202 protein-coding genes, 1 tRNA gene, 2 pseudogenes and 2 riboswitches (1 of these 207 only partly in view) are annotated in these 216660 nt (G+C 68.2%); of the genes and pseudogenes, 99 read left to right on the forward strand and 106 right to left on the reverse strand.

Annotated features, from left to right (window positions below):
• Positions 1–629, reverse strand: the 5' portion of a protein-coding gene (locus ACJH5R_RS03020; RefSeq protein ID WP_406781280.1) for an enoyl-CoA hydratase/isomerase family protein. It extends 154 nt beyond the left edge of the window; the window shows 629 of its 783 coding nt (coding positions 1–629); the start codon lies at positions 627–629; the stop codon falls past the left edge of the window.
• Between the two features lie 109 nt (positions 630–738).
• Between ACJH5R_RS03020 and ACJH5R_RS03025 the strand changes: the two genes are divergently transcribed.
• Complete coding sequence (locus ACJH5R_RS03025; protein ID WP_406781281.1) at positions 739–1101, forward strand: DoxX family protein; 363 nt, start codon at positions 739–741, stop codon at positions 1099–1101.
• 12 nt (positions 1102–1113) lie between these two features.
• On the opposite strand, the gene ACJH5R_RS03030 is transcribed toward ACJH5R_RS03025, so the two are convergent.
• The gene (locus tag ACJH5R_RS03030; RefSeq protein WP_406756350.1) at positions 1114–2682 is read right to left on the reverse strand and encodes an acyl-CoA carboxylase subunit beta; all 1569 of its coding nucleotides are present in this window, start codon (positions 2680–2682) and stop codon (positions 1114–1116) included.
• A 222-nt stretch (positions 2683–2904) separates the two neighbouring features.
• On the opposite strand from ACJH5R_RS03030, the gene ACJH5R_RS03035 reads away from it, so the two are divergent.
• The 8 genes from ACJH5R_RS03035 to ACJH5R_RS03070 all read left to right on the forward strand — a co-directional run bounded on the left by ACJH5R_RS03035 (position 2905) and on the right by ACJH5R_RS03070 (position 11224).
• Complete coding sequence (locus tag ACJH5R_RS03035; RefSeq protein ID WP_406756351.1) at positions 2905–3750, forward strand: class I SAM-dependent methyltransferase; 846 nt, start codon at positions 2905–2907, stop codon at positions 3748–3750.
• A 60-nt stretch (positions 3751–3810) separates the two neighbouring features.
• Positions 3811–4590, forward strand: coding sequence for an acyl-CoA thioesterase (locus ACJH5R_RS03040; RefSeq protein ID WP_406781361.1), 780 nt, complete (start codon positions 3811–3813; stop codon positions 4588–4590).
• A 61-nt stretch (positions 4591–4651) separates the two neighbouring features.
• A complete protein-coding gene (locus ACJH5R_RS03045; protein WP_406781282.1) occupies positions 4652–5881 on the forward strand; it encodes a DUF4226 domain-containing protein in 1230 nt (409 codons plus the stop codon).
• A gap of 20 nt (positions 5882–5901) precedes the next feature.
• Complete coding sequence (locus ACJH5R_RS03050; protein WP_406781283.1) at positions 5902–6204, forward strand: hypothetical protein; 303 nt, start codon at positions 5902–5904, stop codon at positions 6202–6204.
• Positions 6205–6216: 12 nt separating this feature from the next.
• Complete coding sequence (locus tag ACJH5R_RS03055; protein WP_406756354.1) at positions 6217–6564, forward strand: hypothetical protein; 348 nt, start codon at positions 6217–6219, stop codon at positions 6562–6564.
• A gap of 60 nt (positions 6565–6624) precedes the next feature.
• A complete protein-coding gene (locus tag ACJH5R_RS03060; protein ID WP_406781284.1) occupies positions 6625–7500 on the forward strand; it encodes an oxidoreductase in 876 nt (291 codons plus the stop codon).
• A 183-nt stretch (positions 7501–7683) separates the two neighbouring features.
• On the forward strand, positions 7684–10050 hold the full coding sequence (locus ACJH5R_RS03065; RefSeq protein WP_406781285.1) for a flippase-like domain-containing protein: 2367 nt from the start codon (positions 7684–7686) through the stop codon (positions 10048–10050).
• 4 nt (positions 10051–10054) lie between these two features.
• Positions 10055–11224: an FAD-binding domain gene (locus tag ACJH5R_RS03070; protein ID WP_406781286.1), complete on the forward strand. Its 1170-nt coding sequence runs from the start codon at positions 10055–10057 to the stop codon at positions 11222–11224.
• Positions 11225–11226: 2 nt separating this feature from the next.
• On the opposite strand, the gene ACJH5R_RS03075 is transcribed toward ACJH5R_RS03070, so the two are convergent.
• From ACJH5R_RS03075 to ACJH5R_RS03095, 5 genes are all read right to left on the reverse strand, one after another.
• Positions 11227–12306 carry a galactokinase gene (locus tag ACJH5R_RS03075; RefSeq protein ID WP_406756358.1) on the reverse strand — a complete coding sequence of 360 codons (1080 nt, stop codon included), beginning with the start codon at positions 12304–12306 and terminating at the stop codon, positions 11227–11229.
• On the reverse strand, positions 12303–13391 hold the full coding sequence (galT, locus tag ACJH5R_RS03080) for a galactose-1-phosphate uridylyltransferase (protein WP_406781287.1): 1089 nt from the start codon (positions 13389–13391) through the stop codon (positions 12303–12305). The genes ACJH5R_RS03075 and galT overlap by 4 nt, the downstream gene beginning before the upstream one ends.
• Positions 13388–13864 carry a DUF309 domain-containing protein gene (locus ACJH5R_RS03085; protein WP_406756360.1) on the reverse strand — a complete coding sequence of 159 codons (477 nt, stop codon included), beginning with the start codon at positions 13862–13864 and terminating at the stop codon, positions 13388–13390. Before ACJH5R_RS03085 ends, galT begins: the two co-directional genes overlap by 4 nt.
• 21 nt (positions 13865–13885) lie before the next feature.
• Positions 13886–14671 (reverse strand): methyltransferase domain-containing protein, encoded by a 786-nt coding sequence (locus tag ACJH5R_RS03090; protein ID WP_406756361.1) that lies wholly within the window; start codon positions 14669–14671, stop codon positions 13886–13888.
• 87 nt (positions 14672–14758) lie between these two features.
• Positions 14759–16357, reverse strand: a complete 1599-nt coding sequence (locus ACJH5R_RS03095) for an amidohydrolase (RefSeq protein ID WP_406781362.1) — start codon at positions 16355–16357, stop codon at positions 14759–14761.
• A 74-nt stretch (positions 16358–16431) separates the two neighbouring features.
• Between ACJH5R_RS03095 and ACJH5R_RS03100 the strand changes: the two genes are divergently transcribed.
• Both ACJH5R_RS03100 and ACJH5R_RS03105 read left to right on the forward strand, forming a co-directional pair.
• The gene (locus tag ACJH5R_RS03100; protein WP_406756362.1) at positions 16432–16863 is read left to right on the forward strand and encodes a pyridoxamine 5'-phosphate oxidase family protein; all 432 of its coding nucleotides are present in this window, start codon (positions 16432–16434) and stop codon (positions 16861–16863) included.
• Positions 16864–16903: 40 nt separating this feature from the next.
• Positions 16904–17899: an isopenicillin N synthase family dioxygenase gene (locus ACJH5R_RS03105; protein WP_406781288.1), complete on the forward strand. Its 996-nt coding sequence runs from the start codon at positions 16904–16906 to the stop codon at positions 17897–17899.
• Positions 17900–17973: 74 nt separating this feature from the next.
• Here the strand turns inward: ACJH5R_RS03105 and ACJH5R_RS03110 are convergent.
• A tRNA-Tyr gene (locus ACJH5R_RS03110) sits at positions 17974–18056 on the reverse strand.
• A gap of 79 nt (positions 18057–18135) precedes the next feature.
• Between ACJH5R_RS03110 and ACJH5R_RS03115 the strand changes: the two genes are divergently transcribed.
• Positions 18136–18627: a YajQ family cyclic di-GMP-binding protein gene (locus tag ACJH5R_RS03115; protein ID WP_406781289.1), complete on the forward strand. Its 492-nt coding sequence runs from the start codon at positions 18136–18138 to the stop codon at positions 18625–18627.
• A gap of 46 nt (positions 18628–18673) precedes the next feature.
• Entirely contained in the window at positions 18674–20149 is a 1476-nt protein-coding gene (locus ACJH5R_RS03120; protein WP_406781290.1) for a flavin-containing monooxygenase, read from the forward strand.
• 1 nt (position 20150) lies between these two features.
• On the opposite strand, the gene ACJH5R_RS03125 is transcribed toward ACJH5R_RS03120, so the two are convergent.
• Positions 20151–20756, reverse strand: a complete 606-nt coding sequence (locus ACJH5R_RS03125; RefSeq protein ID WP_406781291.1) for a TetR/AcrR family transcriptional regulator — start codon at positions 20754–20756, stop codon at positions 20151–20153.
• A gap of 25 nt (positions 20757–20781) precedes the next feature.
• Here ACJH5R_RS03125 and ACJH5R_RS03130 point away from each other — a divergent pair, with 25 nt between their 5' ends.
• From ACJH5R_RS03130 to ACJH5R_RS03140, 3 genes are all read left to right on the forward strand, one after another.
• Positions 20782–21546: an SDR family NAD(P)-dependent oxidoreductase gene (locus ACJH5R_RS03130; RefSeq protein ID WP_406781292.1), complete on the forward strand. Its 765-nt coding sequence runs from the start codon at positions 20782–20784 to the stop codon at positions 21544–21546.
• 56 nt (positions 21547–21602) lie between these two features.
• Positions 21603–22628 carry an NAD(P)H-dependent glycerol-3-phosphate dehydrogenase gene (locus ACJH5R_RS03135; protein ID WP_406756368.1) on the forward strand — a complete coding sequence of 342 codons (1026 nt, stop codon included), beginning with the start codon at positions 21603–21605 and terminating at the stop codon, positions 22626–22628.
• Between the two features lie 140 nt (positions 22629–22768).
• The gene (locus ACJH5R_RS03140; protein WP_406781293.1) at positions 22769–24295 is read left to right on the forward strand and encodes a SulP family inorganic anion transporter; all 1527 of its coding nucleotides are present in this window, start codon (positions 22769–22771) and stop codon (positions 24293–24295) included.
• A 145-nt stretch (positions 24296–24440) separates the two neighbouring features.
• Here the strand turns inward: ACJH5R_RS03140 and htpX are convergent, their stop codons facing one another.
• Together htpX and grcC1 are read right to left on the reverse strand one after the other, a co-directional pair.
• A complete protein-coding gene (gene htpX, locus ACJH5R_RS03145; RefSeq protein WP_406756370.1) occupies positions 24441–25289 on the reverse strand; it encodes a zinc metalloprotease HtpX in 849 nt (282 codons plus the stop codon).
• Positions 25290–25362: 73 nt separating this feature from the next.
• Positions 25363–26379, reverse strand: coding sequence for a nonaprenyl/(2E,6E)-farnesyl/geranylgeranyl diphosphat synthase (grcC1, locus tag ACJH5R_RS03150; protein ID WP_406756371.1), 1017 nt, complete (start codon positions 26377–26379; stop codon positions 25363–25365).
• 21 nt (positions 26380–26400) lie between these two features.
• Here grcC1 and menJ point away from each other — a divergent pair, with 21 nt between their 5' ends.
• The 3 genes from menJ (at position 26401) to ACJH5R_RS03165 (ending at position 28856) form a co-directional block, all read left to right on the forward strand.
• Entirely contained in the window at positions 26401–27633 is a 1233-nt protein-coding gene (gene menJ, locus ACJH5R_RS03155; protein WP_406756372.1) for a menaquinone reductase, read from the forward strand.
• Between the two features lie 90 nt (positions 27634–27723).
• Entirely contained in the window at positions 27724–28398 is a 675-nt protein-coding gene (locus tag ACJH5R_RS03160) for a class I SAM-dependent methyltransferase (RefSeq protein WP_406756373.1), read from the forward strand.
• Between the two features lie 14 nt (positions 28399–28412).
• Positions 28413–28856, forward strand: a complete 444-nt coding sequence (locus tag ACJH5R_RS03165; protein ID WP_406756374.1) for a nitroreductase family deazaflavin-dependent oxidoreductase — start codon at positions 28413–28415, stop codon at positions 28854–28856.
• Positions 28857–28892: 36 nt separating this feature from the next.
• On the opposite strand, the gene ACJH5R_RS03170 is transcribed toward ACJH5R_RS03165, so the two are convergent.
• Positions 28893–29582, reverse strand: a complete 690-nt coding sequence (locus tag ACJH5R_RS03170; RefSeq protein ID WP_406756375.1) for a demethylmenaquinone methyltransferase — start codon at positions 29580–29582, stop codon at positions 28893–28895.
• Positions 29583–29619: 37 nt separating this feature from the next.
• Between ACJH5R_RS03170 and ACJH5R_RS03175 the strand changes: the two genes are divergently transcribed.
• Positions 29620–30327 (forward strand): DsbA family protein, encoded by a 708-nt coding sequence (locus tag ACJH5R_RS03175; protein ID WP_406756376.1) that lies wholly within the window; start codon positions 29620–29622, stop codon positions 30325–30327.
• A 24-nt stretch (positions 30328–30351) separates the two neighbouring features.
• On the opposite strand, the gene ACJH5R_RS03180 is transcribed toward ACJH5R_RS03175, so the two are convergent.
• The 4 genes from ACJH5R_RS03180 to ACJH5R_RS03195 form a co-directional block, all read right to left on the reverse strand.
• Entirely contained in the window at positions 30352–30549 is a 198-nt protein-coding gene (locus ACJH5R_RS03180) for an excalibur calcium-binding domain-containing protein (protein WP_406756377.1), read from the reverse strand.
• A 151-nt stretch (positions 30550–30700) separates the two neighbouring features.
• Positions 30701–31231: a DUF3592 domain-containing protein gene (locus ACJH5R_RS03185; protein WP_406756378.1), complete on the reverse strand. Its 531-nt coding sequence runs from the start codon at positions 31229–31231 to the stop codon at positions 30701–30703.
• Positions 31228–32883, reverse strand: a complete 1656-nt coding sequence (menD, locus tag ACJH5R_RS03190; protein ID WP_406756379.1) for a 2-succinyl-5-enolpyruvyl-6-hydroxy-3-cyclohexene-1-carboxylic-acid synthase — start codon at positions 32881–32883, stop codon at positions 31228–31230. The genes ACJH5R_RS03185 and menD overlap by 4 nt, the downstream gene beginning before the upstream one ends.
• Positions 32884–32893: 10 nt before the next feature.
• Positions 32894–33724 carry an alpha/beta fold hydrolase gene (locus tag ACJH5R_RS03195; RefSeq protein ID WP_406756380.1) on the reverse strand — a complete coding sequence of 277 codons (831 nt, stop codon included), beginning with the start codon at positions 33722–33724 and terminating at the stop codon, positions 32894–32896.
• Between the two features lie 71 nt (positions 33725–33795).
• Here ACJH5R_RS03195 and ACJH5R_RS03200 point away from each other — a divergent pair, with 71 nt between their 5' ends.
• Positions 33796–34485 (forward strand): sensor domain-containing protein, encoded by a 690-nt coding sequence (locus ACJH5R_RS03200; RefSeq protein ID WP_406756381.1) that lies wholly within the window; start codon positions 33796–33798, stop codon positions 34483–34485.
• Between the two features lie 4 nt (positions 34486–34489).
• Here ACJH5R_RS03200 and ACJH5R_RS03205 read toward each other — a convergent pair whose 3' ends face one another.
• Positions 34490–35443, reverse strand: a complete 954-nt coding sequence (locus ACJH5R_RS03205) for an o-succinylbenzoate synthase (RefSeq protein ID WP_406781294.1) — start codon at positions 35441–35443, stop codon at positions 34490–34492.
• Positions 35444–36185: 742 nt separating this feature from the next.
• Between ACJH5R_RS03205 and ACJH5R_RS03210 the strand changes: the two genes are divergently transcribed.
• Positions 36186–36887, forward strand: a complete 702-nt coding sequence (locus tag ACJH5R_RS03210) for a metal-dependent phosphohydrolase (RefSeq protein ID WP_406781295.1) — start codon at positions 36186–36188, stop codon at positions 36885–36887.
• Positions 36888–36940: 53 nt separating this feature from the next.
• On the opposite strand, the gene ACJH5R_RS03215 is transcribed toward ACJH5R_RS03210, so the two are convergent.
• Positions 36941–37774 (reverse strand): amidohydrolase family protein, encoded by an 834-nt coding sequence (locus ACJH5R_RS03215; protein ID WP_406756384.1) that lies wholly within the window; start codon positions 37772–37774, stop codon positions 36941–36943.
• Positions 37775–37797: 23 nt separating this feature from the next.
• Positions 37798–38346 (reverse strand): TetR/AcrR family transcriptional regulator, encoded by a 549-nt coding sequence (locus tag ACJH5R_RS03220; RefSeq protein ID WP_406756385.1) that lies wholly within the window; start codon positions 38344–38346, stop codon positions 37798–37800.
• A gap of 80 nt (positions 38347–38426) precedes the next feature.
• Here ACJH5R_RS03220 and ACJH5R_RS03225 point away from each other — a divergent pair, with 80 nt between their 5' ends.
• The 12 genes from ACJH5R_RS03225 to ACJH5R_RS03280 all read left to right on the forward strand — a co-directional run bounded on the left by ACJH5R_RS03225 (position 38427) and on the right by ACJH5R_RS03280 (position 47684).
• Positions 38427–39374 carry an aldo/keto reductase gene (locus ACJH5R_RS03225; protein WP_406756386.1) on the forward strand — a complete coding sequence of 316 codons (948 nt, stop codon included), beginning with the start codon at positions 38427–38429 and terminating at the stop codon, positions 39372–39374.
• Between the two features lie 27 nt (positions 39375–39401).
• Positions 39402–40304 carry a 1,4-dihydroxy-2-naphthoyl-CoA synthase gene (locus ACJH5R_RS03230; protein WP_406756387.1) on the forward strand — a complete coding sequence of 301 codons (903 nt, stop codon included), beginning with the start codon at positions 39402–39404 and terminating at the stop codon, positions 40302–40304.
• Between the two features lie 98 nt (positions 40305–40402).
• Positions 40403–41287 (forward strand): SDR family oxidoreductase, encoded by an 885-nt coding sequence (locus ACJH5R_RS03235; protein WP_406756388.1) that lies wholly within the window; start codon positions 40403–40405, stop codon positions 41285–41287.
• Entirely contained in the window at positions 41287–41691 is a 405-nt protein-coding gene (locus ACJH5R_RS03240) for a VOC family protein (RefSeq protein WP_406756389.1), read from the forward strand. Before ACJH5R_RS03235 ends, ACJH5R_RS03240 begins: the two co-directional genes overlap by 1 nt.
• A 113-nt stretch (positions 41692–41804) precedes the next feature.
• Positions 41805–43082, forward strand: a complete 1278-nt coding sequence (locus ACJH5R_RS03245; RefSeq protein WP_406781296.1) for an anion permease — start codon at positions 41805–41807, stop codon at positions 43080–43082.
• A complete protein-coding gene (locus ACJH5R_RS03250) occupies positions 43079–43384 on the forward strand; it encodes a hypothetical protein (protein WP_406756391.1) in 306 nt (101 codons plus the stop codon). Before ACJH5R_RS03245 ends, ACJH5R_RS03250 begins: the two co-directional genes overlap by 4 nt.
• Before the next feature lie 43 nt (positions 43385–43427).
• Positions 43428–44633, forward strand: coding sequence for an anion permease (locus tag ACJH5R_RS03255; RefSeq protein WP_406781297.1), 1206 nt, complete (start codon positions 43428–43430; stop codon positions 44631–44633).
• A gap of 5 nt (positions 44634–44638) precedes the next feature.
• Complete coding sequence (locus ACJH5R_RS03260; protein ID WP_406756575.1) at positions 44639–44929, forward strand: hypothetical protein; 291 nt, start codon at positions 44639–44641, stop codon at positions 44927–44929.
• 58 nt (positions 44930–44987) lie between these two features.
• Positions 44988–45305, forward strand: a complete 318-nt coding sequence (locus ACJH5R_RS03265) for a DUF3349 domain-containing protein (protein ID WP_406756393.1) — start codon at positions 44988–44990, stop codon at positions 45303–45305.
• 50 nt (positions 45306–45355) lie between these two features.
• Positions 45356–46462: an o-succinylbenzoate--CoA ligase gene (gene menE, locus ACJH5R_RS03270; protein WP_406781363.1), complete on the forward strand. Its 1107-nt coding sequence runs from the start codon at positions 45356–45358 to the stop codon at positions 46460–46462.
• Between the two features lie 79 nt (positions 46463–46541).
• Positions 46542–46973 (forward strand): hypothetical protein, encoded by a 432-nt coding sequence (locus ACJH5R_RS03275; protein WP_406781298.1) that lies wholly within the window; start codon positions 46542–46544, stop codon positions 46971–46973.
• A gap of 12 nt (positions 46974–46985) precedes the next feature.
• Positions 46986–47684, forward strand: coding sequence for a TetR/AcrR family transcriptional regulator (locus ACJH5R_RS03280; RefSeq protein ID WP_406781299.1), 699 nt, complete (start codon positions 46986–46988; stop codon positions 47682–47684).
• Positions 47685–47703: 19 nt separating this feature from the next.
• On the opposite strand, the gene ACJH5R_RS03285 is transcribed toward ACJH5R_RS03280, so the two are convergent.
• Complete coding sequence (locus tag ACJH5R_RS03285; RefSeq protein ID WP_406781300.1) at positions 47704–49656, reverse strand: hypothetical protein; 1953 nt, start codon at positions 49654–49656, stop codon at positions 47704–47706.
• A gap of 117 nt (positions 49657–49773) precedes the next feature.
• On the opposite strand from ACJH5R_RS03285, the gene ACJH5R_RS03290 reads away from it, so the two are divergent.
• Together ACJH5R_RS03290 and ACJH5R_RS03295 are read left to right on the forward strand one after the other, a co-directional pair.
• Entirely contained in the window at positions 49774–51246 is a 1473-nt protein-coding gene (locus ACJH5R_RS03290) for a hypothetical protein (protein WP_406781301.1), read from the forward strand.
• A gap of 60 nt (positions 51247–51306) precedes the next feature.
• Positions 51307–52041 carry a cutinase family protein gene (locus ACJH5R_RS03295; RefSeq protein WP_406781302.1) on the forward strand — a complete coding sequence of 245 codons (735 nt, stop codon included), beginning with the start codon at positions 51307–51309 and terminating at the stop codon, positions 52039–52041.
• 15 nt (positions 52042–52056) lie between these two features.
• Here the strand turns inward: ACJH5R_RS03295 and ACJH5R_RS03300 are convergent, their stop codons facing one another.
• Positions 52057–52851: an S-methyl-5'-thioadenosine phosphorylase gene (locus ACJH5R_RS03300; RefSeq protein ID WP_406781303.1), complete on the reverse strand. Its 795-nt coding sequence runs from the start codon at positions 52849–52851 to the stop codon at positions 52057–52059.
• 14 nt (positions 52852–52865) lie between these two features.
• Between ACJH5R_RS03300 and ACJH5R_RS03305 the strand changes: the two genes are divergently transcribed.
• Positions 52866–53735 (forward strand): 1,4-dihydroxy-2-naphthoate polyprenyltransferase, encoded by an 870-nt coding sequence (locus tag ACJH5R_RS03305; protein ID WP_406756400.1) that lies wholly within the window; start codon positions 52866–52868, stop codon positions 53733–53735.
• Between the two features lie 63 nt (positions 53736–53798).
• Here ACJH5R_RS03305 and ACJH5R_RS03310 read toward each other — a convergent pair whose 3' ends face one another.
• Entirely contained in the window at positions 53799–54101 is a 303-nt protein-coding gene (locus ACJH5R_RS03310) for a DUF4229 domain-containing protein (protein ID WP_406756401.1), read from the reverse strand.
• A 70-nt stretch (positions 54102–54171) separates the two neighbouring features.
• Here ACJH5R_RS03310 and ACJH5R_RS03315 point away from each other — a divergent pair, with 70 nt between their 5' ends.
• Positions 54172–54321, forward strand: coding sequence for a hypothetical protein (locus tag ACJH5R_RS03315; RefSeq protein WP_406756402.1), 150 nt, complete (start codon positions 54172–54174; stop codon positions 54319–54321).
• A gap of 17 nt (positions 54322–54338) precedes the next feature.
• On the opposite strand, the gene ACJH5R_RS03320 is transcribed toward ACJH5R_RS03315, so the two are convergent.
• The 7 genes from ACJH5R_RS03320 to hemL form a co-directional block, all read right to left on the reverse strand.
• A complete protein-coding gene (locus tag ACJH5R_RS03320) occupies positions 54339–55676 on the reverse strand; it encodes a MinD/ParA family protein (RefSeq protein WP_406756577.1) in 1338 nt (445 codons plus the stop codon).
• An 85-nt stretch (positions 55677–55761) separates the two neighbouring features.
• Positions 55762–56739 (reverse strand): c-type cytochrome biogenesis protein CcsB, encoded by a 978-nt coding sequence (gene ccsB / locus ACJH5R_RS03325; RefSeq protein WP_406756403.1) that lies wholly within the window; start codon positions 56737–56739, stop codon positions 55762–55764.
• Positions 56740–58314, reverse strand: coding sequence for a cytochrome c biogenesis protein ResB (locus tag ACJH5R_RS03330; protein WP_406781304.1), 1575 nt, complete (start codon positions 58312–58314; stop codon positions 56740–56742). It lies immediately after the preceding gene.
• Positions 58314–59093 (reverse strand): cytochrome c biogenesis CcdA family protein, encoded by a 780-nt coding sequence (locus tag ACJH5R_RS03335; RefSeq protein ID WP_406781305.1) that lies wholly within the window; start codon positions 59091–59093, stop codon positions 58314–58316. The genes ACJH5R_RS03330 and ACJH5R_RS03335 overlap by 1 nt, the downstream gene beginning before the upstream one ends.
• On the reverse strand, positions 59090–59680 hold the full coding sequence (locus ACJH5R_RS03340; protein WP_308485521.1) for a TlpA disulfide reductase family protein: 591 nt from the start codon (positions 59678–59680) through the stop codon (positions 59090–59092). Before ACJH5R_RS03340 ends, ACJH5R_RS03335 begins: the two co-directional genes overlap by 4 nt.
• A gap of 2 nt (positions 59681–59682) precedes the next feature.
• Complete coding sequence (locus tag ACJH5R_RS03345; protein WP_406781306.1) at positions 59683–60291, reverse strand: histidine phosphatase family protein; 609 nt, start codon at positions 60289–60291, stop codon at positions 59683–59685.
• Positions 60291–61619, reverse strand: a complete 1329-nt coding sequence (gene hemL / locus ACJH5R_RS03350) for a glutamate-1-semialdehyde 2,1-aminomutase (protein WP_406781307.1) — start codon at positions 61617–61619, stop codon at positions 60291–60293. The genes ACJH5R_RS03345 and hemL overlap by 1 nt, the downstream gene beginning before the upstream one ends.
• A 94-nt stretch (positions 61620–61713) precedes the next feature.
• Here hemL and ACJH5R_RS03355 point away from each other — a divergent pair, with 94 nt between their 5' ends.
• From ACJH5R_RS03355 to ACJH5R_RS03370, 4 genes are all read left to right on the forward strand, one after another.
• Positions 61714–62097 carry a nitroreductase family deazaflavin-dependent oxidoreductase gene (locus ACJH5R_RS03355; protein WP_308486911.1) on the forward strand — a complete coding sequence of 128 codons (384 nt, stop codon included), beginning with the start codon at positions 61714–61716 and terminating at the stop codon, positions 62095–62097.
• Between the two features lie 3 nt (positions 62098–62100).
• Positions 62101–62481 (forward strand): nitroreductase family deazaflavin-dependent oxidoreductase, encoded by a 381-nt coding sequence (locus ACJH5R_RS03360; protein WP_406781308.1) that lies wholly within the window; start codon positions 62101–62103, stop codon positions 62479–62481.
• Between the two features lie 5 nt (positions 62482–62486).
• Complete coding sequence (locus tag ACJH5R_RS03365) at positions 62487–63689, forward strand: JmjC domain-containing protein (RefSeq protein ID WP_406781309.1); 1203 nt, start codon at positions 62487–62489, stop codon at positions 63687–63689.
• A 132-nt stretch (positions 63690–63821) separates the two neighbouring features.
• Positions 63822–65273 carry a PPE domain-containing protein gene (locus ACJH5R_RS03370; RefSeq protein WP_406781310.1) on the forward strand — a complete coding sequence of 484 codons (1452 nt, stop codon included), beginning with the start codon at positions 63822–63824 and terminating at the stop codon, positions 65271–65273.
• Positions 65274–65302: 29 nt separating this feature from the next.
• Here the strand turns inward: ACJH5R_RS03370 and ACJH5R_RS03375 are convergent, their stop codons facing one another.
• Together ACJH5R_RS03375 and ACJH5R_RS03380 are read right to left on the reverse strand one after the other, a co-directional pair.
• Positions 65303–66871, reverse strand: coding sequence for a PGRS repeat-containing protein (locus tag ACJH5R_RS03375; protein WP_406781311.1), 1569 nt, complete (start codon positions 66869–66871; stop codon positions 65303–65305).
• Between the two features lie 119 nt (positions 66872–66990).
• Complete coding sequence (locus tag ACJH5R_RS03380; protein WP_406781312.1) at positions 66991–68364, reverse strand: PPE family protein, SVP subgroup; 1374 nt, start codon at positions 68362–68364, stop codon at positions 66991–66993.
• Between the two features lie 168 nt (positions 68365–68532).
• Between ACJH5R_RS03380 and ACJH5R_RS03385 the strand changes: the two genes are divergently transcribed.
• Genes ACJH5R_RS03385 through ACJH5R_RS03395 form a run of 3 tightly spaced genes read left to right on the forward strand, consistent with a single transcriptional unit; the run spans position 68533 to position 71447 of the window.
• On the forward strand, positions 68533–69576 hold the full coding sequence (locus tag ACJH5R_RS03385; protein ID WP_406781364.1) for an ABC transporter permease: 1044 nt from the start codon (positions 68533–68535) through the stop codon (positions 69574–69576).
• Positions 69577–69579: 3 nt separating this feature from the next.
• Positions 69580–70569: an ATP-binding cassette domain-containing protein gene (locus tag ACJH5R_RS03390; RefSeq protein WP_406781313.1), complete on the forward strand. Its 990-nt coding sequence runs from the start codon at positions 69580–69582 to the stop codon at positions 70567–70569.
• A gap of 44 nt (positions 70570–70613) precedes the next feature.
• A complete protein-coding gene (locus tag ACJH5R_RS03395; RefSeq protein WP_406781314.1) occupies positions 70614–71447 on the forward strand; it encodes an alpha/beta hydrolase in 834 nt (277 codons plus the stop codon).
• Positions 71448–71478: 31 nt separating this feature from the next.
• Here ACJH5R_RS03395 and ACJH5R_RS03400 read toward each other — a convergent pair whose 3' ends face one another.
• The 4 genes from ACJH5R_RS03400 to ACJH5R_RS03415 all read right to left on the reverse strand — a co-directional run bounded on the left by ACJH5R_RS03400 (position 71479) and on the right by ACJH5R_RS03415 (position 74802).
• Positions 71479–71823, reverse strand: a complete 345-nt coding sequence (locus ACJH5R_RS03400; protein WP_406756416.1) for a hypothetical protein — start codon at positions 71821–71823, stop codon at positions 71479–71481.
• 31 nt (positions 71824–71854) lie between these two features.
• On the reverse strand, positions 71855–73948 hold the full coding sequence (locus ACJH5R_RS03405; RefSeq protein WP_406781365.1) for a heavy metal translocating P-type ATPase: 2094 nt from the start codon (positions 73946–73948) through the stop codon (positions 71855–71857).
• 57 nt (positions 73949–74005) lie between these two features.
• Positions 74006–74194 (reverse strand): hypothetical protein, encoded by a 189-nt coding sequence (locus tag ACJH5R_RS03410; protein ID WP_406756580.1) that lies wholly within the window; start codon positions 74192–74194, stop codon positions 74006–74008.
• 68 nt (positions 74195–74262) lie between these two features.
• Positions 74263–74802 (reverse strand): hypothetical protein, encoded by a 540-nt coding sequence (locus ACJH5R_RS03415; RefSeq protein ID WP_406756417.1) that lies wholly within the window; start codon positions 74800–74802, stop codon positions 74263–74265.
• Between the two features lie 194 nt (positions 74803–74996).
• Between ACJH5R_RS03415 and ACJH5R_RS03420 the strand changes: the two genes are divergently transcribed.
• The 4 genes from ACJH5R_RS03420 (at position 74997) to ACJH5R_RS03435 (ending at position 82930) form a co-directional block, all read left to right on the forward strand.
• Positions 74997–77162: a cellulase family glycosylhydrolase gene (locus ACJH5R_RS03420; protein ID WP_406781315.1), complete on the forward strand. Its 2166-nt coding sequence runs from the start codon at positions 74997–74999 to the stop codon at positions 77160–77162.
• Between the two features lie 24 nt (positions 77163–77186).
• Positions 77187–78131 carry a LysR family transcriptional regulator gene (locus ACJH5R_RS03425; protein WP_406781316.1) on the forward strand — a complete coding sequence of 315 codons (945 nt, stop codon included), beginning with the start codon at positions 77187–77189 and terminating at the stop codon, positions 78129–78131.
• Between the two features lie 146 nt (positions 78132–78277).
• Positions 78278–80554 carry a cellulase family glycosylhydrolase gene (locus ACJH5R_RS03430; RefSeq protein WP_406781317.1) on the forward strand — a complete coding sequence of 759 codons (2277 nt, stop codon included), beginning with the start codon at positions 78278–78280 and terminating at the stop codon, positions 80552–80554.
• Between the two features lie 15 nt (positions 80555–80569).
• Complete coding sequence (locus ACJH5R_RS03435; protein WP_406781318.1) at positions 80570–82930, forward strand: cellulase family glycosylhydrolase; 2361 nt, start codon at positions 80570–80572, stop codon at positions 82928–82930.
• Positions 82931–82934: 4 nt separating this feature from the next.
• Here ACJH5R_RS03435 and ACJH5R_RS03440 read toward each other — a convergent pair whose 3' ends face one another.
• The 6 genes from ACJH5R_RS03440 to ACJH5R_RS03465 all read right to left on the reverse strand — a co-directional run bounded on the left by ACJH5R_RS03440 (position 82935) and on the right by ACJH5R_RS03465 (position 88970).
• Complete coding sequence (locus ACJH5R_RS03440; protein WP_406781319.1) at positions 82935–83375, reverse strand: hypothetical protein; 441 nt, start codon at positions 83373–83375, stop codon at positions 82935–82937.
• Positions 83372–84343 (reverse strand): porphobilinogen synthase, encoded by a 972-nt coding sequence (hemB, locus tag ACJH5R_RS03445; protein WP_406756423.1) that lies wholly within the window; start codon positions 84341–84343, stop codon positions 83372–83374. The genes ACJH5R_RS03440 and hemB overlap by 4 nt, the downstream gene beginning before the upstream one ends.
• A gap of 73 nt (positions 84344–84416) precedes the next feature.
• A complete protein-coding gene (locus ACJH5R_RS03450; RefSeq protein ID WP_406756424.1) occupies positions 84417–86153 on the reverse strand; it encodes a uroporphyrinogen-III synthase in 1737 nt (578 codons plus the stop codon).
• 33 nt (positions 86154–86186) lie between these two features.
• The gene (gene hemC, locus ACJH5R_RS03455) at positions 86187–87122 is read right to left on the reverse strand and encodes a hydroxymethylbilane synthase (RefSeq protein WP_406756425.1); all 936 of its coding nucleotides are present in this window, start codon (positions 87120–87122) and stop codon (positions 86187–86189) included.
• A 5-nt stretch (positions 87123–87127) separates the two neighbouring features.
• Positions 87128–88519, reverse strand: a complete 1392-nt coding sequence (locus ACJH5R_RS03460) for a glutamyl-tRNA reductase (protein WP_406781320.1) — start codon at positions 88517–88519, stop codon at positions 87128–87130.
• 190 nt (positions 88520–88709) lie between these two features.
• Positions 88710–88970 carry a glutaredoxin family protein gene (locus ACJH5R_RS03465; RefSeq protein WP_406781321.1) on the reverse strand — a complete coding sequence of 87 codons (261 nt, stop codon included), beginning with the start codon at positions 88968–88970 and terminating at the stop codon, positions 88710–88712.
• Positions 88971–89114: 144 nt separating this feature from the next.
• Between ACJH5R_RS03465 and ACJH5R_RS03470 the strand changes: the two genes are divergently transcribed.
• From ACJH5R_RS03470 to ACJH5R_RS03480, 3 genes are all read left to right on the forward strand, one after another.
• Positions 89115–89570, forward strand: a complete 456-nt coding sequence (locus tag ACJH5R_RS03470) for a nuclear transport factor 2 family protein (RefSeq protein WP_406756428.1) — start codon at positions 89115–89117, stop codon at positions 89568–89570.
• Positions 89571–89626: 56 nt separating this feature from the next.
• A complete protein-coding gene (locus ACJH5R_RS03475; protein WP_406756429.1) occupies positions 89627–90517 on the forward strand; it encodes an HAD family hydrolase in 891 nt (296 codons plus the stop codon).
• A 128-nt stretch (positions 90518–90645) separates the two neighbouring features.
• Positions 90646–91173, forward strand: a complete 528-nt coding sequence (locus ACJH5R_RS03480) for a MaoC family dehydratase N-terminal domain-containing protein (RefSeq protein ID WP_406781322.1) — start codon at positions 90646–90648, stop codon at positions 91171–91173.
• A 104-nt stretch (positions 91174–91277) separates the two neighbouring features.
• Here ACJH5R_RS03480 and ACJH5R_RS03485 read toward each other — a convergent pair whose 3' ends face one another.
• The 9 genes from ACJH5R_RS03485 to ACJH5R_RS03525 form a co-directional block, all read right to left on the reverse strand.
• On the reverse strand, positions 91278–92306 hold the full coding sequence (locus ACJH5R_RS03485) for a lysophospholipid acyltransferase family protein (RefSeq protein ID WP_406781323.1): 1029 nt from the start codon (positions 92304–92306) through the stop codon (positions 91278–91280).
• A 4-nt stretch (positions 92307–92310) separates the two neighbouring features.
• The gene (locus ACJH5R_RS03490) at positions 92311–93426 is read right to left on the reverse strand and encodes an SDR family oxidoreductase (RefSeq protein ID WP_406756432.1); all 1116 of its coding nucleotides are present in this window, start codon (positions 93424–93426) and stop codon (positions 92311–92313) included.
• 138 nt (positions 93427–93564) lie between these two features.
• The gene (locus ACJH5R_RS03495) at positions 93565–93666 is read right to left on the reverse strand and encodes a 30S ribosomal protein bS22 (RefSeq protein WP_003402602.1); all 102 of its coding nucleotides are present in this window, start codon (positions 93664–93666) and stop codon (positions 93565–93567) included.
• 195 nt (positions 93667–93861) lie between these two features.
• A complete protein-coding gene (locus ACJH5R_RS03500) occupies positions 93862–94071 on the reverse strand; it encodes a helix-turn-helix domain-containing protein (RefSeq protein ID WP_024442553.1) in 210 nt (69 codons plus the stop codon).
• 139 nt (positions 94072–94210) lie between these two features.
• Positions 94211–95071: a pyrroline-5-carboxylate reductase gene (gene proC / locus ACJH5R_RS03505; protein ID WP_406781324.1), complete on the reverse strand. Its 861-nt coding sequence runs from the start codon at positions 95069–95071 to the stop codon at positions 94211–94213.
• A 118-nt stretch (positions 95072–95189) separates the two neighbouring features.
• Positions 95190–96032 carry a thioesterase family protein gene (locus ACJH5R_RS03510; RefSeq protein ID WP_406756434.1) on the reverse strand — a complete coding sequence of 281 codons (843 nt, stop codon included), beginning with the start codon at positions 96030–96032 and terminating at the stop codon, positions 95190–95192.
• Positions 96033–96074: 42 nt separating this feature from the next.
• The gene (locus ACJH5R_RS03515) at positions 96075–96917 is read right to left on the reverse strand and encodes a sugar phosphate isomerase/epimerase family protein (protein WP_406756435.1); all 843 of its coding nucleotides are present in this window, start codon (positions 96915–96917) and stop codon (positions 96075–96077) included.
• A 17-nt stretch (positions 96918–96934) separates the two neighbouring features.
• Complete coding sequence (locus tag ACJH5R_RS03520) at positions 96935–97942, reverse strand: hypothetical protein (protein WP_406781325.1); 1008 nt, start codon at positions 97940–97942, stop codon at positions 96935–96937.
• Positions 97939–98934, reverse strand: coding sequence for a hypothetical protein (locus ACJH5R_RS03525; protein ID WP_406756437.1), 996 nt, complete (start codon positions 98932–98934; stop codon positions 97939–97941). Before ACJH5R_RS03525 ends, ACJH5R_RS03520 begins: the two co-directional genes overlap by 4 nt.
• 71 nt (positions 98935–99005) lie before the next feature.
• On the opposite strand from ACJH5R_RS03525, the gene ACJH5R_RS03530 reads away from it, so the two are divergent.
• The 5 genes from ACJH5R_RS03530 to ACJH5R_RS03550 all read left to right on the forward strand — a co-directional run bounded on the left by ACJH5R_RS03530 (position 99006) and on the right by ACJH5R_RS03550 (position 106346).
• A complete protein-coding gene (locus ACJH5R_RS03530; RefSeq protein WP_406781326.1) occupies positions 99006–99800 on the forward strand; it encodes a hypothetical protein in 795 nt (264 codons plus the stop codon).
• 299 nt (positions 99801–100099) lie between these two features.
• A complete protein-coding gene (locus ACJH5R_RS03535; RefSeq protein WP_406756439.1) occupies positions 100100–100897 on the forward strand; it encodes an ABC transporter ATP-binding protein in 798 nt (265 codons plus the stop codon).
• Between the two features lie 116 nt (positions 100898–101013).
• On the forward strand, positions 101014–103410 hold the full coding sequence (locus ACJH5R_RS03540; RefSeq protein ID WP_406756440.1) for an FtsX-like permease family protein: 2397 nt from the start codon (positions 101014–101016) through the stop codon (positions 103408–103410).
• 29 nt (positions 103411–103439) lie between these two features.
• Entirely contained in the window at positions 103440–104807 is a 1368-nt protein-coding gene (locus tag ACJH5R_RS03545; RefSeq protein WP_406756441.1) for an FAD-binding oxidoreductase, read from the forward strand.
• A gap of 93 nt (positions 104808–104900) precedes the next feature.
• A complete protein-coding gene (locus ACJH5R_RS03550; RefSeq protein ID WP_406756442.1) occupies positions 104901–106346 on the forward strand; it encodes an amidase family protein in 1446 nt (481 codons plus the stop codon).
• 82 nt (positions 106347–106428) lie between these two features.
• Here the strand turns inward: ACJH5R_RS03550 and ACJH5R_RS03555 are convergent, their stop codons facing one another.
• From ACJH5R_RS03555 to ACJH5R_RS03585, 7 genes are all read right to left on the reverse strand, one after another.
• Positions 106429–108648, reverse strand: a complete 2220-nt coding sequence (locus tag ACJH5R_RS03555; RefSeq protein WP_406781327.1) for a PE family protein — start codon at positions 108646–108648, stop codon at positions 106429–106431.
• A 223-nt stretch (positions 108649–108871) separates the two neighbouring features.
• The gene (locus ACJH5R_RS03560) at positions 108872–109861 is read right to left on the reverse strand and encodes an NAD-dependent epimerase/dehydratase family protein (RefSeq protein WP_406756444.1); all 990 of its coding nucleotides are present in this window, start codon (positions 109859–109861) and stop codon (positions 108872–108874) included.
• Positions 109862–109866: 5 nt separating this feature from the next.
• Positions 109867–115278 carry an amino acid adenylation domain-containing protein gene (locus ACJH5R_RS03565; RefSeq protein ID WP_406781328.1) on the reverse strand — a complete coding sequence of 1804 codons (5412 nt, stop codon included), beginning with the start codon at positions 115276–115278 and terminating at the stop codon, positions 109867–109869.
• Complete coding sequence (locus ACJH5R_RS03570; protein ID WP_406781329.1) at positions 115275–122402, reverse strand: SDR family NAD(P)-dependent oxidoreductase; 7128 nt, start codon at positions 122400–122402, stop codon at positions 115275–115277. The genes ACJH5R_RS03565 and ACJH5R_RS03570 overlap by 4 nt, the downstream gene beginning before the upstream one ends.
• Positions 122403–122581: 179 nt before the next feature.
• On the reverse strand, positions 122582–123265 hold the full coding sequence (locus tag ACJH5R_RS03575) for a winged helix-turn-helix domain-containing protein (protein ID WP_406756447.1): 684 nt from the start codon (positions 123263–123265) through the stop codon (positions 122582–122584).
• 52 nt (positions 123266–123317) lie between these two features.
• Positions 123318–124499 carry a sensor histidine kinase gene (locus ACJH5R_RS03580; protein ID WP_406756448.1) on the reverse strand — a complete coding sequence of 394 codons (1182 nt, stop codon included), beginning with the start codon at positions 124497–124499 and terminating at the stop codon, positions 123318–123320.
• A gap of 130 nt (positions 124500–124629) precedes the next feature.
• The gene (locus ACJH5R_RS03585) at positions 124630–125379 is read right to left on the reverse strand and encodes a phosphoglyceromutase (protein WP_406756449.1); all 750 of its coding nucleotides are present in this window, start codon (positions 125377–125379) and stop codon (positions 124630–124632) included.
• A gap of 53 nt (positions 125380–125432) precedes the next feature.
• Between ACJH5R_RS03585 and ACJH5R_RS03590 the strand changes: the two genes are divergently transcribed.
• On the forward strand, positions 125433–126203 hold the full coding sequence (locus ACJH5R_RS03590; protein ID WP_406756450.1) for a cutinase family protein: 771 nt from the start codon (positions 125433–125435) through the stop codon (positions 126201–126203).
• A 45-nt stretch (positions 126204–126248) separates the two neighbouring features.
• Here the strand turns inward: ACJH5R_RS03590 and ACJH5R_RS03595 are convergent, their stop codons facing one another.
• Genes ACJH5R_RS03595 through ACJH5R_RS03605 form a run of 3 tightly spaced genes read right to left on the reverse strand, consistent with a single transcriptional unit; the run spans position 126249 to position 129425 of the window.
• Positions 126249–126776, reverse strand: a complete 528-nt coding sequence (locus ACJH5R_RS03595) for a YbjN domain-containing protein (RefSeq protein ID WP_406756451.1) — start codon at positions 126774–126776, stop codon at positions 126249–126251.
• Positions 126773–128119, reverse strand: a complete 1347-nt coding sequence (gene mshA / locus ACJH5R_RS03600; protein WP_406756452.1) for a D-inositol-3-phosphate glycosyltransferase — start codon at positions 128117–128119, stop codon at positions 126773–126775. Before mshA ends, ACJH5R_RS03595 begins: the two co-directional genes overlap by 4 nt.
• 22 nt (positions 128120–128141) lie before the next feature.
• Positions 128142–129425, reverse strand: a complete 1284-nt coding sequence (locus ACJH5R_RS03605; protein ID WP_406756453.1) for an ROK family protein — start codon at positions 129423–129425, stop codon at positions 128142–128144.
• 207 nt (positions 129426–129632) lie between these two features.
• On the opposite strand from ACJH5R_RS03605, the gene ACJH5R_RS03610 reads away from it, so the two are divergent.
• Positions 129633–130397 (forward strand): SDR family NAD(P)-dependent oxidoreductase, encoded by a 765-nt coding sequence (locus ACJH5R_RS03610; RefSeq protein ID WP_406781330.1) that lies wholly within the window; start codon positions 129633–129635, stop codon positions 130395–130397.
• Here ACJH5R_RS03610 and ACJH5R_RS03615 read toward each other — a convergent pair.
• Entirely contained in the window at positions 130378–131724 is a 1347-nt protein-coding gene (locus ACJH5R_RS03615) for an Ig-like domain-containing protein (RefSeq protein WP_406781366.1), read from the reverse strand. The two genes, ACJH5R_RS03610 and ACJH5R_RS03615, sit on opposite strands and share 20 nt — an antisense overlap.
• A 16-nt stretch (positions 131725–131740) precedes the next feature.
• Positions 131741–132799 carry a UDP-N-acetylmuramate dehydrogenase gene (locus ACJH5R_RS03620; RefSeq protein ID WP_406781331.1) on the reverse strand — a complete coding sequence of 353 codons (1059 nt, stop codon included), beginning with the start codon at positions 132797–132799 and terminating at the stop codon, positions 131741–131743.
• A gap of 26 nt (positions 132800–132825) precedes the next feature.
• Between ACJH5R_RS03620 and ACJH5R_RS03625 the strand changes: the two genes are divergently transcribed.
• The 4 genes from ACJH5R_RS03625 to ACJH5R_RS03640 all read left to right on the forward strand — a co-directional run bounded on the left by ACJH5R_RS03625 (position 132826) and on the right by ACJH5R_RS03640 (position 136022).
• Complete coding sequence (locus ACJH5R_RS03625) at positions 132826–133347, forward strand: DUF2505 domain-containing protein (protein WP_406756456.1); 522 nt, start codon at positions 132826–132828, stop codon at positions 133345–133347.
• Positions 133348–133356: 9 nt separating this feature from the next.
• Entirely contained in the window at positions 133357–134175 is an 819-nt protein-coding gene (locus ACJH5R_RS03630; RefSeq protein ID WP_406756457.1) for a carbon-nitrogen hydrolase family protein, read from the forward strand.
• A gap of 122 nt (positions 134176–134297) precedes the next feature.
• Entirely contained in the window at positions 134298–135236 is a 939-nt protein-coding gene (locus ACJH5R_RS03635) for a DUF2993 domain-containing protein (RefSeq protein ID WP_406756582.1), read from the forward strand.
• Between the two features lie 9 nt (positions 135237–135245).
• Entirely contained in the window at positions 135246–136022 is a 777-nt protein-coding gene (locus ACJH5R_RS03640; RefSeq protein WP_406756458.1) for a DUF2993 domain-containing protein, read from the forward strand.
• A gap of 4 nt (positions 136023–136026) precedes the next feature.
• Here the strand turns inward: ACJH5R_RS03640 and ACJH5R_RS03645 are convergent, their stop codons facing one another.
• The 8 genes from ACJH5R_RS03645 to ACJH5R_RS03680 all read right to left on the reverse strand — a co-directional run bounded on the left by ACJH5R_RS03645 (position 136027) and on the right by ACJH5R_RS03680 (position 141680).
• Positions 136027–136536 (reverse strand): hypothetical protein, encoded by a 510-nt coding sequence (locus tag ACJH5R_RS03645; RefSeq protein WP_406756459.1) that lies wholly within the window; start codon positions 136534–136536, stop codon positions 136027–136029.
• Positions 136533–137693, reverse strand: a complete 1161-nt coding sequence (locus ACJH5R_RS03650) for a DUF4226 domain-containing protein (protein WP_406756460.1) — start codon at positions 137691–137693, stop codon at positions 136533–136535. Before ACJH5R_RS03650 ends, ACJH5R_RS03645 begins: the two co-directional genes overlap by 4 nt.
• A 52-nt stretch (positions 137694–137745) precedes the next feature.
• Positions 137746–138429 (reverse strand): deoxyribose-phosphate aldolase, encoded by a 684-nt coding sequence (deoC, locus tag ACJH5R_RS03655; protein ID WP_406756461.1) that lies wholly within the window; start codon positions 138427–138429, stop codon positions 137746–137748.
• On the reverse strand, positions 138429–138836 hold the full coding sequence (locus ACJH5R_RS03660) for a DUF2599 domain-containing protein (protein WP_406756462.1): 408 nt from the start codon (positions 138834–138836) through the stop codon (positions 138429–138431). Before ACJH5R_RS03660 ends, deoC begins: the two co-directional genes overlap by 1 nt.
• A gap of 4 nt (positions 138837–138840) precedes the next feature.
• A complete protein-coding gene (locus ACJH5R_RS03665; RefSeq protein WP_067966687.1) occupies positions 138841–139122 on the reverse strand; it encodes a DUF2516 family protein in 282 nt (93 codons plus the stop codon).
• A gap of 43 nt (positions 139123–139165) precedes the next feature.
• Entirely contained in the window at positions 139166–139777 is a 612-nt protein-coding gene (locus tag ACJH5R_RS03670; RefSeq protein ID WP_406756463.1) for a heparin-binding hemagglutinin, read from the reverse strand.
• Positions 139778–139838: 61 nt separating this feature from the next.
• The gene (locus tag ACJH5R_RS03675; RefSeq protein WP_406756464.1) at positions 139839–140231 is read right to left on the reverse strand and encodes a helix-turn-helix domain-containing protein; all 393 of its coding nucleotides are present in this window, start codon (positions 140229–140231) and stop codon (positions 139839–139841) included.
• Positions 140232–140318: 87 nt separating this feature from the next.
• A complete protein-coding gene (locus ACJH5R_RS03680; RefSeq protein ID WP_406756465.1) occupies positions 140319–141680 on the reverse strand; it encodes a DUF445 domain-containing protein in 1362 nt (453 codons plus the stop codon).
• 150 nt (positions 141681–141830) lie between these two features.
• On the opposite strand from ACJH5R_RS03680, the gene ACJH5R_RS03685 reads away from it, so the two are divergent.
• Both ACJH5R_RS03685 and ACJH5R_RS03690 read left to right on the forward strand, forming a co-directional pair.
• Entirely contained in the window at positions 141831–142580 is a 750-nt protein-coding gene (locus ACJH5R_RS03685) for a TetR/AcrR family transcriptional regulator (protein ID WP_406756466.1), read from the forward strand.
• 142 nt (positions 142581–142722) lie between these two features.
• A complete protein-coding gene (locus ACJH5R_RS03690; protein ID WP_406756467.1) occupies positions 142723–143169 on the forward strand; it encodes a hypothetical protein in 447 nt (148 codons plus the stop codon).
• A gap of 4 nt (positions 143170–143173) precedes the next feature.
• On the opposite strand, the gene ACJH5R_RS03695 is transcribed toward ACJH5R_RS03690, so the two are convergent.
• The 3 genes from ACJH5R_RS03695 to ACJH5R_RS03705 form a co-directional block, all read right to left on the reverse strand.
• Complete coding sequence (locus ACJH5R_RS03695) at positions 143174–144028, reverse strand: 3-hydroxybutyryl-CoA dehydrogenase (protein ID WP_406756468.1); 855 nt, start codon at positions 144026–144028, stop codon at positions 143174–143176.
• A 310-nt stretch (positions 144029–144338) separates the two neighbouring features.
• Positions 144339–145625 carry an isocitrate lyase gene (aceA, locus tag ACJH5R_RS03700; protein ID WP_406756469.1) on the reverse strand — a complete coding sequence of 429 codons (1287 nt, stop codon included), beginning with the start codon at positions 145623–145625 and terminating at the stop codon, positions 144339–144341.
• 282 nt (positions 145626–145907) lie between these two features.
• Positions 145908–146726, reverse strand: a complete 819-nt coding sequence (locus tag ACJH5R_RS03705) for an acyl-ACP thioesterase domain-containing protein (protein WP_406756470.1) — start codon at positions 146724–146726, stop codon at positions 145908–145910.
• A gap of 83 nt (positions 146727–146809) precedes the next feature.
• Here ACJH5R_RS03705 and ramB point away from each other — a divergent pair, with 83 nt between their 5' ends.
• The 5 genes from ramB to ACJH5R_RS03730 all read left to right on the forward strand — a co-directional run bounded on the left by ramB (position 146810) and on the right by ACJH5R_RS03730 (position 152267).
• A complete protein-coding gene (gene ramB / locus ACJH5R_RS03710) occupies positions 146810–148237 on the forward strand; it encodes an acetate metabolism transcriptional regulator RamB (RefSeq protein ID WP_406756471.1) in 1428 nt (475 codons plus the stop codon).
• Positions 148234–148773 carry a carboxymuconolactone decarboxylase family protein gene (locus ACJH5R_RS03715; RefSeq protein WP_406756472.1) on the forward strand — a complete coding sequence of 180 codons (540 nt, stop codon included), beginning with the start codon at positions 148234–148236 and terminating at the stop codon, positions 148771–148773. Before ramB ends, ACJH5R_RS03715 begins: the two co-directional genes overlap by 4 nt.
• Positions 148774–148779: 6 nt before the next feature.
• Positions 148780–150237 carry a DUF92 domain-containing protein gene (locus ACJH5R_RS03720; protein WP_406756473.1) on the forward strand — a complete coding sequence of 486 codons (1458 nt, stop codon included), beginning with the start codon at positions 148780–148782 and terminating at the stop codon, positions 150235–150237.
• Between the two features lie 200 nt (positions 150238–150437).
• On the forward strand, positions 150438–151370 hold the full coding sequence (locus tag ACJH5R_RS03725; RefSeq protein ID WP_406781332.1) for a cyclopropane mycolic acid synthase family methyltransferase: 933 nt from the start codon (positions 150438–150440) through the stop codon (positions 151368–151370).
• A gap of 12 nt (positions 151371–151382) precedes the next feature.
• Positions 151383–152267, forward strand: a complete 885-nt coding sequence (locus tag ACJH5R_RS03730) for a cyclopropane mycolic acid synthase family methyltransferase (protein ID WP_406756475.1) — start codon at positions 151383–151385, stop codon at positions 152265–152267.
• Between the two features lie 7 nt (positions 152268–152274).
• Here the strand turns inward: ACJH5R_RS03730 and lpdA are convergent, their stop codons facing one another.
• The 5 genes and pseudogenes from lpdA to ACJH5R_RS03755 all read right to left on the reverse strand — a co-directional run bounded on the left by lpdA (position 152275) and on the right by ACJH5R_RS03755 (position 156516).
• On the reverse strand, positions 152275–153675 hold the full coding sequence (gene lpdA / locus ACJH5R_RS03735) for a dihydrolipoyl dehydrogenase (RefSeq protein ID WP_406756476.1): 1401 nt from the start codon (positions 153673–153675) through the stop codon (positions 152275–152277).
• 33 nt (positions 153676–153708) lie between these two features.
• Positions 153709–154257: a hypothetical protein gene (locus ACJH5R_RS03740; protein WP_406756477.1), complete on the reverse strand. Its 549-nt coding sequence runs from the start codon at positions 154255–154257 to the stop codon at positions 153709–153711.
• Positions 154250–154528: a putative holin gene (locus ACJH5R_RS03745; RefSeq protein ID WP_406756478.1), complete on the reverse strand. Its 279-nt coding sequence runs from the start codon at positions 154526–154528 to the stop codon at positions 154250–154252. The genes ACJH5R_RS03740 and ACJH5R_RS03745 overlap by 8 nt, the downstream gene beginning before the upstream one ends.
• A gap of 41 nt (positions 154529–154569) precedes the next feature.
• Positions 154570–154962, reverse strand: a pseudogene (locus tag ACJH5R_RS03750) (DUF779 domain-containing protein); the annotation flags it as partial.
• 30 nt (positions 154963–154992) lie between these two features.
• Positions 154993–156516, reverse strand: a complete 1524-nt coding sequence (locus ACJH5R_RS03755; protein ID WP_406756479.1) for an aldehyde dehydrogenase family protein — start codon at positions 156514–156516, stop codon at positions 154993–154995.
• A 65-nt stretch (positions 156517–156581) separates the two neighbouring features.
• Between ACJH5R_RS03755 and ACJH5R_RS03760 the strand changes: the two genes are divergently transcribed.
• The gene (locus ACJH5R_RS03760; protein ID WP_406756480.1) at positions 156582–158612 is read left to right on the forward strand and encodes a prolyl oligopeptidase family protein; all 2031 of its coding nucleotides are present in this window, start codon (positions 156582–156584) and stop codon (positions 158610–158612) included.
• A gap of 33 nt (positions 158613–158645) precedes the next feature.
• On the opposite strand, the gene ACJH5R_RS03765 is transcribed toward ACJH5R_RS03760, so the two are convergent.
• The 4 genes from ACJH5R_RS03765 to ACJH5R_RS03780 all read right to left on the reverse strand — a co-directional run bounded on the left by ACJH5R_RS03765 (position 158646) and on the right by ACJH5R_RS03780 (position 161976).
• Entirely contained in the window at positions 158646–159476 is an 831-nt protein-coding gene (locus tag ACJH5R_RS03765) for a hypothetical protein (protein ID WP_406756481.1), read from the reverse strand.
• On the reverse strand, positions 159476–160996 hold the full coding sequence (locus ACJH5R_RS03770; RefSeq protein WP_406756482.1) for an aldehyde dehydrogenase family protein: 1521 nt from the start codon (positions 160994–160996) through the stop codon (positions 159476–159478). Before ACJH5R_RS03770 ends, ACJH5R_RS03765 begins: the two co-directional genes overlap by 1 nt.
• Positions 160997–161065: 69 nt before the next feature.
• Positions 161066–161587, reverse strand: a complete 522-nt coding sequence (locus ACJH5R_RS03775; RefSeq protein WP_406756483.1) for a mycothiol transferase — start codon at positions 161585–161587, stop codon at positions 161066–161068.
• A gap of 11 nt (positions 161588–161598) precedes the next feature.
• The gene (locus tag ACJH5R_RS03780; protein ID WP_406756484.1) at positions 161599–161976 is read right to left on the reverse strand and encodes a VOC family protein; all 378 of its coding nucleotides are present in this window, start codon (positions 161974–161976) and stop codon (positions 161599–161601) included.
• A 46-nt stretch (positions 161977–162022) separates the two neighbouring features.
• On the opposite strand from ACJH5R_RS03780, the gene ACJH5R_RS03785 reads away from it, so the two are divergent.
• Complete coding sequence (locus ACJH5R_RS03785; RefSeq protein WP_406756485.1) at positions 162023–163756, forward strand: amidohydrolase family protein; 1734 nt, start codon at positions 162023–162025, stop codon at positions 163754–163756.
• A 36-nt stretch (positions 163757–163792) separates the two neighbouring features.
• The gene (locus ACJH5R_RS03790) at positions 163793–164605 is read left to right on the forward strand and encodes a class I SAM-dependent methyltransferase (protein WP_406781333.1); all 813 of its coding nucleotides are present in this window, start codon (positions 163793–163795) and stop codon (positions 164603–164605) included.
• A gap of 4 nt (positions 164606–164609) precedes the next feature.
• Here the strand turns inward: ACJH5R_RS03790 and ACJH5R_RS03795 are convergent, their stop codons facing one another.
• Positions 164610–165626: an aldo/keto reductase family protein gene (locus tag ACJH5R_RS03795; RefSeq protein ID WP_406781334.1), complete on the reverse strand. Its 1017-nt coding sequence runs from the start codon at positions 165624–165626 to the stop codon at positions 164610–164612.
• 61 nt (positions 165627–165687) lie between these two features.
• On the opposite strand from ACJH5R_RS03795, the gene ACJH5R_RS03800 reads away from it, so the two are divergent.
• Positions 165688–166074, forward strand: coding sequence for a hypothetical protein (locus tag ACJH5R_RS03800; RefSeq protein WP_406781335.1), 387 nt, complete (start codon positions 165688–165690; stop codon positions 166072–166074).
• Positions 166075–166100: 26 nt separating this feature from the next.
• Positions 166101–166502, forward strand: a complete 402-nt coding sequence (locus tag ACJH5R_RS03805; protein ID WP_406756489.1) for a pyridoxamine 5'-phosphate oxidase family protein — start codon at positions 166101–166103, stop codon at positions 166500–166502.
• Here the strand turns inward: ACJH5R_RS03805 and ACJH5R_RS03810 are convergent.
• The 3 genes from ACJH5R_RS03810 to ACJH5R_RS03820 all read right to left on the reverse strand — a co-directional run bounded on the left by ACJH5R_RS03810 (position 166483) and on the right by ACJH5R_RS03820 (position 170320).
• Complete coding sequence (locus ACJH5R_RS03810; RefSeq protein WP_406781336.1) at positions 166483–167820, reverse strand: bifunctional adenosylcobinamide kinase/adenosylcobinamide-phosphate guanylyltransferase; 1338 nt, start codon at positions 167818–167820, stop codon at positions 166483–166485. The two genes, ACJH5R_RS03805 and ACJH5R_RS03810, sit on opposite strands and share 20 nt — an antisense overlap.
• Positions 167821–167951: 131 nt before the next feature.
• Positions 167952–169577 (reverse strand): chaperonin GroEL, encoded by a 1626-nt coding sequence (groL, locus tag ACJH5R_RS03815; RefSeq protein WP_406756491.1) that lies wholly within the window; start codon positions 169575–169577, stop codon positions 167952–167954.
• Positions 169578–169765: 188 nt separating this feature from the next.
• A complete protein-coding gene (locus ACJH5R_RS03820) occupies positions 169766–170320 on the reverse strand; it encodes a TetR/AcrR family transcriptional regulator (protein ID WP_406756492.1) in 555 nt (184 codons plus the stop codon).
• Positions 170321–170419: 99 nt separating this feature from the next.
• Here ACJH5R_RS03820 and ACJH5R_RS03825 point away from each other — a divergent pair, with 99 nt between their 5' ends.
• Complete coding sequence (locus ACJH5R_RS03825; RefSeq protein ID WP_406781337.1) at positions 170420–171331, forward strand: SDR family NAD(P)-dependent oxidoreductase; 912 nt, start codon at positions 170420–170422, stop codon at positions 171329–171331.
• A 7-nt stretch (positions 171332–171338) separates the two neighbouring features.
• On the opposite strand, the gene ACJH5R_RS03830 is transcribed toward ACJH5R_RS03825, so the two are convergent.
• A complete protein-coding gene (locus ACJH5R_RS03830; protein WP_406781338.1) occupies positions 171339–172040 on the reverse strand; it encodes a M24 family metallopeptidase in 702 nt (233 codons plus the stop codon).
• 55 nt (positions 172041–172095) lie between these two features.
• Between ACJH5R_RS03830 and ACJH5R_RS03835 the strand changes: the two genes are divergently transcribed.
• Positions 172096–173799, forward strand: coding sequence for a DEAD/DEAH box helicase (locus ACJH5R_RS03835; protein WP_406781339.1), 1704 nt, complete (start codon positions 172096–172098; stop codon positions 173797–173799).
• Positions 173800–173980: 181 nt separating this feature from the next.
• Here the strand turns inward: ACJH5R_RS03835 and ACJH5R_RS03840 are convergent, their stop codons facing one another.
• From ACJH5R_RS03840 to ACJH5R_RS03850, 3 genes are all read right to left on the reverse strand, one after another.
• Positions 173981–176917 carry a PGRS repeat-containing protein gene (locus ACJH5R_RS03840; protein WP_406781340.1) on the reverse strand — a complete coding sequence of 979 codons (2937 nt, stop codon included), beginning with the start codon at positions 176915–176917 and terminating at the stop codon, positions 173981–173983.
• A 386-nt stretch (positions 176918–177303) separates the two neighbouring features.
• The gene (locus tag ACJH5R_RS03845) at positions 177304–178803 is read right to left on the reverse strand and encodes a PH domain-containing protein (RefSeq protein ID WP_406781341.1); all 1500 of its coding nucleotides are present in this window, start codon (positions 178801–178803) and stop codon (positions 177304–177306) included.
• 137 nt (positions 178804–178940) lie between these two features.
• Positions 178941–179405, reverse strand: a complete 465-nt coding sequence (locus ACJH5R_RS03850) for a MarR family winged helix-turn-helix transcriptional regulator (RefSeq protein ID WP_406781342.1) — start codon at positions 179403–179405, stop codon at positions 178941–178943.
• Positions 179406–179502: 97 nt separating this feature from the next.
• Here ACJH5R_RS03850 and ACJH5R_RS03855 point away from each other — a divergent pair, with 97 nt between their 5' ends.
• On the forward strand, positions 179503–180126 hold the full coding sequence (locus ACJH5R_RS03855; protein WP_406756498.1) for an NADPH-dependent F420 reductase: 624 nt from the start codon (positions 179503–179505) through the stop codon (positions 180124–180126).
• 86 nt (positions 180127–180212) lie between these two features.
• Positions 180213–181112 (forward strand): TIGR03619 family F420-dependent LLM class oxidoreductase, encoded by a 900-nt coding sequence (locus ACJH5R_RS03860; protein ID WP_406756499.1) that lies wholly within the window; start codon positions 180213–180215, stop codon positions 181110–181112.
• Between the two features lie 50 nt (positions 181113–181162).
• On the opposite strand, the gene ACJH5R_RS03865 is transcribed toward ACJH5R_RS03860, so the two are convergent.
• Positions 181163–181675: a PH domain-containing protein gene (locus tag ACJH5R_RS03865; protein ID WP_406781343.1), complete on the reverse strand. Its 513-nt coding sequence runs from the start codon at positions 181673–181675 to the stop codon at positions 181163–181165.
• Positions 181676–181777: 102 nt separating this feature from the next.
• On the opposite strand from ACJH5R_RS03865, the gene ACJH5R_RS03870 reads away from it, so the two are divergent.
• Genes ACJH5R_RS03870 through pssA form a run of 4 tightly spaced genes read left to right on the forward strand, consistent with a single transcriptional unit; the run spans position 181778 to position 185565 of the window.
• On the forward strand, positions 181778–182701 hold the full coding sequence (locus tag ACJH5R_RS03870) for an SDR family NAD(P)-dependent oxidoreductase (RefSeq protein ID WP_406781344.1): 924 nt from the start codon (positions 181778–181780) through the stop codon (positions 182699–182701).
• A gap of 14 nt (positions 182702–182715) precedes the next feature.
• The gene (glp, locus tag ACJH5R_RS03875; protein ID WP_406781345.1) at positions 182716–183933 is read left to right on the forward strand and encodes a gephyrin-like molybdotransferase Glp; all 1218 of its coding nucleotides are present in this window, start codon (positions 182716–182718) and stop codon (positions 183931–183933) included.
• 25 nt (positions 183934–183958) lie between these two features.
• Positions 183959–184666, forward strand: coding sequence for a phosphatidylserine decarboxylase (locus ACJH5R_RS03880; protein WP_406781346.1), 708 nt, complete (start codon positions 183959–183961; stop codon positions 184664–184666).
• Complete coding sequence (gene pssA / locus ACJH5R_RS03885; protein WP_406756504.1) at positions 184663–185565, forward strand: CDP-diacylglycerol--serine O-phosphatidyltransferase; 903 nt, start codon at positions 184663–184665, stop codon at positions 185563–185565. The genes ACJH5R_RS03880 and pssA overlap by 4 nt, the downstream gene beginning before the upstream one ends.
• Positions 185566–185573: 8 nt before the next feature.
• On the opposite strand, the gene ACJH5R_RS03890 is transcribed toward pssA, so the two are convergent.
• Positions 185574–186131, reverse strand: coding sequence for a chorismate mutase (locus ACJH5R_RS03890; protein ID WP_406756505.1), 558 nt, complete (start codon positions 186129–186131; stop codon positions 185574–185576).
• A gap of 74 nt (positions 186132–186205) precedes the next feature.
• Between ACJH5R_RS03890 and ACJH5R_RS03895 the strand changes: the two genes are divergently transcribed.
• Positions 186206–188398, forward strand: a complete 2193-nt coding sequence (locus ACJH5R_RS03895; protein ID WP_406756506.1) for an AAA family ATPase — start codon at positions 186206–186208, stop codon at positions 188396–188398.
• A gap of 17 nt (positions 188399–188415) precedes the next feature.
• On the opposite strand, the gene ACJH5R_RS03900 is transcribed toward ACJH5R_RS03895, so the two are convergent.
• The 3 genes and pseudogenes from ACJH5R_RS03900 to ACJH5R_RS03910 form a co-directional block, all read right to left on the reverse strand.
• Positions 188416–188859, reverse strand: coding sequence for an SRPBCC family protein (locus tag ACJH5R_RS03900; RefSeq protein WP_406756584.1), 444 nt, complete (start codon positions 188857–188859; stop codon positions 188416–188418).
• Positions 188860–189207, reverse strand: a pseudogene (locus ACJH5R_RS03905) (bleomycin resistance protein); the annotation flags it as partial.
• Positions 189208–189245: 38 nt separating this feature from the next.
• Positions 189246–189812: a TetR family transcriptional regulator gene (locus tag ACJH5R_RS03910; RefSeq protein WP_406756507.1), complete on the reverse strand. Its 567-nt coding sequence runs from the start codon at positions 189810–189812 to the stop codon at positions 189246–189248.
• A 45-nt stretch (positions 189813–189857) separates the two neighbouring features.
• On the opposite strand from ACJH5R_RS03910, the gene ACJH5R_RS03915 reads away from it, so the two are divergent.
• Genes ACJH5R_RS03915 through ACJH5R_RS03925 form a run of 3 tightly spaced genes read left to right on the forward strand, consistent with a single transcriptional unit; the run spans position 189858 to position 192266 of the window.
• Positions 189858–190688, forward strand: a complete 831-nt coding sequence (locus ACJH5R_RS03915) for a mycofactocin-coupled SDR family oxidoreductase (protein ID WP_406756508.1) — start codon at positions 189858–189860, stop codon at positions 190686–190688.
• Positions 190685–191488 carry a mycofactocin-coupled SDR family oxidoreductase gene (locus ACJH5R_RS03920; protein WP_406756509.1) on the forward strand — a complete coding sequence of 268 codons (804 nt, stop codon included), beginning with the start codon at positions 190685–190687 and terminating at the stop codon, positions 191486–191488. The genes ACJH5R_RS03915 and ACJH5R_RS03920 overlap by 4 nt, the downstream gene beginning before the upstream one ends.
• On the forward strand, positions 191466–192266 hold the full coding sequence (locus ACJH5R_RS03925) for a carboxymuconolactone decarboxylase family protein (RefSeq protein ID WP_406756510.1): 801 nt from the start codon (positions 191466–191468) through the stop codon (positions 192264–192266). Before ACJH5R_RS03920 ends, ACJH5R_RS03925 begins: the two co-directional genes overlap by 23 nt.
• Here ACJH5R_RS03925 and ACJH5R_RS03930 read toward each other — a convergent pair.
• Entirely contained in the window at positions 192263–193543 is a 1281-nt protein-coding gene (locus ACJH5R_RS03930; RefSeq protein ID WP_406781347.1) for a cytochrome P450, read from the reverse strand. The genes ACJH5R_RS03925 and ACJH5R_RS03930 overlap by 4 nt on opposite strands.
• A 130-nt stretch (positions 193544–193673) precedes the next feature.
• On the opposite strand from ACJH5R_RS03930, the gene ACJH5R_RS03935 reads away from it, so the two are divergent.
• Positions 193674–194267 (forward strand): TetR/AcrR family transcriptional regulator, encoded by a 594-nt coding sequence (locus ACJH5R_RS03935; RefSeq protein WP_406756512.1) that lies wholly within the window; start codon positions 193674–193676, stop codon positions 194265–194267.
• Positions 194268–194453: 186 nt separating this feature from the next.
• The gene (locus tag ACJH5R_RS03940) at positions 194454–195680 is read left to right on the forward strand and encodes an MFS transporter (RefSeq protein ID WP_406756513.1); all 1227 of its coding nucleotides are present in this window, start codon (positions 194454–194456) and stop codon (positions 195678–195680) included.
• Positions 195681–195731: 51 nt separating this feature from the next.
• Here ACJH5R_RS03940 and ACJH5R_RS03945 read toward each other — a convergent pair whose 3' ends face one another.
• The 5 genes from ACJH5R_RS03945 to ACJH5R_RS03965 form a co-directional block, all read right to left on the reverse strand.
• Positions 195732–196370 (reverse strand): LON peptidase substrate-binding domain-containing protein, encoded by a 639-nt coding sequence (locus ACJH5R_RS03945; RefSeq protein WP_406756514.1) that lies wholly within the window; start codon positions 196368–196370, stop codon positions 195732–195734.
• Entirely contained in the window at positions 196370–197536 is a 1167-nt protein-coding gene (locus tag ACJH5R_RS03950) for a glutamate--cysteine ligase (protein ID WP_406756585.1), read from the reverse strand. Before ACJH5R_RS03950 ends, ACJH5R_RS03945 begins: the two co-directional genes overlap by 1 nt.
• Positions 197517–198224, reverse strand: a complete 708-nt coding sequence (gene sodC / locus ACJH5R_RS03955) for a superoxide dismutase[Cu-Zn] (RefSeq protein WP_406756515.1) — start codon at positions 198222–198224, stop codon at positions 197517–197519. Before sodC ends, ACJH5R_RS03950 begins: the two co-directional genes overlap by 20 nt.
• A 9-nt stretch (positions 198225–198233) precedes the next feature.
• Complete coding sequence (locus tag ACJH5R_RS03960; RefSeq protein ID WP_406756516.1) at positions 198234–198704, reverse strand: LytR C-terminal domain-containing protein; 471 nt, start codon at positions 198702–198704, stop codon at positions 198234–198236.
• A gap of 65 nt (positions 198705–198769) precedes the next feature.
• Positions 198770–199078, reverse strand: coding sequence for a DUF3263 domain-containing protein (locus ACJH5R_RS03965; RefSeq protein ID WP_024440118.1), 309 nt, complete (start codon positions 199076–199078; stop codon positions 198770–198772).
• A gap of 215 nt (positions 199079–199293) precedes the next feature.
• Here ACJH5R_RS03965 and ACJH5R_RS03970 point away from each other — a divergent pair, with 215 nt between their 5' ends.
• The 6 genes from ACJH5R_RS03970 (at position 199294) to ACJH5R_RS03995 (ending at position 207022) form a co-directional block, all read left to right on the forward strand.
• Positions 199294–199887, forward strand: coding sequence for a peptide deformylase (locus ACJH5R_RS03970; RefSeq protein WP_406756517.1), 594 nt, complete (start codon positions 199294–199296; stop codon positions 199885–199887).
• Positions 199888–199897: 10 nt separating this feature from the next.
• A complete protein-coding gene (locus ACJH5R_RS03975; protein WP_406756518.1) occupies positions 199898–200839 on the forward strand; it encodes a GNAT family N-acetyltransferase in 942 nt (313 codons plus the stop codon).
• Between the two features lie 18 nt (positions 200840–200857).
• Positions 200858–201661: an exodeoxyribonuclease III gene (locus ACJH5R_RS03980; protein WP_406756586.1), complete on the forward strand. Its 804-nt coding sequence runs from the start codon at positions 200858–200860 to the stop codon at positions 201659–201661.
• 106 nt (positions 201662–201767) lie between these two features.
• Positions 201768–202256 carry a hypothetical protein gene (locus ACJH5R_RS03985; protein WP_406756519.1) on the forward strand — a complete coding sequence of 163 codons (489 nt, stop codon included), beginning with the start codon at positions 201768–201770 and terminating at the stop codon, positions 202254–202256.
• 39 nt (positions 202257–202295) lie between these two features.
• Positions 202296–206750 (forward strand): cation-translocating P-type ATPase, encoded by a 4455-nt coding sequence (locus ACJH5R_RS03990; protein ID WP_406756587.1) that lies wholly within the window; start codon positions 202296–202298, stop codon positions 206748–206750.
• On the forward strand, positions 206747–207022 hold the full coding sequence (locus ACJH5R_RS03995; protein ID WP_406756520.1) for a hypothetical protein: 276 nt from the start codon (positions 206747–206749) through the stop codon (positions 207020–207022). Before ACJH5R_RS03990 ends, ACJH5R_RS03995 begins: the two co-directional genes overlap by 4 nt.
• A 24-nt stretch (positions 207023–207046) precedes the next feature.
• Here ACJH5R_RS03995 and ACJH5R_RS04000 read toward each other — a convergent pair whose 3' ends face one another.
• The 3 genes from ACJH5R_RS04000 to ACJH5R_RS04010 form a co-directional block, all read right to left on the reverse strand.
• Entirely contained in the window at positions 207047–207247 is a 201-nt protein-coding gene (locus ACJH5R_RS04000; protein ID WP_406756521.1) for an Rv1535 family protein, read from the reverse strand.
• A gap of 227 nt (positions 207248–207474) precedes the next feature.
• A riboswitch (M-box (ykoK) riboswitch) is annotated at positions 207475–207643 on the reverse strand.
• 205 nt (positions 207644–207848) lie between these two features.
• Positions 207849–208274: a DoxX family protein gene (locus ACJH5R_RS04005; RefSeq protein ID WP_406756522.1), complete on the reverse strand. Its 426-nt coding sequence runs from the start codon at positions 208272–208274 to the stop codon at positions 207849–207851.
• Positions 208275–208519: 245 nt separating this feature from the next.
• Positions 208520–210277, reverse strand: coding sequence for an MFS transporter (locus ACJH5R_RS04010; protein ID WP_406756523.1), 1758 nt, complete (start codon positions 210275–210277; stop codon positions 208520–208522).
• 149 nt (positions 210278–210426) lie between these two features.
• Positions 210427–210531: riboswitch (TPP riboswitch) on the forward strand.
• Between ACJH5R_RS04010 and thiC the strand changes: the two genes are divergently transcribed.
• From thiC to ACJH5R_RS04025, 3 genes are all read left to right on the forward strand, one after another.
• On the forward strand, positions 210526–212169 hold the full coding sequence (thiC, locus tag ACJH5R_RS04015) for a phosphomethylpyrimidine synthase ThiC (RefSeq protein WP_406756524.1): 1644 nt from the start codon (positions 210526–210528) through the stop codon (positions 212167–212169). (Overlaps the previous riboswitch by 6 nt.)
• A gap of 56 nt (positions 212170–212225) precedes the next feature.
• Positions 212226–213065 carry a bifunctional hydroxymethylpyrimidine kinase/phosphomethylpyrimidine kinase gene (thiD, locus tag ACJH5R_RS04020; protein ID WP_406756525.1) on the forward strand — a complete coding sequence of 280 codons (840 nt, stop codon included), beginning with the start codon at positions 212226–212228 and terminating at the stop codon, positions 213063–213065.
• Positions 213062–213688 carry an alpha/beta family hydrolase gene (locus ACJH5R_RS04025; RefSeq protein WP_406756526.1) on the forward strand — a complete coding sequence of 209 codons (627 nt, stop codon included), beginning with the start codon at positions 213062–213064 and terminating at the stop codon, positions 213686–213688. The genes thiD and ACJH5R_RS04025 overlap by 4 nt, the downstream gene beginning before the upstream one ends.
• 11 nt (positions 213689–213699) lie before the next feature.
• On the opposite strand, the gene ACJH5R_RS04030 is transcribed toward ACJH5R_RS04025, so the two are convergent.
• Positions 213700–214701 carry a beta-ketoacyl-ACP synthase III gene (locus ACJH5R_RS04030; protein WP_406781348.1) on the reverse strand — a complete coding sequence of 334 codons (1002 nt, stop codon included), beginning with the start codon at positions 214699–214701 and terminating at the stop codon, positions 213700–213702.
• 91 nt (positions 214702–214792) lie between these two features.
• Positions 214793–214981 (reverse strand): hypothetical protein, encoded by a 189-nt coding sequence (locus ACJH5R_RS04035; RefSeq protein ID WP_406756528.1) that lies wholly within the window; start codon positions 214979–214981, stop codon positions 214793–214795.
• 109 nt (positions 214982–215090) lie between these two features.
• On the opposite strand from ACJH5R_RS04035, the gene ACJH5R_RS04040 reads away from it, so the two are divergent.
• The gene (locus ACJH5R_RS04040) at positions 215091–216575 is read left to right on the forward strand and encodes a flavin-containing monooxygenase (protein WP_406756529.1); all 1485 of its coding nucleotides are present in this window, start codon (positions 215091–215093) and stop codon (positions 216573–216575) included.
• Positions 216576–216660: the final 85 nt, after the last annotated feature.

A 216660-nucleotide genomic window follows, 5' to 3' on the forward strand; every position in this document is an offset into this window, starting at 1 on the left:
CGCGCGAGACGGTCGGCGAATTCGTGCGCCGTGGAATCGAGTTCGTCGTCGCCGACCACACGGTTGGCCAGTCCGATGCGCAGCGCCTCCGCTGCGTCGATGACCTCGCCGAACAGGATCAGTTCCCGCGCCCGCCCCTCCCCGATGAGGCGCGGGAGTCGAAACGTTGCGCCCATGTCGGGCAACAGGCCGTAGCGAGTTTCGGTCAAACCGATGCGGGCGTCGCGGGCGAAGATGCGGAAGTCGCAGGCCAGTGCCAGCTGCAGGCCCGCCCCGTAGGCGTGCCCGCGGACCGCTGCGACGCTGGGACAGCCAAGCCGGGGAATCCACTCGAAGGTCCCGGCTATCGCGAGGCCGAGCTCCACGGTCTCGTCATCGACGGGTCGCTCGGCGAACGCGGTCAACGTCCCGGCCATGTCTTCGACCAGGTCGATACCGGCCGAGAACGACGGCCCGTCACCGGCGACGATCAGACAACGAAGGGCCTCATCGGCCAGCAGCTGTCTGCCGAGCTGGTCCAACTCTGCGCGCATTGCCGGGTTGAGCGCATTGCGTTTCTCGGGTCGCGACAACGTCAGGGTTCCGACGTATTCACGCCGGTCATAGCGAATGGTCTGGTACCTGCTCATGTCATGTAGACGATTCCGCGTGGGCGAGTGTGACACCAGCGAGCTGTCACACTCGCCGGTCTCTTTCCGTCCTAGCAGATGAACACCCAGAACAGGAAGGACCGAGATCATGAACGTCGCACTGTGGACTGCCCAATTCGCACTGGCCGCCATATTCGCTGCCTCCGGAGGCGCCAAACTCACCCTGCCGCGCCAACGTCTGCTGGACACGGGCCAAACCGGAGTGGCCATGTTTCCCATGCCGGTAGTGCGTTTCACCGCGGCGATGGAGCTTCTGGCGGCCCTCGGACTGGTAGCACCCGGGCTCACGGGAATGGGTCAGGTGCTCACACCGCTGGCCGCCGCAGGCTTGTGCGTCGTCATGGTCGGGGCAGCCTGGGCGCACTCTCGACTGCAGGAGCCCAAGAGCGTGGCCCTGAACGCCGTGCTGTTCGCGGTCGCGGCCTTCGTGGTGTTCGGCCGGCTGCTCTGATGCAGGAACGTCTCAGAACGTGTCGACGAACCGCCGCGGCGGCACGTCTTGGCCGAACCCGGCGCACGCCGCCAGCGTTGCCACGATCAGAGCGCGGGTCTCGGCGGGATCGATCACGTCATCGATCTCGAAAAGTGTTGCGGCGTTGAGCGCTTTGGCGTTCTCCTGCGCAATGGCGGTGGCCTGCCGGACACGTTCCTCTCGCTCATCGGGATCGGCGATGGCGTCGAGTTCCTTGCGCAGCCCCAGCCGAACCGCACCTTCGAGCCCCATCGGGCCCAGGTGCGCGCTCGGCCAGGCTACGGTCAGCACCGGTTCATGGAGACTGCCGCCCATCATGGCCTGGGCACCCAAGCCATAGCCGCGCCGCAAGATGACCGCGATCAGTGGCACCCGCAGCGCCGCCCCGGCCACCAGCAGCCGAGATGCCCTCCGTACCAGCGCTTCTGCCTCGGCGGCCGGGCCGACCATGTAGCCGGGGCAGTCGACCAGGGACACGATCGGCAGCCCGAAGGCGTCGCACAACTGCAGGAAACGCGCGGCTTTGTCGGAGGCCGCGGCGGTGATGGCTCCGGCCATGACCATGGTGTTGTTGCCGATGATCCCGACTGGGCGGCCGTCGATACGCGCCAGTGCTGTAACCATCTCCGGCGCGAACTTCTCCCGCAGGAACGTCACCGAACCCACGTCGGCGAGGGTCTCGATGATCGGCTTGAGCGGATAGGCACGCCGTGCGCGCTCGGGGATCATGGTGCGCAAGGCGTCCTGGTCGGCCGCAGCGCCGGGGGCGGTAGCACCTTGGAAGTAGCCGAGGACTTGTTTGGTGACCGCAACGGCCTCGGCTTCGTCGGCCACCACAACGTCGACGACGCCGTTGGGCGCCTGCACGGACAACGGGCCCACGTCATCGGGTGCGACGTGGCCCAGTCCACCGCCGGCGATCATCGCCGGTCCTGCCATGCCGATCGAGGTGTCCGCGGTCGCGATGATCAGATCCGAGACGCCCGCGATCACGGCGTTGCCGGCAAAGCAGCGGCCCTTGACCACCGCGATACGCGGCACCAGCCCGGACAGCTTGGCCCACAAGGCGAATGCCGGTACGTCGAGTGACGACACCGTCGGATAGTCGGTGTCACCAGGCCGGCCACCGCCACCCTCGGCAAAGAAGACTGTCGGCAGGCGCATCCGTTCGATGAGCTCGAACAGGCGGTCCTTCTTGAAATGACCGATCGCGCCCTGCGTGCCCGCCAATACGGTGTAGTCGTAGGACAGCACGGCGCAGGCGCCGCGTTCGGGTCCGAACAGCGCGCCGTTGATCGTGGCGGTTCCGCCCAGCAGTCCGTCGCCGGGAGTGTTGGCAATCAGGTCGTCGATGTCGCGCCGGGCGCGTTGGGCCGCGATGGCGAACCGCCCGTATTCCACAAAGGTCCCCGGGTCGACCAGGTCAGCGATGTTCTCGCGAGCCGTACGGCCCCCGGCGTCATGCCGGCGTTGCACCGACTGCGGTCGGGCCGCGTCCTCGGTCAGCGCGCGACGGCGCAGCAGCTCAAGGTGATCGTCACGCAGCGGAGCGTCGGGCATGTGGGATTCCTTCGCCGGGGTGTTGACCTAGAACAACATCATGGGCGAAGCGCGGTCCACAAGCCTCGGACTGGGCCGCGTGTGACGCGGCGGGACCATGTGGGGTGATGCCCGCCTCTGCGCGACAATCCCAGTCGCGGATCTGACATAACGTCGGTTGTCGCTGCAAGGCGGGCGACTCCCCCAATCCTCTCCGCCGGCGCCACTCCCTACGCTGAGGCCATGGCGAACGAGGAACAGCAGCAGGCCTGGGCGGCCCAGGGCATCGACTGGGTGGACAACGCGGCGACCTTCGAGGCGGTGCTGGCACCATTCGCCGACGCGGTCATGCAGGCGGCCGACATCACCGCAGGTGAGCGGGTGCTCGACATCGGCTGCGGCTCCGGCACATTGCTGCAGCGCACCGCCGCCCTGGGTGCCATTCCGTTCGGCGTGGACATCTCCGAACCGATGACGGACGCGGCGCGCCGGCGGGTTCCCGAGGCCACGGTGATCCTCGGCGACGCCCAGACCATGGACCTGCACCAGGCTGGGGGTGGGGCATCGTTTCAGCGGGTCATCTCGCGGTTCGGGGTGATGTTCTTCGACGATCCGGTGGCGGCGTTCACCAACATCCGCACCGCCGCTGCCCCGGGGTCCCGACTGGCGTTCGTGTGCTGGCGCGAAGGCGACAATCCGATGTTCACGGCGGGCACCGATGTTCTGGCCGCCAAACTGGAATCACCTCCTGCCGCGCTGGATCCCACGGCGCCGGGCCCGCTGGCATTCGGCAATCCCGAGCGGGTGCGAGCCATCCTGACCAACGCCGGCTGGAACGACATTGCCGTAGAAGCGTTCGACGGGGTCTGCAATTTCGGGATCGACGGCAGCGACGGCGTCGAGGAACGGCTGGCGTTGATCCTGGCCAACCGCACCGGGCAGCAGGCCCGCGCCGAACTGGAGGCCAGGCTGGGTGCCGATGGCTGGGCCGGCGTGGTCGAGGAACTGCGTGACGAGCTGCGCCGGCAGCGGGTCGACGGTGTGGTGCAGTTCCCGGGCCGCACCTGGGTGGTCACCGCGATAGCGTGACCGGGACCGCTCCGATCACCGCTAAGGACTCCCGTGACCCCACACCCCTTCGATCTGGCCATGCAACTCGAGGCGGTCGACGCTGGAACGTTCCGCGGCGCTACCCGTCCGGAGTGGGCCAACATGGTCGGGCCGTTCGGCGGGATCACCGCGGCTGTTTTGCTACGTGCCGTTGAATCGCACCCCGATCGCATCGGTGACCCGCTGGCGCTGACCGTCAACTTCGCCGCACCCATTGCCGACGGCGAATTCGACGTCAGCGTGCGCGCCGCGCGCACCAACCGCAGCAACCAGCACTGGGTGCTTGAGCTGCGCCAGGGTGACGAAGTCAAGACCACGGCCACCGCGCTGTTCGGACTGCACCGGGACACCTGGGCCGACGACGAAAGCCACCCGCCGAGCGCCCCCGCCCCCGAGGACGTCGCCCCGGGCAGTTTCGTCGACGCCATCGTCTGGGCCAAGCGCTACGACATGCGCTTCACCGACGGCCCGGTGCCGCTCAAGGCGGTAGAGCCCAGCGAATCCTCGACCACCACCTTGTGGGTGCGCGACGCCGAGAACCGGCCGCTCGACTTCGCGGCATTGGCGTGCCTGTCGGACGTGTTCTTCCCTCGAGTGTTCCTGCGCAGCGGCCGCTTCCTGCCCGCCGGCACCATCTCCCTGACCACCTACTTCCACGCCGACCAAGGCGAAATCGACGCGCTCGGAAGTGATTTTCTGCTGGCCAGCGCGCACGCCAATCGGTTCTCGCGCGGCTACTTCGATCAGAGCGCGCACCTGTGGTCGCGGACGGGCCGGCTGGTGGCCAGCACGCATCAGCTGGTGTATTTCAAGGACTGACGCTCAAGGCTCGGCCTCGGGTGAATACCGGGATCGCCATCGCTGAACTAGCGTCGCCGGCATGCCCGAGGAACTCGGCGCCCACGCCGATGCCGCGCGAGCGCGCGAAGATGCCCTGGCGGGGCGGCTGCAGAGGTCCGTGCAGACCGACCGGGCTTTCCTGACGACGGTGCGCGGCGCCGCGCAGGTGGCGGTGCAGGGCCGCCGGAGTCTCGACAGTATCGAAGCCGAGATCCGGGCCGCGCTGGCCCAGCACCGCGCTCTGGCCGTGGATACCCCGGCCGGCGCCCGACAGTTCCAGCGCTTCCTGTCTGCTAAGACCCGCGACATTCACCAGGTGATCGCCGAGACCGTCGCTGACGGTCAGGCCCGCGCGCGGGCGGTGCGCACCTTGAATGGCGGCTACTCGGTCGAGCACCGGCAACGGCCGACCATCCAGGCCGTAGACCACTCCTTCAAACGAGGCCCGGCCACCGATGAGGCGCGCCGGCTCAACCAGATCGACGCCTTCCGGGAGGTCTTCGGGCGAGACCCGGTATCAGCCTCCGACTGGGCTACTGCGGCGGCCTTGGACCCGAGCACCTACGACTCCAAGTTCCAGGGGGTGAACTCCGAGGTTCGGGTGGCCCGGATCGATCCGGTGCCGGGGCAAGGAGTTGTGCGTGCATCGCAATGGATCCCACAGCGAGATGTCAAGAGCGGTTTACTTTCTCGCGATTTTGGGAACGATCGTGGACCTAATGCGCACTTTGATCCCGAGGACACAAAGGTCACCACCTACATCGACTACGAGAACGGCATCGTGGTGATGCGACAGAACCCGTCGGTTGAACTCAACGGCAGTGGCGGCCCTGGAAAAGTGGCAGTCGGCGTCCCCCAAGCCAGCATCGCGCAAGCCGCTGACGGGTCGGTGCGCATCAAATACGACGCCGGGAACCCGCTGGTGCCCGGCTTCACAACGGATGCGCACGGCCCACTGCGCGACAATCGGCTCAGCGTCAACGGCGATCTGGTGTTCACTCCGGGACACGACGGCGTCTATATCGACGGAACACGGACCAATTACCCGTCGCTGGAGGTCTACCAGGATCTGCCGAGCGGCGGCACCCGCACGGTGTTGATCGATCCGGCACACTCCGGCAACACTTGGTTGGGCCCAGTCACCAATCTGCCGATCCACCACGAGATCGGCGTCGGCAGTTCGCGCTTCGCCGCGTTCGACGACGCGACGGCCCGCGAATTCGGGCCTGTCTATGCTCCGCCGTCCGTCTCGTCGAGACCAATCAGCTAAGCACCGTTGAAGGAGCCGTCATGACCACCCCTGACCCGGCAGCTCGCTACGGACCGCGCGGCTTCCTGGCCGCGTTGGCGACCATCGCGATCGTTGAGACTGCGACGTGGGCTTGGCTGCCGCTCTGGTTCGCCAGCGTTTTCTTCTTTGTTATCGCAACGGTAGTGGTGGTGCCGACCGGACTGTTCATGCGCGAACTGCCCGGCGACGCTGGCCAGGTCGGGCGCGGCATCCTCATCGGCTACCTCGCAACTCCCCTGACCATCGCCGTCACCGTCATACCCGCCACCGTGATCTACCAGCTGCTGCAGCACCTGCACTGAGAGGACTCGGGCATGTTCAATCAACTGCGGGCACGAATTTGTGTACAGGACAACGACGTCTGGCGGACGGCCACCCGATCAGCGCCGATCGTCGTCCAGGTCGTGTTCGCGACGGCCTTCGGCGTCGGCTGGCTACTGGGTCATTTTCCGATAGACAGCCATGCCGGATATCGCATCATGTTCGCCGCCACGTTCACCATCACGGCGTTCGCATCACTGCTGATCGGTGCGTGGCTGCTGCGCTCGCAGTCACCGCGCCGGCGCGGCCTGGGGCTGGCCGTCGGTGGATCCGGCCTGACACTCTTGGCCGGCGGCGTGCCATGGGCACTGATTTTCCTCGCACTGGTAGACACCATCTGAGCTCCCCGGCTACCGAACAGCGCTACGGCGTGAGCGCCACAGGCAGGTACGGTGACCAGCATGTCTTTCAGAATCACGGACACCCCCGATCAGTCCGGCCGCACGTTCGTGGTGACCGGCGCCAACGGCGGGCTGGGTGAGGTCCTCACCCGCACCCTGGCCGCCAAGGGCGCCAGCGTGGTGATGGCCTGTCGCAACACCGCCAAGGCCCAGGAGATCGCCGACGGAATCGACGGCGACGTGACGGTGGCGGCGCTGGATCTGGGCAGCCTGGCCTCGGTGCGCGATTTCGCCGCGCAGCAGGGCGGCTTCGACGTGCTGGTCAACAATGCCGGGATCATGAACATCCCGATGCGGCGGACCGTGGACGGCTTCGAGACGCAGTTCGGGGTGAACCACCTGGGCCACTTCGCGCTGACCGGCCTGCTGCTGGACCGGATCGGTGACCGGGTGGTGACGGTGTCGAGCATCGCGCACAAGCAGACCCCCAAGTTCTGGGTCGACGACCTCAACTACGAGCACCGCCCCTACCAACGCAACCTTGCCTACGCACAGTCCAAGCTGGCCAACTTGATGTTCGCCCGCGAGCTGCAACGGCGGCTGGTGGCGGCGGGTTCGCCGCTGCGGTCCTACGGCGTGCACCCCGGGGTGTCGACCACCGACCTGTTCGACAACGACAAGACCGTCGTCGGTTTGATCGCCAAGTACGGCCTGCCGCTGGTCGGTCAGCCGCCGGAGCGGGGCGCCGAGTCGACCCTGTTCGCCGCGACCGTGCCCGACGCCGATCCGGACACCTACTGGGGCCCCACCAAGCTGAACCAGTCTCGCGGCGCAATGGGGCCGTGCCCGTCGAACAAACTCTCGAAGGATCATCGGCTGTGGCTGCGGCTGTGGGAGGAGTCGGAAAAGATGACCGGGGTCAGCTACCCGCTCTGAACCGCGTCGCTGCAAGCTGGGCACCCCTCATGCCGGTCCCCGGTGGTGACGGGTGTGGCGCATGGGACTCACGCGGGCCGACGCGGCCCCATGTCGCCGACAATCCACCGTGATACCGCAGCTCACCGGTTAAGTTGTGGCGAGCCGCCGCGCGATGCGGCATGAGACGGACCGAAAGAGATCATGCGAGTTGAGGGGCGCGACGTCGCCGTCACCGGCAACCTGCTGCAGCCGCTGACCCGACGCACCAATGACATCTTGCGTCTGGTGCTGGCCACACTCTTCCTCGCGACCGTCATCACCAGCTCGCTGGTCACCCGCTACGAATGGGTGGCACTCGAGCGGTCGGTTTCCCAGATCGTCGGGGTGCTCTCCCCCGTCCACGCCAACCTGGTCTACCTCGCCTACGGCATCGCGATCCTGGTGTTGCCGTTCGCGATTCTGATCGGACTGGTGGTCTCCAAGCAATGGAAGCTGCTCGGTGCCTATGCCGTGGCCGGCTTGCTCGCCGTGGTGTCACTGTCGATCCGCAGCACCGGCATGGCCGCACCGAACTGGCATTTCGACCTCTCCGATCGGCTGGCCACCACGCTGGCACAGTTCCTCGACGACCCGCGGTGGATCGCCATGCTCGCCGCCATGCTCACCGTCTCCGGCCCCTGGCTGCCGGCCCGCTGGCGACGCTGGTGGTGGGCACTGCTGCTGGCGTTCGTACCGATCCACCTGGTGGTCAGCGCGATTGTGCCGGCCCGCTCGCTGCTGGGGCTGGCCGTCGGATGGTTCGTCGGGGCCTTGGTGATCCTGATTGTCGGCACCCCCGCACTGGAGGTGCCGTTGGACGGCACGGTCCGCGCCCTGGCACGTCGCGGCCACACCGTCTCCGAACTCGCCGTCATCCGGCCGGCGGGCCGCGGCCCGCTGGTGCTGTCCACCGTCGGCGACCACCCGGTGACCATCGAGTTGTACGGCCCGAACCAGCGCAGCGGCGGCGCGCTGCGCCAGCTCTGGCGCAAATTCCGGTTACGCACCACCGAGACCGCGCCGCTGCACGCCTCCCTGCACCGCGCCGTGGAGCATCGCGCACTGATGGCGATCTCCATCGCTGATGCCAAGTTGGCCAACACCAACACCGTCGCGGTCGCCTCTCTCGACCGGGGCTGGACGCTGTACGCTCACACCCCGCCCCGCGGCACCCCGATCGCCGACTGCACCTCCTCCACACCGGTGGCCCAGCCCTGGGAATCCTTGCGGCGTCTGCACGATCAGCAGATCTCACACGGCGACCTGCGCAGCAAGGAGATGACCGTCGACGACGGGCGGGTGGTGTTCGGCGGCTTCGGCAATGCCGAGTACGGCGCCACCGACACCCAGCTGCAATCCGATATCGCCCAGTTGCTGGTGACGACGTCATCGCTGTACGACGCGGCCGCGGCGGTGGCAGCGGCAATCGAGCACTTCGGTCGCACCGTGGTGCTGGCCGCCTCGCGACGCCTCACCAAATCCGCGGTGCCCGCGCGCCTTCGCAATGCCGTCCCCGATGTCGGCACGGTGATCGCCGCCGCCCGCGAGGAGGTCAAGCGTCAGACCAACACCGATCAGATCCAGACCAAAACCATCACCCGGTTCACCCGCAGCCAGCTGATTCAGTTGATCCTGCTGGTTGCCCTGGTCTACGTGGCCTATCCCTTCATCAGCCAGGTGCCCACCTTCTTCTCCCAACTGCGGCAAGCGAACTGGTGGTGGGCCTTGGTCGGGCTGATTGTCTCGTCGCTGACCTACGTCGGCGCGGCGGGCGCCCTGTGGGCCTGCGCCAACGGCTTCGTCAGCTTCCGGAATCTGGCGATCATGCAGGTGGCCAACACCTTTGCGGCCACCACCACCCCGGCCGGGGTCGGCGGTCTGGCGCTGAGCACCCGCTTCCTGCAAAAGGGCGGCCTGAGCACCTTGCGCGCGACCGCCGCGGTCGCACTGCAGCAGTCGGTGCAGGTGATCGTGCACGTGATCCTGCTGGTCATCTTCACCACCGCTGCCGGCGCCTCGACGGACCTGTCCCACTTCGTGCCCGGCGCAACCATGCTGTACCTGATCGCCGGCGTGGCGCTCGGCTTGGCCGGCATTGTGCTGTTGGTTCCCAATCTGCGCCGGTGGTTGACCACGGCGCTGCGGCCGCGCCTCAAGGAAGTCACCGGCGACTTGGTGGACCTGGCCCGCGAGCCCAAGCGGCTGGCGTTGATCGTGTTGGGCGCGGCCGGCACCACGCTGGGCGCGGCGCTGGCACTGTGGGCCAGCGTGGAGGCGTTTGGCGGCAACACGTCATTCGTCACCGTCACGGTGGTGACGATGGTCGGCGGCACCCTGGCCTCCGCGGCGCCGACACCCGGCGGGGTGGGTGCCGTGGAGGCCGCCCTGATCGGTGGGTTGGCCGCGTTCGGTGTGCCGGCCGCGCTGGCGGTTCCGTCGGTGCTGCTCTACCGGGTACTGACCTGCTGGCTGCCGGTTTTCATCGGCTGGCCGGTGATGCGATGGCTGACCGAGAACGAAATGATCTGAGCCGATGCGGATCGCGATCAGCGGTGCGGGAGTAGCCGGGACGGCGCTCGCGTACTGGCTGCACCGCACCGGCCACACCCCGACCGTGATCGAGCGCGCGCCGGCCTTCCGCTCCGGCGGCTACATGATCGACTTCTGGGGCGTCGGCTACACCGTGGCCCAGCGGATGGGCATCGAGGCGCAGATCCTCGAAAAGGGCTACCAGATCGAATCCCTCCGATCAGTCGGCACCGACGGCCATACCCTCGCCACCTTGGATGCCAACGTCTTTCGGCATCTGCTCGGCGGCGACTTCACCAGTCTGCCGCGCGGCGACCTGGCCGCCGCCATTCACGCCGCCATCGCCGAGCAAGTCGAGATGATCTACGGCGACAGCATCACCGCCATCGAACAGGACGACGACTGCGTCCGCCTCAGCTTCGACCGCTCCGGGCCGCGGGAGTTCGACCTGGTGATCGGCGCCGACGGGCTGCACTCCAACGTGCGCCGGTTGGTCTTCGGGCCCGACGACGATTTCGAGCACTATCTGGGCTGCAAGGTGGCCGCCGCCGTCGTCGAGGGTTACCGGCCGCGCGACGAATCGGAGTACGTGACGTACGCGGTGCCCGACCGCCAGGTGTCGCGGGTCGCGCTGCGCGAAGACCGCACCCTGGCGCTGTTCGTGTTCCGCGATACCTCACCGGAGCTTTCAGGTCCGAACACCCAGTTGCACAATCGGTTCGCCGATGCCGGCTGGGAGTGTTCCCAGCTACTGGCTGCGATCGACGGCCAGATCGTCGACGACCTCTACTTCGATGTGGTCAGCCAGGTTCGGATGAACCATTGGTCGCGGGGCCGAGTGCTGTTGATCGGCGACGCGGCCGGGTGCATCTCGCTGCTGGGCGGAGAGGGCACCGGCCTGGCGATCACCGAGGCCTACGTGCTGGCCGGCGAGCTGCACCGCGCCGACGGCGATCATCGGCGCGCATTCGACGCCTACGAAGTGCGGTTGCGCCCGTTGATCGAAGACAAGCAGTCCAACGCTGCACAGTTGCTCGGATTTTTCGTCACCCGAACACGTTTCGGCCTATGGTTTCGTAACCTGGCGCTACGGGCCATGAACCTGCGAATGCTGGCGAACCTGTTCGCCGGCGCCGTGCGCGACGACTTCGACCTGCCCGACTACGGGATCTGAGGCTATCGGGCCCCGGCCGCCGCATACACCCGGCTCACCTCCGGCTCGGCATATCCGGCGTCGGTGACCGCGGCGCGCACCGCATCACCCACCTTCAACGTGAGTTTGGCGGGCACCAGGGCGATCACGCAGCCACCGAACCCGCCACCGGTCATCCGGGCGCCGAGCGCGCCGGCGCTCACCGCACTGTCGGCGATCAGGTCGATGTGCTCGGTGGTGATCTCGAAGTCGTCGCGCATCGACGCGTGCGACGCGGTGAACAACGTACCGGCCGCGGCGAAGTCCAACTCCGCACACGCCGCAACGAAATCCAGCACCCGCTCGTTCTCGGTCAGCACGTGCCGGGCCCGCCGGGCGTCGACCGGGTCGGCGAGCGCATCGAGCGCTGCCACGCCCCGGTGCTGGACCTCACGCAACGATGACACCCCCAACTCGGCGGCGGCCCGCTCACACGAGGCGCGTCGGGCGGCGTATTCCCCGTCGACGTGGCCGTGCCGCTGACCGGAGTCGAGCAGCAGCAAGGTCACCCCGGAAGCATCCGGGTCGAACGGCACCGGGTGCACCGCGACGTCGCGGAAGTCGATCAGCAGCGCGCTGGACACCTCCCCGTACAGCGATGACAGCTGATCCAGCAAACCCGTTGGCGCGCCGACATAGTCGTTTTCGGCGCGCTGGCCGATCCGGGCCTGCTCGATCCGATCGATATTCAGGCCGGCCGCCGAGGCCAAGGCGCCGAGCACCGCGCATTCCAGGGCCGCCGACGACGACAGGCCCGAGCCGATCGGTACGTCACTGCGGATATCCATGGTGCCGCCGGGCACCGCAAACCCACTGTCGCGCAGCGCCCAGATCACCCCGGCGGCGTACGCGCCCCAGCCGGTGGTCTGGCCGGGCGTGGTGTTCAATGGAATGCTGACCGGCGCGTCGGCGCGATCGCTGAGCACGGTGAGGGTGTCGACCTCGGCGGGGGTGAAGGTGACGCTGGTGCGTTGCGGCAACGCGATGGGCAGCGCGAAACCGCCGTTGTAGTCGGTGTGTTCGCCGATCAGGTTGACCCGGCCCGGCGCGGAGTAGGTGATCACAGCTCCCGCAGCCTAGCCGCCACCGACTCCGGGGTGACGTCGGCGATGAACGCGTCCATCGCCGACTCCGAGGCCGCCAGATACTTCAGCTTGGTGGCGCTGCGTCTGATCGACATCAGCTCGACGTGGAAATAGCCGTCGGCCTGCGCGCCGTCGCCGCGGTACTGGTGCAGCGCGGCCATATAGGGCAGCGGGGTGTCGTAGATCCGATCGAAGCGACCCAACAGGTTTCGGTAGACGCCTCCGAAGTCGTCGAGCTCGTCATCGGTCAGGTCGGTCAGGTTGTGCACTCGACGATTCGGGTACAGGTGCACCTCCACCGGCCAGCGTGCGGCGAACGGCACGAATGCGGTGAAGTGTTCGGTCTGCGCCACGATCCGAGCACCGTCGGCGCGCTCGGCCGCCAGCAGATCGGCGAACAGGTTGGTGCCGTGCGTCACTCGATGCTCACGCGCTTGCGCCAGCATCGCGGCGGTGCGTGGAGTCAGGTAGGGGTAGCCGTAGATCTGGCCGTGCGGGTGAGCCAGCGTCACCCCGATCTCCTCGCCGCGGTTTTCGAAGCAGAACACCTGCTCGACACCCGCGCGGCCCAACAGGTCAGCGGTGCGGTGCCGCCACGCCTGCACCACCAGCCGGGCATGCGCCGCCGGCAGGTCGGCGAACGAACCGGTGTGATCGGCGGAGAAACAGATCACCTCGCAACGGCCGTAGCCCGGAGCGGAGACGAACTCGGGACCGTCCGGAGCTGGGCCGACCACCGCACCGGCCCCGGCCCCGGCCAGGCTCGGGAACCGGTTCTCGAAGACCACGACGTCATAGTCGGCCGCCGGCACCTCGCTGGTCTCACCGCTCGGCCCCGGGCATAGCGGGCAGGCCTCGGCCGGGGGCTTGTAGGTGCGGTCCTGGCGCTGCGCGGCGATGATCACCCACTGGCCGGTGGTGCGGTCGAAGCGCAACTGCGACGGCTCGGGGTCACGGGGCGACAGCGGCCGGCGATCGGTCACCGGGGCCGGGGTGTGGCCGGGCAGGGCGAAGAACAGGAGGTCGCGGCCGTCGGCAAGCGTCCAGCGAATCGGGGCGCTCACGCGACCAGCCGCGGGTGCAGCCGCTGCGGGGCGATCTCGACACCGGCCGCCAGGTCGTCGGCCAAATGCGCGGCAAAGCCGAGCAATCCGGCGAGATCGATCCCGAACGGGGCCGGGGGCCGCACCGTCGCCAGATGTTCGGCGCCGCGGCGCAACAGACTGACCGCGCCGGCGACATTGCCCCGCTGGACGTGGGTGACGCCGACGGCCAGCTGCGCCAAGCCCTGCCACAGTTCACGCTCGGCGGAAGGCCGATGTTTCCAGGCGGCTTCCAGCACTTCGTGGGCGTTGAACGCCAGACCGTCGTCCAACAACAGCTGCGCGTACGCGAGCATCTGCGCCGGCGGCAGGTCCAGGTCGTCGGGAACACCCTCGACGCCGCCCTGGCTGCCGCGGGGCAGCGGCCGGCCCAGCCGATCACGCGGGCGGGCGTTGCGGGGACGGCCCGAGTCGTCGCGGTCGCGGGTTGTCACCTGTCCATCATGGCAAGCCGGTCAGGCGGGCTTGGCAGCAATCACCTCGATAGCGGCCATGTTGTTGCGGTGGCGACGGAACGTCGCGCGCATGTTGAGCACCCGGGCCCGCGCATCGGAATCGCGCAGCACGTTGAACACGAACCGCAGCGCCCCGAACAGGCCCTCGTCGGCGATCAACCGGTGGGGCTCCAACAGCGCCATCGGTGCGTAGGAGATCTTCTCCACGGTGAAGCCGGCCTCGGTGAGCAACTCGGTCCATTCCGCGGCGGTCAACGGGCGGGCGTTGACCTTGATGGAGCGGGCCAGCGCCGTGCGGACCTCGTCCTTGACGGCCTCGGGCACGTCGACGGGCTGCAGAACCATCTCGTGGATGGCGTAGCGGCCGCCGGGGCGCAGCACTCGGAAGGCCTCCCCGATGATGTCGGCCTTATGCGCGTTGGTCTGCATGGTCAGCATCGCTTCGCCGATGACGACGTCGGCGCTGTCGGCCTCCAGACCGGTCTGCGACGCCTCGCCGGTGACGACCCGGCCCCGTTCACCGACCACCGAGCGGACCACGCCGGCGGCGTTCTCGTCCGCCTCGACACCGGTGTAGGTGCCGGGGCCGTTCTGCAGGATCTCTTTCGCGGTACGCCCCATGCCCGGGGCGAGTTCCACGACGTCGGCGCCGGCCAGCTGCGCGTCGGCCAGCATCCGGTGGGTCAGACCGAGCCCGCCTGGCCGCAGCACCCGTTTGCCCAGACGGGCGAACAGCCAGTGGCCGGGCAGATCAGCGGTCTTGCGGTCGGGCATCGGCAGGCTCATGCAACGAAGGTTAGCCTTACCAGGCTTAGTCCGCCAGAGGGCTTTAGACCCCTATGTTTCCTTTAAATAGCTGGCGGTCCCCGGATTTCAGACCACCTGGCGGCCGGCCAGGAAGGTAGCGCGCACCTCGAGATCGGCGATCGCTTCCGGGGCGACGGCGCGTGGGTCGGCCGACAACACCACCAGGTCGGCGTACTTGCCCACCTCGAGTGAGCCGGTCACATCCTCGGCGAACAGCTGCCAGGCCGCGTCGAGGGTTTGCGCCCGAATCGCCTGCTCGACGGTGAGCCGCTCTTCGGGCGCCAGCACCCGTCCGCTGGGTGCCACCCGGGTGGCGGCGACGCTGATATTGCGCAACGGCTCTTCGGAGGTGACGGGCGCGTCGTTATGCAGTGAGATGCGCATACCCGCCGCGACGGCGGATGCCGCCGGCATCCAGCGCGAGCCGTGTTCCTCGCCGAACAGTCCGTCGACCAGAACATCACCCCAGTAGTGGAGGTGGTCGACGAACAGGCTGCAGGTGACGCCCAGCGCGGCGGCGCGGCGCAGTTGCTCGGGGCGGATAGCGCCGACGTGTTCGAGGCGCAACCGGTGATCGGGACGCGGGTGCCGCCGCAGCACGTCCTCATAGACATCAAGAATGGTGTCGACCCCGTTGTCGCCGTGGACATGGCAGGCCATCTGCCAGCCGTGCGGGAAGTACGCCTCGACGATGCGGGTCAATTGTTCGCCGGTGTAGTTGGCGTGCCCGCATGATCCGGGTTCGACGCCGATGGTGCGGGTGGCGTCGGTGTCCAGGTACGGGAACGACAGGTCGATGTTGCCGATCCACGGTGAGCCGTCCACCCAGATCTTGATCCCGACCTGGCGCGCCATGTCGTCGCCGTCCCCCGGCGAAGCGTCGGTGTGCAACGCCTCGTTGGAGATCTCGTAGGTGCGCAGTCGCACCGTCAGCTCATTGCGCAGGTGGTCAACAAGCGGCCGGAACTGCGGCGAGAACGCCATCTCCGAAATTGTTGTCAGGCCGGCCCGGTTGAGCCGTGCGCATTCGGCGCGCAGCATCGCCGGAGCGTCGCCGGGCAGCATCGCCTTGCCCAGCAACGGAATCAGCGCGGCGGTCTCCTCCGCGGTCCCATCCAGTTCGCCGGCGGCGTCGCGGCCGTATTTTGCACCGATCGGGTCGGGGGTGTCGCGGCTCAGCCCGGCCTCCCGGGCGGCTGCACTGTTGAAGTACGCCTTGTGGCCCGAGTTGTGCACGATCACCAGGGGGTGCTCCGGGGCGACGCGGTCCAGCCAGGCCAACGTAGGTATGGGCAGACCCGGTTGCAGCAACTGGTCCCAGCCGACCGCGTATGCCCCGTCCACGCCGCGAGTGGCGACCTCCTGGTGGATCAGCGCCACCACGGTGTCGGCGTCGGTAAGAGTCACCGGCCGGATATCGACCATCCGGCCGGACAGCACGACCGACTCCATCAGCGGATGCCCGTGGGCCTCGACGAAGCCGGGCAATACGGCGCCGTCGCCGATGTCGAGCACCCGGGTGTCGGGGCCGATGAGCGGGTCCACGTCCGTGCGGTCGCCGACCGCGACGATGAGCCCGTCGATGACAGCCAGCGCCTGGGCAGTCGGTTGCGCGTCGTTGACCGTGAGCACCGTGCCGATGACAACGAGATCCGCTACAGGCATTCCGGGCTCCTTCTCGGCGGGCATCGCCGGAGTGTAAGTGGAATAGCGCAGCGTCCACCGCTGTTCGAGCCGGTATGCCCAAACCTTTTACCGAGACCGAGCGTCAACAGTTTCTCGCCGACAAGCACATCGCGGTGCTGTCCGTCGCCGCCACCGACGGCCGGCCTCCGGCCAGTGTCCCGATTTGGTACGACTACACCCCCGGCGGCGACATCCTGGTCAATACCGGTGCCGGCCGGCGGAAGGCCAAGCTCATCGAGCAGGCCGGTGCGGTGACGCTGGTGGTGCAGCGCGAAGAGCTGCCCTACCAATATGTGATCGTCGAAGGCACCGTGGTCAATGCGGTCACGCCGGCGCCGCTGCCGCAGCGCGAGGCCATCGCGATTCGCTACCTGGGCCAGGAAGGCGGCCGGGCATTTGCCGCCAACATGGACGGCGCATCCAGCGTGCTGTTCACCATCCGGCCCGACCGCTGGCTGACCGCCGATTACTCAGGCGACCTGTAGGCGCTTGGCTTTTGGCGCCCGATGACGAAGGGTCCCTGTGATGCTGCCCGTACTGGACCTGTCTGACGCCGCTACCGACGCAGCGGCGTTTCGCCTGGCCTTGCGGGAGGCCACCCACACCCGCGGCTTCTTCTATCTCATCGGCCACGGCATACCCGAGGAGCAGAGCACCGAGGTCCTCCAGCTGGCCCCGCAGTTCTTCGAGCTGCCCGAGGCGGAGAAGAACCAGATCAGCCAGTTGAAAAGCCCGCATTTCCGGGGCTATTCACGTCTGGGCGGAGAGCTGACGAACGGGCGCGTCGACTGGCGAGAGCAGATCGATATCGGGCCGCAGCGTCCCGCGCTACCCGAAGCGGAGGGGTACTGGCATCTGCAAGGCCCGAACCTGTGGCCCGCACGGCCCGCTTCCTTCCGCGCCGCGTTCGAAGCGTGGGACCGGTCCCTGTCCGCGGTGGGCCTGCAACTGCTCCGGCACTGGGCGGCCTCGCTGGGAGCCGCCGAAGACCTGTTCGACGAGGCGTTCGCCACCTCGCCGGCGACGCTGATCAAAGTCGTCCGGTATCCGGGCGGCCCCGAGGCCGGCCAAGGTGTCGGCGCCCACAAGGATTCCGGCGTGTTGACCCTGCTGCTCGTCGATCCGGATTCCGAAGGGCTTCAAGTGGAAAGCTCGCCCGGCGAATGGGTCGACGTTCCCCCGATGGCCGGCGCGTTCATCGTCAACATCGGCGAACTGCTCGAAGTCGCGACCGACGGCTACCTGCGGGCCACGCGTCACCGGGTGCTGTTGCCCCAACCGGGCACCGACCGGGTATCTATCCCGTACTTCCTCAACCCGGCACTGGATGCCACCATCCCGCGTATCACCCTGCCCGCCGACTTGGCGGTCCTGGCGCGGGGCGTCGAGACCGACCCGGACAACCCCATCTTCGACACCTACGGCGAGAACGCATGGAAGTCCCGCACCCGGGCTCACCCCGACGTCGCCGAACTGCACCACGGGATTCGACCGGCAAGCTCGCACCGTTCGGCCTACTGAAAACTGGTCTTGGCCGCATGCGCGCCCAGCCCGGAAAAACGTCAGGCCCCCTCATTGAGGGGGCCTGACCAGTGTGGCAGGTACAGGATTCGAACCTGTGTAGGCTTTCGCCGACGGATTTACAGTCCGCTCCCATTGGCCGCTCGGGCAACCTGCCGTAGTGCGCCTAGCAGACTACAACGAGGATGTACCTCAGACGCAAACGGCCAGCACAACTCAAGGAGAGGACAGATCTCGTGGCGGACTCATCGTTCGACATCGTCAGCAAGGTCGACCGGCAGGAGGTCGACAACGCCTTGAACCAGGCCGCCAAGGAGCTGGCCACCCGGTTCGACTTCCGCGGCACCGACACCACCATCGCCTGGAAGGGTGAGGAAAACATCGAGCTGGTCAGCTCCACCGAGGAGCGGGTCAAGGCCGCCGTCGATGTGTTCAAGGAGAAACTGATCCGCCGCGACATCTCCATGAAGGCGTTCGACGCCGGGGACCCGCAGCCGTCGGGCAAGACCTACAAGGTCAGCGGCAGCCTCAAGCAGGGCATCGACGCCGAGCACGCCAAGAAGATCAACAAGCTGATCCGCGACGAGGGCCCCAAGGGCGTCAAGTCCCAGGTCCAGGGCGAGGAAATCCGGGTGTCGTCAAAGAAGCGCGATGACCTGCAGGCGGTCCAAGCGCTGCTCAAGGGTGCCGACCTGGACGTGGCCTTGCAGTTCGTGAATTACCGGTAACCGGTACCGCTGGTCCGACCGCCTCCCGGTGCTTAGGCTGAGCATCGTGACTACCGAAGAGGTCGTGGACGTCGTCATCATCGGAGCGGGCATCTCCGGTATCGGCGCGGCTTACCGCATCGCCGAACGCAACCCCGGCACCCGCTACGTCATCCTGGAACGGCGTGAGCGCATCGGCGGGACCTGGGATCTGTTCCGCTATCCCGGGGTGCGCTCGGACAGCAGCATCTTCACGCTGTGCCTGCCGTATGAACCGTGGACCCGGCGCGAAAGGGTCGCCAACGGCGACGAGATCCGCGACTACCTGACCGACACCGCGCGCAAGTACGGCATCGACGACCACATCCGGTTCAACCACCACGTCACCGCCGCCGACTGGGACTCGGCGACCGACACCTGGACGGTGACGGCGGACGAGAACGGCACCCAGCGGACCTACCGCGGCCGGTTCGTCTTCTTCGGCTCCGGCTACTACAACTACGACGAGGGCTACACCCCGGACTTCCCGGGATCCGAGACGTTCGCGGGGACGCTGGTACATCCGCAGCACTGGCCCGAAGACCTGGACTACACCGACAAGAAGGTCGTGGTGATCGGCAGCGGCGCCACCGCGATGTCACTGGTCCCGGCGTTGGCCGAGCGCTCGCGCCACGTCACCCTGCTGCAGCGCACCCCCACGTACCTGATCTCGGCGACCATGTACAGCCGTTTCGTCGACGTGGTGGCAAAACTGTTGCCCCGCAAGTTGGCTCACCCGATCATCCGATTCGTGATGGCCATGTTCGAGGGCTACGTCTGGTTCCTGGCCCGCAAGACTCCCCCGGTGTTGAAGTGGATCCTGCGTCGCACGGCCGTGCAGAACCTGCCGCCGGGCTATCCGGTGGACACCCACTTCAAGCCGCCGTATGAGCCGTGGGACCAGCGACTGTGTCTGATTCCCGACGCCGACCTCTACGCCGAGATCAGCGCCGGGCGGGTCGACATGGTCACCGACCGGATCGACCACTTCGATGCCACCGGGATCGCATTGCAGTCCGGTACGCATCTGGACGCCGACATCATCGTCACGGCCACCGGCCTGCAGCTGCAGGCACTTGGCGGGGTGCGGATCAGCTTGGACGGCACCGAGATCAAGTCCACCGACCGTTTCGTCTACAAGGCGCACATGCTCGAAGACGTGCCGAACCTGTTCTGGTGCGTCGGCTACACCAACGCCTCCTGGACGCTGCGCGCCGACATCACCGCCCGGGCCACCGCCAAACTGCTGGAGTACATGACCTCGCGGGGCTACACCCACGCCTACCCGCACCTCGGCGACGAGCCGATGGCCGAGAAGTCGGCGTGGGACATTCAGGCCGGCTACGTGCTGCGCGCGCCGCACGCGCTCCCGCGCTCGGGCACCAAGCGGCCCTGGAACGTGCGGCAGAACTACTTCGCCGACGCCCTGGACTTCCGGTTCGATCAGATCACCGAATCGATGGTGTTCGGACGGGCCGGGGAGGCGATCCCGCTGGCCGGATAGGTCACGTCTCGGTACGCAGCGCGGCGATGCCGCGGTCCAGTGCGGCCTCCAAGAAGCCGAGATCGCCGGTGGCGAGCAGGATGCCGACGCCGCCCTGGATGCCCGCCAGTAGGGCGGCTGCCGCCGAATCGGCGTCGATACGCCCCGCCATCTTGCCGCCCTGCTGCATCGCGCGGATCCCGGTCGCGATCTCGGCATGCCATTGCCGGATCAGCGACGAGGTAACGGCTTGGGCCGCCGGCGTGGTCCGCCCGAGTTCGGACATCAGTACCGCCAACGGGCAATGCTGCCCCTGACGTCGGTACCGCTCGACGACGGCGTCGCGCCAGCGCTGCCAGGCCGCCCAGGACGTGAGCTCGCCCAGGTAGGGCTGCTGATCGGCCAACACCCGCGCGGCCTCGTGTTCGGCCACCGCGAGCAGCAACTGTTCCTTGCCGCCGGGAAAGTAGTGGAACAGCTGACTCTTGGAGGTCTGGGTGCGCGCCCGGATGTCATCGAGCGTGGTGGCCGACACCCCGCTGGTACGGATCTCCGCGGCGGCGCCCTCGATGATCCGCCACCGGGTGGCCGCCCCCTTGCTGGTCAATTTCTGGACTTGCGGGTCCATTTTGATAGGTGAACTATCTGGACTCATGAGTCCAAACATTACCCGGCTTGCAGGCCGCACAGCATTGATCACCGGTTCTACCGCCGGACTGGGGGCCGGCATCGCCACCGCATTGGCCGAGGCCGGCGCGTCGGTCCTCGTCAGCGGACGCGATTCCAAACGCGGCGCCGACGTCGTGCAGCGCATCGAATCAGCGGGCGGCAAGGCCACGTTTATCGGCGCCGATCTGGGCGCCGGCGGGAACGCGGTCACCCGGTTGGCCGCCGAGGCGACCGCCGCGGCCGGCGGTTCGATCGACATCCTGGTCAACAACGCGGCCATGCTGCTGATGCCGTCGCCCACCGCGGAGGTTCCCGAGCAACAGATCCGCGACGCGTTCGCGATCAACGTGTTCGCCCCGTTCCTGCTGACCGGCGCTCTCGCGCCCGCGATGGCGCAGCGCGGCAGCGGCGCGATCGTCAACGTCGGTTCGATCAGCGGGCTGATCGGTTCGGCGAATTCAGCGCTGTACAGCGCGACTAAGGCCACCATCCACTCGCTGACCAAGTCGTGGGCCGACGAATACGGCCCCTCCGGTGTGCGCGTCAATACCGTTGCCCCCGGACCGATCCGAACCGAGCGCAACGCGGAGTTCGAACCGCACGTGGCGCCCGTGCTGGCCCGGATTCCGTCCCGGCGGATGAGCACCGTGACAGAGGTTGCCGGCGCCGTGGTGTTCCTCGCCAGTGACGAAGCCGCCAACATCCACGGCACCACGCTCTCGATCGACGGCGGCTGGTCCGCCGTTTAGGCGACATGTTCACAAACCGTGGGTGCGGCAGTGGCGACGGCAATACGCTGTCGCTCATGCCTGCTGCTACTCGTACACCCAATGTCGTCGTGCTCGGAGGCGGATCGTTCGGTACCACGGTGGCGTCCATCTGCTCGCGCCGTGCGCCGACGCTGCAGTGGGTGCGATCGGAAGCGACCGCTGCCGACATCAACGACAACCATCGCAACAGTCGCTACCTGGGCAACGATGTCGAACTCAGCAGCACGCTGCGCGCCACCACCGATTTCGCCGAAGCCGCGCACTGCGCCGACGTCGTCGTGATGGCCGTACCGTCACACGGCTTCCGGGGAGTGCTCGAAGAGTTGGCCACCGAGCTGCGCCCCTGGGTGCCGGTGGTGTCGCTGGTCAAGGGCCTGGAGCAGGGCACCAACATGCGGATGTCGCAGATCGTCGACGAGGTGCTGCCCGGGCATCCCGCCGGCATCCTGGCCGGACCGAACATCGCCCGCGAGGTCGCCGAGGGTTATGCGGCGGCGGCGGTGCTGGCCATGCCCGACCCGGGCCTGGCCTGCGAACTGGCGTCACTGTTCCGCACCAAGCGATTCCGGGTTTACACCACCGACGACGTGGTGGGGGTCGAGATGGCCGGCGCACTGAAGAACGTGTACGCGATCGCGGTCGGAATGGGCTACTCACTGGGGATCGGGGAGAACACCCGGGCCATGGTGATGGCGCGTTCGGTGCGCGAGATGTCTAAGCTCGGCGAGGCGATGGGCGGAGCCCGCGACACTTTCGCGGGCCTGGCCGGGATGGGCGACCTGATCGTCACCTGCACCAGCCAGCGCAGCCGCAACCGCTATGTCGGTGAGCAGCTGGGCTCCGGCAAGCCGATCGACGAGATCATCGCGTCGATGAACCAGGTGGCCGAGGGGGTGCGGGCCGCCAGCGTGATCATGAAGTTCGCCGCCCAGTACGGCCTGAGTATGCCGATCGCGCGCGAGGTCGACGGCGTGATCAACCACGGCTCCACGGTGGAGCAGGCCTATCGCGGACTGATCGCCGAGACCCCCGGGCATGAGGTGACCGGCTCTGGCTTCTAACTGTGTGATTCCTGTACGTTCGCTCCGAATGTGTTACATGTGTTTACTTCCTGGACATGTCACATTCCATCACTGGCAATAAGGCATGAATAACTTCTCTGCATCTCAGCAATATCTTATGAGGGCAGGGGAACTACCGGATGCTGACCGCGCAAGCCGACGTCAAATCACGAGCCAACGCACGAAGAGCCTGGTCCCGCTCGGTTCTCCGGCACGACCTACCCGCCTCCCTGGTGGTGTTTCTGGTCGCTCTGCCGCTGTCGCTGGGTATTGCCGTTGCCTCCGGCGCACCGGTGCTGGCTGGCCTGATCGCCGCGATCGTCGGCGGGCTCGTCGTCGGCGCCCTGGGCGGATCACCATTGCAGGTCAGCGGGCCGGCGGCCGGGCTGACAGTTATCGTCGCGGATCTGGTGGGGCGCTTCGGCTGGAAGGTGACGTGCGCAATCACCGTCGGCGCCGGGGTGCTGCAGGTCCTCCTGGGACTGAGCCGGGTGGCGCGGGCCGCCCTGGCGATCTCGCCGGTCGTGGTGCACGCGATGCTGGCCGGAATCGGCATCACGATCACCCTGCAGCAGCTGCTCGTCCTACTCGGCGGCCGCTCGGCGAGTTCGGCCTGGGAAAACCTCGCCAGGCTGCCGGAGGGGCTGATCGAGTCCCATGGGGCCGAGCCGATCCTGGGCATCCTGGTGATCATGACCATGCTCGCCTGGCGATCGGTACCGGGACCGCTGGGCCGCATTCCCGGGCCGCTGGTCGCGATTGCCGGAGCGACAGTGCTGTCCTTGCTCTTCTCGCTCGAGGTGCGGCGCATCACCCTGGACGGATCACTGCTGGATGCCGTGCAGCTGCCCGCGCTGCCGGACGGCAACTGGACTGCCGCCTTCATCGGGGTGGTCACCGTGGCGTTGATCGCCAGCGTGGAAAGCCTGCTCTCGGCGGTGTCGGTGGACCGGATGCATACCGGGCCGCGTACCGCTTTCAACCGCGAACTGATCGGGCAAGGCACCGCGAACGTCGCCTCGGGATTGCTGGGTGGGCTGCCGATCACCGGGGTGATCGTCCGCAGCGCCACCAACGTCGCCGCCGGTGCGAAGTCGCGGGCGTCGGCGTTCCTGCACGGCGTGTGGATCCTGCTGTTCGCCCTGCCGTTCGCGGACTTGGTGCAGAAGATTCCCACTGCGGCATTGGCCGGCCTGCTGATTACCGTCGGCGTTCAGCTGATCAAGATGATTCACATCGAGACGGCCTGGCGCAGCGGCGATCTCGTCGTCTACCTGGTGACGGTTGCCGGCGTGGTGTTCCTGAACCTGCTGCACGGCGTGCTGATCGGGCTGGTGCTGGCGATGGCCTTGACGGGCTGGCGGGTGATCCGGATGAAGATCACCGCCGCGCACAGCGACGACGAGTGGGTGGTGACCGTGTCGGGCGCGTGCACCTTCCTGGCGCTTCCCCGGCTGACCAACGTGCTGGCACAGATTCCCGCCGGCTCGCACGTCACGCTCGCCATCCGGACCACCTACATCGATCACGCCGCCGAGCAGACCCTGGAGGATTGGCTGCGGCAGCATTGCGCTACCGGTGGCACGGTGCTGGTTCCCAGTGAATCGCGCTCCACAGCGGACGCAGCCGACGCATGCGCCACCTGCGCACCATCGAGGCTGGGGTGAGATGAGTGTGAATCGGATAGCGCATCCGATATCACCAGTCGGGCAGGCCAGTCGGCGGCCGGTCGGCCAACTTCTGCACGCGATTCGACAAGCCACATATCCCCAAGCGCGGGTGCGAAAGTGGCAGGTGGGGCGTCCGGGTGCGCTAGCCGCGGGCCATCGCCTCTAGCCGCCGAATCCGGTCGGCCATCGGCGGGTGGGTCGCGAACAGCTGACCGACCTTCTCCCCCGCGCGGAAAGGGTTGGCGATCATCAGATGCGACTGGCTGGCCAGTTCCGGCTCGGGCGGTAGCGGGGCGAGTTCCACACCGTCGGAAATCTTGCGCAGCGCGGACGCCAGCGCCAGCGGGTCACCCGAGAGCACCGCACCGGACTCGTCGGCCTGGTACTCGCGCGACCGCGACACAGCCATTCGCACCACCGACGCGGCCAGCGGACCTACCAAGGCGACCAGCAGCATCGCCAGCGGGTTGCCGTCGCGCCGGTTGCCCATGAACATCGCCATGTTGGCCAACCCGGTGATCACCGAGGCCAGTGCGCCGGCCACGCACGAGATCAGGATGTCGCGGTTGTACACGTGCGACAGCTCGTGCCCCAGCACCGCACGCAACTCACGCTCGTTGAGCAGCCGCAGAATTCCGCTGGTGCAACACACCGCGGCGTGGCGCGGGTTGCGGCCGGTGGCGAAGGCGTTGGGTGCGTTGGTGTCGCTGACGTACAACCGGGGCATCGGCTGGTGGGCGGTGGTGGCCAGCTCCCGCACAATCCGGTAGATCTCCGGTGCCTGTACCTCGGTCACCGGCTGGGCCCGCATCGCCCGCAGCGCCAGTTTGTCGCTGTTGAAGTAGGTGTAGGCGTTCATCCCCACGGCGAACAGCACCGCCACCCACATCATCTGTGGCCCGAACGCCCGGCCCACCAAGACGATCAACGCCGACATCACGAACAGCAGAAAGAACGTCTTCGCCGTGTTGTGGTGCGGGTGCCAGGTCATCGACTTCCTCCTTGGAGAACGACCATCGTGCTCATTAAACGCCGCCGCGGTCGCACGAGTTCCGCAATCGTGGTCAGCCGTGCCGGTTGACGGTGTAGTCGACCAACCCGGCCAACGCCGCGCGACCGACGCAGTCGGGCAGCTCAGCCAGCTCCGCGCGGGCCTGCGCGGCATAGTCGGCCACGGTCTGCTTGGCCTTGACCATCCCCGCCGACGCCCGCAGTAGCCCCAGCGCCTCCTCGACCGCCGCGTCCTCGGTGACCGGGCCGGCCAGCAGCTCCCGCAACCGCTCGGCGTCGGCACCTGTCTCCTGCAGGGCGTAGAGCACCGGCAGCGTGTGCACGCCCTCGCGGAGATCGGTGCCGGGCAGCTTGCCAGACTCGTCGGGGTCGGAATCGATGTCGATGATGTCGTCGGAGATCTGGAAGGCGGTGCCCACGATCCCGCCCAGCCGGGCCAGTCGCTCGATCTGGTCGTCGTCGGCACCGGAGAACGTCGCACCGAACCGGCCCGACGCCGAGATCAGGCAGGCCGTCTTCTCATAGACGACCTTGAGGTAGTGCTCTATCGAGTCCACGCCGTCAGCCGCACCGCGGGTCTCGCGCATCTGTCCGGTCACCAGTTGGGCGAAGGTCTCGGCGATGATCCGCACCGCATCCGGGCCCAGCCGCGACACCAGCCGTGACGCGGTGGCGAACAGGTAGTCGCCGGCCAGGATCGCGATGTTGTTGCCCCACCGCGCGTTGGCACTCGGTGCCCCACGGCGGATCTGCGCCTCATCCATCACGTCGTCGTGATACAGCGTGGCCAGGTGCACCAGCTCGATCACCGCACCGGCCACCGTCACCTGCCAGGCGTCCGGCTCGGGTCCCAGCTGGGCCGACAGCACCGTGAACAGCGGACGGAACCGCTTTCCGCCGGCGTCGAACAGGTGGGTGACGGCCTCGGTCATCAGGCCGTCACCACCGCGCAACTCGGTGTCCATCAGCTCTTCGATGCGGGCAACCCCGTCGCGGACTCGGTCCGCGAAACCCGGGTCCCCCAAGCCGCCGAAATCCAACCCCGCCACCACGTTCGCCGGTGTCCTCACGGCTCCAACATACTGGTCACTGTGAGTTCGCAGGCTGATGTGGTGGTGGTCGGTGCGGGACCGGCGGGGTCGGCGGCAGCCGCCTGGGCCGCGCGGGCGGGCCGCGACGTGCTGGTGGTCGATTCGGCCGTCTTCCCGCGGGACAAGCCCTGCGGTGACGGCCTGACCCCGCGGGCCGTCGAACAGCTGGAGTTACTGGGGCTCGGCGAGTGGCTGGACAGCCACATCCGGCACCGTGGTCTGCGGATGGCCGGCTTCGGTGGCGAGATCGAAGTGGACTGGCCCGGCCCGTCGTTCCCGTCCACCGGCAGTGCGGCGCCGCGCACCGAACTCGACGAACGCATCCGCAAGGTCGCCGAGGAGTCCGGGGCCCGGATGTTGTTGGGCGTCAAGGCCGTCGGGGTCCATCACGACTCGTCCGGGCGAGTGCGCTCGGTGGTGTTGGCCGACGGCGCGGAGGTCAGCTGTCAGACGCTGATCGTTGCCGACGGGGCCCGCTCCACGCTGGGCCGCGTGCTGGGCCGCCAGTGGCACCAGGAGACGGTGTACGGGGTGGCCGCCCGCGGCTATCTGGCCTCGCCGCGCAGCGACGAACCGTGGCTGACGTCGCATTTGGAGCTGCGCTCCCCCGAGGGCGAGGTGCTGCCGGGCTACGGCTGGATCTTCCCGCTGGGCAACGGCGAGGTGAACATCGGCGTCGGTGCGCTGGCCACCGTCAAACGACCCGCCGACGTCGCGCTGCGGCCGCTGATGTCCTACTACGCCGACCTGCGCCGCGAGGAGTGGGGCTTCGAGGGGCCGGTGCGTGCGCCGGCCAGCGCCCTGCTGCCGATGGGCGGCGCGGTCTCGGGGGTCGCCGGGCCCAACTGGATGCTGATCGGCGACGCCGCGGCCTGCGTCAACCCGCTCAACGGCGAGGGCATCGACTACGGCCTGGAAACCGGCCGGCTGGCCATTGAGTTACTGAGCGCCGCTGGACATTCTGCTGACCTCTCGCAGGCCTGGCCGGAGTTGCTGTCCGCCCACTACGCACGCGGGTTCTCGGTCGCGCGACGCCTCGCGCTGCTGCTGACGTTCCCCCGGTTCCTGCCGGCCACCGGCCCGATAGCGATGCGCTCGACGATGCTGATGCGGGTGGCGGTGCGGGTGATGGCCAACCTGGTCACCGACGATGACGCAGATCTGGTGGCGCGGGCCTGGCGCGGCGGGGGGCGGATGTCTCGGTTGATCGACCGCCGCCGCCCGTTCTCCTAGCGCCGGGAACTTGGGGGCGGCTGCTGGGGCGCCGCAAAAAGATATATCAACAACATTGACATGCATCAGGGGCGTTGATATACCGGGGTAATGAGCGATTCATTGGATCTCCAGTTCGACGCCGCCTACCGTGGCGAATCCGAGCAAATGGGCTTGGGCGCCAAACCACCGTGGAGTATCGGGGAACCCCAACCCGAGCTGGCCACACTGATCGAGCAGGGCAAGTTCCACGGCGATGTCCTTGACGTCGGCTGCGGCGAGGCCGCCATCTCGCTGCACCTGGCTAAACAGGGGCACACCACGGTGGGGCTCGACAGCTCGCCCACCGCTATCGAGCTGGCCCGCGCCGAGGCCGCCAAACGCGGCCTGACCAACGCCTCCTTCGAGGTCGCCGACATCAGCAATTTCTCCGGCTATGACGGCCGGTTCGGCACCATCGTCGACAGCACGCTGTTTCACTCGATCCCGGTGGAGGCCCGTGAGGGCTACCAGCAGTCCATCGTGCGGGCCGCCGCGCCGGGGGCGTCGTACTTCGTGCTGGTCTTCGATAAGACCGCCATCCCCGAGGGCCCGCCATTCGCGGTGACCGCTGACGAATTGCGTGAGGTGGTCTCGAAGTACTGGGTGGTCGACGAGATCAAGCCGGCCCGGCTGCACGCGGTGTTCCCCGACGACTTCCCCGGGTTCGGCGGCGTCGGGCTGCGCGACGAAGCGGGTGGGCGCAAGTCGGCTGCGGGCTGGCTGCTCTCGGCGCATCTGGGCTGACAGGGAGCGAAGCCATGGCTGACCCGAAGCCGCCGCGCTGGCTCAAACCGGTCAACAAGCTGATGATCGGCCTGCAGAAACTGGGCATCCCCACGGGACCGCCGATGGTGCTGACGGTGCCGGGCCGCAAGTCCGGCCAGCCGCGCAGCACCCCGATGACGCCGTTCACCGTCGACGGCCAGCTCTACACGGTGGCGGGGTTCCCCAAGGCCGATTGGGCGCTCAACGCCCGGGCGGCCGGTGCGGGCCTCCTGCGCCACGGTCGCCACGAACGGCCGGTGCGCATCGTCGAGCTGTCGGCGGAGGCGGCCCGTCCGGTGTTGCGGGCGTTTCCGGTGCAGGTGCCCGTCGGCGCCCGCTTCCTCAAACAGGCCGGCCTGGTGGACCAGGGCACCCCCGACGAGGTCGAGGCGCTCGCCGGCCGAATCGCAGTGTTCCGGTTCGACCCGGCTTCCTAGACCCTTCCTAGGCCTTCCTAGGCCGAGCGCGCGGGGTTAGCGCGGCTTGCGGGCCGAGTGCAGCGCGACGATGCCCCCGGTGAGGTTGCGCCAGCTCACCTCCGACCAACCCGACGCGCCGATCTGCTCCGCCAGCGCGGCCTGATCCGGCCAGGCGCGGATCGATTCGGCGAGGTAGACGTAGGCCTCCGGGTTCGATGACACGGCGCGCGCCACCGCGGGCAGCGCCCGCATCAGGTACTCCTTGTAAGCCGTGGCGAACACCGGCACCGTCGGGGTGGAGAACTCGCACACCACCAGCCGGCCCCCGGGCCGGGTCACCCGGGCCATCTCCCGCAGGCCCGCGGTGTGGTCGACGACATTACGCAGCCCGAAGCTGATCGTGACCGCATCGAACACCTCGTCGCCGAAGGGCAGCTTGGTGGCGTCCCCGGCGACCTTGGGCACGGGCCGACCCGCCCCTGCGGCCAGCATCCCCACCGAGAAGTCCGCCGCCACGCACCAGGCACCCGAGCGGGCCAGCTCCACCGTCGACACCGCGGTCCCGGCGGCCAGGTCGAGCACCTTCTCCCCCGGCTGCAACTCAAGGGCTTTCCGGGTGGCCTTACGCCAGGACCGATCTCGTCCCAGCGACAGCACCGTGTTGGTCAGGTCGTAACGACGGGCAACGCCGTCGAACATCGACGCCACGGCATGGGGGTCTTTGTCCAGGCTCGCGCGGCTCACCCGGTCGACGGTACCCGCCTTTCGATAGGGTGCTGGAATGCGGTCTTGGCTGGGCACATTGGCAGCACTGATGGTATTCGGCGGGGCTTTGGCGGGGCCGGCAGCAGCCGATCCCCCGGCGCAGGAACCCGGCGGTTCAGCGAGCCTCGACGGAGGAGAGGCGAAGCTGGGACCGGCGCATGAACCCGGCACGGCGTGGAGTGCCGACCACTTCGGCGTGCTGGTCGGAGCGGCCTCCGCCCCGGTGCAGCTGGAGATCTTCTGCGACCCGCAGTGCTCCGAGTGCGCGAAGTTCGAGGCGGCCTCCGGCGACGAGCTGGGCTGGCACCTGTCCACCGGAGACGTCGCGGTGACCTACCGGTGGATGACGTTTCTGGATGCCCGCCGCAAAAACGACACCTCCGCGCGCGTCGGCAACGCACTGATGGCAGCGGCCGATCCGGCCACGACGGCCGGCGCCTACCAAACGTTCGTGACCGGCCTGTACCGCAAGGGCGGCACACCCAGCGTGGAGGACATCGCGACCACCGCTCGCGAAAGCGGCCTGCCCGGCCACGTGGTGGACCGGATCGCTGCCGGCCAGCAGGTCGTGGACGCCACGTCGATGAATGCCTTCAACCGCGTGCAACTGCTCTCGGCGAACCCGGAGAGCCCCGGCACCCCGACGGTGTACGACCTGACCACCAAGACGGTGGTGGACACCGACGACGCGGGCTGGCTCGAGCGGCTGGTGCACGAGCGCTAGCGCGTCAGCGCTCCCCAGCGCTATTTATTCGCAGGCGATTCCGTCGCCATCGCGGTCGAGCGCCCGGCGGTATCCGGGCTCGCCCTCGCGGATGGGCGCCGCTCCCGCCGCACGGGCCTCAGAACAGTTCTTGTAGTACGGCTCTGCAGCAGCGATGGGAGCCGTTGCGATACCGACTCCGAATGCGACGAGGCCTGCAAGGACCACAGTGCGACGGATCATGGAATGTCTCCTCACCGTTGAGGGCCGCCGTTTGCTACGAAACGAACAGCATGAAATCCGCAGCAGATTAACAAGTCGTTCTGCGCTCTTCAGCAAAAACAGGCACTAGCGCAAATTTTGAGGACTTTTGGCCCCAGCGACGACTGCCGCACTACGACTGCGCTCTGGCCCACCGTCGTTCGGCGACATTGCATCCCGCCAGCGCCGCAACCCCGATCAGCCAGGCGATCACCGCGACGGAACCGGCCGGAATGACCGCCAGCACCGCGGTCCGGTGCTGGACCCGCACCAGATCCGGGTCGGCCTTGTCGTATTCGACGTAAATCCGCATCCCGGTTGCCAATTCGGAGGGATAGAGCACGCCGAGCTCGGGGCGGTAGGTGATCCGCTCCGGCGTGACGAACTCGATGGTGGAGCGCCGAAATCCCGCGTTGAGCACCTCGGCCTCGGCCACCCCCATGTCGCGCTCGATGGTGATGTCGTTGCGCCACGCACCGGCCACCAGCAACAGCGACTGTAATGTCACCAACGACACCAGGATCACCACGCCGGTACGCGCCCACCGCAGTACACGCGCGGCCCAGGTGTCGCGGGGCAAGGCGCCATTACCGCGAATCAATGTGCGCAACAGCGGCTTCAACGTTCGATAGGCCCGATTGGACCGGTAATCGGGCAGTCTCACAACGCGGCCTTGATCGCGGCGTGCAGCGTCCGCAGCGATGAGCGGTCGGCTTTGACTTCGAGCACCCGCACGCCGCCGGCGGGTTCAGCGAGCACGGCGAGCAGGTCCTCGGTCTCGACCTGCTGGAAATCGACGTGATAGGCGTGGCACAACGCGGCGATGTCGACGTCGTGCGGGGTGCCGAAGATTCGCGACGAGACATCGGCGAACCGGGGGTCTCCTTGCTCCAGCAGCTCGAAGATTCCGCCGCCGTTGTCATTGGAGACCACGATCGTCAGCTGCTGCGGCCTCGGCTCGGTGGGCCCGATCAGCAGCCCGGAGCTGTCGTGGACGAAGGTCAGGTCCCCGATCAGGGCGATGGTGCGCGCGTCGGGGTTCTGCCGCTCGTGTGCCAGGGCGGCACCGATCGCGGTGGACACCGTGCCATCGATGCCGGCGACCCCACGGTTGGATCGCACGGCGACGCCTCGGGCACCCTTGGCGTTGCCCAGCCCGACCAGGGCGGCGTCGCGCACCGGGTTCGACGCGCCCAGCACCAACTGATCCCCGGGGCGCAGCGCGTCGGCCACGGCCGCCGCCACGTGCAGGCCGGTGGTGAGCGGATGGGCCGCCAGTTGCGCGCGCACCGCGGCATTGGCCTGGGCGTTCAGCTCCGCGCAGCGGCGTAGCCAGGCCGGATCCGGCTCCCCGGAGGTGACGGCCCGGGTGCCGGTGGCCTGCGAGTTACCCGACACGTCCGGCCAGCGTGGCCCGGTGGTCAGCGCGTACACCGGCACCGTCGGATCGGCCAGCAGGGTCGACACCGGACGGTGCAGGGTAGGCCGGCCGGCCATGATCACCTGCTGCGGGCGCAGCAGCGGCAGCGCCAGCGGGTGCAACGGATTCTCCGGCATCGGGGCGGTGGGCTCGGCGACGGTGGGCAGCGCCGCCAGGTTGGGGTGCAGCCCCGCACCGTGCCCGGCGATCACCACGGTGTCCGGGGACAGGTCGATGTCGAGGGGCTGGTCGAAGCTGACCGGTGGGGTGAGAGTCCAGGGACGCCCGTGCGGTCGGCCCAGCTGCTCCAGCGGCCGATCCGAATCGGCATCGGGCACCAGCGGTTCGCGCAGCGGGATGTCGAACTGCACCGGACCCGCGTTCGCGGTCCGGGATCCGGTGGCGGCGACCAAGACTCGGCACACCGCCGAACGCCAGGTGGCATTGAGGGCGTCCATCCGCTCGGGGGCGTCCTCGGCCAACCCCAGGCTGATGGCGGCACGCACCTGGGTGCCGAAGTAGCCCAGTTGCTCCATGGTCTGGTTGGCGCCGGTGCCCAGCAGCTCGTAGGGGCGGTTGGCGCTCAGCACGATCAGCGGCACCCGCGCATAGTTGGCCTCGACCACCGCCGGCCCCAGATTGGCGACCGCGGTACCCGAGGTCATCGCCACACACACCGGCGCACCCGCGCCCACCGCCAGCCCGATCGCCAGATACCCGGCGGTGCGTTCGTCGATGCGCACATGCAGCCGCAGCCGGCCCGCCCGGTCGGCGTCGTGCAGCGCGAACGCCAGCGGCGCATTGCGCGACCCCGGACACAAGACCACGTCGCGGACACCACCGCGGATCAGCTCGTCGACGACGATGCGGGCCTGTGCCGTCGAGGGGTTGGTCATTGGTATCAGGTTAGTCGTGCGCCGGGGGCACCGGCGCCCACCGGAACGGCTTGCCGTCGACCTCGGCGAGGAACTCCAGGGCAGCCTTGTTGACCTGGTCCGGCTTCTCGATGAAACCGAGGTGCCCGGCATCGGGGATCTCCAGGTAGCGCGCGCCCGGGATCGCATCGGCGACCTCGCGGCTCAGGTGCGCCGGAGTGACGACGTCGTCGCCGAATCCGATCACCAGCACCGGTTGGGTGATGTTGGCGTAGGCGGGCAGCCGGTTGGTCAACGGCGCCACGTCCAGCTGGCAGCGCAGCCCCGGGGTGTTTTTGACCGGCCACATGGTGAACATCGCGATCCAGTCCTTGATCGCCGCGTCGTCGCTGAGCGTTTTCGGTGAAAAGCTCTCCAGCAGGCGAACTTTGGCTTCGTATTCGGTAGGGAGTTCGGCACCGGATTCGGCGAGCTTCGCCTCGGCCTGGTAGAAGAATTCACGAGCGCGGTCGTGGCGGCCGCGCGTAGCCATCAGGACGGCCGATGTCACCAATTCGGGCCGGGCAAGCATCAATTCCTGAGCGATGAAGGAGCCCATCGACACCGCGACGATGCGGACCGGTCCACAGTTCAGCGATTCGATGAGCTGCGCGGTGTCGGCGACCATGGTTTCGGTGGTGAACCCCGAGGCGTTCTCGGTGGCACCGATGCCGCGGTTGTCGAAGGTGATCGGGCGATACCGGGCGAGCTGGAAATCGCGCACCTGATGCAAGTGCCAGCCGCGGCCGGCGCCGCCCCGCCCGGCGATGAACAGAACCGGCTCCCCATCCTGATTACGGTCGTCGTAAGCGAGGTTGGTCACCAGAGTGAAGGTACGCGACCCGTCGACGCTTTATGGTGTCAGGATCTCAACTGCGCAGCTGGGGGACGGTGATGCGGATACGGAGCGTCGGCTTGGCCTGCACGCTGGCGCTGGCCTGTGCCGTGCTGGCGGGCTGTTCCCGGGTGACCGGTGGCGTGGCGGTGCCGGCCGACCAGGACGGACCCCGGCCGGTGACGGCTGTCATGCTGCCGGAGCTGCTGCTGAAGGCGACCACGGTGAGCGAGATCATGGGCGCGCGCGCCATGCGGGTCAAAGACTCCCGGTCGCGGATGTTCGACTCCGGTCGCCAATTCCCCGAACACGGCTGTCTGGCGGCGTGGATGCCCGTCGAGAAAACCGTATACGCCGACGCGCAATGGACCGCGACCCTCGCCCAGACCCTCACCCAGAGCTCGCAAGACCATTTCGTGATTCAGGCCGCGACGGTGTTCGCCAACCGCGACGCGGCGCAGAATTTCTTCGACACGACCGCGCGGCGCTGGAACTCTTGCGGCGAGCAGACATTCGCGACCGCCAAGGACGGCTACCCCGATACGTCCTGGACGTTTGACGCGGTCGCCGATGTCGACTCAACGGTGTGGATGACCCAGCACCAGGACGACAGCGCGGGTTGGTCGTGTCAACGGGCCCTGCGGGTTACCAACAACGTCGCGATTGATGTGCTGGCGTGCAAGCTCTACGTCAGCGACGAAGCCGTCACGATCGCCAACGGGATCGACGCGCGGCTGCCCAGCGTGTGAGGGTTTACTGCGGCAACAGTTGATGGCAGGCCCGGACCCGGTCGATCCACCACTGGCGCCGCTGTGGCGAAGCGGCTAGGGCGTGCAACCGCGCGGGGTCCGGGGTGACGCGCTGTACAGCCAGGTAGCCATCCTCTTGCGGCGGTGTCTCGGCGATATCGTCGACGAACAGCGATCCGGTGCCCAGCCCGCAGGCGTGCTGCAGGTCCGGCAGCGCGGCCGCTGCACGCAGGCCGGTTGCGATACCGACCGCCGAGTCGATCGCGCTGGAGACCACCACCGGGATGCCGATCTGATCAGCGATCTGCAACAGCGCTGAAATGCCGCCCAGTGGCGCGACTTTCAGCACCGCGATATCGGCGGCCCCGGCTTTCGTGACGGCCAGGGGGTCGGAGGCCTTGCGGATGCTCTCGTCGGCGGCCACCGGCGTATCGATGCGACGGCGCAGCTCCGCGAGTTCGGCGACGGTGGCGCAGGGTTGTTCGAGATATTCCAGTGCACCCAAGGCCTTTGCCGCCTCGACCGCCTGATCGAGGGTCCAGCCGCCATTGGCATCAACCCGCACGGTGGGGATGAGCGCGCGGACGGCTTCCACGCGAGCGACGTCGTCGGCCAGGGTCTGGCCCGGTTCGGCGACCTTGACCTTGGCGGTTTTCGCGCCGGGGAACCGCGCCAGCACCTCGGGAACCCGCTCGGCGTCGACGGCGGGCACCGTTGCGTTGATCGGGATGCGGTCGCGGAGACGTTGGGGCAGTTCGCCATAGGCACTTTCCAGCGCCGAAGCCAGCCAGTGCGCCGCCTCGGGCGGTTCGTACTCGCCGAACGCACCGAACTCCCCCCAGCCGACCGGGCCGTCGATCAGGCCCACCTCGCGCACCGTGATCCCGCGGAACTTGACCCGCATCGGCAGCGCCACCACGTGTAGGCGGTCAAGGATGTCGTCGAGGGGTGGCGGCATCGGTCTATGGTGCCGGTCCGACCGTGAGGTGCGCCAGGTCTCGTTCGAAATTAGAATTCCGTCATGGTCGGTCAGACGCTGCGAGTGAGTAGCGAGGCATTACAGGCTGAAGCGAGCTGGTGTGAGTCGTTAGCCGCCAAGTTAGCGGGCAACAAACTTAACTAACGCGGTCTATTACGAATTTTGGCCGCGGTTCCCAACCACTGGCATCAACTGAAGCACCCGAAGGACATCTGATGGGCAACAAAGACGAAAATCGCGAGGCAACGGTTTTTAGCGACCCGAAGAGAATCGCATAAACTATGGCGTTGGAAGATGCATCACAAAGCGGGCCGCCGCCGATCGACACCAGCGCACGCCCTGAGTGGTTGCGTACGGGGTATAAATTCTTCCCCTATGCCGCCATGCGGTCCGGAAAATGGTGGGTACTGAGATTAAACTACGGGTTCCCCGAGCATGATTTGTACACATTGTTCATCGATGGCGATTGCACTGCCGATGCCACCGGCGACATGAACAGCCAGATACCGCTAGTCGCCAGTATCGGCGCCCTGGAGCCTGGGCTTACAACCACAGATGAACCGACCCTTGACCCAGCTACGGCCGCATCAGTAGTCACGGCCGTAGCGTCATATGTTAATTACGGTAGCGAACGAAACGATCCTTGCATGTTCTGCTCCGAGAATTACGACGGAATGACTCTTGCTTAGCGAAAACTCTGTGGCGTATCCCAAGGAATCCATTGGTCGTCGATGAATCGCAGCGCTACCAGACCGCCGACCTCTTGGCCGCCTGGCAGTCGCTGATCGGAAGGCACAGCGCTGAGTCGGGTAAGACCGACGTCGGCCGTCAGTTGCTTGCCCGTTGGTCCGAACCGCACCGCCGGTATCACAACGTAACCCACCTGCGGAAGGTGCTGCGTCACGTCGATCAGCTCGCGGATCACGCCGCCACCCCCGACGCGGTACGGTTAGCCGCCTGGTACCACGACGCTGTCTACACAGGTTTCTCCGACGATGAGCAGAACAGCGCTGCCCTGGCGGAAAAAGATCTCGCGGACTTGAACGTAGCGCCCGCACTGGTCATCGAAGTCGCGCGACTCGTGCGACTAACCGCCAGCCACAAGCCGGATTCCGGCGATCACAACGGTGAAGTGCTCTGCGACGCAGATCTGGCGGTCCTCGCATCGGCGGCCCAAAGCTACGCTGCCTACGCGGAAGCGATCCGCGCCGAATACGCCCGTGTTTCCGAAAAGGAATTCAGGCTTGGACGGTCGCAGGTCCTGCGTTCCCTCCTCGACGGTCCTGCCCTTTACCGCACGGGGCCGGCACACGCCCGGTGGGAGGCGGCCGCCCGGGTGAATCTCAAAACCGAACTCGAGCGTCTCGATAGCACCGCGCAATCCGTGCAGGCGGACTCGCGCCGAAATCAGCGTTGCTGCTGAGAAGCCAGAATCCAGTGCGGTAGCGCAGGTTGCCGCGACCGACAACTACCTCATCAGCGCCGATGGCCCCCACCCAACCCGAACACCCGCTCGGCGTTCCCGCGCAGATAATCCGCCCGCGCCTGATCACTAGGACCGAGATCGTCGAGACCGTCGAGCGCATGGGCGTGCATGATCATCGGATAGTTGGTGCCGAACAACACTTTTCGCTGCCCGGTGCGGGTTCGCATGAACCGGATCAGCTCGTCCGGCAGCCGCTTGGTGGTGTAGGCCGAGGTGTCGATGTAGACGTTCTCGTGCTTACGGGCCACCGCGACCATCTCCTCGGTCCACGGGTAGCCGACGTGTCCGCACACGATGGACAGTTCGGGAAAGTCCAGTGCCACTTGGTCGATGTAGGGAATCGGACGACCGGTCTCCGACGGTCGCAGCGGGCCGGTATGCCCGACCTGGGTGCAGAACGGCACGCCGAGTTCCACGCACTCGGCGAACAGCGCGTAGTAGCGCCGATCGGTAGGCGGCGCATTCCACAACCAGGGCACCACGCGCAGTCCGACGAAACCGTCGTCGCGGACCCGACGCCGCAGTTCGCGGACTGCCTCCATCGGACGGTCCAGGTCGACGGTGGCCAGTCCTGCGAACCGATTCGGGTGCGCTCGAACCCATCCGGCGACTTCGTCATTGGAGACCAGGTCCATGCCGTTGGGGCCGCGCCACGCACTGAGCAGTCCGAAATCCACGCCCGCGGCATCCATCGCCGACACGGTGGCCTCGATCGGGATCTCCGCGTCGGGCATCGCCCCGCCGGTCCAGCGTCGCAGGGACGCCAACATGTCGTGGTCGAGGAACCGCCGGGTCGGGTGCTGCATCCACACGTCGATGGTCATCGTCCCCACCGTAGACAGCTTGATCAGCCGGTGGCGGCCACTCCGGCGACCAAAAGATCCAACAGGCGCCCGGTCTGCTCGGGCGAGCCACTGGTCAAGAAGATGCCGATGAGGCTGGACACGACGTCGTCGGCGCGCACATCAGCGCGCAGGCTGCCGTCCTGCGCGCCGGCCCGCAGCAGCAGATCGACCGCGCCGACAATGCGCTCGCGCGTCTCGTTGGGCTCCATCGCGCCGGACTCGACGATGGCACGCAACGACTCGGCCATCCCCCGCTTGGCCGCCACGAAGCCGGCGTAGCGGTCCATCCAGCGGCGCAGCGCCACCTTCGGCGGGTGGCGGGTGACCAGCTGTTCGGCGACGGCCGCCACATCGCCCAGTTCGGCGCGGTAGACGGCCTCGACCAGCGCCTCACGATTGGGAAAGTGCCGGTAGAGCGTGCCGATGCCGACACCGGCGTCGCGGGCGATCGATTCGAGCGGAACCGGACTCCCGTCGGAGCCGCCGAACGCGGCGGCGGCGGCCGCCAACAGCCGTTCTCGGTTGCGGCGGGCATCGGATCTCCCAGCCAAAGCGGAGGTACCTCCGTTTCTGTTACGCTGCCTAAGCGGAGGATCCTCCGCATCTCTACCAGTGTCTCACTAGGAGCACCATGACAGACCAACCCCAGCCCGGCGGCCTCGGCCGCATCGGCGCACCGGCCGTGGCGCGTGTCGGCTACGGCGCCATGCAGCTCGACGAGAAAGTCTCCACCGACGACGCCATAGCGGTCCTGCGCCGCGCGGTCGAGTTGGGCGTCAACCACATCGACACCGCGTCCTTCTACGCCGGCGGCGAGGTCAACCACCGCATCCGCAAGGCGCTGGCGCCCTACCGCGACGAGCTGGTGATCGTCAGCAAGGTCGGTGCCGCCTACACCGGCGTCGGCCCGGTACCGCTGACCGCCGCCCAGAAGCCCGGCGAACTGCGGGCCGCCGTCGAGAACGACCTACGCCAACTGGGCCTGGACACCGTGCCGGTGGTCAACCTGCGGCGTTACGACCTCGGCCCCGCCCCGACTCCCGAGGGTGATCAGAACGTCGACCTCGACGACCAGCTGGCCGAGATGGTCGCGTTGCGCGACGAGGGCAAGATCGCCGCGATCGGTATCAGCAGCGTGGGACTGGAGGTGCTGCAGCGCGCCCTGCCGGCCGGGATCGTCTGCGTGCAGAACGCCTACAGCCTGGTCGACCGCACCCAAGAGGACGCGCTCGACTTCTGCGCCGACGAAGGCATCGCGTGGGTGCCGTACTTCCCGCTCGGCTCGGCGTTCCCCGGCTTCCCCAAGGTCACCGACCACGCCGTCGTCCGCGAGATCGCCGACGAAACCGGCGCCACCCCGGCCCAGATCGGACTGGCCTGGCTGCTGACCACCTCGGCCAACACGTTGCTGATCCCGGGCACCGGATCGCGCGCCCACCTGGAAGAGAACATGAAGGTGGCCGACATCGCGCTGAGCGACGACGCCATCGCCCGGCTGGACGCGATCACCGCCCCCGGGCAGGGCCCGGACTATGCGGCGAGCCTGCGCGAAGCGTTCCGGCAAGCTCCGGAGTCCTGACGCCGCCGCCCCGGTACGGTCGCAGGCGTGAGCAGCAACCCTTTTGACGAGAGCATCTGGCGCACCGTCGACGGCTTCGCCGACCTGACCGACATCACCTATCACCGCCACGTCAGCGACGCGACGGTACGGGTGGCGTTCAACCGTCCCGAGGTGCGCAACGCATTTCGGCCGCACACCGTCGACGAGCTGTACCAGGCGCTGGATCATGCCCGGATGTCTCCCAACGTCGGCGTGGTGCTGCTGACCGGGAACGGACCGGCACCCAAGGACGGCGGCTGGGCGTTCTGCTCCGGCGGGGATCAGCGCATCCGCGGCCGCAGCGGCTACCAGTACGCGTCCGGCGAAACCGCCGACACCGTCGACGTCGCCCGCGCCGGACGGCTGCACATCCTGGAGGTGCAGCGGCTGATCCGATTCATGCCCAAACCGGTGATCTGCCTGGTCAACGGCTGGGCCGCCGGCGGCGGGCACAGCCTGCACGTGGTGTGCGACCTGACCCTGGCCAGCCGCGAACACGCCAGGTTCAAGCAGACCGACGCCGACGTGGGCAGCTTCGACGGCGGCTACGGCAGCGCCTACTTAGCCCGGCAGGTGGGCCAGAAGTTCGCCCGTGAGATCTTCTTCTTGGGCCGGACCTACACCGCCGAACAGATGCACCAGATGGGCGCGGTCAACGAGGTCGTCGACCACGCCGAGCTGGAGGCCACCGGCGTGCAGTGGGCCAAGGAGATCAACGGCAAATCGCCTCAGGCGCAACGCATGTTGAAGTTCGCCTTCAATCTTCTGGACGACGGACTGGTCGGCCAGCAGCTGTTCGCCGGCGAAGCCACCCGGCTGGCCTACATGACCGACGAAGCCGTCGAGGGCCGGGATTCCTTCCTGGAGAAGCGCGATCCGGACTGGAGCAGGTTCCCCCGGTACTTCTGAGCTCCCGCGAGACTGTAGTTGGCGCGAAGAAGTGCGAGTGAAGCACACGGTAACTACAGCCTCGGCACGCAAAGAACGCCCGCATAGACTGGCTAACCATGAGCCGAAGCCCACTACGCCGACTGTCCGACCAGATCACGCTGGCAACCATGCGTCCCCCGGTCGCTGCGCAGCTGATGCACCGGCCCGGCGCCAAGACCATCGACCTGACCGGCAAGCGAGTGCTGGTGACCGGGGCGTCCTCGGGCATCGGGGAAGCCGGCGCCGAACAGTTCGGGGCAGCGGGCGCCACGGTGATCGCGGTGGCCCGCCGCCAGGAAAACCTCGACGCACTGGTCCAGCGGATCACCGCCGCCGGCGGTACCGCTCACGCCATCGCGTGCGACCTGTCTGACCTGGCGGCGATCGACGCCCTGGTCAAGGACGTCGATGAGCGGTTCGGCGGGGTGGACATCCTGGTTAACAATGCCGGCCGCTCCATCCGCCGTCCGCTGGCCGAATCCCTGGATCGCTGGCACGACGTCGAGCGGACCATGCAGCTGAACTACTACTCGCCGCTGCGGCTGATCCGCGGGTTCGCCCCGGCGATGCGCGAGCGCGGCGACGGCCACATCATCAACGTCGCCACCTGGGGCGTGTTCACCGACTCCTCGCCGCTGTTCGGCGTCTACAACGGCTCCAAGTCCGCACTGAGCGCCGTCAGCCGGGTCATCGACAGCGAGTGGGCCCGCTACGGCGTGCAGTCCACCACGTTGTACTACCCGCTGGTGAAGACCCCGATGATCGCGCCCACCGCGGCGTTCCAGGGCAAGCCGGGGCTCACCGCGCAGGAGGCCGGCGCGTGGATGATCGACGCGGCCCGCTACCGCCCGATCCGCATCGCGCCGCGCCTCGCGCTGGCGTTTCGCGCGCTGGACAACCTCAACGCCGGTTGGGCCACCGCCATCGTCAAGCGGAACCGGATCGAGCCGGTCGAGGACTGATGGAGATCCTGTCCAGTCGGGTCTTGCTCCGTCCGGCCGACTATCAACGCTCATTGCGGTTCTACCGCGACGAGCTCGGGCTGGCGATCGCCCGCGACTACGGCGCCGGGATGGTGTTCTTCGCCGGCCAGTCGCTGATCGAACTCGCCGGGCACGGCAAACCCGAACACGCCGGCGCGAGCTTCCCGGGGGCGCTGTGGCTTCAGGTCCGCGACGTCGCCGCCACCCAGGCCGAACTGGAGAGCCGCGGGGTCCCCATCGCCCGGCCCGCGCGCCGCGAGCCGTGGGGGTTACGTGAGATGCATGTCACCGATCCCGACGGCCTGACCTTGATCTTCGTAGAGGTCCCTGAAGACCATCCGCTGCGCCGCGATACCCGCCAGGACAGCCCCCGCAAGCCCTGAGGTTAACGACGGGGAAACAGTTCGATACGTCTCGACATACACCGGCGTTTCGCGAGGTCGATCGTTAGACAACCGCCCCATCGAGGCCTCAGAATCAGTGCCGTGATGCTCTCGTGAGCCTTGATCTGTTCCTCCTAATCATCGTGGTGATCACGGCTTTGGCCTTCGACTTCACCAACGGATTCCACGACACCGGCAACGCGATGGCGACCTCGATCGCCAGCGGTGCGCTCAAGCCCAAGGCAGCGGTCACCATGTCGGCCTGCCTGAACCTGCTCGGCGCTTTCCTGTCGACCGCGGTCGCCGCAACGATCGCCAAAGGCCTGGTGGACGCCCACCTGGTGACCCTCGAGATCGTCTTCGCCGGCCTGGTCGGCGGCATCGTGTGGAACCTGCTCACCTGGCTGCTCGGGATCCCGTCGAGTTCCTCGCACGCCCTGATCGGCGGCATCGTGGGAGCGATGATCGCCGCAGTCGGCGGGCACGGGGTGATCTGGCACGGAGTGGTCTCCAAGGTCCTGGTCCCGGCCGTGGTCGCCACGGTGATCGCCACGGTGATCGCCTCCGTGGGCACCTGGCTGGTCTACCGCATCACCCGCGGCGTCGACGAGCAGAAGTCCGAGAAGGTGTTCCGGCACGGCCAGATCGGGTCGGCCGCGCTGGTCTCGCTGGCACACGGGACCAACGACGCGCAGAAGACCATGGGCGTGATCTTCCTCGCGCTGATGTCCTACGGCGCGGTGAGCACGTCGGCCACGCTGCCGCCGCTGTGGGTGATCGTGAGCTGCGCGCTGGCCATGTCGGCGGGCACCTACACCGGCGGCTGGCGCATCATCCGCACCCTGGGCAAGGGCCTCGTCGAGATCAAGCCGCCGCAGGGCATGGCCGCCGAGTCCTCCGCGGCCGCGGTCATCCTGCTCTCCAGCCACTTCGGTTACTCGCTGTCGACCACCCAGGTCGCCACCGGGTCGGTGCTGGGCAGCGGCGTCGGCAAGCCGGGCGCGCAGGTGCGCTGGAGTGTTGCCGGACGGATGGTGGCCGCCTGGCTGGTGACGCTGCCGATGGCCGGCGGAGTCGGCTCGGGCGCATACGGCCTGGTCCACGGTATCGGCGGCTACCCCGGCATCACCATCGGTGTGGCGCTGCTGATCATCACGGTCCTGGCGATCTGGCTGCGGTCGCGCCGGGCGCGCATCGACCACAACAACGTCAACGCCGAATGGGACGGCACCCTCACCGGCGGGCTCGACGCCCCCGGCGTGCAACCCGAAGAAGCGGGCCGCGAAGTCGAGAACGCCCTCCGATCGGCCTTCGAGACCGGCCATGACGGAGCCAAGTTGACTGTCGTCTCCACCGACGATCCCAATTCACGTGAGGTCATCCGGTCATGAGTCAGTGGTTCAACCTTGCAGCCACCCTGAAAATCCTGGTTTTCGGACTGCTGGTCGGCGGGTTATTGCCGGCACTGTTCGCGGTCGGGGTGCGGGTCAACGTGGCCGGTAACAGCGGCGTCCCCGCCGTCGCCGGCGGCACTGCGGGTGCGACCGGCGGACGCCGGCCGCTGCTGCTCGCACTCAGCTGGGCGATCTTCCTGCTAGTGCTGGCCGTGGCGGTCATCGGTGTGCTCTTCATCGCCCGCGACTTCTTGGGGCACCACCTGGGCTGGTACCTGCTCGGGGCCAAGCCCGCCTAACCCGGTTCGACAAGGCAGGCGTGCGGCTGCAAAAATCCGCACGGTGACCTTGGAGCTGTTCCTGTTGATCACGGTCGTGATCACCGCCCTGGCTTTCGACTTCACCAACGGCTTCCATGACACCGGCAACGCTGTCGCCACCGGGATCGCCAGCGGTGCGCTCAAGCCCAAGACCGCAGTAACGCTGTGCGCCACGCTCAACCTTGTCGGCGCGTTCATGTCGACCCAGGTGGCGGCCACGGTGGCCAAGGATCTGGTGGTCACCAACTTGGTGACGCTGGAAGTGATGTTCGCCGGTTTGGTCGGTGGCATCGTCTGGAACCTGTCGACCTGGCTGTTCGGTATCCCATCGAGTTCTTCGCACGCCCTGATCGGTGGCGTGGTGGGGGCCATGCTGGCCGCGGCCGGCACGGCCGGGGTGCGTTGGCCCGGGGTGGTCTCGAAGGTGCTGGTGCCGACGGTGATCGCCGTGCTCGCCGCGACGCTGGTCGCCACCGTCGGAACCTGGCTGGTCTACCGGCTGACCCGGGGAGTCTCCCGGGAACGCAGTCTGCGCGACTTCCGGCGCGGTCAGGTGTTCTCGGCCGCCTTGATGTCACTGGCGCACGGCACCAACGATGCCCAGAAGACCATGGGTGTGATCTTCCTCGCGCTGATCTCCTACGGCGCTGCGTACAAGACCGATGTCACACCGCCGCTGTGGGTCATCGTGTCGTGCGCGGTCGCCATGGCCGCCGGCACCTATTTCGGCGGATGGCGAGTCATCCGCACCCTGGGCAAGGGTCTCGTCGAGATCGAATCCCCCCAGGGCATGGCCGCCGAATCATCCTCGGCGGCCATCATTTTGCTGTCCAGTCACTTCGGCTACTCACTGTCCACCACCCAGGTGGTGACCGGATCGGTGTTGGGTTCGGGCCTGGGCAAGCCCGGGGCCAACGTGCGCTGGGGCGTCGCCCGCCGGATGGCGACCGCCTGGGTGATCACCCTGCCGCTGGCCGGTGCCATCGGTGCATGCACCTACCACCTGATCCACCGTATCGGCGGCTACCCCGGCACCATCACCGGACTGGTGCTGCTGGTGGGTGTCTCGGCGCTCATCTGGCTGCAGTCGCGCAAAGTCCCGGTCGATCACACCAATGTCACCGCCGATTGGGGTGCACATATGACCGATGGCCTCGAAGTGATTGCACCGCAACCTGATACCCCTGGTTCAACTGGCGAGAACCGCACGGAGGGGGTCGGTGGGTGAACACCTTGAGCACCTGGTTCGACTACGTGGCCACCGCCAAGATCCTGATCTTCGGCCTGCTGGTCGGCACCGCGCTGCCGGCATTGTTCGCCATCGGGGTGCGCCTGGGCGAATCGGCCGACGGACCGACTGAGCACCGCCGGGAATTGACCCTGCTGCGGTGGATCGTCTTCGCGCTGTTGCTCGCCGCGGTATTGGCCGGCGTGCTGTTCATAGCCCGTGACTTCATCGAGCACCGCATCGGCTGGCAGTGGGATGACTGGGGCAACTGGGACGAGGTGTTTGGCCTTGATTAGACGTAACATTGCAGCTGACATGTTCCTTCCGGTGTCGGCGCGGGGAAGTTGACGCAGCATGAACAAATTTCTCACCTCGATCGTCGCCTGGCTGCGCGCCGGGTACCCCGATGGTGTGCCGCAGAACGACTACGTTCCGCTGTTGGCTCTGTTGTCACGACGCCTGACCAACGACGAGGTCAAAGATGTCGCCCGTGAATTGATCGGCCGCGGCGAGTTCGACCGCATCGACATCGGGGTGTTGATCGCCCGATTGACCAACGAACTGCCCGCTCCAGACGACATCGAACGGGTGCGACAGCGGTTGGCGGCAAAGGGCTGGCTGCTGGATGACGCTGCGCCCAACGACGCCCCCACCAACGGAGGAAACCCATAGCACGCCTTCGTGCACTGGCCATCCCACCCGGTGATGCCGTCGCGACGCTCCTGCCCGCGTTGCGGGGCGTTTTGGACGGTCACGACCCCGCGTTCACTCCGGTAGGCCCGGACACCGATCCGTCGGCCCTGACCGCACTGCGAGTAGACGATCCCATCGGCGATGACGTCGCACTGGTGGTGGCAACATCGGGAACCACCGGGGCGCCCAAAGGGGCGCTGTTGACCGGCGTGGCGCTGGCAGCCAGCGCTGCCGCCACCCACCACCGGTTGGGTGGCCCGGGCCGCTGGCTACTGGCGTTGCCCGCACACCACATCGCCGGAATCCAAGTGCTGGTGCGAAGTTTGGCCGCCGGCACCGCCCCGGTACAGCTCGATGTCACCGAGGGATTCGATGTCGCGCAGCTTCCCGCCGCGGTGGCGGCGCTCGGCTCCGGGCGGCGTTACACCTCGCTGGTCGCCACCCAGTTGGCCAAGGCACTGGCGGCTCCCGCGGCCGCGGCCGCCCTGGCCGAGCTGGACGCGGTGCTGTTGGGCGGAGGTCCGGCGCCGCAACCGATCCTGGACACGGCCGCCGCGGCCGGGGTGCGGGTGGTGCGCACCTACGGCATGAGTGAGACCGCCGGGGGTTGCGTCTATGACGGGGTGCCGTTGTCGGGCGTCCGGCTACGTATCGGCGACGACGGACGGATCACCATCGGTGGCCCGACCCTGGCGCAGGGCTATCGCAATCCCGTCGAACCGGACCCGTTCGCCGAGCCGGGCTGGTTTACCACCAATGACATTGGCGCCCTTGATTCCTCGGGACGTCTTACAGTGCTCGGCCGCGCCGACGACGCGATCAGTACCGGCGGCTTGACGGTGCTTCCGGGGCCAGTCGAGGCGGTGTTATCGACCCATCCCGCGGTGACCGACTGCGCGGTCTTCGGGATCGCCGACGACCGGCTGGGGCAACGCGTCGTTGCAGCGATCGTGGTGGCCGGCGCGACGCCACCGACGCTCGAAGCGTTGCGCGCCCACGTCGCGGAATCTCTGGACACCACCGCAGCCCCCCGCGAATTGCATATCGTGGCCGCGCTCCCCCGACACGGAATCGGCAAGTTGGACCGAAAGGCGCTGGCACAAAGGTTTTCTGCCGACGGCATTGCGTCGAATTAGACCGCTGGTCTAATTTATAGACCAGTGGTCTAATGGACTGGCAGCCGCCTTGCTGGCGCTGCCGGCGAAAGGGGTCGCAATGACGCACACACCGACTAAGTCCGCGCAGCGCACGCGCTCCTTCGCGCGCGTCCTGGGGCCGTTCATCACCGTGGTTCCCGCCATCGTCGCGATCAGGGCCGGCAGTATCGGAGACCTGCTGTCGAGTTTCTCGACCGACCCGATGTGGCCGTGGGTGCTGGGCGCACTGCTGTTCGGCGGCGGGCTGTTCATCGTTGCGTTTCACCAATATTGGCGCAGCGTGGCCGCGGTGATCATTTCGCTGTTCGGTTGGTTCCTGCTGCTGCGCGGATTCGTCCTGCTTGCCGCACCGCAGTTGATCATCCGCGGAGCCGAATCCGCTACCGAGACATCGAGCGGAGCAATCGATGTGGTGCGGGCCGGGTTCGGACTGCTTGCCCTGTGCGGCGCATACCTGACCTACGTGGGATGGCTGAAGAAATCCGACTGATTCAATACCGTCATGCGCCGTGTCGTGAAACCCAGGGATATCCGGCGGGCCGAGCTGCTCGATCAGGCGCTGACACTCTTTCTTGAACGTGGCTATGACAACGTCAGCCTCAACGAACTCCTGGCCGTGACAGGCATTCCCAAAGGCGCGTTCTACCACTACTTTCCGTCCAAAGACGCACTAGTCATCGCGCTGGCGCAGCGCAACGCCAGCGCGGCGTTGGAAGCATTGCGGCCGGTCTTCGACGAGCCGGGTACCAGCGCCCTGGAGCGCCTCAATCGCGGGCTGGTGGCCAGTTACGACGTCAAGATGGCGATGGGGTCTGCCGAACAGATCGCGGCGATGACGGCACTGTTCGCGCCGCACAACCGCGGCCTGTTCGCCAAGATCGTGGACACCTGGGAGGACCTGTTTCGACCGGTACTGACCGAGCTCATCAGTGACGGGGTCCACGAAGGGGTGTTCAACACCTTCGATCCCGAAGGTGTTGGCGACATGATTCAAGGTTTCGCGGCCAGCTTGCGCAGGAACGTCATGCAGGTGCTCGATGCGCCTGACGCGAAGGCGCGCCGTCAGGCCATCGATGACTGCATGAAGCGGATCAAACTGCACGGCATCGCAACGGACCGGATCCTCGGATTACCTGACGGGTCAACGGTTGTGCTGGACCGCAAACAGGTAGAGGCGATGGTCAAGCGCATCACGCTATGACGTAGCGAGTGCCGCGGGATCAGTCGCCTCCACCGGACCCGCCACCCGATCCACCGCCGGAACCACCACCAGACCCACCGCCTGAACCACCGCCAGAGCCACCCCCGGAACCACCGCCGCTCGAACCACCGCTTGAGCCACCGCCGCTCGAACCACCGCTTGAGCCGCCACCGCTCGAACCACCGCTTGAGCCGCCGCCACTCGAACCACCACTCGACCCGCCACTCGAGCCGCTTCCGGAACCACCCCCGGAGTCACCACTGGAACCCGAGGAGCTGGACCCGCCACCGGAACCGCCGGCGCTGCTACCGGAACCGGAGGAAGCGCCGCCGGAGCCGCCGCTCCCCGAACCTCCGGAATCACCACCGGCACTGCTGCCAGCTCCGCCCGAGCTGCCGTTGCTCGACCCCGAACCGCCCGAGCCGACACCGCCAGATCCACCCGCCTCGCTGCCGGAGCCCCCCGAACTGGGTCCGCCCGAGTCACCGCCCGCTCCGGTACCGCCCGAACCGCTCTCACCAGAGCCGCCAGGGGTTCCACCGGACCCACCCGAATGGCCACCCGAGCCGCTCTCGCCGGAATCACCCGAACCACTACCCGATCCGCCCGGGTTACTGCCGGATCCGCCAGCGCTGCCGTCACCCGCACCGGTACCGCCGGAATGGCCACCACCCGAGTCGCTGCCACCGGAATGCCCACCACCCGAGTCGCTGCCACCGGAATGGCCGCCGCTGGAATCGTTATCGCCGGAACCGGTGCCACCCGAATCAGTACCGCCCGAACCCGTGCCGCCAGAACCATTGCCGCCTGCGCCGCCAGTTCCATTGCCGCCGGAACCATTGCTGCCTGCGCCGCCAGTTCCATTGCCGCCCGAACCGGCATCGCCGCCAGTATGGCCACCCCCGCCGTGATCACGGCCGGACCCGCTGCCGCCGCTGCCACTGCCGCCCGACCCGGGCAGCCAACCGCCACCTCCGCCAACGGGCCCGGTGATGATCGGGATCGGAATCGGGAACGGAATCACCGCGGGCGGCGCGGGTGCGGGCGCTGCCGGAGGCGCCGGAAGAACCGGCGCCGGAGCAACGATAGCCGGTGCCGGGTTCGCCGGGGCTACAACAGGATTAGGCGCCGGTGCCGGCAGAGCGGGTATCCGCGCCGGCTTCGGGGCAGGCAGTACCGGCATGAAATTGCCGGGCACCGGGTGGGCCTGCGGCGGCTGCGCCACCACCGGAGGCTGCGCCGGCGTGGATGCGGCCGTCGGGCGAATGCCGATGGTCACGGCCACGGCCAACGCCGCGCACCCAGCCACCAGAATCCCACCGACCGAGCTGCCCACCAGAAGTGCACGCCCCACCGGCGGCGGTGGGGGCGCCGGCTCCTCGTCTCCGGCGTCGTCTTCGCCGTATTCGGCGCCGTAAGCGTCGTAGCCCTCGTAGCTTTCGTAGTCGCCCTCGGCGTACTCCACCGGCAGCAGCTCGGAGTCATCGTCAGTCATCGAGTACGCGAGCTGCTGTTCCGACTCTCCGTCGTCAACCGCCGGGGCCAGCACCGTGGACGTTCCGTCCGGGACACCGGACTCCGTCAGCACGGGCGCAGCCATCGTCGCGTCGGCCGCCGGAGCCGGCAGCCACGTCGTCTCGCCGTCCTCGCCCGAGGCGTTGCGCGCCAAAGCCACTGCCGAGCGCGCCTGGGGCTGCTCGGAGACGTTCTCGACTCCCGCGTCCTCCAGGGCGCGGCGAACCTCCGCCATCAAGTCCGAGTCCGACCAGCACAGGCGGGTAGCAGCCAGCCGGTGGCCCTCTTCGGCCAACATGCGGTGGGTTCCGGTCACGGTCTCGATCAGCGTTTCGGCCGGATTGCTCGTCAGATCGAGCATCGACTCGTCGAGCACAGCATCGCCGTAGGCGTCCGATTCGACGAGCGCCAAGCGGGCGAGCGCGCCGGTAACCGACACTCCGAGCGCGACATCCATTGCGCGTCTCCTTCCGCGGCCACTCGCTTAGCCAGTCTAGCCGCGCGGATCGACCATCGAGCGGATCGATCTTCGCAGTTCAATGGCGTATGCCCCTGCCGCGGTTATGGTGAGCAGGTGATCGCCGAGTCGACCAGGAGCTGGAATATCGGCCGCGATGCGACCGCTGCGGCACTGCTGCTCGCGGCGCCGGCGTTGCCGTGGAGCCTGTACTTCGGTGCCGGCATTCCGGCCGGCAAGCCCGGACTGTTCGCCGCGCTGGCGGTGGCCACCGTGCTCGCGCTGGCAGCGATCGCCGCGACCTACATCGGGCCCTGGGGAATCCTGCGCGTACCCAACAATCCCGCCGTCGCGGGAAGGCTGCGGCTGCTGTTCAGCGCGCCGTATCTGGTGTTGCTACTCGGTGTGGTGGCCGCCGACGTGGTGCAGACCGTCCGCTACGGCGGAAGCCCGCGGCCACCCGGCGGGGTCGGGCCGGGTGCCCTGCTGGGCGCTGCAGGGGCATTGCTCGCCGCGCAGCCGGTGCTCGCCGGGCCGGTGCGCCTGTGGCGGCGCACGGTCCGGGTCCTCGGCTACGCATCGATCGCCGGCGCCACGTTGAGCGTGCTGTTCAACCTGTATTGGCGGGTGCGCTACGCCCTGCCGGACGCCCATTCCACGAGCGGCTTCGGTCGACAGCAAGTCGCGATCATTGCGACCGCCGTGGTGTACGGGGCGGTGGCGTGGGTCACGGTACTCGTCGCGTCGAAGTGGGTCCTGCAGCGCGACAAGGCGTCCCAGCTCGGCGTTGTGCTGCTCGGCGGGGCCACTCTGATCGCCGGGACCCTGGTGTGGGTGCTGCCGGTGGGCCGCGACATCGATGGCTTTCACGGGATCGCGCAGAACACCTCCACGGCCGGTGTCGGCTTCGAGGGCTACCTCGTATGGGTGGCCGCCGGGGCGCTGTTCGCGGTGGCAGCAGCGCGCGGCGCGGCGGCGGCGACGTGGCTGGGGGCAACCCGGAACACGTTGTTGCTCATCGCGATCTGGAGTCTTGGGTCCGCGCTCATGCGCATCGTCGATCTCAGCGTCGCGGTCGGGCTGGAACTGCCGTATTCGCCGTACGACAGCGCCGCGATGGCTTCCTTCGACGTGGTGACCGTGGTCATCGCGATCTGGCTGCGGCTCAACCTGGGCAATCGGTCCGTGCCGGCAGCGGCCGTCTGGTCGGTGAGCGCCGTCCTGTTCGGTTTCACGATCGCTCGCGTCGTGGTGGGTGTCGGTCTGGCCCCGCGGGTCGCGGAAGCCCAACGCGCCAGCGCATGGGCGAACCCGGTGTACGGCAACGGACTCGCGCAGCAGATCACCAGTACGTTCGACGTGGTGCTGTGCGGCCTGGCGCTGTGCGGCCTGGTGGTGGCCATCGTCGTCGGACGCTTGACGGTGCCCGCAGACGACCGCCCCAAGCCCGGCGAGCCCGGTACACCCCGGATCTTCCGGTCCGCGGACTCGCCGAGCGCCGCACCCGCGGGTGGACCGAAGATCTATCGCGGAAGCGACGACTCAGCCGAAGGCGGCGAAGCGCGTTTATCGGGAGCTGACGGCGGGTAGCCGAAACTGCGTTTCAGCTCTTAAGCCCGGGCCGGGTGGACGATACGAATGAAGGTCACTATGTACATCACTGCAGCGGTCGCAACGCAGGCACGGCGCATCACCCGGTACCTGGGTGCGGCGATGGTGGTGGGCGGTGCCGCACTGGCGGCCCCCGTCGTCCCGTCCGTCGCGGCACAACCTTGCCCCGACGTCGAGGTGGTGTTCGCCCGCGGCACCGGCGAGCCTCCCGGCGTCGGTGGCATCGGTCAATCCTTCGTCGATGCCCTACACGCCAAGGTGGGTGAGCGCTCCTTCGAGGTGTATCCGGTCAACTACGCCGCCAGCAGCGATTTCGGCGGCGGGATCGACTTCGCCCGCACCGTCGTCGACGGTATCCGCGACGCCGGCAGCCACATCGAGAACACCGCCGCGAACTGCCCCAGAACTCGAATCGTGCTGGGCGGCTTCTCACAAGGCGCGGCGTTGGCCGGCTACACCACCTCGGCCGAGATCCCCAAGGAAGTCCCCGCCGACTATCTCGCCTACATCCCCCACCCGATGCCGCCTTCGGTGGCCGACCACGTTGCCGCGGTCGTCTTGTTCGGCACGCCCTCGGCGGAGTTCCTCCAGCCGAACGGCGCGCCACCGGTGCGGATCGGTCCGCAGTACGCCTCCAAGGCCCTGGAGCTGTGCGCCGACGGCGACACCATCTGCAACGGCGCACCGGCCGGCGGGCCGCCTTTTGCACACGCGTCGTACGGCGTCAACGGCATGACCGAACAGGGCGCCGAATACGCGGCCGCCCACCTCTGAGTGCGCAGCGTTGATTCAGGGCAGCTCGAACGGCAACTGAATGCCTTCGTGTGGCAAGCAGTGCGTACAGGTCCGCTCTTCGTCGATCTGCTCGATCGCTTCGTGCACCAGCTTTTTGAACGGCTCAATGTTCTTCTGGAACTCCGCGAACACGTCGACGGCCTTCACGCCACCGCCCACGTCGACACCGGCATCTAAATCGGTGACCAGAGCTACTGCGGCATAACACATTTCCAGCTCACGAGCCAGCACCGATTCGGGATATCCGGTCATGTTGATCAGCCGGAACCCCGCCGAGGCGAACCATTGGCTTTCGGCGCGGGTGGAGAATCGCGGCCCCTGGATCACCACCATGGTTCCGCCGTCGACGACGTCGGGCCGGCCGGTCACCGCGGTCCGCAGCGTCGGGCAGTACGGGTCGGCGAACTCGACGTGCACACCGCCGTCATCGAAGTAGGTGTCGGCGCGACCCCGAGTGCGGTCGACGAGTTGATCGGGCACCACCACCGAGCCGGGGGGCAGCTCCGGAGTCAGGCTGCCGACCGCACACGGCGCGAGGATCCGTCGCACGCCCAGCGTCCGCAGCGCCCACATGTTGGCCCGATAGGGCACCGTGTGGGCCGAGTACTCGTGCGCGGCCCCGTGCCGCGGCAAAAACGCCACTTCGTGGCCGCCGACGGCACCGATGGTGATCTCCGCGCTGGGCGCCCCGTAGGGCGTTTCGCAACGGACGCGGCGCGCATCGTCACCGAAGAACGAGTAGAAACCGCTACCGCCGATCACGCCCAGCAACCTCTGCTCCTCCCGCATGCAAGGATCGTGCGGTGGCCAGCTTCGCACAGTGGATAGAGGGGGCGCGTCCCCGCACCCTGCCCAACGCGATCGCTCCGGTGATCGCCGGAACCGGCGCGGCCGCATGGCTGGACGCCGCGGTCTGGTGGAAGGCGCTGCTGGCGCTGACCGTCGCGGTGGCGCTGATCATCGGGGTGAATTACGCCAACGACTACTCCGACGGCATCCGCGGCACCGACGACGACCGGACCGGACCGGTGCGCCTGGTGGGCGCCCGGTTGGCGAGCCCGCGCGCGGTGCTGACGGCAGCGATCGCCGCGCTGTCGGTCGGAGCGCTGGCCGGTTTGGCTCTGGCCCTGGTCAGCGCGCCGTGGCTGCTGATCGTGGGGGCGGCCTGCATCGCCGGGGCCTGGCTCTACACCGGCGGGTCACGCCCGTACGGCTACGCAGGCTTCGGCGAGATCGCGGTGTTCGTGTTCTTCGGTCTGGTCGCGGTGCTGGGCACCCAGTACACCCAGGCCCTGCGGGTGGACTGGGTCGGCGGCGCACTGGCGGTTGGCGTCGGCGCCCTGTCGTCGGCGGTGCTGGTGGCCAACAATCTGCGCGACATCGCCACCGACAAACCGGCCGGCAAGATCACCCTGGCGGTACGCCTGGGCGACGCCCGCACCCGGGTGCTATTTCAGCTGCTGGTGGCGCTGGCCGGGGTGCTGACGCTGGCCCTGATGCGGGCCACCCCGTGGTGTGCGGTGGGGTTTATCGCCACGCCACTGGCGTTGCGGGCCGCGGCCCCGGTGCGCTCCGGGCTCGGCGGCGCCGCCTTGATTCCGGTGCTGCGCGACACCGGACTGACCATGCTGGTGTGGGCGATCGCGGAGGCGACGGCGCTATCCCTGCACTGACTCTGCGCTCAGGGCGCGGGTTACTCGCACTTTCTCGCCATCAGCGCAGAGTCAACGGGGTGGTTACTCCCCGCGGAGTCGGGCCTGAAGTTTCTCGCGTTCAAGGCGCCGACGCTCGCCGGCCACGGTCAGGCTGTCGGTCGCGCGCTTACGCAGCGGCGTGAAGAGCCACATCCCCAACGGCAGCGCGACGATCAGCGCCAGCATCGCAGCGATGATCGGCGGGAAATCGCTGAGCCCGAGCAGCCGGCCCAGCCCGTAGATCACCGCCGTCAGCACAGCCACCAGCGCCAGCCGCGCCGCCGTGTACATCGCCACATCGAGTACCGCTCGGCCCATCGGGGCCCGACCTGTCGCCACGGTCATCAAGCCTACTGGCGGGCCGGACCGGCGAGAACGACGCTAACGGTATATTCGGCGCCAGGAGGTGTCGCGAGTGCTCTACCTGCTCCTCGTCCTGACTCTGGGAACGCTGCTGTACCTCAGCCTGCGTACCATTCGTGCTCGGCCGAAGACCCGCGTGATCGGACCGGACGACGACCCAGAGTTCCTCTGGCGGATCAGTCACGGCGACAACCAGCCCTAGGGCTGCCGAACCCCGATCTACACGAAGTGCTGGTTGAACCGGTCGTCGCCGGGGAATGCCTCGGCAACCACCGCAGCCAGCTCGACGAGCGCCTCGCGGGTCTCTCGCTTCAGCCGCATCAGATCGATCTCCGCGCCTTCTTCCAGGTGCGGGTCGAACGGCACCAACCGCACCGCGCGGCAGCGCCGCGAGAAGTGGTCGACCACCTTCTGCATGTCGACCTTGCCTGAGCGGGGCCGCACCGCGTTGATCACCGCGATCGAATTGCGCACCAGGTCCTCGTGACCGTGCGCGTCGAGCCAGTCCAGCGTCGCCGAGGCGCTGCGGGCGCCATCAACTGAGCCCGAACTCACCACGATCATGGTGTCGGCCTTGGCGAGCACCGCCGACATGGCCGAATGCATCAGACCGGTGCCGCAGTCGGTGAGGACCAAGCTGTAGAACCGCTCCAACACCTGCAGCGTGCTGGCGTAGTCCTCGGCGCTGAAGGCTTCCGAGACCGCCGGGTCGCTGTCGGAGGCGAGGACCTCCAGGCGGCTGGGGCCCTGGTTGGTATAGCTGCGGACATCGCTGTAGCGCTGGATGCCGTCGGCGTCGCGCAGCAGGTGACGCACGGTCGCCGGCGTCTCCATCGGCACCTTCTGGTTCAGCGTGCCGCGGTCGGGGTTGGCGTCCACGGCCACCACGCGGTCACCGCGGATGGAGGCGAATGTGGCCCCCAGCGTCGCGGTGGTGGTGGTCTTGCCGACACCGCCCTTCAGGGACAGCACCGCGATGCGGTGGCAGCCCTGCAGGGGCCGGTTCACCTGCACCACCAAGTCGTTGAAACGGATGGTGCGCGGGCTCTCGCCGACATTGATCAGCTGGCCGGACAGCACATAGAGCAGCCGGCGCCAGCCCGACGTCGGCGGCGGCTTGACCTGCCGCAACAACGAGGTGGTGGACAGATCTGAGAACGGGGCGATGGGCTCGGAGGCACGGTACGGGGCCTGCCCGGCACCGCCGGCGCTGCCGCCGAAGTAGACCGGAGCGGGGTTCTCCATCGGCTGCGGAACCCAGGTGGTCGACGCGCCCCCGTTCCAGGGCTGTTGCTGCGACGAGGTCTCCGCGGGCGCCGACGGCCACGGGTCGACCGGTTCGGAGAACCGGCGCTCGGTGCGGAAACCGCCGAAAGAGCGGGTCTCGTCTCCCTCCGGCCGCTGGTTGAACGACCCGCTGGCCCCGGGCTCAGAAGCGTCCGCGGAGCCGTCAGCCGCCTCACTGACGTGCTGAAGGGGCCGGAACTGGGTGGTCGGATGATCCGTCACGTCATGGCTCGCAGTGACATCACCGGGTGCATGGTCGGACACTTGTATCTCCCCTGTCACACTGGTTAGGACGTCAATGGACGTCGGTAACCGCAGGGTAGCGCAGCTGTCATAAAGGAAACTGTCAGCTGGATTAGCCGACTCCGGCATACGAGTGCAGGCCCACGGTCACCAGATTGACGAAAAACAGGTTGAAGATCATCGCCGCGAAGCCCACCACGTTGATCCACGCTGCCTTGTAATCGCGCCACCCCGCCGTCGACCTGGCATGGAGATAGGCGGCGTAGACGACCCAGGCGATGAACGAAACCGTCTCCTTGGGGTCCCAGCCCCAGTAGCGGCCCCAGGCCCCCTCGGCCCAGATCGCGCCGAAGATCACACCGAAGCCGAACACCGGGAAGGCGAAGATGGTGGTCCGGTAGGCGATGCGGTCGAGGGTCTGCGCATCGGGCAGCCGGCGCACCATCCGAGCCAGGGCTCCCGGGGTGTCGGGGTCACTGAGACGCGTCGAGCGGATCAGAAACAGGATGCTGGCCACCCCGGCCACCAGGAACACCCCGGAGCCGATGCTGACCACCGACACGTGGATCGGCAGCCAGTAGGACTGCAGCGCCGGCATGACCGGGGCGGCGGTGGCGTAGAGCCAGCGGCCGGAGACCGTCAGCAGGATCAGCACCGGTAGCAGCACGAACACCCACAGGCTGCGGTGTTGCGGCCGGCGCAGGGCGACGGCGGACGCCACCAGCCCGGAAAAGCAGGTCAGGTTGATGAACTCGTACATGTTGCCCCACGGCGGGCGCAGCGTGGCGGCGCCGCGGAACACGATGCAGGCCAGCAGCAGGGCGATGCCCAGGTAGACCAGGGCCAGTCCGGCGCGGCCCACCCGCTCGCCCAGGGGCCGGCGCCGTGCGGGGAGCACCACGCCCGGGGTGGCACTGTCGGGGCGCACACCACCGGCGGAAACCAGCTCGGCCTCGGCGGGTGTGCGGGCACGGCTGTAGGCCAGTTCGACGGCCAGCAACAGCAGCGCAATGACCAGCACGATCATCGCCGAGGTGAACGCCCAGTCGGAGTAGCGCGCCAGCCCGATGTCGATATGACTCGTATTCACCTATGTCTCCTTGCCGAAGAGCTTCGTGCTCAAGCGCTCGAACTCGTCACCCCAGCCGGAATTGTCGGTGCGAGCCAGCCCGCCCAGCTCGACGTTCACCGTACCGGCCTGCCCCACGGGCGCCGTTGGCGTGATCCGGATCCAGATCCGGCGGCGGCGCACCACCAGCGACACAACCAACCCCGCCATCATCGTCATCGCGAACACCAGCACCCAGATCTCGGCCGGATCGTGCGACACCTGGATGTTGACGAACGGCACCGCGCCGTCGAAGCGCACCTTCGTGCCGTCATCGAGGCTGATCTGTTCGCCGGCCTTCAGGTTGGACCGGGCCACCTTGGTCAGCCGGCCCTGGTCGATCAACCGGGAATCCAGCGTGAACAGGCTCTGCGGCCGGCCGGTGTCGAGCCCGGTGTCGCCGCGGTAGACGTCTATCGCGACCGCGGGATCGTTCATGGCGGGGAACGCCGACGACAGCAGCCGGTTGTCGAGTTGTTCGGTCGGAGCGAACAGGCCCTGGATGCCGATCTGGTGCTTGCGGCGCTCGCTGGCGTCGGGGTAGACCCCGGCCGGGGGGTCGATGCGGATCGCGCCCGACGACAACAGGGTCAGCGGGTTGTCCGGGCGGAACTGCACCGTCTGGGTGCGGGTCTGTCCGTCCGGGAAGGTCACGGTGAAGGTGGGCGCGTAGCCGTGCCCTTGTAGGTACGCCCGCACGCCGCCGACCCGCAGTGGATGGTTGACCTCCAGCAGGTAGGGCCGCCACTCATTGGTGCGCAGGTCCTCCCCGGCCTGGTAGTCGATATGCGCGGTGAAGGAGGTCGCCAGCCCGGAGGCCAGGTAGTCGGCGGTGAAGTCGTTGACCCGCACGCACAGCGGGTGCAGCTTGGTCCCGTCGACGGTGGCGCCGGCCCGGAACGAGTCGAACGCGGCCGGCGACGCCGAGCAGAATCCCGGTCCGCCGTCGGCGATGACCATCACGTTGCCCTCGTAGCCGAACATCCGGCCGAGGGCGACGGCGGCCAGTAGCCCCAGCAGCGCGAAATGGAAGATCAGATTGCCGAATTCGCGCAGATAGCCCTTCTCCGCCGAAATCTCAATGCCACCGGGGGCGCTGTCCGACGAGCGGGTGGTCCGACGCCAGCCGCGCAACTCTGCGGCCATCTGGGCGCCGAGCTCGGCGGCGTCACCGACCAGCTGCGCCGTGGCGTGTTTGGGCAGCCGTGACAGGTTGCGTGGTGCATTCACCGGGGTGGCGCGCAGGTTGCGCAGATGTTCGAGGGTCCGCGGGGTCAGGCAGCCGATCAGTGACACGCACAGCAGCACGTAAATGGCGGTGAACCAGAAGCTGGAGAAGACGTCGAATGCCTCCAGCCGGTTCAGCCAGGGGCCCAGCACCGGGTGCAGCGCCAGGTACTCGTCGACCTTGGCGGCGTTCAGGCTGCGTTGCGGCAGCAGTGCTCCCGGGATGGCGGCCAGTGCGAGCAGCACCAGCAGCACCAGCGCGGTGCCCATCGAGGTCAGTGCTCGCCAGGTGTTGCGGATCCACGCGAGCAGCGAAGTGGTGGCGGTCATCAGATCGGCAGCCTGACGTCGGAGACCAGGCCATCTCGGACCACGGCCACGAAGTGGTCCCACACCCCGGTGACCAGGGCGAGCCCGACCGCAATCAGCAACACCCCGCCAACGACCTGGATCGCCCGGGTGTGCCGACGTAGCCAACTCAGCCCGGCCACCGCGCTGGCCGACCCGAAGGCCAGCACCACGAACGGGATGCCCAAGCCCAGGCAGTAGGCGATCACCAGCACCACGCCGCGCGCCACCCCGGCGCCGTCGGTGGTCGAGGCGACCGCGATCACCCCGGTCAGCGTCGGACCCAGGCACGGCGTCCAGCCGAGTGCGAAGACCGCGCCCAGCAGCGGCGCCCCGAACACGGTGGACAGCTGCTGGGGCGTGAAGCGGAGTTGGCGCTGCAGCGCGGGAACGAAGCCGATGAACACCAGGCCCATCAGAATCGTCACCGCGCCGCCGACCCGTTGCAGCAGCACCTGGTTGGTGATCAACGTGGTGGTCATGCCCAGCACGGCCACCGAGCCCAGCAGGAACACCGCGGTGAACCCGGCGACGAACAGTGCTGCCGACCCGGCGACGCGCCATCTCGCGCCGGGCGGGGGCTCAAGCGCACCGGCCCGTGGAGTCTCGTCGACGCCCACCACGGCCGCCAGGTAGGACAGATAGCCCGGTACCAACGGCACTACGCACGGCGAAGCGAACGACACCAGTCCGGCCAGGGCCGACACGGCGACGGCCAACAGCAGCGGGCCGGTGGTGGCGGTGGCGGTGAAGCTGCTCACGACGCCGCCTCGGCAGCCAGCCGCTGCACGACGGGTTGCAGGTCCTCGGCGAGCACTTCACGCAGGAACACCGCCGCGACCCGGTGCTGGCGGTCGAGCACCATGGTCGCCGGGATCACCGACGAGGGATAGCGACCGCCGAACGCGATCATGGTGCGCATCGCCGGGTCGTAGATCGAGGGATAGGTGATGCGACGGTCGGAGATGAAGTCGCGGGAAGCCTGCGGCTCGGGGTCGCGGACGTCGATGCCCAGGAATGCCACACCCTGGGCGCGGGTGTCGTCGTAAACCTTTTGCAGTTGGCTGATTTCGGTACGGCAGGGTCCGCACCACTGCCCCCACACGTTGACGACGACGACCTTGCCGGCGAAGTCGTCGACGCTGATGGTGCGCGACGGGTCCATCAGGTCGGGCCCGGAGATCGGGCCGGGCCGGCCGCGGTCCTGCGGGGGGTCGTAGAAGATGTCGGTCTTGCCGCCGGGCGAGACGAACTCGAAGGTGCCGCCGTGGGTGACGGCGTCGTCGCCGACCGCGCAGCCCGAGATCAGCGCGGCCAGCACTGCCCCGACGATCAGCACTGCCCGCATCGTCAGCCGCCGGCCGGAACCTGGTAATCGACGTCGGCGAGACGATCTCCGTCATAGATCAACGTGGTCACCGAACCCACGCCGCATTCGCGCCGGCGCGGGTCGTGCCAGAGTCGATTGCCGGTGAGATGCTGGCGCGCAGTCCAGACCGGCAGCTGGTGGCTGACGCACACCACCTCGTGGCCGGCGGCGCGAGCACGGGCCTTGCTCACCGCGGTGGCCATCCGAGCCGCGATCTGGTCGTAGGGCTCGCCCCACGACGGGGTGAAGGGGTTGCGCAGGTGCCACCAGAACCGCGGGTTGCGCCAGGCGCCGTCGCCCGGTGAAACACGCTTGCCCTCAAAGAAGTTGGCCGACTCGATCAGGTCATCGTCGGTGTCGATGGCCAGGTTGTGCCGGGCGGCGATCGGGGCGGCGGTCTCCTGGGCGCGCTGCAGCGGCGAGGCGATCACCGCGACGATGTCGCGGCCGGCCAGTAGATCGGCGGCGGCGACCGCCTGGGCGCGGCCGGTGTCCGAGAGCCGGAAACCGGGCAGCCGGCCATACAGAATGCCGTCGGGATTGTGGACCTCGCCGTGGCGGATCAGGTGGACGCGGGTTTCTTCTGCCATCAGGGTTTCGGCTCTCCGGTGGTGGCGGCGGCACGTGCCGCGGCAGGTAGCGCAGCGGCGATCCGGTCGAATGCTTCGTCGGTCAGGGCGGCCGAGACGAACCAGGCTTCGAACGCACTGCAGGGCAGGTAGACGCCCGCTTCCAGCAGGGCGTGGAAGAACGCCGGGAAGCGCCAGGTCTCGCTGGCGCGAGCGGCAGCGAAGTCGGTGATGGGCTGCTCGCCGAAAAACACGCTGAACATGTTTCCGGCGCGCGGAATCTGGTGCGGCACACCCGCGTCCGTCAGAGCTTCGGCCAACATCGCGGTCAGCCGGTCGGCATTCTTGTCCAGCGCGGCATAGACACCATCGTCAGCGGCGCGCAGCGTTGCCAGCCCGGCGGCGGTGGCCACCGGGTTCCCCGACAACGTGCCGGCCTGGTAGACCGGCCCCAGCGGGGCCAGTCGATCCATCACCTCGGCCCGGCCGCCGAACGCCGCGGCCGGCAGCCCGCCGCTGATCACCTTGCCGAAGGTGAACAGGTCGGCAGAGATGGGATCGATACCACCTTCTCCACACCAACCACTTCTGCTCACCCGGAAGCCGGTCATCACCTCGTCGATGATCAGCAGCGCCCCGTGCTCGCTGGTGATCGTCCGCAGTTCGGCGTTGAAGCCGGGCGCCGGCGGCACCACGCCCATGTTGCCGGGGCTGGCCTCGGTGATGACCGCGGCGATCTCGGTGCCGAATTCGGCGAAAGCCTCACGGACGGCGTCGATGTCGTTGTAGGGCAACACGATCGTGTCGGCGGCGGTGGCGCCGGTGACCCCGGGCGAGGACGGCAGCGCCAGAGTGGCGACCCCGGAGCCGGCGTCGGCGAGCAGGGCGTCGACGTGGCCGTGGTAGCAGCCGGAAAACTTGATGACCTTGGCCCGGCCGGTGAAGCCGCGGGCCAGCCGCAACGCGCTCATGGTGGCTTCGGTGCCGGAGTTGACCAGCCGGAGCTTGTCCACCGCGGGCACCCGGGCGATGATCTCGGTCACCAGATCGGTCTCGCTGCGGGTCGGCGCCCCAAAGGACAGGCCAGTCCCGACGGCGCCGCGGACCGCTTCGACCACCGCGGGGTGAGCGTGGCCCAGGATCATCGGCCCCCAGGAACAGACCAGGTCCACATAACGGTTGCCGTCGACGTCGGTCAGCCAGCAGCCTTGCGCCTCGGCGATGAAGCGGGGCGTGCCCCCCACCGCCGCGAAAGCCCGGACCGGCGAGTTGACCCCGCCGGGGATCACCGCGCAGGCCTCGGAGAACAACCGCTCCGATACCGCCGTGGCTCGATCCGCATTACCCACGACGACCAGTGTCCCAGCTCGCGCGGCGTCACCGACTACAGGGTGTAGTTGTTGGGGGTTGAGGTGACCCAGGTCTCGGAGTTGGATGGCAGTCATGCAACTACCGCAGCGGCTGGCCCGGTTCAACCGGCATGTCACCAATCCGATCCAGAGAATGTGGGCAGGCTGGGCGCCGACATTCGGAATCCTCGAGCATGTCGGGCGGCGCTCCGGCAAGCCCTTCCGCACTCCCCTGACCGTCTTCAGCACCGATAGCGGGGTGGCCATCCTGCTCACCTATGGCCCGGACCGCGACTGGCTGAAGAACATCACGGCCGCCGGCGGGGGCACCATGCGTCGGCACGGCAAGACCTTCGGCGTCACCGAACCGCGGGTGGTCAGCAAGGCAGAAGCGGCCGAACACGTGAGTCCGCGAGCGCGGCGGGTCTTCGCCCGGCTGCCGTTCGAGCAGGCGGTGCTGCTCACCCGGCAGGGCTGAGCGGTGCAGTTCTCGGACCGGCGCGCCCGGTTCAACCGCGTTGTGACGAATCCGCTGTTCCGCCCGATCTGTGGCTGGGTGCCGATGTGGTCGATCGTCGAGCACACCGGCCGGCGCTCCGGCGCCACCTACCGCACCCCGGTCTCTATGTTCCACACCGCAGACGGCGTCGCGGTGCTGCTTCCGTACGGAACCGGCCGCGACTGGGTGAAGAATCTGCAGGCCGCCGATGGGGGGCGGGTCAAGGTTGGCGGGAAGACGTTCGCCGTCAAGAACCCGCACGTGGTGCCCACCGAGGAGGCAATCGAGCTGCTGAAAGCGCCGTGGCGCCAGCTGCTCGGACGCGCCGGGGTGTCGCACACCTTGTTGCTGACCCGCGCTTGAGGCCGGTGTCGGGCTTCGACGGTTTGGAGCTCCCGGAAGCCCCGCTCGCCTGGCTGCTGGCGCCGGTGACGGTACAGACCTTCCTTGACGAGCTGTGGGGCGCCGCCCCGCACCACATCGCCCGGGGCCGCACCGACTACTTCGACCGCCTGCTGGGCGGCCCGTCGGCGCTCGATCAGCTGCTGGCGGCGCTGGTCGCCGAGCCGGCCGGGGTACGCCTGGTGCGCGGCGCCGATCACCTGGAGCCCGCGCAGTACACGCTGCCCGACGGCACTCTCAATGTGGAGCGGGTGCGCGCCGCGGCCGACAGCGGCTACACGATCATCTGCAACAACATCGAGAAGTACCTGCGCGCCATGTCGACGTTGACCCATGGGGTCGAGGTCGAGCTGAACTTTCCGACTCACGTCAACGCGTACGTCACCCCGCCGGCCGCCAGCGGCTTCCTGCCGCACTACGACCACCACGACGTGCTGGTGCTGCAGATCCAGGGCAGCAAGACCTGGTATTTCTACGGCGACGATCCGGTGCCGCCACACCTGATGCAGCAGATGTACGAGGTCGACCCGGCTGGTCTTCCCGAGCCGACGAGTCTGCGGCTGGAAGCTGGGGACACCCTCTACCTGCCGCGAGGCCGAGTGCACTCCGCCGAGACGGGCGGCGAGCCGTCGGTGCACCTGACCGTCGGCGTCCACGTCCCGACGGTGCTTACGCTGCTGACCCACGCCCTGCACCTGTTGAGTCTGCGCGACGACGTCGTGCACACCCGGTTGCCCGCGAGGCACCTGGATGATGCGCAGGTGCGGGCAAGCCTGGACCCACTGATCCATGCGGGCCTGGCCGCGGTCGAGTCCCCCGACTCGCTCGCGGAAGGCCTTGGCGCCATGCAGGATTTCCTGGTGCGGCGTGCACGCTGTCCGATCGTCGGGCAGGTCAGCGACACCGTCGGGCTCGACGTCGACACCTGGGTGCGCAAGCAACAGCCGCTGTACTCGCGAGTGACCACGACGGCCGACGGGGTCGGCCTGCAGTTCGCCCAGCTGATCGTCACCGCCCGCCCGGATCACGAGGCCGCGATGCGATTTGTCTCGGAGCGCACCGAGGCGTTCCGGGTCGGCGAGCTTCCCGGACTGGCCGCGACGCAACAGATTGAGCTGGCCCGCAGTCTGATCATGAGCGGCTTTCTGGTGCGTCCACCCGCCCGATAAACCGCCCGAGGTACATGGCCTTCCATAAATGCGGACGATTCCGCATTTGATTCCCGCATTCCGAGGAAACTTCCAGGAAATAGCCAAGATTTGAGGTTTAAGCTTCGGTTATTCCCCGTGCGAGAGGCGGCAATGACGGAGCCGATCTGGATGGCGTCACCACCGGAGGTGTACTCAGCCCTGCTGAGTAGCGGTCCGGGCGCGGGACCATTGCTGGCGGCCGCCGCGATGTGGGATGCGTTGAGCACCGAATACACCGACGTGGCACAGGAACTTTCCACCATGCTCTCGGCGGTACAGGCGGGATCATGGCAGGGCCCCAGCGCGGAATCCTATGTGGCGGCAAACGTTCCGTATCTGACCTGGCTGACGAAGGCCGGCGCGGACAGCATGACGCTGGCCGCTCAGCACCAGACCGCCGCCACCGCCTACACCTCCGCGCTGGCCGCCATGCCGACACTGGCCGAGCTGGCGGCAAACCACACCATTCACGCCGTGCTGGTAGCGACGAACTTCTTTGGGGTCAACGCGATTCCGATCGCTCTCAATGAGGCCGACTACACCCGGATGTGGGTCCAGGCGGCCACCACCATGTCGACGTATCAGGAGGTGGCCGGAGCCGCGGTGGCGTCGTCCCCGGCGGCGTCGACCGCGCCGACGGTGCTCAATCCCAACACCCCAACACATCGCGACCACCACCACCGGACCGGCCAAGCGCCCACCCAGGACTTCGGCAACATCTACCAGGAGAGCTGGTGGACCACTCGGATCGCCGAGATCAACGAGGCCATCCAAGCCGACCTGTCCAGCAACAACCCGCTCACCAGCCTGATCAGCGATCCCGTGCTGATGACGATCGCTCCGCACTACGCGGGCGAAATCGTGCTCGGGATGGCACCGGCCGTCACGGCGCTGACCGAGACCATGCTCGGCTTGGTGGCACCCATGTCACCGCTGAGCGCATTCGCCGGCATCACCGGGTTGGCCGGCTTGGCGGGCATCACCGCGCCCGCCGCACCGGCGCTGCCCGCCCTGAATCCACCACAGCCCGTGCCCGCTGCCGCTGCACTACCGGCCTTGTCGGCTCCGCCGGCGCCGGCTGCGGCGGCTCCGCCCGCCATGGCCCCGCCGACGCTGGCCCCGGCCGCCACCGTCGCCGGTGCCCCGCCTCTTCCGCCGCCGTTCACCGGCACCGAGGCAGCGTTCGTCCCGTATCTGGTGGGCGGCGGCCCGGCCAGCGGGGCGCGAATGAAAGTTCGTTCCGGCACTCCTGCACAGGATCAGCACCGCGATGCGGCCGAGGCGGTGGCGGCCGGCGCCGCTCCCGCCAAGCAGGCGCGTCGACGTCGCCAGCGCACGGCCTTGACGGATCCCGGCAATCGCTACGAGTACCTCGACCCGGCCGACACCATCGCAGCGTCGGCGAGCAGCGCGGGACAGATGGGTTTCCCGGGCACCGTTCGCCATGAAAAGGGCTCTGCAGTAGGCGGATTGACCACCCTGCCCGAGAGCGCCGCGGGCCCGACCGTACCGATGCTGCCGCACACCTGGGAGACTCCCGAAGACCCGGATCAGCTCACCTGAGTTCGGCTGCGCGCCAAGCGGCCAATCGGCTAGCCGTAGGACTCGCCGGGACTGCCCGGCTGGCCGGCAGCACCGTTCGGATCACCGGCGCCACCGCTGCCAGCCTTGCCGGCCGCTCCACCCGGGACCCCCTGCCCGCCGTCACCACCGTTGCCTCCCGGGCCGCCGGGCCCGACCGATCCGCTCCCGGCCTTCGCACCACCGGCGCCTCCGGTACCCCCGGCCCCACCGGCCGCCGCGGCGTTACCGTCTCCGGCATTGCCCCCGTTTCCGCCCTTCCCGCCGGCTCCGCCGTCGGGGTGAGCGGCCGTTCCCGCGCCACCGGCACCACCGGTTCCGCCCGCGCCGCCTCCGCCGGCTTCACCTCCGTTGGGATGGCCGAGCATGCCGTCGCCGCCATTGCCGCCGTCACCGCCATCGCCCGCGGTGGCAGTGGGCGATCCCGCTGCCCCGCCGTTGCCGCCGGCACCGCCGGCGCGAGCGTGGCTCGGGTTGCCGCCGTAGCCGCCGGAGCCACTGTCGCCGCCGCGGCCGCCGTTGCCGCCGTTGCCCTGGGCTGACCCGGCCAGGCCGTCGCCGCCGTTGCCGCCGGGAGCGCTGAAGCCGCCGGGTCCGGCATTGCCCATGATCATCAGGTTGCCGGCGTTTCCGGAGGCGCCGCCGTCGCCGCCGTTACCGCCGCTCGGGTGCTCGGCGGTGCCCGCGCCGCCGTTTCCGCCGTAGCCTCCGGAGCCGCCCGGGCCGCCGAAGCCGGCCACCGCATTGCCGCCGTCGCCGGCGGCGCCCCCGTTGCCGCCGTCACCGCCTGCGTTGCCCCAGCCGCCGTCCCCGCCGTCACCGCCACGTCCACCCGCCCCGAACAGCGAGATGGCGTCGCCACCGAGCCCGCCGGCACCGCCGTTGCCGGCGGTGCCGGAGATGCTGTCCAGCCCGTCACCACCCCAGCCGCCGTCACCGCCGTTGCCCATCAGCCAGCCGCCGACACCGCCGACGCCGCCGTCGGCACTGGCCCCGCCATCGCCGCCCCAGCCGCCGTTGCCGATCATCTTGGCGTCGCCACCGTCCCCCCCGTTGACACCGAGCTCGGTGTCTTCGGAGGCGCCCGGGTTGTAGCCGCTGCCCCCGTCACCGAACAGCCAGCCGCCGTCGCCACCATCGGGGTGATCCACCGTGCCGTTCACGCCGTTGCAGATCAGGCCGCAGGCACCGTCGACGGCGAACAGCGGGTTGATGATCGGATCCAGCAGCGCCCCCGGGCCCTGGATCCACATCTCACCGAGGTCGTGAACGGTCGCGTAAAGCTGGTTCTGGAACAGACCGGCGAACACGACCTCGACCACCGATGCCCAGGTGTAGATGTCGTTGCCCACCACCTGGGAAAGATCCAGCGCATCGGTGGCATCGACCGGCTCGGGCAACCCCGAGGCTCCCAGGCTCGCGGGGTCGAAAAGCTGATCGAACCCGAACAGGTCGTCGAAGTCGGCGCTCGCCGGTGCCGCGGGCACCACCCCCAACGCCAAGCACGCCCCCACCGTGGTCGCCGAGGCGACGGCGTGACGGTTCCTGCTGAGACGCCCCTTACGACCGCCAATGAACATTCCCCGCCCCTTCGCCTGACCCCCGGACAACAACTGAGTGAGCGGGAGCTTAACCATCGAGGCTTGGAGCCACAAGGGCGGAACTTAGCCGGAAATATCACCGCAAACGCGGAATATGCTTAACGCCCCAACAGGCGCATCTTCTGTTCGTTGTACTCGTCGTTGGTGATCAAGCCACGGTCGCGTAGCTCGGCGAATTCGCGGATCTCCGCGGCGATACCCATCATCGACGGGCCGGGGCCGCCCTCGGTGTCACCGGTCGGCGTATCTGCCGCCGATTCGCCCGCCGCGCGTTGCGGCGTCGCAACCCTGGCCGACGATTCCGCATCGGCACCCCCACGGCCGCGGCTGACCGAGCCCGCCAGGGCGCTGCCCCCCATGCCCGCCAGCGCCATCTGGCTGAACGCGGTGCCGGCGGCGCCCAGCGATGCCGGCGGCGCACCGCCGAAGCCCGGTCCGGCCAGCGGTTTGGTGTAGGACAGGGTCCGGATCTCCGGGGCGTTGGCGGCCCAGTTGATCGGCACCGACAGGTTCCCGGCGGTGATCGCCTCGCCCATCGCCGCCGACATCGACATTGCCCCGGGCACCATCGGCCGCGACGGGGTCAACGGGGAGAACAGATCGATGTTGCGCAGGATCTCGTACTCCACCATCCGCAACTGGTCCTGTTCGGACAAGATCTCCCGGGTGCTGGCATCCCCCGCCGCCCAGGCGCCGGCAGACATCACCACCGAGAGCATCGACACCGCGCTGACGCCCAACAGATCGGACAGGCTCGGCCACACGAGCAGGTCCTCGGGGCCCTGCGCGATCCCGGGCAGCGTGGCCGCCGCTGTCTGGAGCAGAGCGTTGTTCGGTGAGCCGAAGATCCCCGAGGCCAGCTGGCTGAGCAGGGACTGGACATCGGACGACGACGAGGTGGCCTCGGCGGCCCCGACCGAGGCAGCCTGGCTGGCCGGTCCGGCGGGATTGCTGGTCTGCGGTGGCTTCTGGAACGGCGTGAGCCCGGTGGCAGCGGCCGACGCCGCGGCGTAGGCGTACATCGCGGCAGCATCCTGGGCCCACATCTCGCCGTATTCGGCCTCGTTGGCGGCGATCGCGGCGGTGTTGGTGCCCAAGACATTAGTGGCGATCAGCAGCAGCAATCGGGCTCGGTTGGCCGCCACCACCGAGGGCGGCACCGTCGCGCTGTGCGCCGCCTCATAGGCTGCGGCCGCCGCGTTCGCCTGCGCCGTCGTCTGGTCGATCTGTGCCGCGGTGGCGGTCATCCAGGCCGCATACAGCGCCGCGGCCCGAGTCAGCGCCTCCGAGGCCGGCCCCAGCCAGGCCTGGGCCGTCAGCTCAGCCGTCACCGACTCGTACGATGCGACCGCCGAGTGCAGTTCGGCGGAGAGTCCGCCCCAGGCAGCGGCGGCGGCGCGCATCGGGGCGGAGCCCGGTCCGGTGTAGAGGCGCAACGAGTTGATCTCCGGTGGCAGGGCAGCGTAATTCATCACCGACCCCCTCCCTGGGGCGTACACCGGGCGCATGAAAGCGCGTGTGTGTATTTGTAGCTGAAAAGCGAGCAGTTGACCGAGCATTCCGGATTTGCGGACGCCCGTCCGGCCTGGCGTCGAGATGCCGGTCACATGCGCACGCTGCGATAACATGCGCGCGTGCGGATGTTAATCACCGCGTTTCGCGACCTGCAGTGGCGACTGCGCCGGTTCATCGTTGCCGCGGTGGGCACCGCAATGGTGTTCGCCCTGACCCTGGTGCTGGCCGGGTTGACCCACGGGTTCCGGGTCGAGGCGGAGCACGTGGTCGACTCACTCAACATCGACGGCTACCTGATCCAGACGGCTGCGGTAGGACCGTTCATGGGCTCGTCGCGCTTCCCGCAGGCCGAAGCCGGCGACGTCGCCCGAATCCCCGGCGTGGAGGCGGCGCTGCCGGTGGTCTACGGCAACACCATCCTGCAGGACGGCAAGGCGCCGCTGAACGTGAATATCTACGGTGTGCCCAAGGCCGCAATGCCGCCGCTCACCGCGGGTCGAGCTCCGACCGAACCCAACGAGATCGCCATGTCGACCACGCTCAAGCGCGCCGTCGGCGACGAGATCGAACTGGGCGCGGACAAGCTGCGAATCGTCGGTCTGGTGGAGAAGTCGACCACGCTGGCCGGCCAGCCCAATGGCTTCGTGACCGTGGCGGGCGCTCAACGACTGATGTTTTCGGGTCAGCCAGTGGCCTCCGCGATCGGCATGCGGGGCACGCCCGAGCACGTGCCGAAGGGCTACCGGGTGGTCGACCGGGCCGCCGCCGTCGATGACATGGTTCGCCCGCTGGCGGGCGCGCAGATGGCCCTGTCCTATATGTCGGTGCTGCTGTGGGGGGTCGCTGGGCTGATCGTGGGATCCCTGATCTACCTGTCGGCATTGGAACGCACCCGCGACTTTGCGGTGTTCAAGGCGTTGGGCGTCACGACCTGGATGGTGCTGGCCGGGCTGGCGCTGCAGGCGGTGGTCGTCGCGGTGGCCGCGGCGGTGCTCGGTGGCGTTCTGGCGGTGTCGATCGGGCCGCTGTTTCCGATGCTGGTGGCGGTGACCGGCTCATCGTTCGCACTGCTGGTCCTGACCGCGGTGGGGATCGGCCTGCTGGCCAGCCTGGCGGGTCTGCGGCACGCGGTGGCCGTCGACCCGGTGCTGGCGTTCGGGGGACCGTAGCTCATGGGGGACTTGCAGATCCGTGATCTGGTCATCGAATACGCCACCGGCGGCGGGGAGCCGATCCGTCCGATCCACGGCCTGAGCCTGGACGTCCCGGCCGGCTCGCTGGTGGTGGTGCTGGGCCCAAGCGGCTGCGGAAAGACCACGCTGCTGTCGTGCCTGGGCGGCATCTTGAGCCCGACCAGCGGTCAGATCCACTTCGGCGCCACCGACGTGACCGGACTGGGCCGGCGCGACATCACTTCCTACCGGCGGCGCACCGTCGGCATCGTGTTCCAGGCGTTCAATCTGGTGCCGAGTCTGACCGCGCTGGAGAACGTGATGGTGCCGATGTGGGCGGCGGGCTGGACCCAGTGGTCCGCCCAAGAACGTGCCCGGGATCTGCTGTCACGGGTTGGCCTGGCAGACCGGGTTTCGCACCACCCCGGGCAGCTCAGTGGCGGCCAACAGCAGCGGGTGGCGGTGGCGCGCGCCCTGGCCCTGGATCCGCCGCTGATCCTGGCCGACGAACCCACCGCACAGCTGGACTACGTCCGGGCCGGCGAAGTCGTACAACTGCTGCGGGTGCTGGCGGCCGGCGATCGCGTTGTGGTGGTCGCGACCCACGACACCCGGATCGTCCCGCTGGCCGACATCGTCATCCAGCTGTCGCCGACGGCCGCGCCGGCGCGCCCCCAGCAGGCGCCGGTTCTACTCGGGCCCGGCTCGGTGCTGCTGGAGCAGGGCACCGTCGAGGACCTGATCTACGTCGTCACCGAAGGTGAGGTCGAGATCGCCCCGGACTCGGCCAGCACCGGCGACGGGCTGCTCAAGATCGGCAAACCGGACAACTACGCCGGCCAACTCGGACCCATGGTGCGGATCCCCCGCTCGGCCACGGTCCGCGCCCCGCACGAGGCGACGGTCGTCAGCTACACCGTGGAGGCGTTCCGCCGGCAGTTCGGCCGCCCACCGGTTCCCGACGTTCCTAACGAACCGGCATCAACCTGATCAATCCCGCGGCGTGCCGGTCCAACCCGAGCACACGGCACGCGATGATGCTGTACATGGCAGATGTGACCCGCCGGGCTGCTTTGCGCCTCGGGGTCGGTGCCGCGGGGGCTGCTGGCCTGTTCGGAATGGGTGTGGGGCGACACCCGTCCGAGTCGCGCGCGACCGGCAATACCTATCCGACCCGGGAATCCGGGTCGTTCGTCTCGGCGGCCCGCGGCGGCGTGGAGACCAACTGGATCATCGCCCGCCCGCCCGGCCAGACCGCTCCGCTGCGGCCGGTGATCGCCCTGCACTGCAAGGACGGCGACGCGGCCTGGGTGATGGATCTGGGCGTGGAAGAGGAGCTGGCGAAGCTGACCGCGGCAGGACGGCCGCCGTTTGCGGTGGTGGCCGTTGACGGCGGCAACACCTACTGGCGCCGGCACAGCTCCGGTGAGGACGCCGGTGCGATGGTGCTGGGCGAGCTGATCCCGATGCTGGCGGAGAAGGGCATCGACACCACACGAGTCGGGTTCATGGGCTGGTCGATGGGCGGCTACGGCGCGCTGGAGCTGGGCACCCGCCTGGGTCCGTCGCGCACCGCGGGGATCTGTGCCATCAGCCCGGCGATCTACATGACCTATTTCGGCGCGCCCGCCGGCGCATTCGACAGTGTCGACGACTGGCGAACGAACTCAGTTTTCAACCTGGTGCCGCGGCTGGCCCCGTTCCCGCTGCGAGTCGACTGCGGGACTTCGGACAGCTTCGCCTATGCGACCAAGAGTTTCATCGGTCAACTGAATCCGCCGCCGGCAGGTGGCTTCTCCCCCGGCGGTCACGACGTGTCCTATTGGCGGGAGCAGCTTCCCGCCCAATTGGCCTGGCTGGATTCGTGATTGCGACGCGTGCCGCTGTCGTCCGGCCGGGTCAGGACTGATTCATCGGGTTCATCGGGCTGGCCGGATTGGCCGGATTCATCGGGTTCATCGGGCTGGCCGGGTTCGCCGGGTTCATCGGATTTGCCGGGTTGTCCGGGTTCGCCGGGTTCAGCGGGCTGTTGATGTTGGCCGGATTGGTCAGGCTGTCGGGGCCGTAGGGACCGACGTTGCAGACCGCGCTCGCGTTGGCGAGGCAGTCGCTGGGGCTGAACGGGTCGGGATTGGCCGGATCCGCACCGGCCGGCCCGGACACCGCCAGAGCAAACGCGGCCAGACCGGCGCACGCCGCCCCAGCCTTAGCGATCGCACCACGAGAAACGTTGCGTGCATACATAGGGCAAACTCCCTGTTCGACTTTTCGGACCCTATCGCGCGAAACGTCGAAGCCGCAGGCTATTGGCCACCACCAGAACTGACGAGGCCGCCATCGCCGCGCCCGCGATCATCGGGTTGAGCAACCCGGCCGCCGCCAGCGGGATCGCCGCGATGTTGTAGCCGAACGCCCAGACCAGGTTCTGCCGGATGATCCGCAGCGTGCGTGCGGACAGCCGCAGCGCGGTCGGAACCGTGCCGAGATCACCACGCACCAGCGTCACATCCCCTGCCTCGATGGCGGCGTCGGTGCCGGTTCCCATCGCCATCCCGATATCGGCGGTGGCCAGCGCCACCGAGTCGTTGACACCGTCGCCGATCATGGCCACCCGCCGGCCCTGCGCCTGCAGCCGCGTGACCGCCTCGGCCTTGTCCGCGGGCAACACATTGGCGATGACGTTGGCCGGATCGATCCCCACCTCGCCGGCCACCATGCGCGCCACGGCCGCACCGTCGCCGGTGAGCAGCATCGGGGTGATGCCCATGGCCTTGAGCTCGGCCACCGCGGCTGCGCTGGTGGGCCGCACGGTATCGGTCAGGGTGATCGTCCCGCGCGCCCGACCGTCCCAGGAGACCTCGACGGCCGTCCCGGCTTCGTGCGCGGCGGCCGCCCGAGTGACCTCGACTCGCACGCCGTCGACCACCCCGGTCACACCGTGGCCGGGACGGCTGGCGAACTCGGTCACCCGGCCGATCTCAAGGCCGCCGGCCGCGGCTCCGGCGACGATCGCCGCGGCGATCGGGTGCTCGGACGCCGATTCGACGGCGGCGGCCCGGGACAGCACGGTGTTCGGGTCCTCACCGCGGGCAACTGCCAGACCGCCGACCGCCATGACGCCGGTGGTGACCGTGCCCGTCTTGTCCAGTACGACGGTGTCGATGTCCTTGACGGCCTCGAGAACCTGCGGGTTCTTGATCAGAATTCCGAGCTGCGCGCCGCGGCCGGTGCCGACCAGGATGGCGGTCGGCGTGGCCAGTCCCAGCGCACAGGGGCAGGCAATGATCAGCACGGCGACCGCCGCGGTAAACGCCGCCGCGACCGATGCACCGGTCAGCAGCCAGCCGGCCAGGGTGAGCGCTGCGATCCCCAGCACCGCAGGCACGAACACGGCCGAGACCCGATCGGCGAGCCGCTGCACCGATGCCTTGCCGGCCTGGGCGTCGGCGACCATTTTCGCCATCCGGGCCAGCTGGGTGTCGGCACCGACCTTGGTGGCGCGGACCAGCACCAGTCCGGTGGTGTTGAGCGAACCGCCCAGCACCGCGTCGCCGTCGGCGACGTCCACCGGCAACGATTCTCCGGTCATCGCCGAGGTGTCCAGCGCCGTGGCGCCGTCGATGACGACGCCGTCGGCGGCGACTCGCTCCCCCGGCCGGACCACGATGACGTCGCCCACCCGCAGGTCAGCGATCGGCACCCGGACCTCGGTCAGGACGCCCCCTTCTCGCCGCATGACCGCGGCGTCCTTGGCGCCGAGTTCCAGCAGCTCCCGCAACGCCGCGCCCGCCGAACGTTTGGCATGCGATTCGGCGTAGCGGCCGGCCAGCAGGAAGACCGTGACCACGGCCGCCACCTCGAAATACAGGTGGCCCGCGCCGGTGAAGACCGCAACCGCCGACCACAGGTAGGCCGCGAGAGTGCCCAGCGAGACCAACGTGTCCATCGTGGCGGCGCGGTGCGCGGCGGTACGCAGCGCGGCGCGGTGGAACGGATAACCACCCCACGCCACGATCGGGGTGGTCAACGCGAACGCCACCCATTGCCAGCCGTTGAACTGCCAGGCCATCACCATCGACAACGCCACCACGGGCACCGCCAGCAGTGCCGAGACGACCAACCGGGAGCGCAATTGCCCGGCGAGCATGTCGGCATGTTCGGAGCCGTGCTCAGCCTCATGCTCCTGGGCCGAGCCGGCCACGATGGCCTGATAGCCGGTGCTCTCTACGGCGCGTACCAGGTCCGTGGCCGAGACCTTCGGATCGTGTTCGACACGGGCCCGTTCGACCGCGAAGTTCACCGTGGCATGCACCCCGTCAAGCGCGTTCAAGCCGCGCTCCACCCGCGCCGCGCACGACGCACAAGTCATTCCCCGCAGTTCGAGGTCGGTGGTGATCACCCCGCCGACTATACCCCCACGGGGTATCTAGGAAGCCGGGGCTCGGCGGGCCCGGCGCAGACGCGCCGCGCCGACCACCACCAGTACCCCGGCGGCCGTCGCCAACATCCACGCCAGCAGCAGCATCCGGGGGTGGTAGGCCACCGAGGCGGTAGCCGGTTCGCCGTCGATGACCGGCGCGACCAACACCACATAGCGCACCTGCAGCCAGCTCATCGCGCAGCCCACCGCCGCGGCGGCGGCCAAGACCAGCTCGACCAGGGCCCGGAAAAGCGGGACGGTCCTCACCAGGCCGATCCGTCCTCGACGTCGGTTTCAGCAGGCCCACTGGGCGGGACCGTCTCGGGAATCAGCTCGCTGAGCTCGGCCCGAAGCCTGCGGTGATCACGCGCCCAGGCCTGCACCGTGCGCCGCCCGGCCAGCCTCAACCCGACGCCCACCCGGCGGCGGGGCACGCCGCTCAGCTCGCCCAGCGCTCGGGATTCCTGCCACTTCTGGGGTTCCTGCTTCCCCCAGCCGACAGGCCGCGGCGCTTCGGGGTAGATCGCCAGAATGTCGGCGATCCGGAGGGTTTCGGTGCCCTGCCGCAAGGTGTCTGCCGTCAGCTCGACGGAGGTGTGGATACGCGCCGCCTTCACCTGGATGGCGAGCATCGTAGAGACCAGTACCAACAGCACGGTGGGAACCAGGGGCTGAAAGCCGTAGCCGCCGGAGTTCTGGATCAGCACCAGCAGTCCCGCCGAGATCGGGCCGAACAACACCCAATACCAGCTGGCACCGCGCTCGAAGAACAGCGGTGCGGGTTGCGATTGGGGTTCAGACATGTCGGGTCAGCCTAACGCGGCCCCGAAGCGCACATCACCTGACCGCGGCCTCTGGTCAATTTTGGCGATTCTTAAGTTACGCGCAAGTAGGCAGGGCTAAATTTCTGCTTGCGTACATGTTTTACACAGGTTTCCGCAACTTGGAGATGGGCACCGGGATGATGCGCCGTAACAGCTCCGCAGCAAACCGCCACATGAGCAGCCAGGTAGCCGGCATTGCCGCGGCCGCGGGGGCGTTCCTGACCCTCGGATTGACGCCAATGGCCGCAGCACCCGCCGCCCAGGCCGACTTCGATGATGCGATCGAGGCAGCCTTCGCACCGTTGCTGGATGACACCACCAACACCTTCGACTGGGACGCGGTGCTCTCACCGTCGGCCTGGGACACCTTCCTCGCGCCCGCCCACTGGGACACCATCCTGGGAGAACTGGCCGGCCCCGCTCTCGCCGACCCCAACACCCTGCTGCTGCAGTACTTCTACACCCCCATCCACGACGGCATCGAAGGCTGGATCAACAGCGACCTCGGCCGACAAGTCACCGACCTGATCAACAACCCCACCCTTTTGCTCACCGGACGCCCCCTGATCGGCGACGGCGCCGATGGCACCGCCGAACATCCCGATGGCGGCGACGGCGGCTGGCTATTCGGGGACGGCGGAAACGGCTGGACCAACACCGAATCCGGCGGCATGGGCGGCGCCGGCGGCAACGCCGGCATGTTCGGCGACGGCGGTACCGGAGGCAACGGCGCCGACGGCAGCCTCGGCGGCAACGGCGGAGACGGCGGCAACGGCGGCTGGCTGATGGGCAACGGCGGCACCGGTGGCAACGCCGGCGACGGCACCTACACCGGCCCCGGAGACCTCCCCGCCCTCGGCGGCGCCGGCGGCAACGCCAGCATGCTGCTCGGCACCCACGGCGACCACGGCCATTACGGCACCCTCGACGGCGCCCCGGCAGCCGTGGCCGGGATCAGCACCGCCGGCACATGGATCACCGACGCCGACGGTCGAGTCCTTGTTATGCACGGGTTCAACGAGGTCTACAAGATTGCGCCCTACGAGCCGTCGGCCGGCGGGTTCAGCGACGACGACGCGGCATTTCTAGCCGCCAACGGGTTCAACTCGGTACGGCTGGGCGTCATCTGGGCGGGAGTCGAACCAGAGCCCGGTGTTATCGACTACAACTATCTGGCCTCGATCGACCAGACCGTGCAGATCCTGGCCAACCACGGCATCGTCAGCATCATCGACTTCCATCAGGACGACTTCAGCCCCGTGTTCGGCGGCGAAGGCGCTCCGGAATGGGCCACCCAAACCGGCGGGTTGCCCAACCCCGACATCGGCTTCGGCCTCAACTACCCACTCAACCCGGCACAGAATCACGCCTGGGATATGTTCTGGTCCAACGCCAAAGGGCCCGACGGCGTGGGTCTGTTGAACCATTACGCACGGATGTCGCAAGCCGTCGCGGACTATTTCAAGGACGACCCCAACATCGCCGGCTACGAGATCATCAACGAGCCGTGGGCCGGTTCCACGTGGCTGTCAACGATATTCGGCAATTCCTTCTACGAAGCTCAACAGCTGACCCCGTTCTACAACCAGGTCAGCGCGGCGATCCGGTCGGTCGACCCGACCACGCCATTGATCTTCGAGCCGAACACCCTTTTCAACCAGTCGGTGCCGACGCAGCTGGGTGAGGTGGACGACCCGCACGGTGTCTTCGCATTCCACGACTACTGCATGTTGAACGTCTTCGGCTCAGTCTTCATGCCGCTGTGCCCGGATTACATCGAACTGATTGCCAACAACGGCGAGGCGTACACGAGCAAGTACGGCGTCCCGGGGTTGATATCGGAGTTCGGCTCCGCGAACGGCGCCGAGGAGATCTCCAACGTGATGAATGCCGCCGATCAGCGCATGTGGGGCTGGTCGCAGTGGGCCTACAACGGGGTGCCGGCCATTACCGGCACCGCCCCGGGCAACGCCCTGGTCTTCGACCCGAGCAAGCCGCCGGTCGGCGACAATGTGGATTGGTCCAGGCTGGAAGTTTCGTCGGCGCCCTACGCGCAGGCCGTTGCCGGTACCCCAACATCCTGGTCTTTCAACGCCGGCACCTTCGAGCTCAGCTACTCCACCGAGATGGCTGGGGGCACAGGCCACTTCGCTGCGGGATCCCAGACCGAGATCTCGGTACCGCCCATCCAATACCCGGATGGGTATCAGGTCTCCGTCACCGGCGGGCACGTGGTCTCGGCCCCTGGCGCGCCGGTGCTGATCATCGCCTCGGACAGCGGCGCCACCACCGTCACCGTCACCGTGACGGCGGCTGGCAGCCCGTCCGGCACAGTGTGACCCACGACACAATTTGCCCGGGCTATGCTTGGCCCCATTGAGATCAACACCCGCAAGTTGGGCTACTTCGTGGCGGTGGCCGAAGAGCTGCACTTCAGCAAGGCAGCGGAACGCGTTCACCTGGCCCAGCAGGCCCTCAGCCGCCAGATCAAAGAGCTCGAGAACCTCGTCGGCGCCAAGCTGCTGGAGCGAACCACCCGCAAGGTGACGTTGACGCCCGCGGGCGAAGCCTTCCTGGAGGGAGCGCGCACCGCGCTCGCCGTTCTCGATGATGCGGCATCAGCCGCCCGACGGGCCGCTCGCGGGCTGGCCGGCACGCTGCGGCTGGGCTATGTCCCCGGCGCCGCCCTCGAACTGACACCGTTGATCCTGGCCGAGTTCGGGGAACGCCACCCCGCCGTCGTCGTTGAGATGCAAGAGTTTCCGGTCCACGACTCATCGGCCGGGCTGGCATCAGGTGCCACCGACGTGGCGTTCGTGCGCCTGCCGAAAGGCATACCCAATATCGAGACAGAGGTGTTGTTCGTCGATCCGGTCGTGGCGATGGTGGCGAGCTCGCACCACCTGGCCGGACGGGGTTCGGTGTACGCACGGGATCTCGTCAGTGACCCGATCACCAACGGGGACACCGTTGACGAGGCGTACCGCGCATTCTGGTGCCTGGAGGCGGCACGCGACGAGTCAACCAAGGCCCGCCACGTTCCCATCAACTCGATCACCGAGGAAGCACAACTGGTGGCGGCCGGAGCGGCTATCGCGGTCACCAGCGCAGTGGTCATGAACTTCATGCCGCTCCCGGGCGTGCAATTCCTGGCGATCAACGACTGGCCCGGCTCGGCGATCGCACTTGGCTGGCACCGCGACGAACGCTCCCCGCTGGTCGCCCAGTTTCTCGAGGTCGCGCTCGCCGTGCGGGACCGGGAGCCCGAGCTCGTCCACACCATGGAGAGCAGGCCGACAACCGCCTGAATTCAGCACGCCGAAGTTGTCAATGGGGCAGCGGTTTGGTGTTTCAGTTCACGGCTGACGATTGCCAGGATTGACGCAGGGAATTATTAGAATTCCTGCTCAGGGTCACGGCTACCTGAGAAATTACGTCGCCAGGGGTATCGGCAATGACTCGTCAGCGTTCCGCCACGCGTACTCATCGGTTGCGCCACACCCAGGCACGACGTCGCCTAGCCGGTTTCGGTGTCACTGCCGGCGCGTTCTTGGTATTCGGATTGGCGCCGTTGGCCCTTGCCCCCGTGGCCCAGGCCGACTTCGATGACGCGATCGAAGCAGCCATCGCACCCTTCGTGGACACCACCACCAACACCCTCGACTGGGACGCCGTGCTCTCCCCCACCGCCTGGGACACCTTCCTGGCCCCCATGCACTGGGACGGCGTGCTTGCCGAATTGGGTGCCCTAGCGGTGCCCGGAACGGCCAGCTTCGATCAAGCAGACCTGGCCGACTGGGTGCAGCAGTACCTCTACAACCCGATGCACGCCGGTATGCAGGCCTGGATCACCAGCGACTTCGGCAAATCGGTCAACGATGTGATCAACACGGCGTTCAACTCGCTGGTGATCGGCAACGGCGTCGACGGAACGGCCGCTATCCCCGACGGCACCGCCGGCGGATGGCTGTTCGGCGACGGCGGCGCAGGCTGGGACAGCACCGAAGCCGGCGTCGCCGGCGGTGACGGCGGCAGCGCTGGCCTGTTCGGCAGCGGAGGGGCGGGCGGCGACGGCGGTACGGGTGCCATCGGTGGCCACGGCGGGGCCGGGGGCTGGTTGATCGGGGTCGGTGGTCAGGGCGGCGATGGCGGCGATGGCGGTACGGGTGGATACGGCGGTGACGGCGGTGACGCGACCGGACTGTTCGGGATCGGCGGTAACGGTGGCGATGCCGGCGACGGCGGCTACACCGGTGGCCGCCAGCTGCCCGCCCTCGGCGGCGCCGGCGGCAACGGCAGCATGCTGCTCGGAGCACACGGCGACCACGGTCACTTCGGAACCCTTGAGGGCGCCCCACCCGGCGGCGTCGCTGACCTCGGCACCAGCGGCTCCTGGATCACTGACAGCGACGGACGGGTGGTCGTCCTGCACGGATTCGGCGAGGTCAACAAGCGGGCACCGTTCTATCCCGCCGCCGACAACGAGGGGTTCAGCGATGCCGATGCGGCGCTGTTGGCCGCCAACGGCTTCAACGTGGTGCGGGTGGGCATCCTCTGGGAAGGCGTGGAGCCCCAGCCCGGCGTCATCGACTACGACTACCTCGCCGCCATCAACCAAACCATCCAGACACTGTCCAACCACGGCATCTACACCGTGCTCGACATGCACCAGGACCTCTACGCCGCCGGACTCGGCGGCCCCATGGGCTATGGCGACGGCGCACCGGATTGGGCCGTACAGACCGGCGGAATGCCCGATCCCGACACCGGCTGGCCATGGACGTATGCGCTCAACCCCGCCGAGAACCATGTCTGGGATGCGTTCTGGAGGAACTCCGACGCACCCGACGGCATCGGCCTGCAGAACCACTACGCGCAGATGTGGCAAGCCGTTGCGCACTACTTCAAGGATGACGCGAACGTGGTCGGCTACGAGCTGATGAACGAACCGTGGGCGGGCTCGACGTGGCTGTCGACCATCTTCGGCAACTCGTTCTTCGAGGGCCAGCAGCTGACCTCGTTCTACGACCAGGTGGCCTCGGCGATCCGATCCGTCGACGCGACCACCACGCTGTATATCGAACCGAGCACGCTGTCGGGCAACCTGCCGATCCCGACCTACCTGGGCGAGGTGGACGACTCGAACGTCGTCTACGCATTCCACGACTACTGCACCATGACCGCCTTGTTCGGCACCGACTTCGGCTGCTCGCTGTGGGAGACAATCGTGCACGGCTACGCCGACGCCTACGCGTCGAAGTACGACCTACCCGTGGCAATCACCGAATTCGGTGCATCCACCAACACCGGCTCGATCACCGACACCATGACCGAGGCCAACCGCTATGGCTACAGCTGGATGTTCTGGGACTACACCCTGATTCGGTACCACGACCTGAGCACGCCGATAACCGACGACACCGTCGACTACGCCACATTGACCACGCTGGCCCAGCCGTACCCGCTGGCGGTGGCCGGCACTCCCGGTGCCTGGTCGTTCGCAGACGGCACATTCAACTTCAGCTACTCGACCGAGATGGCCAGCGGCTCAGGAGACTTCGCCGCCGGCACCCAAACCGAGATCTCGGTACCGGCACTGCAATACCCCGACGGCTACCAGGTCAGCGTCACCGGAGGTCACGTCGTCTCCGCGCCAGGCGCCCCCGTCCTCGTGATCGCCTCGGACAGCGGTGCGAGCACCATCACCGTCACAGTCACCCCTGCAAGCTAGGAGATACGCGTCACCATGACAGACCGCATGAGCGGCCGGACCATCGGCTTTGCCACTGCCACAGGCGCTTTCCTGACCTTCGGACTGGCGCCACTGGCCGTGGCGCCGGCAGCCCGGGCCGACTTCGACGACGCGATCGAAGCAGCCATCGCGCCGTTCCTGGACACCACCTCCAACACGCTCGACTGGGACGCGGTGCTCTCACCGTCGGCCTGGGACACCTTCTTCGCGCCCGCCCACTGGAACACCGTCTTCGGTGAACTCAGCATCCCGGGTGCGGCGGCGGGTCCGGCAGCCTACGACCCGGCTGACCTGACCGCATGGATCCAGCAATACATCTACACCCCGATCCACACCGGCATCGAAGCCTGGATACACAGTGATATCGGCCAGCAGGTCAACAACTTCATCAACGAGCCGTTCCTCGCCCTGACCGGGCGCGGCCTGATCGGCGATGGCGTCGACGGTGATCCTTTGCACGTCAATGGCACTGACGGCGGATGGCTGTTCGGCGACGGCGGCGCCGGCTGGGACAGCACCGTGGACCACACGCCCGGTGGCAACGGCGGACACGGCGGACTGTTCGGCATCGGTGGTGCCGGTGGCGACGGGGGCGCCGGTGCCTCCGGTGGTGCCGGCGGCGCGGGTGGGGTGGTGATGGGCATCGGCGGAGTCGGCGGCGACGGTGGTGACGGCGACCTCGGCTTCAATGGTGGGTCCGGCGGGGCGGGCGGCGCGGGCGGCGACGCCGCCGGCTGGTTGTTCGGCAGCGGCGGCCACGGCGGAAACGGCGGCGACGGCGCTGCCGGCGGGTCCGGCGTCGCGGGTGGTCACGGTGGTGACGGCGGCAGCGCCATCGGGCTGTTCAGCAGCGGCGGCCACGGCGGCGATGCCGGCGACGGCGTCTACAGCGGCCCACGCGATCTACCCGCGCTCGGCGGAGCCGGCGGCGGTGGTGGACTGCTCGGCGCCCACGGCGACCACGGCCATTTCGGCACCCTCGACGGCGCCCCGGCCGGAGGTCTGTCCGACATCACTACCGCCGGCAGCTGGCTGGTCGACAACGACGGACGAGTCGTCGTCCTGCACGGATTCGGCGAGGTGGTGAAAGACCCACCGTTCTACCCCGCCTCCGAGGGGTTCGGCGATGCCGACGCGGCCCTGCTGGCCGCCAACGGCTTCAACGTGGTGCGGCTCGGCATCATCTGGGCCGGCGTCGAGCCCGAACCCGGCGTCTACGACTACGAGTATCTGGACCTGATCAACCAGACCGCGCAGACGCTGTCCAACCACGGCATCCGCGTCGTCCTGGACATGCACCAGGACAACTACGGCACCACTTTCTGGGGCGACGGCGCACCGGCCTGGGCGGCACAGGACGGCGGCCTGCCCAACCCCCACACCCCGTTCCCGTTCCGCTACGTCATGAGTCCCGCGGAGAACTACGCCTGGGATGCGTTCTGGACCAACGCCGACGGGCCCGACGGTGTCGGACTGCAGAACCACTACGCGCTGATGTGGCAAGTCGTTGCGAATTATTTCAAAGACGACCCCAACGTGATCGGCTACGAGCTGATGAACGAGCCGTGGCCGGGCTCAACATGGTTGTCGACGATCTTCGGCGGCTCGTTCTTCGAAGGCCAGCAGCTGACCCCGTTCTACAACCAGCTGGCCGCAGCGGTCCGCTCGGTCGATCCGGCCACGCCGCTGTACATCGAACCCAGCGTGCTGTCCGGCAACCTGCCCATCCCGACCTACCTGGGCGAGGTGGACGATCCGCGCGTCGTCTTCGCGTTCCACGACTACTGCACCACAACGGCTTTCATGGACAGCAACTTCGGCTGCTCACTGTGGGAGACGATCGTGCACGGCAACGCCGACGACTACGCATCAAGATACGACCTACCGGTGGCGATCACCGAGTACGGCGGAACCACCAACGCCGGCTCGATCGCCGACACCCTCAATGCGGCAAACAGCTACGGCTACAACTGGATGTTCTGGGACTACACCATGCTCCGGTACTGGGATCTGAACCAGCCGATGACCGAAGACAACATCAACATGGACCTGCTGACGCAACTGTCCGAGCCGTATCCGCTTGCGGTGGGCGGCACCCCGGACTCCTGGTCGTTCGCGAACGGCACCTTCGAATTCAGCTACTCCACCGAGATGGCCAGCGGTGCAGGGCACTTCGCTGCCGGGACCCAGACCGAGATCTCGGTGCCGAACATCGTCTACCCCGACGGCTATCAGGTCAGCGTCATTGGCGGACACGTGGTCTCGGCCCCCGGCGCACCGGTGCTGATCATCGCCTCGGACAGCGGCGCCACCAGCGTCACCGTCACCGTCACGGCGGCGGGAGGCAACGGGTAAGCCGCTACCGGATGAAGTAGGCCTGCGCCTCGGATCGGTGCAGCAGGACCGTCCCCGCGGCGATCAGCACCGATCCGATAATGCCGGTGACAGCCACCACCAACGCGACCGCCGGCCTCGCATCGGCGTGCCACAGCGCGCTGACCGCATTGACCACCGAGGCGATCCCGCCGCCGGTCAACACGGTGCGGGCCCAGCGATATCCGGAGCGCATCAACATCAGAAACGTCGCCACCACCACGATCACCACGATCGCCGTCAGCGCGACGATCGGGTAGGTGACCGCCGCCGCGGGAATCTCTGGAGCGGTCAGCAGGTTCACCACGTATCCGCACGTCATCAACGGCAGGGCGGCCAGCCACAGCCAGAACGCGGTGTCGACGTCCGCGGGACGGTCAGGCGCAGCCGCGGCCGGGGGCCGCGGCCCGTCCGGCGAAGCCCTCACGCCAGCCAACCGGCTGCTTCGGCCGCCCAGTAACTCAGCACGATGTCTGCGCCGGCACGTCGGATACCGATGAGGGACTCCAGCGCCGCGGACCGTCCGTCGATCCAACCGTTGGCAGCGGCCGCCGCGATCATCGCGTACTCGCCCGAGACCTGGTAGGCGGCAACCGGAACCGAGGACACCGCGGCGGTCGCCGCGATCACGTCCAGGTAACCCATCGCGGGTTTGACCATCACGATGTCGGCACCCTCAGCGAGATCGAGGGCGACCTCGCGCAGCGCCTCGCGGGCGTTGCCGGGTTCCTGCTGATAGGTGCGACGATCCCCGGCCAGGGTCGAGGCGACCGCGTCACGGAACGGGCCGTAGAACGCCGAGGCGAATTTCGCCGCGTAGGCCAGGATCACCACATCGCTGTGCCCGGCGGCATCCAGACCGTCGCGGATCGCGGCCACCTGCCCGTCCATCATGCCGCTCGGACTCACCACGTGAGCGCCCGAATCCGCTTGGGCAACGGCCAGTTCCACGTAGCACTTCAGGGTGGCGTCGTTGTCGACCCGGCCCCGCGCGTCGAGGACCCCGCAATGGCCGTGATCGGTGAACTCGTCCAGGCAGGTGTCGGCCATCAGCACCGTGGCATCACCGAGATCGGCAGCCAGGTCACGCAGCGCGGTGTTGAGCACGCCGTCGGGAGCAGCGCCGGCCGATCCCGTGCTGTCCTTGTCCGCCTCCAACGGAACCCCGAACAGCATCAGCCCGCCCACTCCGGCCGCCACCGCCTCGGCGGCCGCGGCGCGCAGCGAATCACGGGTGTGCTGATACACCCCGGGCATAGAAGCGATCGGCCTCGGCTCGTCGATGCCGTCGGCGACGAACATCGGCAACACCAGATGCCTGGGTTCCAGCGATGTTTGAGCCACCAGCCGGCGCATCGCCGGAGTGGAACGCAGCCGACGGGGACGCTCTCTCACGCGTTGACTCTGCGGTGAGGGTGGACGCTACTCGCACTTTTCCGCCGTGGACGCAGAGTCAACGCGAGCGAAGTCATCGCCTGCGGCTCTTCTTTCGCGGCGGAGGCAACGCTCCCTCGGCCCGCAGCCGCGCGGCGTGCTCGGCCAGGGCGTCGACCAGCGGACCCACTGCCGCGGTCTCCGGCTGCACGTCCACCCGCAGCCCGAATTCTGCTGCCGTCTCCGCGGTCTTGGGGCCGATACAGGCCACCAGGGTCCGGGCGTGCGGCTTGCCGGCGATGCCGACCAGGTTGCGCACCGTCGAGCTCGAGGTGAAGCACACCGCGTCGAACCCGCCGGTCTTGATCATCTCCCGGATGGTCGCCGGCGGTGGAGCGGCCCGCACGGTGCGGTAGGCGGTGACATCCTCGATCTCCCAGCCCCGCTCGCGCAGCCCTTCGGCCAGCGTCTCGGTGGCAATGTCCGCGCGCGGCAACAGCACTCGGTTCACCGGGTCGAAAACGTCGTCGTAGGGCGGGAATTCGTCAAGCAGGCCCAGCGAGGACTGCTCGCCGGACGGCACCAGCTCGGGGCTGATCCCGAACGCCCGGACGCGCTCCGCGGTGGCCTCGCCGACGCAGGCGATCTTCACCCCGGAGAACGCGCGAGCGTCCAGACCGAACTCGGCGAACTTCTCCCACACGGCACGCACCGCATTGGTCGAGGTGAACACCACCCACTGGTAGCGGCCGTCCACCAAACCCTTGACGGCCCTTTCCATCTGGGCCGGGCTCCGCGGCGGCTCCACGGCGATGGTCGGAACCTCGATCGGCGAAGCACCGTGCCCGACCAGGCGGTCGCTCATCTCGCCGGCCTGATCCTTGGTGCGCGGCACCAGAACCGTCCAGCCATACAGCGCGCGGCTCTCCCACCAGTTCAGCTTGGCCCGGTTGCTCACCGTCTTGCCGATGGTCACCACCAGCGGACCGGCCGAGGTCTCCTGGCCGTTGGGCAGGATGACCGGGTCGATGCTCGCCAGTGCCGAAGCCTCGGTCAGGCCACCGAGGTTGGACTCGATCGACCGCTGCGCGCACGTGGTGCCCGAGGTGGTGACCACGCACGGCGTGCTGTCCGACAGGCCGTACTCGATCAGGGTGCGGGCCGCCTCCGGCAGGTGCGAGGTGGTGGCCTGCAAGATCAGCGGCCCCGGAGCGGCAGCCAGAGCGCCCCAGTCCACGTTCGGGTCACGGACATCGGCGACCGTGTGCGACGAGCCGAGCGGCAGACCGGCGTAGGTGGGCACCGCACTCGTGGCGGGCAGTCCCGGCACGATCTCGAACGCAACGTTGGTGCGAGCCACCGCGCTTACCTCGGTGATGACCGCGTCGATCGACAGCGGGTCACCGGCCACCAGCCGCACCACGTCGGAGCCCGAGCGCGCCTCGGCCGCCAGAATCTTGGCCACCTCGGCCGGCTCGCCCAGCGCCGGACGAATGTCGGGTCCGCCCGGAACGGTCGCGGCGGCCTCGTCGGCGCGAGCGTCATCGTCCGCGGCGGTGCCGTCGGCGTTGTTGGCCGCGTCGGCCGAGTCGTCACTGGCCTTGGGGGCCGTGGGGGCCGGGGGCACCGGACCGGCGATCGGAGGCAGGTCCGTGCCGACCAGCGCCAGCACCGCCTCAGGCACGTCGGGGTCGATGAACACCAGCGCGGCGTTCGTCAGCGCCGTCCGCGCCCGCGTCGTCAGCAGGCCCGGGTCGCCGGGACCCGATCCGACGAAGACAATGCGGCCCGGCTTGGGCTTCTGCCCTCGCACGCTCACTTGGCGAGCCATTCGTTACTCCCAGTCACTTCACCACGCACCGTTTCACCGTGCGTCCGACATCAGCTCGCGCGCACCCAACTCGAACAGTTCCGCCGCGACCGACACGCCCAGCTCCCGGGCTCGGTCCGGACTGCCGATGCCGGACGCGCGGATCACGTCGGATCCGTCCAGCGCCGCCACGCAACTGCGCAGCGACAGCTCTTCGAAGACCCGGCCGTCCTCATCGATGGACTCGACCACTTCGGCGATCGCGCCCACCGGTGCGGAACAACCCGCCTCCAGTTCGGCGAGCAGGGTCCGCTCGGCGGTAACCGCCAGGCGGGTGTCGGCGTCGTCCAACTCCGCCAGCAGCGCCGCCAGTGCGGTATCACCAGCGCGACACTCCACCGCCAGTGCCCCTTGAGCCGGAGCCGGCAACATCTGTACCGGTTCCAACGTCTCGGTGACGGCGTCGAGGCGTCCCAGCCGGGCCAGACCCGCCCGGGCTACCACGATGGCGTCGAGTTCGCCGCTGCTTACCCTGTTCAACCTGCTATCTAGGTTGCCTCGTAGGGGGCGAATTTCCAAACCGAGACCCAGTGCTCTAAGCTGTGCGGCCCGCCGCGGCGACGAAGTGCCCACCACCGCACCCGCCGGCAACTCCCCGAGCACCAATCCGTCACGCGCCACCAGCGCGTCCCGTGGATCCTCACGAGGCGGATTCGCCGCGAGTCGGAACCGGGAGTCGGCAGCGGTCGGCAGATCCTTGTGAGAGTGCACGGCGGCATCGACTCGGCCGTCGAGAATGGCCTCGCGCAGCGCAGCGGTGAACACACCCACCCCAATGTCGGCGATAGGCCCGGATGTGACATCCCCGGCGGTGCTGATCACGACCAGTTCAGCGGGGTGTCCAGCAGCCACCAAGGCATCACGAATGGTCCCGGCCTGGGTGGTGGCCAACAAGCTACCCCGGGTACCGATGCGGATTACTTCACCCAATGCGTCTACCCGGCCGACCCGGTTTCGGCGCCGACATCAAGCCCTCCTGGCACTACTGGCAGTTCACCGGCGGTCGCGACCGCGTCCACGGCGGTCGGATCGAGTTCAAACAGTTCACGCAACGCCTCGGCGTAGCTGTCCCCGCCGGGCGAGCTGGCCAGCTGCTTGACCCGCACCGTAGGGGCGTGCAGCAGCTTGTCGACGACGCGGCGCACCGTGCGCGCCACCTCCTCGCGCTGGGCGGTCTCCAGGTCCGGCAGCCGGTGATCCAGCCGCAGCAATTCCGCGGTGACCACGTCGGCGGCGCGCTGACGCAGCGCGGTCACGGTCGGGGTCACCTCGGCCATCCGTTGGCCGGCCAGATAGGTGGCGACCTCGCGGGCCACGATGCTGCGCGCGGCCTCGGTGTCGGAGGTGGCGACCTGTGCCGAGGGCTCCCGCTGGATCCGGTCCATGTCGATGACCCGCACCCCGGGCAGCCCGCTGACCGCGCCGTCGACGTCGCGTGGCATGCCCAGGTCGCAGATCACCAGCGGTTGGGTCGCCTCGTCACGGTCGCCCCCGGCCAGCGCGTGGTGCACGTCGGCCAGCGACACGACTGGGCTCACCGCTCCGGTGGAGGACACCACGATGTCGGCACTGATCAGGGTTGCGGCCATCCGGTCCAGGGCGACGGCGTCAGCCGTGACACCGCTCTCGCGGATCTTGCGGGCCAGTCGTTGAGCGCGCGGCAGCGAGCGGTTCACCACGTGGATGTGTTCGACGCCGGCACGCACCAGGTGGGCCGCAGACAACGCGCCCATCGATCCCGCGCCGATCACCACCGCGGTCCGTCCCTGCAATGCGTCTTCGCCAAACTGACAGCCAAACTGCTTGGCCGCGATACCCAGGGCGACCGAGACCACCGACGCGCCGGCGGCGTCGATTCCGGTCTCAGAATGCACCCGCTTGCCGACCGACAGCGCGCGCTGGGCCAATTCGTGCAGCACCCGGCCGACACTGCTGTTGGCCTCGGCGGAGGCATACGCGCGACGCACCTGGCCCAGCACCTGCTGTTCGCCGACGACCGCGGAATCCAGGCCGCTGGCCACCGAGAACAGGTGCTCGACGGCCGCCTCGCTGTAGCGAACGTAGGCGTACTTGGTCAGGTCGGCCATCGACATGCCGGAGTGCTCGGAGAGCACCTGGCCGATCGCCGACAACCCGGCGTGGAAGGCGTCGACGACGGCGTAGACCTCAACCCGGTTGCAGGTCGACAGGATCATCGCCTCGGTGACGAGCGGCGACTCCAGCACCTGCTCGACGATCTTGACCTGATCGGATTCTGCGGTGCTGAGCTGCTCGAGTACTGAGACGGGGGCGCTGCGGTGCGAGACCCCGAAGAGCAGGACGCTCACGGCAATATCACCTGGTCCGCTCCTTGCTGTCACCCGTGAAGAAACTTCACTCCACGGTAGAGGCTAAAGCGCTGGCCTACCAAATTCGGCGGTTCAGCGAGGCTCGACGCAGGAGAGGCGAAGCTGGAACCGCCGTATGAGCGAGCGGTTCAGCGAGGCTCGACGCAGGAGAGGCGAAGCTGGAACCGCCTCAGGAACCCGCCAAATCAGCACGTAGGCGGGCCTCGTCGACCTCCCAGTAACTGTGCTCTCGTCCGTCGAGCAACACCACCGGCAACCGGTCGCCGAATTCCGCGCGCGGCGCGGTGTCACCGGCCGCCGCGGCGGCGTCGACGTCGACTGTGTGCAGGTCGAACGCGAGTTCGGCCGCCAGCCGGGCCAACTGCTCGTGTACCTGCACGCAGACCGGGCAGCCCTCCCGGGTGAGCAGCTGTACCTGGTGGCGGGTCATGGTTCCAGTGTTGCAGGGATATCGGCGGCCTGCCGAGGCCACCGAGGTTCTCTGGATTGTCGCGCCGGTCGGGCCTGAATTGACTTACGGTGTGACCGGCCACAGGCCGGCAGCACCCTCACCCGCGGCGGACAAGAGCAAGCCATGAATTCCAGCGCTGTGTCGATCACGAACCTGCTGTACCGCTACGCGGAGCTGATGGATGCCGGCGACCTGGACGGCGCCGCGGCGCTGTTCACCCACGCCCAGATCAAAGCCGACCCCGAGGGCACGGTCGTCCTCGACAGCGCCGGGATCCTGCAGTTGTGGCGCGGGCTGGTCACCATCCATGCCGACGGCACGCCGCGCACCAAGCATGTGATCACCAACCCGATCCTCGACATCGACGAGGACGCGGGGACCGCGACATGCCGCTCCTACTACACGGTGCTGCAGCAGACCGACGCCGTCGCGCTCCAGGTGATCGCCGCGGGCCGCTATCACGACAGATTCGAGCGGGTCGACGGCATCTGGCGGTTCAGTTTCCGGGACTACTCGATGTTCGACCTCAAGGGTGATCTACGCGATCACCTGGGGGTCATCGGGCCGGTAGCCGGATAGGGTTGTGGACGGCCGGAGCACCGGCCCCACAGCCCAGCCGCGGAAGGAGTCGGGTGATGGCATCACCGGGCCCGGCCGAACGGGTAACCGCAGCCGACGTGACATCGCCGGCCACCGATGCCAGCGCAGAGCGAGCGCTGGTCGATGTGGCCGACACCGACACGCCCGCGCCCGTCGACCTGACCGCCGCCGCGTTCTTCGACGTCGACAACACCCTGGTCCAGGGCTCCTCGATGGTGCACTTCGGCCGGGGGCTGGCCGCCCGCAATTACTTCACCTACCGCGACGTCATCGGGTTCGTCTACGCCCAGGCCAAATTTCAGCTCACCGGCAAGGAGAACAGCGACGACGTCGCGGCCGGCCGGCGCAAAGCCCTGGCCTTCATCGAAGGTCGGCCGGTCTCGGAGCTGGTCGATCTGGGCGAGGAGATCTACGACGAGATCATCGCCGACAAGATCTGGCCCGGCACCCGCGAATTGGCCCAGATGCACCTCGACGCCGGCCAGCAGGTGTGGCTGGTCACCGCCACCCCTTACGAGCTGGCCGAGACCATCGCCCGCCGGCTCGGGCTGACCGGTGCGCTGGGCACCGTCGCCGAGTCCGTAGACGGGGTGTTCACCGGCCGGCTGGTCGGCGAGATCCTGCACGGGCCGGGCAAGGCCCACGCGGTGCGGTCCCTGGCGATCCGGGAGGGGCTGAACCTGCGGCGTTGCACGGCCTACTCCGACAGCTTCAACGACGTGCCGATGCTCTCGCTGGTCGGCACCGCGGTGGCGATCAACCCCGACGCCGCGTTGCGGGAGATGGCGCGCAAGCGTGGCTGGGAGATCCGTGACTTCCGTACCGCACGGCGGGCGGCCCGGATCGGGGTGCCGTCGGCGCTGGCACTGGGGGCCGTCGGCGGGGCCCTGGCTGCGGCCGTGGCGCACCGGAACGAGCGCGGCTGAGCTTGCGAAGCGCGCGAGGACCGGTCGACCGCATCAAGCACCGTGGCGCACCGGAACGAGCGCGGCTGAGCTGCTCGCTGATAAACTTCCGCCGCCGAACACCACGGCGAGCGGAGGGGTAAACCGGCATGTCAGTACACACCGAGTCGCAGCGGATGGTCGGAGCGCACTACCGGTTCCCGGACTACTTCGAGGTCGGCCGGGAGAAGATCCGGGAGTTCGCCCGCTCCGTCAAAGATGACCATCCGGCCCACTTCGACGAGGCCGCGGCCACCGAAGCCGGGCATCCGGGACTGGTGGCTTCGCTGACGTTCCTGGCGGTCGCCGGCCGACAGGTGCAGCTGGAGATCTTCGACAAGTTCGACCTCCCGATCAACATCTCCAGGGTGTTGCACCGCGACCAGAAGTTCACCTTCCACCGGCCGATCGTGGCCGGTGACAAGCTGTTCTTCGACACCTACCTGGACTCGGTCATCGAATCGCACGGCACGGTTGTCAGTGAGGTCCGCAGCGAGGTCACCGACGAGAACGGCGAGCCGGTGGTGACCAGCGTGGTCACCATGCTCGGAGAGTCGGTCAACCAGGACGCCGACACCGAGGCCAAGACAATCGCCGCCCTCGAGGCCATGCGCGATCGGGCCCTGGGCAAGAAGTAGCCCGCTTTTTGCCCGCGAGGGTGCACAGTTGACCGCTCGGACGCGGTGTGTCGGGTACAGACACGCACGCTCGCAAAAGGGGGGACCCCAGCTCGCGCGAAAAGTCAGCCGAAGAACATGTTGCGACGACCGGCCAGCAGCCGGTACAGCGTCTGCTGAATGGTTTCGCGTACCTGGTCGGTCAGCTCGAAGGTGACCATCGGGTCGTCGGCGGCACCGGCCTCGTAGTCGGTGGTCGCAATCGGCTCTCCGAAGGCGATGTGCCACTTCGACGGCATCGGCACCAGACCCACCGGACCGGCCAACGGAAACAGCGGCGTGATCGGGAAATAGGGCACGCCGAGCAGCCGAGCCAACAGCTTGACGTCGGCGATCATCGGGTAGATCTCCTCGGAGCCGACGATCGAGCAGGGCACGATCGGCGCCTTGGTGCGCAGCGCCGCTGAGACGAAGCCCCCGCGGCCGAACCGCTGCAGCTTGTAGCGGTCCTTGAAGCGCTTGCCCAGGCCCTTGTAGCCCTCCGGGAACACCGCGGTCAGCTCGCCGGCCTCCAGCAGCCGGTTGGCGTCGGCGGTGCAAGCCATGGTGTGGCCCGCCTTGCGGGCGGTCGGACCGATCAGCGGCAGATCGAACACCAGGTCGGCGGCGAGCATCCGCAGGTTCCGATGGTCTGGGTGATGGTCGCGCACCGCCACCGAGAGCATCAGCGCATCCATCGGCAGCACTCCGGCGTGGTTGGCCACCACCAGCGCAGGCCCATCGACCGGCAGGTTCTCGATACCGCTGACCTCGACCCGGAACCAGTCGTTGAAGAACACCCGGAGCAACGGCAGCACGACGGCCTCGTTGAAGTGCGGGTCGAAGCCGAACTCGTCGACCTGGTAGTCGCCGGTGATCCGCTCCCGCAGGAACGCGGCGACCGCACCCACCCGGGTGGCGAATTCACTCGGCGTGGGGGCGGAGGCCCCGGTGGTCCCGCCGGTGCCGCGGCGCTCGCCGAGTTCGCGGACGACGGCGGCGACCTGCTTGGCCGAAGCCTGTTCGGCCGGGCCGGCCAGCGCCGACGGGTGTCGACGCAAGGAACTCGAATGCTTGTGCAGCGGAATTACTTTCGCTTTCGAATTCTCAGCCATGGCGTTACCCTCCCCGCACCCTGGTGAAGCTGATATCCCCCATGCGCTGCGCTGCGCTCACTGTTCGCCGCTCCACCGAACGGACCCACTTGGGATCGACGATCGGGTTCAGCCCCCGACCCCGCACGTAGTCGTCGAATGCCTCGGCGGTGGTCCACTTGGCGCTGTACCCGAGTTCGGTTCGCATTCTAGTCGTGTCCATCACCCGGCCAAAGCTCAGATAATCCAGCTGCTCCCGGTTGATCTCGGTGTAGTTGTTGGCCCGGCGCAACGAATCCATGACCCACAGCCCAAGACCCGGCAGCGGCATCGGAACACGGCCTGACCTGCGGATCGCCTGCGACATCATGATGATCCCGTCGGCGCCGATGTTGAAGGTGCCGGCCTTGCTGGCCATGGTGGCCCGCTCCAAGGCGCCCAGCGCGTCCTGCTCGTGCAGCAGCTGCAGGCGCGCGTCTCGGCCCAGCACCATCGGAACCAGCGGGCCGGCGAGGTAGCGCGACAGCGCGGTGTCCATGGCCGGGCCGATCATGTTGGCCATCCGCAGGATCGTGACCGCGATGTCGGGCCGTCGCCGGCCCAGCCCGCGGGCATAGCCCTCGATGTCGATGCTGTCGCGGGGGAACCCCTGAGTCGGCGGACGGCGACTGGTGCTGTCCTCGGAGAACAACACCGGGTCACGTGAGCACGACCCGTAGACCTCCGAGGTCGACTTGAGCACCACCCGCCGCACCGAAGGCGCCTTCTGGCAGGCGGCGAACAACTGCATCGCGCCCATCACGTTGAACTCTTTGAGCGCCGCCCCACCGCCGGACCGAGGGACGTACGACGCCGCCGCTGCGTGCACGACGGTGTCGACATCGCTGTTTCGAATCACCTTGGCGATAAAGGGATTACGGATGTCGGCGCGGACAAACTCAGCGCGCCCCATTCGGCGCAGCATGTCCTTGCTCGGCATGACCGCATCCACCGCGATCACCCGGTTGATCAACGGGTTCTGCGTGAGCCTTGCGGTGAGGAATCCACCCAGAAACCGGCACGCACCGGTGACCAACACAACCTTGGGGTAATGCCGGGCGTCACTTCGCGTGCCGTCGCTTGGGGGTCCGGCCTCGTCCACCCCGTCAGCCTAACGGCCAGGCCGGAAAAGCAATACCGGCGATCGGCTCGTTGTCGAGTGTGAAGCTAACGTCACACCCGGTGCGCGAGCGTGAAGCCAACTTCACGCTCGGCACGGCTCGGAGGGGCCTGGGCGGAGTTACTTACCGAGTTTTCTGCGCTGCACGCGGGTACGGCGAAGCAGCTTGCGGTGCTTCTTCTTCGACATGCGCTTGCGCCGCTTCTTGATGACTGAACCCATGAACTCCGCTATCTGCTTCTGCCCGCGCCGACGAATGGGCGCTGCTGAATTTGATCGACCCGGTTACTTTACCCGTAGGCAGGCACGGACCGGAAAACCGCACCTGGCCCGACCACCAAGGCCGCCAAGACAGCCGACCCCGGGCGTCGCCGTGCGGCGACGCCCGGGGGGCGCTTACCTGTCGACCGGCTCTTGTTAGCCCGCGTCGAAGAAGGAGGTCTCCAACAGGTCGTGCACCGCCTTGGCGTGCACCCGGAAAGACCGTCCCACCCGTACCGCGGGCAGCTCGCCGTTGTGCACCAGGCGGTACACCGTCATCTTGCTGACCCGCATCAACGCGGCCACCTCGGCCACGGTGAGAAATTGTGTCGTGTCACGCGCCGAAGGCCCGTTCGCAGACGTCATCGTTACCCATTTCAATCAGGCACGTGCAGTCTCAGCGGCTTCCCCTCCGCTGCGCCCACACGCACAGACATAGAGGAGAATAGCGGGACGGATGGGGTTCCTGCGACTACTGAGAGCCAATATGTGAAAAATAAGTGAATTACTCTGGTGTAATTCTTAGCTGCTCAGAGCGTGTTTTTGCGGCCTGGACCGCCCGATCGATCGAGGTCCGCAGGCCACCGGCCTCCAATTCCCGCAGTGCGGCCGCGGTGGTCCCCCCGGGCGAAGTCACCATCGCTCTCAGGTGGGTCGGGGCGGTGTCGATGCCCGCGTTCGCCGCCCCCTCGCCCTCGCCGCGCTCCTCCAGCAGCATCTGCGCCGAACCGGCCATCGTCTGCACCGCCAAGTCGGTGGCCGCCTGCCGGCTCAGTCCGGCCGCAACCCCGGCATCCACCAGCGCCTCGACCACCAAGAAGAAGTAGGCCGGCCCAGAGCCCGATACCGCGGTCACCGCGTCCATTTGCTCTTCGGGAACGATCGCCACCGTCCCGACGCACTCGAACAACGCGGCGACCTCGCTGACCTGTGCATTGCTGGGGAACCGGCCCTTCGCCAGCGCGCTGGCGCCGGCGCCGACCTTGACCGGGGTGTTGGGCATGACGCGCACCACGGCAGCGCCGGCCGGGAGCTTGGACTCCACGTACCCGGTGGTGAGACCGGCCACGATCGTGACCAGCACCTGCTCGGCACTGTCCCCGGAGGCAGCGGTAACGCTCCTGGCGAACTCCTCGACCACCGCGTCCACATCCTGTGGCTTCACCGCGACGATCACCACGGAGGCGTTTTCCATCGCGTCGGCGACCGAGGTCACCAGGACCGAGTACTTCTCCGACAGCTGCCGGGCCCGCTCGCCATACCGCTCGGCGACCACCAGGTCCTTGACCGGGCGACCGGCAGCCAGCAGCCCCGCAAGCAACGCTTCGCCCATGTTGCCGCCACCGATGATCGCGATTCTGGTCATGGCGACAGCATTTCAGACCCGGCGCACGACTGCGGTGAAGCCCAGTCCACAGGCGGGTCGCCCGCTAGCGCACCGGGCGATCGCAAGCGCGGCGGAGCCGGGCGCAGCGGGTCGCCCGCTAGCGCACCGGCACCATCGCCAGCTGGCGGGTCTGCACCACGATTCGGCCCTCGCAGTCGACGACGGTGTGGTCCTCGTCGAACCAGTCCTGACCGATCTGCACGCAGCTGCAGATCACCCGCAGCCAGCCGTCGGCCGGGACGGCCCGCAGGTAGGCGGTGAGCTGCACGGTGGGCGCCCAGCCGTTGCGATTGACGGCGAAGGTCACCGGCGCCGACACATCGCCGCACAGCAGCGCGAACAACACGTCGGGGGCGGCGTCTTTGGGCCGCACCCACATCTCGATCACCGGCGGGCCGCCATCCGAGCGCGGGCCGAGTGTGGTCAGCGCCGGCCGAATATCGCAGCCATGTGCCAGGTGCACGATGTGCTCCATCGGATGCCCCGGACCGATCGGTTCCAGGCCGGGCGGAGGCTCCGGCGTCATCAACGGCACCACCGGGTTGAACGACAGCAGTGGCGGTGCCTGGTGCTCCGGCTCACTGAGGGTGATGACCGCGCGCACCGCGGTGCGTTCGCCCTGGTTGAGTTCGACGTCGACGAGGCTGACCCGGCGGCCACGCTTGCGGATCGTGGTCACCAGCTGCATCGGGCCGGGGTCGGGTGCCCACAGGTAGCTGGCCGACACCGCGACCGGCTGGATCTCCGCCGCCGCGTCGCCGGCGACGGCGGTACGGGCGGCGTTGGCGCACAACGCCAGCATTGCGCCGCCGTGCACCTTCGGACCGATGGTCCAGTGCTCATTGAGCTCACCGGTGAACGACGCGACATCGTCACTGTCGTCGGGGCCGTCGATGCGCACCAGGGCCATGGCATCGGTGAACAACGTGGATGAGGTCACGCGAGGACTCCTTGTGTCTCAGCGATCGACATGGACGGGCGATCAGCGCAGCAGATGCGTCCGGGCGAACTGCAGCGACTCGGTCAGCAGCGCCTCACGCTCGTGCGGCGAACGCGCCTGCGAGGTGGTCACTTCCAGCACCACGTGACCGGTGAAGTCACTGGCGGCCAGCAGCTGACACACCTCAGCGGTGGGCTGGTCGCCGCGGCCGGGCACCAGATGCTCATCGGCCGGCAGCCCGGTTCCGTCACACAGGTGCAGGTGCGTCAGCCCCGAGCCCATCCGGCGGGCCATCTCCAAGCCGTCGGCGCCGGCGGTCGCGGTGTGCGACAGGTCCAGCGTGTAGTGCGCGTGGTTGCCGTCGAGGGGATCGTGGGACGGCGCGAACGCCGAAATCCCCGCTCCCGGACCGCCTCCGCGGCGACGCATCCGCTCGCGGGACTGATCGGCGCCGAAGAATCGGTCGGCACGGAAGGGGAACATGTTCTCCACCGCCACCGCCACATCGCTGGTGGCCTCCAAGTGGGCGACTTGATCGCTGAAGCCCTCGGCATAGCGCCGCTGCCAGCGAAACGGCGGATGCACGACAACGGTTTGGGCATCGAGCTGCTCCGCCGTTCGAACGCTGCGTTCCAGTTTGGATATCGGGTTGGAGCCCCACACTCTTTGTGAGATCAACAGACACGGAGCGTGCACCGAGAGCACCGGCACCCGGTATTTGCGCGACAGCCGCCGGACGGCCCCGACGTCCTGGCTGACCGACTCCCCCCACACCATCAGTTCGACGCCGTCGTAGCCGAGCCGGGCCGCGTATTCGAAGGCAGCCTCGGCCCGCAGTGGGTAGACCGAAGCCGTCGACAATCCGACCTTGATGGCAGGGCGCACGAAGTAATAGTGAACGGCTAATTAGCGTGCAGCGCCAGCGGCCCCAACGTAACCAGCAAACCGACCGCCACCGCGATCAATGTGCTGACGATGTCGACGGTCTTTCGGACCGCCTGCACCGCGGCCACCAGACCGAGTGTGACCAGGACCGTGAGCACCAGGGCCACGATGCTGTTCCACCGCCACAACTGGTCGAAGACGATGAACAGGCCGCCGCCGAACACCACCGCCAGGATCGACTGCAGCACCACCAGCAAGCCACCCACCACACCCGGGCGCCCGACGTACGGCTCACCCGTCTCCGCGTCGGCGGCCACCGCAGCGCCGTCGGTGGCGGCGGCCTCGGCGTCCGCGTCGGCAACCAGAGCTGACCCGCCCGCCCGTTCGGTGGAGCCGGACTTGGTCAGGAACGACCGCACGAATGCGGAGTCCCCGGTAGGCAGGGCGGCGTCACGAACTTCGGCGTCCATCACGTCGACGGCGATATCGGTGTAGGTGTCAACCGGATCCGGACGCATCCGTTCAGCACCGGATCCGGTCGGCCGGTTCTCGGCCGGCTGGCCGTTCTCGGCGACGGGCGGTTCGGAGCGGCGCATGGGCCGTGGGTAGGCGCTCTGCTCCGGGCCGATCCCACGCGGGGGCTGCGGCGGGGATTTGGGCCAGCGTGGCTCGGCTGCCGACCGCTCGGCGGGATCCACCCGCTGCGCCGGACGCGGCCCGGTCGCAGGCCGGTCCTCCTCCTCGACGAAGCCGGGTGCCGGACCGATGGGCAGAGCACCGCTGGGTTCGCCGTCGGTACTCGCCGACGGCGTGGCCGGGACGTCGGGCTCGGGCGGAGCTTCGTCGCGAATGATCGGGATCTCCCCGGTCAGTTCGGCGACCGTGACGGCGTCGGCATTGCCGCGCCTGCGCCGGCGGCGCCCGGTGACCGGAGGGGCACCGATGTTGCCGTTCTTGGCGAGCAGTTCGGCAACCGAGATGGGTCGCGTCTCGACATCGCGGGGGTCGGGCTTGGGTCCACTCATCGGTCCCCTCCTTTTGACCGCGCCGCGGCCAGGCCCATCGACGGGGATCCGAACAGGGTGACACCGTCGGCTTCACTGTCGAGTCTGCGCAGGATCAAGCCCTCCCGCAGCGCCCACGGGCAAATCTCCACCGTTTCGATCGACAGCGCTCGCATGCTCGCCTCCGCCACCAGAGCACCCGCCACGATCTGTGGCGCTCGCTCGGCGCTCACCCCTTCCAATTCGGCCCGATCAGCCGTGGTCATCCTAGAGATGAATGATATGAGCTGCCTAAGGCCAGTGGCGGTCAATGTGCGCCGTACGCGCGGCCCGGCGGCCGACGGAGCCGCCCCGGTGAGCCGCGCCAGCGAACGAAACGTCTTGGAGCTCGCGACTGCCAGATCGGGCGGGCCGACGTCCAGCACGGCCGCGGCGGCACCCGCCAGTTCGGTGTCCAACCAGTCCCGCAGCATCGCCACCCGGCGCCGGCCCGGCGGGTCTTCGGTCAGCCACTCCCGGGTGAGCCGTCCGGCACCCAACGGCAGCGACAGCGCGACGTCCGGCTCCTCGTCGACACCGCTGGACATCTCCAGCGAACCGCCACCGATGTCGAGGTTGTTGATCCGCCCGGCGCTCCAGCCGAACCAGCGCCGCACCGCCAGGAACGTCAGCCGGGATTCGTCCTCACCGGCGAGCACCTGCAATTCGACGCCGGCCTCCGAACGCACCCGGGCCAGCACCTCCTCGGAGTTGGACGCATCGCGCACCGCCGAAGTGGCGAAGGCCACCAGCTCCGCACAGCCCGAACTCGCTGCGATCGTGGCGAATTCACCGACCGTGGACACCAACTTGTCAGCTCCGCGCCGGGTGATCTTGCCGGAGCTGTCGGTCGCCTCGGCCAGCCGCAGCGTGGCCTTGGTCGAGCTCATGGGAGTCGGGTGACCGCCCCGGTGAGCATCGACCACCAACAGGTGAACGGTGTTGCTGCCGACGTCGAGCACCCCTAATCGCACGCACCCAACTTAGTGGGGCGAGGCCCGGACATGGTGAGGCAACGTGAATTTCTGGTCTAGCCTGGAGATTCGTGACCCCCGCGCAGCACCGCCCCCACCCCGGCGAGGTCGATTTGGACTTCCCTCGCGAATGGGTAGAGTTCTACGACCCCGACAATCCCGAGCACCTGATCGCCGCCGACCTGACGTGGCTGCTGTCCCGCTGGACCTGCGTTTTCGGCACCCCGGCCTGCCAAGGCATCATGGCCGGCCGCCCCGACGACGGGTGCTGTTCCCACGGCGCCTTTCTGTGTGACGACGACGATCGGGCCAACCTCGATGACGCCGTCGCCCAACTCACCGACGCCGACTGGCAACTGCGCGACAAAGGCCTGGGCCGCAAGGGTTACCTGGAATACGACGAGAACGACGGCGAGCAACAACTGCGCACCCGCACCGTCAAGGGCGCCTGCATCTTCCTGAACCGGCCGGGGTTCGCCGGCGGCGCGGGCTGCGCCCTGCACATCAAGGCCGTCCGGCTGGGCGTGGAACCCCTGACGATGAAGCCAGAGGTGTGCTGGCAGCTGCCGATCCGGCGCAGCCAGGACTGGGTCACCCGCCCCGACGACACCGAAATCCTCAAGACCACGATCACCGAATTCGACCGCCGCGGCTGGGGGCCGGGCGGTGAGGACCTGAACTGGTACTGCACCGGCGACCCGGCAGCCCACGTCGGCGCCCGGCAGGTCTGGCAGAGTCTGGCGCCCGAACTGACCGAGTTGCTGGGCGCCAAGGCCTATGCGGAATTGGCGGCAATCTGCGAGCGGCGCAACGAACTCGGCCTGGTGGCCATTCACCCCGCGACCCGGGCGGCCCAGAGCACCTGACCGGAGCATCGTGCACTTGGGTGGCCGCAAATTCATGACTCGGATAGCTGCAGGTCAACCGGCACTTTATCGCCAGCGCGGCGCTACGGCCACCGCCGGCTGACGGCGGGATCGTCCGGGTAACGCGACGGCTTCCGGTGGTCGGGGTCACGACCGAACGATTTTCGGCAGGCGACCGGCGCCGGTATGATCGGCCCATAGCGCCGCGTAGCGCACCAACTTCGCGGAGTGCGTACTGAATTGAGAAACGCGCCCAACGCGGGCATGATCGCCTATATTACGACGCCCGCCGGAGATTCATGATCAGGACCGAGATGCATACCGTGGATATGGAGCTCAACCGGAACGGACACACGCCGCCGGTCGTTCTGAGACCTCCTGTGGTCCTTGAAGCGCGCAAACTCAACAAACAGTTCGGTGAGGGCGATACTGCCACGCCGATTTTGCGCAACATCGATATCCAGATAACCCGCGGCGAATTCGTCGCGATGGTCGGCCCCTCCGGTTCGGGCAAGTCCACCCTGCTGAGCATTCTCGGCCTGTTGGACATGCCGACCAGTGGCGATGTCCTCATCAACGGCCAGAGCGTCTCGCAGCTCTCACGCAAGCAGTTGGCTACCGTGCGATGCCAGACGCTCGGTTACGTCTTCCAAGCCTTCAACCTTCTGGCGGGCCTCTCGGTGGTCGAGAATGTGATGCTCCCAGGCCTGCTGGCCGGCAGATCCGGCCGCGGCCAGCACGCCCACGCGATGAGCCTGCTCGACCAGGTCGGGCTGGCTGCCAAGTCCAAGCGTGTCCCCTCGGAATTGTCCGGCGGCGAACAGCAGCGCGTGGCCGTGGCCCGGGCGCTTTTCATGAAGCCCGACGTGATTCTCGCCGATGAGCCGACCGGAAACCTGGACACCGTTAATGGCCAGCGAGTTATCGATGCGCTGTATAACTTGAATGCCGCGGGCCAGACAATTGTTTTGGTGACCCACGACCGGAAAATAGCTGACGACGCTCCTCGTCTGATTTCATTGCTCGACGGTGAAGTTGAGACGGACAGCGGAATGGCTCACGCGGCAAATAATGTGACATGGCTCGCGGAACATTAGCCGCGACATTCGGCCTGCTACGGATAATCAACTTCCGAGCCGTCCGTAAACACGCATTCCGGGCCGCACTGGCAGCATTCTCGCTCGGCGGCGGTGTCGCAGTCGTCGTAGCCGTCATGATCGAGGTCACCAGCGTCTCCAAAGCCGTCGAAGACGTCGGCTACCAGATCGCCGGTCCCGCACCACTACGCGTGGTCGGGGCGGCCACTCGCGGCGGCATCAGTCCCGCCGTCGTCGACGACTCCCGGGCGGTGCCCGGGGTGGCAGCCGTGGTGCCGGTCATCCGCGGGGTGACCATGATCCACAACGACGGCAAGGAGAGCTTCGCGCTGGGTCTGGGCGTGGACTGTTCCGCACAGTGGATCGTCGACCCGAAGGTCTGCCAGGCCGGGCAGGCCGAACCCCCACCGGCGACCTCGAAGTCGCTGGGTGACTCCCTGGACTCCTCGGCGACCCTGGTCACCGATGTCGGGCAGCTGTCGGTGGAGAAGTTCCAGCGGGTGGCTGACCTCGACGACGTCAACAACGGCCTGGTCGCTGTGCTGCCGCTGAGCATGGCGAAAGTGCAGTTCGCCCGCGGCGACCGGGTGGACATGCTGTACGTGACGCTGGACCCGGGCGCCGACGCCAATGAGGTCCAGCAGCGGCTGAAGACCACGCTCGGTCCCACCTACAGCGTGCAGCCCCGCAGCGAGCCGGCGAAGGGCTACAACGTCAACGACGTGCTGCTGCCCCTGCTGGGCATCTTCGCCCTGATCTCGATCGGTGTCGGGGTCATCCTGATCACCCAGATCACCCGACTTTCGGTGGAGGAGCGTCGACGCGAGATCGCGATCGCCTCCGCATTGGGAGCCTCGCCCGCGTCGATCATGACCGGATTCCTCAGCGAGGCCGCGCTGTTGGGTGCGGTGGGCTCGGCGATGGGTGTGCTGACCGGCATCGTGATCTCCGAACCCATCGTGGCCAGCGCCAGCGAGCTGACCGAACGCTTCGTCGGTGTCACCGTCCCGGTGATCCTCAAGCCGGCGATCCTGGTGGTCGGCATCCTCGCCGGCATCGTGCTGGCGGTGGGGGCCGCGATCGGCCCCGCCCTCTCGGCATCCAACACGCCCATCGCGGCCGAGCTGTCGGGTCGAGCGGCGCAGGAACAGACCACCCAGCGCAAGATCTGGTTCAGGGCCCTGCTGCTGCTGGCGATCGGACTGACCGGGGTGGTCGCGGCACGGCTGGCCACGCTGTCCGGCGCGCTGGTCGCCTGGCAGGCCATCATCGCCGACGCCGGGGCGGTCGTCGCCCTCATCGGCCTCCTGCTGGCCACGGCATACCTCAGCGCGCAGGCGATCACCAGCCTGCGCCCGCGGCCGGACAAGTCGAGCGGGGCGACGCTGACCATCGCGCTCAACGCGCTGCGCTCGGACCGGTCACGCACCGCCGCCATCTCGGGCGCCATCGCGGTGCCCGTCGTGGTCGCCATCCTGCTGTCCGGATTCCTGGTGGCGATCCACATCGGCGCCACCAAGGTCGCCGAATCCCAGGCGGACGGCCGCATTGCCATCACCACGACGCAGTTCGCCGATTACGGACCCATTGATGCCCGATTCGCCCCGCAGACGGTCAACAAACTGAACTCGGTGGCCGGGGTGGAAAAGACCGAGCGGATGGCTGAAATCGAGATCAGCCTCAAAGACGGGTCGTTAGCGCATATTCAGGCGCAGGACCGGCCGACATTTCCGTTCGGATTACTCGCGGGGCAATCCCCGGAGGCAAGCCAGAAAGCCAATCAGGTCGTCATCGGCAGCGTCCTGGCGCGCGAGAAGAATCTCCACATCGGTGACACTCTTGTATTTGGAAGTGGACTCGACGCGCAGGCGATGAGCATCGGCACCATTGTCGCCACGCCCGAATACGGCGGCCGTCGGATCTACATGCCCTACGCGGTCGCCGAGCAGATCTACGGCCCCCAGCCCGCCGGCCTGATCTTCGCCACCCCCGAGTCCGGCTTCACCGCCGGTCAGGTCATCGAGAACATCAAGGCAGCGCAGTTCGACCAGCCGGTGACCGCGGTGGACACCGACGGTTATGCCGCTGACATCGCGACCTCCATCGGCCGTTATCTCACGCCGCTGAACACCCTGAAGTACGGCCTGCTCGCGATCGCCTTCATCTCGGTGCTGTCGACGCTGCTGCTGGTCGGTATCCGCCGCAGGCGCGAGGTGGCCCTGATCCAGGCGCTGGGGGCCACCCGGGTCCGGGTGTTCAGCATCACCACCATCGAGGCGGTCGTCGCCGGCGCCGCCGGCGGACTGTTCGGCGCGGTGCTCTCGATCGCCATCTCCGAGGCCGTGCGGCGGGCAGCCGTCGTCAACGTCGGCCTGATCACCCCGCTGGTGTTCCCCTGGACCGACGCGGTGGTCTACGCCGTACTGGCCACCGTCGCCGCGGTTTTCGCGGCCATCATTCCCGCCTGGAAGAGCACTCGGTCCACTCCGGCGACCGAACTGCGTGACGAGTGAGCTCGCCGCGCTGACCCGTTAAGGATGCGATGACAGCCACCACCCCCACCGTTCCGGGCTTTACCGGCGACGCCGTCTCCCCGGGCGATGCCCGCTACGACGAGGTGCGCCAGGTCTTCAACGGCCTGATCGACAAGCGGCCGCGGGTGGTCCTGCAGTGCCGCTCGCAGGACGACATCGTCGCCGCTGTGCGCTATGCCGTGGACTCCGGCGCCCAGATCGCGGTGCGCAGCGGCGGCCACAGCGTCGCCGGCCACTCGGCCACCGAGGGCGGCATCGTCATCGACCTGACGCAGATGCGCGGGGTGCGGGTCGACGCGCAGGCGCGGATCGCCTACGTCGACGCCGGCGCCACCTGGGGCGATGTTGACCCGGTCACCAGCAAGCACGGCCTGGCCTGCCCGGGCGGGGTGGTCTCAACGACCGGCGTCGGCGGGTTCTCGCTCGGCGGCGGCATCGGGTGGCTCTCCCGCGCCCACGGCATGACCTGCGACAACCTGATCGGCGCAACGCTGGTGACCGCGTCCGGTGAGGTGCTGACGGTCAGCGAGACCGAGAACGCCGACGTGCTGTGGGGCCTGCGCGGCGGGGGCGGCAACTTCGGCGTGGTGGCCCAGTTCGTGCTGCGCCTGCACCCGATCTCCGGGGTGGTGGCCGGCGTGCAGTCCTACCCCGACGTCGACGCCGAGGCAGCCCTGCGGCACTTCCGCGCCCAGATGGACAACGCACCGGATCACCTGGCGTCCATCCTGGACTTCTCTTCCGACTTCACCACGGGCCAGTCGCTGGTCAACGTGCTGGCCTGTTCGACGCGCACCGATGCGATCGGCAGCGACGACGTCAGCGCGCTGCTCAACGTTCGCGGCGTGGCGGCCAAGCCGGTGGTGGCGGTGCAGCACAACCTGGACTACTCGACCTGGCAGCAGGCCCTGGACTACACGGCGCCGTACGGCTGGCTGAACTACTGGAAATCGCTGTTCGTCACCGAACTCACCGACGAGGCGATCCGGCGCATCGCCCTGCTGGGGCGGTCACGGCCCTCGGCGCAGACCCGGCTGCACCTGATCCGGCTCGGCGGGTACGCCAGCCGGGTTCCCGCGGAGTCGACGGCCATCGTCGCCCGCGAACACCCGTACATCATCCATTTGATGGCGACGTGGACCGACCCCGCCGAGAGCGCACGCTGCACGGCGTGGGCCCGGCAGGCCTTCGAGATACTGCGGCCACTGGGCCCGGACAGCGCCTACCTGAACTTCGTCGGCGACGAAGGACAAGACCGCATCCGCGCGACATTCGGTGACGCCGGATACCAACGTCTCGCCGACCTCAAGGCACGCCTGGATCCGGGCAACCGATTCACCCTCAACCACAACATCGAGCCTGCGACGGGGAGCTAAGCGCTCTGCAGTTCTCAGTGTGTCGCCAACGCCGACACACTTTTACGCCAACGCACGGTGGGTATTGTTGTCCGCGGGGGAAAGGACGCAATGATGTCTGCCGCGCACGATGATGAGTTGGCCTTCGCCGGCGTCGCGCGTTTGGCGCAGTTGGTGCGCGCGCGTGAGGTGTCGCCGCGCGAACTGGTGACCCTGTATCTGGATCGGATCGCCCGCCTTGACCCGGTTTTGAACGTCTTTCGCACCGTGATGGGCGACCGGGCGATGGCCGAGGCGGCACATGTCGAACGGCGACTGGCCGCCGGAGAAGCACTGCCGTTGGCCGGTGTACCGATCGCGGTCAAGGACGACACCGACGTGGCCGGTGTTTCCTCGATGTGTGGCACCGGAATTGACGCCGGCCCCGCCAGCGCCGACAGCGCCGCCGTGCGGCGGCTACGGGCTGCCGGTGCGGTGATCATCGGCAAGACCCATCTCTCGGAGTTCGGCGCCTACCCGGTGAGCGAATCGGCGACCTGGGGCGTGACCCGCAACCCGTGGGATCTCTACCGAACCCCGGGCGGCTCCAGCGGCGGCTCGGCCGCTGCCGTCGCCGCCGCAATGGTGCCCGGTGCCACCGGCAGCGACAGCGGCGGCTCGGTCCGCATTCCGGCCGCCTGCTGCGGGCTGGTCGGGCTGAAGGGTCAGCGCGGGCGGATCAGCACCAAGGAGTCGCCGGAACGGGCCTATCGGTTCCACGGGCTCAACCACATCGGGCCGTTGGCTCGCAGCGTCATCGATGCGGCGCTTTTGCACGACGCGATGACCGGGCCCGAACCCGACGACGAGATTCCCTCGCCCCCGCCGGCACCTCCACTGATGGAGGCACTGCTGGCGCATCCGAGGCGGCTGCGGATCGCCATGTCGTTCAAGCCCGTTGTGCCGGTGCACGTCAGCGATGAGGTGCGCCGCCCGGTGCTGGAGACCGCCGAGTTGCTGCGCTCGATGGGTCACGAGGTGGTCGAGCGAAACCCGGTCTATCCGGTGATGGGCATCGCCGCGGTGCTCGCGCTGTTCATGAACGGATTCGCCCACGAGATTGAGCGGCTCCCGAAAACCGAACTGCTGGAACGGCGTATGCAGGCCGAGGCCCGAACCAGCCGGCTGGTCCCGGATTGGCTGGCGAGCCGGGCCGTCGCCGCCGAGCCGCGGATCACCGCACGTTCGCAGCGCAGGATCGCCGACTTCGACATCCTGATGACCCCGGTGCTGGCCATTCCGCCGGTACGGGTGGGCTACTTCGAGGGACTCGGGCCGACCCGGGCGATGCTGAAGATGCTCAAGTTCATCCCGTTCACCTTCCCCCAGTGCTACAGCGGTCAGCCGGCCATCTCAGTCCCGACCGGGATCGCCGCCGACGGCGTGCCCGAGGCGGTACACCTGGTGGCGCGGGCCAACGACGAAGCCACCCTGGTCTCGCTGGCGGCGCAGATCGAGTCGGTGCAGCCGTGGATTCAGCGCCGCCCGCCGACCGAAGCACTGCTATCACAGGTCGGCTAGCCGCCAGAGGTCCGGCGCCGCCTCGTTAGGCGGAAAGATGTGCGCTGCAACCTGTTCCGCAGCACGGCTAGTTGTAAGCCCGTTACCCGGGCTTGCCTGCCGTTCCGTGAGCGCCATCCGCACCGCCCGGACCGCCGTTGCCACCGCGCGTGCCATCGCTGCCGCCGGCGCCGCCGTTGCCGCCCTCGCCGTAACCATCCGGCCCTTGATTACCGCCGGTGCCACCGTCGCCGCCGCGGCCGTCACCGTTCGGTCCGACGGTGCCGCCGTTGCCGCCTCGACCACCGATGCCACCCGACTCGGTGGTGCCGGCACCGCCGTCTCCACCGTCACCCCCGGCACCGCCGGCACCATTGGACGAACCTGAGCCGCCGATGCCACCAATTCCGCCGGGAGCGCCTCCCGCCTCGTTGGAGAAGGCACCGCCGTTACCGCCGTTACCGCCCGCGCCGCCACCGTTGCCGCTGGAGCCGCTACCGCCGGACCCGCCGGTCCCTCCGGCGCCGCCATTGCCATTGGCACCGTTGCCGGGGCCGCCGCCGCCGCCGTACAAACCGTCGCCGCCGTTGCCACCGTTGCCGCCTGCGCCGCCAGGCACGCCCCAGGCCGACGGCCCGCCACCGCCACCGGATCCGCCGATGCCGCCGGTCCCATTCACGGCGTCGCCACCGTCCCCGGCATTTCCGCCGTCGCCGCCGATGCCCTTGTAGCCCGAGCCACCGCCGCCGCCGTGACCGCCGCCGCCGCCATACAACCCGGAACTTCCGGCGTCGCCGCCCCGACCACCGTTGCCGCCGGCATACCCGTCGGCAGGCCCGGCCGCGCCGTAACCGCCGGTACCGCCGTAGCCGCCGTTTCCGGCCGGGCCGGCGGACTGCCCGGCGTCGCCGCCGGCCGCATTCGTCCCGTCGCGGTTGCTGCCGCCAAGACCACCAGCGCCCGCCGTGCCGTTCTCGCCGCCGTTGCCCCCGTTGCCCCCGTCTCCGCCGACCCGCTCACCAAGGTCGGCGGGCCCAGTGCTGCCCCACGCGCCGTCGCCACCGCGGCCGCCGTCGGCGGCTGAACCCGCCGCGCCGCCGTTGCCGCCGACTCCACCGACTCCGTTGACACCGCTCCAGAAGTTCTGCGCCAGACCAGCGTCGCCGCCCCGTCCGCCGGCCCCGCCGTTCCCGCCGGAGCCGCCATGACCGCCGGCGCCGCCGGTGCCGTTGCCGTCATCGGCGTAGCTGCCTGCCGCACCCGCAGCGCCAGCCCCGCCCGACCCCCCGTCGCCGCCGACCCCACCGGCTCCACCGCTGCCGCCGTTGCCGATCAGGAATGCCCCACGGCCACCGGCACCGCCGTTGCCGCCGCCGGCACCGGCAGATCCGGTTTCACCGGTGCCCTCGGATCCAGTCAAGCCCACGCCACCGTTGCCACCGGCACCGCCGTTGCCACCGTTGCCGGTGTGAACGCCGGCATTGCCGCCGTTCCCGCCGTTGCCGCCGAGGGTGGCCAGCTGATCGCCGGTGGCATCAAGACCCTGACCACCGGCACCGCCGTTGCCACCGTTGCCGATCCCGAACCAGGTCCGTGCATCGCCGCCGTTGCCACCGGCACCCGCGGCGAACACGGTGCCTTCGGTATCGACCCGGGCGGCCGCACCGGCGCCGCCGGCACCGCCGTGGCCCATCAGCAATCCGCCGATGCCCCCATCACCACCGTTGCCGCTACCCGCCTCGCCGCCGATGATTGCGGTGCTGCCGGCCCCGCCGGCGCCGCCGTCGCCGAAGATCCCGGCCGCGCCACCGTCGGATCCGTCAATGCCGTTGCCGCCGTTGCCGAACAGCCAGCCGCCGTCCTGCGCCCCGACCAAATCGCCGCTGTCGGTGTCGATATAGGCGTCGGCACCATTGCACGCGATGCCGCACGAGTCACCAAGGGCGAACAGACCGTTCAACGGATCCAGCCACCAGGAGTTGGACTGGTTGTCGATGATTGCCTGGACCGGATCGTAGATGGCGCTGTAAAGCTGCTCATCGAACGTCGTCCAGGCCGACGTCAACCAGTTGCCCGCCTCGGCGCTGCCCACCGCCAGCAGCTCGGACATGCCGTCGGTTTCCTGGCCAAAAGAATATCCCGCGTCAGCGGTATCCACACCGAACCAGGACAACGGATCCCACAGATCGAAGTCCGCCTGCGCGGGAGTCACCACCACCGGCGTCATCCCGAACGCCAGAAACGCCCCCACCGACGCCGCGGCGCCCACCACCCGATGGCCACGACCTGGACGCACTCCCCCGTTGCGGTGACGCTCCGACACACGGCCTCCTTAGCTGAGATACGGCACACCGACCATCCAAACGCCCGTCTGAGCCACAACTTAGAATTGAGCAAGACGGAGGCTAGCACTGCGGTCATGCACCGATATCCGCATTCGGCGATTTTTCGCCCGATTTCTGACGAGGCCGAGTTGCCAACGCGCCCACCCGATTTGAGGAAATTAAGTGAACGCCGGTTCAGCAAACTTCGGCGAGGACAGTCGACTAATCCAGGTAGCCGTTGTCGCGATACCACTCGTAGCCGGCACGCAGCGCGGTACGGAACGGGGTGAACGGCACGCCCAGCTCCTCACGGGACTTGCTGGCATCGGCGAAGATCTCGGCGGTCGAGAGCCGCATCTGGCGGGCATCGATCGGCAGCCGCGGTCCCACCACGGCGCGTGCCACGCTCACCCCCGCTGCGGCCACCGGAATGAACCAGCGCGGCAACATGACAGAGGGGCCGGGACGCCCGAAGAGCGCACACGCAGCCGTGAACGCTTCACGGAACAGCAGGTTTTCACCACCGAGGATGTAGCGCTCCCCGATCCGGCCGCGTTCGGCGGCAGCAATATGTCCCGCCACCACGTCATCGACCGAGACGAAGTTGGTGCCGCCGGGGGCGGCGAACCACAGCCGGCCCTGCTTGGCTTCGACCAGCATCGCGCTGGCAATGCGGTTGACGTCGCGAGGCCCGATGACCGCCGACGGGTTGACGATCACAACCGGCAGACCGTCCGCGGCGGCCTTGCGCAGTTCAGCCTCGGCGAGGTGCTTGCTGTGTGCATAGGGGAACTGACGAGGCCGGATGTTGAACTCATCGGTCTCGACCAACTCATGTCCACGCTCTGGAACACCCAGGGCAGCAAGCGAGCTGGTGTAGACGAACCGCTTGACCCCAGCACGCGCAGCGGCGGCGGCCATATCACGGGTACCGTCGACGTTGGTGCGGTAGAGCCGGGTCTGAGTCCGGTAGCGCCAGTAGTCCGAGATCGCCGCGGTGTGAAACACCCAGTCGCAGTCGGCCATTGCTTCGGCCAGTGCGTCGACGCCGTCGTTGACATCGCCGATCCGGGTCTCGCAGTCCAAACCCTCCAGTGCGGCCATCGGCGAGGTCGAGCGGCGCAGGACCCGCACCTGCATTCCTCGCTCGAGCAGTGCGGCGACCAGATTCGAGCCGACGAATCCGGTTCCCCCGGTGACGAATGCGCGCATGCCGATCAGAACCGGTAGGTCGTGCAACCGACCTCGACACCCGAGCCGACCGCCATGATCAGCGCGACGTCGCCCGGTTTGACCAGGCCGCGCCGGCGGGCGTCGGCGATCTGGTAGGGCAGCGTCGAGGTGAACGGGTCACTGGTCTGGCCCTGTGCCTCGAGGTCGACGAACCGCGAGCGGTCCACACCGATGTGCGCGGCCAGCTCATCGAGGGCCGCACCGGGCAGGTACGGCGGGAACACCAGCGCGATGTCCTCGGGCGCCAGACCCTCCAGCGTCAGCAATTCCTTGACCGATGACGGCAAGCAGCTCACGTAGATCGCGGCCAGGTTCGGGTCGCGGTCGATCCGCAGCCACATCCGGCCGTCGCGCTCCTGGGTGTAGGTGGCCAGCGCGCCCCGGTACTCCGGGTGGTGACCGAAGACGAACCGGCCGAAGCCTTCTGGCCCATGGCTGGGGCTCAGCATGATCGCCGATCCGGTCTCGGAGATGCCGTTGCGCGGGTAGCCGCTCTCCGGGGTGTTGTTCTCCACTTCGGAGGCCAGCACCATGGCATGTCCGGTCCGTCCGGCACCGATCATGCCGGCCGCGACATGGCAGCCGTTGAGGAAACCGACCGCCCCGTTGAGAACGTCGAACGCGAAGGTCTTGGGGGCGTCCGCGGACTCCGGCTCGGCGTTGATCCCGACCTCGCCGGCCACCAGGGTGGCGACCGCCGGCTCGCTCAGGAAATCGTCGCGGTAGATGCCGGCGTGAATCACCAGCCCGACGTCGGTCCGCTCGACTCCACTGTCGGCCAGGCAGGCGGTGGCGGCGTCGACGGCGAACTGGATGGAGCTGGGCGGTGCCTGCCCCTCGGAGGCAATGCCGATGCCCTCGATGCGCACCCGCGGCGTCGCCGGCAGTTCCCGGCGGGCCCCGCCGGAGCGGCCGCCGCGCGTGCCGTGGCCGGCCTGGCCGCCCGCGGCCCGGCGCATCCGATCAGGCAGATCGTCGAACGTGTAGAGACCGGTCCCGATGGTCTGCCCGGAGCCGGTGATGGACAACACCACGTTGTCGCCGGAATTGATCCGGCCAGCGTTGATGTAGTCATACAGCGCGACGAAATGCGTTGTGGTGGCGGTGTTCCCGCGCTCGGCGAGGTTGCAGATGGTGTTGGCCCGGCTTGCGGCACCGGCACCGAAGACCCGGTTGATGGTCAAGATGGCGTCGTTGATCGACGCCTCGGAGGTCTGGTGCATCAGCAGCTGATCGGCCGTCTCGGGCCGCCATCCGTGCCGCTGCATGACCGCTGCCACATAGGGAACCGAGTGCTTCACCGCGATCGCGGTCTGGGTGACCGAGTCGGTGACCATGATGGCGCCGCCGTGCGGGCCTTCGGTGGCCTTGGCGATGCACAGCTTGGCGAATTCGCTGAACGTGGCCAGATCCAGGTCGTGGAAGCCGACCCGGTCGTTGGGTCCGAGCTCGAGCACTACCGCCGCGCCGGCGTCACCGACGGTCAGGCAGGCCAGCCGCGGGTCCATCGCACTTTCGATCTCCTGCTGCGCGGTTTCGGTGATGTGGCTGATGTATTCGCCACTGACCACCAGCGCGTTGCGCACCAGGCCGGTCTTGAGGAAGTCCTGGGCCACGCTGACGCCGGTGAACATGCCCGCGCAGGCGTTGTTGATGTCGAAGCAGACGGCGCCCGTCAGCCCCAGCTGATCACGGAACTGCGAGGCGGTGCTCGGCTCGAAGGTGAACATGTGTTCCGGGCCGTCGCAGCGCGAGATGTTGCACGCGATCACCAGGTCGATCTCTTCGGGGGCGTAGCTCGACCGCGACAGGCAGTCGGTGATCGCCTTGCGGCCCAAGTCGATCGAGAACTCGTCTTGGCCGGCCATCCGTCGGTTCTTGATGCCGGTGAGCCGCTCCAGCGGGATCTTCACCTCGTTGACGCAGTCGGCCAGCACCTGCTCGGTCGACACCGCCCGCGGCGGCAGGTACACGCCAAGGCTCTCGATCACGATGTTGCGCGCCGGACCGTTCTGCACGGGTTTGATCACCGGGGCCGGGGCAGCCTTGGGCACTGGAGCTGCTTGAGGCGCGACCACCGCCGGTTCGGGCTGCGCCGCAGCCTTGTCTGCTGCCGGCTCGGTCTTGGCCGCCCCGCCGATCGGGCCGAACTCGGCGGCCAATTCCGCGACGGTGCCGTAGACGAACAACGACTCCGGCCGCAGTTCCAGGCCGAGCTCCCCCACGCGCACCGCTACTTCCAGCGCCTGGGTGGAGGCACCACCGAGGGCGAAGAAGTCGTCAGTGACGCCGACCCGGTCCACGTCGAGCACCTCACGCCAGATCTCGGCGAGCGCCCGTTCGGTCTCGTCGCGGGGCGCGACGAACTCCACCGGCGCGGCGTCCAGATCTTTGTCCAGGGCGAGCAGCGCCCGCCGATCCACCTTGCCGCTGGCCGACAACGGCAGCAGGTCGCCTGCGTGGAACACCGCGGGAATCATCGCCGCCGGCACCAGGTCCAGCAGGAAGCGACGCAGCTCGGCCGTGCCGGGCATTGCCGCAACTGGCACTACATGTGCGATCAACTGGGTGTTGCCGGACGCGTCTTTGCGTGCCACGACGGCGTTCTCGGCGATACCGGGGTGCTGGGCCAGCGCGGCCTCCACCTCACCGAGCTCAATGCGGAAGCCGTTGATCTTCACCTGGTCGTCGCGGCGGCCCAGGTATTCGATGTTGCCGTCGGGTCGGTAACGGGCCAGGTCGCCGGTGCGGTACAGCAGGGCACCTGGAACGGAACTGAACGGGTCGTCGAGGAACGCCGCCGCGGTGGCCTCGGGCCGGTTCAGGTAGCCGCGGCCCACACCCACGCCGCCGATGTGCAGCTCCCCGGGCACCCCGACCGGAACCGGGTTGCCCGCCGCGTCCAGCAAGTGGATCGCGATGTTGGCGATCGGCCGTCCGATCGGGATGATCGGATCGGTTGTCCCACGCTCACAATGGAAATGGGTGACGTCGATGGCGGCTTCGGTCGGGCCGTACAGGTTGTACAGCTCGGCAGGCAGCGCGGCGAAGAAGCTGTCGCGCAGGTCTGCGGTGAGCGCTTCGCCACTGCAGAACACCTTGCGCAGGCCGGTACAGGAGCCCGACTGAGGTTCTGCCAGGAAGCGGCGCAGCATCGAAGGAACGAAATGCATTGTGGTGACGCGCTGTTCGACAATGGTGCGCGCCAGGTACGCGGCGTCTTTGTGCCCCTCGGGCTTGGCGATCACCACCCGGGCACCGACCGTCAACGGCCAGAAGATCTCCCAGACGAACGGGTCGAAGTTGATCGGGGTCTTATGCAGCACCCGGTCTTCGGCGGTCAGCTGGTAGGCGTCCTGCATCCACAACAGCCGGTTGCGAATGCCGGCGTGACTGTTCAGCGCGCCCTTCGGCGCCCCGGTGGAACCCGAGGTGTACATCAGGTAGGCCAGGTCCGCTGACGTAGCGCCCGCCTCGGGGGCTGTGGCTTCCTCGGCGGGAGCCGTGGAGGGCTGGTCCAGGCACAGTCGGGCACCGGTGAAACCTGTTGGAACGCAGCTTAAATGCGCACGATGGGTGACACAGACCGGGGCCTCGGGGACGTCGGCGAGCATCGCCTCCATCCGGCCGGTGGGCTGCGCGGGATCCAGCGGCAGGAACACGCCGCCGGCCTTGAGGACGCCGAGCAGCGCGATCACCAGATCCTCGGAGCGCTCGAGCAGCACCGGAACCACGGCGGGTCCCGGGCCGGCACCGACACCGAACTGGCGCAACCGGTGTGCCAGGCCGTTGGCCCGCCGGTCCAGTTCGCCGTAGCTGATGTCGCGACCGTCGTAGCTGACCGCGACGGCGTCGGGTGTGCGCGCGGCGCTGGCGGCGACCATCTCGTGCAAGGTCCCAGGGGCCGCCGAAGAAACCGCGTAGTCGACCGCGGTGTCGTTCCAGGCCGCCAGCGTGGCGCGCTCGGCGTCGGTGAGCAGGGTCAGTTGCGAGACCGGAACCTCGGCCGCCCCGGGCTGGGCCAGCCCGGTCAGCAACAACGTGAAGTGCTGCGCAAGAGCCTCGATGGTCGTGGCATCGAACAGGTCGGTGTTGTACTGCAGGGCGAGCTGAAGCTCGTCATCCTGCTCGCCGACCTGCATGGTGATGTCGAACGGTGAGCCGCCCTGGCCGATGTAGAGGGTTTCCAGGTGCAGGATGCCGTCGGATTCGGCCGCATTGACTGTGTTTTCGTCGAACAAACGAACCTGCTGCCAGGCGAACGACACCTGGAACAGCGGGGTGCGCCCGGCGTCACGCACCGGCCGCAGCCGCTCGACGAGCAGGGGCAGCGGGTATTCCTGGTGGCCGATCGCGCCCAGCACGGTGTCTTTGACCTGACCGAGCAGCGCGGCAAAGCTCGGATCGTCACCCACATCGACGCGCAGCGGCAGCGGGTTGGTGACGTAGCCGACCATGCCCATCAGCCCGGCCCGATCGCGGCAGGCGAACGGCGAACCGATGACCAGATCGTCCTGCCCGCTGTAGCGCTGCAGCAGCACCGCATAGGCCGCCAGCAGGGTCATGTAGGGCGTCGCCCCGACGGTCCGCGCCACCTGCTTGATCCCGGCCGTGACCTGGGCGTCGACGCTGAACCGGTGCAGCGCACCGTCGTAGGTCTGGATCGCCGGCCGCGGCCGATCGGTGGGCAGGGCCAGGGTCGGCAGTTCGCCGCCCAGCGTCTGCTGCCAATACTCCCAAAGCCGCTCACCCTCGGGCCCGGCCAGCATCCGGGACTGCTGCGCGGCGTAGTCGACGTAGCGGTCGGCGGTCTCTTCTGGTGGGGTAACGCCGTGTTCGGCGGCGTAGAGCGCACGCAGCTCGTCGAGGATGATGTCGATGGACCAGAAGTCGACGGCGATGTGGTGCACCGTCAGCAGCAGCACGTGGTCGTCGGGCCGCGCCAGCAGGGTCAGCCGCAGCACCGGGCCGGTGCGCAGGTCGAAGGGCCGGTCGATCTCGGCCTGGACCCACTGATCGAGCTCCGCTGCGTCCGCACTGATGCGCTGCGTGGCGATACGCAGCGGCCAGTGCGCGTGGACCAGCGCGACGGGCTGGCCGTCCCGTTCGGTGTAGGTGGTTCGCAGCATCGGGTGCCGGTTCACCAACGCCTGCGCGGCCCGCTCCAGGGCCGGCACATCCAGGCCCCCGTCGATGCGTCCGGCGTAGGCGACGGTGTAGGCCGCACTGTCGGGCGCGAGCCGGTGCATGAACCACATCGAGCGCTGCCCGTAGGACAGCTCGTGTTCGGATGCCGCGTCCTGCGCCTTGGCCCTCAGTAGCTGGGCAAGAAGCTCACGCTTTTTCTCCGGCGACAGGCTGGAGATGTCAGTGGGCACGTCCGGACGATCCGTCACGCGCTGCCCCCATCTTCGGCCATCATCTTCGCCAGCAGCGCATCCACCGCTTCGTCGGACAGCTCGGTGACCTGTGCCAACAGCTCCATCTCCTGCGAGGGGGCCGCGTTGGCGACATCCGGCACCGCCGCCCCGTCGTCAGCCACAACCCGGTCCGTCCCGGCGGCCAGCTGCTCACCAAGCCAGCTGCAAAGACTGACCACGCTCGGCCCGTCCAGCAGCCGGGCAACGGGAACCACGATACCGAGTTCGCGCTCGACCTGGATGCGAAGTTCCAGGGTGATCAGCGAATCCACACCGAGGCTGCTCAGCGGTGCGTGCACGTCCAGGCTGGCCGGAGCCAGGCCCAGCTTGCCGGCAACCAAGTCACGCAGATAGGTCTCCAGCAGCCGCTGGCGCTCCTGGGCGTCGGCAGCCTGCACCGCCTCGAACAGCCCGCTGCCCGACGCCCCGCCGCCCTGGCCGTCAGTGGCCGTGACCTGCAGGTCGCGCAACAGCGGGGACTGTGCGCTCGGGCGCCAGCGCGCCCAGTCGATGTCGAGCACCATCGCTTCGGTCGCGCCATCGGCCATCAGCACCGCCAGCGCCGCGAAGTAGTCCTCGGCCGGCAGCCCTTCAACGCCGTAGTGCGAGAAGTGCCGGTGCAGCTCGGAGTTGGTGAACATACCCAACCCGGCCCAGGGCCCGAAGTTGACGCTCAACGCCGGCCGGCCCGCCGCCCGGCGATGCCAGGCCAGCGCGTCCAGGAAAGCGTTCGCGGCGCCGTAGTTGGCCGCGCCGGGCGAACCCAGCACCGACGCCGCCGAGGAGAACAGCACGAAGAAGTCCAGCTCCGCGTCGGCGGTCAGGGTGTGCAGGTTCCAGGCACCTTGCACCTTGGGCGCCATCACCGCACGCAGCTTCGCCGCGTCCAGGCGCGCCAGAATCGCGTCGTCAACGGTGCCGGCCGCGTGCACCACGCCGCGCAGCGGCGGCATGGACGCAGCGATGGTGGCCAGTGCCGCGGCAACGTCGGCGGACTTGGTGACATCGCCTTGTGCGACGGTCACCTGCGCGCCGGCGGCTCGCAGCTGATCCAGCGTCGCCTGCGCCGCGGCCGAGGGCGCGCTGCGACCCATCAGGACCAGGTGGCGGGCACCGCGCTCGACCAGCCAGCCGGCCACCTTGCCGCCGACCGCCCCGAGGCCGCCGGTGACCAGGTAAGTGGCTTGGTCGTGGATGTCACTGCCGCGCAGCTCACCCGCCGCCTCCGACGGAGCCGTGTAGGGCTCCAGCCGGGCGACATAGCGGCGATGGCCGCGCAGGGCCACGTCCGTCTCGGGGTTGTCCGACCAGATCTCGCTGAACAGGCCGCGCAGTTCTTCGGGTCCGCCGTCGGCCGCCAGGTCGACGCCGGTGGCGTGCAGCTCGGGGTATTCGTGATCGAGGGAACGGCCGAGCCCCCAGACCGGAGCCTGGCCGACCGACAGGGCCCCAAGGCCGGCTTCGTCCCCGGCCGGCTGCGCCCCGCGCGTCACCAGCCACAGCCTCGGCGATTCCGGCCAACCGGCCAGGGTCAGCGCCTGGATCAGGTGGACCACGCTCAGCGATCCGACGTCGGTGGCCGTCGCCAGCGACTCTTCGGTGGTGTCAGCCGGCGCGGCGGCCAGCAGGTTCCACAGGTGCACCACTCCGCGGCAGTGCGGCCGGTCGCCGCCGAACGCTGCGCGCAGCAGCTCGGCGAAGTGTTCCGGACGGGCTGGATCGACCCGGTAGCTGTCGGCGCTCACCCGCTCGATCTCGGCAAGCCCGACGACCGGTTCCACCAACACGCAGGACTGCGACTGCGCCTCGAGGTGGTCCCGCAAGGTGTCGGCGACCGCGCCATCGGACAGGATCAGCCAGCTGCCGGGCTCGGCGGGCCGGCCCTCGCTGTCGGTCGCCAAAGAGGCCGGCTGCCAGCGCATCCGGTAGCTCCGGTCCCGGGGGTCCACGGCCGCGGTGATGACGGTCGGCGCGTGCGACTGCTCGGCAGACAGGGTTCCGGTGGCCAGCAGCGACCAGTCGGCACCGGCGCTGCCATAGCAGTCGAAAGCGTCGCCGGTCAGGGCGAACTGCACGGTGCGTGCCTGGTCCAGACCGTCACGCAGGCTCAGCTCGGCGACCGACCGCGTGCCGGGGCCGAACGCGACCTCGGCCGCGGCCAGAGCCAGCTCGGCCAACTGCTCGGCCGACAGCGCCGCAGTGGTCACGTCGATCTCGGCCAGCACCGTTGCAGGCTGCGCGGCCGACCGGATCGGTCCGCGCCAGCCACCGCCGTGGCCGCCGGCGCCGCCTCGCCGCGGCGCCGCGATCGATCCGGCGTTGAGCCAGGAGTGCACCCGCTGCCAGGGATAGGTCGGAGCCGGAACGCAGCGGCTGCCTTGGGGGTAGATCTGCTCCCAGGCCACCCGGTGCCCCAGGGTGTAGAGGGTGCCCAGCGAGCCCAGCATGGTGGAGCGGCCGCCGTCATCGCGGCGCATCGAGGGCAGCAGGGTGGCGCTGCGGTGCACATGCTCGGCGTCCTCGCGGGCTCCGGTCAGCAAGATGGGATGCGGGCTGAGTTCGACGAAGGTGTTGTGTCCGGTCTCGAGCAGCCGCCGCAGCGCCGGCGAGAACCGCACCGGCGAGCACAGGTTCGCCACCCAATAGTCGGCGTCCAGCAGCTTGGAGCCCACCAGTTCCCCGGTGACCGTCGAATACATCGGCACCGTCGGCACGGTCGGCTTCAGCTTCACCAGGCTGCCGCGCAGGCCGGCGCCGAGGGCCTCCATCTGCGGGCTGTGCGAGGCGACGTCGACGTCGATCCAGCGGCAGAACCGGTCCCGCTGCTGCAGTTTGGTCATCAGCGCTTCGAGCACCTTGCGCTCGCCGGCGAGCACCGTCGAGCGGTAGCTGTTGCTCGCGGCGACGGCCACCTGCTGCTCGTGGCCGGCGATGAGCTCCTGCGCTTCGGCCATCGTGGTCTCGGTGACCATCATCGCCCCGCGGCCACGTACGCCACGCAGCATCCGGGCGCGGGCGCAGATCACCCGGGCGGCGTCATCGAGACTCAGCGCGCCCGCGACGTGGGCGGCCGCGGCCTCGCCGAGGCTGTGCCCGACGACAGCGGCGGGCTCGACACCCCAAGACCGCCACAGCGCCGCCAGCGCCACCTGAATGGCGAAGATCGTCGGCTGCAGGATGCCGATGTCTTTGAGCTTGGAACGCTCCTCAGGACCGTCCTGCGCGGCCAGTTCCTTGAGGATCGAGTGCCCCAAATGCGGGAACAGCGCGTTGTCGCAGGCGGCCAGGGCGTCGGCGAACACCGGCTCGTCGGCCTGCAGTTGTCGCGCCATTCCGTGCCACTGCGAGCCCTGGCCGGAGAACACGAACGTGACACCCGGGCCGGGCCGGCTCGGCACACAGTGGCCCACCGACAATCCGGGCCGTGACTCGCCCTGCCGGTACGCCGAGAGCGACTCGAACATCGCCGCCGGGGTGTCACCGACCACCGAGAGCCGGTAGTCGTGGTGGCCGCGGCGGGCACCGGCGGTGTAGCACAAGTCGGTCAGCGCGGCGCCGCCCATCAAACCGCCCGAGAACAAAGCCATCTCGTACTCGCCGACCAACGCGGTCAGCGCCTCCGGCGATCGTGCGGACAGCGCCAGCAGTTCGGCGCGCGGTGCCGCGGTGTCGTCGTAGTAGCTGCTGCGGGCCTGCGGGGCCTCGGTGAGCACGACGTGGGCGTTGGTGCCGCCGAAGCCGAACGAGCTGACCCCGGCGATCGCCCGGCTGCCTGACGGCCACGGGGTCAGCTTCTGGACCACCTCCAGCGGCAGGCGGTCGAATCCGATGTGCGGGTTGGGCTCGGTGTAGTTCAGGCTGGCCGGGATCTCCCGGTGCTGCAACGACAGCGCCACCTTGATCAGGCCGGCGATACCGGCCGCCGCCTCCAGGTGGCCGATGTTGGTCTTGACCGAGCCGACCAGGCAGCGACTGCCCTCCGGTCGGCCTTCGGCCAGTGCGGCGCCCAAGGCGTTGGCCTCGATGGCATCGCCGATCGATGTCCCGGTGCCGTGCGCCTCGACGTACTGGACCGCGCCAACCGGCAGGCCCGCCCGGCGGAACGACTCGGCGACCACGCCCTCCTGCGCCCGCCCGCTGGGAGCGATCAGGCCGTTGGTCCGGCCGTCGGAGTTGGTGGCACTGCCGCGGATCACCGCGTAGACCGGGTCGTTGTCCTCCAGCGCCTTGCTGAGCGGCTTGAGCACGACCACGCCGGCGCCCTCGCCGCGGACATAGCCGTCGGCGTCGGCGTCGAACGTCTTGCAACGGCCGTCGGGCGCCATCACCCGAGCCTTGGAAAAGTTGATCGCCAGTGCCGGCGACAGGATCACGTTCACCCCGGCCGCCAGCGCCATGTTGCATTCGCCGTCACGCAGGCTGCGGCACGCCAAGTCGACGGCGACCAGCGACGACGAGCAGGCGGTGTCGATCGACATGCTCGGCCCGTGAAAGTCGAACGTGTACGACAGCCGGTTGGCGGCGATGCTCAGCGCGTTGCCGGTGCCCGTGTAGGCGTCGACGAGCTGCGGCTGGCCCAGCCGCAGGAAGCCGTAGTCATTGGTGGAGATGCCGACGAAGACGCCGGTGCGACTGCCGGCCAGCTCGTCTGGCACCTGGCCGGCGTCTTCCAGTGCCTCCCACGCCACCTCGAGCAGCAATCGCTGCTGCGGGTCCATCTGCGCCGACTCCCGCGGCGAGATCCCGAAGAACTGGAAATCGAACTGGTCGACCTGGCCCAGGAAGCCGCCGCGGCGGGTGACCGCGGTACCCGGAACCGACGGGTCGGGGTTGTAGAAGGCGTCGACGTCCCACCGGTCGGCCGGGACGTCACTGGTGGCGTCCGCACCGCCCGAGAGCAGCCGCCAGAAACCCTCGGGCCCATCAGCGCCCGGGAAGCGGCAGCCGATACCGACGATCGCGATCGGCTCGTCGGCGGCGGGCCGCTCGGTGCGCTCGGCAGCAGCCCCGGCGCTCGGAGCCGCTGGCGTCTTTGCAGCGACCCGGGCCAGATGCGCCGACAGGATGTCGATCGAGGGGTATTCGTAGGCGATCGTGGGGGCCAGCTCGAAGCCCAGCCACGTCTCGAGGGCGCTGGAGAGCCGGACCGCGTGGATGGAGTCCAGTCCGTAGAACGCAAACGGCTTGGCCGGATCGATCTCGGCCAGCGGCAGCTCAAGGTCTTGCGACAGTCGCTCGATGAGCCAGGCGCTGATCTCGGACGCGCTGTGGGCGCCCGACTCGGTCCGCTCCGCCACCGGGGCCGGCGCGGCCTGGGCTTGCGGCTGCGCAGTGGCGGCCGCTGACGGCCACTGCGCCACCACCGGCAACTCGCCGTCGAGGTATTGCTGCTTGCACGCACTGCGCTGGATCTTGCCGCTGGAGGTGGTGGGCAGCTGCAACGGCTGGACCAGCACGACGGCGTGCGTGCGAACCGAATGGTTCTCGGTGACCGCGGTGCGGATCACCTGCATGGCCTCGTCGGCCTGTTCGGCACCCAGCCGGCTCGGGTCGACTTCCTGAACCACGACCAGTTGCTCGGCCGCACCCGGTTCCGGGGCGATCGAGAACACCGCACCGCGGCCGCGCAGCAGCGCCGGATCGGTGTTCTGAACGGTCAGCTCGATGTCGTTGGGGTAGTGGTTGGTGCCCCGGATGATGATCAGGTCTTTGCGACGACCGGTGACGAACAATTCCCCGGAATGCAGGAATCCCAGGTCGCCGGTGCGCAGGAACGGGCCCTCACCGGTGTCGGCCAACGTCGCGGCGAACGTCTCCGCGGACAGTTCCGGGGCGCCCCAGTAGCCGTGCGCGACGCTGCCGCCGGACACCCAGATCTCGCCGACCTGGTCGCCGGCGCACTCCAACCGGGTCTCGGGGTCGACGATGATCACCCGCTGGCCACCGCGTGGCTTGCCGCAGCCGACCATGGTCGCCACGTTGGGATCGTCGGCAGCAACGTCGATCACCCGGTTGTCGCCCAGTGCGACCCGGTCTACGTGCTGCACCATCGGCACTGGCAGGTCGGACCCGCCGGATACCAGCAGGGTGCCCTCGGCCAGTCCGTAGACCGGGTAGAACGACTGGGGCCGGAAGCCGGCCGGTGCGAACAACTCGACGAACCCGTCCAGGGTGGCCGTGCGCACCGGTTCGGCGCCACACAGCGCCACCGACCAGTTGGACAGGTCCAGCGCAGCGCGCTCCTGCGGAGTGCTCAGCTCGACGCACAGGTCGAAGGCGAAGTTCGGTGCGGCGGTGATCATCGCGCGGTGCCGCGAGATGGCCTCCAGCCACCGCATCGGGCGCTTGATGAACGCCGTCGGCGGCATCAGGATCGAATGCCCTCCGACGTACATCGTGCCCAACAACCCGCCGATCAGACCCATGTCGTGGTACGGCGGCAGCCAGAACACGCCGGTCACGTACGGCATGTTGGGATTCGCGCCCCAGGCCTCGGCGATGGTCGCCATGTTGTGCACCAGGTTGCCGTGGGTTAGCACGACTCCCTTGGGTGCGCTGGTCGACCCGGAGGTGTACTGCAGCATTGCGATGCTGTCGCCGTCGATCTGCGGCGCCACCCAGGCCGCCTCGCTGCTCGTGGCGTCGATGTCGGTGATGGTCCAGCGCAGTGCCTGCCCGCCGGGTAGGCCGTCGATCGCGGGCTTGATCTTGGGTTCGATCTCGCTGGTGGTCAGCGCGTAGCCGGGCTGGACATCAGCGATGATCGACTCGACACGCGGCAGCAGGTGTTCGCGCATCGGCGGATGCACCGGGATCGCGATGGCTCCGGCGTACAGACAGCCGAAGAAGCTGGCGATGAAGTCCAGCCCCGGGGGACACAACACCAGCACGCGTTGCCCGGACGCGCCCTGCCCCTGCAGGTCAGCGGCGATCTGGCGGGCGCGCCGGTCCAACTCGCCGTAGGTCGCCTGGCTGATTTCGTGCTCATCGCCGTCACGCGAGAAGGTGAAAGCCAAGTTCTCGCCGTACTGCGCCGCACGCTGCGTCAGCAGATCAACCAGCGTGCGCAAGGTGTGCGCCGTGTCGTCCGGCCCGCTCATCGATCGCGTCTCCCGTGTAACTGACGAAGTGTGGATTGGGCCCAAGGATTCCCACAGGCAACCTTGATTAAGGTTACCTTAAGAAGTCGGACGTCCAATTCGCGTAATTTTCGGCGACGACGACCCCGCCGAGCAAGTTAGGAGACCCCACCAAGGGGCTACCGGGGAGTGCCGCGGATTCAGCCCTCCAGCTTGTACCCGAGTCCGCGCACGGTAACCAGGTGCACCGGATTGGCAGGATCGGACTCGATCTTGGACCGAAGTCGTTTGACGTGGACATCCAATGTCTTGGTGTCGCCGACGTAATCCGCACCCCAGACCCGGTCGATCAACTGGCCGCGGGTCAGCACGCGGCCGGTGTTGCGCATCAGGTATTCGAGCAGGTCGAACTCCTTGAGCGGCAAGGTAATCTGCTCGCCGTTCACCATGACGACGTGCCGTTCGACGTCCATGCGCACCGGGCCGGACTCCAGCACACCCTCGCCCACGCCGCCCTCGTCGTCACCGCCGCGGCGCAGCACCGCCCGGATCCGGGCGATCAGCTCGCGGGCCGAATACGGCTTCGTCACGTAGTCGTCGGCGCCCAATTCCAGGCCGACGACCTTGTCGATCTCGCTGTCGCGGGCAGTGACCATAATCACCGGCACACTCGAACGCGCGCGCAGCTGCTTGCAGACGTCGGTGCCCGACATCCCCGGCAACATCAGATCCAGCAGCACGATGTCGGCGCCGGCCCGGTCGAATTCAGCCAGGGCGGCGGTTCCGTCGCCCACCACGGTGGCCTCGAAACCCTCTTTACGCAGCAAAAATGCCAACGGGTCGGCCAGTGATTCCTCGTCCTCAACGATCAAGACATGTGTCATCGACGCCGTCCCTCCCCGTAGCTACCCTCTGCGTCATCGACAGTGGGTCTCATCACTGCTCCTCCTTCTCTGGGTCCACACTGCCTTGGTATGCGGGAATCGCCAAGGTAAACGTCGAACCGGTGCCCGGCTGGCTCCACAACGTGATGGTGCCGTTGTGGTTGGCCGCCACGTGCTTGACGATCGCCAACCCCAGCCCGGTGCCCCCGGTGGCCCGCGAGCGGGCCTTGTCGCTGCGGAAGAACCGTTCGAACACGCGCTGCTGATCCTTGGGCGCAATGCCGATGCCACGGTCGGTCACGGCGATCTCGATGACCCCTTCCCGGCGACGCCGGCTGATCGAAACCGGTGAACCGTGCGGTGAGTAGGCGATCGCATTGGACACCAGGTTGGCCAGCGCGGTGACCAGCAGTGGTTCGTCGCCGAGCACACGCAGCCCGCTAGGGGCATCGGTGGTGATGGTGATCTCGGCGTTGTCGGCGGCCACCTTGTGCCGGGAGATCGCCTCGTTGACCACCGCGTCGACGTCGACGACGCCCAGGTCCGGCAGTGGGTCGGCGCCCTGCAACCGGGACAGTTCGATCAACTCACCGATCATGCTGGCGAGCCGGTTGGCCTCCACCAGCACTCGCTCGGCGAACGGCCGCACCGCTTCGGGGTCGTCGGCCGACGCCAGCAGTGCTTCGGCGAGCAGCCCCATCGCCCCCACCGGGGTCTTGAGTTCATGGCTGACGTTGGCCACGAAGTCGCGCCGGCTGGCCTCCATGCGGGCCTGCTCGGACTGATCGTCGACGATCACCACCGCGAACCGGCGGTCCTCCTCCGACAGCATGCGGGCATAGCCGCGCACCGCGGACAGATCCGACCGGGTGGCCCCGGGCGCCCGCTTGGCCACCGTCAGGTCGAAGACGACTTCCTCGTCGCCGGCCAGCGCGCGTTGTGCGGCCACCCAGGCCTCGTCGTCGAGCAACCGGCCGTGCACCAGTCCCAGCTCGGTGGCGCGCTCGTTGAGGTAGACGACGTCGCGGTGGGAGTCGACGACCGCGATCCCCAGCGAGGCGTGCGAAACGATCTGCTGCAGCATCTCCGCGACGGTGATCCCGGACCGTTCGGTCGCCGCCTTGCGGCGCCGCTCAGCCAGCCGCGGCGACAGCCAAACGCCGGCCGCCACGCCCGCCGCCAGGGCAGGAATCGCCGACGCTGCAGCAAGCGTCAGCGCCGAGGTCGCAGCCACGGCAAAATCGTACGCAGTCCGGCACCGTGAGCTGACCAGCGTTCGACCGTGACGTGCGCCGAATGTGAATTCAACGCGAAGATTTCACCCGGGCTCCACCCTGTATTCACACTGGGCGAGCCTAAAACCGCTACTTGGCGCCCTGGCTGGCCACCGCTGCCGCCCCGGCGGCGGCCGCCTCCGGGTCCAGATAGACGCCGCCGGCAACCTTCGGGCGCAGGTCGGCATCCAAGTCGTAGCGCAACGGGATGCCGGTCGGGATGTTCAGCCCGACCACGTCCTCGTCGGACATTCCGTCGAGGTATTTCACCAGCGCCCGCAACGAGTTGCCGTGCGCCGCGATCATCACCGTCTTGCCGCACCGCAGGTCCGGGATGACGACATCGGTGAAGTACGGCAGGAAGCGCGCCACCACGTCGGCCAGGCATTCGGTCAGCGGGCCGCCGCCGATGTCGGCGTAACGGGCATCGGTGTCCTGGCTGTAGCGGCTGCCGGCCTCGATCGGCGGCGGCGGAGTGTCGTAGCTGCGCCGCCACGTCATGAACTGGTCGTCGCCGTAGCGCGCTTTGGTGGCGGCCTTGTCCAGGCCCTGCAACGCGCCGTAGTGGCGCTCGTTGAGCCGCCAGGTGCGGTGCACCGGGATCCAGTGCCGGTCAGCGGCGTCCAGCGCCAGGTTCGCGGTGGTGATCGCCCGGCGCAGTAGCGAGGTGTAGAGCACGTCCGGCAGCAGGTTGTGCTCAACCAGCAACTCACCGGCACGGACTGCCTCGGTACGGCCCTTGTCGGTCAGGTTGACGTCCATCCAACCGGTGAACTGGTTGCTGGCGTTCCATTCGCTTTCGCCGTGGCGCAGCAGCACCAGGGTGGCAGTGTCAGACATGGGCGTCAGTGTCTCACGGGCACCAATGCGGGTTACCTTCGAAGGAAGGTCCGGTGACCGGGATCGGGGGTGTGCTGGTGCAGCTTCCTTGCTTGCGGCCGGTCCGCCACCTCCTCGCCGCCGCACTGCTGACGATCGCGGCGGTGGGGCTGACCGTGGCATCTCCGGAAGCGGCCGCCAAGCCGTGCGCCGACGTCGAGGTGATCTTCGCCCGCGGTAGCGACGAGCCGCCCGGTGTCGGCAAGGTCGGGCAGGCATTCGTCGACGCCCTGCGCTCCGCGCTCACCGATCGGTCGATGGTGGTGTATCCGGTCAACTACGCCGCCGCCAGCGGTTTTTCCAGCGGTCTCGATTTCGACCGAAGCGTGATCGCCGGGATCCGCGACGAGGTCAGCCACATCGAGTGGACGGCGCTGGACTGTCCGGATACCCAGATCGTGCTGGGCGGCTACTCCCAGGGCGCGGCCGTCACCGGCTATGCGACAGCGCAGTCGGTGCCGGCCGGGTTGCCGGACGAGCTGGTGCCGGATCTACCGCGACCGATGCCTGAGGTGGTGGCCGACCACGTCGCGGCGGTGATCCTGTTCGGGAAGCCGTCGGCCACGTTCATCCGGCGCTACGACGCGCCGCAGGTCAGGGTCGGCCCGCTCTACGCGGCCAATACCCGCGAGTATTGCGCTCACAATGACGCCGTCTGCGACGGCACCGACGGCCTCCCGCTCGGGCATATGGATTACCCGACGAACGGCATGCCGGCCGATGCCGCGGCGTTCGCCGCCCGCCGCATCGAAACCAACTCAGATCGAGGCGTCACCCTGCACTGATCGGTCGCTGACGAGACCAGAACCCGTCGCAATACCCGCAGTGCTTCAACCTGCGTTGTCGGCGTCACCGTCGCTGTCGATCAAATGCTCGAACGCCCGCAGGTTCTTCAGCGACTGCCCGGTGGACACCCGCCACTCCCATTCCTTCTGGATCGAGGTGGCAAATCCCAACTCCAGCAACGTATTGAAGTCGAAGTCGACGGCTTCGAGCACCTGCCCGAGCACCCGGTCGATCTCCTCGGCGGTCACCGACGTCAGCGCCATCCGGCCGACCAGGTAGATGTCGCCGACGTTGTCCAAGGTGTAGGCCACCCCGTACAGCCGGCGGTTGCGCTTGAGCAGGTAGCGGTAGACCCCGGCGTGGTTCTCGTCGGGCTGACGACAGACGAACGCCTCCACGCGCACCGAGTGCTCGCCGATGCTGAGGATGGTGTTGGTCTTGAGTTTGCGCTCGCCGGGCAATTCCACGATCAGCCCCGGCAGCCCGCCGTGGGAGCCCGGCGTCGGCGAGTAGGTCAGCTCGGCCGCCTGCAGCGTGCTCTCGATGAGCTCCTGGACGTCGCCGCGGTTCACGCGCGTGCCCCGCGCCGAGTCGGCCAGCGGCGGGGCCGGCGCGTCGCTCCGAGCACCCGCATCCGCCCACCCCGGGCCGAGCCGAAGTCTTCGATCGCATGGGTGTAGCTGGCCAACTGGGCGTCCACGGTGCGCTCCCAGGAGAACTGCGTCGCGTGGCTGACCGCGGCCCGGCGCATCGCCCAACCGCGGGGCCCGGAACTCAGCCGCAGCAGCTCGTCGAGGGCGCTCGCCCACGCCTCGATCCCGTGCCCGTCGACCAGTCGCCCGGTGACCCCGTCGCGCACCGCCACCGGCAATCCACCGACGGCCGCGGCGACCACCGGCGTCCCGCACGCCTGTGCCTCCAACGCGACCAGACCGAACGATTCGGAGTAACTGGGCACCGCCACCAGGTCGGCGGCCTGGAACAGCGTCGCCAGATCCTCGCGGGACTGCGGCGGCAGGAACGTCACCCGGTCACTGATACCCAGTTCGGCCGCCAGCCGAACCAGACCGCCCGGCGCCGCCAATCCGCTGCTGCCCGATGGTCCGCCGGCCACCACCACACGAACCCCGGGCAGTTTCGCGGCCGCCCGCAGCAGGACGTCGGGCGCCTTGAGCGGCTGGATCCGGCCGACGAACGCCACGATCGGTTCGGTCGGCGACAACCCCAACGCCTCCCGGGCCACCAGCTTGTCGCCGGGCCGGAACACCTGCAGGTCGACGCCCGGGTGCGCCACGTCGATCCGGCGCGGGTCCGCCTCGTGCAGTGCGATGAGTTGCTGCGCTTCGTCGTCGGTGTTGACGATCAACCGGTCCGCGGCATCGACGACCTGCTGCTCACCGACCGTGCGCAGCGGCGGCTCCGGGGTGTCCCCGGCGGCCAGGGCGGCGTTCTTCACCCCGGCCAGGGTGTGTGCGGTGTGCACCAGCGGCACCGCCCACCGATCCGCAGCCAACCAGCCGACCTGACCCGACAGCCAGTAGTGCGAATGCACGACGTCGTAGTAACCGGGCTCGTGGGCTGCCTCGGCGCGCAGCACCCCGGCGGCGAACGCGCACAGCTGAGTGGGCAGGTCGTTCTTGTCCAGACCCTCGAACGGCCCGGCCACCACGTTGCGCACCAGGACGCCGGGCGCGACGTGGGCCACCGGCGGATCGGCCGACGACGTGGCGCGGGTGAACACTTCCACGGCCACCCCGCGGCGCGCCAGATGCAGCGCGCTCTGCAGGACGTAGACGTTCATTCCGCCGGCATCGCCGGTGCCGGGTTGAGCCAGCGGCGAGGTGTGTACCGACAGCAGCGCTACCCGGTGCACGTCGGATCGGATGCCTCCGCCCCCTCCGATGCCATAGCCCACCCCGCCATCTTTACAGGTCCGATCAGGCGGACACGTCCGGGACCACGCGGGCGACCGGACCGCGGGAGCGGCGCATCGCGCCGACCGGATCGGCGTAGAGCCCGCCCAGTGACACCGTGCCGGCACCGGCTTCCTGGACCCGGTTGCCGAACGCGGTCACCCGCAGGCTCCGTCCCGACAGCACCGAACGCTGCGTGAACGCCCGCTCCACCTCGGCCATGCCCTCCGGGTATTCGGTGAACCCCTGGCCGCCGACCACCAGGTCATCGGGGTTGAGTACGTCACGCAACAGCGCCACCGCTTCGCCCAGCGCACGGGCCCGCTCGGTCAGCAGTGCCACCGCCCGCTGGTCGCCGCCGCGCGCCTCGCGCACCAGAGTGGTCACCGCCGCCGACACCGCCCCGCTGCCCTCCGGAAGGAGCCGTAGCCGGCGAGCCGCGGCCAGCACCGCCTCATCGCTGACGGTTGATTCCAGATGCCCGGAGCCCCCGAGCAGCTCCGAATACACCGGCAGGCCGGCGATCGTGCCGGGACCGCTGGCCGGGCTGTGCACCCGCCCGCCGATCACCAGGGCGTAGCCGACCGTTTCCCGGGCATAGACGTAAAGGCTGGTGGTGCTGTTCGCCGTCGGCCGCCGCACCCCGAACAGCAGTTCCGCCCCGGCCATCGCGTCCACGTGGGAGGCCACCGACACCGGCAGGCCCAGCTCCTCGGCCAGCACCGGCCCGACCGGCGCCGCGGTCCAGCCCAGCCGCGGGTGATCGACATGGCCTGTGGCCCCGTCCACCGCGCCACCGGTCGCCACCCCGACCCACAGCGGCCGGCGCTTCTGCCAGCGGGTCAGATACCGGCTGGCGCTGGCCGCCAGCGACGCCAGCGCCGCCGTCGCACCATTGTTCGGGGTCGGGGTCTCGACGACGTCCAGGGTGCGGCCGAGCAGGTCGGTGGCCACGATGCTGGTGGTCTTGGCCCCGATGTGCAGGCCCAGGGTGAGGAACGGTTCGTGGTTGACCACCACCGGCCGACGCGGCCGCCCGATCGCCCCGGACGTGGCCAAGTCGGCACGCTCCAGCAGCAATCCGGCTTCCAGCAGGGCACTGACCTGGCGGTTGACGGTGGCGACGCTCAGCGAGGTGGCGCCGGCGATGGCCTCACGGGCGACCGGGCCGTGCTGGCGTACCGCGGCGAAGACTTCGGCACCGGCACTGTCGGCCAGTTGCAGGGCCGGGGCTACCACGCGCGGGTGGGAGCGGAGCCGGCCGTTCCGGTGGCTGGCCAGGTGAGCGGTGAGAGAGGTAGTACGCACGCGATGTCCTTGTCTGGAGAAAAATCCCAATACGGGCCGTTTACGCCTACGACCCGGCGGATTCTCCTAAGGAGCGCTACTCGCAGCAGGTCAGGCGCAGCAACATGCGCGACAACACGCGCCGTGGGCGACCAGACAGACCGCTGTCAGAAAGCGGGCACTGCGAGACATAGCTGAGAATCTATCACGATCACTAAGGTTGTGGCGATGACGACATCTGCGCGCGATCAGCGCATTGCCGTGGTCACCGGAGCCAGCTCGGGCATCGGCGAGGCGACCGCGAGAACTCTTGCCGGACAAGGTTTTCACGTCATCGTCGTGGCTCGTCGCGCCGATCGGCTCGCCGCGCTGGCCGAGGAGATCGGCGGTACCGCGGTAGTGACGGATGTCACTGACCCGGTCGCCGTCGACGCACTGGCCGAGGCGTGCGACCAGGTCGCCGGTTCGATCAATGTGCTGGTCAACAATGCCGGCGGAGCCAAAGGCCTGGCATCGGTGGAGGCGGCCGACCTCGATCACTGGCGCTGGATGTGGGAGACCAACGTGCTGGGCACCCTGCATGTGACACGCGCGTTGCTGCCGAAACTGGTCGCCTCCGGTGACGGCCTGGTGATCACGGTGACCTCGATCGCGGCGTTCGAGATCTATGACGGTGGCGCCGGCTACACCTCAGCTAAACACGCCCAGAGCGCACTGCACCGCACGCTGCGGGGCGAACTGCTGGGAAAGCCGGTGCGGCTCACCGAGATCGCCCCCGGGATGGTGGACACCGAGTTCTCCCTGGTGCGTTTCGGCGGGGACCGGGAGCGGGCCGACGCCGTCTATTCCGGTCTGACCCCGCTGACGGCGGCCGACATCGCCGAGGTGATCGGGTTCGTGGCCTCCCGGCCGCCACACGTCGACCTCGACCAGATCGTCATCCGTCCCCGCGACCAGGCATCGGCGACCCGGGCTAACCGCCGGGCTGACTAGGCGGACTCGGGCTCGTCGTAGTCGTGGGCGTGCCCGACAGTGTCGGCGCGTCGGTCGGGGTGGCCGGCGCGGTGCTGGGCAGCGAGGTTCGGGGTGGTTCGGAATTCGACAACGCCGACATCGAGACCCAGGTGTCCCAGTCCACCGCCCAGTCCCAGATATCCCCGTCGGCGTATGACAGCTCGATCGAGCTGCCGGTCACTTCGACGGGGTCGCCGTAGATCGCGCTGTGGAAGTACTGCTCGGCGTCGTCTGTGGACAAGTTGATGCAGCCGTTGGTGACATTGGTGTTGCCCTGAGCGCCCGCACTGGCCGGGTTGGCGTGGATGAACTCGCCGTTGTTGGAGATGCGGACCGCCCAGCGCTCATGGATGTTGCTGTAGCCGGCGGCCGGGTTGGACATGTAGAAGTCCGCGTACTTCTCGCTCACCACGTGGATGCCGTTGCGGGTGACGTTGCGCGGCTTGTCGGCTTCCCCGTAGCTGCAGGGGAAGTCCATGATCACGCCCTCGTCGCGGATCACCTGTATGCGGTGCGAGGAGACTTCGGCGCGCACCAGCTGACGCCGTCCGATAGAGAAGTCCAGCGACATGTCCTGTGCCCCGTAGGCGCCGTCGCCGAACGCCAGGCCGTACAGCTTGGCGCTCACTCGGACGGTGGTTCCAGCCGGGAAATAGTCGCGGCTGCGCCAGTGCACCCGGGCGCCCTGCACCTCGTCGGGCAACCAGGCCCAGCCGCCTTGCACCGACGGCTCGGTGACGACGGTCAGGGCCCGCTCGACAGCAGCCTTGTCGGCGACCGGTCCGTCGAATTGCAGGATCACCGGCGCGGCGACCCCCACCGTCTGGCCATCGGCCAGCTGAAAGCCGCCATCGATGACGGCGGTGGGCGCGACCGTGGTGATGCTGCCGGTGACCGGCACGGCGTTGCCGTCGTGGCCCACCACCGACCCGCTCCAGGTGTAGACCGAGTCATAGCCCAGCGGTTCGGTGACGGTGTAGCGCGTGCGCTCCCGATTGAAGGTCCCGGCGAGCACCTTGCCGGACGGGCTGGTCAGCGCAACCCGTTGAAACCAGCCGTCGCGGATCGTGACGGCGACGGCAGCGGTGGGCAGCACGTCGGCCACCGTTCCGTGTTCCAGGGCGGGCTCGAACGTGAGGGCGGGCGCAGACTGCGGCGCCTTCTCGGCGCTCGTCCCGGGCCGGCCGAAACATCCCGCCAGAGTGGTCGGCGCCACAACCCCGGCAGCCAGCGCAGCCAATGCACGTCGCCGGTTCAGGGTCACGGCATTCCAAGATACCGGCCCAGCCGCCTGACCACCTGCGATGCTGCTTACACCTGGTTTACAGCGCGCACCCGACGAGCACCGGCTCGGGATGCAAGGTGATGCCGAACGCCTCGTGCACCCCGTCCCGCACGACGCGAGCCAGGCCCACAATGTCGGCGGAGGTGGCGCCGCCCCGATTGGTCAACGCCAACGCATGTTTCGTGGACAGTCGGGCAGTCGCCCCCACACCCGGATAGCCCTTGCCGAAACCGGCCCGCTCCACCAGCCAACCGGCCGCCAACTTCACGCCGCCGGGGGCGTCCCAGTGCGGCACCGAGCCGCTCTCCCGATCCGCCAGGGTGCGGTAGACGTCTTGGGGCACTACCGGATTGGTAAAGAACGAGCCAACACTCCAGGTGTCGTGATCGCTCGCGTCGAGCACCATGCCCTTTGCCGCCCGTAGCGCGAGCACCGCAGCGCGGACCGCAGCCGGGTCGGCCCGCTCGCCGTCGGCGGCCTGCAGCGCGGCGGTCAACTCGCCGTACCGCAACGGCGCGCTGCGCCCGCCCGCGTCCAGTTCGAATTCCACCTCCAGCACCACCGCCGCATCCGAGTGCTTGAGCACACTGGTGCGGTAGCCCAGCCCCAACTCGGCCGCCGGTGTCCAGCGCACCTCGCCGGTGCGTCGATCCAGCAGCAGAACCCGGGTCAGGCGGTCGGCAACCTCCACACCGTAGGCCCCGACGTTCTGTACCGGGGTGGCGCCGGCCGAGCCGGGAATGCCCGACAAACACTCCAGCCCGCCCAGGTTCGCAGCGACCGCGTACGCGACGACGTCGTCCCAGACCGCGCCCGCTTCGGCCCGCAGCAGATTGCCGTCGATGGTGATGCCGGCATTGGCCAGCACCACCACGGTCAGGTCCTCGAGGTCGTCGGCGATCAGCACGTTCGAGCCCCCCGCCAGCAGCAGCGGGCGGTCACCGGCCGTGTCGAGTTCGCCCAGCGTTGCCACGATCTGCTCGGTGTCGGTGCAGGTGATGACGCGTCGGGCGACCGGTCCCACCCGCAGGGTGGTCAACGGCGCCAGCGGTACCGCCTCAGCGACACGCGCGCCCGCGAACTCGGAACCCGCCACGGCCGGTAACGGTAGCGTGACCAGCTATGCCGCGTACATTCACGCTCTCCGAGCACTACCCGGCAACCGTCGAGCAGGTGTACGCAGTCTTCGCCGACGAGCACTACTGGCGGGCCCGGCTGGCCGACTCCGGAGCCGATGTCGTGGCGTTGGACTCGATGACCGTCGGCCCCGATGGCGGCGTCGACGTCGCCACCACCCAGGGCATTCACCGGGAGAAGTTGCCCGCGCTGGCGGCCCAGTTCCATCCCGGCAACCTGGACGTGGCACGGCATGAGACATGGCGTCCGGTGCACGACGGGAAGGCCCACGCCCAGGTGACCGGCAAGGTCGTCGGTGCACCGGCCAAGCTGTCCGGCGACGCGGTGCTGGCGCCGGCGGCCGGCGGTTGTGAGTTGCGACTGACCGCGACGGTGCAGGTCGATATCCCGCTGGTGGGCGGCAAGATCGAAAGCTTCATCGGCGGGCAGTTGGCCGAGCTGATGACCACCGAGCAACGGTTCACCGCGACGTGGTTGAGGCGCGGCGGCGCAACACCGACGGAATAGGCTGGATCCATGCGGATTGCGTGTGCGCAGATACTCAGCGGCACCGACCCGGCCGCGAATCTGCAACTGGTGACCGATTACACCGAGCGGGCCGCCGAGCAGGGGGCGTCGCTGGTGGTGTTCCCGGAGGCGGCGATGTGCCGGTTCGGGGTACCGCTGGGCCCGGTTGCCGAGCCGCTCGACGGGCCGTGGGCCACGCAGGTTCGCGCAGTCGCCGCGCGAGCTCAGATCACCGTTGTCGCGGGGATGTTCACCCCGGCCGTTGATGGACGCGTCGCCAACACACTGCTGGCCGTCGGCCCGGGAACCGACACGCACTATCACAAGATCCACCTGTACGACGCCTTCGGTTTCACCGAATCACGCACGGTGGCACCGGGATTCGAGCCGGTGGTGATCGACGTCGACGGCGTCGGTGTCGGACTGTCGACCTGCTACGACATCCGATTCCCGGCGCTGTACACCGAGCTGGCCGACCGCGGCGCGCAGCTGATCGCGGTCGGCGCCTCGTGGGGCGCCGGCCCGGGGAAACGGTCCCAGTGGGAGCTGTTGGCCCGGGCTCGGGCGCTGGATTCGACCAGCTACGTCGTCGCGGTCGGGCAGGCCGACCCGGGCGGTCCGGCGGATTCCTCCGGCGCGCCGACCGGAGTGGGCCACAGCATGATCACCTCACCGTGGGGTGAGGTGATCGCCGAAGCCGGTGCCGCGCCGCAGCTATTGGTCAGCGATGTCGACCTCGACGCGGTCTCCGCCGCCCGCCGGACGCTGGCCGTGTTGGGCAATCGTGCGGCCTTCCTTCAGGTCGGTAAGGCAGAATCGCGCGGGTGAGCAATCCGCCCGGACCTCCCCAAGACGAGTCACCCTGGGCTCGCCCCACCGGCCAGCCCGAGCCCCAAGGCGGCGCTACGCCGCCCCGTCCGCCGGAACCGTCCGCCTCGCCCACCCAGCAGATGCCGGCGGGTCGGCGTGAAGAGGCCACCACCCGGATTCCCGCGGCACCTGCACAACCTCCGGTGCCGCCGCAGGCCCCGGCGCCCGCGCAAGGCGCCGTGCCGCCGCCCACCGACCCGGTGCCGCAGCCGCCTCCGGCACCTGCCGGCGAGGCGCCCACCACCGTGATCGAAGCCCCGGCTGCCCCGTCGCGGTCGGCTTCGGTACTGCGTGACCCGCTGGCTCTGGTGCTGATCTTGGTGACAGTGATCGCGCTGGCGCTGGCCGGGTTGATCGGCGCCGAGCTGATCGCTCGCCGTATCGGCGACAGCAAGGTGGCCAAGGCAACCGAGTGCGTGGTGAACGACAAGGCGAGTGCCTCGTTCGGGGTGACGCCGCCGTTCCTGTGGCAGCACATCACCGGCAACTACACCAATATCTCCATCCACACCGCGGGAAATCAGGTCAAAGACGCCAAGCAGATGACGGCCGACTTGAGCATCTCCGATGTCGATCTGCACGGCAGCGGCGACTCGCGGGGCACCATCGGTTCCCTGCAAGCGACGTTGACCTGGCCGTCGGCCGGCATCAAAGAGACCGTCCAGAACATGGTGCCGATCCTGGGCAACCTGGTCTCCGACCTCAAGACCAACGCGGCCGACGGCACCGTGGAGCTGCGGGGTGCATTCGGTCTGGCCACCGTTGTGGTCAAACCCGAAGTCGTCAACGGAGGCCTGTCCCTGCAGGTGCAGAAGCTGACCGGCCTGGGCGCCCTGACCCTGCCCCGTGAATCGCTGCAGCCCGAGTTGGACAGGTTCGCCACGGAGCTTACGAAGCGCTATCCACTCGGTCTACGCGCCGACGGCATTGAGGTCACCGACACCGGCGTGGTGGCGCGGTTCTCCACCCACAACGCCTCGATTCCGCGGACGGATGACCCCTGCTTCGAGCATCTGTAACCTTGCACAATGAGCGCACCCGGACCCACACATCGGTTTTCCGGCCTGCCGGCGATCATGCTGGCCTTGACCGCGGTGCTCGCAATAGCACTGGTAGGAATGCTCGGCGGTGAGCTTTACGCCCGCCACCGCGCGAACACCTTGGTGGCCGACGCCGTCCAATGCGAGGCGCAGGACAGCGCCACCGTGTCCTTCGGGACCACTCCCCCGGTGCTGGCCCAGTACTTCAACGGCGAGTACTCCCACATCTCGGTCAAGACCGCAGGCAACCAGATCCGGCAGGCCAAGGGCATGCAGCTCGACCTGGACATCCGCAACGTCAAGCTGAACAAGGACAAGAAGGACTCAGACGCTTCAGCCTCGAAGGGCACCATCGGATCACTGGACGGCACCATCACCTGGCCGGCCGACGGCATCAAGCAGTCGATTCAAGACGTTGTTCCGATGATCGGCAGCATCGTCACCGGCAGTGTCACCGCCGATCCGGGCGCCGGCACCGTCCAACTCAAGGGCCTGCTCAACAAGGCGACCGTCAAGCCGCAGCTGGTGAACAACGGGCTGTCGCTGCAGGTGGTCGACCTGGAGGCGCTGGGGCATGATCTGGACACCGACACCGTGCAGCGCCGCCTCGACGAACTCACCGCCAAAGTGACGAATGATCTTCCGCTGGGCATACACCTCGACAGCGTGCAAGTCACCGATTCCGGTGTGGTGGTGAAATTCTCGACCCAGAATGCCGCCATCGAGCAGGGGTCGTCGTCGAGCCAGTGCTTCGACTCGTTGTAACGCGTCAGTTCCGGGCGAGCCGGAAGTATCCGTAGAGGTAAGCGTCGGTGTCGGCCGCGTCGGATCCCGGGGTGCGATTGAAGCCCGCGACCAGGATCAGGTCGTCGTTGAACCAACGCCGAAGCCCGCCGTTGTGCCCGTACACGCTGTATTCGATGGCGAAGTCGGTAGCGAAACCATCCGCCGTCAGCGCGTAGCCGGACGGCGCGAGCTCCGGCCCGACGAAGTGCCGCAACGCATCCCACACCAGTGGGACACCGGATGCGAGAAACCGTTCGTCGGCCACCCGGTAGCCGGGCGCTATGCCGTCGGCGAATTCGCGCAACTGCTTCTCGGCGCCGGCGTGATCGGGCACCGATGTGACGGGAATGTCGGCGCTCTGGGCGTACACCCGAATGTCACCCAGCGCGGGCGGTGCAGCGCTTCGGTAGTGCCAGAAGGCATATCCGGCAAGGACCGTGACGGCTCCCATGACCACCGCTGCGCTTATCACCATCGCCTTGCTTGCCTTCATCCGAGTGAACCGATGTTGACGCCCGCCATCGGGTGCGTGCCGAGGGGACCGGGCAGCCCGGACCCGATCAGGTCGCCGAGCCGCACGGTGACCAGCGCATCGGGGGTGTCGATCGGCGTGCCGGTATTGGTTTCCCAGGGATTCCGCAGCGTCACCATGGCGTCGCTGCCGGTACCGCTGATGCCTTCGACCACATAGACATGACTTTGCGTCAACGGTGCTCCCTCAGGAGAAGTCGAGATCGTCACCGGCTGATGATTGGCCAACGCCCCGGAAATCGCTTGGTCGATATGCTGATTGGTGAACCAGACGTTCTGCGGGTTGATCACGGTGCCGCGGTTGCCGGTCAGCGCCTCCATCGCATCCTTGGCGTAGCCACCCTGCCCGATCCCCGCGTCGTTGCCGAGGGCGTCGGCGAGATCCCGGCCCGGGTACTTGAGTTTCGCGTACGCCGACTCCAGCACCGTCGGCCACAACGCCGCATCGGGCCGGCCATTGTCGAGCCAGCTCGCGCCGTTGTGTTTGATGTCGGTGTCGATGTCGGCCTGCGTGACGCCGATATGCTTCCACTCCCGCCCGTCCCAGAGGGTGACGTCGAAAGTCCCCGTCTGGTCGTCGAACTGAATGCGATCTTTAATCCACTGTGGGTTGGCGTTGGCGATGGCACCCATGGTGGCGTCTAGATAGCAGTCCCCGACGCTGTCCTGCTTCACGTCGGCGGCGGTCGGGTCATGAGGGTAGAGATCGTTGGCGGTCCACCGGTGTTGGCCACCGCGCGTATCGATCGGGGGAGACAGCGGCGCGCCGTCACCCAGCGGATACCGCAGCGACCGCAGCGTCCCCGTCCTGCTCGCACTGTCAGCGGAAACCTCGTCCACCACCCGATGGATCTCCCTGGCCTTGGTGGCCAGGAAGGCCTGGAATTGCCGAGCGCCCGCGGGGGTGTCCAAGCCCAGTACGCCTCGTCGGGCCACGACGTCGCTGATCTCGACCTCAATGGCGTCCAGGCGCCGGCGCCCCCACGCCGCCTTTCGGCAGGCCCCACCCAGCGCCTCGGCGAAAGTCCGATCCACCTCGACCGCGGTGGCGAGACGCTGCATTAGATTCTGCTCGCGCGCACGCGCGGCGTCGGCGAACGCACCACGCACATCGGGCATAGCCGCAAAGGTTATCGGCGCTCTGCCGGCTTGGGTAGTCACCCAAGCCGCGCTACCCCAGGCCGTCGAGCACCGCCCGCGTGCCGGACAACCCCAGCCGAGTCGCCCCGGCCTCGATCATGGCCAGCGCGTCCGCCGTTGTGCGGATACCGCCGCTGGCCTTGACCCCCAACCGGCCACCGACGGTGTCGGCCATCAGCGACACCGCGTGCATGCTTGCCCCGCCGGAAGGATGGAATCCGGTGGAGGTCTTCACGAAATCCGCGCCGGCGTCTTCGGCGGCCCGGCAGGCAGCGACCACAGCCGCGTCGCCGGCGAACTCCAGCAGCGCGGCGGATTCGATGATCACCTTGAGCACCGCCTGGGGCACCGCGGCGCGCACGGTCGCGATATCGCCGCCCACCGCGGCAAAATCACCCGCCAGTGCCGCGCCGACATCGATGACCATGTCGATCTCGGCCGCTCCGTCCGCGGCGGCCAGTGCCGCCTCCTGAGCTTTGACCACCGACAGATGCTTGCCGGACGGGAAGCCGGCAACCGCGGCGATCGGGACGCCGGAGGGGTTGGCTCCAGCGGCTATGGCCACCATGGACGGCGATACGCAGACCGCGGCGACACCGAGCTCGGCGGCTTCGGCGACGACGGCGACCACCTGGGCCGCGGTGGCTTCGGGTTTGAGCAGGGTGTGGTCGACCAGTTTGGCCACCCGGTCGCGGTCCCATCGGGTGGTGAGCATCAGAAAGCCTCCTCGGCGGCACCAGGATTGCATCCGGATTCGAGCATCGTCACGTTGTCGACGACGGGGCGCCACGGCTCGAGATTCCAGCTGGTCTTGCCGGGTCGGGCGAACTCGGCATAGCTGAAGTGGCAGAGGAACTGGTCGCGCATGCCGGGGGTATCGGCATCGGGAGCGCTGGCGAGCACCTCGCTCCAAGCCTGTTCACCCGCGGCATCGGTGTCGAGCCGCAGCGCCGCCGCCCGCGCAGCGGGAGTCGGATACACCCGCAGGCTGGACTGGCCGTCGTAGCTGACCCACTCGGTGTGGTCGACATAGCCGAACAACCCGGTCTCGGCGGTGGCCGGCGCCGCACCCAGCACCGCGGCCGCGGCACCCAAGGCGGCAATGACGAACGCACGCGGCATGGGACTAGTGGGACTTGCCTTGGACCTCAAGGAGTCGGGGCCGCACGTCCACCAGGTAGACCCCGGCCGCGCAGGCCGCGATCGCCATCCCCATCACCTGCAACACCAATGCCAGCAGCCCGCACACCCCGAGGATCACCAGCCAGACCGGCTTGGTGAGCTTGTCGGCGGCGGTGTAAGCGTCGGAGCGTTGCATCGCCGCGTGGACGAAGGCGTACACCGACGTCGCGAAGACGGCGATCTGCAAAACGCCAAGGACGGTACCCACCAGGTTCGCAGCGATCACGCTGCAAGCCTAGGCGGGCACCGTCCCGGGCGTCGAACTGCGACTACTTCTGGGTGACCTTCTTGGCCGGAGCCTTCTTAGCAGCCGGAGCCTTCTTGGCCGGAGCCTTCTTGGCCGGGGCCTTCTTGGCGGCCGGAGCCTTCTTGGCCGGAGCCGGCGCGGGCTCGTCCTTCTTGGGCAGCTCGATGCCGACCAGCTTGGCGGCGCGCTCGCCGACCTCGCGGGTCTGCGACGCGACGTTGCCCAGCACCTCCTGGGTCAGCTCGACGGCCTGGTCGACGTAGCCCTCCACCTGCGCCGAGGCGTCGTCCAGACCGGACTGGCTGCGCAGCCGCACCAGCGCGGCCTCACCGCGCGCCACCAGATCGTTGTACCGGTCGCTGGCAGCCTCCACGTAGCCCTCGGCGGCCTTGCGCAGCTCGTCGGCGGTGAAGCGCTCCCGCAGTTCGGCGAGCTGCTCGGGCAGCTCCTCCTGCAGCTTGTTCAGGCGAGCGCGGCTCTCCTCAACCCGGGTGCTGGCGTCTTCGCGGGCTTCGCCGGCACGATCGCGCAAGTTGGCGACGAGGTCGTTCACGGTGGCCAGCGCCAGGTCGGCGGCGCCGAGCGCGGCGAGCAGGGGGGCCTTCAGTTCTTCGATGGTCGGGTTCTCGGCCATGTCGGGTTCCTTTCGGGTTGAAATCGTGCGTAGGTAATTCGGTCAGGAGAACGACAGAGGATCAGTCAGGTGGCGTCTCCTCACCGTCGGCTTCGTTCTGCTGGACGAAGGAGGTGTAGATGTCGAGCAGAACCTGCTTTTGCCGTTCCGTGATCGCTGCATCGGCAATGACGGCGTCACGGACCTCGCTCTTCTCGCTCGGCTCCAAAATTCCCGCCCGGACGTAGAGCACCTCGGCGGAAACCCTTAGGGCCTTGGCGATCTGGTTGAGGACGTCAGCGGAAGGCTTGCGCAGTCCACGTTCGATCTGGCTCAGATACGGGTTGCTGACGCCGGCCTTGTCGGCCAGCTGACGCATGGACACCTGCGCGGCTTCGCGCTGGGACCGAATAAAGCTACCGATATCCGCCGCAGCCGTGGAGACCACTGCGGTGAGCTTGTCATCCTGCGACACCGGTGACCCCTTTCGTGGACTGGCGAGTGCTGACACGTGCCACGATACGGCCCAGTGCTAACTTTTGCAAGCACTTGCTAGCGCAGGTCAGAACATAAGTTGAGCTATGGCGTAGATCGCCAGGCCGGCCAGCGCGCCGACCACGGTCCCGTTGATCCGGATGAACTGCAAGTCCCGCCCCACGTGCAGTTCGATGCGCCGGCTCGCCTCGGCGGCATCCCAGCGCTCGATGGTCTCGGTGATGATCGCGGTGATCTCCACCCCGTAGTGGCCCACCAGGTGTTGCGCCGCCCGCACGATCCAGTTGTCGACCTTGTCGCGCAATTCGGCCTTGTCGCGCAACGACTCTCCGACCTGAACCACCGTCGAGGCCACCCGGGTCCGCAGCGCGCTGGACGGGTCGTCGACACCCTCGAGCACCAGCCGCTTGAGCGTCCGCCAGGCCGTGGCCGCGGCATTGGCGACCTCCTCGCGGGCCATCAACTGCTCCTTGACCGCATCGGCCTTCGCGATGGTCGCCTGGTCGTGCTGCAGATCGTCGGCGAACTCGAACAGGAATCGGGTCGCGCTGCGCCGCAATTCGTGATCAGGATTACGCCGCACCTTGTCGGTGAAATCCATCAATTCACGGTGGATGCGGTCACCGACCAGGTGGTCGACGAACCGCGGCGACCAGGTCGGCGAATCGCGCTCCACCACCCGCTGGATGACTTCACCGGCATTCAGCGACCACTGGAAGGCCCGGTCGGCCAGCAGCTGGATCAGCGCCTCCTGCCGGTTCTCCGCCAGCAGGGAGCCCAGAACCCGGCCAACCGGCGGACCCCAGTGCGGCTCGGCGATGCGCTGCACGATCATCCGGTCGATCACCTCCTGCACGTCGTCGTCGCGCAGCATCTCGATCAGGACCCGCAGCACGGTCGCGGTCTCAGCGGCCACCCGCTCGGCATGCGCCGGCTCCGAGAGCCACTTACCCACCCGGCCGGCGATCTGCGCGTCACGCAGCTTGGTCTCGATCACCGGCGGTGACAGGAAGTTCTCCCGCACGAAGGTGCCCAACCCCTCCCCGAGCTGGTCCTTCTTGCGCTTGATGATCGCGGTGTGCGGAATGGGGATGCCCAGCGGATGCTTGAACAGTGCGGTGACCGCGAACCAGTCCGCCAGCGCACCCACCATGCCGGCCTCGGCCGCCGCGCCGACGTAGCCCACCCAGACGGGGGCCCCGCCCTCCAGGCCGCGGGCGGCTGCCCATCGGCACAGTAGGAAGACCACAGTGGCGCCGAGCAGGAAGCTCAGCGCCACCACTTTCATCCGGCGCAGATCACGCAACCGAACCGCGTCCGCGCCCGGATCGGCGCCGGCGAACGACTCCGCCAACGACTGCACCGTTTGCGCGGCACCCGGCCAACTCGACTGGTTCTCTGGATGCACCACCCCACCATCATCCGCCATCTGCGCGGGCGGTCGGGCATATGCGGCGGTTCCAGCTTCGTCTCGTCTTTGGCGAGCCTCGCCAAACCACCGGTAACTGTTACCGGCCCACAAAGTTTGCTGCACCAGCCCGTATTATCTATTGCGTCTAGGGAATGGGAATCCGCGATAGTGGCAGAGCAGCTCCAGGCCGGCACCGCCAAGACCGACGGTCGTAAACGGCGTTGGCACCAGCACAAGGTCGACCGCCGCAACGACCTGATCGATGGAACGATCGAGGCGATCCGGCGCCGCGGCCGCTATGTGAGCATGGACGAGATCGCCGCGGAGATCGGCGTGTCCAAGACGGTCCTGTACCGGTATTTCGTCGACAAGAACGACCTGACCACCGCGGTGATGATGCGCTTCGCGCAGACCACGCTGATCCCGAATATGGCCAAGGCGCTGTCGGCGAATCTGGACGGGTTCGACCTGGTCCGCGAGATCATCCGGGTGTACGTGCAGACAGTGGCCAACGAACCCGAGCCGTACCGGTTCGTGATGGCCAACAGCTCGGCCAGCAAGAGCAAGGTGATCGCCGACTCCGAGCGCATCATCGCCCGGATGCTCGCGGTGATGCTGCGGCGCCGCATGAACGCGGTCGGGATGGACACCCGCGGGGTCGAGCCGTGGGCCTACATGACCGTCGGCGGCGTGCAGTTGGCCACGCACTCCTGGCTGCTGGACCCGCGGATGAGCGCCGACGACCTGATCGACTACCTGACGATGATGACCTGGAATGCGCTGTGCGGCATCGTCGAGGTGGGCGGATCGCTGGAGAAATTCAACGCCGGCCCGCACCCGTCGCCGATACTGCCGTGGCGGCGAGCGACCAATGCGCAAGCGCGCAACACCGACGTATCGACCCGGTCTGCCCGCTGACCTTGCCTCGCCCCGGGGCACCGCCAATTACCAGGGAAATCCCTGTATCTCTGCGGGACTGAAGCTCCTACCGTCGCAAGCGGGTCGTCTGAACCGACCAGTTGTGATGCGATGTCCTATGAGGGAAGGCAGGTGCCTTACCATGGCCACAACGGACTACCGGCTGGCCGCCAGAGCGGTCTTGTCGGCACTGATCGCTGCCGGAGCATTCGTCAGCTGTCCGCCGCTGGCCAGCGCGGACGACCCGGAACAGCCGCCCGGGCAAGGGCAGGATGCCTGCGCCAGTGGCGACCAGGGCCAACAACCGCAGGACCCGCAGGCGTGCGGAGCCGGTATCGCCAATCGGGCCATCAGCGAGGCCCAGAACGCCGCCGACCAGGCAGCCCGCGCCGCCGGCCAGAACGGTCAGAACAACCCGCCCGGTGACCGCCCACCACAGGACCTGATCACCAACTCGGCCTGCGTGATCTTCAACGGGGTTCCCACGCTCATACCGCCGAGCGGCTTGACCCGCACCGCGTCACCGTTCGACTCGCCCATGGAGGGCAAGCCGTGCTGGTTCGCGTTCGGCGTGAGCCCCACGCACTAACGGATCAGTAGGTGTAGAAGCCCCGGCCGGACTTCTTGCCCAGCTGGCCGGCCTCGACCATGCGCAGCAGCAGCGGCGGCGCGGCGTAGAGCGGCTCCTTGAACTCCTCGTACATCTTGTCCGCGATCAGCTTCAGCGTGTCCAGACCGACCAGGTCGGACAGCCGCAGCGGTCCCATCGGGTGCGACAGGCCGGCGACGATGGCCTTGTCGATGTCCTCGACGGTGGCGAACCCGGACTCGAGCATGCGGACCGCCGACAGCAGGTAGGGCACCAGCAGGGCGTTCACCACGAAGCCGGACCGGTCCGAGCAGCGCACCACCTGCTTGCCCAGCACCGCGCTGGCGAACTCCTCGGTGCGGTCGGCGGCGGCGGGGTCGGTGACCAGGGTGCTGACCAGCTCGACCAGCGGCAGCACCGGAACCGGGTTGAAGAAGTGCAGCCCCAGCACCCGCTGCGGGTTCGCCGTCGCGGCGGCGATCTTCATGATCGGGATGGACGAGGTGTTCGACGCGAGCACGGCGTCCGGGTCGGTGATCACCCGGTCCAGCTCGGCGAAGATCTTCGACTTGACGGTGTCGTCTTCGATGACGGCCTCGATGACCAGCTGCCGATCCGCCAGGTCGCCCAGGTCGGTGGTGAAGGTCAGATTGCCGACGGCGTCGTCGCGCTCGCGTTCGGTGATCTTGCCCGCGCTCACGCCGCGCTCGAGCGACTTGACGATCCGGTTGCGGCCCGCGGTGACCAGTGTGTCGGTGGTCTCGAAGACCTTCACCTCAACGCCGGCACGCGCAGACACCTCGGCGATTCCGGCGCCCATCTGCCCGGCTCCGATGACACCTACTCGTTGGATCGACACGGTCTCCCTTTCAGTCAACGGCAGCAACAGGCCCCGCCCAGGCTGGCTGGGCGGGGCCTGTGCTGTCAACTCCCCCGCGGTGCAATCCGACTTCCACCGCGGGAAACCTCTTCCCTGGCTTCCCTGGCGCGAGCGTGCGTGTCTGTACGTCGACACGCCGTGTCAGGGCGTACAACTGCGCACGCTCGCGGCAAGGTCAGTGGCCTAGTGGCTCACGCCTTCGGTTCCACCTCGCCTCGTGGCTGGTGCCACTCGACTCAGTGGCTCACGCCTTCGGTTCCACCTCGCCTCGTGGCTGGCGCCACTCGACTCAGTGGAACTGGCCCTCTTCGGTCGAGCCGGCCAGCGCCGTGGTCGACGAGGTCGGGTCCACCGTGGTGGCGATCCGGTCGAAGTAACCGGCACCGACCTCGCGCTGGTGCTTGGTGGCGGTGTAGCCGCGCTCCTCGGCAGCGAACTCGCGCTCCTGCAGCTCCACGTAGGCGCTCATCTGCTTGCGGGCGTAGCCGTGGGCCAGATCGAACATCGAGTAGTTCAGCGCGTGGAAGCCGGCCAGCGTGATGAACTGGAACTTGAAGCCCATGGCGCCCAGCTCGTTCTGGAACTTGGCGATGGTCGCGTCGTCCAGGTGCTGCTTCCAGTTGAACGACGGCGAGCAGTTGTAGGCCAGCATCTGGTCCGGGAACTCAGCCTTGACGCCCTCGGCGAACTTGCGGGCCAGCTCCAGGTCCGGAGTACCGGTCTCCATCCAGATCAGGTCGGCGTACGGGGCGTAGGCCTTGGCGCGGGCGATGCAGGGCTCCAGGCCGTTCTTGGTGTAGAAGAAGCCTTCCTTCGTGCGCTCGCCGGTGATGAACGGCTGGTCCCGCTCGTCCACGTCGGAGGTGATCAGGGTGGCGGCCTCGGCGTCGGTCCGGGCGATCACCACGGTCGGCACGTCGGCGACGTCAGCGGCCAGACGGGCCGAGGTCAGGGTCCGGATGTGCTGCTGGGTGGGGATCAGCACCTTGCCGCCCAGGTGGCCACACTTCTTCTCCGAGGCCAGCTGGTCCTCCCAGTGCGAACCCGCGACACCCGCGGCGATCATCGCCTTCTGCAGCTCGTAGACGTTGAGCGCGCCACCGAAGCCGGCCTCGCCGTCGGCCACGATCGGGGCCAGCCAGTTGTCCACCGAGGTGTCACCCTCGACCTTGGCGATCTCGTCGGCGCGCAGCAGCGCGTTGTTGATCCGGCGCACCACCTGCGGCACCGAGTTGGCCGGGTAGAGGCTCTGGTCGGGGTAGGTGTGGCCGGACAGGTTGGCGTCACCGGCGACCTGCCACCCGGACAGGTAGATGGCCTTCAGGCCGGCCCGAACCTGCTGGACGGCCATGTTGCCGGTCAGCGCGCCCAGGGCGTTGATGTAGTCCAGGTCGTGCAGCTGCTCCCACAGCACCTCGGCGCCACGACGGGCCAGGGTGTGCTCCTCGACGACGTGGCCCTGGAGCGCGACGACATCCTCGGCGGTGTAGGTGCGGCTGACACCCTTCCAACGCGGGTTGTGGTCCCAGTCGTGCTGGATCTGCTCGGGGCTCTTCGGCGTGCCAACGGTCGACATGGCGGCTCCTTCGTGTTCGCGCGATCGCCGGGCCGCTTATCGGACTTGCCAACACCCCGACGGATTCACTGGTGTGTTAACAAGACATTGACACACCACATCAGCCCAGGTCCACCGGTTTTCATTGCCAAGTTTGGCCAAACAGTACGAACGTTATGCGAAGTTTGCGAAGAATAGCGCGGAGGCCCTGTCGCGACACCGGCCGCAAAAGCTACCGGCCAGTAACATATCGACACAGGTCAGCGCATGTTTCAGCAGTACGCCCGTACTGACTAGAACGTGTTACAGCGGGAAGATTGCGACGAGGGCTTTGACCTCTTCACCCACCAGGTATGTGAGCGTTCTAACAGTGCGATCGACCAAGTCGGGCCCGAACCTGTCGGTCGATCCAGCCGGGTGAACGTGGGAGACGATCTCTAGTTTGTCGCCCAGCGCGATGGCCGCGTCGTGTTCCAGCGTGACCCGCAGCGGCGCCGCGAGCAGCTCGGGATAACTCGACAGGTAGTCCTCGACCACGCTCCAGTACACCGAGTTGTTCATGTGGTCGAACAGGTCGATGTCGGTAAACCGGATCGGGTACTCGTGGATCTCGTCGGCGTCCTCACGGCCACCGGCCTTCAAGTAGGCCTTCCAGCGCAGCCGGTCGACGGTGGTGGTGCGCATCAGCGCGGCCAGGAAATCGTCCGACATCCGCGCCGGCCCCTGGGTCTCCCGGTTGATATTGATCCAGAACGATTCGGCCTCGACCAAACCACCCTTGCGTTTCCCGTCGATCCGCACGCGCATCTCACACCAGCGGTTGGAGGCGCCCGAGCACCAGCGGCGCACCCGCAAGATGTCCTGGAACTCGATCGGGCGGATCAGGTCCATCATGGTGCGCCGGACGATCCACAGGGGGTGGGTGGCCTCATATCCCATCTGGCGCAACTGGTCCTGGCCGATGTCCTGGATATGCCGGGCGGCCGCGTCCATCCGCAGGCGGCCCAGCCGGTCGATGTCGGCGACCCGCAGCGGCCACTGCCGGTCGAACACGTCGGGATGTGGGTCCAGCACCGGCATCAAAACCTTGGCCAGGCCGGTCGGCTGCTGAATCTGCTGCATCGATGCTCCCGTGGTCTTCCCTGAGCGGATCATGCCATGCCAACAATGCGAATGCCGCCTTCGCAGCAGGTAGGGTCGGTTGGGTGGCCAAGACGTATGTCGGCGCCCGGGTGCGCCAGCTGCGCAGCGAACGCGGGTTCAGCCAGGCTGCACTGGCCCAGATGCTGGAGATCTCGCCGAGCTACCTCAACCAGATCGAACATGACGTTCGTCCGCTGACCGTGGCGGTCCTGCTGCGCATCGCCGAAGTCTTCGGTGTGGACGCCAGCTTCTTCGCCTCCCAGGACGACACCCGGCTGGTCGCCGAGTTGCGCGAGGTCGCCATGGACCGCGATCTCGACATGGACGTTGACCTGGCCGAGGTGGCCGAATTGGTCAGTGCCCACCCCAAATTGGCCCACGCCATGGTCAACCTGCACCGCCGCTACCGCATCACCACGGCCCAACTCGCCGCAGCCACCGAGGAACGCTTCTCCGACGGCAGCGGCACAGGCGCGATCACCATGCCGCACGAAGAGGTCCGGGACTACTTCTATCAACGCCAGAACTACCTGCACGAACTCGACACCGCCGCGGAGGAACTGGCCACCCGGATGCGCAGACACCAGGGCGAGCTGGCCGTCGAGCTGGCCAATCGACTCACCGAGGTACACGGCGTGCACATCAACCGCCGGATCGACCTAGGCGAGACGGTGCTGCACCGCTACGACGCGGAAACCCGGACACTGGACATCTCCAACCACCTGTCCTGGGGGCAGCGGGTGTTCAAGATGGCCGCCGAACTGGCCTACCTGGAGTTCGACGACCAGATCTCGACCATGGTCGAAGAGGGCAAGTTCACCTCGAAGGACTCCCGCACGCTGGCCCGGCTTGGGCTGGCCAACTACTTCGCGGCGGCGATTGTGTTGCCCTACGGGCAGTTCCACGACAGCGCCGAGACGTTCCGTTACGACATCGAACGACTGTCGGCCTTCTACCGCGTCAGCTACGAGACCATCGCCCACCGGCTGTCCACCCTGCAGCGGCCGTCGATGCGGGGTGTGCCGTTCTCCTTCGTCCGGGTCGATCGGGCCGGCAACATGTCAAAGCGACAATCCGCCACCGGTTTTCATTTCTCCTCCAGCGGCGGCACCTGCCCGCTGTGGAACGTCTACGAGTCGTTCGGCAACCCGGGAAAGATCCTGGTGCAGATCGCCGAGATGCCCGACGGCCGCAAGTACATGTGGGTGGCGCGCACCGTCGAACGCCGCGCTTCCCGCTGGGGCCAGCCAGACAAGACCTTCGCGATCGGTCTCGGTTGCGAACTACGCCACGCCCACCGGCTGGTCTACTCCGAAGGCCTGGATCTGGCCACCGGTCACGACGTCCCGGCCACCCCGATCGGGGTGGGATGTCGCGTCTGCGACCACGACAACTGCCCGCAGCGGGCCTTCCCCGCGCTCGGCCGTGACCTGGATCTCAACGAACATCGCAGCACTGTCTCGCCGTATCTGGTAAAGCAACAGCGGTGACTGTTCGTATCCCCGATTCCCCCGGCCTACGCGACCTCGGCGTCGCCAACTGGCTGGTCTGCAAGGTCATCGCCCTGCGCCAGCATGTACCCCGGGCACACCTGTTCACCACACTCGGCCAGCACAAGCGATTGATGTGGTCCTGGCTGCCGTTCGGCGGGGTGCTGATGCGGGGCGGCAAGCTGCCGAACCGCGACACCGAGTTGGTGATCCTGCGGGTCGGACACCTGCGCGACAGCCAATACGAGCTGCAGCACCATCGCCGGATGGGCCGGGCGGTCGGCCTCGACGACGCTACCCAGGCGCGGATCTTCGAAGGGCCCGGCGCGGACGGGCTCACCGACCGGCAGCGCGTATTGCTCACCGGGGTCGACGAACTGGTGGGAACCCGCACGCTCTCGGACGCCACCTGGGCGCAGCTGGCTGCCCATCTGGATCGTCCCCGGCTGATCGAATTCGTCATGCTGACCAGCCAATACGACGCGCTGGCCGCCACCCTGAGCGCACTGCGGGTGCCGCTGGATTTCGATGAGTAGTCCTGCGTGACAGCTACCGTGAGCCACGACCTGGCCGTCGCCGGGGGCGGGGTTCTGCTGATCGCAGCGGTCCTGATCGTGGTCGGGCGCGCACTGGCACGACGGGGGGCCGGCCCCTTGGTCACCCGCAAGATCCCGCACGCGCTGTGCGGGCTGTTCGCCGCGCTGGCGGCCTTCCAGCTCTCGCACGGCGTGGTGGTGGCGGGCGTGCTGGCCGCCGCGACGGTGGCTTTGGCGGTCATCGTGGAGCGCGGTCTGGTCCCGGTGCCCGGCGTCTTCGACGGCACCCGGTCCCGCGACTACGGACTGGTGGGCTTCGCCGCCGGGGCGCTGGTCGCGGTGCTGGCGTTCTGGCCGGACCGGGTCGCCATCGCGGCAGGCGTGGTGGTGCTGGGACTGGCCGACGCCGGCGCGGCGCTGATCGGTGACCGCTACGGCAGACACCGAGTCGAAGCCGGTGGCGGGGTGCGCTCCCTGGAGGGGTCGGTCGCCTTCGTGGCCATCGCCTTCGCCGTCTCGTGGGTGTTCTGCCGGGTCGGACTTGAACTGAATACGTTTATGGCGGTGTCGGTTTCGCTGTTCGTCGCGATAACCACAGCAGCCGTGGAACTTCTGGTGCTACCGGCGGCGGACAACCTGCTGATCACACCGTGGGTTGCGCTACTGCTGCACGTGGCACGGGAACTGTCGACCGACGACGGGCTGCGGTGGCTGGCCGCGGTGGTATTCGGCTGCGCCATCGTGCCGTTCATGCTGCGGATGCGATGGCTGGACCTGCCGGGCGCACTGGCCGGCGGCCTGATCGCCGGGGTGGCCGTCGGCCTCGGCGGCTGGGCGTGGATCATCCCGGCCGCGTTGTTCTTCTCACTGACCAGCCTGCTCACCGCGTATCGACGGCCCACCCGAAGTGGGGGCATGCGCACCCTGAGCCAGGTCGCGGTGAACGCGGGCCTCCCGGTGCTGGTCCCGGTGATCGGCTACGCATTCACCCGTGACCCGCTCTGGTACGCCGTGTCGATCGGCGGGATCGCAGCCGGCATCGCCGACTCCTGGGCCTCGGAGATCGGCCGCTTCTCCTCTCGGGAGCCGTTGTCGCTGCGCACCTGGGGACGGGTGCCCAAGGGCACCTCCGGGGCGGTCTCCCCGCTGGGTTCGGGCGCAACGGTGCTGGGGGCGCTGGCCGTCGGCGCCTTCGGCGCCCTGTTCGGCGGGCTCGCGATGGTGGCGGTGGGCCTGGCGGCAGGAGTCGTCGGCTCGCTGGTCGACACCCTGATCGGCGCCAGCGTTCAGGCCCGCTTCACCTGCGCGACGTGCGGCGCCACGGTCGAGGACGCCCTGCACTGCGGCGCACCGACAACACCGTCCACCGGCTGGCGGTGGGTGGGCAACGACGTGGTCAACGCCTGCGCGAACACAGCCGGCATGGTGGTGGGTTTCGGGGTCTTCGGGCTTTTCGGAGGCTGATCCGGCGGCTCGCCGGCCGCCGACGGTGTTTCGCTCGTCCGAGCATCGCCCGGCATATCCCGCCTCAGCACCGTTTACCGGGCGCGCTCGGGCCAAAAACTCACAGGGCACTCCTACCTTGGGGGGCGTAGTGTCGGCCCAAGTGTTGAGCCACCAGCACGTCGTTTCTCCGACATAGGTCTCTCCCGGGAGGACCCACGGTGGCACATTCCCCAAGCGCCGGACCCAAAGCCAAATCCCAATGGCTGTCGAACTCCGCGGCGCAGACCCGCGGATCAGACAAAGACGAGGTCCAGTTCCACTACGACATCTCCAACGACTTCTTCAAGCTGTGGCAGGACCCGTCGCAGACTTACAGCTGCGCATATTTCGAGCGCGACGACATGACGCTGCAAGATGCGCAGCTGGCCAAGGTCGACCTGTCGCTGGGCAAGCTGGGCCTGGAACCCGGGATGACGTTGCTCGACATCGGCTGCGGGTGGGGTTCCACGATTCGGCGGGCCGCCGAGCGCTACGACGTCAACGTCATCGGTCTGACCCTCTCGGAGAACCAGAAGCAGCACATCGAGGACAACGTGTTCGCGAACTCGACCAGCACGCGCCACATGGAAGTGCGGCTGCAGCCCTGGGAGGAGTTCGACGGGCAGGTCGACAGGATCGTGTCGATCGGTGCGTTCGAGCACTTCGGCTTCAACAAATACGACGACTACTTCAAGAAGACATTCAGCTGGATGCCCGACGACGGGGTGATGCTGCTGCATAGCATCGTCATCCCCAGCGACGAGGAGATCAAGGCCAAGAAGCTGCCGCTGACGATGTCGCGGCTGCGGTTCATCAAGTTCATCATGGACGAGATCTACCCCGGCGGACGCCTTCCCTTGGCCGCGCAGATAACCGACCACGCGGCCGACGCCGGCTACACCGTGACCCGCGAGCAGCACCTGCAGCCGCACTACGTTCGCACCTTGAGCACCTGGGCGGCCAACCTCGAGGCCAAGAAGGACGAGGCCGTCGCCATCACGTCGGAAGAGATCTACGAGCGGTTCCACAAGTACCTCACCGGCTGTGCCGAACTGTTCGACACCGGCTATACCGACGTCGTCCAGTTCACCTGCGAAAAGGCGCCCGGATAGGAGGTCCGGCAGATGGCCGACACCACGCACGGTGCACCGAAGATGGCGGTGGCGTACGAGGATGTGCAAGCCCACTACGACATCTCGAACGACTTTTTCGGCTTGTTCCAGGACCCGAGCCGGACCTATAGCTGCGCCTACTTCGAGCGCGAGGACATGTCCCTACAAGAGGCGCAGATCGCCAAAATCGATCTCGCCCTGTCCAAGCTGGATCTCGCACCGGGGATGACGCTGCTCGACGTCGGCTGCGGATGGGGATCTGCGATGCAGCGGGCAATCGAAACCCATGCCGTCAACGTGGTGGGTCTGACGTTGAGCAGAAACCAGTGCAGCCTCGGCCAGCGACTCCTGGACGACGTCGACAGCGAGCGCTCCCGCCAGATTCTGCTGCGCGGCTGGGAAGAATTCGACCAACCGGTCGACCGCATCGTCAGCATCGAGGCGTTCGAAGCCTTTCCCAAAGAGCGGTATGCCGCGTTCTTCGAGTTGTGCCACCGACTGATGCCCGACGACGGGCGGATGGTCCTACAGACCATCATGGGCCACCCGCTCAAGCGCTGGCCGGAATTGGGCATCCCGATCACGATGACGGACCTGCGGTTCATGCGCTTCATCGGCAAGGAGATCTTCCCCGGCGGCTCGGTACCGTGCGACGAGGATGTCGTCGAATTCGCCGGCGCCGCAGGGTTTTCCATCGCCGATCGCCAGGATCTGACGCCGCACTACGTACGCACTCTGGACACCTGGGCGACCAGGCTGCAAGCGGCCCGTGAGCGGGCGATCGCAGTGACCTCTCAAGAGATCTACGAGCGGTACGTGAAGTACCTGCTGGGCTGCGCAGACTTCTTTCAACGCAACGTCAGCTATGTCGCCCAGTTCACGCTCGTCAAGGGCTGACAGGGAATCAGAAGTTGATCATGTGGCCGGTCAGGCCGTGGAAGCACTCCTGCAGCGCCTCGGACATGGTCGGGTGGGTGTGCACGTTGCGGGCCAGCTCACCCGCGGTCAGATCCCACTTCTGCGCCAAGGTGAGCTCCGGCAGCAACTCGGACACGTCGTGGCCGACCAGATGCCCGCCGATCAGCTCGCCGTAGCGCGCGTCGGCGATCAACTTCACGAACCCGCTCGGGTCACCCACGCCGTGCGCCTTGCCGTTGGCGGTGAACGGGAACTTGACCACCTTGACGTCGTAACCCTCGGCCTTGGCCTGTTCCTCGGTGAGCCCGAAGCTGGCCACCTGCGGCTGGCAGAAGGTGGCCCGCGGCATCATCCGGTAATCACCCAGCGACATGGTTTCGGCCCCGCCGATGGTCTCGGCGGCCACCACGCCCTGGGCCTCGGCGACGTGCGCCAGCTGCAGCAGCCCGGTGACGTCGCCGATGGCATAGATGTGCGGGACGGAGGTCTGCAGGTACTCGCCGACACCGATGGCGCGCCGCTCGGTCAGCGCGACACCCGCCGCCTCCAGCCCGTAGCCGTCGACGTTGGGGGCAAATCCGATGGCCTGCAACACCTTGTCGGCCTTGAGTTCCTCGGTCTGACCGTCTTTGCTGACCGTGACGGTCACCGGGCCATTGCCCCCGCTGTCCACGATCGACTCGACCTTGGTTCCGGTGCGGATCTTGACGCCCAGCTTCTTGAACTGCTTCTCGATCTCCTTGGACACATCGGCGTCCTCGTTGGGCAGCGCCCGCGGCAGGAACTCCACCACGGTGACGTCCACTCCGTAGTTGGCCAGCACGTAGGAGAACTCCATGCCGATGGCCCCGGCGCCGGCGATGATGATCGAGCTCGGCAGTTCCCGGCTCAGGATCAGCTGCTCGTAGGTGACGACGTTGTCCGACAGCGAGGTGCCCGGCACCAGCCGGGTGCTCGACCCGGTGGCGATGATCGCGTTGGTGAACGTAACCGTCTCGGTACCACCGTCATTGAGCGCCACCGACAGCGTGTTCGGGTCGGTGAAGGTGCCGTAGCCGTGGATCTCGGTGATCTTGTTCTTCTTCATCAGGAAGTGCACGCCGGCCACCCGGCCCTCGGCGACCTTGCGGCTGCGGTCGAACGCAGCACCGTAGTCGAAGGTGGCGGTGCCGCTGATCCCGAACGTGGCTGCCTCACGCGAGAAGATGTGCGCCAGCTCGGCGTTGCGCAGCAGCGCTTTCGAGGGAATGCAGCCGACGTTGAGGCAGACCCCGCCCCAATACTTGGGTTCGATGATGGCGGTGTTCAAGCCCAGCTGGGCGGCGCGAATGGCCGCTACATATCCGCCGGGGCCGGCTCCGAGGACGACGACGTCAAAGTGGGTCACAGACCCACCCTAACGGGACAGCGCGCCGGCGACTCAGTACGGGATGATTCCGGCGACGCAGCGACTCACATGCTGGCAGTAGTAGTGCCCGTATAGCGGCGCCGCGGCGACCGCGGCGGCGAACACCGCCGACATCAGCGCGATTGCCACCGCCGACACCAGCGGTTTCTCCCCCACCATCGCCACGATCAGCCCGGCGACCATACACACCACCGCATAGACCAGTACGACGAAGACGGCCGGCGTCTTGTCGGCCAGCGAATACCACCAGGAGAACAGTCCCAGGCCGATCCCCGCCGCCGGAATCCACACCGCCAACAGCACCAGGGCCAGCTGCCACCACTTCAGGAATTGGTATTGGCCGGTGAGGACCACCGGTTTAGGCGGTTTGACCGGCGTGGATGCGGGCGCCGCCGCGGCCCCTTCCGGTTCAGGCCAGGCAATCGGCTCGTCACCGGTGACTGGCTCGTCCAGCGCCTCCGCCGGTCCGGGCAGCGGTACCGGGTGCGGCCCGGTGTCGAAGATCGGAGCCATGTGCGGCTCGGTCATGGGCAGTGACCCGGTATCGGTGGTCTCAGACACCCGACACCACCTGAATCGCGGCCAGTGCGCCGAACCACCCGACCGCCATCGCGAGCAGAAACGCACCCAGAGCGGTTACCCACCGACGCGAGGAGACGAACACCAGCACCAGCCCCGCGACGCTGGGCGCTCCGAGCACCAGCGTGATCGCGACGTCCGGGCGCAGCGGCGCGGTGATGACCAGGCTCAATCCGATCCCGGTCAAGATGCCGACCGCCGCCCCGACCAGCATGGCGCTGCTCAACAACCAAGGGCGTGGCAGCGGAATCACACCACCAGATTTTACGGCGATCGCACCGGTCAGCGCGGTAGCGACCCGGTGATCACCGGGACTGATTCCAACAGGCGGTTCTCGGCGTCGGTGAAAGCCCGGCCGCGGGTCAGGAACCGCAGGCCCTCGGGTGCTTCCAGGCTGAACCCGGCCCCGCGGCCCGGCACCACGTCGATGATCAGCTGGGTGTGCTTCCATGCCGCGAACTGCGGACCGGAGATCCAGACCGGCACGTCGACACCGGCCGCATCCAGCACACCGAGCCGCACGTCGTGGTCGCCGATGAGGAAGTCGCCGTCGGGATAGCACATCGGTGCCGACCCGTCGCAGCAGCCGCCGGACTGGTGGAACATCACCGGACCGTGGCGCGCCACCAGCCGCGCCACCAGGTCGGCGGCCGCGTCGGTGATCAGCACCCGGTCCGGTGCGTCCATCAGGCCGGTGCCTCCATCAGTACGGGCCCATCAAAAAAGACCCTGTGCCGACTGGGAGTAGGACACCAGCAGGTTCTTGGTCTGCTGGTAGTGGTCGAGCACCATCTTGTGGTTCTCCCGGCCGATGCCGGACTGCTTGTAGCCGCCGAACGCCGCGTGCGCGGGGTAGGCGTGGTAGCAGTTGACCCAGACTCGCCCGGCCTGGATGTCACGGCCGGCCCGATAGGCGGTGTTCCCGTCGCGGCTCCACACTCCGGCGGCCAGCCCGTAGATGGTGTCGTTGGCGATCGAGATCGCGTCGTCGTAGTCGGTGAACGACGTCACCGAGACCACCGGGCCGAAGATCTCCTCCTGGAAGACGCGCATCTTGTTGTGGCCGGCGAAGATCGTCGGCTGCACGTAATAGCCGCCGGACAGCTCACCGCCGAGCTCGGCGCGTTCGCCGCCGGTGACGGTGGTGGCGCCCTCCTCCTTGCCGATCGCGATGTAGGACAGGATCTTCTCCAGCTGGTCGTTGGAGGCCTGCGCCCCGATCATCGTGGTGATGTCGAGTGGATCGCCTTGGCGGATCGCCTTGGTGCGGATAGCGGCCAGCTCCAAGAACTCGTCGTAGATGGGGGCCTGGACCAACGACCGGGACGGGCAGGTGCACACTTCGCCCTGGTTGAGGGCGAAGCCCGCGAATCCCTCCAAGGCCTTGTCCTGGAAGTCGTCGTTGGCCGCCAGTACGTCGGAGAAGAAGATGTTGGGGCTCTTGCCGCCCAGCTCCAGGGTGACCGGGATGATGTTCTGGCTGGCGTACTGCATGATCAGCCGCCCGGTGGTGGTCTCGCCGGTGAAGCCGATCTTGGCGATCCGGTTGCTCGACGCCAGCGGCTTGCCCGCCTCGACACCGAATCCGTTGACCACGTTGACGACTCCCGCCGGCAATAGGTCGCCGATCAGGCTCATCAGGAACAGGATCGAGGCGGGGGTCTGCTCGGCCGGCTTGAGCACCACCGCGTTGCCGGCAGCCAGCGCGGGCGCCAGCTTCCAGGCGGCCATCAACAGCGGGAAGTTCCACGGAATGATCTGACCGACCACGCCCAGCGGCTCATGGAAGTGGTAGGCGACGGTGTCGTTGTCGAGCTGGCTCAGCGCACCCTCCTGGGTGCGGATCGCCGCGGCGAAGTAGCGGAAGTGGTCGGCGGCCAGCGGGATGTCTGCGGCCAGCGTCTCCCGGACCGGTTTGCCGTTGTCCCACACCTCGGCGACCGCCAGCTCCTCGCGGTGTTGGTCGATCCGGTCGGCGATCTTGGCCAGGACATCCGCCCGCTCGGCCGGGGACGCCTTGCCCCAGGCCGGGGCGGCGGCGTGCGCGGCGTCGAGCGCCAGGTCGATGTCGGCCGCTGTGGAGCGGGGAATCTCGCAGAACGGCTGGCCGGTGACCGGCGTGGTGTTCTCGAAGTACTCACCGCCGACGGGTGCCACCCACTGCCCCCCGATGAAGTTCGCGTAGCGGGACTCGTAGCTCATCAGCGCGCCGGCGGAACCCGGACGTGCGAAAACGGTCATCGATGCTGCTCCTTAGCCATGGGTGTTACTCAACTCACATTACCGTCGCGGTCACAATGACTGCTATGTCTACCCAGCCTGCTAAGGACTTTGACGACCCGTACCTGTGGCTGGAGGACGTTACCGGCGAGCAGCCACTCGACTGGGTGCGCGCCCACAACGACGGAACCGTTGAGGAGTTCGCCGGCGACGACTTCGAGGCGATGCGTGCCACTGCGCGCGAGGTGCTCGACACCGATGCCCGTATCCCCTACGTGCGACGCCGTGGCGAGTACCTCTACAACTTCTGGCGTGACGCCACCAACCCGCGCGGGTTGTGGCGACGCACCACCTTGGACAGCTACCGCACCGACAGTCCGGAGTGGGATGTCGTCATCGACCTCGATGAGCTGGCCCGCGCCGACGACGAGAACTGGGTCTGGGGCGGGGCCAACGTGATCGAACCCCACCACACGCGGGCTCTGATATCGCTGTCGCGCGGCGGATCGGACGCCGTGGTGGTGCGTGAATTCGACATGGCAACACGGGAATTCGTCGGACCCGACGGCCAGGGCTTCGAGCTTCCCGAGGCCAAGACGCGGATCGGCTGGGAGGACGACGACACCGTCCTGGTGGGCACCGACTTCGGTGCCGACTCGCTGACCGAGTCCGGCTACCCGCGGATGGTGAAGCGGTGGCGCCGCGGCCAGGATCTGGCGCAGGCGGAGACGGTGTTCACCGGGTCGGCCACCGATGTGGTGGTCGCTGCGGGCCGCGACCGCACCCCGGGATTCGAACGAACCATGGTGTCGCGGGCGATCGACTTCTTCAACGACGAAGTCTACGAATTGCGCGAGGGCGAGCTGATCCGCATCGACGCGCCTACCGACGCCTCGGTGTCGGTACACCGGCAATGGATCCTGATCGATCTGCGCACCGACTGGGACACCGGCACCGCGTCATATCGGGCCGGCTCGCTGTTGGCTGCGGACTACGACGAATTCCTCACCGGCGCAGCGCAGTGCAGCGTCGTCTTCGAACCCGACGCCCACACCGCACTGCATCACTACGCGTGGACCCGCGACCGCCTGGTCCTGGTCACGCTGCACGACGTGGCCAGCCGGGTGGAAGTGGTCACGCCCGGCGACTGGCAGCGGCGCCCCGTTGCCGAGGTACCGGCCAACACCAACACCGTGATCGCGGCCGCCGACGATACCGGTGACGAGATCTTCTTGGATTCAAGCGGATTCGACCGTCCGTCGCGACTGCTGCACGGCGCCGTGGACGGGACGCTGACCGAGATCAAATCCGCTCCGGCGTTTTTCGACGCCGACGGACTCGACGTCAGCCAGTACTTCGCCACCTCCAAAGACGGCACCGCGATCCCGTACTTCGTGGTGCGCCCGGCGGGCGCCACCGGCGCGACGCTGCTGGGCGGCTACGGCGGATTCGAGGTGGCGCGCACACCGGGCTACGACGGCGTGCTGGGCCGGCTGTGGCTGGAACGCGGCGGCACCTACGTGCTGGCCAATATTCGTGGCGGCGGCGAGTACGGGCCGGGCTGGCACACCCAGGCGATGCGTGCCGGCCGGCACCTGGTGGCCGAGGATTTCGCCGCAGTGGCAACCGATCTGGTGGACCGCGGCATCACCAGGGTCGAGCAGCTCGGGGCGGTGGGCGGCAGCAACGGTGGGTTGCTGATGGGCATCATGCTCACCGCCTACCCGGACCTGTTCGGCGCCCTGGTGTGCCAGGTGCCGCTGCTGGACATGCGCCGCTACCATCTGCTGCTCGCCGGTGCGTCCTGGGTGGCCGAATACGGCGACCCCGATGACCCCGATGAGTGGGAATTCATCCGCCAGTACTCGCCGTACCAGAACATTTCCGCCGATGCTGCGTACCCGCCGGTGCTGATCACCACCTCCACCCGAGACGACCGGGTGCATCCGGGGCATGCCCGCAAGATGACCGCGGCACTGCAGGACAGCGGGCACCGGGTCTGGTACTACGAGAACATCGAGGGCGGGCACGGCGGCGCGGCCGACAACGCCCAGGCGGCGTTCAAGTCCGCGCTGAGCTTTTCGTTTCTGTGGCGGATGCTGGGCAATCAGGGCTGACAACGCCGTTCGCCCGGCCGTGGTGTTGGACAGTCAGGACTTGCGCAGGCCGCCCGCCAGCGCGATTCCCACCCCGACCAGCACCAAGACCGCACCGGCCGCCAGGGTCAGATTGAGCCAGAGGTGCAGGCTCCCCTCGGCCACGTCGGCGAGGGCATCGGTGATCCGGCGGATATCGCCGGTCGCCTGGCTGAGCACCTGGTCGAGGAGGCGCCGCGCCACTTCGACTCCCGACCAGCCGACGGCGCCCACCAGCAGCGCCGAAACACCCAGGCTCGCCAACGCCCTGCCACGGCGCCGCGCCGCGACCAGCGTCAGGATCGCGCACAGTCCGCCCATTGCGCCCAGTACGACCGTGAGCAACGGCCCCCACACCGCTAGCCGATGCAACCCACCGGGACGCATCACCTCGGTGGACGTCGAGGTCAGCGGCACCGTCAACGAGGCGGGCAGCGTAATCGGGTAGTCGGACAACAGTTGCGCGAACGCGTCGTCACGCAGCATCGGTATCACGTCGATCTCCCAGGGACCGGGATCGCCGACGTTGAGCAGCCAGGCGTGCCCGTCCCGGTTGACCCGAACGAACTGCGCCGGAAACGACGGCCCGGCGGTGTACTGGCGGGCGGCCTGCCGCACCTCCGACGGGTCGATGCCGAAGCCGCTCCCCCGGATCAGCTGGACCGTCTGGGCGCTGAGTTCAGCCGCCACCGCGTCCTGCAGGGCCGGCTGAGCCGCGGCACGGGCCGCCAACCGCGCGTAGCCGTCCGCGTCGATCAGGTTGTACTGCGCCCACGCCGTCGGCAATGCCACCGCAAGCGTTGCGGTAGCCAGCAGCCAGAACAGTGTCGCGGTGAAGACGCGCACTATTTCGCGGTGCGGCGCGGTCGCGCCAGCGCCAGCTTGGTGATCAGCCGGTTGCTTCGGGCCAGCGTCTTCAGCGAATTGTGGTAGAAGTTCCCGCCCGCACCGACATTGGTGCGCGGCGCGACGACGGTCTCCTGCCGACAGAACTTGCGGATGCCGTCCGCACCACCGAAGCGCGCACCAATGCCCGAGGTCTTCCAGCCACCCATCGGCGCCGTCGTGCACATCAGGTTGGAGATCACGTCGTTGACGTTCACCGCTCCACAATCCAACTGCAGCGCAATGTCTTTGGCCCGCGCAACGTCACGGGAGAACACCGAGGCGCTCAATCCGTAGGCGCTGTCGTTGGCCAGTCGGATCGCCTCGTCGACGCTGGCGACCTTCATGATCGGCAGGGTCGGGCCGAAGGTCTCCTCGGTCATACAGGCCATCGAGTGGTCGACGTCGACCAGCACGGTGGGCGGGTAGAAGCTGCCCGGACCGCCGGCGCGTTCACCGCCGGTCAGTGCGCGCGCGCCGGCGGCCACGGCTTCCTCCACGTGCCGCTCGGTGATGGCCAGTTGCTGGTCGCTGATCAGGGCCCCGAAGTGCTTGCCCTCGCCGGTGCCCATCTGCAGCGCCTCGACATCGCGGACCACGGCCGCGACGAACTTGTCGTAGACGGGTTCCAGCACGTACACCCGCTCGACCGATACGCAGGTCTGCCCGGCGTTGAACATCGCGCCCCAGACCGCGGCGTGCGCGGCCAGGTCGATGTCGGCGTCCTCGCACACGATCATCGGGTCTTTGCCCCCGAGTTCGAGGCTGACCGGCACCAGCCGGCTCGCGGCCCGCTCCGCGACCTTGCGCCCGGTGGCGGTGGAGCCGGTGAACTGCACGTAGTCGGAGTTGTCGATCACCGCTTCGGCGACCTCGCGGGCACCCTGCACCACCGCGAACACGTCCGGTGCGCCGGAGGCCAGCCAGCCTTCGCGAAGTAGTTCCGCGGTGAGCGGGGTCTGCTCGGACGGCTTGAGCAGCACCGCACAGCCGGCCGCCAAAGCACCGATGGCATCCATCAGCGCGTTGGCCACCGGGTAGTTCCACGGCGCGATCACGCCGACCACCGGCCGGGGCCGATAATGGATGGCGATCTTCTTGATGCTCATCACCGGCAGCGATGCGGGCCGAGTCTCGGGGGCCACCGCCTTGTCCATCACCTTGATCACGTAGGACAGGATCATGATCAGCAGCGGCACCTCTTGCGCGGCGTCGGTGCCGGACTTGCCGGTCTCGGCGATCAGCAGCTTCTCGATCTCGTCCCGGTTGTCGCCGAGCCACAAGGCGAAACGGGCCAGGGCCTTGGCCCGGCCCTTGGCGCCGCGGTGCTCCCACTCCCGCTGGGCGGTGCGCAGCCCGGCAGCGATTTTTTCGACGTCGGAAGGGTCGGTCCACCGCACCTCGCCGGCAGCTTCCCCGGTAGCGGGGCTGAACACGGTTCCGGTGCCGGTGAAAGCGGCGACTGAGTTGGTGGCGGTCATGGCGCCATGCTAGTCCGGGCTGTGACCCGGATCGCACCGGGCCTCGACAGGTGTCAAGTCCGGGGGAACCTAGCTTTTCAAGCCCCGCAGGTACGCGGCCTGTCCCAGATGCTGGGCGCAGTCGTCGATGACGCTGACCAGCCGGACCCCGGCCGTCACCGGTGGATCCCAATGGGTGTCGACGACCCGGGACAGCTCGTCGGCGGTGACACCGTCGAGATAGCCCAGGGTCAACTCGTGCACTCCGCGGTAGTAGCCCGCAAGCAGTGCTGCCGGGGCCCGAACCTTGGCGACATCTTCCGGGCCATGGCCGTAGCCACTGTCATCACGCGGCAGGTCCAGACCGAATCGATCCACCCAGCCGTCGCGGGTCCACGCCTGCTCGACGCCGGCGACCTGGGCCACCTGAATGTCCTGCACCCGGGCGCTGTGCCAGAGCAGCCACGCGATGCTGTTGGCCTGCGCCGTCGGGCGATAGTCGGCCACCTCGTCGGTGAGCCCGTCAGTGATTTCGTCGGCGTGCTCGATCAACCGAGTGAACGCGTCGCGGAGCAGGGCCCGCAGAGCGGCGGTTGTGTCGTTCTCCGTCATACCGCCCGACGCTACGCCTGGTGGCAGACCGCCTCGACGTTGTTGCCGTCCGGATCGCGGACGAAGGCGCCGAAGTAGCCGGGGTGGTACTCAGGCCACAGCCTCGGCGCGTGCAGGGACTCGGCACCCAGTCGCACCGCGGTGTCGTAGAACGCCTGCACCTGCTCGGGGTCAGCGGCATTGAACGCGACGTGGATCTCGCGGTTCGGCCCGGAGGCGTCACCCGCGCCGGCGTCGGCGATCCAGAACGTCGGCTTGCCGTCTCGCCCGTAACCGAGCGCCACGCCGACATCCAGCTGCCGCGTGTAGCCCAGGACGTCGAGCACCGCGTCGTAAAATTGCTGCGATTTCGCGTAGTCGCTGCAGTTGATGCCCACGTGGTCAATCACGGAATACATCCTGGCATGCGGAACCGCAGGGTCGTAGATTAACTAGATGAGCCTCGACGTCGTGGTCCGCAACGGCACGATTGTCGACGGACTGGGCGGGCAACCCTACGTCGGCGATCTCGCGGTCCGCGGCGGCGTCATCACCGAGATCGGCGAGGTATCCGGCAGGGATGGCGGGGCGCACCGCGTCATCGATGCGACCGGGCTGCTGGTCACACCGGGTTTCGTGGACCTACACACGCACTACGACGGACAGTCGATCTGGTCGGATCGGCTCAATCCTTCCTCGGCCCACGGCGTGACGACCGCGCTGATGGGCAACTGCGGGGTGGGGTTCGCGCCGTGCCGGATCGACGATCACGACGTGCTGGTGGATCTAATGGCCGGCGTTGAGGACATTCCCGGTGTGGTGATGACGGACGGTCTGCCATGGACCTGGGAGACCTTCCCGCAGTTCATGGACGCCGTCGACAAGCGTCAGCGCGATATCGATGTCGCGGCGTTCCTGCCGCATTCACCGCTGCGCGTCTACGTGATGGGCCAGCGCGGTGTGGACCGCGAACCGGCTACGCCCGAGGATCTGGCACAGATGCGCCGACTGGCCCAAGAGGCCGCCGAGGCTGGCGCACTGGGGTTCTCGTCCTCACGGCTGATGACGCACCGCACCAAGACCGGCACCCAGATCCCCAGCTACGACGCCTCCTACGCCGAGATCCTCGCGATCAGTCGCGGTCTGGCCGACGGCGGGGGCGGGCTGATCCAGTTCGTCCCGGATCTTCCCGAAGGTACCTACCAGCCTGTGCTGCAACAGGTTTTCGACGCGGCTACCGAAGCGGGACTGCCCGTCACGTTCAGTTTGCTGATCGGCAATGCCGGTGCGCGGCTTTGGCGCGACGCCATCGACATGGTGGAGAAGGCCAACGGATCCGGAGCCGCGATCACCGCGCAGATATTCCCCCGCCCGATCGGACTGATGGTCGGACTGGACCTGAGCATTCATCCATTCGTGCTGTACCCGAGCTACCAGAGGATCGCTCGCCTGCCGCTGGCAGAGCGAGTCGCCCAGATGCGTAAACCGGAGGTGCGGCAACAGATTCTGTCCGACCGCCCGACGATCGTCCCGACCAACCCGCTCGCCTACCTGGCCCAGTCCTGGGAGTGGACCTTCCCGCTCGGCGATGATCCCGACTATGAACCCGACGCGTCGAAGAGCATTGCGGCGCGGGCCAGAGCGCGCGGCGTCTCCCCGGTCGAGGAGGCATACGACCGGCTGCTCGACGACGGCGGGCATGCGATCCTGCTGGATGCGCTGGCCAATTTCGAGAACAACTCACTGGACACCGTCAGCGCACTGATGCGTCGCGACGACGTCGTGCTGGGCTTGGGAGACGGTGGTGCGCACTACGGAATGATCTGCGACTCCAGCTTTCCCACCTATGTGCTGACCCATTGGGCCCGTGACCGCGCGTCGGGACGACTCAGCGTCGAAGCGGCGATCCGCGAACTGACGTCCACACCGGCCCGGGTTGCCGGACTCCACGACCGCGGTCGTATCGCGGTCGGCTACAAGGCCGATCTCAACGTCATCGACCACCGGAACCTGCGGCTGCACAAGCCGGTGGTCACCTATGACCTGCCGGCCGGTGGGCGCCGGTTGGATCAGACCGCCGATGGCTACGTCGCGACGATCGTCTCCGGCGAGATCATCGCCGAGAACGGCAAGCCCACCGCGGCCCGGCCCGGCAGGCTGGTGCGCGGCCGTCAACCCGCGCCGGCCTGACCGCCCACCGAGTTCACCGGCGTACCGTTTCGGAGTGTGACTGAGCCATCAGAGCCCAAATACACCCACGGCCATCATGAATCGGTGTTACGCGCCCACCGCTCCCGCACCGCGGAGAACTCCGCGCCCTATCTGTTGGGATCGCTGAGGCCGGGCCTGCAGTTGCTCGATGTCGGCTGCGGGCCGGGAACCATCACGGTGGATCTGGCAGTCCTCGTCGCGCCGGGCCGAGTGACCGCCATCGAGCCGGTCCCCGAGGCACTGGATCTAGCCCGCGCCTGCGCAGCTGAGCGAGGGCAGCACAACATCGACTTTGTGGTTGCCGATGTGCACGCATTGCAGTTCGGTGACAACAGTTTTGAGGTGGTGCATGCCCATCAGGTGCTACAGCACGTGGCCGACCCGGTGACCGCACTGACCGAGATGCGCCGAGTGTGCAAGCCCGGCGGGGTGGTGGCCGTGCGCGACAGCGACTATGCGGCGTTCACCTGGTATCCGGCGTCGGCAGAGTTGGACGACTGGCTGCGGCTCTACCGTGACGCGGCGCGGGCCAACGGCGGCGAGCCCGACGCGGGCCGGCATCTGCTGGCCTGGGCGCACGCGGCCGGGTTCACCGACATCACCCCGACGACGAGCGCGACCTGCTATGCCACCCCCGCCGACCGAGAGCACTGGGGCGGCATGTGGGCCGACCGGATCCTGCAATCGGCCATCGCCAAGCAACTGCTCGACAGTGGTGCCGCCGATCAGGCCAAGCTGCAGGCGATTTCACAGGCCTGGCGAAACTGGGCCGACGATCCAGACGGCTATCTGATGATCCCGCACAGCCAGCTCCTGTGCCGGGCATGACGTCTTAGATCAACCGTTTGGGCGGGGTCGAGCGTGCCACCAGTTCGGCGTCGCTGGTCACCGCGTCGCCCAGAACCTGGTCGATGCGCGCCAGCAGCTCAGCAGGAATCCGCACGCCGGCAGCCTTGACGTTCTCGGCGACCTGCTCCGGGCGGGACGCCCCGACCAAAGCGGCGGCGACGTTGTCGTTCTGCAGCACCCAGGCGATCGCCAACTGTGCCGTGGTCAGCTCCAGCTCCGCGGCGATCGGCGCCAACTGCTGGACCCGGGTCAACACGTCATCGGTCATGAACCGTTTGATGAAGTTCGCGCCGCCCTTCTCGTCGGTGGCACGCGAGCCGGCCGGCGGCGGCTGACCCGGCAGGTACTTACCGGACAGCACGCCCTGGGCCATCGGTGACCAGACGATCTGACTCAAACCCAGCTCTTGGCAGACCGGGACCACCTCCGGCTCGATCACCCGCCACAGCATCGAATACTGCGGCTGGCTGGAGATCAGCGATACGCCGAGCTGGCGGGCCAAGCCGTGGGCTTGGCGGATCTGTTCGGCGGTCCATTCACTGACACCGATGTAGAGCGCCTTGCCCGCCCGGACGATGTCGGCGAAGGCCTGCATGGTCTCCTCCAGCGGGGTGAAGATGTCGTAGCGGTGCGCCTGGTACAGGTCGACGTAGTCGGTGCCCAGCCGGCGCAGCGACCCGTCGATGGCCTCCATCATGTGTTTGCGGGACAGGCCGGTGTCGTTGCGGCCCAACGGGGCCGGCCCGATCGGCCAGTACACCTTGGTGAAGATCTCCAGCGACTCGCGCCGCCGGCCCGCCAATGCGGCGCCCAGCACCTCCTCGGCCCGCCCGTTCGCGTAGACGTCGGCGGTGTCGAAGGTGGTGATTCCAGCGTCGAGCGCGGTGTGCACGCAGGCGGTGGCGACGTCGTTCTCGACCTGCGAACCGTGGGTGAGCCAGTTGCCGTAGGTGATCTCGGAGATCTGCAGGCCGGAGTTGCCCAGGTAGCGAAATTCCATAGGCCCATCATGGCGCACGACTCTGGGACGTGTCTCGTGCCGGATTACTATCCTGGACACCATGGCCCGCTCCGTCGACCTCGCACGCCTGGCCGAGCTGCTGCGCGATTACCGGTACGCCTTCTTGGTCACCGTCGGCGACGACTACCGCGTCCGCACCACCGCTATCACCCCGAGCTTCGACGGTGCCCGGCTGGACATCGGACCGGTGGGATCGCACGGCCGGGAGAACCTGTCGACCCGCAACGCCGTCACCCTGGTCTGGCCCGGCCGCGACGTCGGCGAATACTCGCTGTTCGTCGACGGCCTGGCCGAGCTGCCCGAGGATCCGGCCGGCCCGGTACTGGTCACGCCGACCAAGGCCCTGCTGCACCGGCCGGTGTTCGAGCCCGGGACTCAGCGGGCGGTCGGCACCGTCCATGACTGCGTGCAGCTCAAGGCAGATTGACAGCCTGCAGGTTTAGGCTCGAATTCATGAGTTCTAGCGTGGATTTCGATCGACTCGCAGAGAAGCTGGCAGGCCACGACTACGCCTACCTGATCACCGTCGATACCGAGAGTCGTCCGCATCCGGTGCCGGTGATGCCGGTGCTGCGGGGCGACACCGTGCACATCGGTGCGCTGGGCGGTCGGCGCAGCCGGGCGAATCTGGCGCGCACAGCGGATGTGACGGTGATGTGGCCACCACCGGTTCCGGGCGGCTACACCGTCATCGTCGACGGCACGGCCCAGGTGTCCGATGCCGGTGAGTTGGCCAGTGTGGCGATCTCCCCGACCCGTGCCGTTTTGATCCGGGTCGCCACGCCCGAATCACCGGGCGAGACACCCTGTTACAGCGATTGCGTCGACCTCAAAGTCAGTCCGCAGGGAGCCTGAGCGGCCGCCCGGCCACCATCAGTACGACCTCGTCGGAGGCCGCGGCGATCCGCGCGTTGAGCACTCCCAGCAGGTCACGGAACAGCCGTCCCGAAGCGGTGGGCGGGACTACCCCGCTGCCCACCTCGTTGCTCACCGCCACCACCGGCGCCGGGCAGGCCTGCCAGGCCGACACCAGCTCGTCAATATCGGCCGAGACGGCGTTCAGTCCGTCACCGCCGTCCCACACGTGGTGCAGGTCCATCCGCGCGGTGAGCCAGGTGCCGAGGCAGTCCAGTAGCAGTGCGTTGGGGGCCGACCGCAGTTCGTCGGCAACATCGACGGTCTCGACAGTGCGCCAGGAGCCGGGGCGGCGTGCCCGGTGCAGCCGCACCCGCTCGGCCCATTCCGGATCGCCCTCGCGTACTCCGCCGGTGGCCAGGTAGGTCACTGCCGGTTCGGCGGCCAACAGCGCCTCGGCGTGCGCGGACTTACCCGAGCGCGCACCACCCAACACCAGGGTGCGGATGGCGTGACCGTCGGCTGCACCCACTCGCACCACCTCACCGTCACGCCCCGGCCGGGCGCCTGAATCCGACAGTACGGCAGTCAATTCCGACTCGGAAGGATTGTGGTGGCTCAGGTGTACTGCGACGACATCGGTGGTGTCGGTGACGGCGCCACTGGCACGCAGCCGCGCCACCGTTGTCGCGAATGCCGGCAGGTCGTGGTGCTCGGTGTCGTGTTCGGTATAGGTCCCGAACGTCTCCTCCAAAAACACCGCGTCGTAGCCGGCGCCGGCCAGCTCGGCGTGGGTCGCCTCGGATAGCGGGCCGGTGTCGGTCGCCCAGAAGATGCGGCCGCCAACGGATGCCAGGTCGTAGAGCACCGCGTCACCGCCGATGTCGGCACCGTGTGCGGCGGCCAGCACCCGCACGTCGTAGTCACCGAGCCGGATACGGTTACCGGCCTGCACCGTCACGAATCGGACCGGATCGTCGGGCCCCACCCACTGCCGGCACTGGTCGAGCGCACTGGCCGGGCCGACCACATCGAGCGGTTCGACCGTCCCGGTCCAGTGCCGCATCAGCAGCGCGGCCGGGCCGACGTGATCGGGGTGGCCGTGGGTGAACAGGATGTGCCGGACATCGGCCAGCGTTCGCCCGTGGCGCATCGCGGCGCGCGGTGCCTCCGGCCCGCAGTCCAGCAGCAGCACATCGTCGACCAGCGCGGCGGTCTGGGCGCGAACCTGCGTTGCAGCCGACCGGCAGGAGTCGCACCGGCAGAACGGATTCGGCCAGCCGTCGGCGCTGCCGGTGCCCAGCAGCAGGATCTCCATGCACCCATCCTCGTTGACTCTGCGTCCAGGGCGGGCCCCACTCGCACTTTCCCGCCCTCCGCGCAGAGTCAACGTAAACGACGAAGGCCCGGCCTGCCGAAGGCAGGCCGGGCCTTGTCGTGCAACCAGACTTAGAAGTCCATGCCGCCCATGCCACCGGTCGGGTCGCCCGCGGGTGCGGCCGCCTTCTCCGGCTTGTCAGCGACAACGGCCTCGGTGGTCAGGAACAGTGCCGCGATGGACGCCGCGTTCTGCAGCGCCGAGCGGGTCACCTTCACCGGGTCGGCAACGCCGGCCTTGAGCAGGTCCTCGTACTCGCCGGAGGCGGCGTTGAGGCCGGTGCCCGAGGCGGAGTTGGTGACCTTCTCGGCGACAACGCCGGGCTCCAGGCCCGCGTTGAAGGCGATCTGCTTCAGCGGAGCCGACAGCGCGACACGCACGATGTTGGCACCGGTGGCCTCGTCACCATCGAGCTTGAGCTCGTCGAGCGACGGAGCGGCCTGCAGCAGAGCCACGCCACCACCGGCGACGATGCCCTCCTCCACGGCGGCCTTGGCGTTGCGCACTGCGTCCTCGATGCGGTGCTTGCGCTCCTTGAGCTCCACCTCGGTGGCAGCCCCGGCCTTGATCACCGCAACACCGCCGGCCAGCTTGGCCAGGCGCTCCTGCAGCTTCTCGCGGTCGTAGTCGGAGTCGCTGTTCTCGATCTCGGCGCGGATCTGGGCCACCCGACCGGCGATGGCGTCGGAGTCACCCGAGCCCTCGACGATGGTGGTCTCATCCTTGGTGATGACGACCTTGCGGGCGGTGCCCAGCAGGGCGACGTCGGCGCTCTCCAGCGACAGGCCGACCTCTTCGCTGATGACCTGGCCACCGGTGAGGATCGCCATGTCCTGCAGCATCGCCTTGCGCCGGTCACCGAAGCCCGGAGCCTTGACGGCAACGGACTTGAAGGTGCCGCGGATCTTGTTCACGACCAGGGTCGACAGGGCCTCGCCCTCGACGTCCTCGGCGATGATCAGCAACGGCTTGCCGGACTGGATGACCTTCTCCAGCAAGGGCAGCAGGTCCTTGACGGTCGAGATCTTCGAGCTGACCAGCAGGATGTAGGGGTCCTCCAGGACGGCTTCCTGACGCTCGGCGTCGGTGACGAAGTAGCCCGAGATGTAGCCCTTGTCGAAGCGCATGCCCTCGGTGAGCTCCAGCTGCAGACCGAAGGTGTTCGACTCCTCGACGGTGATGACACCCTCGTTGCCGACCTTGTCCATGGCCTCGGCGATCAGGTCACCGATGGTCTGGTCGCCCGCGGAGATACCGGCGGTCGCCGCGATCTGCTCCTTGGTCTCGACCTCTTTAGCCGAAGCCAGCAGGGTCGAGGTGACCTTTTCCACGGCCTTCTCGATGCCGCGCTTCAGACCCAGCGGGTTGGCGCCGGCGGCCACGTTGCGCAGGCCTTCCTTGACCAGTGCCTGGGCCAGCACGGTGGCGGTGGTGGTGCCGTCACCCGCGACGTCGTCGGTCTTCTTGGCGACCTCTTTGACCAGCTCGGCGCCGATCTTCTCGTAGGGGTCCTCCAGCTCGATCTCCTTGGCGATGGACACACCATCGTTGGTGATCGTGGGGGCGCCCCACTTCTTCTCCAGGACGACGTTGCGGCCCTTGGGGCCCAGCGTCACCTTGACCGCGTCGGCGAGGGCGTTCAGGCCCCGCTCGAGGCCGCGACGGGCCTCTTCGTCATACGCAATTTGCTTAGCCATTGCGAAGTGATTCCTCCGGTTAGGGGGTGCACGTCTTGTCGGTCGGGTGCAGTGCCCGCGACGGACGGCTGTGGGTGTGCTCCGCAGGTGCGGCCCCGTGCCTCACCGTCCCGACCTAGCACTCACTGGTCGCGAGTGCCAACGTCATTTTTAGCACTCGCCTATGGAGAGTGCAAGGTCGGAGGGCCCTACCTCGGAGCGCGCAGACCGTCGATGACGACGTCGGTCACCCGTTCAGCAGACTCCGGGTTGTACGACTCCATCGCCTGACATCCGACCAGGAGCGACTTCACGTCACGCGTGCCGATATCACGGCGCGCGGTGCCGGCATTCTGGGCAGATCGCAGCAGTTCCCCGAGCAGGGCGAGAAACGCCTCCTCGGCCTCCTGCCCGACGTCGATGCCGAGTCCGGCAAGCGCCTCGACCACACCGCGGTCTTTCGCCCCCCACCTCACCATCGAGCGCAGAAAGCCAAAGAGCGCTTCGGCGGGACCATCGGACTCCAGCAGGGCGTAGCCCCCCTCGATGAGGCGCCGGATGTGGTCCCGGACCACCGCCCGAAACAACTCCTCCTTGGTCGGAAAGTGGCGGTAGATGGTCCCGGCTCCGACTCCGGCGCGCCGCGCGATCTCATCGATCGGCACCGACAGCCCTTCGGCCGCGAAGGTCTCGTAGGCGACTTCCAGCACACGTGCACGGTTGCGCGCAGCGTCGGCGCGCAACGGACGTGCCTGCTCAGCCACGTGACAGCCCCAATCGGTTGACAAAACGGGGCGCGCGTTCCGTATAGTCGAATCAACCGGAGCGCCCGCCCCGTTTACCCTACCGCTCAGGAGCCTCCCATGGCCAAATGGACAACCACCGATATCCCCGACCAGACCGGTCGGGTCGCCGTGATCACCGGAGCCAACACCGGCCTCGGCTATGAAACCGCCTTGGCGCTCGCCGCTCGGGGCGCCCACGTGGTGCTGGCCGTGCGCAATCTCGACAAGGGCAAGGACGCCGCGACCCTCATCAGCAAGCGCAGCCCCGGAGCCAGCGTGGCGCTGCAGGAACTCGACCTGACGTCACTGGACTCCGTCCGCACCGCCGCCGCACAGTTGCGCGCCGACCACGACCGCATCGACCTGCTGATCAACAACGCCGGGGTGATGTGGACGCCGAAGTCGACCACCGAGGACGGCTTCGAGCTCCAGTTCGGAACCAACCACCTGGGCCACTTCGCCTTCACCGGGCTGCTGCTGGATCGGCTGCTGCCGGTCCCCGGCTCGCGGGTCGTGACGGTCAGCAGCATCGGTCATCGCATCCGCGCCGACATCCACTTCGACGACCTACAGTGGGAGCGCAGCTACAGCCGGGTGGCAGCGTACGGGCAGGCCAAGCTCGCCAATCTGCTCTTCACCTACGAACTGCAGCGGCGCCTGGCCCCGCACGCCACGACTATCGCGACAGCCGCGCACCCCGGAGGCTCCCGCACCGAGCTGACCCGCAACCTGCCCCCACTGCTCGCGCGGATCACGCCGCTGATCGAGCCCCTCTTCCAGGGAGCCGACATGGGCGCTCTGCCGACGCTGCGTGCCGCAACCGATCCCGCTGTGCGTGGCGGGCAGTACTACGGCCCCGATGGCTGGGGTCAGCAGCGCGGCTACCCCAAGCTGGTCGAGTCGAGCAGCAGGTCACACGACGTGGACGTTCAACAACGCCTCTGGACCGTCTCCGAGGAGCTGACCGGGGTGATCTACCCGATCGGCTGATCGGGGCTCACGCCACGTCGAGCAGCTGCTCGTAGAAGCCGCCGAACCCACGGGCCCGGTTCACCAGGTGTACCTCCAGGATCCAGTGACAGACCCGGCCGGTGGGATCGGTCCGGCGCATCGGTTCGTCGGATCCGGGCGCGACGTAGAACCGGGCGTCGTCACCGGAGATCTTCTTGTGCGGAAACTCCCCGAGCAGGTGCCCGGCGATGGGAGCGCCGAACTCGAAGCCCGCATCCTGGGCCAGGCCGACGACGTGTTCGAACAGCTGGGTGCCGGTGATGTCGGCGTGCGCCTCGAAGAAGGCGCGACCCGCACGCCACACCCCAGGCAGCGCGTCACGCAGCGCCAGTTTGTCCGGGTCGTCGCCGAGCACGAAGGTGCGGCCGAAGTCGGCCTCCCACTCTTCGAAGATCGGCCCCAGATCGAGGTAGGCGATGTCGTCGTCGGCCATGACACGGTCAGGCGGGTCGGCGTGAAACGGCAACAGGCTGTTCTCCCCGGCCCGCACCACCCGCCGATGCCAGTGCCTCGTGACCCCGAACATGTCGGCGGCCAGGTCCCGGATCTCATCGGAGAGCTGCCGCTCGCCGACTCCGGGGCGGACCATGCCGCGACGCTCGATCTCGTCGAACAGCGCCCCGGCCTTGGCCTGCGCGTCGCGGAGCCGCTCGACACGAATGGATTCCGGCTCACGCGGGGTGGACACGCCAACGATCCTATCGGCTTGCCCTAGACTGCATCTCGATCAGATAGGAGACCGGGTGCGGGCTGAAGCAGCGCCCAGCACCCGGGCTTTGCGGGGCTGGCAACGCCGGGCTCTGGTGCGCTATCTGACCGCCAAGCCGCGAGATTTCCTGATGGTGGCCACCCCCGGCGCCGGTAAGACGACGTTCGCGCTGCGCATCGTCGCCGAGCTGCTCGCCGACCGCACCGTCGAGCGGATCACCATCGTGGTGCCCACCGAACACCTCAAGGTGCAGTGGGCCTCAGCGGCTGCCTCCCACGGCATCGCGCTCGATCCGCGGTTCTCCAACTCCGACTCGCAGACCAGCTCGGAGTACCACGGCGTGGTCGTCACCTACGCGCAGGTGGCCAGCCACCCCACCCGGCACCGGGTGCGTACCGAGGCCGCGAAAACCCTGGTGATCTTCGACGAGATCCACCACGGCGGCGACGCCAAAAGCTGGGGCGACGGCATCCGCGAGGCGTTCGACGATGCCACCCGCCGGCTGGCGCTGACCGGGACCCCGTTCCGCAGCGACGACAGCCCCATCCCGTTCGTCAATTACGAGCCCGACGGCGCCGGCCATCTGCGCTCGGTGGCCGACGACAGCTACGGCTACACCGATGCGCTGGCCGACGGCGTGGTGCGCCCGGTGGTGTTCATGGCCTACTCGGGCGAGGCCCGCTGGCGTGACAGCGCCGGCGAGGAGCACGCGGCCCGCCTCGGTGAGCCGCTGACCGCCGAGCACACTGCCCGAGCGTGGCGCACCGCGCTGGACCCGGCCGGGGAATGGATGCCGGCGGTGATCACCGCCGCGCACACCCGGCTGCGCCAGCTGCGCGACGGCGGCATGGCCGATGCCGGCGGCATGATCATCGCCACCGACCAGAAGGCGGCCCGCGCCTACGCGGTGCTGCTGAAACGGCACACCGGCGAGGAACCCACCGTGGTGCTCTCCGACGATCCCAGCGCGTCGGACAAGATCGCACAGTTCTCCGCGGCCACCAGCCCTTGGCTGGTGGCGGTGCGGATGGTCTCCGAGGGTGTCGACGTGCCCCGGCTGGCAGTCGGGGTCTACGCCACCAGTGCCTCCACCCCGTTGTTCTTCGCGCAGGCGATCGGCCGGTTCGTGCGGTCACGGCGGCCCGGCGAAACCGCCAGCATCTTCTTGCCGTCGGTTCCGTCACTGCTGGGCCTGGCCAGCGAGCTGGAACAGCAGCGCAACCACGTGTTGGGCAAGCCACACCGGGAATCCGAACGCGACGAGTTCGCCGAGGCCGAGCGCCGGCGCGACGAGCCGTCGGAGATGGAGAACAAGTTCGAGTCGTTGGGGGCCGACGCCGAGCTGGACCAGGTGATCTTCGACGGCGCCTCGTTCGGCACCGCCACCCCGGCCGGCAGCGACGAAGAGGCCGACTACCTGGGTATCCCCGGGTTGCTGGACGCCAACCAGATGCGTGACCTGCTGCGTCAGCGCCAGGAAGAGCAGCTGGATCGGCGGTCCAAGGCAGTCAACGACGGCGGGGTTCCGGTGCCGGTGACCACGCACGGGCAGCTGCGCGAGCTGCGCCACGAGCTCAACGCGCTGGTGTCGGCGGCCCATCATCGCCTGGGCAAGCCGCACGGCTGGATCCACAACGAGCTGCGGCGGCGTTGTGGCGGCCCCCCGGTGGCGGCGGCGACGTCGGATCAGCTGCGGGCGCGGATCGTGGCCATCCGGCAGCTCAATCGCGAGTCGTAGCTCTCGACTGACGCCTCCCCCGCCCCGCCGAGTGTGCGGTTTCGTTGCTGATCCGCTGATTTCGCCGACCAATCCGCACAGTCGATGCGGCCGGCGTGCGCCCAGTAGACGCAAAAGCCCCCCAGATCGGGTGATCTGGGGGACCTTTGCCTCGGCCAGCTGAAGCCCGTCGACCCTCGGGTCAGGGCTGACCGCCGGCCTGGCCTGCGGTTCCGGCGGTTCCGTCGGTGCCGTGACCGCCGGCGGTGCCGTCATTTCCGGCCGTGCCGTCGACGATGGTGGTGCCGCCCGGGCTGGCCGCGGTGCCGCCGGCCCCACCCGTACCCGCGTCGCCGCCGGCCGCGCCGGTGCCGGCCGTACCCGCAGCCCCACCAGCGCCCGCGGTTCCCGCGCCGTCGGCGCCGGTACCCGCGGTCCCGCCGGTACCGCCATTGCCGCCGTTACCACCGTTACCGCCGTCGCCGCCGTTACCGCCGTCGCCGCCGTTACCGCCGGTGGACACCTCTCCATTGCTGGCCACGCCACCGGTGCCGCCGTTCCCGCCGCCACCACCGACGTCACCGTCGGCGCCGCTACCGCCGGCACCACCGACGCCACCGTCACCGCCGACACCACTCACAGTGCCGCCGGCCCCGCCGGCGCCACCGGCCCCGCCGTTGCTTCCGCTGGTGCCGCTGGCGCCGTTGCCACCGTCACCGCCGTTGCCGCCGCCACCACCGGTGGCGTCGGTGCCGCCGCCGGCACCATCGGTGTCGCCGTAGCCACCGTTGCCACCGTTACCACCCGCGGCCCCGGTGCCGCCGTGGCCGCCGTTGCCACCGTTGCCACCGGTGCCGTTGCCGCCGACGTCGCCGTTACCGCCGACCCCACCGTTGCCGCCCGCACCGCCGGCCCCGCCGTCACCGCCGTCACCGCCAGTCCCGCCGTTGCCGTCGGCACCGGCTCCGCCACCGAATACCGTGCCGCCGCCTCCGCCGTCACCGCCGACTGCGCCTAGGCCACCGGACCCGCCGGACCCGCCGTTGCCGCCGGTGGTGTTGCTTTCGGGATCGAAGACCGTGCCGCCGCGCCCACCGGTACCGCCGGCCTGTCCGGCCGTGGTTCCATCGCTGGCGTCGCCACCGTTGGCGGCTTGCCCGCCACCACCGGTGCTGTCCGGCACGTCGGTGCCGTCACCGGCCGCCGGCGGAATGTTCTGGGCCGGCGGATTGCCGCCGGTGCCGTCCACGCCGGCGCCGCCGGCGCCACCCCTACCGCCGTTGCCGACCGCGCCCGCAGCCCCGCCGGCGCCGCCGTTGCCGCCGTCCTGGGCGATGTCGCCGCCACCGGTGGTGACCACTTGGCCGTTCGCGCCCGCACCACCGTTGCCGCCGTTGCCGACTCCGGTGGCCGCCGCACCGGCGGTGCCGTTGGCCGCAGTGGCGCTGCCGTCACCGCTGCTCCCGCCCGTGCCGGCGCCGCCCGCGGTACCGGCGTCTCCGGCGTTGCCGCCGTTGCCGCCGCTGCCGGCAGTGGTCCCGGTTCCGCCGGCCGCGCCGGCTCCGCCGTCACCGCCGTCACCGGCGTTGCCCGCCGCTCCGCCGTTACCGCCGACGCCGCCCGCACCGGCGGCACCGTCGCTGTAGCCGTCGGCCTGCGCCACCCCACCGGCACCGCCCGCACCGCCGTTGGCGCCGGACCCACCGTTGCCGCCGCTGCCACCGTCGGTGCCGTTACCGCCGTCGCCGCCAGTACCGGCCTCGGCGTCGGCGCCATCGGTGCCCTCAACACCGGCACCGCCGTTACCACCGTTACCACCGGCGCCGCCAGCGCCACCGGCACCGGCGTTACCGGCGTTGGTTCCGCCGGCGCCACCACTACCGCCGTTGCCACCGATACCACCACCGGAACCGTTGCCGCCGTTGATGTCGGTGGCGGTGCCCGCCGTACCCACGGCACCGTTCGCGCCGTTGCCACCGGCGCCGCCGTTGCCACCGTTGCCGTACGCCCCGCCGTCGCCAGCGGCGCCACCGTTGCCTCCGACCGCACCGGCCAACGCATTGGCATCGGCGGCCGCGTCATAGCCGTTACCGCCGTCGCCACCGTTACCGCCACCGCCGCGGGCGCCGTCAGTGCCGCTGCCACCCAAGAAGCTGGCTCCCGTGCCGCCCTTGCCGCCGGTGCCCGGGGCCGCACCGTTGCCGCCCGCGCCACCGTTGATGTTGGCGGCGGTGCCGGTGGCCCCCGCGCCACCGTTACCGGCCGCACCGCCGGTACCGCCATTGCCGCCGATGCCCAGGATCGACGAACCGGCCCCACCGTTACCGCCGTTGCCGCCGTTGGTGCCATTGCCGCCGTTGCCGGCACCACCGTTGGCGAACGACCCGGCCGCACCGGTGTAACCCGCGCCGCCGACACCGCCGTTGCCGCCGTTACCCAGCGCGCCCATGCCGAAGAAGTCCTGGGCCTGACCCGACGACCCACCGTTGCCGCCGTTACCTGCGGTCAGCGTCGCCGTTGCGTTACCTCCAGCCCCGCCGTCGCCGCCGTTACCCCACATCTCACCGCCATGGCCGCCCTGGCCGCCGTCGGCACCCAGGCCGCCGGCACCGCCGTCGCCGCCGTCGCCGATCCCACCGGCGTGCCCACCGTTGCCGCCGGCCACCTCGTCGAGGGTCGACGACCAGCCGTCGCCGCCGTCGCCGAACCAGAGGCCACCGTTGCCGCCGTCGGGGTCGGCCTCGGTGCCGTCGACGCCGTTGCAGATCATCCCGCAGAAGCCCTCGGTGAAGGGCGCGAACATCTGGTTGATCACACCGTTTACCTGCGACCCGAAGTCAGAGTCGATCCAGGCCTGCAAACTGTCGTGCAGCGGCGCATAGAAGTAGGTGTCCCACATCTGGGCCAGCTCAGCCCCGGACGCGTCAGCCGCACCAAGGCCCCAGTCCGAACCGGTGAACAGACTGTCGAAATCGCCCGACAGATTGCCCCACGCGCTGGGATCAAACAGATCGGTGAACAGATCCTCAAAGTCCGCGTTGGCCGCTGGAGCCGACGCCAACGGCCCCAACCCCAATGCCAAGAACGCCCCGACCGAGGCGGCGGCACCCACCGCACGCTCGCGTCGGCGTGTCCCCACCCGACCATTCCTCACACCACGTTGCCGAACACCCATTTCTCCACCCCTTTCGCTAAGTACAACTCAGCTTTCCCTTAGTTTCGGAGCATAAGCGAAGTTAGGCGTGATGAATGTCATTTCTGAAAAATCGATAGAAAATCCTGATGGCGATCAGCCAGTCAGTGTCAAACAGGGGCGCTTATCGCACCAAATCCCCACGTAAAGGCGGTATTTGACCCCTCACAGGCTGCGCACCGCCGCTCGCCGGCGGCAACGAATCGTGAATACAACCCATTCGTGGCCCAATCCAGGGAAATTGCCATGGACGACTATTTACTAGTCGGTTCTAAGATTCCACTATTGCAGCATCCGGGTCCGAGTAATTGCGGCGCCGGCCGCCACAACACTCAGCGCTGTCGCGTCCAGCGACTGTTTGCCACCCACGGGGACGCCTGCGCAGCCACCGACCACGCCCACTCCTGCGGCACATCGATCACCCGGTAGGCCTTGACCCCGGCGGCGGTGGCGGCGATCAGGGTGGCCACCCCGGCGCGGCGCTGAAACCAGCTCTGGCGCACCGTCCATCCGACGATGCCCGCGGTGGCGATGCAGTAGCGGCGCTGTTCCCAGCTGCCGGTGCGGGCCGACAGCCAGTGCGCGTCGACGCGATGCCCCAGGGCGCGCACCCGGTCGACGGCCAGCAGCGCGGCACCCAGAGTCATCACCACCCAGGCCGGCCAGCACCACTGCGGTAGCTCAACAAACACCGTCGCGATCGCCAGCGCGGCCCCTACAGCCACCGGCAGCAGCAGCGCCCGAGTCCAGCGCCGGCGAGTCGCCGCCGGGCCGTGCCTGCGCAGCGGGCCGGTGACCACCAGGGGGTCGGCGACCAACCCGGTCAAGACTCCCTCGGCGGTGGCCCGCGGGCAGGGCGGCAGCAGGATCGACGACTCACCTTCCCCGTTGACCCCGGTCATCGCCGCGTCCAGCCGCGCGCCACCGAACAACCGCACCAACAACGGCCGGCGCAGCGTTCCGCCGCGCAGCCGGCGCATGTCGTAGTTGTGCTCGCGCACCCGCAGCAGGCCGTAGCTCAACGCCAAGAGGTCGCCGCCCGCCCCGGAACTGCGGGACAGCACCAGGTTTCCGTAGGTCACCAAAGACCGCAGCACCGCCAGCAGCATGGAGACCACCACCAGCAGGGCAGCGATGAGCGTCAGGCTCTGCTGGACGCCGAACTGTTCGGCGGCCTGAAGCCAAGACCGGCTCACCGGCGAATCCTCCAGCGCCGCCCAGACTCCGCTTTGGTACAGCGCGCCCACCGCTGCCCCGACCATCACCAGCCCGGAAAGGCTCAGCGGGCTGTAGCGCAACCACGATGGCCGCCACCGTGCCAGTACCGTCGCAGGGGCGGGCGCCGATCCGGTCGCAGCGTGCGCGGTCTGCCCGGTGTGGGCCAGCAGCGTCGCGCGCAGCCGGGGGACCTCGCCGCTCTCGACCGCGTTCAGCTCGAAGGCGCCGTCCGTGGCGGCGTGCTGACCCGTGCTGACCCGTAACACCGTCAGGCCCAGCAGTCGGTGCAACAGCCGGGCGTCGGTCTCCACCGAGCGAATCCGGTTGCGGGGCACCGAAAGCATCTTGCGGCGCAACAGACCTGAGCGCAGCTGGACCCGGCCGGCCTCGGGGTCGGGCTCGATGCGGTAGGTGGTGGTGAACCAGCGCGTCACACCCACCACAGCGATCACCGACACCACCGCCAGCACCCAGGGCCGGTTGTCGGTCGCCGAGCCGAACACCACCACCGCGATCAGCAGCGGCAGTTCACGCAGCACTTCGTGCAGCGGATGCACCAGCAGCATCCGCGGACTCAAGCGCTGCCATTGGTCAGCGCGCGGTGTGCTGTTCATCTGCCTTCTCCGTGCCTCGGCATAATGCGCCTGTGGGTCGGCATCTCGCCGCGTCCTGCTTGGAACCGTATCCGCACGAGTTGCCTAGTGACCGCCAAGCGGGCATGCGGGGGCGAATCGCTCACGGCTGATGCGGGCTACGAGGAATCGTCGTCGGCGGCCAGGTGGTGCAGGACTCGTTGGTTGAGGGCGGCGAGCATGTCGAGCTCAGCCTCGGTAAACAGGTCGATGAAGTTCCGGCGCACGTCCTCCACGTGCCCCGGCGCCGCCTTCTCGATCGCATCCCGGCCGGCCGGCAGCAGGCAGACCATGGTGCTGCGGGCGTCCTCGGGGTTGGGCTCCCGGCTGATCAGCCCGTCTTTCTGCATGCGCCGCACCTGATGGGACAGACGGCTCTTCTCCCAGCTCAATGCTTTGCACAGTGCATGGGCGGGCATGCGGTCTTCGTCGCGAGCCGAAAGCACCGCCAGGACCTCGTAGTCGGCCCCGGACAGGCCTGATTTCTGCAGGCGCCGGTTGAGGTGAGCCTCGATCTGTTGATGCGCGTACACGAAGGCCCGCCAGGCACGGTCTTCACGGGGGTTCAGCCAGTTCGGTTCCATCAGCCTCCACACCTCCTCGATTTGTTGACACGTCACCAAACTGTTCCTAAGGTTGAAGGGTCAACCTATTCGAGCCTCAGTATAGACGGGACACCTCATGAGCAGCATCAGCATCATCGGCACCGGGAACATGGCCCGCACCATCGGCGCGCTGGCTATAGCGGGCGGCAACACCGTCGAGATCATCGGCCGCGACCCGGCCAAAGCCGCCAACCTGGCCCAGGCACTCGGCGGCGGAACCACGACCGGAGAGTTCGGCGCCGTTCCGGCCGGGGACATCGTCATCGTGTCCCTGTTGTACGCCCACGTCGTTCCGGTCGTCACCCAGTACGGAGACGCCCTCGCAGGCAAGGTCATCGTCGAGATCAGCAACCCCTTCAACCCCGCGGCCGACGGGCTCGCCATCCCCGCGGACACCTCGATCGCCCAAGAAGTTGCCAAGGCCGCGCCGGCAAGCGCCAGCGTGGTGAAGGCCTTCAACACCATCTTCGGTGTTGTCCTGGCGCAGGGCCGGCCACTCGACGTCTTCATCGCGGGCGACGACGCACGCGCCAAGGCGGACGTGGCGGCGTTCGTCGAAAGCCTCACGTTGCGCCCGCTGGACGTCGGCGGCTTGAACATGGCGCACTGGCTGGAAGGAACGGGCCTGGTCATGATGGGCCTCGCACGCCACGGGGTGGGGAACTACGACTTCGCCCTCGGCGCCGCGCCTGCCGCCTGAGCCCCAGCACCGCGGTCCAAGCCATGAAATGAGCCGGGGCGGCACGCACCCAGACAATGGTTGATGAATCACCGAAAGGATTTGCGATGAAGCTTGGTTTCGCGCTCCCCATAGTCGGCCCCGCTGTCGGCAGCGCAGCCGGTCTGAGTGCGTTCTGCCGCGGACTCGAGGACCTTGGCTACGACACGCTGTGGGTCGGCGACCGCCTGGTCACCCCGGTCGATATGCAGAGCACCTATCCGGGCACAGAGCAGCCGTACCCGCCGCAGATGACCCGCTACCTGGATCCGGTGCTGCTGTGGACGGTCGCCGCCACGGCGACCAGTCGGATTCGGCTGAATGCCAGCACGCTCAGCACGTTCTACTACGAGCCGCCGCACCTGGCCCGGATGCTGACCACGCTCGACGTGCTCAGCGACGGCCGCCTTGACGTGGGCGTGGGAATCGGGTGGATGAAGGACGAACACGACATCGCCCGCAGCGCTAATTGGCGCCGCCGCGGGCAAATGCTCGATGACCTGCTGGCGTTCCTGCACGAGTGGTGGACGACCACCCCGGTGTCCTGGAACAGCGAGTTCTTCTCGCTGCCGCCGGTGCACGCCGACCTGCGCCCGGTGCAGGTCGGCGGTCCGCCCATCTGGATCGGCGGTGCCAGCGAGGCCGCGATGCGCCGGGTGGGCCGCATCGGCACCGGCTGGCTCGGGGTCGAGGGACTACAGGACGAGCTCACCGACCACCTGTGGTCGATTGCGCGCCGTGCGGCGAAGGATGCCGGCCGCGATCCGGATGCGCTGAAGTCGGCCATGCGGATCAACCTCGAACCGGGCACGTCCATTGAGACTGTGGCCGACAAGCTCGAGCGCCTAGCCGGGTCCGGTGCCGATGAGGCGATCGTGGATGCCTTCGCCATGTTCCCCACCCTTGACCAGATGCTTGAGTTCGCCGGCCAAGTGATCGCTCGATGGAATGCTCGTTCCAACGCTTGATCGTTGTGGCTACCCGCCGGATTCGTCCCTGACTGCATCGGCGGCAGTGCTCAGGTGGCGTCCTCGGCACCCAGCGCGGCAATGTCGGTCAGTTGCGCCACGATCCGGTCGGCGACGGCGGCATCCAGCGCCACGATGTGCACCGCGCCCGCCGACGACGCGGTGGTGACCCGCACATTGGCCAAACCCAGCAGCCGATCCAGCGGACCCCGGTAGGTGTCGACGGTCTGCACCCGCGAGATCGGCGCGATCCGGCGCTCCTGCACCAACCAGCCGGTGCGGGTGAACACGGCCTGGTCACTGACGTCCCACCGGTGCACCCGGTAGCGCCACAACGGGGCGATCACCGCCGACACCACCAGCCCCAGCGCGGTGAACGCCAGAGCCGTGACGTGCAGCCAGGCAAACCGCTCATCGGCGATCGCCCAACCCAGCTGCAGCAGGGCCAGAAACAGCCAGGGCACCGCACCGACCAGCGCCCAGGCCAAGGGCGCGCGGGAGCTGGGCGGATTGGTGGGGTCGACCAGGCTGATCGCCGTGGGCCCGTCTTCGTGCTGCGCCATGTAGGAGAGGATGTCAGGGCTCAGGCCGCGTCGCACCGTCGACCGCGGGACCGGCGAAAAACCATCCGGCGCACGACGCGTCACCTGAGTATCGTTTGTCACATGAGTAGCCGGGACAGATGGGCTGCGGAAGACGTGCCGGATCAAACCGGCCGCGTCGCGGTAATCACCGGCTCCAACACCGGAATCGGTTATCACACCGCGGAGATACTCGCCGGGCACGGCGCACTGGTGGTGCTGGCGGTGCGCGACGTCGAGAAGGGCAACGCGGCGGCGAAACGGATCAACAGCGCCAGCCCGCAGGCACGCGTCGAGGTACAGGAACTCGATCTCAGTTCGTTGGCGTCGGTCCGCGAAGCCGCCGAGGCCCTGGGCGCCGCCCACTCCCGCATCGATCTGCTGATCAACAACGCGGGCGTCATGTACACCCCCAAACAGCACACCGTCGACGGCTTCGAGCTGCAGTTCGGCGTCAACCATCTGGGGCATTTCGCTTTGACCGGCCTGCTGCTGCCGCGGATGCTGCGGGTCAAGCGGTCTCGCGTGGTGACCGTCACCAGCATGGCGCACCGGATCATGGCCGCGATCCACTTCGACGACCTGCAGTGGGAACACGGCTACAACCGGATCGCCGCCTACGGGCAGTCCAAGCTGGCCAATTTGATGTTCACCTACGAGCTGCAGCGCCGGCTGGCTGCCAAACGCCGCTCGACCATTGCCGTCGCCGCGCATCCCGGCACCGCCAACACCGAACTGACCCGGCACCTGCCGCCCTTACTGCGTCCCGCAGACCGCCTGCTGACGCCCCTGGTCGTGCAGAGTGCGGCGATGGGCGCATTGCCCACGCTGCGCGCCGCCACCGACCCAGAGGTGACCGGCGGGCAGTATTACGGTCCCAGCGGCATCGGCGAGCAGCGCGGATATCCCAAGCTGGTGGACGCCAGCAAGCAGGCGCACGAAGTCGAGTTGCAGCAGCGGTTGTGGGCGGTCTCGCAGGAGCTGACAGGAATCACCTTCCCGGTCTGAGTCAGACTGTCGTGATGCGATCCGTCGAAGAGCACCAGCGGGCCGTCGCCGATCTGATCCGGCCCCGACCGCCGGTAGCGGTGGCACTGGCCGATGCCGAGGGACTGGTACTGGCCGCGGACGTGATCGCACCGATCTCACTGCCGGTCTTCGACAATTCCGGGATGGACGGCTACGCCGTGCTCGCCGACGACATCGCCGCGGCGACACCCGAAACGCCGGTCAGATTGCCTGTCACCGAAGACATTCCGGCCGGACGCACCGATATCCCCACGCTGACGCCAGGAACCGCGCACCGCATCATGACCGGCGCGCCGATCCCTTACGGCGCCGACGGCGTGATTCCCGTCGAGGCCACTGACGGCGGCGCCGACGCAGTCCAGATCAGCGCGGCCACCGACCGGGGCCGCCACATCCGCCGGGCCGGCGGCGACGTCGCCGAGGGCGCCACCGTGCTCTGGGCCGGGCAACTCGTCAGCGCGCCGGCGGCCGGCCTGGCCTCGGCGCTGGGTCTGGCACAGCTCACGGTGCGGCCCCGACAGCGAGTGCTGGTGATCTCCACCGGTTCCGAACTGGTCAAACCCGGTACGCCGCTGGCGCCCGGTCAGATCTATGAATCCAACGGGGTGATGTTGTCCGCCGCGGTGCGTGATGCCGGCGCTGAGGTGGTGGCCGCCGTGACGGTCGCCGACGACACCGCCGCGTTCACCGACGTCCTCGACCGCTATGGCGTGCGCGACGGGGCGGTAGACCTGGTGATCACCAGCGGTGGGGTCAGCGCGGGGGCCTACGAGGTGGTCAAGGATGTGTTCGGCCGTGACGGCGACCAGGGCGTGCACTTCGTCAAGGTGGCGATGCAGCCCGGGATGCCGCAGGGCATCGGGCGGGTCGGCGACGCGGTCATCATCACCCTGCCCGGCAACCCGGTCAGCGCCCAGGTCTCCTTCGAGGTCTTCGTTCGCCCCGCGCTGCGTCGCGCCATGGACCTGCCCAAGCCGAATCGGCCGCGCCGTACCGCCATCTTGAGCGAAAAGCTGGTGTCGCCGGCCGGCAAGCGGCAGTTCCGGCGCGGGCTGCTCGACTACGAAACCGGGACCGTCACCAACTACGGGCCCCCGGCCTCGCACCATCTGCGTTACCTGGCGTCGGCGAACTGCCTCCTGGACATCGCCGACGAGGTGACCGAGCTGCCGGTGGGCACCGAGGTGGAAGTCTGGGACCTCACCGGCTGAACCGCCCAGCTTCTAAGATGGCCCAATGGCCAGACGCCCCCGCGCAGCAGATGATCCCGGCGGTCTTCGGCACCTGATCGAGCTGGTGCGCTCGACGGTGCCGCCGATGCACAGTGCCGGGCTGCCGTTCGTCGGCAGTGCGCTGGGCGTGGCTCTGCTGGGCCGCAAACAGCCTTGGCTGCGCGGTGCCGGGCTGCTGGCCGCGGGCGCCTGCGCCGGGTTCTTCCGGCATCCGCACCGGGTGCCCCCCACCCGTCCCGGTGTGGTGGTGGCCCCCGCCGATGGTGTGGTCTGCCTGGTCGATTCGGCACCTCCGCCGCCGGAGCTGGACCTGCCCGATACTCCGTTGCCGCGGGTGAGCATCTTCATGTCGGTCTTCGACGCCCACGTGCAACGGGCTCCGATCGGCGGTGAGGTGATCGAGGTGCTGCACCGGGCCGGCCGGTTCGGGTCCGCGGACCGCGCCGAAGCCGCCGAAGACAACGAGCGCAACAGCGTGCGGATCCGCACCGCCGACGGCGCCGAGGTGATCGCCGTGCAGGTTGCCGGGCTGGTGGCGCGCCGCATCCTCTGTGAAACCCGGCCCGGTGATCATCTGGCGATCGGTGACACCTACGGGCTGATCCGATTCGGTTCACGCCTCGACGTCTACCTGCCGGTCGGAACGCAGCCGCTGGTCGGCGTCGGCCAGCGCATGGTCGCCGGCGAGACCGTCCTGGCCGACCTGTCATGACGAGTCCCGCCCAGCAGGCCCGGAGCCGGGGCCCGGTGGGTCTGCACATACTGCCCAGCTCCATGACGGTGCTGGCGATCTGCGCCGGCCTGACCTCGATCAAGTACGCGCTGGACGGGCAGCCGCACCTCGCGATGGCACTGATCGCCGCGGCCGCCATTCTCGACGGCCTCGACGGCCGGGTGGCACGCATCCTGGACGCCGAGTCGAGGATGGGCGCCGAGATCGATTCCCTGGCCGACGCCGTCGATTTCGGGGTGGCTCCCGCGGTGGTGATCTATGTGACGCTGCTGTCGACGCAGCCGGCGGGCTGGATCGTGGTGCTGCTGTACGCGGTGTGCGTGGTACTGCGGCTGGCCCGGTTCAACACGCTGCTCGACGACGCCACGCTGCCGGCCTACACCCGGGAGTTCTTCGTCGGCATGCCCGCCCCGGCCGGTGCGATCACCCTGATGGGCCTGCTGGCCGCCAAGCTGGAGTTCGGCGACGGATGGTGGACATCGCAATGGTTCACCTGCATCTGGGTGGTGGGCACGTCCATGCTGCTGGTCAGCCGGATCCCGATGCGCAAGATGCACGCCGTGTCGGTGCCGCCGCACCTGGCGGCGGTACTGCTGGCGGTGCTGGCGCTGGTGGCCGCGGCGGCGTTCCTGTTCCCCTACGTGCTGGTGCTGGTGCTGATCGGGGCGTACCTGTGCACCATTCCGTTCTCGGTCCGCAGTCAGCGCTGGGTTGCCGCACACCCGGAGGCGTGGGAAGACGCCCCCCGGGAGCGCCGCGCCGCGCGGCGGGCGATCCGCCGGGCGCAGCCGAGCCGCCGTCCCGGTGTGCGGCGGGGCATCCGTCGACCCAGTGGGCAGTCGATGGCCCGGCTGCGGCTGCGCAAGCCGGGTCGGTAGCGGCGCGGTTACCGGGCGCAGTAGTCCTGCGTCGCGGACGACAGCGCCCGCCGGTAGAACTCGTCGAGCTGGCGTGCGTCGCTGACGGTTCGGGTTGCCGCGCCGAGTTGTCCGGCGCAATCCGGTGAGTGCAGCAGCTCCCATCGCTGGCCGATCTGGGCCAGCATGACCTGGTTGAAGCCGTCGATACGCGCCCGCGAGGCCGCCAGTTCGGGGGCTGACGGGACGGCCGCCGGGTCCAGCTTCCATTGGGCGAACCGGTAGTGCTCGGCGGCTTCGGTCGCGGCGATCTGATCGGCGAAGATCCGCCGCACGTAGTCGGGGTCGAGGTCTTTCCCGGCAGCGTCGGCGGCCAGCTTCGCCAGTTGCTGCCCGACCCGGGCCGGGTCCTCGATGGCGCCGCCGGTCTGCCATTTGATCGCCGCCACGTCGTCGGCGACCTGGAGCCGCTGGGCGGCGGCGTCCACCAGGTCGGACAACGGGGATGCCTCGTCGGCCCCGGCCGGGGCCGGGACGGTCAGCACGGCGACCGCACAGATCGCCGAAATCAGCACGCCGGGTCGCATGGCTCTATCAAACCCGCCCGGTCGATCCGCCTGTTACCGGGGAGGCCGCCCGGTGCTATGCCGATAATGGCCGGGTGGGTTCCACGCAAGAGCGCGAAGAAGAACGCCGGGTCGATACCTCCCGGCACCTGACGTTGATCGCCCGGCTCAACACCTCCGCCGTCGACGCCCGCCGTGGCGTAGTCCGGCTGCACCCCGAAGCCGTTGCCGCCCTGGGCATCCGGGAGTGGGATGCGGTGTCGCTGACCGGTTCTCGCACGACGTCGGCAGTGGCGGGGCTGACGGGGCCGGACGCCCCGGCCGGTGTGGCGCTGCTTGACGATGTGACGCTGTCCAACGCCGGCCTGCGCGATGGCACGCAGGTCGTCGTGGCCGCGGTGACCGTTTACGGGGCCCGGTCGGTGACGCTGAGCGGATCAACCCTGGCCTCCCAGACGTTGTCGCCCACCACGCTGCGCCAGGCTTTGCTGGGCAAGGTGATGACCGTCGGCGATGCGGTCTCCCTGCTGCCGCGTGACCTGGGCCCCGGCACGTCCACGTCGGCGGCCACCTCCGCGTTGGCGTCGGCGGTGGGCATCAGCTGGACCTCGGAGTTGTTGACGGTCACCGGTGTCGACCCGGCCGGGCCGGTCAGCGTGCAGCCCAACTCGCTGGTCACCTTTGGCAACGCCCCCACCGCCCCGGTGGCGACCGTTGCCAAGCCGGCTGCCCCGGCCCGGATCGCCATCGACGAGCTCAAGGGGTGCGAGGCGCAGGCCGCCAAGCTCGCCGAATGGCTCAAGCTCGCGCTCGACGAACCGCAGCTGCTGAAAACCCTGCGCGCGGGCACGAATCTCGGTGTGCTGGTGTCGGGTCCGGCCGGGGTGGGCAAGACGACCCTGGTCCGGGCGGTGTGTGAGGGCCGGCGGTTGATCGAGCTGGATGGACCCGAGATCGGGGCGCTGGCCGCCGACGAGCGGCTGGCCGCGGTACGTTCCGCGGCGGCCCAGGTCTGCGACGACGGCGGGGTGCTGCTGATCGCCGATGTCGACACGTTGTTGCCCGAACCGTCGGAACCGGTGGCGACGCTGATCCTGGCCGAGCTGCGCAACGTCGTGGCCACCGAAGGGGTGGCGTTCATCGCGACCTCGGCACTGCCGGACCATGTCGATCCCCGGCTGCGGGCTCCGGAACTGTGCGATCGCGAGATCCGGCTGAGCCTGCCCGACGGCGCGACCCGGGCAGCACTACTGGCCACCCTGCTCATCTCGGTTCCCACCGCGGAGCTGACATTGGGCGAGATCGCCGAACGCACACCGGGTTTCGTCGCCGCGGACCTTGCCGCGCTGGTTCGGGAGGCAGCACTGCGGGCAGCGTCGCGGGCCAGCGACAACGATGAGAGACCCACGCTCACCCAGGATGACCTGGTCGGTGCGCTCAGCGTGATCCGGCCGTTGTCGCGCTCGGCGGCCGCAGAGGTGTCCGTCGGCTCGGTCACCCTCGACGACGTCGGTGACATGGTGGCCACCAAACAGGCACTGACCGAAGCGGTGCTGTGGCCGCTGCAGCACCCGGACACGTTCACCCGCCTGGGCGTCGATCCGCCGCACGGCGTGCTGCTCTACGGCCCGCCCGGTTGCGGCAAGACCTTCGTGGTGCGCGCCCTGGCGGGATCCGGTCGAGTCAGCGTGCATTCCGTCAAGGGCGCGGAGCTGATGGACAAGTGGGTGGGCAGCAGTGAGCGGGCGGTGCGGGATCTGTTCCAGCGCGCCCGCGATTCGGCGCCGTCACTGGTGTTCCTCGACGAGATCGACGCCCTGGCACCGCGGCGCGGTCAAAGCTTCGACTCCGGGGTGACCGATCGAGTGGTGGCCGCGCTGCTCACCGAGCTCGACGGCGTCAACCCGCTGCGCGACGTGGTGGTGGTCGGCGCCACCAACCGTCCCGAGCTCATCGACCCGGCCCTGACCCGGCCGGGCCGGTTGGAGAAGCTGGTGTTCGTCGAACCGCCGGATGCCGATGCCCGCCGCCAGATCCTGCGGGTGTCCGGGAAATCCGTTCCGCTGCACGTCGACGTCGACCTCGACGCGCTGGCCGCGGACCTGGACGGCTACAGCGCCGCGGACTGCGTGGCACTGCTGCGCGAAGCCGCCCTGACGGCGATGCGGCGCAGTATCGACGCCGCCGACGTCACCGTGGCAGATATCGCCGCGGCCCGCGAAAACGTCCGTCCCTCACTGGATCCCGCTCAGGTCGACGCGCTGCGCTCGTTCGCCGACAACCGCTGAACTCCGAGTACCCGAGTTCAGGAGACTTCGACCAGCGCGGCAAGCCGGGACAACGAGGCCGCGAGCTTATCCGGGGTGGTGGCGCGGGCGCGGGCGAGACGATTGGGGTCGGTTAGCTCCGACCAGTCGTAGGTGTGGGTGACTCGAGTGCGCGCCGGCCCGAGCGGCTCGAGCTCCCACCGCCACAGGTGACCCGGCGGCGTACACCCGGGGGCCGCTGGGCGCCAGGCGATACGGCGTCCCTCCTCGAACTCCACCACGTGGTTCTCCCGCACCGTTCCCATGGTCAGCGTCATGGTGAAAACGTCCCCGACGGCATGAACCCGTTGACCGGATGCGGCTTCGGCCAGATTCGCGTTGCCGTCCCAGCGCGGCTGGCGTGCCGGGTCGGCGATGAAGTCGAAGATCAGCTTCGCCGGCGCCGCGATCACCCTGCTGGCGCTGACGACCTTCGCCGGCAGTGGCGAGCCGACGCGGTGCAAGGTGCCTTCGGGGTCGACGTAGGCGAATTCCCTGAGCTGGTAGTCGGTGTCGACCGGTTCGACAAAGCGGCCCGGTACGCCCGATGCCGACCATTGCGCATAGAGCGCGTCGGCGTCGTCGACATAGAAATACACACTTGCGGCCGTGCGCAGCGGATCGTGTTCGGCCCACTCGGAAAGGTGCAGCGAAACCGAGCCGCGGTCGGCGAATCCGTACCGGGCCGGCCCGCCGTAATGGTTGACGGTGAACCCGAGCCGGCGGTAGCGGTCCAGCGCAGCGTCGAGGTCTCGCACGGGAATGATCGGTGCGACCGAGGTGAACTCGATGTCGGCCATAGCGTCAGCGTACGTCGCGGCACCAACGGCTAGCGGCCGCGCTGCTGCTCATACCCGCTGGTGAGCCAGTACACCGCCCGATCAAGGCTGGGAAGCATCTCGGTGATGGCGATCTCGCCTGCGGCGAACCGCGCGGACAACCCGTGCACCAGGTTGGAGATGATGACGTCCAGGTCGGCGATGAAGTCGTCGTCGACGTCGGACATTGCCGCCAGCATCGCGGGCCCCACCGCATCCAGGCCCCGCCGAACCAAGGCGTCACCACCGGGAGCCGACCTCGCCCGGACGTAGGCGGTCAGCATCGCCGGGTGCTGCTCCCAGGGCTCGAAGATGGTGCGGTACAAGCTCATCAACGCCGCATACCGGGATTCGCCGGGCTCGCGGGCGTGCGGGGCGATACCCGAGTAACGGTTCTGCTGCATCCAGGCGTCCAGCGCCGCCAGGATCAGTTCGTCGCGGGTGGCGTAGCGCTTGTAGATGGTCGCCAGCGACATCCGGGCGCGTCGGGCGACCTCCCTGAGCTGGACCGCGTCATAGCCTTCGGTCTCGAGAATCTCGACCACGATGGCCAAGATCCGGTCTTGCGCACTGTCCATCGATCACCCCTTGCCGCCGATGAGTAACCAGGTTACCGTAGCCGCATGGGTTCCCTGAATGGACAGGTCGCTTTCATCACCGGCGCGGCGCGCGGGCAGGGCCGCAGTCACGCGGTGCGACTGGCCGCCGAAGGCGCGGACATCATCGGCGTCGACATCTGTGCCGACATCCCCTCCAACGGCTACCCCATGGGATCCCGCGACGAACTCGACGAGACCGTTGCGCTGGTGGAAGCCCAGGGCGGCAAAATGATCGCCTCAGTTGCCGACGTCCGCGACTTTCCGGCGCTGAAGGCGGCGCTGAATGCCGGCGTGGAGCACTTCGGCCGCTTGGACATCGCCTGCGCCAACGCCGGTATCGCCGCGATGGCATTCCGCGAACTGACCGATGACGAAGACCTGCAGATGTGGACCGACGTCCTCGACGTCAACCTGGTCGGTTCGTTTCACACCGCCAAAGCCGCCATCCCGCACCTGATAGCCGGTGGCCGCGGCGGCTCGATCGTCTTCACCAGCTCCACGGCCGGCCTGAAGGGCTTCGGCGGCATGCAAGGCGGCGGCCTTGGCTACGCCGCCTCCAAGCACGGCATTGTCGGCCTGATGCGCACCCTGTCCAATGCTCTTGCCCCCCACAGCATCCGGGTCAATACCGTGCACCCTACCGCGGTGAACACCATGATGGCGGTGAACCCGGCGATGACGGCCTTTCTGGAGAACTATCCCGACGGAGGGCCGCATCTACAGAATCCAATGCCGGTCGGCATGCTCGAACCCGAGGACATCAGCGCCGCGATCGCCTACCTGGTCTCCGACGCAGCCCAGTACGTCACCGGGGTCACGTTCCCTGTCGACGCCGGCTTCTGCAACAAGCTATGACCGGGCGGGTAACCGGCAAACGGGTGTTGGTCACCGGAGCCGCGCGCGGCATGGGGCGCAGTCACGCGGTGCGCCTGGCCGAAGAGGGCGCCGACCTGATCCTGGTCGACATCTGCGCATCGCTGCCCGAGGTCGACTATCCGCTGGCCACCACCGAAGATCTCGACGAGACCGCTGAATTGGTGCGACAGCACGGCCGCCGGGCCATCACCCACGTCCTGGACGTGCGCGACGCAGCCGCCCTGACCGCCGCGGTCGCCGAGGGCGTGGCCCAGTTGGGCGGCCTGGACGCCTCGATCGCCAACGCCGGCGTGATCACCGCCGGGACGTGGGACACCACCACCTCGGCACAGTGGCGCACCGTTGTCGATGTGAACCTGATCGGCACCTGGAACACCTGCGCGGCGGCGCTGCCGCACCTGGTTTCCCGCGGCGGCAGCCTGGTCAACATCAGCTCGGTGGCCGGGCTGAAGGGCAGTCCACTGCACACGCCCTATACGGCGTCCAAGCATGGCGTCGTCGGCATGAGCCGCGCGCTGGCCAATGAGCTTGCCGCGGTGAATGTTCGGGTCAACACCGTGCACCCCACCGGGGTGGAGACCGGGATGCGCCCGGACGCGCTACACGGACTGCTGGCCGAAACCCGCTCGGATCTGGCACCGATCTTCAGCAACGCCTTGCCGATCGTGATGACCGAGGCGCGCGACGTCAGCAACGCGGTGCTGTTCCTGGTCTCCGACGAGTCCCGGCACGTGACCGGACTGGAATTCAAAGTCGATGCCGGCGCCACCCTGCGGTGAGGCGGGGCCCGGTGCCCACGCCTTCGCCGAGCTGATGAACCTGCCGGTTCCCGCCGACGCCACGCCAGCGGCGGCAACCCTGCTGGATTTCGTCTTCGCGCAGATCTGGCAACGGCCAGGCCTGAGCCGCCGGGATCGATGGTTCGTCGCGCTGCCATGCGTTGCCGCCGCCGACACCGAGCAGCCGCTGCGTGACCATATCTACGCCGCCCTGATCCACGGCGACGTGACGATCGAGGAGATGCGCGAAGCCGTACTGCATTTCGCGGTGTATTCGGGCTGGCCCAAGGCATCACTGTTCAACATGGTCGTCGACGAGCAGTGGGCACGCATCCATGCCGAACAAGGCGAGCCGGTGCCGTCCGCGGCGCCGCTGTTGCCGCTGGCCACACCCAGTGACCCCGAGGCGCGACTACGGGCCGGAGAGCAGGCCTTCCGTGACGTCAACTGTCTGCCCTTCGCTCCGGTCCGAGACGACCCGTATTCGGGTGCGGGCATTCTGAATTTCGTCTTCGGTGAGATGTGGCTGCGGCCCGGGCTGGGCATGAAACAGCGGCGCCTGGTGACCGTGGCGTGCGTGGCGTTCCAGGATGCGCCGTACCCGATCTTCAGTCACGTCTACGCCGCACTGAAGAGCAGGGACGTCTCGTTCGACGAAATGGACGAAGTTGCTTTGCATTTCGGCGCCTACTACGGATGGGCGAAAGCTTCGCGACTGATGCAGGTGATCGAGGAGCAGAAGCAGCGCGTTACGCAGGAGTGGGCCGCAGAGAGCTAGCCCACCGGGTCGAATTCAATGTGCAGCTCTGTGAGCCCGCGCAGCAGGAAGGTGGGCTCGTAGGAGTAGCGTCGCTGTCCGGCGGGCCCGTGGTGAGACTCGCTGATCCTGATGTCGCGCATCCGGTCCAGCATGCGGTGAACCGTGATGCGTCCCTCGACCCGGGCCAGCGGAGCCCCAGCGCAGGTGTGGATGCCGCGGCCGAAGGCGATGTGCTCCCGCACGTTCTTGCGGCCGAGCCGGAACTCGTCGGGGTTGGAGAACTTGTGCGGATCACGGTTCGCCGCACCCAGGCAGAGCATCAGCACGGTGCCGGCTTTGATCGGCACCCCGCCCAGCGTGGTGGTCTTGCGGGCAAGGCGAAAGTCGATCTTGGTGGGGCTCTGAATTCGCAGCGACTCTTCGATGAATGCGGGGATCAGTGCGGGGTTCTCGCGCAGCGTCTGCTGGAACTCAGGTCGCTCCCCCAGGGTTTGCACCGCCGCCCCCAGCAGCTTGGTGACGGTCTCTTGACCGGCGCCGAACAGAAAGGTGGCCGGGTGAACCACCTCCAGCAGTTCCGGCGTGGAACCGTCGGGGTAGGTCGCGGCGGCCAGGGTGCTGAGAACGTCGCCACGAGGCTCCCGCCGCCGCTCGGTGAGGTACCCGCTGAACTTCTCGTCGAGGTACCGCAGGGGATTGAGTCCCACCGGCGTACCGTCAAGGGATCCGACATGTTGCCCCTCGCGATGCCCGGCACCCAGCGCACTGCGGAATTCGGCGCGATCCTCCTCGGGAACCCCGAGCAGATCGGTGATGGCCAGGGTTGCATACGGTTTGGCGTAGTCGAACAGGAACTCGCAGCGTCCCGTGCCGATGAATTCGTCGAGCTGCGTATCGGTCAGCTGCCAGATGAACTCCTCGTTCTCCTTCAGCCGCTTGGGGGTCAGCAGCCCGCTCAGCAGCGAGCGCGCTCGGGTATGCGCAGGCGGATCCATCACCACGACGTGTTCGAAGATCGGGAACTCGTGCCGGTGTGCCTCGATCTGCTCGGTGATGTCGTCGCCCTCGGGCTCGAACGGCAGCGGGGGAAAAGGTCCGCCGATGGCATTCACCGCCGAGAACGAGTCGTGGTCTTTGAAGGCGGCGAGCACCTCGTCGTAGCCGGTGACGGCCACGACGCCGTGATGCGGCTCGGCGAACACCGGCCCGCATCCGCGCAGGTATTCGTAGTAGGCGTAGGGATCCTGGGTGACGGTTTCGTCGGAGAAGTAGTCCACCGCCGCGAGATCCACCATCGCCCGATACGCCCTTTCGCTCGCGCCGCGACCTCGTAGCGCTGATCGATCGATCAAATTGCTAGAATGCGTCATGCCTACCACGCGCGGCGCCGGACGGTCAAGCAATCGCAAGCCCGGGCCGGCCTGAATGGCGGCTCCGCGCAAGGCCAAATCGACCGACAATGCGACCCGGCGCCGCCTGATCGAGGCGACGGCGCGACTGATGCGCGACGAGGGTTATGCCGCGGCCACGTCGCGGCGGGTCGCCGCCGAGGCCGGTGTGCGCCAAGCCCTGGTCTACTACTACTTCCCCACCATGGACGACCTGTTCGTCGAGGTGCTGCGGGTCGGCGCCGACGACGCGTTGGACCGGATGCGCACCGCCCTGACCGATGACGATCCGCTACGCGCATTGTGGGCGATCAACAGCGATACACGTCTGACCAGCTTGAACACTGAGTTCATGGCGTTGGCCAACCATCGCAAGGCGATCCGGACCGAACTCAAGGCCTATGCCGAGCGAGTACGGGATATCGAGACCGCGGCGGTCACGGTGGCACTGCGCGCCAATGGCGTGGATCTGGCGGAATACCCCCCGATCGCGATCTCGATCCTGATCGCCCAAACCGCCCGCAACCTGTGCAATGAGAGCGCCGTCGGTGTCACCGAAGGGCACGACGAACTGCGCGCACTGATCGATCGCGAGCTGGGCCGGCTGGCACCGCCGCCTGGCACTTCCTAGCCCGCGCCGCCCCAGAAACGGTGGCCAACACGACCCCGACGGCACGAATGCTGATCGATCGACCAGCCCATTGGCGCTAGCCGGCCAGCGCGTACGCGCGGCCAGTTCGGCCGGTAACACCGAAAATTGGATGCACCGCCCGCGGTCGCCGCGGTACCTTCGTCTGCCCGGAGGACGAAAGAGACCATGCTCACCGAAACGATGCCCGAAGAGCTGCTGGGCGCCCGCCGGTCGTTCATTCTCGCGACCACCGTCGCCATGGCCAGCGCCGGACTGTGGGTGCCGCTGATCTTCTTGTTCTTCACCCTCGGGCGCGGGCTGCCGCTGACCGGGACCGGCGTGGCCGCCACCCTCGGCAACACCGGCGCACTCATCTTGGGGGTGCTGGTGTCCGGGCGCACGGTTGACCGGTTCGGTCCGTGTCGGACCATGGCGCTGGCCGGCGTCGGGGCCTCCGGCGCCTTCCTGGGCTTCCTGTACACCCACACCCTGGCCGAGGTCGCGATCTTCTCCTTCGCCGCGGCACTGAGTGCGAACCTGTTCTTCACCGCCGATCCCGAAGCCGTCCGGCGGCTGACCCGCGATCACGACGACCGCACCCAGATGTTCGCGCTGCTCACCTCGGTTCGGGTACTCGGGTTCGGTCTCGGCGCATTGGCCGCGACCGTGGGCCTGGCCATCGACCGGAACGGCGAATGGTTCTGGACCACATTGGTGGCGACCATCGCCGCGGGTGAACTCACCACCGGCCTGCTGTTCTGGCGGCTGCGCTGGATCGACCGCGCCGTCGCCGACGACGAGTCGCCGGACTGCGAGCCGCCGCGCTACCGCGATGTGTTGCGCCAGGGCGCCTTTATGGCCTTCATCGCCGGCGTGTTCGTCATCGCGCTGACCACCATCGGGATGGACACGGCACTGCCGCTGTTCATGCTGTCGGTGGGCCTGCCCGCTTGGTCGACGACGGTGGCCTACCTATTCATCTGCGTCATGGTCGCGATAGCGGCGCGCTGGGTCGCCCGAATCGGCTCGCGGGTCCCGCACCTTCGGATCCTGGCGTGGTCGGCCGCACTGTGCTCGATCAGTTTCCTGGTGATCGACCTCCTCGCCGGCATCCAAAACGCCGTACCGGCAATTCTTTTCGCCGTCTTGGCTTTCGGTCTGACACTGTTCAGTGTGTCCGACGCCGCCGGCAACGCGCTCAGCGCAAACATCATGCTGACGTTCGCGCCCGACGAGTCGTCTGGACGACACGCCTCGCTGCTGCAGACGGCGTGGGCCGCCGCGACCGCCGTTGCGCCCGGCATGTATGCCGCCCTGTTCTCCGCGGGGCGCATCCTGCCCTGGCTGGCCAGTTCGGCCCTGCTGGCCGCGGCGGCGGCGGTATTCGGCGCGGTGTACGTCAGAACCCGTTGACTCTGCGTCCAGGGCGGTAGCTACTCGCACTTTGCCGCCCTGGACGCAGAGTCAACGAGGGATATCGAATTCGACTCGGGCCGAGACGGTCTCAATCGCCTCGTACACCGCCGCCAAACGGTCGGATAGCGACGGCGCGGCCAGCACCGCGTACCGGTCGGCCTCCCCCATCGGGACCCGGCAGGCCAGCGAGTACAGCCGCTGCACCGGGTCCAGCGAGCGCAGCCGCCGGCCACCCAGCAGGCTGTTGCGCCCCGGCATCACCCAGCGTCGCTGCGCTTGGGCCATCCGCTTGTGCAGCGCGACAATGCGGTCTTCGAGCGCAATGAACTGCTCGTCACTCACCGGTTCTGATGGCTCGTCGGGCCACACCTCGGTGATCGCCCGCGGGTAGGGATCGTCGGTGAGCCATTCACGCACCCGGATCCGCTCCCCGGTCAGGCAGCGCAAGCCGTACCGGCCTGCCCCGAGTTCGGTGCACCCGGTGATGCTGGTCATCGCGCCGACGTCGTTGCGCTGCTCGCCGCCGCCCACCTCACGGCCGCGGGCGATCAGCACCACCCCGAAGCGGGGATCGCCGCTGCGCATCAGGTCGCCTACCAACACGGTGTAACGCAACTCGAAGATCCGCAGCGACAGTTCCTCGCCGGGCAGCAACACCCATTCCAGCGGGAACATCGGCAGTTCCATCACGAGATATCGAGCTCGCCCACCAGTGCATCGACCACGGCACGCAGATCGCCGTCATGTTCCTCGGCGACCCGGCGCTGGCGCTGGTAGGACGCGCCCGTCCGGTAAATGTCGGCGACGGCCGCCAGCTCGTCGGCACAGTGCAGTCGCGCGGCGACCGGTTCGAGCCGGTTGAGCAGCTCGTCGAGGTCCTCGGTGACCAGCCGCTCGTTGCTGTCGGCATCCAGGATGATCTCGGCGTCCAGCCCATAGCGGGCGGCGCGCCACTTGTTCTCCTGCACGTGCCAGGGCGGCATGGTGGGCAGGGATTCATCATTCTCCAGCCGCCGGTCCAGGTCGACGATCAGGCAGTGCGTCAACGCCACCAGCGCACCCAGCTCACGCAGATTGGACACCCCGTCGCAGACCCGCACCTCGATGGTGCCCAGATGCGGCGATGGCCGGATATCCCAACGAATCTCGTTGGTGTGATCGATGATCCCGGTCTTCTTCTGGTCGTAGACGAAGCCCTCGAACTCTTCCCAGGTCTGGAACTGAAACGGCAGGCCCGCAGTGGGCAACTGCTGGAACATCATCGCGCGGTTACTGGCGTAACCGGTGTCGTGACCGTCCCACCAGGGCGAGGATCCCGACAACGCCAGCAGGTGCGGATAGTGCTGCAGCAGTGAGGAGATGATCGGCATCACCTTGTAGGACGAGGAGATACCGACATGGACGTGCACTCCCCAGATCAACATCTGCCGCCCCCACCACTGGGTGCGTTTGATCAGCTCGGCGTAGCGCGGCGCGTCGGTCAGCTTCTGCGCTGACCACTGTGCGAACGGGTGGGTGCCGGCGCCGAACAACTCCATGCCCCGGCTGTGCACGATCGGCCGGGTGGTGGCCAGTGTCTGACGCAGGTCCTCGATGGCCTCGCCGGTGTTGTCGCAGATGCCCGTGACGAGCTCGACGGTGTTGCGCAGCAATTCCTTGTGCACACGCGGGTTCTCGCCGAGCTCGGACAGGACCGCGCTGGCTTCGTTGCTCAGATCGCGCGTCTGGGCATCGACAAGAGCCAGCTCCCATTCCACGCCGATGGTGGGACGGGCGCTGCGGGCGAACTCGATTCGGGCTTCGGACCTCGAGGAAGCCCAGTTGTTGGTCGGGCTACCCGGCGCCGATAACACCACACGCAATCCGCTTTCCGGCGTCTCCGGTGGTCAGCGTCGTCTGGTCCGGGCCGGGCGTGCCGTTGACCTGGGTGTAGCGATCCGCCGGAATGTTGGCGAAGTTGTCGTCATCGGCGTGAATGATGATCGAGGTCCCCTCGCCACCGAGCAGTTCGGCCTTGGTGAAGGCGTCGGTGGTGGTCACCAGCAGCCCGCTGCCGTCGGAGCGCACCTGCAGTGACGTCAGGTCCCCACTCTGCGGGTGCTCGCTGTGGCCGGGCGCCTGGAAGTGTCCGCCGGCCGACAGGAAGCCGCCGGGAGCCCCGCCGGTGGGGGCCACGGAGTCGGCTTCGCACTTACCGATGGCGTGGACGTGCAGGCCGTGGAAACCGGGCGACAGCACCCCGGTGCTGGTGGTCCGCACGGTCACGGTGGCGAACTCCTTGCCGCCGGCCTTGCTGAACTCGAACGTCGCGGTGGCGACCTGGCCGCCATCGGGGGTCGTCAGGTGCGCGACGAGACTGTCCGAACCGCTCGAGCCACCGGACTCAGACTCCGGGGCGGACGGCGCTGCCGACCCGGTCCAGATGGCCGGAGTGGTGCCGGGCGCGTCGGAAGGCAGCTGGTTGGGACTGCACGCCGCCAGCAGCATGGCCGGGGTGGCGAAGACGACGGCGGTAAGAGCTCTGCGGTGACCTGTGACCATGCGAGGAGCTTAACCCGCGACCACCACGATGACGCCCGGTGGTTGCTCAGCGACGTCGGGGATCCGCGGCTCGACGGCGGCGCCGAGCACCTGGGCCACCGAATGAGCCGCGTCCTGCTCGCCCTCGGCGTCACTGAAGTAGACGGTGGTCTGGGTGACTTCGGGCAGCTCGAGGTTCCCGATCTCGGTCACATTCCAGCCGGCCTCGCGCAGCCGGTCGGCGGTGTGGCCGGCCAGCCCCGCCTGTTCGGAGATGTTGAAGACTCGCACGTCGGACTTGCGGGCCGGGCGCTCGGGTTTGGCCGGCGCCGAGGCGGTGGTGACGGGTTGGGCGGTCGGCGAGTGGTCGGCGTCGTCGCTGCTACCCGACGATCCGAGGGCTTGAAAGCCGACCAGCAGGAAGACGATGCCCAAAAACAGCAGCACCATCACCATTGCCCGGAGCGGGAGTCGGGAGGAGTCAGGAACGTGGTCGTTCATTGCGCCCACTGTATCGAGCAGCGGGCCAGGACCGATAAACGCCCAGCAATCAAGGGGTCAGGCAATCAGGTGATGTCGAAACCGAGCCGGCGCGCGGCACGCGCCTTCTGACGACTGGACCGCAGCCTGCGCAGGCGTTTGACCAGCATCGGGTCGGCGGCCAGGGCCTCGGGCCGGTCGACGAGCGCGTTGAGGACCTGGTAGTAGCGGGTCGCCGACAGCGCAAAGCGCTCCTTGATGGCCTCTTCCTTGGCACCGGCGTACTTCCACCAGTCCCGTTCGAAGGACAGGATGTCGTGTTCGCGACGGCTCAGACCGTCGGTGGGTTCCGAATCGTCCCCTGAGCGATTCGCCTGCGCCATGGCGCCGTCCATATCGTTTCCTGGACCCTTCCGGAAAGTTCTCTCGCTGCAAACGTTCGCTAGTTTTCGGCGGCGTGTTCTGAGCGAATATTGAATCACGCCAGGCTGTGTTGAACCGGGAGCCTGGCCCGCGCGTCGCCATGGCCGCTGCACTTGACCGGTAGCGGCCCCAGCTTCGCCTCTCCTCCGTCGAGCCTCGCTAAACCGCCCACCTAAGATTTGCGGTCATGGCCGTCCTACCCATCCGCATTGTGGGCGATCCCGTCCTGCACACACCGACCAGCCCGGTGCCCGTCGCCGATGACGGCTCCTTGCCGGCTGACCTCGGTGAGCTGATCACCTCGATGTACGAAACCATGGACGCCGCCAACGGCGTCGGCTTGGCCGCCAACCAGATTGGCGTGGGGCTGCGGGTCTTCGTCTACGACTGCGCCGACGACCGCCGCTCCACCACCCGGCGCCGCGGCGTCGTGGTCAACCCGGTGCTGGAGACCTCCGAGCGGCCCGAAACCATGCCCGACCCGGATGACGACGACGAAGGCTGTCTGTCGGTGCCCGGCGAATCGTTTCCGACCGGTCGGGCGCAGTGGGCGCGGGTCACCGGATTGGATGCCGACGGGAACCCGGTGACGTTGGAGGGCACCGGATTGTTCGCCCGGATGCTGCAGCACGAGACCGGGCACCTCGACGGGCTGCTCTACCTGGACATGTTGGTGGGCCGCAACGCCCGCGCCGCGAAACGGACGGTGAAGTCCAACGGCTGGGGTGTGCCCGGCCTGTCCTGGATGCCGGGCGACGTGCCCGATCCGTTCGGTCACTGACGAGCCCTCCATGCCCCAACCACCCGAACTCCCTGAGATCGGCGTCCGGGTGAGTCTGCGCTACCTGCGTCCCCCCGGCTCCGAGCCGTCGATGGGCGATGTGATTGGGCAGCTGGTGGCGACCGGGCCGGTGGTGCGGGTCCGCTCTGCCGACGGGGTGATCCACGAATGTCGCCACGCCGACGTGTTGTACGTGCGCCGGCTGACCGATCGCCCGGTGAAGAACTCGACGATCCGCTCCGTTGAGCATGCCGCCGCGCTGGCCTGGCCGGGCAGCGAACACCAATGGCTCCACGGCTGGATCCTGCGCGCCGGTCCCGGTGCCGACCTCGCGGCCAATTCCGCTGTGCCCCTGGACATGTTTGCCCACACGAATGCCATTCCGGCGATCATCGACTGGTATGCGCGGCGCGGTCTGCCCCCCTACCTGGCGGTCCCGGAGCGCCTGCTGCGGTTGCCGGAGGACATCGCGACCCGGCACCAGACCCGCACCCTGGTGTGCGACGTCGTCGCTGCCGGCACGGCCCCGGGTGACCTGGTGACGGCCGCCGGGCCCGACGCCGACTGGCTGGCGGTACAGGGCGGTGGGGCGGCTTCGGTGGAGGTGTTGACCGCGGTGGTCGACGGCGAGGCGATCTTCGCCTCGATCCCCGGGGTGGCGGTCGGTCGGGGCACCGTCACCGAGGGGCCGGACGGCACTCGCTGGCTGGGGTTGACGGCGGTGCGGGTGGCCGCGGACCACCGGCGGCAGGGCCACGGTCGCCGGATCTGCGCTGCGTTGCAGTCCTGGGGGGCCGATCGCGGTGCCACCCGCGGCTACGCGCAGGTGGCGACCAGCGACACCGGCGCGTTCGAGTTCTTCGAAGCGGTCGGATTCGCCGGCCAGCACCGCACCCGCTACATCGACGCCCGGCTGCTGGGCCGCGGCTCGTCGCCGTCGAACGAGCTTTAGGGTGGCTCCGTGACTGCGCTGCGACTGGCCACCTGGAACGTCAACTCCATCCGCACCCGGGTGGACCGGGTGACCGACTGGCTGGCCCGAGCCGAGGTCGACGTGCTGGCCATGCAGGAGACCAAGTGCACCGACGCCCAGTTCCCGACGCTGCCGTTTCACGAGTTGGGCTATGAGGTCGCCCATGTCGGGCTGAACCAGTGGAACGGCGTGGCGATCGCGTCGCGGGTCGGCCTCGACGACGTCGAGGTCGGGTTCCCCGGCCAGCCGGCCTGGGCCAAGGCCGAAGCCGATCCCGCCGTGGAGGCGCGCGCGCTCGGTGCCACGTGCGGCGGGGTGCGAGTGTGGAGCCTGTACGTGCCCAACGGACGCGCCCTGACCGACCCGCACTACACCTACAAGCTCGATTGGCTTGCGGCCCTGCGCGATACCGCCGAAGGCTGGTTGCGCGACGATCCGTCGGCCCCGATCGCTCTGGTCGGCGACTGGAACATCGCGCCGCAGGACGACGACGTATGGAGCATGGAGTTCTTCGAGGGTGCCACACACGTCTCGCAACCGGAGCGCACGGCGTTCCAGGCGATGGCCGACGCCCAATTCCTCGACGTGGTGCGCCCCTTCACGCCAGGGCCGGGCGTCTACACCTACTGGGACTACACCCAGCTGCGGTTCCCGAAGAAGCAGGGCATGCGCATCGACTTCATCCTGGGCTCCCCCGCGCTGGCGACACGGGTCGCGCACGCCGAGATCGTCCGCGAAGAGCGCAAGGGCAAGTCGCCCAGTGACCACGCCCCGGTGCTGGTCGAGATCCGGCGGGACTGATTACCGGCAGTTCTATGAATTCGGTGTGGATTTCGGACCGATCGCGAAATCGCGCATAAGATAGGCGGATTATCCAATTTGCTCATTTGAAGGGCAGGGAATTCCCATGAACGCCGTCGCAGGGACGGTAAGAAAGGTGGCCGGGGCGGCGAACCGCGCGGTCACCATGACCACTGAGGCAGCCGGAGCGATCGGCGGGGCCGCAGTCAACGGGGTAATCGGCGGCGTGAAGGGGGCGGCCAGCGGCGTACAGCGCGGGTTGCGCACCGGCAGCCACTCGACGCCCGCGGCTGCACTGACCCTGGGCGCTCTCGGCGTGACCGGACTGGTCGAGTGGCCGGTGCTGGTGGCAGTGGGCGGCACCGCGCTGGCAATCAAGCAACTGACCAACCGATCCGATGACGGCAAGGCGGCCCAGACGCCAGCTGCCCCGGTGCGGCCCCTCAAGGCGGCGCCGCCGGCGAAGGCGACGAAGCCGGTGAAGTCGGCCAGCTCATCGACCTCGGCGCGGCGCAGCCCGCAGCCGAAGAAGACAGCGGCACGGCAATCACGCAGCGGCGCCAGCAGCAGCACCCGCACGCGCACGCGCCACTAGTCGGCGCGAGTGAATTTAGGTCGTGCCGTAAGGCACTCTCTGCCGCTGCGCGCAGCGAATTTCGGTGTCCAACTGACCTCCGCACTGATAGACGCCTCGGTTCAGACCGCTGCTGGGGTAGCCGGCGCTGTCCTGCCGAACGGCGACGGGGGCCCGGTGCTGTCCCGGCGATGCTTCCGCGGCGAGGGGCGAGCCTGGGTCGAGATCCGTGGGCTCGACGGCCCGGCCGGCGACGAACTGGCGACCGCTGTACTGGGGGCGGCCCGCGCGCTGCCCGGAGTGGTCTCGGTCCGGTTGAACCACCCGCTGTCGCGCCTGGTGGTCGGGCTCGACCCCGCCGCCGGCGGTGACGTCGTCTCGATACGCGAACTGTGCCAGGCGGTGTCGGACATCGAGCGCCAGTACCGCCCGACAGCCCGCAGCGGGCATGCGCCGGTGAGCCTGCCCGGTGATGAGATGACCCAAGCGCTGCGGGTTTTGACTGTCGGCGCCAACATCGCCGGCTTGGGTGCGGCGACGGTGAGCCGGCTGCTGCGGCTGCCGGGCCTGCCGCTGGGCCTGGAGGCCGGCGTGGTCGTCGTCGACTATCAGCCTCGCCTGCGCCGGCTGCTGGAGGACAGCATCGGCAAGCAGACGACCGATGCGCTGTTGGCGCTGGCCAGCGCCGGCGTGCACGCCCTCAACCAGGCGCCGACCTCGCTGGCGGTGGACCTGTCGGTAGAGGCGATGCGCGCCGGGGAGGAACGCGCCGAGGCGCGGGCCTGGCGCCGCCTCGAGCCAGAGCTCGCCGACCACGCCGAGCAGCCCTCGGTCGCCGTCCCGCAACGACCGGCGCCGCGACCGCCCGGTCCGGTGGAGCGGCACCTGACCCGCAGCGCCTGGGCGCAAGTCGCCGGCGCCGGGCTGATCGGCGCCGCGACCCGCAATCCGGATCTGGCCGGCACGGCCGCCGCGGTGACCGCTCCGAAGGCCACCCGCACCGCCCGCGAGTCGTTCGCCGCCACCCTGGGCCGCGGCCTGGCCGATCAGCACGGCACCGTCGTGTTGCGGCCCGGCAGCCTGCGTGAACTCGACCGCGTCGACACCGTGGTCATCGATCCCCGAGTGCTGTGCGGTGACACCCTGCGGGTGATGCAGGTGCGCGGCGCCGACGACGACGAACTGCGTGCGGTGTGGGCGCAGGCCCAGGCTCGGCTGACCGACACCGGCCTCACCCCCGGATGGCATCGAATCGGACCGCGCTCCGGTGTGCAGGCCTCGTTCCAACCCGCGCTGTTGCCGCTGGCGGCCGCCGTGGTGACCGAGGCCCGCCGCGCCGACGTCGAGGTGGTCTCGGTAGAAGCCGACGCCCTCGGGGAGCTGCGGCCGATTTTCGATGAGATCCGGCCGCTGGACGGGGCATCGGTGGATGAGGCGCTGACTGCCGCAGTGGTCGCCTATCAGGCCGATGGCCATGATGTCGCGGTGCTGTCCTCGGTGGCCGTCGAGGCCCTGGCGGCAGCCGACGTGGCGCTGGGCGTGCTGCCCGGACAGGGCGTCCCGCCCTGGTGCGCCGACGTGCTGCTGACCGACCTGACCGCGGTGTGGCGGGTACTGCATGCACTTCCCGCGGCTCGCTCCGCCAGCCACCGTGGTGTCGAGATCTCCATCGGCGCTACGGCATTGGGGTCGCTGCTGATGCTGCCCGGGGTGCGCGGCAGCGGACCTGGGCCGGTGACCACCGGCGCGGCGGCCGGCGCACTGTCGGGCTACTGGCTGGCCCGCCGTGCCGTGGACGCCGCGGTCCCCCGGCCGGCCGCGGTGCACGAGTGGCACGCGATGTCGGTCGACCAGGTGCGGGCGGTGCTTCCGCCGCCGGAACTGGTGGAGCCGACCAAGCCCCATCATGCGCCCGCTGCGGCGGCGGCGCTGGCGGCCGTGGATCTGGCCCGCCGGGGCGCCCAACGCACCGCGCCGCCGCGACTGGTCTGGCAATTCGCCCAGGCCGTACGCAGCGAGCTGTCCGATCCGATCACCCCGGTGCTGGCGCTGGGCGCCGCGGCCAGCGCGGTGCTGGGCTCACCCGTCGACGCGATGCTGGTCGGTTCGGTGTTGGGCGGCAACGCGATGCTGGCCGCCGCACAACGACTCATCGCCGAGCGCCGGCTCAGCGTCCTGCTGAACGAGCAGGTTCCGCCGGCACGCAAGGTCTTGCCCGACGGCAGCCACTGCGAGATTCCCGCCGAGGACCTGCTCCCGGGCGATGTGATCGAGGTACACCCGCACGAGGTGATACCCGCCGACGGACGGTTGATCGACGCGATCGATCTGGAGGTCGACGAGTCGTCGCTGACCGGCGAGTCGCTGACGGTGGTCAAACAGGTAGAGGCCACCCCGGGTGCGGATCTGGCGGACCGGGAATGCATGGTCTACGCGGGAACCACCGTGGTGACCGGCACGGCGCTGGCGCTGGTGACCGCGACCGGCGGCGATACCCACGGGCGCCGGGCGGCCGAACTGGTGGCCGGTGATCAGTCCGCCATCGGGTTGCAGCATCAGCTGAGCCTGCTCACCAGTAAGGCATGGCGGATCAGCCTGGCCGGCGGTGCGCTGGTGACCGGGCTGGGCATGGCCCGCCGGATCGGATTGCGCCAGGCGGTGGCCAGCGGTATCGCGGTGAGCGTCGCGGCCATCCCCGAAGGGTTGCCATTGGTGGCCACCCTGGCGCAGCAGGCCTCGGCCCGCCGGTTGACCAAGGCCGGTGTGCTGGTGCGGGTGCCGCGTTCCGTCGAGGCGCTGGGGCGCGTCGACGTGGTCTGCTTCGACAAGACCGGAACCCTGAGCCGCAACCGGCTGCGGGTCTCGCAGGTGCACCCGGCGGCGGGCTTCACCGACGACGACGTGCTGCGCTTCGCGGCAAGCGCGGCGCCGGTTCCCAACGGCACCCGCCAGGTGCACGCGACCGACGCCGCCATCGTGGAAGGCGCCGAAAGCGCCGGCGCCCCGGCACCGCAGGGGCCCGCCGCGCACCTGCCGTTCCGTTCCGGACGCCCGTTCTCGGCCTCCATCCGCGGAACAGAGCTAACCCTCAAGGGCGCACCGGAAGTGGTGCTGGCATGCACCGGCTCTGGCCCGACCGTCAGGAAGTCGGTGGCTGCACTGGCCGGCGGCGGTCTGCGGGTGATCGCGGTGGCCCGCCGGGAACTGACCCCCGAACAATGCTCTGCGCTGGGCGAGGATCCCGAGCCCGAGGAGATCGCCGAGTTCTGCGCCGAGGGGCTGACGTTCGTCGGCCTGCTCGGCTTGTCCGACACCCCGCGCGACGAGGCCGCTGAACTGCTCGCCGATCTCAAGCGCCGCCGAATCCCGGTGCGGCTCATCACCGGCGACCACCCGCTGACCGCCACGGCGATCGCCCGGGAGCTGGGGTTGGAGGTCGACGGCGATCAGGTGATCAGCGGCGCACAGTGGGATGCGTTGTCCCGCAAGGAACAGGAGCTTGCGGTAGCCGAGCGAGTGGTGTTCGCCCGGATGTCTCCGGAGAACAAGGTCCAGATCGTGCAAACCCTGGAACGCACCGGCAAGGTGTCGGCGATGGTGGGCGACGGCGCCAACGACGCCGCGGCGATCCGGGCCGCCACCGTCGGTATTGCGGTGGTGGCGCACGGCAGTGAAGCGGCCAGCACCGCTGCCGATGTAGTGCTGCTCGACGAGCGAATCGACACCCTGCTGGACGCGTTGGATGAGGGCCGTGAGCTGTGGCAGCGGGTGCAGGCCGCGGTGGCGGTGCTGTTGGGCGGCAATGCCGGCGAGGTGGCGTTCGCGATCATCGGTAGCGCACTGACCGGCCGCTCGCCGCTGAACGCCCGCCAGCTACTGCTGGTCAACATGCTGACCGACGCACTGCCGGCCACCGCACTGGCGGTCAGTTCGCTCAACGAGTCGGCCGCCGCCGGCGGGCACGGTCCCGACGAGCGTGCGCTGTGGCGCACGGTGGCCGTGCGTGGCGTGACGACGGCGTCGGCCGCGGTGGGAGCGTGGGGGCTGGCGTCGGTCACCGGTCGCCAGCAACGGGCCTCGACCGTGGCGCTGGTGTCGCTGGTCGCCACGCAGCTGGGTCAGACGCTGCTGGACTCGCACGACCCGCTGGTCGTGGCGACCGCTGTCGGCTCGCTCGGCGTGATGGGGACGTTGATCACCATCCCGGGTATCAGCCAGCTGCTGGGTTGCACCCCGATCGGACCGCTGGGCTGGGCTCAGGCACTGGGTACGGCGACGGTGGCCACCCTCGGCGCGGCCGTGGTGCCTCGGCTGCTTTCGGGGTCGCAGGACGACACGGTGAAGCCGAAGGAGTTCATCGTTCCCGGGCCGCGGCAACCGGACCGCCCGCAGGCATCATCCAACGGTCAAGGAGCGCCGCGGCTGCGGCTTGTGCACAATGGGGACACTGACTCTCGTCGCGGAACGGTCGCGGCTCGATCATCCGGCGATCCATCGCCACCAGGAGGTTCATGATGGCGGACAAACCGCGGCGCAGCGCATCCCAGCGCGAGGCAGTAGCCCACATCCGCGAGGCGGAGGGGTTCGCCGTTGAATTGCCGCTGTTCGGCAAGGTGACGGTGCCGCGGCCCGAGCAATTGGCCTACTACGGCGGACTGGCACTGCTGGCCGCGTTCGAGATCATTGACTGGCCGGTGGCCGTGGCGGTGGCTGCCGGCCACATTCTGGCCAGCAACCACCGCAGTGAAGTGCTCGAACAACTCGGCGAGGCCCTAGAAGAGGTCTAGCCGAGGTCCGGCCTCGGTTGACCCTCAGTTGTTGACGGTCAGCACTCCGACGCGCCACAGGAGTGCGTACATCTGGTGCAGCGGACCACTGAGCAGCCGCGTGGTCATGTCGACCAGCGGGTCCGAGGTAGGAGCGGCAGGACGGTGGTCCAGCTTCTTCGCCGTGCTGAGCGCACGCGGGGCGGGAGCCGGAGCCGTGATGTCGGTGTAGGCGATTGCAACCATGATGGCCTCCTAGTCGCGTAACGGTGCTACGCGCTCAGCTGGAGGCCGGGATCGTGGCTCAGCTGGAGGCGGTATGCGACCGTTCGGATGGGGACGGAACAGATGTCAGATATCGGCTCGGACTATCACCGGAACTCATTCGTCCCTCACCCCCTCTCGGTCGCGGGCGCGCAAGCGCGCCGGATTCACCGCATGCTTAGGAGGGCAGCTCCGACGACTGTCGGAAGACCGCACCCCTCTCGTCAGAGCTTCGACACTGCACGGCGTGTCCCTATTCAGGAAGCCACTTGGGCTCAACCCTTAAGCCGGGAGGAGCTGTCCTGACCCGGGGCGTCTTTCGACGTTCGGGGTCAGTGGCCTATGTCCGTGCAGACGCCTCACCTAACGAGGTGCTTGCACGGTCCATAGTGCACCACCGAGGGGGCGGGGTCAACTCCACCCGATTCGGGTGTGTCGAGGGTCTCTGACGTGCAGCGATACCCCCAGACCCCCTGCGCACGAGGTGTCACACCAGTCACTTTGGTACCAGAACGAGACCGTGACGGCCCGGTTCTGCGACCAACGCGCAGAACCGGGCCGTCAGGCTTCGCAGCGGTTCGAGTCAGCCGGCCAGCGACGCGAACAACGGTCCGGTCAGCTGCAGTCCGGTGCCGGCACCGGCGGTGACGAAGAAGCCGAACAGCGCCAGCGCGGCGCCGGCCAGCGACACGTCCTTGTTGAAGTGGGTCTGCTCGCCGGCCTTAGCCTCGGGGTCCCGCTCGTTCCAGAACGGATGCATGAGGAACGCTGTCGGCAGCAGGAAGACCGCCAGCATCAGCGCGCCGAGATCCGCCCAAGCGCCCACGATCACCAAGACCGCGCCGGTAAGCATCCAGACGCCCGAGCCCAGCACCGCCAGCCTGCCGGGCTTGATGCCCTTGCTCTCGGTAAAGGCCGCTATCGCGGCGGTCTGAGTGAAGTGCCCCAGCGCTCCGCCGACGAACACGGCGCCGAACAGGATTCGGCCGATCAATATCACGATGTCCACAACGGACCCCTCTCACACTTTGTAGTTGCGTAGTCAACTACATCAGAGCCTAAGGGCGTTCTCGTTGCATTGTCAACTAAATTCCACGCGTCGCCGCGTCATCGCGAGGGCGCGGCCGCTCCAGATGACGTGACCTTTGTTCCGCGGCCCGCATGGATTTCAGCGCCGGTCGACCGGCAAGAGCGATGACCACCCGATGATTGCCGTCGAAACCAGTTGTGGGCCTCCGCGGCGGTTGGCGTGCGTCAGTCCCGCAGATTCAGCGGCTCGACGGCGTAGCGCCCCGGCGTCCGCCATGACGCGAGCGCCCCGAGCAGCATCATCACCGCCGCGGCGGCAAAGACCACCGCCAGGCCGGCGTGGAAGGGCCCGGAGATCAGCTGCGGGAAGAAGCTGTGCCCGGTCAGCGCCTCGGCGTCCACACCGGGCGCGGCCAGCGCACCCGACGGCGCGAGCAGCTCGGCGATCGGGTTGTAGCCCAGAAACGCCGCGAACAGGCTTCCCACCGGCGGGGTGCTGGCCACCTGATCGGCGACACCGGCAGACACCCCCTGCTGCTGTAATCCGGCGCCCAGGGCCGCCGGCAACGTGTTGGCCAGTCCGATCACCATCAGCGAGAAGAAGATGCCGATCGATAGCGACGTGCCGGCATTGAAGAACGTGGCTCGCACGCCCGACGCCGCCCCACGCTGGTCGGCCGGGACACTGGACATGACCACGGCACTGTTGGGTGCGGTGAAGATCCCGCCACCCAGGCCGTTGAGGAACACCAGCGCCGCGAACACCCGGTAGTCGAAGTCCACCGGAAGCAGCACCAGCCCCACGAACGTCGCCGCCATCAGCACCATGCCGCCGACGGTGAACGGACGGGCGCCGCGGCGGTCCGACAACGAACCGGCCACCGGACCGGCCAACAAGAACCCCGCCGTCATGGGCAGCAGATAGATACCCGACCACAACGGCGTCGATTCGTAGCTGTAGCCGTGCAGCGGCAGCCAGATGCCCTGCAGCCAGATGATCAGCATGAACTGCATGCCACCGCGCCCAATCGCCGACAGCAACCCGGCCATGTTGGCCATCCCGAACGCTGGAATCGCGAACAGGCGCACGTCGAGCAGCGGCGAGGCAACCCGTAGTTCGATGAAACAGAACAGCACCAGCAGGGCCACGCCGAGCCCCAGCGAACCCAGCACGGCGGGACTGCCCCAGCTGGTCGGCGAAGATCCATGCGGCTGAATGCTGTAGGTGATGGCGGTCAACACCACGGTCAGCCCCAGACCGAGCGTCGCGGTGCCCGCCCAGTCCAGCTTCGCCGGCGCCTTCTCACCGAGTTCGTGCAGTGAGCGCAGCGACCAGACGGTGCCCAACACTCCGATCGGCACCCCGACCCAGAACACCGCGCGCCAGTCCCACTCCGACAGCACGCCGCCGATCAGCAGGCCGACGAACGACCCGGCGACCGCGGCCACCTGGTTGACACCCAGCGCCATGCCGCGCTGATTGGCCGGGAACGCGTCGGTGAGGATCGCCGACGACGACGCCATCAGCATCGCCCCGCCGACGCCCTGCACCACCCGCCACGCGATCAGCCATTGGGCACCGCGGCCCATGTCGAACGGGTCGATCGACAGCGCGATCGCCGCGACGGTGAACACCACGAAGCCCAGGTTGTAGATGCGCACCCTGCCGAACATGTCCCCGAGCCGGCCGAAGAACACCACCAGCACAGCCGACACCAGCAGATAGCCCATCAACATCCACAGCAGGTAGCTGACGTTGGCCGGCTCGAGCGGATTCAGGCCGATACCGCGGAAGATCGCCGGCATCGAGATCAGCACGATCGAGCCGTTGATGGTCGCCAACAGAACACCCAGCGTGGTGTTGGACAGCGCGACCCACTTGTAGCGCGGGTGGTCACGGTCGTAGCGCAGTCGGCGGCGAGCGGTGGCGACGGCGCCCGGGTCCTGGACACCGGTGTTCACCTGCTCTATCTGCGCCGTCATGTCTCTCCCAGCTACCTCTACCCCGACCACATATGTTAGCTAAGCAAATGATCAGTTACCTAATTCTCGTCCGGCGCCCTCGGCGCCTTACGCCGACTGCTGCGCTGCGATAGCGTGGCAGTGCACGAATCGCCAGTGCAGAAATCGCCAAAGAACCGCGGGAGCGCAACCAGTGCGCTGAGAGGACGGCCGGGGCCGTCGACCGTACGAACCTGACCGGGTCATGCCGGCAAGGGAGAGGAAGAACTATGACTGACGTTGCAGTGGAGCCGCAGGTCACCACCGGGCCCATCCCCTACAGCGAGAAGGCCTACCGCGAGATCGAAGCTCCCGGCGGCGTGAAAATGAAGGTGCCGTTCCGGCGCATCAACCTCACCACCGGTGAGCATTTCGACGTCTACGACACCTCCGGTCCCTACACCGACACCAATGCCGACATCGACCTGCACCGCGGCTTGGCGCCTCGACCGGGGGTGGTGACCGATCGAGGAACCCAGCTGCAGCGCGCCCAGGCCGGTGAGATCACCGCCGAGATGGCCTTCATCGCCGCCCGCGAGGGAGTTCCCGCCGAACTGGTGCGCGACGAGGTCGCCCGCGGGCGAGCGGTGATCCCGGCCAACCACAACCACCCCGAGCTGGAGCCGATGATCATCGGCAAGGCGTTCAAGGTGAAGATCAACGCCAACATCGGTAACTCCGCGGTGACAAGCTCGATCGCCGAAGAGGTGGACAAGCTGGTGTGGGCCACCCGCTGGGGCGCCGACAACGTCATGGACCTGTCCACCGGCAAGGACATCCACGAGACCCGCGAGTGGATTCTGCGCAACTCGCCGGTGCCGATCGGGACGGTGCCGATCTACCAGGCACTGGAGAAGGTCAACGGCGACCCGACCAAACTGACCTGGGAGCTGTACCGCGACACCGTGATCGAGCAGTGCGAGCAGGGCGTGGACTACATGACCGTGCACGCCGGGGTGCTGTTGCGGTATGTGCCGTTGACCGCCAAGCGGGTCACCGGCATCGTGTCGCGCGGCGGTTCGATCATGGCGGCGTGGTGCCTGTCGCGGCATCAGGAGTCCTTCCTGTACACCAACTTCGAAGAACTGGCCGACATCCTGGCCAGCTACGACGTCACGTTCTCCCTCGGCGACGGGCTGCGGCCGGGCTCGATTGCCGACGCCAACGACGAAGCCCAGTTCGCCGAATTGCGCACCCTCGGTGAGCTGACCAAGATCGCCAAATCCCGTGGCGCGCAGGTGATGATCGAGGGTCCGGGCCACGTCCCGATGCACAAGATTGTCGAGAATGTGCGGTTGGAAGAGGAATGGTGCGACGAGGCGCCCTTCTACACCCTGGGGCCGCTGGCCACCGACATCGCGCCGGCCTACGACCACATCACCTCGGCGATCGGCGCGGCCATCATCGCCCAGGCCGGCACCGCGATGCTGTGCTACGTGACTCCCAAGGAGCACCTGGGGCTGCCCGACCGCAAGGACGTCAAGGACGGGGTGATCGCCTACAAGATCGCCGCACACGCCGCCGACCTGGCCAAGGGACACCCCGGAGCCCAGGATCGCGACAACGCACTGTCCAAGGCACGCTTCGAGTTCCGCTGGTATGACCAGTTCGCGTTGTCCCTGGACCCGGACACCGCACGCGAGTACCACGACGAGACGCTGCCTGCCGAGCCGGCGAAGTCCGCACACTTCTGCTCGATGTGCGGCCCGAAGTTCTGCTCGATGCGGATCAGTCACGATGTGCGCGACTACGCCAACGAGCACGGCCTGCAGACCCAGGACGACATCGACGCCGCCATCAAGAAGGGCATGGACGAGAAGTCCGCCGAGTTCGCCGACCACGGCAACCGGGTGTACCTGCCCATCTCCACCTAGTGGTGATCGCAAGCGCGGCGGAGCCGGGCGAAGCGGGTCGCCACTCATCCAGCACAGTGGACTTCCTCCCACTGGCCCCGCCGGGGGCGACACCGGTACGGATACTCACCGTTGCCGGCTCGGACTCCGGCGGCGGCGCGGGGATTCAGGCCGATATGCGTACGTGTGCGTTGCTCGGGGTGCACGCTTGCGTCGCGGTGACCGCTGTGACGGTGCAGAACACCGTGGGAGTCAAGAGCTTTCACGAGATTCCCGCCGACACCGTGGCCGCCCAGATCAACACGGTGGTGCCCGATATCGGGATTCAGGCCGCCAAGACCGGGATGCTGGCGTCGGCGCAGATCATCACCGCGGTGGCGGCAACCTGGCGGGAACTCGGGCTAACGGTCCCCTTGGTGGTCGATCCGGTGTCCGCGTCCATGCACGGCGACGCACTGCTGGCGTCGTCGGCGCTGGATGCGCTCCGCGACAACCTGTTTCCGCTCGCGACCCTGGTGACCCCGAATTTGCACGAGGTGCGACTGTTGGTCGGTATCGACGTGGTCGATGCCGCGTCCCAGCGTGCGGCGGCTCGTGCGCTGCATGCCCTGGGACCGCGGTGGGCACTGGTCAAGGGCGGGCACCTGCCCTCGACGGAACACAGTCCGGACCTGCTCTATGACGGCACCGATTTTCTGGAGTTCCCCGGGCCGCGGGTGGCCACCGGCGACGACCACGGCGCCGGCGACACGCTCGCGGCGGCCTCGGCGGCGGCGCTGGCGCACGGGTTCAGCGTGCCGGACGCCGTGGCGTTCGCCAAACGCTGGGTGACCGAGTGCCTGCGGGCCGCCTACCCGCTGGGCCGGGGGCACGGCCCGGTCTCGCCGTTGTTCCGGTTGGGGCTGGGCGCCTCGTGAGCCTGGAGGAAATCGCCGGTTTGGACGGGCTGGCGCACCGCCCCGCCAAATCCCCCGCCGGAGTGGTGTTGCTGGCACACGGCGCCGGCGGCAACCGTGATTCCCCTATGCTGCAACGGCTTTGCGACGAATGGTCGCGTCGCGGTTTCCTGGCGATCCGCTACAACCTGCCGTTCCGGCGGCGCCGCCCCAAGGGCCCGCCCTCGGGATCGGGCGCCGGCGACCGGGAGGGCATCACCGAGGCGATCGAATACGGCCGCGGCCTGGCCGACGGTCCGCTGATCGTCGGCGGGCATTCCTACGGCGGCCGGCAGACCTCGATGGTGGTGGCTGCCGGCGATGTCGCGGTCGACCTGCTGACACTGTTCTCCTATCCGCTGCACCCGCCGGGCAAACCCGAGCGCACTCGCACCGAACACCTGCCTGAGATCGTCGTCCCGACGGTGTTCACCCACGGCAGCTCGGACAGCTTCGGAACCGGCGCAGAGATCCGCGCTGCCGCCGCACTGATACCCGCGCCGCATGAAGTCGTCGAGATCACCGGCGCCCGCCACGATCTGGCGTCCAAGACACTGAACGTGCCGGTGCTGGCGGTCGACGCGGCGCTACGCCTGCTGGGCTGAGCCCGCGGCGATCAGGGCAGGACGACGACGCTGGCCGCGTAGCTCAAACCCGACCCGTAGCCGAGTAGCAGTGCCAGCTCACCGGATTTGGCGATGCCGGCCGAGAGCAGCTGCTCCATCGCCAGCGGGATGGATGCCGCAGAGGTGTTGCCGCTGTTCTCGATGTCATTGGCAACGACGACGTCGGAGCGCAGCTCGAGACTCTTGGCGATCAACGCGTTGATCCGACTGTTGGCCTGGTGCGGAATGAAGACATCGATATCGTGGGCTTGCAGCCCGGCCGCCGCGATGGCTCGTCTCCCGACATCGCTCATTTCGTATGCTGCCCAGCGGAATACCGTGCTGCCGTCCATGCGCAGGAAGGGCCGTGGTCCGTCCGGCTGCTCGGTGTAGCTGATCCAGTCGATGTCCTGGCGGATCGCGTCACGGTTCTCGCCGTCACTGCCCCACACGATCGAGCCGATACCGTGCACCGGAGTCTCGCCGACGACGACCGCACCGGCCCCGTCGCCGAAGATGAAGCAGTTCGAACGGTCCTGCATGTCGATCGTTGGCGAGAGCACCTCAGAACCGATGACCAAAGCGGTGTTGATGGTCCGGCCGCGGAGCAGATCCGCCGCCACCCCCAGGGCATAACCGAACCCTGCGCATCCGGTGGCCACATCGAAGGCAGGCACGCCCTGCGCTCCGAGGGCGACCGCGACGGTGGGCGCGCACGAAGGGGTCTGGCGGAAGTTGGTACTGGTCGCGACGATCACCGCGTCCACCCCAGACCCGTCGAGCCCGGCCTGAGACAGCGCGTTGCGGCCGGCCTCGATGGCCAGACCCGCCACGGTGTCGGTCTCATCGGCGAACCGGCGCGTCTTGATTCCGGTACGGGACTGAATCCATTCGTCAGAGGAGTCGATGCGCGCGCAGATCTCGTCGTTGGTGACCACCCGCGCCGGGCGAGAAGCGCCGACGCCGAGCAGGCCGATCGGTCGGGTGGCGGCAGGATGGCGAATCTCGCTCAAGAAAACGTCTCTCGGTCTTAGGCCAACAGCTAACTAAAGCGTCTAACCATAACGCCCCCTGCGCCGGCGACGGCCCCGTACCGGCAACCCCTCAGCGGTCGTAGGCATCCTCATCGGCGGGCACACCCCGATGCTGCTCGACCACGTCGGCGATGTCGGCGTTGTCACCGGCGGAGATCTCGGGGCCCGGCGTCTCGTCGTCGGCCTCGTCGCCCACGGCGGCCGGAACCGCCTGTTCGGCCAAATCTGCGTCGCTGGCTTCGACATTGCGGCTGGTCATGACTGCCCTCCCCGAAATCTCCGAACAGCGTGCAAGCCCCATTGTCTCCCATCCGCCGGGCGGCCCGGGAGCTTCGCTGGTTACCGGTGAGTCAGGTACCTTAATTTTCATGGGTATCGAGCAGTTCGACGTCGTTATCGTGGGTGCGGGCTTCGGCGGAATGGGTGCGGCCATCGAGCTGAAGAAGCTCGGCTACCACGACATCGTCCTGCTCGAGCGTGAAGACGATCTCGGCGGAACCTGGCACGTCAACCACTATCCCGGCCTGGCCGTCGACATCCCGTCGACCACCTACGCGTACTGGTTCGAGCCGAATCCCTATTGGTCGCGGATGTTCGCCCCCGGCGAAGAGATCAAGCGGTACGCCGAGCACGTCGCCGACAAGTACGACGTGCGCCGCCACATGCGCTTCAACACCACCGTGGACAGTGCCCAGTGGGACGAGGACGCCCAGCGCTGGCAGGTGGCCCTGGCCGGCGGCGAGACGCTGAGCGCCCGATTCCTGATCACCGCCACCGGTTTCCTGTCCCAGCCGCGCAACCCGGACATCGCCGGGATCGACAGCTTCGCCGGGAAGGTGGTACACACCGCCGCCTGGGACCACGACTACGACTTCACCGGCCGTCGGGTCGGGCAGATCGGCACCGGCGCTACCGCGGTGCAGCTGATTCCGCAGCTGGCCAAGACCGTCGCAGACCTGACCGTGTTTCAGCGCACCGCGATCTGGGTGGCGCCCAAGCTCGACTTCCGGATCCCGGCGCGGCTGCAGAAACTGTTCGCCCGGGTCCCGTTCGCCCAGCGGGTGATGCGCTTCATCAGCGACTACCTGCTGGAGTTCATGACGGTGACCGCGGTGTTGAACTACCCCGCCTTCCGGCGGCTGTCGATCGCGGGGATGGACGCGTGCAAGATCCACCGGTTCGTCCAGATCCGCGACAAGGAACTGCGGGCCAAGCTGACCCCGAACTACGACATCGGCTGCAAGCGGCCCAGCTGGTCCAACGACTACTACCGCAGCTTCACCAAGCCGCATGTGCACCTGGAGACCACCGGCATCGAGCGGATCGAACCGGACGGCATCGTCACCGTCGACGGCCGCAAGACCGTCATCGACACCTTGGTGCTGGCCACCGGGTATGACCTGTGGGAGGCCAACTTCCCGGCGATCGAGATCGTGGGGCGGGAGGGGCGCAACCTGGGTAAGTGGTGGCGGGAGACCCGGTTCCAGGCCTACCAGGGCCTGTCGATACCGCATTTCCCGAACTTCCTGAGCCTGGCCAGCCCATACGGGTTCTCCGGCCTGTCGTTCTTCAACACCATGGAATACCAGATGCGGCACATGGGCCGACTGTTCGGCGAGCTGCAGCGCCGCAACGCGACCACGTTCGAGGTCACCGAAGCCGCCAACACCCGGTTCCTGGACGCCATGACCAAACGGCTGGACCACACGGTGTTCTACGCCGGGGACTGCACGACATCGCGGTCCTACTACTACAACCCCAGCGGCGAAGCGACCCTGTTGCGGCCCACCACGGTGCGCAACGCGGTGCGCGACGGCTCGCAGTTCCCGCTAGAGGACTACGAAATCGCCTGATCCGTCAGGCGGTTCAGCGAGGCTCGACGCAGGAGAGGCGAAGCTGGGACCGCCTCATAAACCAGCGGTTCAGCGAGGCTCGACG

The organism is Mycobacterium sp. SMC-19 (assembly GCF_045310815.1).
Lineage (GTDB): Bacteria > Actinomycetota > Actinomycetes > Mycobacteriales > Mycobacteriaceae > Mycobacterium.

Bases quoted from the DNA above. Each gene is read 5' to 3' on its own strand.
- pssA (WP_406756504.1), top strand. From the start codon at position 184,663: ATGACGAGTCCCGCCCAGCAGGCCCGGAGCCGGGGCCCGGTGGGTCTG.
- ACJH5R_RS03610 (WP_406781330.1), top strand. From the start codon at position 129,633: ATGACGACATCTGCGCGCGATCAGCGCATTGCCGTGGTCACCGGAGCC.
- ACJH5R_RS03940 (WP_406756513.1), top strand. From the start codon at position 194,454: ATGCTCACCGAAACGATGCCCGAAGAGCTGCTGGGCGCCCGCCGGTCG.
- ACJH5R_RS03635 (WP_406756582.1), top strand. From the start codon at position 134,298: ATGCCGGCGGGTCGGCGTGAAGAGGCCACCACCCGGATTCCCGCGGCA.
- ACJH5R_RS03165 (WP_406756374.1), top strand. From the start codon at position 28,413: ATGGCTGACCCGAAGCCGCCGCGCTGGCTCAAACCGGTCAACAAGCTG.
- ACJH5R_RS03705 (WP_406756470.1), bottom strand. From the start codon at position 146,726: ATGCAGCAGATTCAGCAGCCGACCGGCCTGGCCAAGGTTTTGATGCCG.
- ACJH5R_RS03265 (WP_406756393.1), top strand. From the start codon at position 44,988: ATGAACAAATTTCTCACCTCGATCGTCGCCTGGCTGCGCGCCGGGTAC.
- ACJH5R_RS03055 (WP_406756354.1), top strand. From the start codon at position 6,217: ATGTTCAATCAACTGCGGGCACGAATTTGTGTACAGGACAACGACGTC.
- ACJH5R_RS03915 (WP_406756508.1), top strand. From the start codon at position 189,858: ATGGGTTCCCTGAATGGACAGGTCGCTTTCATCACCGGCGCGGCGCGC.
- ACJH5R_RS03030 (WP_406756350.1), bottom strand. From the start codon at position 2,682: ATGCCCGACGCTCCGCTGCGTGACGATCACCTTGAGCTGCTGCGCCGT.
- ACJH5R_RS03340 (WP_308485521.1), bottom strand. From the start codon at position 59,680: ATGCGGGCAGTGCTGATCGTCGGGGCAGTGCTGGCCGCGCTGATCTCG.
- sodC (WP_406756515.1), bottom strand. From the start codon at position 198,224: ATGGTCACAGGTCACCGCAGAGCTCTTACCGCCGTCGTCTTCGCCACC.
- ACJH5R_RS03295 (WP_406781302.1), top strand. From the start codon at position 51,307: ATGTACATCACTGCAGCGGTCGCAACGCAGGCACGGCGCATCACCCGG.
- ACJH5R_RS03570 (WP_406781329.1), bottom strand. From the start codon at position 122,402: ATGAGCGGGCCGGACGACACGGCGCACACCTTGCGCACGCTGGTTGAT.
- aceA (WP_406756469.1), bottom strand. From the start codon at position 145,625: ATGTCGACCGTTGGCACGCCGAAGAGCCCCGAGCAGATCCAGCACGAC.
- ACJH5R_RS03160 (WP_406756373.1), top strand. From the start codon at position 27,724: ATGAGCGATTCATTGGATCTCCAGTTCGACGCCGCCTACCGTGGCGAA.
- ACJH5R_RS03465 (WP_406781321.1), bottom strand. From the start codon at position 88,970: ATGACCCGCCACCAGGTACAGCTGCTCACCCGGGAGGGCTGCCCGGTC.
- ACJH5R_RS03730 (WP_406756475.1), top strand. From the start codon at position 151,383: ATGGCCGACACCACGCACGGTGCACCGAAGATGGCGGTGGCGTACGAG.
- ACJH5R_RS03550 (WP_406756442.1), top strand. From the start codon at position 104,901: ATGTCTGCCGCGCACGATGATGAGTTGGCCTTCGCCGGCGTCGCGCGT.
- ACJH5R_RS03560 (WP_406756444.1), bottom strand. From the start codon at position 109,861: ATGCGCGCATTCGTCACCGGGGGAACCGGATTCGTCGGCTCGAATCTG.
- ACJH5R_RS03690 (WP_406756467.1), top strand. From the start codon at position 142,723: ATGGCCACAACGGACTACCGGCTGGCCGCCAGAGCGGTCTTGTCGGCA.
- ACJH5R_RS03035 (WP_406756351.1), top strand. From the start codon at position 2,905: ATGGCGAACGAGGAACAGCAGCAGGCCTGGGCGGCCCAGGGCATCGAC.
- ACJH5R_RS03575 (WP_406756447.1), bottom strand. From the start codon at position 123,265: ATGACACATGTCTTGATCGTTGAGGACGAGGAATCACTGGCCGACCCG.
- ACJH5R_RS03330 (WP_406781304.1), bottom strand. From the start codon at position 58,314: ATGACCGCCACCACTTCGCTGCTCGCGTGGATCCGCAACACCTGGCGA.
- ACJH5R_RS03475 (WP_406756429.1), top strand. From the start codon at position 89,627: ATGGCATCACCGGGCCCGGCCGAACGGGTAACCGCAGCCGACGTGACA.
- ACJH5R_RS03545 (WP_406756441.1), top strand. From the start codon at position 103,440: ATGACAGCCACCACCCCCACCGTTCCGGGCTTTACCGGCGACGCCGTC.
- ACJH5R_RS03065 (WP_406781285.1), top strand. From the start codon at position 7,684: ATGCGAGTTGAGGGGCGCGACGTCGCCGTCACCGGCAACCTGCTGCAG.
- ACJH5R_RS03175 (WP_406756376.1), top strand. From the start codon at position 29,620: ATGCGGTCTTGGCTGGGCACATTGGCAGCACTGATGGTATTCGGCGGG.
- ACJH5R_RS03770 (WP_406756482.1), bottom strand. From the start codon at position 160,996: ATGACCGCCACCAACTCAGTCGCCGCTTTCACCGGCACCGGAACCGTG.
- ACJH5R_RS03755 (WP_406756479.1), bottom strand. From the start codon at position 156,516: ATGACCGTTTTCGCACGTCCGGGTTCCGCCGGCGCGCTGATGAGCTAC.
- ACJH5R_RS03775 (WP_406756483.1), bottom strand. From the start codon at position 161,587: ATGACGGAGAACGACACAACCGCCGCTCTGCGGGCCCTGCTCCGCGAC.
- ACJH5R_RS03985 (WP_406756519.1), top strand. From the start codon at position 201,768: ATGAACGCCGTCGCAGGGACGGTAAGAAAGGTGGCCGGGGCGGCGAAC.
- ACJH5R_RS03925 (WP_406756510.1), top strand. From the start codon at position 191,466: ATGCCGGCGCCACCCTGCGGTGAGGCGGGGCCCGGTGCCCACGCCTTC.
- ACJH5R_RS03480 (WP_406781322.1), top strand. From the start codon at position 90,646: ATGTCAGTACACACCGAGTCGCAGCGGATGGTCGGAGCGCACTACCGG.
- htpX (WP_406756370.1), bottom strand. From the start codon at position 25,289: ATGACCTGGCACCCGCACCACAACACGGCGAAGACGTTCTTTCTGCTG.
- ACJH5R_RS03660 (WP_406756462.1), bottom strand. From the start codon at position 138,836: ATGCCGCGTGCGTTCGTCATTGCCGCCTTGGGTGCCGCGGCCGCGGTG.
- ACJH5R_RS03375 (WP_406781311.1), bottom strand. From the start codon at position 66,871: ATGTTCATTGGCGGTCGTAAGGGGCGTCTCAGCAGGAACCGTCACGCC.
- ACJH5R_RS03225 (WP_406756386.1), top strand. From the start codon at position 38,427: ATGACAGACCAACCCCAGCCCGGCGGCCTCGGCCGCATCGGCGCACCG.
- ACJH5R_RS03280 (WP_406781299.1), top strand. From the start codon at position 46,986: ATGCGCCGTGTCGTGAAACCCAGGGATATCCGGCGGGCCGAGCTGCTC.
- ACJH5R_RS03235 (WP_406756388.1), top strand. From the start codon at position 40,403: ATGAGCCGAAGCCCACTACGCCGACTGTCCGACCAGATCACGCTGGCA.
- ACJH5R_RS03400 (WP_406756416.1), bottom strand. From the start codon at position 71,823: ATGTATGCACGCAACGTTTCTCGTGGTGCGATCGCTAAGGCTGGGGCG.
- ACJH5R_RS04040 (WP_406756529.1), top strand. From the start codon at position 215,091: ATGGGTATCGAGCAGTTCGACGTCGTTATCGTGGGTGCGGGCTTCGGC.
- ACJH5R_RS03215 (WP_406756384.1), bottom strand. From the start codon at position 37,774: ATGACCATCGACGTGTGGATGCAGCACCCGACCCGGCGGTTCCTCGAC.
- ACJH5R_RS03945 (WP_406756514.1), bottom strand. From the start codon at position 196,370: ATGGAACTGCCGATGTTCCCGCTGGAATGGGTGTTGCTGCCCGGCGAG.
- ACJH5R_RS03180 (WP_406756377.1), bottom strand. From the start codon at position 30,549: ATGATCCGTCGCACTGTGGTCCTTGCAGGCCTCGTCGCATTCGGAGTC.
- ACJH5R_RS03870 (WP_406781344.1), top strand. From the start codon at position 181,778: ATGAGTAGCCGGGACAGATGGGCTGCGGAAGACGTGCCGGATCAAACC.
- ACJH5R_RS03650 (WP_406756460.1), bottom strand. From the start codon at position 137,693: ATGCCCGATGTGCGTGGTGCGTTCGCCGACGCCGCGCGTGCGCGCGAG.
- thiC (WP_406756524.1), top strand. From the start codon at position 210,526: ATGACTGACGTTGCAGTGGAGCCGCAGGTCACCACCGGGCCCATCCCC.
- ACJH5R_RS03810 (WP_406781336.1), bottom strand. From the start codon at position 167,820: ATGGAGATCCTGCTGCTGGGCACCGGCAGCGCCGACGGCTGGCCGAAT.
- ACJH5R_RS03025 (WP_406781281.1), top strand. From the start codon at position 739: ATGAACGTCGCACTGTGGACTGCCCAATTCGCACTGGCCGCCATATTC.
- ACJH5R_RS03240 (WP_406756389.1), top strand. From the start codon at position 41,287: ATGGAGATCCTGTCCAGTCGGGTCTTGCTCCGTCCGGCCGACTATCAA.
- ACJH5R_RS03405 (WP_406781365.1), bottom strand. From the start codon at position 73,948: ATGACTTGTGCGTCGTGCGCGGCGCGGGTGGAGCGCGGCTTGAACGCG.
- ACJH5R_RS03930 (WP_406781347.1), bottom strand. From the start codon at position 193,543: ATGGTGGATCTCGCGGCGGTGGACTACTTCTCCGACGAAACCGTCACC.
- ACJH5R_RS03275 (WP_406781298.1), top strand. From the start codon at position 46,542: ATGACGCACACACCGACTAAGTCCGCGCAGCGCACGCGCTCCTTCGCG.
- ACJH5R_RS03850 (WP_406781342.1), bottom strand. From the start codon at position 179,405: ATGGAACCGAACTGGCTGAACCCCCGTGAAGACCGTGCCTGGCGGGCC.
- ACJH5R_RS03920 (WP_406756509.1), top strand. From the start codon at position 190,685: ATGACCGGGCGGGTAACCGGCAAACGGGTGTTGGTCACCGGAGCCGCG.
- ACJH5R_RS03310 (WP_406756401.1), bottom strand. From the start codon at position 54,101: ATGACCGTGGCGACAGGTCGGGCCCCGATGGGCCGAGCGGTACTCGAT.
- ACJH5R_RS03785 (WP_406756485.1), top strand. From the start codon at position 162,023: ATGAGCCTCGACGTCGTGGTCCGCAACGGCACGATTGTCGACGGACTG.
- ACJH5R_RS03845 (WP_406781341.1), bottom strand. From the start codon at position 178,803: ATGAACAGCACACCGCGCGCTGACCAATGGCAGCGCTTGAGTCCGCGG.
- ACJH5R_RS03415 (WP_406756417.1), bottom strand. From the start codon at position 74,802: ATGTCTGAACCCCAATCGCAACCCGCACCGCTGTTCTTCGAGCGCGGT.
- ACJH5R_RS03640 (WP_406756458.1), top strand. From the start codon at position 135,246: ATGAGCGCACCCGGACCCACACATCGGTTTTCCGGCCTGCCGGCGATC.
- ACJH5R_RS03935 (WP_406756512.1), top strand. From the start codon at position 193,674: ATGGCGGCTCCGCGCAAGGCCAAATCGACCGACAATGCGACCCGGCGC.
- ACJH5R_RS03535 (WP_406756439.1), top strand. From the start codon at position 100,100: ATGATCAGGACCGAGATGCATACCGTGGATATGGAGCTCAACCGGAAC.
- ACJH5R_RS03855 (WP_406756498.1), top strand. From the start codon at position 179,503: ATGAGCAGCATCAGCATCATCGGCACCGGGAACATGGCCCGCACCATC.
- groL (WP_406756491.1), bottom strand. From the start codon at position 169,577: ATGGCTAAGCAAATTGCGTATGACGAAGAGGCCCGTCGCGGCCTCGAG.
- ACJH5R_RS03125 (WP_406781291.1), bottom strand. From the start codon at position 20,756: ATGGACCCGCAAGTCCAGAAATTGACCAGCAAGGGGGCGGCCACCCGG.
- ACJH5R_RS03205 (WP_406781294.1), bottom strand. From the start codon at position 35,443: ATGCCGCCACCCCTCGACGACATCCTTGACCGCCTACACGTGGTGGCG.
- ACJH5R_RS03040 (WP_406781361.1), top strand. From the start codon at position 3,811: ATGCAACTCGAGGCGGTCGACGCTGGAACGTTCCGCGGCGCTACCCGT.
- ACJH5R_RS03670 (WP_406756463.1), bottom strand. From the start codon at position 139,777: ATGGCCGAGAACCCGACCATCGAAGAACTGAAGGCCCCCCTGCTCGCC.
- ACJH5R_RS03285 (WP_406781300.1), bottom strand. From the start codon at position 49,656: ATGGATGTCGCGCTCGGAGTGTCGGTTACCGGCGCGCTCGCCCGCTTG.
- ACJH5R_RS03430 (WP_406781317.1), top strand. From the start codon at position 78,278: ATGACTCGTCAGCGTTCCGCCACGCGTACTCATCGGTTGCGCCACACC.
- ACJH5R_RS03410 (WP_406756580.1), bottom strand. From the start codon at position 74,194: ATGAGCTGGCTGCAGGTGCGCTATGTGGTGTTGGTCGCGCCGGTCATC.
- ACJH5R_RS03300 (WP_406781303.1), bottom strand. From the start codon at position 52,851: ATGCGGGAGGAGCAGAGGTTGCTGGGCGTGATCGGCGGTAGCGGTTTC.
- ACJH5R_RS03585 (WP_406756449.1), bottom strand. From the start codon at position 125,379: ATGTCTGACACTGCCACCCTGGTGCTGCTGCGCCACGGCGAAAGCGAA.
- ACJH5R_RS03095 (WP_406781362.1), bottom strand. From the start codon at position 16,357: ATGCCTGTAGCGGATCTCGTTGTCATCGGCACGGTGCTCACGGTCAAC.
- ACJH5R_RS03865 (WP_406781343.1), bottom strand. From the start codon at position 181,675: ATGGCGCAGCACGAAGACGGGCCCACGGCGATCAGCCTGGTCGACCCC.
- ACJH5R_RS03970 (WP_406756517.1), top strand. From the start codon at position 199,294: ATGGCCGTCCTACCCATCCGCATTGTGGGCGATCCCGTCCTGCACACA.
- ACJH5R_RS03625 (WP_406756456.1), top strand. From the start codon at position 132,826: ATGCCGCGTACATTCACGCTCTCCGAGCACTACCCGGCAACCGTCGAG.
- ACJH5R_RS03355 (WP_308486911.1), top strand. From the start codon at position 61,714: ATGCAACTACCGCAGCGGCTGGCCCGGTTCAACCGGCATGTCACCAAT.
- glp (WP_406781345.1), top strand. From the start codon at position 182,716: ATGCGATCCGTCGAAGAGCACCAGCGGGCCGTCGCCGATCTGATCCGG.
- ACJH5R_RS03965 (WP_024440118.1), bottom strand. From the start codon at position 199,078: ATGGACGGCGCCATGGCGCAGGCGAATCGCTCAGGGGACGATTCGGAA.
- menD (WP_406756379.1), bottom strand. From the start codon at position 32,883: ATGACCAACCCCTCGACGGCACAGGCCCGCATCGTCGTCGACGAGCTG.
- ACJH5R_RS03495 (WP_003402602.1), bottom strand. From the start codon at position 93,666: ATGGGTTCAGTCATCAAGAAGCGGCGCAAGCGCATGTCGAAGAAGAAG.
- ACJH5R_RS03140 (WP_406781293.1), top strand. From the start codon at position 22,769: ATGCTGACCGCGCAAGCCGACGTCAAATCACGAGCCAACGCACGAAGA.
- ACJH5R_RS03910 (WP_406756507.1), bottom strand. From the start codon at position 189,812: ATGGACAGTGCGCAAGACCGGATCTTGGCCATCGTGGTCGAGATTCTC.
- ACJH5R_RS04035 (WP_406756528.1), bottom strand. From the start codon at position 214,981: ATGACCAGCCGCAATGTCGAAGCCAGCGACGCAGATTTGGCCGAACAG.
- ACJH5R_RS03880 (WP_406781346.1), top strand. From the start codon at position 183,959: ATGGCCAGACGCCCCCGCGCAGCAGATGATCCCGGCGGTCTTCGGCAC.
- ACJH5R_RS03645 (WP_406756459.1), bottom strand. From the start codon at position 136,536: ATGAAGGCAAGCAAGGCGATGGTGATAAGCGCAGCGGTGGTCATGGGA.
- ACJH5R_RS03450 (WP_406756424.1), bottom strand. From the start codon at position 86,153: ATGGCTCGCCAAGTGAGCGTGCGAGGGCAGAAGCCCAAGCCGGGCCGC.
- ACJH5R_RS03975 (WP_406756518.1), top strand. From the start codon at position 199,898: ATGCCCCAACCACCCGAACTCCCTGAGATCGGCGTCCGGGTGAGTCTG.
- ACJH5R_RS03420 (WP_406781315.1), top strand. From the start codon at position 74,997: ATGAGCAGCCAGGTAGCCGGCATTGCCGCGGCCGCGGGGGCGTTCCTG.
- proC (WP_406781324.1), bottom strand. From the start codon at position 95,071: ATGACCAGAATCGCGATCATCGGTGGCGGCAACATGGGCGAAGCGTTG.
- ACJH5R_RS03070 (WP_406781286.1), top strand. From the start codon at position 10,055: ATGCGGATCGCGATCAGCGGTGCGGGAGTAGCCGGGACGGCGCTCGCG.
- ACJH5R_RS03045 (WP_406781282.1), top strand. From the start codon at position 4,652: ATGCCCGAGGAACTCGGCGCCCACGCCGATGCCGCGCGAGCGCGCGAA.
- ACJH5R_RS04000 (WP_406756521.1), bottom strand. From the start codon at position 207,247: ATGGTTGCAATCGCCTACACCGACATCACGGCTCCGGCTCCCGCCCCG.
- ACJH5R_RS03470 (WP_406756428.1), top strand. From the start codon at position 89,115: ATGAATTCCAGCGCTGTGTCGATCACGAACCTGCTGTACCGCTACGCG.
- ACJH5R_RS03995 (WP_406756520.1), top strand. From the start codon at position 206,747: ATGATGGCGGACAAACCGCGGCGCAGCGCATCCCAGCGCGAGGCAGTA.
- ACJH5R_RS03105 (WP_406781288.1), top strand. From the start codon at position 16,904: ATGCTGCCCGTACTGGACCTGTCTGACGCCGCTACCGACGCAGCGGCG.
- ACJH5R_RS03760 (WP_406756480.1), top strand. From the start codon at position 156,582: ATGTCTACCCAGCCTGCTAAGGACTTTGACGACCCGTACCTGTGGCTG.
- ACJH5R_RS03960 (WP_406756516.1), bottom strand. From the start codon at position 198,704: ATGAACGACCACGTTCCTGACTCCTCCCGACTCCCGCTCCGGGCAATG.
- ACJH5R_RS03130 (WP_406781292.1), top strand. From the start codon at position 20,782: ATGAGTCCAAACATTACCCGGCTTGCAGGCCGCACAGCATTGATCACC.
- ACJH5R_RS03800 (WP_406781335.1), top strand. From the start codon at position 165,688: ATGGCCCGCTCCGTCGACCTCGCACGCCTGGCCGAGCTGCTGCGCGAT.
- ACJH5R_RS03500 (WP_024442553.1), bottom strand. From the start codon at position 94,071: ATGACGTCTGCGAACGGGCCTTCGGCGCGTGACACGACACAATTTCTC.
- ACJH5R_RS03200 (WP_406756381.1), top strand. From the start codon at position 33,796: ATGCGGATACGGAGCGTCGGCTTGGCCTGCACGCTGGCGCTGGCCTGT.
- ACJH5R_RS03805 (WP_406756489.1), top strand. From the start codon at position 166,101: ATGAGTTCTAGCGTGGATTTCGATCGACTCGCAGAGAAGCTGGCAGGC.
- ACJH5R_RS03370 (WP_406781310.1), top strand. From the start codon at position 63,822: ATGACGGAGCCGATCTGGATGGCGTCACCACCGGAGGTGTACTCAGCC.
- ACJH5R_RS03395 (WP_406781314.1), top strand. From the start codon at position 70,614: ATGATGCTGTACATGGCAGATGTGACCCGCCGGGCTGCTTTGCGCCTC.
- ACJH5R_RS03050 (WP_406781283.1), top strand. From the start codon at position 5,902: ATGACCACCCCTGACCCGGCAGCTCGCTACGGACCGCGCGGCTTCCTG.
- ACJH5R_RS03380 (WP_406781312.1), bottom strand. From the start codon at position 68,364: ATGAATTACGCTGCCCTGCCACCGGAGATCAACTCGTTGCGCCTCTAC.
- ACJH5R_RS03860 (WP_406756499.1), top strand. From the start codon at position 180,213: ATGAAGCTTGGTTTCGCGCTCCCCATAGTCGGCCCCGCTGTCGGCAGC.
- ACJH5R_RS03485 (WP_406781323.1), bottom strand. From the start codon at position 92,306: ATGGCTGAGAATTCGAAAGCGAAAGTAATTCCGCTGCACAAGCATTCG.
- ACJH5R_RS03100 (WP_406756362.1), top strand. From the start codon at position 16,432: ATGCCCAAACCTTTTACCGAGACCGAGCGTCAACAGTTTCTCGCCGAC.
- ACJH5R_RS03890 (WP_406756505.1), bottom strand. From the start codon at position 186,131: ATGCGACCCGGCGTGCTGATTTCGGCGATCTGTGCGGTCGCCGTGCTG.
- ACJH5R_RS03520 (WP_406781325.1), bottom strand. From the start codon at position 97,942: ATGAGTGGACCCAAGCCCGACCCCCGCGATGTCGAGACGCGACCCATC.
- ACJH5R_RS03540 (WP_406756440.1), top strand. From the start codon at position 101,014: ATGATCGAGGTCACCAGCGTCTCCAAAGCCGTCGAAGACGTCGGCTAC.
- ACJH5R_RS04010 (WP_406756523.1), bottom strand. From the start codon at position 210,277: ATGACGGCGCAGATAGAGCAGGTGAACACCGGTGTCCAGGACCCGGGC.
- ACJH5R_RS03435 (WP_406781318.1), top strand. From the start codon at position 80,570: ATGACAGACCGCATGAGCGGCCGGACCATCGGCTTTGCCACTGCCACA.
- ACJH5R_RS03135 (WP_406756368.1), top strand. From the start codon at position 21,603: ATGCCTGCTGCTACTCGTACACCCAATGTCGTCGTGCTCGGAGGCGGA.
- ACJH5R_RS03680 (WP_406756465.1), bottom strand. From the start codon at position 141,680: ATGGCGGATGATGGTGGGGTGGTGCATCCAGAGAACCAGTCGAGTTGG.
- ACJH5R_RS03795 (WP_406781334.1), bottom strand. From the start codon at position 165,626: ATGGAATTTCGCTACCTGGGCAACTCCGGCCTGCAGATCTCCGAGATC.
- ACJH5R_RS03385 (WP_406781364.1), top strand. From the start codon at position 68,533: ATGTTAATCACCGCGTTTCGCGACCTGCAGTGGCGACTGCGCCGGTTC.
- ACJH5R_RS03630 (WP_406756457.1), top strand. From the start codon at position 133,357: ATGCGGATTGCGTGTGCGCAGATACTCAGCGGCACCGACCCGGCCGCG.
- ACJH5R_RS03825 (WP_406781337.1), top strand. From the start codon at position 170,420: ATGGCCAAATGGACAACCACCGATATCCCCGACCAGACCGGTCGGGTC.
- ACJH5R_RS03090 (WP_406756361.1), bottom strand. From the start codon at position 14,671: ATGAGCCTGCCGATGCCCGACCGCAAGACCGCTGATCTGCCCGGCCAC.
- deoC (WP_406756461.1), bottom strand. From the start codon at position 138,429: ATGCTCACCACCCGATGGGACCGCGACCGGGTGGCCAAACTGGTCGAC.
- ACJH5R_RS03060 (WP_406781284.1), top strand. From the start codon at position 6,625: ATGTCTTTCAGAATCACGGACACCCCCGATCAGTCCGGCCGCACGTTC.
- ACJH5R_RS03425 (WP_406781316.1), top strand. From the start codon at position 77,187: ATGCTTGGCCCCATTGAGATCAACACCCGCAAGTTGGGCTACTTCGTG.
- ACJH5R_RS03250 (WP_406756391.1), top strand. From the start codon at position 43,079: ATGAGTCAGTGGTTCAACCTTGCAGCCACCCTGAAAATCCTGGTTTTC.
- ACJH5R_RS03390 (WP_406781313.1), top strand. From the start codon at position 69,580: ATGGGGGACTTGCAGATCCGTGATCTGGTCATCGAATACGCCACCGGC.
- ACJH5R_RS03345 (WP_406781306.1), bottom strand. From the start codon at position 60,291: ATGGCAGAAGAAACCCGCGTCCACCTGATCCGCCACGGCGAGGTCCAC.